Origin of the sequence: Streptomyces yangpuensis (assembly GCF_001005295.1) — a bacterium.
GTDB lineage: Bacteria > Actinomycetota > Actinomycetes > Streptomycetales > Streptomycetaceae > Streptomyces > Streptomyces yangpuensis.
Genome location: NZ_LBMK01000001.1, coordinates 4,649 through 178,963 on the forward strand (window position 1 = coordinate 4,649; position 174,315 = coordinate 178,963).

The window sequence follows — 174,315 nt, forward strand, 5'->3', positions numbered from 1 at the left end:
GGGGGGGGGGGGGGGGGGCGGGGGGGGGGGGGGGGGGGGGGGGGGGGGGGGGGGGGGGGGGGGGGGGGGGGGGGGGGGGGGGGGCCGGTCATGCGGCGGGTCCCGTCAGGAGCGGCTTGGTGCGGGTCAGGGTGAGGTCGAGGGTGCGCAGGCGGGCGTAGGTGTCGGCGTCGGCGGTGCGGCCACCGTAGGTGATGTCGTCGAAGGTGCGGGCGGCGGCGTGGAGGGCGGCGGCGTGGTCGGGGAGGGACACGGCGGCTTCGGCGGCGGCCTCGTCGGCGGTGCGGCCCGGGCGGGGGTCCAGCAGGGTGCGCTCCTCCAGGGAGCGGACGACGGCGCGCATGCGTTCCTGGACCGCTTCCGTCCAGCGGCCGGCGGTGGCGTGGGCCTCGGCGGCGGTGCGGTGGTCGGCCGCGCTGCGGACGCCGTCGTCGAAGAGGGTGCCGGCGGAGGTGGTGGTGCGGCGGGGGGAGCCCAGGCGCCACCACAGGGCGGTGACGGCGAGGACGACCAGGAGGAGGACGGCGACCAGGCCCACGGCGCCTCCGGGGGTCGCCCCGGAGGCGGCGCCGAACAGGTCGTCGAGCCACTCGAGGAACGCGCGCAGGGCGCGTTCCAGCAGGTTCGGGTCGTTCTCGTGGTACATCGGCTTGGACAGCTCGCGTTCCGCCGCCTCCTGCGCGGGCGTACGCGGTGTCGTCACCGGTGGTGGCTCCGCGGTGCGGGTGATGAGGCCCCCCGTGCTCATCATCGGTGGGTCAGCCTCCGGTCGTGCCGTAGTTCTCGATGCCGGCCGCCCGGGCGAGTTCCAGGTCGAGGCCCTCGCGGCGGATGCGCTGGTCGACGTAGAGCAGGACGGTGACGCCGGACTGGATGGGCATGATGATCGTCTGGGCGATGATCAGGCCGATGCCGGAGAAGATCAGCGGTCCCCAGGCGGTCTGGGCGCTGCCGTCCTCCAGGGAGTCGAGGCCGCCGCCGAAAACGAAGAGGCCGATCATCTGGAACGGCGCCACGACCACGAAGGCGATCATGAAGGCGATCAGGGCCGTGAGGAGCGTGATGCCGAAGATGCGCCACCACGCGCCGCTGACGAGCTTCGAGGAGCGGGTGAAGGCCTTGATGACGGTGCTCTTCTCCAGCATCAGGGCGGGGGAGGCCAGGCTGAACTTGATCCCGAGCCAGATGATGAGCGGCACCCAGGCGACGAAGCCGACGACGACCAGGCCCATGTTGCCCGCGAGGGCTCCCGGCAGGACCAGTACGGCGCCGAGCAGGACGATGCCGAGGGCGAGCAGCAGGGTCAGGCCGATCAGGCGGAGCAACTGGGGGCGGGCCTCGCGCCAGGCGGTGGAGACCGAGGAGTGCTGTCCGAGGATGGCCCGGCTGAAGATCATCGTGAGCATCGCGGTGACCACGATCGTCCCGAGGACCTGGATGACCTGGTTCACGACCGAGACGGCGAGGGTGCTGCCGAGGCTGTCGATCGTCTCCTCGGCGGTCATGTCCTCGGGGGAGCCGAGGGGCAGGTCGTTCAGCATGAACTTCTGCACGAGCACGCTGATCACCTGGATGACCGTGGCCACGACCAGGGTGATGGGCACGACGGAGCGCCAGTGCGTGCGCATGGTGGCGACCGAGCCGTCGAGGATCTCGCCGAGGCCCAGCGGGCGCAGCGGGATGATTCCGGGCTTGGCGGCGGGCGGCTGGTGGCCCCACTGGCCCGGGCCGCCGGGGTAGGAGTACTGGCCGCCGGGCTGCTGTCCCCAGCCGGTGGCGGGCTGCGCCGGGGGCCGGGGGGTGTCGGCGGGGGGTGTCGCGCCGGGGCTCGACCACTGGCCGGGCGGTGGCTGCTCGGCGGACCACTTGGGGTCGCCGGTGGGCCGTGCGGGCTGGTGCGCGCCGCCGTCGGTGCCGGGCCGGTCGGCGGGGTCTCCCTGCCGATCGCCGTCGGACGGAGAGGATCCGGGCGTAGCCCAGCCCGGAGAGTCGTTCATCGTCGCTCCTTCACATCCACCTGCTGCGGCGGGGGCGCTGGTCGCTGCCATCGTGCCACGTGAGGACTCCGAACGGACCAGCCGTCCCCCCGGATGTCCGGTGGCCCGTGCCTTCCATTGTCGCCCGGATCGGGGCCGGGCCGGGCGGGTGGATGTCCACGCAGGCCGGAGGGGCGATTTCCAGCCCTTTTGGCTGTGGGACAGCTCACCGCCGGGTCACGATTGGCTAATGGGATGATGTCAAGCATGAAGGGACGCGTCCTTGTCGTCGACGACGACACCGCGCTGGCCGAGATGCTCGGCATTGTGCTGCGGGGAGAAGGTTTTGAGCCGTCGTTCGTAGCGGACGGTGACAAGGCACTTGCTGCCTTCCGGGAGGCGAAGCCCGACCTGGTCCTGCTGGACCTCATGCTGCCCGGACGGGACGGCATAGAGGTGTGCAGGCTGATCCGGGCCGAGTCCGGCGTGCCGATCGTCATGCTGACCGCCAAGAGCGACACGGTGGACGTGGTCGTGGGCCTGGAGTCCGGGGCCGACGACTACATCGTCAAGCCGTTCAAGCCGAAGGAGCTGGTGGCCCGTATCCGGGCCCGTCTGCGCCGTTCGGAGGAGCCGGCGCCCGAGCAGCTGACCATCGGTGACCTGGTCATCGACGTGGCAGGGCACTCGGTCAAGCGCGACGGTGCCTCGATCGCCCTGACGCCGCTCGAGTTCGACCTGCTGGTCGCGCTCGCGCGCAAGCCCTGGCAGGTCTTCACCCGTGAGGTGCTGCTGGAGCAGGTCTGGGGCTACCGGCACGCGGCGGACACCCGCCTGGTCAACGTGCACGTGCAGCGTCTGCGCTCCAAGGTCGAGAAGGACCCGGAGCGCCCCGAGATCGTCGTGACGGTGCGTGGTGTCGGCTACAAGGCCGGACCCAGCTGACGTGCAGTCCGGTACCTCGGGCAGGGTCCGGGGCGGTTCCCGCCTGTGGACCGGCAGGCTGCTCCGTGACGGGGCGCCCGCCGGCAGGCTGCTGCGGCTGTTCGTACGTCTCGTGCGCCGGCCGCTGCTTCCGGCTGTCCGGCTGTGGCGGCGCAACATCCAGCTGCGGGTGGTCGCGGCCACCCTGCTGATCTCGCTGTCGGTGGTCCTGGCCCTGGGCTTCGTGGTCATCGCGCAGGTCAGCGAGGGGCTCCTCGTCGCGAAGGAGGAGGCGGCGCAGAGCCAGGCCGCGGGCGGTTTCGCGGTGGCGCAGGAGAAGGCCAACACCCCCGCGACCGTGGACGGGCCCGACGCGACCGACAACAAGGTCGGCCGTGATGCCAGTACGTGGATGAACTCGCTGGTCAAGCAGCTGGCCAGTGGGGGCCAGACCGCCTTCGAGGTGGCCGCGCTCGGTGCCGGCACCGGGGAGCAGCCCCAGCCGGGCGCCCAGGGTGTCCGTGGCGCCCGCGCCTCCGGGAACGTGGATCCGACCGCCAGCGTGCCGATCAGTCTGCGCCGGGCCGTCAACCACGCCACCGGCACGTTCAAGACGTTCTCCGAGATCCGCTACACGAGCGGGGCGGACCAGAAGCAGCCCGAGCCGGCGCTGGTCGTCGGCAAGCGGCTGACGGACATCAACGGGGACCCGTACGACCTGTACTACCTCTTCCCGCTGACCCAGGAGGAGGAGTCCCTCAACCTGGTCAAGTCCACCATCGCCACCGCCGGGCTGTTCGTCGTGGTGCTGCTGAGCGGTATCGCCTGGCTCGTCGTGCGCCAGGTGGTGAGTCCCGTACGGATGGCCGCCGGGATCGCCGAGCGGCTCTCGGCGGGCCGGCTCCAGGAGCGGATGAAGGTCACCGGCGAGGACGACATCGCCCGCCTGGGCGAGGCCTTCAACAAGATGGCGCAGAACCTCCAGAACAAGATCCAGCAGCTGGAGGAGCTGTCCCGGATGCAGCGCCGGTTCGTCTCGGACGTCAGCCATGAGCTGCGGACGCCGCTGACGACGGTGCGGATGGCCGCCGACGTCATCCACGACGCCCGTGTCGACTTCGATCCGGTGACCGCGCGCTCCGCCGAGCTGCTCGCCGGTCAGCTCGACCGCTTCGAGTCGCTGCTGGCGGACCTGCTGGAGATCAGCCGCTTCGACGCGGGGGCGGCGGCCCTGGAGGCCGAGCCGGTCGACCTGCGCGAGGTGGTGCGCCGCGTCATCGACGGGGCGGAGCCGCTCGCGGAGCACAAGGGGACCCGGATCCGGGTTCTCGGCGACTCGCAGCCGGTGATCGCCGAGGCCGATTCGCGGCGCGTCGAGCGGGTGCTGCGCAACCTCGTCGTCAACGCCGTGGAGCACGGTGAGGGCCGGGACGTGGTGGTACGGCTGGCGTCCGCGGGTGGCGCCGTGGCCGTGGCGGTACGGGACTACGGCGTCGGGCTCAAGCCGGGCGAGGCGACCCGTGTCTTCAACCGTTTCTGGCGGGCCGACCCGGCGCGGGCGCGTACGACCGGCGGGACGGGCCTCGGGCTGTCCATCGCCGTCGAGGACGCCCGGCTGCACGGCGGCTGGCTGCAGGCCTGGGGCGAGCCGGGCGGCGGCTCGCAGTTCCGGCTGACGCTGCCGCGTACCGCCGACGAGCCGCTGCGGGGTTCGCCGATCCCGCTGGAGCCCGAGGACTCGCGGGCGAACCGGGCCAGGGCCGCTGCGGACGCCGCGGCCGAGGCCTCCGGCAGCAGGGCGGAACGCCCGCCGGCCGACGCCGGGGACCGCTCGCCGATACCGCCGCGGCCGCCGGTCGCCGGGGGGCTGTCGGTGCCCGCCGACCCGACGGCCCTGCCGGGGAGCGGGGCCCGGGTCGTGGCGCGCCCGGCCGAACAGGCACAACAGGAGGATCGAGCCGATGGACGGTGAGCCCGTGGACGCGCGGTGGGGGAGCGCACGGGTGAGGGGCCGACGCCTGCGCACCGTGCGCGCGTACGCCTTCGGGACGGCCGGACTGCTCCTGTCGGGCTGCGCGTCGATGCCCAGCAGCGGCGAGATCCGCGCGGTGCAGGCCTCGCAGGGCGTGGACTCGCAGGTGCGGGTGTTCGGTGTGCCGCCCGCGGACAAGGCCACCCCGGCGGAGATCGTCGACGGTTTCCTGGAGGCGATGACCAGCGACGACCCGCAGCTGGAGACCGCCCGCAAGTACCTGACGCCGGCCGCCGCGAAGTCCTGGAAGCCGGGCTCGGCCGTCACCGTGCTCTCCTCCGGCCTTAGCCGGGTCGCGGTGCGGGGCGAGAAGGACCCCGAGGGGCCCCGCTGGAAGGTGACCGGCAAGAAGCTCGCGACCGTCGACGAGCACAGCGCGTACCAGCCGCAGACCGGGGCCAGGGAGTACGAGGAGCAGCTCCAGCTCGTCCAGGACCAGGACAAGCAGTGGCGCATCTCGACCCCGCCGAGCGGTCTGGTGCTCAGCGAGTCGGACTTCCAGCGCATCTACATGCCGGTGAACAAGTACTACTTCGCGGGCGGCACGCTCGTCGCCGACCCGGTGTACGTGCGCCAGCGCACCGATCCCGATTCGCGGATGGACCCGACCACGCAGACCGTGCAGTCGCTGCTCGCCGGGCCGTCCCGGTGGCTCGCGCCGGTCGTGGAGTCCAGCTTCCCCACCGGTACGGAACTGCGCACGGGCACCAAGTCCCTGTCGTACGACGGCCAGAACACGCTGCGGGTGCCGCTGAACGACAAGGTGGGCAACGTCGCGCAGCCGCAGTGCAAGAAGATGGCCACGCAACTCCTGTACACCGTCAAGGATCTGACAGGGTCGCGGCTGGACCAGGTCGAACTGCTGCGCTCCGCCGACGACAAGACGACGTCGCTGTGCTCGGTGACCTCGGTGAGCGCGGACGCGATCGCCAACCGGCCCAGGATTCCCGAGTTCCAGTACTTCGTGGACAACGAGAAGCGGCTGGTCCGGATGAAGCTCGACGTGAGCAGCGAGGACCAGCAGATCCGTACCGAAGCGGTGCCGGGGCCGCTGGCGACCGTTCCCGTGTTCAAGGTCAGCTCGGCGGCGGTCTCGCACGACGAGCGGCGTGCGGCCGTGGTCTCCGAGGACGGGCACGGGCTGTACGTCGTGCCGATGGTCGGGGGCGGGCCGATGCCGGCGCAGGTGCCGATCGGGCGGGGCGGCAAGGCGGAGACGCTGACGGCGCCGAGCTGGGACGCCTCGGGCGACCTGTGGGTCGCGGACCGCGATCCGCAGCAGCCGGGCCTGTGGCGGGTGCCGGGCGGGAGCGGTACCCCCGAGAAGGTGCAGGTGGCGGGGCTCGACGGGCGGCGGATCGCCTCGCTGAAGGTGTCCGCCGACGGCGCCCGGATCGCGCTGCTGCTGGAGAAGGACGCCAACAGCAAGACCCTTTACATCGGGCGGATCGAGCGGCCCGACGCCAAGGGCGACATCTCGGCGGTGTCCGTGCGCGAGCTGCGTCCCGCGGCGCCGCAGATGGAGAACGTGACGACGATGAGCTGGGCGCCGCGGGGCCGGCTGCTGGTGGTGGGCCGCGAGAAGGGCGGGGTGCAGCAGGCCCGCTACATGCTGGCGGACGGCTCGATGGTCGCGGCGAGCCTGCCGGGGGCCACGGGGCTGGCCGAGGTCGCGGTCGCGGCCGCGGAGGACGAGTCGAAGCCGAAGCCGGTGGTGGCGTTCTCGGAGGACGGGATCGTCTGGCTGCCGCCGGGGGCGCAGTGGCGCACAGTGGTCGAGGGCGGCCGGTCCCCGGTCTACCCGGGCTGAGGCACGGCCGGGCCTCCGGGCGTCCGGACGGCCGGGGGTTCTGGGGGCGGTCGTCCACAGGGGTGGCGGGCCGGGGGCCGGGCCGCGAGTGTGGAGCCATGCGGGGGTGGTGGCAGGAGCTCGCCGGGCTGGTCCTGCCGGTGGACTGCGCCGGGTGCGGTGCCGTCCGCGTGCTGGTGTGCGACGGCTGCCGGGGCGCGCTCAGCGGTGCCCTGGCGGGCCCGGTGGGGCCGTCTCCGCGTCCCGAGGGGCTGCCGGTGGTACAGGCGGCCGCCGCCTACGAGGGAGCCGTACGGGCCGTTCTGCTGGCCCACAAGGAGCGCGGGGCGCTCCCGCTGGCCGGGGTGCTGGGCGGTGCGCTGGCGGCGGCCGTCCTGGCGGGCGGGACGGGGCCCGGGCCGGGTGAGGTGGCGCTGGTGCCGGTCCCGTCGGCGCGCCGGCAGGTGCGGGCGCGCGGGCACGATCCGGCGCGCAGGATCGCCCTGGCCGCGGCGGGCCGGCTGCGGCGGGCCGGGGTTCCCGCGCGGGTGGCGTCCGTACTGGGGCTGCGGCGGGCGGTGGCCGACCAGGCGGGGCTGGGGGCCCGGCAGCGCCGGGAGAACCTCGCGGGGGCGCTGGCGGTGCGCCGGGACGGCGTACGGCTGACGCGTGGGGCCCGGATCGTGCTCGTGGACGACGTGGTCACGACGGGGGCGACGCTGGCCGAGGCGGCGCGGGCGGTCCGCGCGGCGGGTCTGGTGGCGGATCCGGGAGCGGTGCTGCGGGCAGCGGTGGTCGCCGCGCCGGCGGACTCCTTCGTACGGGCGCCCCGGACGGCGGCGCGGTGACCTGCAACGCCTCGGGGAGGAAAATCCCGTGAATACATTTGGAACTGGAGGGGAAGGCCCATCGTTGCAGGTAGTACGAGGGAACGGCCACTGGACTGGAAGTACGTGCCAGTAGCGGGTGCCGACAACCGTCATACAGGGATATGTTCGGTTGTAAGGAACTCAGGAGGCTGTTCTCTCGACTCCGAAGTCGGTGGGGTGTAGATCTTGCCGATGGGGGAGGAGGAGGTGAAAGTCGCCAAGTCCGAGGCTCCGGCCTTCACCGGAGTCTGGTGCGAAAGGGAGACGCTTCGCCCCGTCGGGCGGAGCTATCCGGGAACGGAGTTCTGCGTGGACATCGTCGTCAAGGGCCGCAAGACCGAGGTGCCCGAGCGGTTCCGCAAGCACGTGGCCGAGAAGCTGAATCCGGAGCGGATCCAGAAGCTCGACGCCAAGGTGATCAGCTTGGACGTCGAGGTGTCCAAGGAGCACAACCCGCGCCAGGCCGACCGTTCCGACCGCGTGGAGATCACCCTGCGTTCGCGGGGCCCGGTGATCCGGGCCGAGGCCGCCGCCGCCGACGCGTACGCGGCGCTGGACCTCGCTCAGGACAAGCTGGAGGCCCGGCTGCGCAAGCAGCACGACAAGCGTTACACCCGCCGTGGCAACGGCCGGCTCTCGGCGGCAGAGGTCGCCGACGTCGTGCCGGGCGTCGCGTCGCTGAACGGCAGTGGCCAGGTGGTCACCGAGGAGGAGACGGACGGCGTTCCGATCACCCGGATCGGATCCATCGAGGTGCAGGGCGAAGGCCCGCTCATCGTCCGCGAGAAGACCCACTCGGCCGCGCCCATGTCGCTCGATCAGGCTCTGTACGAGATGGAGCTGGTCGGCCACGACTTCTATCTGTTCGTCGACTCCGAGACGAAGCTGCCCAGTGTCGTCTACCGGCGCCACGCCTATGACTACGGCGTCATCCATGTGAACCCCGACGGGGCCTCCAGCTCGGAGGAGCCGCGGGGCGGCGCGGGTGGCGCGCTCGGCGGCTGAGCAGACCGTTCGCTGCCCCCGCGGGACGCTTCGGCGTCTCCGCGGGGGCACTTGCATGACGGGTATGCGCCAGCAGCTCCGCCGGCTTCCCCCGCGACGTGGTGCGGGCATGGAATCATGGCGGGCAGTCAACCGGTCGCGGAACGTGTCCGGTTGGCCCGGCAGCTCGGCACATGCAGGGGGAGGGACGATGGCGGACAGCTTCGGTCCGGTACGCGCGGACGACGGCGCGGCCTGCCGCGGGGCGGACGCGTCGGGGGAAACCGCCGGTGTACCGGCCGGGGAGCCCATCCGGGTGCTCGTGGTCGACGACCACGCACTCTTCCGGCGGGGTCTGGAGATCGTCCTCGCGCAGGAGGAGGACATCCAGGTCGTCGGCGAGGCCGGGGACGGCGCGGAGGCGGTGGACAAGGCGGCCGACCTGCTGCCGGACATCGTGCTCATGGACGTGCGGATGCCCCGGCGCGGCGGCATCGAAGCCTGCACCTCGATCAAGGAGGTGGCCCCTTCCGCGAAGATCATCATGCTGACGATCAGCGACGAGGAGGCGGACCTCTACGACGCGATCAAGGCGGGCGCGACCGGGTACCTGCTGAAGGAGATCTCCACGGACGAGGTGGCAACGGCGATCCGGGCGGTGGCCGACGGCCAGTCGCAGATCAGCCCGTCGATGGCGTCGAAACTCCTCACCGAGTTCAAGTCGATGATCCAGCGGACCGACGAGCGGCGGCTGGTGCCCGCGCCGAGGCTGACGGACCGCGAACTCGAGGTCCTCAAGCTGGTGGCCACCGGCATGAACAACCGCGACATCGCGAAGGAGTTGTTCATCTCCGAGAACACCGTGAAGAACCACGTCCGCAACATCCTGGAGAAGCTCCAGCTGCACTCCCGGATGGAGGCCGTGGTCTACGCGATGCGGGAGAAGATCCTGGAGATCCGCTAGCCCTCCGCGGGCCCTCAGGCCCGCGGAGGTCCGGTCAGGTGCCCAGCACCGCCAGTTCGGCCGTCACCGCCGCCGCCTCGGCGGCGGTCTGGGCGCGCTCCACGCGGACCGCGTCGCAGCCGACCCATTCCGCCGCCTCCCGCAGGGCCCGCGCCATCGGGGCCGCGTCCGCGGGAGAGGTCAGGGAGAGCTGCCGGGCGACCAGCGTGCGGCCCTCACGGGCCGGGTCGACGCGGCCCCGGAGCCGCCCGCCCGCCAGCAGAGGCATCGCGAAGTACCCGTGTATCCGCTTCGGCTTGGGGACGTACGCCTCCAGGCGGTGGGTGAAGCCGAAGATCCGCTCCGTGCGGGGACGGTCCCACACCAGAGAGTCGAAAGGGGACAGCAGCGTCGTGCGGTGGCGGCCCCGGGGAGCAGTCGCGAGGGCCGCCGGGTCCGCCCACGCGGGCTTGGACCAGCCCTCCACCTCCACCGGCACCAGTCCCGAGTCCTCGACCACCGTGTCGAACTGCTCCCCCTTGAGCCGGTGGTAGTCCGCGATGTCGGCGCGGGTGCCGACGCCGAGGGAGCGGCCGGCCAGGGCGACCAGGCGGCGCAGGCACTCGCGGTCGTCCAGGTCGTCGTGGAGCAGGGCGTCGGGCACGGCCCGCTCGGGGAGGTCGTAGACCCGCTTCCAGCCGCGGCGCTCGCTGCACACCACCTCGCCGGTGTCGAGGAGCCACTCCACGGCGATCTTGGTCTCGGACCATTCGAACCACTCGCCGCCGTTCTTGGCGCCGCCCAGCTCGGTGGAGGTCAGCGGGCCGTCCGTCCTCAGGCGGTCCAGGACCGCCCGCGTCGAGTGCTGCTTGTCCTGCAGGATGTGCCAGCGGTGGCCCCGCTTCCGGTTGGCCCGGCGGCGGAAGGCGAAATGCGGCCATTCCTCGATGGGCAGGATGCAGGCCGCGTGCGACCAGTACTCAAAGGCGTGCCGCTCGGTCCAGTAGGCCTTCTCCACGCTGTCCCGGCCGACCGCGCCGAGCCGGGCGTACGGGATCAGCTCGTGCGAGCGGGCCAGCACCGAGATGGTGTCGAGCTGGACGGCGCCCAGGCGGCGCAGGACCCCGCGGACCCCGCCGCGCCGGTCGGGGGCCCCGAGGAAGCCCTGCGCGCGCAGGGCGATCCGGCGGGCCTCGTCGGCGGACAGGGACACGGTCGGCGGCGGCAGGCTCGTCATGCGCCGAAGCGTAGGCCGTGCCACTGACAACGGGGCCGGACCGGGGCGTCAGGGCGTGGGCGACGGCAGGTACGGCAGCTGCGAAGGCAGGCCGAGGTCGGAGGGGAGCAGGGCGCCGACCCGGCAGTCGCGCAGGGTGCCGCGGTGGGAGATCGCGGCGCGCAGGATCCCCTCCATCCGGAAGCCGGCCTTCTCCGCGACGGCCCGGGAGGCGCCGTTGCCGAGGTCGGCCCGCCACTCCAGGCGTCCGGCGCCGAGCTCGGTGAAGGCCCAGCGGGCGGCGGCGCCGACCGCCTCGGTCACGTAGCCCCGGCCCCGGTGCTCCTTCACCGCCCAGAAGCCGATCTCGAACACGGCCTCGCCGCGCGGGTGCACGCCCAGGGCCGCCACCAGCGGGCCCCCGGCCCCGAGCCGGACCGCGAAGCTGTACGCGCTGTCCTCGCGCCAGCCGGTCGGCACGGTCTCGTTCACCCAGGTGTCCGCGTGCGCGTGCCCGTAGGGGGAGGGGACCTCGTTCCAGCGCTGGATCTCGGGGTCCTGGCAGGCGGCGTACACCTCGGGGGCGTCCTCGGCGGCGAAAGGCCTGAGCACGAGGCGTCCGGTGGTCAGTGTGGTGGGCTCCATGCGCGGATTCTGCTGCCGTCGCGGCACCGGGGGCGAACACTTTTCGGGAATCCCTCCGGGTGATGCGGCACCTTCGGTGTCCCCCGTACGTTCTCAATCCGGGCACCCGTGCCCTCATGGGAACGGCGGACCTCCCGACGCGACCGCGTCCTCGCTTACGATGGCCGTTGCGGTGGGGCCCACCTGCCGTGCCCGTGTACGTACAGTGCCCAGGCCCGACCGGCAAGGAGACAAACCTCGGTGTCCGTCTTCAACAAGCTCATGCGTGCAGGCGAAGGCAAGATCCTGCGCAAACTGCACCGCATCGCGGACCAGGTCAACTCCATCGAAGAGGACTTCGTCAACCTCTCCGACGCCGAGTTGCGGGCGCTCACGGACGAGTACAAGCAGCGGTTCCAGGACGGTGAGAGCCTGGACGACCTGCTGCCCGAGGCCTTCGCCACCGTGCGCGAGGCGGCCAAGCGCGTCCTCGGCCAGCGCCACTACGACGTCCAGCTCATGGGCGGTGCGGCGCTGCACCTCGGCTACGTCGCCGAGATGAAGACCGGTGAGGGCAAGACCCTTGTCGGCACCCTTCCCGCGTACCTGAACGCGCTGTCCGGCAAGGGCGTCCACCTGATCACGGTGAACGACTACCTGGCCGAGCGTGACTCCGAGATGATGGGCCGCGTCCACAAGTTCCTGGGCCTGTCCGTCGGCTGCATCCTGGCGAACATGTCGCCGGCGCAGCGCCGGGAGCAGTACAACTGCGACATCACCTACGGCACGAACAACGAGTTCGGCTTCGACTACCTGCGCGACAACATGGCGTGGTCGCAGGACGAGCTCGTCCAGCGCGGCCACAACTTCGCCGTGGTCGACGAGGTCGACTCGATCCTCGTCGACGAGGCCCGTACCCCGCTGATCATCTCCGGTCCCGCGGACCAGGCCACGAAGTGGTACGCGGACTTCGCGAAGCTGGTCACCCGCCTGACCAAGGGCGAGGCCGGCCAGCCGCTCAAGGGCATCGAGGAGACCGGCGACTACGAGGTCGACGAGAAGAAGCGCACCGTCGGCATCCACGAGGCCGGTGTCGCCAAGGTCGAGGACTGGCTCGGCATCGAGAACCTCTACGAGTCGGTGAACACCCCGCTCGTCGGCTACCTGAACAACGCCATCAAGGCGAAGGAACTGTTCAAGAAGGACAAGGACTACGTCGTCATCGACGGCGAAGTCATGATCGTCGACGAGCACACCGGCCGTATCCTCGCCGGCCGCCGCTACAACGAGGGCATGCACCAGGCGATCGAGGCGAAGGAAGGGGTGGACATCAAGGACGAGAACCAGACTCTCGCCACGATCACCCTGCAGAACTTCTTCCGCCTGTACTCGAAGCTCTCGGGCATGACCGGTACGGCCATGACCGAGGCCGCCGAGTTCCACCAGATCTACAAGCTCGGTGTCGTCCCGATCCCGACGAACCGGCCGATGCAGCGCGTGGACCAGGCCGACCTGATCTACCGCACCGAGGTCGCCAAGTTCGCCGCCGTCGTCGACGACATCGCGGAGAAGCACGAGAAGGGCCAGCCGATCCTCGTCGGTACGACGTCGGTCGAGAAGTCCGAGTACCTCTCCCAGCAGCTCTCCAAGCGCGGCATCCCGCACGAGGTCCTCAACGCCAAGCACCACGAGCGCGAGGCCACGATCGTCGCCCAGGCCGGCCGCCGCGGCGCCGTCACCGTCGCCACGAACATGGCCGGCCGCGGTACCGACATCAAGCTCGGCGGCAACCCGGACGACCTCGCCGAGGCCGAGCTGCGCCAGCAGGGCCTGGACCCGGAGGAGCACATCGAGGAGTGGGCGCACGCCCTCCCCGCGGCGCTCACCCGTGCCGAGGCCGCCGTGAAGGCGGAGTTCGAGGAGGTCAAGGGGCTCGGCGGGCTGTACGTGCTGGGCACCGAGCGCCACGAGTCGCGTCGTATCGACAACCAGCTGCGCGGTCGTTCCGGCCGCCAGGGCGACCCGGGCGAGTCCCGTTTCTACCTGTCGCTGGGCGACGACCTGATGCGTCTGTTCAAGGCGCAGATGGTCGAGCGCGTCATGGCGATGGCGAACGTCCCGGACGACGTCCCGATCGAGAACAAGATGGTGACGCGCGCGATCGCGTCGGCCCAGTCGCAGGTCGAGACCCAGAACTTCGAGACGCGTAAGAACGTCCTGAAGTACGACGAGGTGCTCAACAACCAGCGCGAGGTCATCTACCGGGAGCGCCGCCGCGTTCTGGAGGGCGAGGACCTCCAGGAGCAGGTGCACCACATGATGGACGACACCATCGACGCGTACATCGCGGCCGAGACGGTCGAGGGCTTCGCCGAGGAGTGGGACCTGGAGCGGCTGTGGAACGCGTTCCGGCAGCTCTACCCGGTGAAGGTCACCATCGAGGAGCTGGAGGACGCCGCGGGCGACCGCGCCGGCATCACCGCCGAGTTCATCGCGGAGTCCGTCAAGGACGACATCCACGAGCAGTACGAGACCCGCGAGAAGGCCCTCGGCTCCGAGATCATGCGTGAGCTGGAGCGCCGCGTGGTCCTGTCGGTGCTGGACCGCAAGTGGCGCGAGCACCTGTACGAGATGGACTACCTGCAGGAGGGCATCGGCCTGCGGGCCATGGCCCAGAAGGACCCGCTGGTCGAGTACCAGCGCGAGGGCTTCGACATGTTCAACGCCATGCAGGAGGGCATCAAGGAGGAGTCCGTCGGTTACCTGTTCAACCTGGAGGTCCAGGTCGAGCAGCAGGTCGAGGAGCTTCCGGTGCAGGAAGCCGCGCCGTCGCTGACGAAGGAGCCGGCGGCCGCCGCCGCCCGTCCGGAGATCCGGGCGAAGGGGCTGGACGCGCCGCAGCGTCCGGACCGGCTGCACTTCTCCGCGCCGACGGTCGACGGTGAGGGCGGCGTGATCGAGGGCGACTTCGAGAGCGACGCGGCCGGGGACGGGATGACGCGGGCCGAGCGCCGCAAGGCGCAGAAGGCCGCGGGTGGGCGTCGCCGCAAGAAGTAACCTTGCCGCTCCGCGGGGGCGCAGTTCGTCGGCCGGGGCCGGGCACCGTTGAGTGTCCGGCCCCGGCCGTTTCGCTCCCGCGGTGGTGGCGGGTGTGGTGCCGGTGCCGGTGCCGGTGCCGGTGCCGTGCGTTGGCGGGTGCGGCGCCGTTGCGGGGGCGCTGCCCCCGGGCCCCCGCGCCTCAAACGCCGGCGAGGCTGAAATGAGCGGGGCTCCGCCCCGGACCCCGCGCCTCAAACGCCGGCGAGGCTGGGATGGTGCGGCGCGGCTGGGGTGGTGCGTGACGGGGCTGGGGTGGTGCGGTGGGGCCGGGGAGGGCTGCCGGGGCTGGATGGGTGGGGCGCCGGCCCTGGGGCCCGGGGCCTCAAGCGGCGGTGGGCCGCTACGGGAGGGGGCCCTGGATTTCGATGGCTGCGCAGCGCCAGCGGAGGTCCGGGCCTTGTTCCAGGCGGAAGGCCATGGCCGTCACGCGGTCGCCGGTGGTGATGCGGGCGAAGGCCTCGATGACGCCGGGGCCGGGGATGAAGCGGCCGCAGCGGCGGACGACCGGGCGCAGACGTTCGCGCAGGGGGTCGGCCGGGGCCAGGGTGACCAGCTGCTGGTAGGCGGGGCCGACGGTGTGGCCCAGAAGCGAGTGGACCGGGCGCATGCCGCTGATCACCGCCAGCAGGCGTTCGGCGAACCAGTGGTGCGGGCCGACGTGCGGCGGGCGCGCCGGGCCCGAGCCAGGTGCCGGGCGGCGCTGGTCGCGCCGGCCGGCGGGGCGGGTCCCGGAGCGGCCCGCGGGGCGGCGGCGGCCGCCGTTGCTGCCGATCGTGCCGCGCGTCGTGGTGTCCATCGCGATCTGCCCCCGAACAGGCCGGGCCCGGAGCGGTACCGGGCGGTAACTTGATGGGGATCTTCTACGGTCGGCGAACACGCTCCGCAACCGGCGGCCGGCCCCGGCCCGCGCCGGGCCGGGTTCACCTATCCGAGTGCGCACCCCGCTGCCACCGGGGCGGTACGGCACGGCGCCGGGGCCGCCGGTGGACGGGCCTCCCGCGGGCCGCGGCAGCCCGATGGGGTACGGCGGCCGTCACCCTGCCGCACCCCGGCCGGCCACCTCCGAGTCGTATCCTGGGTTGGTTTCCGACTACCGAAAGCAGCCGGCCATGCGCGTGTACGTCCCCCTGACCCTCCCTGGGCTCGCCGAGGTGCACAAGGCGGGTGAGCTGGGCCCCGCCCCGCTGCGGGCGTACGCCGTCACCCCCGGCCTGCGCGAGTGGTACGTCTCGGACGACATCGAGGAGCTGGAGTACGCGGCCCTGGGCCGGGCCGCGGCCGCCTCGCTGCGGCTGCTCGCCGCCGACCCCGGCGCACCCCGCCGCCGCGTCGTCGTCGCCCTCGACGTCGACGACAAGGCCGCCACCGCCACCCCCGGCGTCGACGAGGCCACCCTCGGCCAGGTGAGCCTCGCCGCCCCCGTACGGCTCACCGTGGCCGCCGCCGTGCACGTGGACGCCGCCGACGCCGACGAGGACGTAGCCGCCGCCGCGCTGGCCCTGCCCGCCGCCGACGGCGGGGACGAGGACGCGCGGTTCACCGTCGACGGGGCCGAGGACCACGAGCTGCTCTGGTTCGGCGTCCAGGAGATCCCGGGGCTGCTGAAATGACGCACGCGAACCACCTCGTCTGGGACTGGAACGGCACCCTGCTCCACGACATCGACGCCGTCATCACCGCCACCAACGCCTCCTTCGCCGAGCTCGGCTTCGCGCCGATCACCCTGGAGACGTACCGCGAGCTGTACGTCGTACCGGTGCCGAAGTTCTACGAGCGCCTCATGGGGCGGCTGCCCACCGAGGAGGAGTGGCTCGTCATGGACGAGACCTTCCACCGCCACTACTGGGCCGCGGCGGCGGATTCCGGCCTCGCCGAGGGCGCCCGGGAACTGCTCCGCGACTGGCAACGCGACGGGCTCACCCAGTCCCTGCTGTCCCTCGCGCCCCATGACCGGCTCGTACCGCTGGTGCGGTCCCACGGCATCGACGGCCACTTCCTGCGCGTCGACGGGCGGACCGGCCCCTCCCACACCTCCAAGGCGGAACATCTCGTACGCCACCTGCAGGCCCTGGACACGACGGGGGTGACCGCCGGCCGTACGGTCCTCATCGGGGACGCCGTGGACGACGCGCTCGCCGCCGCACACGTCGGCGCCCGCGCTGTGCTCTACACGGGCGGTTCGCACAGCCGCCGCAGTCTGGAATCAGCCGGAGTGCCGGTCGTGGACAACCTGGCGGAAGCCGTTCTGACAGCTCGCGAGCTGGCCGAATAGCGACTGGACAGGCCGCTGCACGGACGGCCTGCCACGTCGCTGGCCAGAGTGTCAAAGTTCTACCCCAAGATTTGTACAGATGCAGCGAATGACGACCTGGGGGTAGGTCGGGATAGCCTTGTACCCGTGATCAGCGCGATATCCATCGGGGGCACTGGAGCCTCCGGCCTGCGCCCGGCGTACGACAGTGCCCGGGCCATCGCTGATCCCCGCCACCGGGACCGCCGGCCGATCTTGGCTCATTCCCTCCCGGTCGGCTCTCTCGACGGCATAGCGTCGATTCGGAACGGGCACCCCGCCTCGAGGCGCTATGTCATTCCTTCCTTCACCTACGTCACGCAATGGCGCGCGACAGGAGCCAGAGGACATGCAGACCAAGCTGGACGAAGCAAAGGCCGAGCTGCTCGCACGGGCGGCCCGGGTAGCTGAGCACAGCCCGGCCGGGGGGCTACTTCCGACTGGGTCCGAGCAGGGAGAGCGGCCGGACCAGGACACCGTCCTCTCCTACCTCCAGCGCTACTACCTGCACACGGCGCCCGAGGACCTCACGGACCGGGACCCGGTCGATGTATTCGGAGCCGCGCTCTCGCACTACCGGCTGGCCGAGAACCGGCCGCAGGGCACCGCGAACGTGCGCGTGCACACCCCGACGGTGGAGGAGAACGGCTGGACCTCCAGCCACTCCGTCGTCGAGGTCGTCACCGACGACATGCCCTTCCTCGTGGACTCCGTGACCAACGAGCTGTCCCGCCAGGGCCGCGGCATCCACGTCGTGATCCACCCGCAGGTCGTCGTCCGCCGTGACATCACCGGCAAGCTGATCGAGATCCTCGGCCCCGACTGCGACGCGCACGGTCCCCGCACCGCGCGCCCCCACGACTCCCTCGTCGAGTCCTGGATCCACGTCGAGATCGACCGCGAGACCGACCGCGCCGACCTCAAGCAGATCACCGTCGACCTGCAGCGCGTCCTGTCCGATGTCCGCGAGTCCGTCGAGGACTGGGAGAAGATGCGCGAGGCCGCGCTGCGCATCGCCGACGGCCTGCCCGACGAGCCCACCGCCCCCGACCTGCGCGAGTACGAGCTCGAAGAGGCCCGTGAGCTGCTGCGCTGGCTCGCCGACGACCACTTCACCTTCCTCGGCTACCGCGAGTACAACCTCGTCGACGGTGACGCCCTGGCTGCCGTGCCCGGCACCGGCCTCGGCATCCTGCGCTCCGACCCGCACCACAGCGGCAAGGAGGACGGCCACCCCGTCTCGCCGTCCTTCAACCGGCTGCCCGCCGACGCCCGCGCCAAGGCCCGCGAGCACCGCCTGCTGGTGCTGACCAAGGCCAACAGCCGTTCCACCGTGCACCGCCCCTCGTACCTCGACTACGTGGGCGTGAAGAAGTTCGACGCCGACGGCAACGTCGTCGGCGAGCGCCGCTTCCTCGGTCTGTTCTCCTCCGCCGCGTACACCGAGTCCGTGCGCCGCGTGCCGGTCATCCGCCGCAAGGTCGCCGAGGTCCTGGAGCGGGCCGGCTTCTCGCCGTCCAGCCACGACGGCCGCGACCTGACGCAGATCCTGGAGACCTACCCGCGCGACGAGCTGTTCCAGACCCCGGTCGACCAGCTCCAGTCCATCGTCACCTCGGTCCTCTACCTGCAAGAGCGCCGCCGGCTGCGGCTGTACCTGCGCCAGGACGAGTACGGGCGCTACTACTCGGCGCTGGTCTACCTGCCCCGCGACCGCTTCACCACCGGTGTGCGGCTGCGCCTGATGGACATCCTGCGCGAGGAGCTCGGCGGCATCAGCGTCGACTTCACCGCCTGGAACACCGAGTCGATCCTCTCCCGCATCCACTTCGTCGTGCGCGTCCCGCAGGGCACCGAGCTGCCCATGCTGACCGACGGCGACGTCGAGCGCATCGAGGGCCGCCTCGTCGAGGCCGCCCGCTCCTGGGCCGACGGCTTCGACCAGGCCCTCAACGCCGAGCTCGGCGAGGAGCGCGCCGCGGAGCTGCTGCGCCGCTACGGCAACGCCTTCTCCGAGGGCTACAAGGCCGACCACTCGCCGCGTGCCGCCGTCGCCGACCTGGTGCACCTGGAGAAGCTGCGCGGCAGCGACAAGAACTTCGCGCTGTCGCTGTACGAGCCCGTCGGCGCGGGCCCCGGCGAACGCCGCTTCAAGATCTACCGCGCCGGTGAGCAGGTCTCCCTGTCCGCCGTCCTGCCCGTCCTCCAGCGCCTCGGCGTCGAGGTCACCGACGAGCGCCCGTACGAGCTGCGCTGCGCCGACCGCACGAACGCGTGGATCTACGACTTCGGTCTGCGGCTCTCGGCGGGCGACCTCGGCGACGACGCCCGCGAGCGGTTCCAGGACGCCTTCGCGGCCGTCTGGAACGGCCAGGCCGAGAACGACAACTTCAACACCCTCGTGCTGAGTGCCGGTCTGACCTGGCGTCAGGCCGTCGTCCTGCGCGCGTACGCCAAGTACATGCGCCAGGCCGGCTCCACCTTCAGCCAGGACTACATGGAGGACACCCTCCGCAACAACGTCCACACCACTCGGCTGCTGGTCTCGCTCTTCGAGGCCCGGATGTCGCCCGTCCGCCAGGCCGCCGGCAGCGAGCTCGTGGACGCGATGCTGGAGGAGCTGGACGGGGCCCTGGACCAGGTCGCCTCGCTCGACGAGGACCGCATCCTGCGGGCCTTCCTCACCCTCATCAAGGCCACCCTGCGCACGAACTTCTTCCAGCTCGACTCCCAGGGCGAGCAGCACGCCTACGTGTCGATGAAGTTCGACCCGCAGGCCATCCCGGACCTGCCGGCCCCGCGCCCGGCCTTCGAGATCTGGGTGTACTCCCCGCGCGTCGAGGGCGTCCACCTGCGCTTCGGCAAGGTCGCCCGAGGCGGCCTGCGCTGGTCCGACCGCCGCGAGGACTTCCGTACGGAGATCCTCGGCCTGGTCAAGGCGCAGATGGTCAAGAACACCGTCATCGTGCCGGTCGGCGCCAAGGGCGGCTTCGTCGCCAAGAACCTCCCCGACCCGTCGGTGGACCGCGACGCCTGGCTCGCCGAGGGCATCGCCTCGTACAAGATCTTCATCTCGGCGCTGCTCGACATCACCGACAACATGGTCGCCGGCGAGGTCGTGCCGCCGCGCAGCGTGGTCCGTCACGACGAGGACGACACCTACCTCGTCGTCGCCGCCGACAAGGGCACCGCGACCTTCTCCGACATCGCCAACGGCGTGGCGGAGGCCTACGGCTTCTGGCTCGGCGACGCCTTCGCGTCGGGCGGCTCGGCCGGCTACGACCACAAGGGCATGGGCATCACCGCCCGCGGCGCGTGGGAGTCCGTCAAGCGGCACTTCCGCGAGCTGGGCCACGACACCCAGACCCAGGACTTCACCGTCGTCGGCGTCGGCGACATGTCCGGTGACGTCTTCGGCAACGGCATGCTGCTCTCCGAGCACATCCGCCTGGTGGCCGCCTTCGACCACCGTCACATCTTCATCGACCCGACCCCGGACGCGGCCGTCTCGTACGCCGAGCGCCGGCGCCTGTTCGAGCTGCCGCGCTCCTCGTGGGCGGACTACGACACCTCGCTGATCTCGGCGGGCGGCGGCATCCACCCGCGTTCGGCCAAGGCCGTCCCGGTCACCGCCCAGATGCGGGCGGCCCTCGGCATCGAGGCAGGCGTCACCAAGATGACCCCGGCCGACCTGATGCAGGCCATCCTCAAGGCCCCCGTGGACCTGGTGTGGAACGGCGGCATCGGCACCTACGTCAAGGCGACCTCCGAGACCCACGCCGATGTCGGCGACAAGGCCAACGACGCCATCCGCGTCAACGGCTGCGACGTGCGGGCGCAGGTCATCGGCGAGGGCGGCAACCTGGGCCTGACCCAGCTCGGCCGTATCGAGTTCGCCCGCAGCGGTGCCGGCGGCGAGGGCGGCAAGGTCAACACCGACGCCATCGACAACAGCGCGGGCGTGGACACCTCCGACCACGAGGTGAACATCAAGATCCTGCTCAACGCGGTCGTCGCCGACGGCGACATGACCGTCAAGCAGCGCAACAAGCTGCTCGCGCAGATGACCGACGAGGTCGGCCGCCTGGTGCTGCGCAACAACTACGCGCAGAACACCGCCCTGGCCAACGGCTCGGCGCAGGCGCCCAGCCTGCTCCACGCCCAGCAGCGCTTCATGCGCCGCCTGGAGGGTGCCGGCCTGCTCAACCGCGAGCTGGAGTTCCTGCCGACCGACCGGCAGATCCGCGAACTGCTCAACAACGGCAAGGGTCTGACCCAGCCGGAGCTGGCCGTGCTGTTCGCGTACACCAAGATCACGACGGCGGACGAGCTCATCGTCACCGGGCTGCCGGACGACCCGTACCTGCGCCGCCTGCTCTTCGCGTACTTCCCGGCGGTCCTGGGCGAGAAGTTCGCCGAGCAGATCGACGCGCACGCGCTGCGCCGCGAGATCATCACGACGATCCTGGTCAACGACACCGTCAACACCGGTGGTTCGACCTTCCTGCACCGCCTGCGGGAGGAGACCGGAGCCTCCACGGAGGAGATCGTCCGGGCGCAGCTCGCGGCCCGCGAGATCTTCGGCCTGGCCGACGTGTGGGACGCGGTGGAGGCGCTCGACAACAAGGTGGCCGCCGACGTCCAGACCCGGGTGCGCCTGCACTCGCGCCGTCTGGTCGAGCGCGGTACCCGCTGGCTGCTCAACAACCGGCCGCAGCCGCTGCAGATCACCGAGACCATCGCCTTCTTCGGGGAGCGCGTGGCCGGGGTGTGGGCGGAGCTGCCGAAGCTGGTGCGCGGCGCGGACCTGGAGTGGTACCAGCTGGTCATGGACGAGCTGACCGGTGAGGGCGTGCCGGAGGAGCTGGCGGCGAAGGTCGCCGGATTCTCCTCGGCCTTCCCGACCCTGGACATCGTCGCGATCGCGGACCGGACGGGCGTGGACCCGCTGGGTGTCGCCGAGGTGTACTACGACCTCGCCGACCGCCTGGACATCACCCAGCTGATGGACCGGATCATCGAGCTGCCGCGGGCCGACCGCTGGCAGTCCATGGCCCGTGCGTCGATCCGCGAGGACCTGTTCGCGGCGCACGCGGCCCTGACGGCGGACGTGCTGTCGGTGGGCAACGGCGCCTCGACTCCCGAGGAGCGCTTCACGGCGTGGGAGGAGAAGAACGCGGCGATCATCGGGCGGGCCCGGACGACCCTGGAGGAGATCCGGGGCTCGGACGACTTCGACCTGGCGAACCTGTCGGTGGCGATGCGGACGATGCGGAGCCTGCTGCGCGCGCACAGCTGATGGTGATGGCGTAGCCGTGCCGAACGGGCCGGGCCCGGGACCGAAGTGGTCCCGGGCCCGGCCCGTTCGTTGCTGTGCCGCGGGTGCGGCGCCGTTGCGGGGGAGCTGCCCCCGAGCCTCAGACGCCGGCGGGGCTGGAAGAGCGCCTCAAGCGCCGGCGGGGCCGGGATGGGTGGAGGCTTCGTAGGCGGCGCAGACTTCTTCCGCCGGGCCGTCCATGCGCAGGACGCCCGAGTCCAGCCAGATCGCGCGGTCGCAGGTCTCGCGGACGGTGTTGACGGCATGGCTGACCAGGAAGACGGTGCCGGCGCGCTCGCGGAGCTCCTCGATGCGGGCCTGGCTGCGCCGCTGGAAGGCCGCGTCGCCCGTGGCCAGTGCCTCGTCGATCATCAGGACGTCGTGGTCCTTGGCGGCGGCGATGGAGAACCGCAGCCGGGCGCCCATGCCGGAGGAGTACGTCCGCATCGGCAGGGAGATGAAGTCGCCCTTCTCGTTGATGCCGGAGAAGTCGACGATGCCCTGGTAGCGCTCGCGGATCTGCTGCCGGGACATGCCCATCGCGAGGCCGCCGAGGATGACGTTGCGTTCGCCCGTCAGATCGTTCATCAGGGCGGCGTTCACGCCCAGCAGGGACGGCTGGCCGTGCGAGAAGATCCGGCCGCGGGCCACCGGCTGGAGGCCGGCGATGGCCTTCAGCAGCGTGGACTTGCCCGAACCGTTGGAGCCGATGAGGCCGATGGCCTCGCCCTCATACGCGGTGAAGGAGACGCCTTTGACCGCGTGCACCTCGCGCATGCCGGGGGTGGCCCCGCGGGAGAAGAGCCGGTTGAGGGCGGCGGTGGCGCCGCCCTTGCGGGCTCCGCTGCCGTGCACCTTGTAGATGACGTGGACCCCGTCCGCGATCACGGTGGGCACCCGGGTGTCGGTCTTCGTTTCAGCCACGTCCGTACGCCTCCTCTGCCTTCCAGAAGTAGGTGAACCCGCCGAAGCCCGCGAGCAGCGCCCAGCCGACGGCCAGCGGCCACACGTGGTGCGGGAGGGCGTGCGCGGGGAAGCTGTCGATCAGTGCGAAGCGCATCAGGTCGATGTAGACCGCCGGCGGGTTGACCTTGAGGGCCGTCAGCACCCAGTGCGGCAGGTCGTTCTTGCCGAGCATCTGGTCGATGGACCACATGACGCCCGAGGCGTACATCCACGTCCGCAGGACGAACGGCATCAGCTGGCTGACGTCGGGGCTCCTGCTGCCGATACGGGCCATGACCATGGCGCAGCCGGCGGCGAAGACGGCCGTCAGCAGGAGCGCCGGCAGGGCCAGGAGCCAGGCCGGGCCGGGCCGTTGGCCGAAGGCGAGCAGCAGGACGACCAGGGCGGCCATGGAGACGAGCAGCTGCTGGAAGAGCTGTACGACGGTGGAGAGGGGCAGGCTCGCGCGGGGGAAGTGCAGGGCGCGGACCAGGCCGAGGTTGCTGTGGACGGCGCGGGTGCCGGCGTTGACGGAGCTGCTGATGAAGTCCCAGACGAAGATGCCGGTGATCAGGAAGGGGACGTAGTCCGGCACGCCGTGGCTGGCCTTCAGGACGAGGCCGAAGATGAAGTAGTAGACCGCTGCGTTGAGCAGCGGGGTCATCAGGCGCCAGACCTGGCCGAGCTTCGCCGTGCTGTAGGTGGCCTGCATACGGGCGTTCGCGTACGCGGTCACGAAGTGGCGGCGCTGCCAGAGCTGGGCGATGTAGCGGGGGAGCGTGGGGCGGGCGCCGCTGAGCGTGAGGCCGTGGGCGGCGGCCAGCCGGGCGAGTTCCGCGGAGGTACCTGGCGCGGTCTTGGATGCGGTCGCGGTGGTCACTGGGTTCGCTTTCGCTTTCGACGTTGGTCGGGACGGGTCCGTATCGTCGCTACGGCGAGGTTATGGCGTCGACCGATGGAACGCAACCGTATCGTCGTGACGAGGCGCGGCTATGCTCTGTGCATGACCACGGACCCCGCCTCCTCCGCCCCCGCCCGTCGTGCTCCGGCCGGTGCCGCCGTCCTGCGCGAGGACGTGACCGAGGCGATCCGCGACGCGGTGCTGGAGGAACTGGCGGCGGTCGGCTTCTCGCGGATGTCCATCGAGGGCATCGCGCGGCGCGCCGGGGTCGGCAAGACCGCCGTGTACCGGCGCTGGAAGTCCAAGCTCCACCTGGTGCTGGACCTGATCGGCGCCTTCGCGGCGGACGGCCTGCCGGTGCCGGCGACCGGCTCGCTCTACGGGGACGTACGCGCCCTGCTGGAGGTCATGTCACACGTGCTGCGGCACCCCGTGGCCTCGGCGGTGATCCCCGACCTCCTGGTCGAGGCCTCCCGCAATCCGGAGATCGCCGACGCGGTCCGCGGCGCCCTCCTGGACGGCCAGCACCGCATGGCACAGGGCATCGTCGCGGACGCCGTAGCCCGCGGCGAACTCCCGGCGCAGATCAGCCCCGACCACGCCCTCGACCTGCTGATCGGCCCGCTCTACTGGCGCCAGGTCGTCGTCCGCGACGCGGTGACCCCCGCCCACCTGGACACCCTGGCCCACCAGGTGGTGGCCGGCCTGAAGTCGCCCACGGACCCGGCGTGACGGGGGTCCCGGCCGCCTCGTGAAAGCCGCTTCGCCGTGGCGGCCGCCGGGCGGCGTCGGCTCCGACTACGGCCGGACGTGGGCCAGGGCCGGCTCCGGGGTGGTGGTCGGTGGGGGTGCGGGGGCCGGGTGGCGGTCCGGGAGGGGGACGACCGGCGGGGCCGGGGTGGGCTGGCCCAGGAAGACCCGGCGGACCACCCGCTCCGCCGCGTGGCCGTCGTCGTAACTGCAGAAGCGGGCGCGGAACGCGGAGCGCAGCTGCGCGGAGCGCGAGCCCTGCCAGTGGCCCGTGGTGAAGATGTCCACCAGCTCCTCCTGGGTGCGGGCGATCGCGCCCGGCGGGCAGGAGCGCAGGTCGAAGTACGTGCCGCGGGCCGCCTCGTACGCCTCCCAGTCTTCCGCGTGGATCACGATCGGCCGGTCCAGCGCCGCGTAGTCGAACATCAGGGACGAGTAGTCCGTGACCAGTGCGTCGGAGGCCAGGCACAGCTCCTCCACCGAGGGGTGGGCGGAGACGTCCAGCAGACGCGGGTGGGGTTCCCACGGGCGGTCGGGTGCGTTCGCGTACGTCAGGTGCGTGCGGAACAGCACCGTGAAGCGCGGGCCCAGCTCCTGCAGGAGCCGCTCGAAGTCCAGGTGGTCGGGCCGGCTGCGGCGGTAGTCGCGGTGGGTGGGCGCGTACAGGATCGCCGTCGAGCCCGCCGGGATCCCCAGCCGCTCGCGCAGCTCCAGCACGTCCGAACGGGTCGCCCGGTGGAAGACGTCGTTGCGCGGGTAGCCGTATTCGAGGGTCGTGTAGGAGGACGGTACGGCCTTCTCCCAGACCAGCGTGGAGTGCCGGTTCGAGGAGAGCAGGTAGTCCCACTGGTCGGCGCCGCGCAGCAGGCCCGCGAAGTCCGTGGTGGGGGTGGCCGCCGGCCGGTCCTGGAGGTCGAGGCCGACCCGCTTGAGCGGGGTCCCGTGCTGCGTCTGCAGCAGGACCTGGCCGGGCCGCTTGACCAGCGCACGGTCGAAGTTGACGTTCGTGACCAGATATCCGGCCCGCGCCAGGGCGCTCCAGTACGCCGCCGAACCCGGCCGCAGCGCCACCGTCTCCCGCGGGAGCGTCGCCGCGTGCGCCGGGTCGCAGATCCACGCCGTCCGCATCCGGGGCGCCAGTTCCCGCAGCTTCGCCTCGATCGCCGCCGGGTTGCAGGCGTAGCCGCCGTGCCAGTACGCGGAGAAGACCGCGAGCTGTGGGCGCAGCGGCAGCAGCCGCTGGATCCGGTAGTGCAGCCGCAGCGCGGACTCCCGCAGGCCCCGCCCCAGCTCCGACGCGGCCCGGCCCAGGGCGAGCCCCGCCCGGCGCAGCACCGACAGCAGCCGGTAGCAGCGCCGGGCGCCCAGCCGCATCAGGGCGTGCCGGATCCGGTTGGTCCGCGACAGGGACAGCGGCAGCGAACCGCGGGCGCCCGGGGCGCGGTGGCGGCGCAGCAGGTCGGAGGCGCGGGCGAAGAACTCGGCCCGGCCGGCGCGCGGGAGGCGGCGCGTGTCGGCGTGGACGGCGCAGAAGTGCTCGGCCATCCGGCGGTGCAGGGTGGAGCGCCAGCGCTCCAGCTCGGGCCGCCCGGCGAGATAGCCGAAGACCCGGTCGTACTGGTCGAAGATCTCCAGGTGGCGGGGGGTGGAGGTGGTCAGGATCGATCCGGTGCGCCGCTGGCGGTAGTGGACGCAGACCCGGTCCAGCACGGCGACGGACTCCGCCGCGAGCAGCGCCGGGTAGGTCCAGGGGGTGTCCTCGTACAGTCCCGGCGGGAATTGAAGGCCTTCGCGTTCGACGTACTCACGGCGGTACGCCTTGTTCCACACCACCATCAGCATCGCGAGCAGGGCCGGGCGGTCGGCGAGCCGGAAGCTGGCTGGGCCCTCCTCGGACAGCCGGTGCGAGAGCCGGTTGCGCACCACTTCCCCGGACCAGTAGGCGCGCGCGTAGTCGTAGATCAGGACGTCGGGGGAGCCGGTGACCTTCAGCCGGTTGGTGAGGGCCTGCAGGGCGCCCGGGACGAGGGTGTCGTCGCCGTCGAGGAAGATCAGGTAGTCGCCGGTGGCCCGGGCCAGGCCCGCGTTCCGGGCCGGCCCCAGCCCCAGGTTGTGCGCGAGGTGCACCGCGGTCACCCGGGGGTCGCGGGCCGCGTACTCGTCGATGATCGAACCGCAGGCGTCGGGGGAGGCGTCGTCGACCGCGATCAGTTCCAGGTCCGGGCAGGACTGCGTCAGGACCGAGTCCAGACTCTCCCCGAGATAGGCCTGGACCTTGTACGCGGGCACGATGACGCTGAACCGGGGCACGGCACATCCAGGGGTCGGCGCGGGCATTCCGCCCAGGAACCCCCGGCGTGGCGGCCGGGTTACGCGGCGTGCGGCATTCGGGTTACGGAGCGTCGACGCCGCACGGGGGGACGGACGCCCGCCACGCGAAGGCCGTGCCGTCACGCGGGACCAGGCCGCCACATGGGGCCGGGCTACTTGACCGCGCCGGCCATCACCCCCGTGACGAACTGCCGCTGGAAGGCGAAGAAGACGACGAGCGGGACCACCATCGACAGGAACGCGCCGGGCGCCAGCACGTCGATGTTGTTCCCGAACTGCCGTACCTGCTGCTGGAGGGCGACCGTGATCGGCGGATGCGCCGAGTCGGCGAAGACCAGCGCGACGAGCATGTCGTTCCACACCCACAGGAACTGGAAGATGCCGAGCGAGGCGATCGCCGGGCCGCCCAGCGGCAGCACCACCCGGGTGAACAGCCGCAGTTCACCCGCCCCGTCGAGCCGGGCCGCCTCCAGCAGCTCGCGCGGGATCTCCGCAAAGAAGTTGCGCAGCAGGAACACCGCGAAGGGCAGCCCGAAGGCGGTGTGGAAGAGCACCACGCCCGCCGTGGTCTCGAACAGCCCGATGGTGCCGAAGAGTTCCGACACCGGGATCAGCGCCACCTGCACGGGTACGACGAGCAGTCCGACGACGACGAGGAAGAGCCAGTCCCGGCCGGGGAACTCCAGCCAGGCGAAGGCGTATCCGGCGAACGCGCCCAGGGCCAGCACCAGCAAGGTCGCCGGCACCGCGATCGCGAACGTGTTCAGCAGGGAGCCGGTGATCGTCTCGTTGGCCAGCAGCCGCTCGTAGTTCTCGGCGGTCAGGCGTGAGGGCGCGCCGAACACCTGCCACCAGCCGCCCTCGTTCAGGTCGGCCGGGGCGACGAGGGAGGAGATCAGCAGGCCCAGGGTGGGCAGCAGCCAGAAGAGCGCCGCCACGACCAGGAAGACGCGCACGGCCCCGCCGGCCAGCCGGCCGGCGGCCCGCCCCGCCAGGCCGCCCGCGGGGCGCGCGGCCCCTGCCGCCGGTCGCGTGGCCGGCGCCGTGTCGGAACGGCTCATCGGGCCCCCTCCTTCCGCAGGCGGCGGATGTTCACGAGCATCACCGGAATCACCAGCACCAGCAGCAGCACGGCGATGGCGCTGCCCAGCCCCGGATCGGCGTCGGTGCCGAAGGACGTCCGGTACAGCTGGAGCGCCAGCACGTTGGCGTCGTCCTGGACCGCGCCCGGCGCGATCACGAAGACCAGGTCGAAGATCTTCATGACGTTGATGACGAGTGTGACGAGCACGACCGCCAGCAGGGGAGCCAGCAGCGGGACGGTGATCCGCCGGAACACCTGCCACTCGTTCGCCCCGTCCACCCGCGCCGCCTCCAGCAGCTCGCGCGGTACGGCCGCCAGCCCGGCCCCGATCAGCACCATCGCGAACCCGGCCCACATCCACACGTACGCCCCGATGACCGCCGGGGTGACGAGCGCCGGGCCGAGCCACTGCACCCCGCCGTACGCCTCCCGGAAGTTCACCGCGGGCAGCCGCAGCAGGGCTCCGTCGGCCTTCGCGGACAGAGTGAAGGTGCCGTCGGCCCGGGCCGTCGCCGTATCGACGACCCGGCCGTCCCGCACCGCCTCGATCCGCATCCCGGCGAAGCCCTGCTCGCTCGGGTCGACGACGTTCGTCGCGCCGCCCCCGCCCCGGGTGAAGTCCTGCCAGACGGTGCCGGTGACCTCCCCCGGCACGGCCGCCGCGGTGCCCGCCGTACGGGTCCCCCCGGGCAGCGTCTCCGGGGCCACGCCCACCAGCGGGAGCAGCACCGGGACCCCGGCGCGCACCGGCTCGCGGGTCACGAAGGCGCCCCCGCCGGCGTCCGTCAGCGGCGAGTCACGGCCCGGCCGGGCCTTGGGGAAGGCCGAGGACTGCGCGAAGGTGTCGTGGACGCCGACCCAGACCGCGTTGGCGACGCCGCGGCCCGGGTCGTGGTCGTAGACGAGCCGGAAGATGATGCCCGCCGCCAGCATCGAGATCGCCATCGGCATGAACACCAGCAGTTTGAACGCCGTTCCCCAGCGCACCCGTTCGGTGAGCACCGCGAAGATCAGCCCGAGGGCGGTGGCCGTGGCCGGGGCGAGCACCACCCACACCGCCGTGTTCTTCAGGGCGGTGCGGATGCCGTCGTCGGCGAAGATCTCCCGGTAGTTGTCGCCGCCGACGAACACGTCGCCGGAGCGGTCGAAGAAGCTGCGGTAGAGGGAGTAGCCGATCGGCTGCACGACGAGCGCGCCGAGCAGCACGAGGGCCGGCAGCAGGAACGCCGCCGCCACCAGGCGGCGGCGCCGTGCCTCGGCGGACGGGCCGTGCGCGGCGGAGGCCGTCACGGGGATCAGTTCCCGTAGGCCTTGGCCGCGTCCGCCTCCAGTTTCGCCTGGGTGCCCGCCACGTCGGAGGGGTTGGCCAGGAAGTCCTGCAGCGCCTTCCACTCGCCCGCGCCCGGGGTCCCTCCGAAGGCCGCCGGTGCCTGGTCCGACATGTCGAAGCGGAAGTCGTCGCCCGCCGCGATCAGCGACTGGGCGATGCCGCGCTGGATGTCGTTCGGGTACACCGCCGGGTCGACCGACTTGTTGGGGGAGAGGAAACCGCCCTCGCGGGCCTGGATCTGCGCCGCGTCCGGCGACGCCAGGAAGGTCAGCAGCGCCTGCGCGCCCTTCGACGGCTTCAGCGCGACGGCCACGTCACCGCCCGAGACCACCGGCGCCTTCGCGCCGACCGCCGGGAACGGGAAGACGAGGGCGTCCTCGCCGATCTTCGCCTCGGTCTGCGCGATGTTCACCGCGACGAAGTCGCCCTCGAAGACCATCGCGGCCGCCGGCCGGTCGCCGCCCGTGAAGGTCTGCGTCACCGACTTCGGGAACTCGGTGGCCAGCGCCCCGCTCGTGCCGCCCGCCAGGAAGTCCCCCCGTCCGAACAGTTCGCCGAGCGTGGTCAGGGCCTGCTTGACGCTGTCGTCGGTCCACTTGATCTCGTGCTTGGCCAGCCGGTCGTACTTCTCCGGGCCCGACTGGGAGAGGTAGATGTTCTCGAACCAGTCCGTGAGGGTCCAGCCGTCCGCGCCCGCCACCGAGACCGCCGGGGTGCCCGACGCCGACAGGGTGTCCGCCGCGGTGATCAGTTCCTTCCAGGTCTTCGGCGGTTTGACGCCCGCCGCCTCGAAGGCCTTCGCGTTGTACCAGATCAGCGACTTGTTGGCGGCCTTGTAGTAGACGCCGTACTGGGTACCGCCGACCGCGCCCAGCGACTTCCAGCCCGCCGAGTAGTTCTTGTCCAGCTGCGCCTGCGCCTCCGGGCCCACCGGCTGCGCCCACTTGTTCTGCACCGCCGAGACCAGTGCCCCGACCTGCGGCAGCAGCGCCACGTCCGGCGGGGCCCCGCCGGCGATCTTCGTGCCGAGGAAGGTGACGATCGGGTCCTGGGCCGGGACGAAGGTGACGGTGGCCCCCGTCCGCTTCTCGAACTCCTTGAGGACCTTGGTGAAGTTCTCCTGCTCGGGGCCCGTCCAGACCGCCGCGACCTGGAGCTTCTCCCCGTCCAGCCTCGGTAACTGCACCCCCGGCGAGGCCGTGGCGCCCTGGGGCGGCCGGGGCTCCTGCCCGGCGTCGCCGCCGCACGCGGTCAGCGCGAGTGCGCCCGCCGCGGCCAGCGCCGCCCACCTGAGATGCGTACGGCTCGTTCCGTGCTCGCGCATGGCTCTGCCCCCGATACCCGTGGTGTGTCCCGGACCACAAGGTCTACGCCGACCCGCGCGGCCCCGCAATACCGCGTCGCGGTGACACGCGCGAGGCCGGGCCGGCTCCCGGGCCGGCTCAGGGAGCCGGCGGGAACAGCACGGGTGTCGCCGAGACCAGGTGCGCGGCCCGGTCCAGGGCGCTCGCCAGCAGCGCGAGGTCGGTCGGGCCGTTGCCCAGCTCGCGCACCGGCCTGCGGGCCGGCGGATCGCCCATCCGCTCCCACTCCACGGGCACCACCGTCGGCCGCAGGGTCGCCGTCCGGGGGATCCGCCCGGTGACCCGGCCGGCCTGGAACGGGACCGTACGGCCGTCCGCGAAGCGCAGCACGCCACGGCCGGGCCCCGGCTGGTCCGGCGCGTCGAGCTCCACCCGCAGGGGCGCCATCCGGGCCGGACCGGTGTCGGCCGTACGGTCCGGGCGGGAGGTGCTCGCCACCAGGTGCACGCCGAGCCGGGCGCCGTCCCGGGCCACCGCCTCCAGCGCCCGGACCACCGAACCGGCGGCGGGGCGCCCCGCACTGCCCAGCCCGGGTGCGACCAGCGCGTCGAGGTCGTCCACCAGCACCACCAGGCGGGGCAGCGGGCTCGGCCCGACCGGATCCGTACGGGTGGCCGCGGCGCGCAGCCGGAGCGTCCCCGTCCGTACCGGCTCGCCCTGGCCCGGCCGGCCGGCGGCCGGGCCGCCGTCGCCGCGGACCTCGCCCGGCGCGGGCCGGCGGGGCGCCACCATCCGGCCGGACACCTCGCGCTGCGCGTGCCACTCGGCGAAGGGCACGCCGTCCAGCAGCTCGGCGCGCCGCTTGAGCTCCGCACCCAGCGCCTGCGCGAACTCCCGCATGCGCAGCGGATCGGAGGCGACCAGGTGGGCGGAGACGTGAGGCAGCTCGGTGCAGGGCAGCAGTCCGTCGCCGCGCTCGCCGCCCGCCCCGTCGAGGAGGAGCAGCCCGAGCCGGTCGGGCCGGGCGCCCGCGGACAGCGACGCGGCCACCGAGCGCAGCAGCTCGGTCCGCCCGCTTCCGGCGGGGCCCTCGACGATCAGGTGCGGGCCGTCGTGGACCAGCTCGGTGCCGACGGGCCCGCGCCGTCCGCTGCCCAGCACGATCTCGGCCAGGCCGCCCTGGCCCTGCCCCTGGTCGGTGGCGGCCGCCCAGCGGGCCATCAGGGAGGCCGGAGTGGCCCGGGCCAGCCCCAGCTCGTCCAGCAGCCGGGCCGTGGCCGGCAGGGTGGCCGCCGTGGGGCGGCTCGGCCCGCCGGCACCGCCGTCGGTGGGCCGCAGGGGCGCCAGCGCCCGGGCGAACCGCTCGGCCCAGGCCGTGGAGACGGCGTCGGAGACGGCCGTGGCGCCGGTGGGGACCGGCCGGCCGCCGCAGACCTCGAAGGTCCGTACGGCCGTGGCCACGTCCCCGCTGAGGAGGGCGACGGCACCGCAGTCCCGGAAGGCCGGGGTGGCCGCGCAGGCGGTCTCGTAGGTGTCGGAGACGGGCGAGGCGGGGGTGGCGGCCGGGGCCTCGGCGAGCGCCAGGACGTGGATCCCGGCGGCCGGGCCGTGCGAGGCGAGCCGGCCGGTGATGTCGCGCAGCGCGCCGGTGCCGGGGTCGCCGTCCAGGACCAGGAGCGTGTACGGGCCCGCGTGGGCGCCGGCCGCCTCGCGGACCTGTCCGGCGGGGGCGCTCGCCCAGTGGGCGCCGAGCGGGCCGTCGTCCAGGCGCCGGGTCAGCTCGGCGGTGCGGGCGGCGGCCTGGTCGCGGTCGTAGGCGAGGAGCAGACGGCAGTCCTGGCCGTGCGCGGGCCGTACGTGGGGCAGCCAGCCCAGCCAGCCCCAGTCGCGCCGCCGGTCGGCGAGCGGCCGGGCCCGGTCGGCGCTGACGAGCACGATCTCCAGCTGTCCCGGGGCGTGCAGCCCCGCGAGCTGCGCGACCACCCAGCGGGCGGCCCCGGACAGCCGGGGCCGCGGGCCGGCGATGCCGAGGGCGCCGACGGCGGGCAGGGACACCCGGCTCCCGGCGCCGAGCCCGACCTCCAGCAGCGCGTCCCGGCCGGCCGGCCCGGAGGTACGGGACCACAGGCGCCCGGTCGGCCCCATCGCGGCCAGCAGCAGCGCGGCCGGGTCGTCGGGGTGCGGCGCGGCGGCGGTGACGACGGTCTCCGGCAGGGCCTCCGCGGCGTCCTCGCCGCGCACCCATTTGCGGGCCCACGCACCGAGGCCCTTGCGGCGTCCGGAGCCGGGCCGGGCGCCGTCCGGTCCGGGGGCGCCGGAGGGGCCGGGGGAGCCCGGGTGGGCCGCACCGGCCGGTCCGTACGGCCCGGCGGCCTCGGTGGGCGTGCCGGAGGCGTCCGGTGGCGTGCCGGGGGCGGCGGCCGGCGCGGGCGGGGCGTACGCCCCAAGGCCGGGGCCGGCCGGGCCGCGGGCGCCCGCGGCCGTGCCGGGGGCGTCGGGGAAGGCACCCGTGGGGCCGTCGGGGCCGTCGGCGGCTTGGTGCCCGCCGGGTGCGGCGAGGGCCAGGTGGCCCTCCTGGTCGGGGGTCACCGGCAGCGAGGGCGTGCCCGCGGGCGCCAGTCGCAGGGTGGACTCGCCGACCCGCAGCAGGGCTCCCGGGGGCAGGGCGACCGGCTGGGCGCCGACCGGGGAGCCGTCGAGGGTGGTGCCATTCGTCGAGTTCAGATCGGCCACGGCGACCCGGCCTTCGTGGACCACCGTCACCGCGCAGTGCATCCGGGAGACGTCGGGGTCGTCCAGCGGGACGTCGGCGTCGCCGGACCGGCCCACCCGGATCTGCCCGCCGTGCAGCAGGTGCACCCCGCCCGCGTCGGGTCCGGCCACGACGTGCAGCTGGGGTGCGCCCAGGCCGTCCTCGGGCAGTACGTCCGGCATCGGCGCGTGCAGCGCCAGCACCGCGCCGTCCACCAGCGGCGGCTCGCCCAGCACCCGCCGCTGCAGGTCGAGGCGCTCGGAGCCCGCGTACAGCACGACCGTGCCCCCGGTGTCGGGGCCGCCGACGGTGGCCGCGAGTCCGGAGGCGACCGCGGCCAGCGCGGTGCCGACGGGCGCGGTGACGAGCACGTCACAGCTCGCCGGGGCGGTCGCGGCCTGGTGGCCGCTGCGCGACCCGAGGACGGTCAGCCGGATCTGCATCGCCGTCAGCGGTCCCTTCTGCGCGGTGCGCGGTGCGTGCGCCCGGCAGGGGACCCCGTGACATGACTGCCCGATCGCCCCCCGCCCGGCACGGACGCGTCGTCCGGTCAGGTCTGCCCGGAAGGCGCGGCTCCCGTCCCGTGCCGTTCCGTACGGGTGCATCCTCGCACCTGTCGCGGACAACACGCCCGGCACCCGGCAAGAAATGATCTTGATCTGTCGCGGGGTGCGCCGGGGGTCGATCGAATCCGGACCGCGAGCGGGGGAAACAAGGTGAAAATCGCCTGCGGCATACCCCGAAAACGTCACCCTCCGTACATATGTGCGGCAACCAACCTCCGGGGACCCGCGTCTTCCCGGGGGACACCCCCTAGAGTGGGCCGGAAAACCCACTCGACGGATCGACCACAGCAGACGACAGCAGGGGAGCGCGAGACGTGCGGCCAGTCGGCAGTAAATACCTGCTCGAGGAGCCGCTCGGGCGCGGCGCCACGGGTACCGTCTGGCGCGCCCGCCAGCGGGAGACCGCCGGTGCGGAGGCCGCCGTCGCGGGACAGCCCGGCGAGACCGTGGCCATCAAGGTCCTCAAGGAGGAGCTGGCCCAGGACGCGGACATCGTCATGCGCTTCCTGCGCGAGCGCTCGGTCCTGCTGCGCCTGACGCACTCCAACATCGTGCGCACCCGCGACCTCGTCGTCGAGGGCGACCTGCTCGCCCTGGTCATGGACCTGATCGACGGTCCGGACCTGCACCGCTACCTGCGCGAGAACGGCCCCTTCACGCCGGTCGCCGCGAGCCTGCTGACCGCCCAGATCGCCGACGCGCTCGCCGCCAGCCACGCCGACGGCGTCGTGCACCGCGACCTGAAGCCCGCCAACGTGCTCCTCGACGAGCGCGGCGGCCAGATGAAGCCGATGCTGACCGACTTCGGCATCGCCCGCCTCGCCGACTCCCCGGGCCTGACCCGCACCCACGAGTTCGTCGGCACCCCGGCCTACGTCGCCCCCGAGTCCGCCGAGGGCCGGCCCCAGACCTCCGCCGTCGACATCTACGGCGCCGGCATCCTGCTCTACGAGCTGCTCACCGGCCGCCCGCCGTTCGCCGGGGGCACCGCGCTCGAAGTGCTCCACCGCCACCTCAGCGAGGAGCCGCAGCGCCCCTCGACCGTGCCCGAGCCGCTCTGGACGGTCGTCGAGCGCTGCCTGCGCAAGGAGCCGAACGAGCGCCCCAGCGCGCAGAGCCTGGCCCGCGCCCTGCGCGTGGTGGCCGCCGGCATCGGCGTGCACTCCTCGGCCGCCGACGTGGAGGCCGCGCTCGGTGTGGGCGCCCTCCTCGCGCCCGACCCCTCGCCCGCCCCGGTCCCCGAGACCCCCGGCGCCGCGGACCCCACCCAGGTGCTGCCGTCCGGGGCGGGCTCCCCGGCGGGCGCCTACGACCCGAACGCGATGACCAGCGTCATGCCGCCGGTCGGCGCCGCCGACGCCACCTCGGTGCTGCCGAGCACCGGGGGCCCCGGGGCCGACCCGACCTCGGTCATGCCGCCCGTGCAGCAGCCGGACGCGCCGCACCCGTGGCAGAACCAGATGCGGGCCGCCCGCGACCGCAACGAGCAGACGCAGATCCAGTACCTCGACCCGGAGGACGACCCGCTGCGCCGCCGCCCGCAGCGCCAGGCGCCCCCGCCGCCGCAGCACCGGCCCCAGCAGCCGCCGCAGTACCGGCAGGGACCGCCGCCGCAGCAGCAGCAGTACCAGCAGCCTCAGCAGCCGCAGTACCGCCAGCCGCAGCAGCCTCCGCAGCAGCAGTACGCGCCCCCGCCCCCGCAGCACTACCAGCCGCAGCAGCGCCAGCCCCAGCAGTACCAGCAGCCGCAACAGCCCCAGCAGCCCCAGTACCGGCAGCCGCAGCAGCCCCAGCAGGCCCCGCCGCAGCCGCCGGCCCCCCGGGAGCCGCGCGAGCCGCGCCGCCGCAGCGCCAACCCGGTGCGGATCCCCGGCCTCGGCTGCCTCAAGGGCTGCCTGGTGCTGATCCTGGTGTTCTTCGTGGCGGGCTGGCTGATCTGGGAGCTCACCCCGCTCCAGGAATGGGTCGGCACGGGCAAGGGATGGTGGGACCAGGTCTGGGCCTGGGGCTCCGGAGTCGTCGACTGGGTCACCACGATCGGGGACGCGGCGAACTCGGGCTCCTCTGGCCCCGCCAACCCCTGAGACAGGGCCCGGCGACGACTTCGTGGATTTGTCGACATCCGGCACGTGATTTCGCCCCCAGAAGTGAAGGTCGTCGCGAATCGGGCCCCCTGCTTGCCTCCGAAGCCCGCCGGGCCGCGTAGCTTTGGGGCGTACGCCAGCCACTGAGGGAGCAGTCGTGGCACGGAAGATCGGCAGCCGGTACACCGCGCACCAGATCCTGGGGCGCGGCAGCGCGGGCACGGTGTGGCTGGGCGAGGGGCCCGACGGGCCCGTCGCCGTCAAACTCCTGCGCGAGGACCTCGCGTCCGACCAGGAACTGGTCGGACGCTTCGTCCAGGAGCGCAGCGCCCTGCTCGGCCTGGAGCATCCGCACGTCGTCTCCGTCCGCGACCTCGTCGTGGACGGCAACGACCTCGCCCTCGTCATGGACCTCGTCCGCGGTACGGACCTGCGCACGCGGCTCGACCGCGAGCGCCGGCTGGCGCCCGAGGCGGCCGTGGCGATCGTCGCGGACGTCGCCGACGCGCTGGCCGCGGCGCACGCGGCGGGGGTGGTCCACCGCGACGTCAAGCCGGAGAACGTCCTGCTGGACATGCAGGGCCCGCTCGGCCCGGGCGGTTCGCACCCGGCCCTGCTGACCGACTTCGGCGTGGCCAAGCTGATCGACTCCCCCCGGCGGGCCACCGCGGGCCGGGCCACCGCACCGACGACGCGCATCATCGGCACCCCGGACTACCTGGCGCCGGAGATCGTGGAGGGGCTCCCCCCGCGCGCGGCCGTCGACATATACGCCCTGGCCACCGTCCTGTACGAGCTGCTGGCCGGATTCACGCCCTTCGGCGGGGGCCACCCGGGCGCGGTCCTGCGGCGGCACGTGACCGAGACGGTCGTCCCGCTGCCGGGGATCCCGGACGAGCTGTGGCAGCTCATCGTGCAATGCCTGGCCAAGGCCCCGGCCTCGCGGCTGCGGGCCTCGGAGCTGTCGGTCCGGCTGCGCGACCTGCTGCCGATGCTGGCCGGGATGCCGCCGCTGGACGTGGACGAGCCGGACGACGCGGAGCCGGAGCCCGCCGCCCCGGAGGAACCCTCCGCCGACCCGGTGCGACGGCGCAGCGTGGTGCCCCTGGTGCCGGGGTCGGCGACCGACTCCAACCGGGACACCCACACCTCGATGCGGGTGCCGGGGCCGGACGAGCTGGCGGGCGGGGCGCTGGGCACGGCCCGCGTGCCGCGCCCGGCCGGCGGGCACCGGCCCGGCTCGGCCCGGCACCGCGCCGAGGCCGCCCGCAAGCGGCGGCTGACCCTGTCCGCGGTGGCGGTGGCCCTGGCCGCCGCGGTCGGCCTGGGCAGCTGGCTGGCGCTGTCGGGGGGCGACGAGCCGAAGCCCCGGCAGGACAACAAGCAGTCCGTTCCGCGGGTGCCGTAGCGGGTGCCGCGCCGCGGTCGGGGGCTCTGCCCCCGAACCCCCGCGCCTCAATCGCCGGCGGGGCTGGAACAGCGGGGCTCCGAGAAGCCCCGCGCAGCGGACTCTAGACCGTGGCCAGTTCCGGGTGCCAGCGGCGGGCCACGGCCGGGTGGGCGCGGACCCAGCCCTTCAGCTCGTTGCGGCCGTACTCGGCGTGCAGCGGGTTGGAGGCGTCGTGCGCGATCCCGGGGGCCGAGCGCAGGTAGTCGCCCGGGACGGTGTCGATCACGGCGTCCAGCCGCGGGTTGTAGAAGAAGGGCACCGAGTACCGCTCCACCGCGCCGGGCGGGCTGACCACCCGGTGGTCGGTCGCCGTCAGGTAGCCCTCGGTCGCGATCTCCAGCAGTTCGCCCAGGTTCACCACGAACGCCCCCGGCATCGGCGGCACGTCCACGTAGCCGCCGTCCCGGACCACCTGGAGGCCGCCCACCGAGTCCTGCAGCAGCAGCGTGAGGAAGCCGTAGTCCTTGTGCGCCCCGACCCCCTGGTCGGTGCCGGACGGGGCCGACCCCGGGTAGCGGATCAGCTTGGTGTGCAGGTGGGGGCGGTCGGCGAAGGCCTCGTCGAAGAAGTCGGCCGGGGCGCCGATCGAGACCAGGAGCTCCCGCAGCAGGCGGTGCGCCACCGCCGCCAGCCGGGACTGCCAGTCGAGGACCACCGTACGGAGCTCGGGCAGGGCGGCCGGCCACTGGTTCGGGCCCTCCAGCCACAGGTACGGCGGGTCGCCCGGGCCCACCTCCGGCGCCGGGCGCTCCGCGCCCACGTCCAGCTGGTCGCGCCAGTCGGAGGCGCCGCCGGTCAGCTCGTGGCCGATACGGGTGTAGCCGCGGAAGTGCGGGGAGTTCAGGTTGCTCACGGCGAGCCGGTCGGCCTCCGGGAGGGCGAAGAAGGCCCGGGTGACCTCCAGGATGCGGGCGCTCTCGGCGGCGGTGACGCCGTGCCCGGTCAGGTGCAGGAAACCGGTGTCCCTGGCTGCTGCGTGCAGCTTCTTCAGGAAGTCGGCCCGCTGGGCCGGGTCGTCGGCCTGGGAGAGGTCCAGGACGGGGAGAGAGTGCGCGGACGGCATGACGGCTCCGTTTCGGATGTCACGGGGTCCTGTTCCCCAGAGGTGGAGGGGTGCGGGTGGGGTGGGGCCGCCGGCAGGGATGGCGCCGGGGCCGCATGGCTCGCGTACAGGACCAAGTCGGATCGGTGCGGATCAGGCTTGGGTTCGGTCCGGCGGCAGACAGCTCGTCGTCGTGACGCGCATGAAGTCCACATGGCGACGCTTGACGAGGTGAACGGTCATACGGTGAGCGTACGCCCGTGCGAGCCTTCATCAGAACGGGTGATCCGGCCTGCCCGGACGGCCTTGCCCGCGGACCGGCTACGCTGGACCCGTGGCAGTCGTCGATGTTTCCGAAGAGCTGAAGTCCCTCTCCTCGACCATGGGGTCGATCGAGGCCGTCCTGGACCTCGACAAGCTGAGGGCAGATATCGCCGTGCTCGAGGAGCAGGCCGCCGCGCCGTCCCTGTGGGACGACCCGGAAGCCGCCCAGAAGATCACGAGCAAGCTTTCGCACCTCCAGGCGGAGGTCCGTAAGGCCGAGACCCTGCGCGGGCGCATCGACGACCTCGGGGTGCTGTTCGAGCTCGCCCAGGAGATGGACGACGCGGACACCCTCGCCGAGGCCGAGACCGAGCTCGCGTCCGTGCGCAAGGCACTGGACGAGATGGAGGTCCGGACCCTGCTCTCCGGCGAGTACGCCGAGCGCGAGGCCCTGGTCAACATCCGCGCCGAGGCCGGCGGCGTCGACGCCTCCGACTTCGCCGAGCGCCTCCAGCGCATGTACCTGCGCTGGGCCGAGCGCCACGGCTACTCCACGGAGATCTACGAGACCTCGTACGCGGAAGAGGCCGGCATCAAGTCGACCACCTTCGTCGTCAAGGCCCCTTACGCCTACGGCACCCTCTCCGTCGAGCAGGGCACCCACCGCCTGGTGCGCATCTCGCCCTTCGACAACCAGGGCCGCCGCCAGACCTCCTTCGCCGGCGTCGAGGTGCTCCCGGTCGTCGAGACCAGCGACCACGTCGAGATCGACGAGTCCGAGCTGCGTGTCGACGTGTACCGCGCCTCCGGCCCCGGCGGCCAGGGCGTCAACACGACCGACTCGGCCGTGCGCATCACCCACATCCCGACCGGCATCGTCGTCTCCTGCCAGAACGAGCGCTCGCAGATCCAGAACAAGGCCAGCGCCATGAACGTCCTCCAGGCCAAGCTGCTGGAGCGGCGCCGCCAGGAGGAGCAGGCCAGGATGGACGCCCTCAAGGACGGCGGCAGCTCCTGGGGCAACCAGATGCGCTCCTACGTCCTGCACCCGTACCAGATGGTCAAGGACCTGCGTACGGAGTTCGAGGTCGGCAACCCGCAGGCGGTTCTCGACGGCGAGATCGACGGCTTCCTGGAGGCCGGAATCCGCTGGCGCAAGCAGCAGGAGCAGACCGCGTAAGGCGCGCAGACACACCCGCGCCCGCACGGAACACAGGAAGGGCCCGGACACCTCAGGTGTCCGGGCCCTTCCGCTGCATGTGATCGGTACGCGGCGCGGGCACCGACGAGTACCGGCGCCGGTCCCGCCCGGACAGCGCCTCCTAGGCGGTCTGCTGGGCCACCAGCACCAGAGCTGCCACGAGCACCACCATGAGCACGATGAGAGCCACGGGGTTCAGGCCGGAGAAGGGGCCCTCCTGCTGGAGGCGCTCCCGGTTCGCCCGGCACACAGGGCAGCGGCCCTGGCTGACGGGTGCGGCGCAGTTCGCGCACACGAGCCGGTCATATGTCATGCGCTCCTCCTCTCGTCCCCTCGGTTTTCCTTCTTGCCTAACGGCGTGGGGAACCGGACCGTTCCCCCTACCACTGTGCCAGCTTCGCCGACATTCGGCGCGGCCCGTCCGGGCAATCGCGGTCCGGACCCTCCAGGACCATGGGATAAACCGGACAACTCCGGTTGCCGGGTCCACACCTCGCGCCCGTTCGCGTATGGTCACGCACACCTACTCCCGGCGACCATGGTGCACCCGTGATCCGATTCGACAGCGTCTCCAAGTCCTACCCGAAGCAGAGCCGCCCCGCACTCAGAGAAGTCTCCCTCGACATCGCGAAGGGCGAGTTCGTCTTCCTGGTCGGCTCCTCCGGCTCCGGCAAGTCCACGTTCCTGCGCCTGATCCTGCGCGAGGAGCGGGCCAGCCACGGCCAGGTGCACGTCCTGGGCAAGGACCTCGCCAAGCTCTCCAACTGGAAGGTCCCGCAGATGCGGCGCCAGTTGGGGACCGTCTTCCAGGACTTCCGCCTGCTGCCCAACAAGACGGTCGCCGAGAACGTGGCCTTCGCCCAGGAGGTCATCGGCAAGCCGAGGGGTGAGATCCGCAAGGCGGTCCCGCAGGTCCTCGAACTCGTCGGCCTGGGCGGCAAGGAAGACCGCATGCCCGGCGAACTCTCCGGTGGCGAGCAGCAGCGCGTGGCCATCGCCCGCGCCTTCGTCAACCGCCCGGCGCTGCTGATCGCGGACGAGCCCACCGGCAACCTCGACCCCCAGACCTCCGTCGGGATCATGAAGCTGCTGGACCGGATCAACCGGACCGGAACCACCGTGATCATGGCGACGCACGACCAGCAGATCGTCGACCAGATGCGCAAGCGCGTCATCGAACTCGAACAGGGCCGACTCGTGCGCGACCAGTCGCGCGGCGTCTACGGCTACCAGCACTGAAAGGCCCCCCAGAGTCATGCGCGCCCAGTTCGTCATGTCCGAGATCGGCGTCGGCCTCCGCCGCAATCTCACCATGACCTTCGCGGTCATCATCTCCGTGGCCCTGTCGCTGGCCTTGTTCGGCGGCTCCCTGCTCATGAGCGAGCAGGTCGGCAAGATGAAGGGCTTCTGGTACGACAAGGCCAACGTCACGCTCTACCTCTGCAACAAGCAGGACGCCCAGGAGGCGGGCGATGCCGCCGCCAAGAACGGCACCCCGGGTGTGGCCACCTGTGCCAAGGGCGCGGTCACCGAGGACCAGAAGAAGCAGATCGAGGCCGAACTCAAGCAGATGTCCCTGGTGAAGTCCGTCGCCTACGAATCGGCGGACGAGGCCTACAAGCACTACCAGGAGCGGTTCGGCAACACGGCCCTCGCCTCCTCCATCACCCCGGACCAGATGCAGGAGTCCTTCCGGGTCAAGCTGAAGGACCCGGAGAAGTACAAGGTGGTCACCTCCGCCTTCGCGGGCCGGGACGGCATCCACACCGTCGACGACCAGCGCCAGGCCATCGACGACCTGTTCAAGATCCTGAACTACCTCAACATGGCCGCCATCGGCATCATGCTGATCATGCTGGTCGTGGCGCTGCTCCTGATCGTCAACACCGTGCGCGTCTCGGCGTTCAGCCGTAGGCGGGAGACCGGGATCATGCGACTCGTGGGCGCCTCCAGCTTCTACATCCAGGTCCCCTTCATCATGGAGGCCGCCGTCGCCGGGCTCATCGGCGCCCTCTTCGCCTGCGCCATGCTCGTCTCCGGCCAGTACTTCGTGATCGACCACGGCGTGGGCCTGCGCGAGAAGATCCAGCTCATCGACTTCATGGGCTGGGGATCGGTGCTGGCCAAGCTCCCGTACGTGCTGTTCATCGGCCTCCTGATGCCTTCCATGGCCGCTTTCATCGCTCTGCGCAAGTACCTGAAGGTGTGACAAGCGCCCCGCGAGCGGTCCGGTCAACCATCCGTACCGGCGCGGGGCTTGTCCTAGACTCGGCGCCATGCTGGGCTTGCCGAGTATCCCCGCCTTCTGTCTGCGGCCCCGCGACCCACGTCGCGGGGCCGTTTTGACGTTAACCTTCGTCGGCGTCGTCGCCGTCGGCGCGTTCACCGGCTGCTGGGACCGTGCGGACGGTGCCGCCGCCGCCGCCGCGGCCGTGGCCCGTACGGACACACCCGCACCCGCGCCTGCACCCGCGCCGGGGACCGTGCGCGCGGAGGGCACCGCCGACCGCGAGGCGGTCGCCCGCGCCGCCGCCGAGGCCGTCGCCGAGGGCAAGTCCGGCAAGAAGGCCGCGCAGGAAGTGGTCAGCCGCAGCGGCGACCGCTGGGGCACCGTCTACGACCGGGGCGAGTACGCCGCCTTCGCCGAGGGCCTCGACGGGCACTGGACCGGTGTCGGGGTCTGGGCCGTGCGCGCCCAGGACGGCATGATCACGGTCGACGGCGTCGAGCCCGGCGGCCCCGCCGCCCGGGCCGGCCTGCGCGCCGGTGACCGGCTGCTGAGCGTCGACGGACACGGGGTGACCGGGCTGGCCGTGGCCGACGTGGTCGCCCTGCTCCGCGGCACCGCCGGCACCCCCGTCGTGCTGAACCTCAGCCGGGACGGCGCCGACCTCACCGAGACCGTGGTGCGCGAGCGGCTGCGCATCGAGCCGGTGACCGTGCGGCGGCTCGCCGGCGACGTCACCGTCATCAAGGTGACCTCCTTCACCCGCGGTTCCGGCGACCGGGTCAGGGCGGCCGTCCGCGCGGCCCCGCCCGGCGGCGGGGTCATGCTCGACCTGCGCGGCAACCGGGGCGGGCTGGTCGCCGAGGCGGTCACGGCCGCCTCCGCCTTCCTGGACGGCGGGCTCGTGGCGACCTACGACGTACGGGGCGAGCAGCGCGTGCTGAACGCGGCGCCGGGCGGGGACACGACCCGGCCGCTGGTGGCCCTCGTCGACGGCGGCACGATGAGCGCCGCCGAGCTGGTGACGGGCGCGCTCCAGGACCGGGGCCGGGCGGTGGCGGTGGGCAGCCGGACCTTCGGCAAGGGCTCGGTGCAGATGCCGACCGAGCTCCCGGACGGCTCGGTGGCCGAGCTGACGGTGGGCACGTACCGCACGCCGGCGGGCCGCAGCCTCGACGGCGGCGGCATCACCCCGGACGTACCGGCCGGCGAACGGGCCGAGGAGCGGGCCGTCACGGTATTGGGTGGCCTCGGGGTGGGGTCGTAGTGCGAAAATGACTGCACTATGGCTAAGGAAAAAGGGCGCAAGCTGATCGCCCAGAACAAGAAGGCGCGGCACGACTACGCGATCCTCGACACCTACGAGTGCGGTCTCGTGCTCACCGGTACCGAGGTGAAGTCCATGCGCCAGGGCCGGGCCTCGCTGGTGGACGGCTTCGTGTCGGTGGAGGGCCGGGAGGCCTGGCTCTACAACGTGCACGTGCCGGAGTACAGCCAGGGCACCTGGACCAACCACAGCGCCCGGCGCAAGCGCAAGCTCCTCATGCACCGCGAGGAGATCGACAAGCTGGAGCGCAAGGCCGACGAGTCGGGTCACACGATCGTGCCCCTGTCCCTGTACTTCAAGGACGGCCGGGCGAAGGTCGAGATCGCGCTGGCGAAGGGCAAGAAGGAGTACGACAAGCGGCAGACGCTGCGGGAGAAGCAGGACACCCGCGAGACGAACCGGGCGATCTCGGCCATCCGTCGCAAGCAGCGCGGCACGGTTTAATCACCTGGCACGCGGTGGTCCACTTCGCGTACCATGGCGTCAGCACCGCCCCCCGGGGTGGAGCACATTGTTAAAAAAACATGGGGATGATCGGTTTCGACAGCGGATGTCGATGCAGGGGAAGCGAGCCGAGGAAGCGGCAATGATCTCGCTAACCATATGTCGCAAAAAATAATCGCCAACTCCAAGAGCGATAACTCCCGCTTCACCCTCGCTGCCTAATAACAGTGAGCTGAAGCCTCTGTGAGGAGCGTCAGCCCGGAAGTGGTCCCGGTCCGGATCCTGGCGTCAACTAGGGATCTAAACCTCTAGCCCCGGTCACGGGGGTTGGAGGGAAATCAAACAGTGACTGAGCCCGTCGGAGACTTGTCCGTGTGATCTCCGGGGCCGAGAAAAGCGCAGCGGACTGCGCTCGGAGAAGCCCTGCTTCTGCACCGTTGGACGCGGGTTCGATTCCCGCCATCTCCACTCATCCCATGTGGGCGAAGGCCCCCTGACCTGCGAAAAATCTCGCCAGGTCAGGGGGCCTCCGTCATGTGGGACGCAGTGATGACCTTGATGTGGCAGCGCGGCTGCTGAACGCCGCGTTTGATGCGCTCGTCCGCCGTCAGCAGGGGGACGCCCAGTGCCTCGGCGAGGGCGACGTACGTGGCGTCGTAGGCGGAGAGGTTGGCGTACAGCTTTCGGATCCGGGGGAGCAGGGGGCCCGTCTCGTGCCGCTGTACGCGCAGCCCCTGGTAGGTCTTGAAGTGCTCGTCGAGACTCTCGGGGGCGATTTTGGAGCCGCGTGCCATGCCCAGAAGGGCGGAGGCGATCTCGGTGTCCAGCAGGTAGGGAGCGGCGAGAAGGTCTTCCTCGCTGATCCGCCGGCGGGCAGCGGCGCCCCGGGAGCCCTTGTCCGTGAGGAACAGGACCAGGGCGGAGGAGTCCGCGACGATCAACGGCCCGTCCTGCCCGCGTCGATGGCGTCGAGGACGTCCTGGATGTCGATGTCCTCCGTGGCGTAGCGCTCGGCGCGGTCGGCCATTTCGGCGAGCGTGGGCTGGGTGGCGTCTCGCGTGACGAGGCTGAGCAGGTAGCCCTGCAGGGACTGCCCGGCCTCGGCGGCCCGGACCTTTATGCGGCGGGCGACGTCATCGGGGACTTCCCGGATCGTGAATGCAGTCATGACTGCATTTTATCGTCGATGCAGTCACTTTGCAGTCTCGCAGACGGGCTTGTGGGCGGCTTCGATTCCCGTCATCCCCACTCGTCCCATGGGGGCGAAGCCCCGCAGCCCTCGGCTGCGGGGTCTTCGGCTTCCCGCGCCGCCGACGGGCCGACGGCATGCCAGGACGTCAGTCCGAGTAGTGGTAGCGGGCCTTGAGGATCTTCACTTCCTTGTCGTCGGCCCGGTAGACCAGTCGGTGCTCGTCGTCGATCCGGCGGGACCAATAGCCAGTCAGGTCGCCCTTGAGCGGTTCGGGCTTGCCGATGCCGGCGAAGGGGGACCGTTGGATCTCCTGGATCAGGCGGGTGATCCGCTTGGCCATCTTTCGGTCGGCCCCGAGCCAGAACAGGAAGTCCTCCCAGGCGTCCGGATCGAAATGGACGCTCCTCACTCGTCACCGGCCAGGGCCTGGAGCTCCTCCAGGGTCTTCGCCACGCTCGCCGCACCTTCCCTGTCCCGTGCGACGGCTTCCATCAGCCGACGGGCATTCGCGGGGGACCGCAGCAGGTAGACCGTCTCCTGCCAGGAGTCGTAGTCGGCCGCCGACATGAGCACCGCGTCACCGTTCTTGGAGCTGATGCGTACGGGGACGTGGTCGTCGTTGACGCGTTCGATGAGGGGGAACAGCGTCTTGCGAGCCTCGCTGGCGCTTATGGGCATCTGCCGCCTCCATTCAGAATGGTACCGGGTTATGGTACCGCTCACGTACCGGATTGTGGTACCGGAGGTGGGCTCGTGCGGGGAAACGGGCCCCGGCCGGGTGGCCGGGGCCGGTCAGGCTTGGGCGGTGATCAGCAGAACGGGACCTTGTTGAGGTTCAGGGCGTAGCGGGCGGCGATCCAGCCGCTGCCGTCGGCGAGCTTGTACCAGATCGAGTTGCCGTCGACCTTCTGGCCGTTGACCTTGCACTGGAGGGCGACGACCGAGCCGGTCTTGAGCTTGCCCTTCTGCGCGTACTTCGTGCCGGGGCCGGAGCGGACGCCGAGACCCTTGCCGGGAGAGACGATCTTGGCCTTGGGGTGCTCGTGGTGGTCCTTGCCCTTGCCGCCGTCACCCTTGCCGCCGCACTTGCAGTCGCCGGGCTTGCCGGGCTTGCCGGTGTCGCCCTTGGGGCCCTTCGGACCCTGCGGGCCGGCCGGGCCGGGCTTGCCGGGGTGGCCCTTCGGGCCCTGGGGGCCGGCGGGGCCCTGCTTGCCGTCACGGCCGGGCTTGCCGTCCTGGCCCTTCGGGCCCTGCTTGCCGGTGTCGCCCTTCGGGCCCCGCGGACCCGCCGGACCCGTGTCGCCCTTCGGGCCGTTCGCGGGACCCGGCTCGCCCTTCGGGCCGCGCTTGCCGGTGTCTCCCTTGTCTCCCCTGTCGCCCTTCTCCCCCTTGGGGCCGGGCTCGCCGCGATCGCCCTTGTCTCCCTTGTCTCCCCTGTCTCCCTTGTCGCCCTTGGGACCGGGCTTTCCGGGCTTGCCGTGGTTCCCGGGCTTTCCGGGCTTGCCGTCGTCGCCCTTGTCACCCTTGTCGCCCTTGGGGCCCGACACCGGGGTGGCCACGGCGAACAGGGCCGGTGCGTCCACGTCCGTCGCCCACTCGCCGCCGGTCAGCGTCGTGCCCCGGGGGGCGTCGCCGTCCACCCGTACCGCCACGGACAGCTGGGTCTGCTCCTGCGCCGCGAAGCGGAAGCCGGCGCGGGTGCCCGCCTCGCAGGTCAGCAGGCGCGCGTCGGACGACCGGGTGCACGGCGCCGCCGCGCGGGTGCCGTTCCAGTAGAAGCGGGTCTCCGGGAAGGTCGTCCGCTCCGGAGCGGTGATGCGGAAGGTGCCGCTGACGACCGGCTCCGCACCGCCCCGGGCCGCGATGACGACGCGTCCCGTGGCCCCGGGGGCGATGGTGGGCACATAGGGCTGGTGGAAGCGGATGTCCGCCGAGTCGGCGGACGCGGGGACCGTCGGGGCGAGGCAGGCGGCGGTGACGGCCGCGACGAACAGGGCGGCGGGCACGGAACGGTAAGCAGGCACGGGTGGTTCCTCCGCAAAGGGAAGGGCGCTGAGGGGAAAGCACCCCCAGTTATCGCGGATCCCCGGCGGTGGCCGTGCGTACCACGCGGGAATGATCACTCGGGCGCCGGATCGATCGCCCTGTCAGGGCGATCACCAGAGCGATCAGCGCGGCCGCCGCCGGTACCGCGTACGCGGCGACCGGGCCCGGCCCCTCCACGACCCAGCCGGCGCTCGCCGAACCGGCCGCGATGCCCGCGAAGATGGCGGTGACCGCCAGGGTCATGCCCTCGTTGAGCCGCCCCTCGGGGATACGGGCGTGGACCTGCGACATCGCCGAGACCATCGTCGGCGCCGTGGCCATGCCGGCCAGCAGGAGGGCGCAGGCCAGGGCGGTCACGGAGCCGGTGGCCGCCGCGGCCCAGGGGAGGGTCATCGAGGCGGCCAGGACGCACACGCACGCCTTCAACGAGCGGGCGCGCAGGGTGCCGTAGAGCAGGCCGGCCGCGCACGAGCCCGCCGCCTGGAGAGCCAGGACCAGCCCGGAGGCGGCGCCCAGGCCCTGGAGGTCGAGGTAGGCGATCGAGGAGACCTCCATCGAGCCGAAGACCACGCCCGTGACGAGGAAGAGCGGCAGCAGCGGGCCCAGCGCGCGCAGCGGTGAGCCCTGCCGCGGCGTCGCCGTCACGGGGGGCTGGGTGGTGCGGCAGGAGGTGAAGACCAGCATGCCGGTGAGCAGCAGGGCGGCCCCGGCGAGGGTGCCCGCCTCCGGGAACACGGCCCCGCACAGGAAGGCCGCCAGTACCGGTCCGAGCATGTAGCACAGCTCGTCCGCGGCCTGTTCGAAGGACATCGCCGTGTGGTGGGCGGCGGGGGAGTCGCGCAGCAGGTGTGTCCAGCGCGCCCGGGACATGCCGCCGATGTTGGGGGTCGTGGCGGTCGCCGCGTAGGAGGCGAAGAGCGTCCAGGCGGGAGCGCCGGTACGGACGCACGCGACCAGGGACAGCGAGCCGAGCACCGCGATCAGGGTGGCCGGTACGGCGATCCGGGCCTGGCCGTGGCGGTCGGTCAGACGGGCGGTCCAGGGCGCCACCACGGCCGTGGCCGCCAGCCCGGTGGCCACGACCGCGCCGGCGAGCGCGTACGAGCCCCGCTGGCCGGCGATCATCATGACCGCGCTGATCCCGAACATGCCCATCGGGAGGCGGGCGATGAGGTTCCCGGCGGTGAAGCCCCGGGCGCCGGGCACCGCGAACAGCCGGCGGTACGGGCCGGCTGCCCGCCCTGCGCTACGGGCCCGGGCGGCGGGCGCGGTGGGGGCGGCGTCGCGAACCGTGTCACGAACGGCGCCGGGGGCGGTGTCGGTGGCGGTGAGGACGAGGGTGCTGCCGGTGACGGTCATGAGGGGCATGGATCCACCCTCGGCCGGGGCGGGGTGCACCGTCCAACACCTGTTCCGAAGCCATTCACCCGTTCCTGTTGTTAGTCTCCGGGGGTGAATCCCCGTGATGTGGAACCCCGGCTGCTGCGCGGGTTCGTCGCCGTGGCCGAGGAGCTGCACTTCACCCGGGCCGCCGCCCGCCTGTACGTCGCCCAGCAGGCCCTGAGCCGGGACGTCCGGCGGCTCGAACAGACCCTGGCGGCCACGCTGTTCGTCCGCACCACCCGCGCCGTCGAGCTGACCGCCGACGGGCAGCGCCTGCTGCCCCTGGCCCGCCGTGTGCTGCGCGCGCACGAGGAGTTGACGGACGCCTTCACGGCCGGGGCCGCGGCCGGCGCGGCACCCCGGCCGCTCCTCGTCGACCTGAACACCGATGGCCCCGGCACCGCGCGCACCGTGCTGGAACGGGCCCGCGAACTCGCCCCGGACTGCGAGCTGATGGCCCGCTTCGAGAGCGGGCTCACCCACGCCGCCGCCGAGGTCGCGGCCGGCCGGCTCGACGTCGCCTTCGGCTACGCCGACGGTCTCGACCCCGCGCTGCGGGCCCCGCTCGCGCAGCGGCCCGTACGGTACGAGCCGCTCGCCGTGCTGCTGCCCGAGGGGCACGCCCTGGCCGCGGGAGAGTCCGTACCGCTCGACGCGCTGGCCGGGGAGACCGTGTACGCGGGCGCCGGGAACCCGCGGACCCTGGAGTGGACGGGGCTGGCGCGCGAGCTGTTCGCCGGACGGGGGATCCTCATGGCCCCGCCCGCGCCGGTCGCGATCGGCAAGGAGGAGTTCCGCCGGGTCATGGTCAAGACCGGCAACCCGGTCCTGGCGACCGTGGGATTCCTGGACATGCCCGGATGCGTGAAGCTGCCGCTGACCGACCCGGTGCCGCTGTCACCGCTGTCCATGGTGTGGCGCAAGGGTTTCAGCCACCCCGGACTGGATGCCCTGCACGCCGCGGCCGACGGCCTGGCGGCCGAGTGCGGCTGGCTCCGGCCCCCGGCGGGCAGCTGGCTGCCGGCCCCGCTCACACACCGCCCGGGCGGCGGGTGAGAGCAAGGTTTCCCGGCGGTCATCCGGCGGGGACCGGGGCCGAAACGCGCCCTTCCTACGGTCGGTTCCACGGACGCGACAGCTGTGGAGGCGTGTGATGACCGGAACCGCACCGCGCAAGCGGGGCCGCTGGATCGAACAGTGGGATCCCGAGGACGAGACCTTCTGGAAGGAGACCGGGGAGCGCGTCGCCCGCCGCAACCTGCTGTACTCCGTGCTCTCCGAGCACATCGGATTCTCCATCTGGTCCCTCTGGTCGGTGATGGTCCTCTTCATGGGCCCCGAGTACGGCATCGACCCGGCCGGAAAGTTCTTCCTGATCGCGACGGCGACCTTCGTGGGCGCCCTCGTGCGTGTGCCGTACACCTTCGCCGTCGCCCGCTTCGGCGGCCGGAACTGGACCGTCCTCAGCGCGGTGCTGCTGCTCGCCCCGACGGTCGCCGCGATCGTCGTCATGGAACCGGGCACCTCCTACGGGACCTTCCTGCTCGTCGCCGCCCTCACGGGGGTGGGCGGCGGCAACTTCGCGTCCTCCATGACCAACATCAACGCCTTCTTCCCGCTCCGGAAGAAGGGCTGGGCGCTCGGCCTGAACGCCGGCGGCGGCAACATCGGCGTGCCTGTCGTCCAGCTGGCCGGCCTGCTCGTCATCGCCACCGCCGGCGCCGGCCACCCGAGGCTGCTGCTGGGCGCCTACATCCCGCTGATCGTGCTCGCCACGGTGCTGGCGGCCGTACGGATGGACAACCTGGCGCCGGTGCGCAACGACACCGGCGCGGTCCGCGAGGCCCTGAAGGACGCACACACCTGGATCATGGCGTTCCTGTACATCGGGACGTTCGGGTCCTTCATCGGCTACAGCTTCGCCTTCGGCCTCGTCCTCCAGACCCAGTTCGGGCGCACCCCGCTCCAGGCGGCTTCGCTGACCTTCATCGGACCGCTGCTCGGCTCGCTGATCCGGCCGGTGGGCGGGGCGCTGGCCGACCGCTTCGGCGGGGCCCGGATCACCCTGGGCACCTTCGTCGCGATGGCCGCGGCGACCGGAGTGGTCGTGCTCGCCTCGCAGCGCTCCTCGCTGCCGGTCTTCCTCGTCGGGTTCGTGGCCCTGTTCGTCCTGAGCGGGCTCGGCAACGGCTCGACGTACAAGATGATCCCGGGCATCTTCCAGGCGAAGGCGCTGGCCCGCGGAATGAGCGGCGAGAGCGCCGCGGCGTACGGGCGGCGGCTCTCCGGCGCTTCCATGGGCCTGATCGGCGCGGTCGGCGCGCTCGGCGGGCTGGGCATCAACCTGGTCTTCCGGGAGGCGTTCCGCACCTCCGGATCCGGCACGACCGCCTTCGTCACCTTCCTCGGCTTCTACGCGCTGTGCTGCGCGGTGACCTGGGCGGTATACCTTCGCCGCCCGGCGGCGGTGACGGCCGAGGCGGCCGAGGCCCCGGCGAAACCGCAGCTCACGTCGGTGTAACCGGGGCGAAATACAGGTGAACCGAGTCCGACATGCCGAGTTGGCAGGCTCGGTTCACCCGTACCGCCCCCCCATGCGTCAGTAGGCAGGTCACGATGGATGACAGGAACACCGGCCCGCTCGCGGGATTCACCGTCGGGGTCACCGCCGCCCGGCGGGCGGACGAGCTCATCGCGCTGCTGCGGCGGCGCGGGGCGGCGGTGCTGCACGCGCCCGCGCTGCGGATCGTGCCGCTCGCCGACGACAGCGAACTGCTGGCCGCCACCAAGGAACTGATCGGCTGCCCGCCGGACGTGGTCGTCGCCACCACCGCGATCGGCTTCCGCGGCTGGGTCGAGGCCGCCGACGGATGGGGGGTCGGCGAACAGCTGCTGGAGACGCTGCGCTCCACCGAACTGCTGGCGCGCGGGCCGAAGGTCAAGGGCGCCATCAGGGCCGCCGGGCTCGTGGAGGAGTGGTCACCGGAGTCCGAATCGCTCGCCGAGGTACTGGACCGGCTGCTGTCGGCCGGGGTGGCCGGCCGGCGGATCGCGCTCCAGCTGCACGGGGAGCCGCTGCCCGGCTTCGTCGAGGCGCTGCGGGCCGGCGGGGCCGAGGTGGTGGTGGTCCCGGTGTACCGGTGGATGGCCCCGGAGGACCTCGCCCCGCTGGACCGGCTGCTGGACGCGATCGTCGGTGGCGGTGTGGACGCCGTCGGCTTCACCTCGGCCCCGGCGGCGGCCTCGCTGCTGTCCCGGGCCGGGGAGCGGGGGATGCGGGAGGCCGTCCTGGACGCGCTGCGCGGCGGCGGGCCGCTGACCGCGTGCGTCGGGCCGGTGACGGCGCTGCCGCTGCAGGCGCTCGGCGTGGACACGGTGCAGCCCGAACGGTTCCGGCTGGGCCCGCTGGTGCAGCTGCTGTGCCGGGAGCTGCCCGGCCGGGCCCGGGTGCTGCCGGTGGCCGGGCACCGGCTGGAGATCCGGGGCCACGCGGTCCTCCTCGGCGAGGAACTGCGGCCGGTGCCCCCGGCCGGGATGGCCCTGCTGCGGGCCCTGTCCCGGCGCCCCGGTTGGGTGGTGGCCCGCGCGGAACTGCTGCGGGTGCTGCCGGGCGCGGGGCGCGACGAGCACGCCGTGGAGACGGCCATGGCCCGGCTGCGGGCGGCGCTCGGAGCGCCGGGCCTCATCCAGACGGTGGTCAAGCGCGGGTACCGGCTGTCGCTGGACGCGGGCGGCGAGGAGAAGTACGGGGAGCTCCCGCAGGACGCGGCGGTGACGGCCAGAGGGGTCCTGGGCTAGCGTGCCGGGATGATCGTTGACGGGGTGGAGATGAGGGCCGTCGCGCCGGACGACGCCGCCGCACTGGCCGAGGCGTTCGCGCGGAACCGGGCGAACATGGCGCCGACCGAGCCGGTCCGGCCCGACGCCTTCTACACGGAGGCGGGGCAGCGGGAGCGGATCGGGCAGCAGCTGGAGTCCCGGGACGCCGGCCGGCTGCTGCCGTTCGTGTTCGTGGACCTCGCGAGCGGCACCGCGCTGGGGACCATCAACCTCGGCAACATCCAGCACGGACCGCTGAGCAGCGGCGGCCTCGGCTACTGGGTCGACGAGGCCTGCCGCGGCAAGGGGCTGGCCACGGCCGCCGCCCGGGAGGTCTGCCGGATCGCCCGTGACGAGGTGGGGCTGCACCGGGTCGAGGCCGGGACCCTGGTCGACAACACCGCCTCGCAGCGGGTGCTGGCGAAGGCGGGCTTCGAGCAGTACGGACTCGCGCCGCGCTACCTGCACATCAACGGCGCCTGGCGCGACCACCGCCTCTTCCAGCGCATCCTCCACGACCACCCGCCGGCGGTCTAGCCCTTCCAGCCCCTCCGGCGTTTGAGGAGCGGGGTCCCGGGCGGAGCCCCGGCAGCGGTGCGCAGCACCGGTCCGGGGGCTTCCCCAGCGGGCAGCGGACCGGCACTCTGGGGAGGCGCCCCACGACGCGAGGCGGTGACGGGCATGCGGTTCGATTCCGGGCGGGTCTGCCTGGACCTGGTGGCCACTTTCACCCCCCACGAGGGGATCCCGGACGGCGACGAACTGCGGCTGTGGCTCGCCGGAGCCGGGCTCGTGCCCGACCGGACACCGCTGGCCCGGGTGGGCGCCGACTGGGCCGCGGCCTTCCGCGCCCTGCGCGCCGACGTGGAGACCCTCGTACGGGCGGAGCTGTCCGGGGGTGAGCCCGACGAAGACGCCCTGGCCCGGGTCAACGCGCTGGCCGCCGGACCACCCCCGGGTCTGTGCGCCGTACGGGACCAGGAAGGGCACCTCGTACGGGAGTTGTGCGGCGGCGTGGAATGCGGTGCGCTGCTCGCGGCGGTGGCCCGTGACGCCGTCGAGCTGCTGACCGACCCCGGTGACCGCGCCCTCCTGCGAGCCTGCGCGGGCGACGGCTGCACCCGTGTCTACCTGGACACCTCCCGCGGCCACCGCCGCCGGTGGTGCTCCAGCGAGCTGTGCGGCAACCGCGAACGTGTCGCCCGCCACCGCCGGCGGCTCCTGGCGTCCGGATCCCGGTAGCCGGTGTACCACTGAGCGAGACGCGTTCCGGAACGGGCGTGCGGACAGGGGGCCGGTTCGCGTACGGTTGACGGTCGCCCATGCACGTCAGAAGGGGGCCTTGGTGGCCGCGCAGGATGCCGCTGTCGACAGCACGGCGGATTCCGTCCGCGATCGGGAGATCGCGGTCGAGCAGACGCATCTCGACCAGGTGTACCGACGCCTCGAGGAGAAGATCCACGAGGCCGAGTTCCTCATGAACGACGCCGCGCAGCGCGGCCAGGTCGGTACGCCCGGAGCCCTGGCCGAGCGCGACGCGCAGGTCTTCCGGGCGGGCATCCACCTGAACCGGCTGAACAACGAGTTCGAGGACTTCCTCTTCGGCCGCATCGACCTGGTGCTCGGCAAGGACGGGGAGCGCGGGCCGGACGGCGCGTACACCTCCGTCGAGCCCGCCGACGCGGCGATCCGCGAGGACCTCACGGCCGACATCGCCGAGACCCTGCACATCGGCCGCATAGGAGTCCTGGACTCCGACTACGCGCCGCTGGTCATCGACTGGCGCGCGCCGGCCGCCGCGCCCTTCTACCGCTCCACGCCCAAGGACCCGGGCCGTGTCGTGCGCCGCCGCGTCATCCGCTCCAAGGGCCGCAAGGTGCTCGGTGTCGAGGACGACCTGATGCGTCCCGAGGTCACCGCCTTCCTCGACGGCCGTGAGCTCCCCGCCATCGGTGACGGCGCGCTCATGGCCGCGCTCGGGCGGGCCCGTACCCACTCCATGCGCGACATCGTGTCCTCCATCCAGGCCGAGCAGGACCTGGTCATCCGGGCCCCCGCCGCCTCCGTCGCCGAGGTCGCGGGCGGTCCCGGCACCGGAAAGACCGCCGTCGCCCTGCACCGCGCCGCCTACCTGCTCTACCAGGACCGCCGCCGCTACTCCGGCGGCATCCTGATCGTCTCCCCGACGCCGCTGCTCGTCGCGTACACCGAGGGCGTGCTGCCCTCCCTCGGCGAGGAGGGCCAGGTCGCCATCCGGGCGCTCGGCTCGCTGGTCGACGGCGCCGAGGCGACCACGTACGACGACCCGTCCGTGGCCCGGATCAAGGGCTCCTCCCGGATGCTCAAGGTCCTGCGCAAGGCCGTGCGCGGCACCCTGGAGCTCGGTGACGACCGCGGGCCGGCGCCGGACCGGCTGCGGGTGGTGGCCTTCGGCCGCCGCCAGGAGCTGGAGGCCGACGAGCTGAACCGGATCCGGCAGAACGTGCTCGGCGGCACCGCGCCCGTGAACCTGCTGCGTCCGCGCGCCCGCAAGCTGCTGCTGGACGCCCTGTACGCGAAGACCGGCGCCTCCGGCCGGCACAGCGACCCGGAGCTCGCCGCCGAGCTGCGCTCCGCTTTCGACGAGGACATCTGCACCGAGGACGACTTCATCGGCTTCCTGAACGCGTGGTGGCCCGAGCTGACCCCGCGCCGGGTGCTCGCCGCGATGGCCGACGAACGCAAGCTCGGCCGCTGGTCGCGCCGGGACCTCAACCCGCGCGAGACCCGTCAGCTGGCCCGTTCGCTGCGCCGGGTGGGCGCGGACGGCAAGGGCCCCCTGTCGGTGCACGACGTGGCGCTGCTCGACGAGCTCCAGCAGCTCCTCGGCGCTCCCGCGCGGCCGAAGCGGAAGCGGGAGATGGACCCGCTCGACCAGCTCAGCGGGCTGGAGGAGCTGATGCCGACCCGCGAGGAGACCCAGTGGGAGCGGGCCGAGCGGCTCGCGGCGGAGCGCACCGAGTACGCGCACGTCATCGTGGACGAGGCCCAGGACCTGACGCCGATGCAGTGGCGGATGGTGGGCCGCCGGGGCCGGCACGGCACCTGGACGGTCGTCGGCGACCCGGCGCAGTCCTCCTGGACGGATCCGGAGGAGGCGGCCGCCGCCCGCGACGAGGCGCTGGGGTCCCGGCCGCGCCGGCGCTTCACGCTCACGGTCAACTACCGCAACCCGGCCGAGGTCGCCGAGGTCGCCTCCCGCGTGCTGCGGCTGGCGATGCCCGGGATGGAGCCGCCGTCGGCCGTGCGTTCCACGGGGCTGGAGCCGCGGTTCACGGCCGCCGACGGGGAGCTGGGCGCCGTGGTGCGGGAGGAGACGCGGCGGCTGCTGGAGCAGGTGGACGGCACCGTCGGTGTGGTCGTGGCCATGGACCGGCGTGCGGAGGCCGCGGGCTGGCTCGCCGACCTGGGTGAACGGGCCGTGGCCCTGGGCAGCCTGGAGGCCAAGGGTCTGGAGTACGACGCCACGGTGGTGGTCTCCCCGGCGGAGATCGCGGACGAGTCCCCGGCGGGCCTGCGGGTGCTGTACGTGGCGCTGACGCGTGCCACGCAGCAGCTGACGGTGGTCTCGGCCGAAGGGGACAAGCCGGACGCGGACGGGGTGCCCGAGCTGCTGCTGGCGTAGCGGTGACCGGCCGGCGTCCGGCCGGTCACGGACGTACGGCCGGATGGTCCGCGGCCAGGCGCGTGGTCCCGGGAACCGACCGCGACCAGGGGGATCACATTCGGCGATCCTTTGTTAGCCTGGGTACGGCACCGACTCGATCCAAGCCCCCGGGCCCAACCTTCGTCGCTCAGAGCGACCACTTGCCGCGAGGCGAGCATGGCGGGTCGGTGTCATAGACGTAGGAAGAACCAGGTCCGCGCCCTCCACCTGTGGGGGGCGCGGACCTGTTTTGTGTGACCCCGCCATTCCGAACCCCTCTCATATCTCGTATGGTGGAAGAGTCTTTCCGAATTTTGTAGCTGGTTACCTTGTACCGGCTGGTAGGGGGGACGATCGGACAACAGGTCCTGCCGCACCTGCTGTGGAGCGCGGGCCCTGTGTGTTAAGCGAACCAGGGACAGAAGAGGAAACACGGCCATGGCAACGGCGCCCAGCGTCTCGTATTCGATGACGGTCCGCCTGGAAGTGCCCGCGAGCGGAACCGCGGTCTCCCAGCTCACCACCGCCGTGGAGTCCTCCGGAGGATCGGTCACCGGCCTCGACGTCACCGCCTCGGGCCACGAGAAGCTGCGGATCGACGTCACCATCGCCGCGACCTCCACCGCGCACGCCGACGAGATCGTGGAGAAGCTGCGCGGCATCGAGGGCGTCAGCCTCGGCAAGGTCTCCGACCGTACGTTCCTGATGCACCTCGGCGGCAAGATCGAGATGTCGTCGAAGCACCCCATCCGCAACCGTGACGACCTCTCGATGATCTACACGCCGGGCGTCGCCCGCGTGTGCACCGCCATCGCCGAGAACCCCGAGGACGCCCGCCGCCTGACCATCAAGCGCAACTCCGTCGCAGTCGTGACGGACGGTTCCGCCGTGCTGGGCCTGGGCAACATCGGCCCGATGGCCGCGCTGCCCGTCATGGAGGGCAAGGCGGCCCTCTTCAAGCGCTTCGCCGGCATCGACGCCTGGCCGATCTGCCTCGACACCCAGGATTCCGACGAGATCGTCGCCATCGTCAAGGCCATCGCCCCGGGCTTTGCCGGCATCAACCTGGAGGACATCTCCGCGCCGCGCTGCTTCGAGATCGAGGCCCGGCTGCGCGAGGCCCTCGACATCCCCGTCTTCCACGACGACCAGCACGGCACCGCGATCGTCGTGCTCGCGGCCCTCACCAACGCACTGCGCGTGGTGGGCAAGGCAGTTGAGGACGTCAAGGTCGTCATGTCGGGCGCCGGCGCGGCCGGTACGGCCATCCTGAAGCTGCTTCTCGCGGCGGGTGTGAAGAACGCCGTCAGCGCCGACATCCACGGTGTCGTGCACGCGGGCCGCCCCGACCTCGTCGACGCGGCCGCGGACTCCCCGCTGCGCTGGATCGCCGACAACACCAACCCCGAGGGCTACACGGGCACTCTGAAGGAGGCCGTGGTCGGTGCCGACGTGTTCATCGGCGTCTCGGCCCCGAACGTGCTGTCCGGCGAGGACGTCGCCGCCATGGCGGAGGGTGCCATCGTGTTCGCGCTCGCGAACCCGGACCCCGAGGTCGACCCGGCCGTGGCCCGTCAGACGGCCGCCGTGGTGGCCACCGGCCGTTCCGACTTCCCGAACCAGATCAACAACGTGCTGGTCTTCCCGGGCGTCTTCCGCGGTCTGCTGGACGCGCAGTCCCGCACGGTGAACACCAGCATGATGCTCGCCGCCGCGACCGCGCTGGCCGACGTCGTCGGCGAGGACGAGCTGAACGCGAACTACATCATCCCGTCGGTGTTCAACGACAAGGTCGCCGGCGCGGTGGCGGGCGCCGTCCGCAAGGCCGCCTCGGCCGCGCAGAACGGGCCTGTGACGGGCCTCACGGCTCCCTGATCCCCGGCGCGTCGCGGGATGCGGGCCTGCCGGGCCGCCTCTAGGGTTGCGGGGACGCCGACGAGCTCCGCCGTGCGCATCCCACGGGTGCGGACGGAGCGTCACCGGGGCGTGACTGTGGCGCTTTTCGTGTGACCCCGGCGGGTGCCGGATTGGCTTTACCGCCGCTGGTGGGGGCAGGATGCGTAACCGGGCGAGAGGGTCTGACGTTCAGACCCGGGTCCGGGGACTGTCCTAGGGCCCTGGCAGCATCGGCTTCGATCTCACGCCTCTAAGGCAAGTTGAACACGGGAGTACAACATGAACCGCAGTGAGCTGGTGGCCGCTCTGTCCGAGCGCGCCGAGGTGACCCGCAAGGACGCCGACGCCGTTCTGGCCGCGCTCGCCGAGACCGTCGGCGAGATCGTCGCCAAGGGCGACGAGAAGGTCACCATCCCCGGCTTCCTGACCTTCGAGCGCACCCACCGTGCCGCTCGCACCGCGCGCAACCCGCAGACCGGCGACCCCATCCAGATCCCGGCCGGCTACAGCGTGAAGGTCTCCGCGGGCTCCAAGCTCAAGGAAGCCGCCAAGGGCAAGTAAGTCCTGCCCCGGCGCCGGGGGCCGCGCAGGCCCTCGGGACGTCGAGCACGGCTGAATGCAGCAGCAGTACGCAGAACGGTGAAGGGCGGCCACCCCGGGCGGGGCGGCCGCCCTTTCGCCTCCCCGCGGTCCGTGCGCGCCAGCCTCGGCGTCGCCCTCCGCGGGCCTCCGCGGGCCTCCGCGGGTCCCGGCAGTCCCTGTGAGGCCCCGTCAGAGCCCGCCAGGGCCCGTCAGAGCGCGTTACGGCTCGTCAGGGCCCTCCCCGGTACAGAGAAGCCCCGCCGGCGCATGCGAAAGCCCCCCGGGCCCTTGCGGGACCCCGGGGGGCTTCGGCGTACGCACGGGCGTACGGCGGGACGGGTCAGACGAGCTCGCCGCCCGGCAGTTCGACCTTCGCACCGAGCTCGACGAGCTTCTCCATGAAGTTCTCGTAGCCGCGGTTGATCAGGTCGATGCCGTGGACCCGCGAGGTGCCCTCGGCGGCCAGCGCCGCGATCAGGTACGAGAACCCGCCGCGCAGGTCGGGGATGACCAGGTCGGCGCCCTGCAGCTTGGTCGGGCCGGAGACGACCGCCGAGTGCAGGAAGTTGCGCTGGCCGAAACGGCAGGCCGAGCCGCCCAGGCACTCGCGGTACAGCTGGATGTGAGCACCCATCTGGTTGAGGGCCGAGGTGAAGCCGAGCCGGGACTCGTAGACCGTCTCGTGGACGATCGAGAGGCCGGAGGCCTGCGTCAGGGCCACCACGAGCGGCTGCTGCCAGTCGGTCTGGAAGCCGGGGTGCACGTCCGTCTCCAGCGCGATGGCGTTGAGCGGGCCGCCCGGGTGCCAGAAGCGGATGCCGTCGTCGTCGATCTCGAAGGCGCCGCCGACCTTCCGGTACGTGTTCAGGAAGGTCATCATCGAACGCTGCTGGGCGCCGCGCACGTAGATGTTGCCGCCGGTGGCGAGCGCCGCGGAAGCCCAGGAGGCGGCCTCCAGGCGGTCCGGGAGGGCCTTGTGGTTGTAGCCGCCGAGCCGCTCCACACCGGTGATCCGGATGGTGCGGTCGGTGTCCATGGAGATGATGGCGCCCATCTTCTGCAGCACGCAGATGAGGTCCTCGATCTCCGGCTCGACGGCGGCGTTGCTGAGCTCGGTGACGCCCTCGGCCAGGACGGCCGTGAGCAGCACCTGCTCGGTCGAGCCGACGGACGGGTAGGGCAGGCGGATCTTGCAGCCGCGCAGCCGCTGCGGAGCCTCCAGGTACTGGCCGCCCTCGCGCTTCTCGATGGTCGCGCCGAACTGGCGGAGCACGTCGAAGTGGAAGTCGATCGGCCGGCCGCCGATGTCGCAGCCGCCGAGGCCCGGGATGAAGGCGTGGCCGAGACGGTGCAGCAGGGGGCCGCAGAAGAGGATCGGGATGCGCGAAGAGCCCGCGTGGGCGTCGATGTCCGCGACGTTCGCGCTCTCGACGTGGGTGGGGTCGAGCACGAGCTCGCCCGGCTCCTCGCCGGGACGCACCGTCACCCCGTGCAGCTGGAGCAGCCCGCGCACGACACGCACGTCACGGATGTCGGGAACGTTGCGCAGCCTGCTGGGTCCGCTGCCGAGCAGAGCGGCGACCATGGCCTTGGGCACGAGGTTCTTCGCACCGCGGACACGGATCTCGCCCTCGAGCGGGGTACCGCCGTGGACAAGCAGTACATCGTCACTGATGCCGGTCATGAATCTCGCGTTCCGGAGAGGGTGGGCAGGGGGCCAGGGAAAAGGGTAAGGGCCATCACCCCCTTGTTCGTAAGGCCGACGTGGCCGTAGGACTGTCATGAATTCGGCACAACACCCTCCGTATCCACCGCATGGCGGAGTGTTGCGTTCCGCCCGGTTCGTCCGTGCGCGCTCCTCGCTGCCGCCGTGCGCCCTGAGCTGCACGCGATCCGATCCGTCCGCCCGCTCCCCGCGAAGGGCGGTTGTGCGGGATCATGGCGGCATGACCGAGGTGTCCTCCCTCACAGGGCGGCTGCTCGTGGCCACCCCCGCCCTCGCGGATCCGAACTTCGACCGCGCGGTGGTGCTGCTGCTCGACCACGACGAGCAGGGCTCCCTCGGCGTGGTCCTCAACCGGCCGACCCCGGTGGGCGTCGGCGATGTCCTGCTGGCCTGGGCGCCGCTGGCCGGGGCCCCCGGCGTGGTGTTCCAGGGCGGGCCGGTGGCGCTGGACTCGGCCCTGGGGCTCGCCGTCATCCCGGGCGAGGAGGGGCCGCTCGGCTGGCGCCGGGTGCACGGCGCGATCGGGCTGGTCGACCTGGAGACGCCGCCGGAGCTGCTGGCCCCGGCGCTGGGCGGCCTGCGCATCTTCGCCGGTTACTCCGGCTGGGGGCCGGGCCAGCTGGAGCAGGAGGTGGGCGAGGGCGCCTGGTACGTGGTGGAGTCGGAGCCCGGGGACGTGTCCTCCCCGGATCCGGAGCGGCTGTGGCGGTCGGTGCTGCGCCGCCAGCGCAGCGAACTCGCGATGGTCGCCACCTATCCGGACGACCCGTCGCTCAACTGACGGGCGCGGGGTTAAGTACCCTGGGTTCCATGAGCACTCTTGAGCCCGAGCGCGGGACTGGCACGGGGACCCTCGTAGAGCCGACGCCGCAGGTGTCGCACGGTGACGGCGACCACGAGCGCTTCGCCCACTACGTCCAGAAGGACAAGATCATGGCGAGCGCGCTCGACGGGACCCCCGTCGTCGCGCTCTGCGGCAAGGTCTGGGTACCGGGCCGGGACCCGAAGAAGTACCCGGTCTGCCCCATGTGCAAGGAGATCTACGAGTCCATGGGCCCCGGCGGGGACAAGGACAAGGGCGGCAAGGACAAGTAGTCCGAGCCCGCTCACCCCTGCCTTGCGCGGGACCGGGCCCCCGGCGCACCACCGTGCGTCCGGGGGCCTTTGCCGTGCCTGCGGGGCGCGTTAGGGTCGGCGCGACGGGCACCCGGCGGAACGTGTGTTGCGCAGGGCGCAACCGGCTGCGTGAAGGGCTGACGCATGGACCTGATCCGCACGGGCCTGATCCCCGCACCCCGGGCCGTACTGCTCGACGAGGACGGGCGCCGCTTCGCGTTCGGCCCCGAGCCCGCCCTCGACGCCGGGCCCGGCACCGGACCCGTCGCCCGCTGGATGCGGCGGGAGCTGGGGGCGGCCACCGGCTGGACACTGCCCGCCGCAGGGACCGGGACCGGGACCGGGGTCGGACCCGGAGTCGGCTCCGGCGCGGTCGCGGAGCTGCGGCTGCGGCTCGACCCGGACGCCGCGGGGGAACGCGGGCCGGAGTCGTACCGCATCGACATCGGCGAGGACGGGGCGGAGCTGACGGGAGCGACGACGGCCGGACTCTTCTGGGCCGCCCAGACCCTGCGCCAGCTGCTCGGCCCCGACGCGTACCGCAAGGCGCCGCTGCCCGGCCGCACCTGGAGCCTGCCCTACGCCGCCGTCGCGGACGGCCCCCGCTTCGGCTGGCGCGGGATGATGCTCGACGTCGCCCGGCACTTCATGCCCAAGGACGGCGTGCTGCGCTACATCGACCTGCTCGCCGCCCACAAGCTCAACGTGCTCCACCTGCACCTGACCGACGACCAGGGCTGGCGGATCGAGATCCGGCGCCACCCGAGGCTGACCGGCGTCGGCGGCTGGCGGGCGCGCAGCCGCCACGGCCACCGCGCCTCGCCGCTGTGGGACGAGACCCCGCACGGCGGCTTCTACACCCAGGACGACATCCGCGAGATCGTCGCGTACGCCGCCGAGCGGCACGTCCGGGTGGTCCCGGAGATCGACCTGCCGGGGCACTCGCAGGCCGCGATCGCCGCGTACCCGGAGCTGGGCAACACCGACGTGGTCGACACGGCGGCCCTCGGCGTCTGGGACGACTGGGGGATCTGCGAGAACGTCCTCGCCCCGACCGACGCCGTGCTGCGCTTCTACGAGGGTGTCTTCGAGGAGCTGCTGGAGCTGTTCCCGGCGGAGGTCTCGCCCTTCGTGCACGTGGGCGGCGACGAGTGCCCCAAGACGCAGTGGAAGGCCTCCCCGGCCGCGCAGCAGCGGATCCGGGAGCTGGGCGTGGACGGCGAGGACGGGCTGCAGTCCTGGTTCATCCGGCACTTCGACGGCTGGCTCGCCGAGCGCGGGCGGCGCCTGATCGGGTGGGACGAGATCCTGGAGGGCGGTCTCGCCCCGGGTGCGGCCGTGTCCTCGTGGCGCGGCCGCGCGGGCGGGATCGCCGCCGCCGAGGCCGGCCACGACGTGGTGATGTGCCCCGAGCAGCAGGTGTACCTGGACCACCGTCAGGCGGACGGCCCGGACGAGCCGATGCCCATCGGGTACGTGCGCTCGCTGGAGGACGTCTACCGCTTCGAGCCGGTGCCGCCGAAGCTGTCGCCGGAGGCGGTGGCCCATGTGCTGGGCGCGCAGGCCAACTTGTGGACCGAGGTCACGCAGGACCGGGGCCGGGTCGACTACCAGGTGTTCCCGCGGCTGGCGGCCTTCGCGGAGGTGGTGTGGTCGTGGCAGCCGGAGCCCGAGGAGCGCGACTTCGCGTGGTTCGAGGCCCGGATGGCCGCGCACTACCCGCGGTTGGACGCTCTGGGCGTCGACTACCGCCCGCCCGGCGGTCCGTTGCCCCGGCAGCGTCGGCCGGGGGTGCTCGGCCGCCCCATCGAGGGCGCGCCCCCGAACGTGTGACACGGGGGCACGGGGGCCGGCCCGCGGCCGCCCTGAACGGAAAGGGAACGAGTCCGGAACTCTCGCTGGTTTTCCCGCCATACAGGGAAAACCGGGCAATACGGGAGGAGGGTCGTCGAAGGCGGTGTCACGGGGCCCTCCACCCCGTACGGGACACCGTGCGCGGCCGCGGCGGTACGGGGAGACCCTCGCGCCGGGCGGCCCGGAAGATGTGCCAGAGTTGCCACGTCCCGGCGGGGAGCACGTACCGTACGGCGGACAGGCGTGAGCGCCAGGACCGGGACATCGGGAAGGGGCAGCTGGGTTGACCACGCACGCACCGCACGCACCGCACGCACCTGATTCACCTCAGGGGGCTCAGGGGCAGCAGGCGGCGCAGTCCGTGACGCTGCCGGCCTCGCTCGACGAGGCCGTCGCGGCGCTCACCGCCATGCCCGCCGCCGTTCCCGTCGCGGGCGGCACCGACCTCATGGCCGCGGTCAACGCCGGGCAGCTGCGGCCCGCTGCGCTGGTCGGCCTGGGCCGGATCAACGAGATCCGCGGCTGGCAGTACCAGGACGGTCACGCGCTGCTCGGTGCGGGCCTCACGCATGCCCGGATGGGGCGGCCGGACTTCGCCGCGCTCATCCCCGCGCTCGCGGCCGCCGCGCGCGCCGCCGGGCCCCCGCAGATCCGCAACGCCGGGACCCTCGGCGGGAACATCGCCACCGCCGCGCCCACCGGGGACGCGCTGCCCGTGCTGGCCGCGCTGGAGGCCGTACTCGTCATCATCGGCCCGGGCGGGCAGCGCGAGATCCCGGTCTCGCACCTGCTGGCAGGGCGGGAGATGCTGCGGCCCGGTGAGCTCATCGGCTTCGTACGGGTGCCGCTGCTGCACGCCCCGCAGGTGTTCCTCAAGGCCACCGGGCGCACGGGACCCGGGCGCGCGGTGGCGTCCGTGGGGCTCGTGCTGGACCCGGCGCGCCGGGGCGTGCGCTGCGCCATCGGCGCGGTGGCCCCGATGCCGCTGCGCCCGCTGGAGGCCGAGCAGTGGGTGGCCTCGCTGATCGACTGGGACGGCGGGCGGAGCCTGGCCCCCGAGGCGCTGGAGGCCTTCGGCGAGTACGTCGCGGCCGCCTGCGTCCCCGACCAGGGGGAACCGGTGGCTCCCGGCGTACTGCACCTGCGGCGGACGGTGGCCGTACTGGCACGGAGGGCCCTCGGAAGGGCGCTGAGCTCATGAGCGGGAACGAGAACGAGAACGTGACCCAGGGGAACGGCACGGCGGGCTGGGGCTGGGAACCGGTCCCGCAGGGCGGCGAGTACGACTCGGACGCCACGGCCTTCGTGAAACTGCCGCAGGACATGCTGGACGCGCTCGGCACGGGCGAGCCGCTCGCGGCGCCCGGGCACGGCTACGTGCCGCCGCCGATGATCGTGCCGCTGGGCTCGGCCAGTACGGACCCGGCGGCCACGGGCACGTGGACGCTCCCGGCGCAGTGGCCGGAGGCGGGCGGCGGCGCCGACCCGTCGGGGCCGGGTTCAGGGTCCGTGGGCGGTACCGGGGCCGGGTCCGTGGGCGGGCCGATCCCGGCGTCGATCCCCATCCCGGAGTCGGTGGCCGCCGCGTTCGCCGAGGCGCAGCCGGAGCCGGAGCCTGCGCGCGATCCCGGTGCGACGGCGGAGTGGCGCTTCCCCGAGGCCGTGCACGAGCCCGAGGAGGCGCCGTCGACGACCGGCCAGTGGGCCGTGCCCGACTTCGCGCAGCAGCAGGGCGACTTCCACACGGGCACCGGCCTGGACGCGGACTGGAGCCAGGCCCCGGCGACCCTGCCCGGTGGCGCCCCGGCCCCGTGGGCGTACCTGACGCAGCAGCCCGCCGCCGACCCGGACCCCGGCCAGGGCCCTGGCCAGGACGGGGGCGTTCTGCCGGGCACGGACGAGGCCGCCGCCGCTTCGGCCGCCGCCGCCACCGCCACAGCGCACGCCGCCGGACGCCTGCTCGGCGGACCCGGTGTCGGCGCCGCGAGCCGCGGGCCGCGGGTGCTGGGCGGCCCCGGCGTGGGCACCGCGCTCCAGGAGGCCGAGCCCGCACACCACCAGGCACCGCACGACATCGAGGCCGCGCACGGCCCGGCGGCGACCGCGCTCGCGGGGGAGCGGTCGCACCCGGGGGCCGCGGCGCACGAACCGGCCGCGGAGGCCGCGCAGCCGGCGGAGCCGGAGCACCCGGCGCAGCCCGCGTACGCCGACCACGCGGACCATGCCGACCACGCGGACCGTGCCGGACACGGGGCCGACGCCGCTCACTCCGAGCACGGCGATTACTCCGAACACGGCGCGCACCCCGACGACTTCGGGCGCACCGGGCATACCGGGCGTACCGGGCACGCGAGTCACGTGGGCCACACGGGTCACACCGGGCAGGCAGGTCATACCGGTCACTCCGACCATGCGGAGCATTCCGCGCACCCCGCGCACCCCGCGGACACGGACGGGCACGGCTTCGCGCTCCTCGACCGGACCCCCGAGGCGGAGTCCACCCCGGCGGACGGCCACGGCTTCGCGGAACCGGGTGCCGCGCCCGCACCGGACCGGGCCGGCACCGACGGGCAGGCGCCCGCCGAGACCGCCCCGTCCCCCGCCGAGACCCCGGCCGGGTCCACGCCGACCGGGGACACCGCCGACAGCGCGGCGGAGCTCCCGGCCGAGGGCACCGGGGAAGGGATCCCGGCGGAGGTGCCGGCGTACGAAGACGGGCACCGTCCCGCGGCCGACGTCCACCACGAGCACCCCCACGCCTCCTACGTCCTGCGCGTCAACGGCGCCGACCGCCCCGTCACCGGGGCCTGGATCGGGGAGTCGCTCCTCTACGTGCTGCGCGAGCGCCTCGGCCTCGCCGGCGCCAAGGACGGCTGCTCGCAGGGCGAGTGCGGCGCCTGCGCCGTACAGGTCGACGGCCGGCTCGTCGCCTCCTGCCTGGTCCCGGCGGCCACGGCCGCCGGCAGCGAGGTCCGCACCGTCGAGGGCCTCGCGACGGGCGGGGAACTCTCCGACGTCCAGCGCGCGTTGTGCAGGTCGGGCGCGGTGCAGTGCGGGTTCTGCGTCCCCGGCATGGCCATGACCATCCACGACCTGCTGGAGGGCAACCACGCCCCCAGCGAGCTGGAGACCCGTCAGGCGCTGTGCGGCAACCTCTGCCGGTGCTCCGGCTACGCGGGGGTCGTCGAGGCCGTCCGCGAGGTCGTGGCCGAGCGGGAGGCGACGGCCTCCGCGGAGGCGGCACAGCTCCAGACACAGGGGCACGGCCACGGACACGGACACGACCACGGGCAGGACTACGGGCACGGGCACGTTCAGGCGCAGGGCGAAGCGGCGTCGGAGCCGCGCATCCCGCACCAGGCAGCGCCCGGCGAGGGCGGCATCCACCACGGAGGCACGGCGTGAGCGGGCAGGACGCGGCGACCGCGACGACGGTGAACACCACGGTGACGGCCATGGCCGCAGCACCGGGGCCCGAGACCGCCGAGCAGCAGGTACCGCGCGGCATCGGCGCCTCCGTCGAGGCCACCGACACCCGCGCCAAGACCGAGGGCACCTTCCCCTACGCCGCCGACCTGTGGGCCGAGGGCCTGCTGTGGGCCGCCGTGCTGCGCTCCCCGCACGCCCACGCCCGGATCCTCTCCATCGACACCACGGCCGCCGCGGAGATGCCCGGCGTACGTGCCGTCGTCACCCACGCCGACGTACCCGGCGCCACCACGCACGGCCGCCGGATCGCGGACCGGCCGGTGTTCGCGCACGACGTCGTACGCCACCACGGCGAGCCCATCGCCGCCGTCGCCGCCGACCACCCCGACACGGCCCGGCTCGCCGCGGCCGCGATCGCCGTCGAGTACGAGCTCCTCGACCCGGTCACCGACCCCGAGCAGGCCTTCGGCGCCCCTGCCCTGCACCCCGACGGCAACCTGATCCGGCACATCCCGCTGCGCTACGGCGACCCGGAGGCCACCGGCGAGGTCGTGGTCGAGGGCCTGTACCGGATCGGCCGCCAGGACCCGGCCCCCATCGGCGCCGAGGCCGGGCTGGCCGTGCCCCGTCCCGACGGCGGCGTCGACCTCTACACCGCCTCCACCGACCCGCACACCGACCGCGACCTGGCCGCCGCCTGCTTCGGCCTGGAACCGGACCGGGTGCGCGTTGTCGTCACCGGCGTGCCGGGCGCCACGGCCGACCGCGAGGACGCCGCCTTCCAGCTCCCGCTCGGCCTGCTCGCCCTGCGCACGGGCTGCCCGGTGAAGCTGGCCGCCACCCGCGAGGAGTCCTTCCTCGGCCACACCCACCGCCACCCGACCCTGCTGCGCTACCGCCACCACGCGGACGCCGAGGGCCGCCTGGTCAAGGTCGAGGCGCAGATCCTGATGGACGCGGGCGCGTACGCCGACGCCTCCGCCGAATCCCTGGCGGCGGCGGTGGCCTTCGCCTGCGGCCCGTACGTCGTCCCGCACGCCTTCGTCGAGGGCTGGGTGGTACGCACCAACAACCCGCCGTCGGGCCACGTCCGCGGCGAGGGCGCGATGCAGGTGTGCGCCGCGTACGAGGGCCAGATGGACAAGATCGCGGCCGCCCTCGGCATCGACGGCGCGGAACTGCGCATGCGCAACGTCCTGGCCACGGGGGACCTCCTCCCGACCGGCCAGACGGTCACCTGCCCGGCCCCGGTCGCCGAACTCCTGCGCTCGGTCCGCGACTACGAGCTGCCCGCCCTCCCGAAGGACGCCCCCGAGGACGAGTGGCTGCTGCCCGGCGGCCCGGAGGGCGCGGGCGAGCCCGGCGCGGTGCGGCGCGGCGTCGGCTACGGCGTCGGCATGGTGCACATGCTCGGCGCGGAGGGGACCGACGAGGTCTCCACCGCCACCGTGAAGGTGGTGGGCGGCGTGGCCACCGTCATCTGCGCGGCGGTCGACACCGGCCAGGGCTTCGGCACCCTGGCCCGCCAGATCGTCCAGGAGGTGCTGGGCGTCGACGAGGTGACGGTGGCCCCGGTGGACACCGACCAGCCCCCGGCCGGCCCGGCGGCGCACGGCCGCCACACGTGGGTGTCGGGCGGCGCGGTGGAGCGGGCCGCCAAGATGGTCCGCACCCAGCTGCTGCAGCCGATGGCGCACAAGCTGGGCATGTCGACGGAACTCCTGCAGATCCAGGACGGCCGCATCACGTCGTACGACGGCGCGTTCTCGATGTCGGTCGCGGAGGCCATGGCGGGCAAGGAACTCTGGGCGACCGCCCAGTGCCGCCCCCACCCGACGGAACCGCTGGACGCGGACGGCCAGGGCGACGCGTTCGTGGGCCTCGCCTTCTGCGCGATCCGCGCGGTGGTGGACGTGGACATCGAACTGGGCTCCGTACGGGTGGTGGAGCTCGCGGTGGCCCAGGACGTGGGCCGGATCCTGAACCCCCGTCGACTGGAGGCCCGTATCGAAGCGGGCGTCACCCAGGGCGTGGGCGCGGCCCTGACGGAGAACCTCCGCACGGTCGCCGGCCTGGTCCGCCACCCCGACCTGACGGGCTACGCCCTGCCGACCGCGCTGGACGCGCCGACGATCCGCATCGTCAAACTGGTCGAGGAGCGCGACGTGGTGGCCCCGTTCGGCGCGAAGGCGGCGAGCGCGGTCCCGGTGGTGACGACCCCGGCGGCGATCGCCTCGGCGGTCCGCGCGGCGACGGGCCGCCCGGTCAACAGGCTCCCGATCCGACCGTCGGCGGCGGTGGCGTCACCCAACTCGTGAGCGTGTGAGTCGCATTGCACGTGCAACCCCGGACTTGGGGCTGTCGGTGCCGGTCGCTAGAGTGATCGACGAGAGTGTGCGCGCACACGTGCGAACGGGTGCGAACGGGGACGGGGAGTCGGGGAGGCCATCGTGGCAGAGGACACAGTCGGGGTTCTGGCGCTAGACCTGTCGGGGGACATGGCGGCGTCGATCAGGGCCCAGGCGGACGCACAGGCGAAGGCGGCAGCCCTTCAGGTCCAGTACGAGGACCTGAAGGGCTACAAGAGCCTGGTGGACGGTCTCCTGACGAAGCTTCAGGAATCCCCGGCGCACCACAACAAACTTGCGGACGGCGCGCTGCCGACGGGTGCCTTGGGGCAGGGCTTTCCCGAGGCGGAAAAGCTGTACGGGGCGTACAAGACCGTCCACTCGGAGCTGCAGACGCTGTCGAAGGGTCTGGCGGAGCTGATCGAGGCCCTGGGCATCGCGGTCCTGTCCGCAGGCGGCGGCTACGCCGAGGTGGACGAGGAGCAGAAGCGGCGCATGGTCGTCATCGCCAAGCAGGCCGAAGACGAGTACGGCCGGGATCGTGGCCCCGACGCGGAGAAGAAGAGCGACAGCCCGAAGCCGAAGGGTGGTGTCATCTGATGACGGACTTCGAGGGATACACGCACGCACAGCTGCACGCGATGATCGAGTCGCTCGACCCGACGAAGGTCGCGGCGCTGGGCACGAAGCTCACCGAGGCCGCCACGACGATCGAGCAGATCGGCACCAAGCTCAAGGACCACAAGGTCAAGGGCTGGGAGGGCGAAGCTGCCACGGCGTTCCAGGACTGGGTGAGCCGCGCGGGCAGCGCCACGCTGGAACTGGCCAAATACAGCAAGGTCGGCGGCAAGTACATGGCCGAAGCGGCGCAGGTCATGCGCGAGGTCAAGCCGTCCAAGGACGGCGCGGGGAACTTCCCCCCGTACGACGCTGCTGCGGACGCGAAGCTCAGGGAGAACCTCGCGATTTCCCGCGAGTACCACAACGACCCGGATGCGGTGCAGCTCGGCCAGGAGGCATGGTCGAAGCTGAGCGGCGACCACGCGCGAGCCGTGGACGCGATGAACAAGCTGGCCGGGGCGTACGACCAGTCCGCAGTGCAGATGGGCAACGCGGAAGCCCCGAGGCTTCCGCCGCCGCCGCAGGTTCTCGTACCGCAGGGCATTGCCGGCGACACCGATGTGGCGCGCTCTGGCGGTAGCTCTGGCTCGGCCGGCTACTCCACCCCTTACGGCTCCACGTCGGCATCGGCTAGTAGTGGTTCTACGTACGACCCGGGCCAGCTGCCCGGGCGCCAGCCCCAGCCGGACAACACGGTTCCGTCAGCGTCGATGCCGGATCGTGACGTAGACGTGAACCTCGATACTGTCGGTACGCTTCCGCCCCCGACCACGCCGCCGGTGACGATCACGCCCGGTCTCCCACCGTCCACGGGTCCTGTCGGACCCACCCCAGGCCCCTTTGTTCCGCCTGTCACCGTCCCGCCCGTAGGCGGGCTCAAGGGACCTGGCCCCTTCGGTACCGGTCCTGGAATTGGTCCCTATCCGGGATTGGGTGGTCCTGGCGTCCCTCCCGGCGGCAAGGTCATCGGGACGCCTGGGATGCCCCCGCGCGATGCTGGCATCACGGGGGGACGTACGGTGACGTCCACTGGACCTAGTTCGGGCATCCCGCGCGGCACCGTCATCGGCGAGGGCACCCACGCCGGTCGCCCCATGGGTGGCGGGATGGGCCATGGCGCCGGCGGCCATTACGGCGGCACCCAGGCAGGACTCCCGGCAGGTCGCCGACTGGCGTCGGAGCCCGGTGGCGTCATGGGTGGACGTCAGGCCGGTGCGGTCGGTCGTCCGATCGCGGCGGGTCAGCCGTTTACCCAGGGTGGATCCGGTCTCGTCCGCAATGGTGCCGGTCCTGTGGGTCACGCTGGCGCAGGCGCACAGACTCCGGGCAGGCGTCGGGACAACCAGGGAAGCGAGCGTCCCGATTACCTGACCGAGGACGAAGAGACCTGGCAGGGCAACCGTCGTGTTGCCCCGCCCGTGATCGACTGAGCAGAACGGACGTTGTACGGGATGCACATGCGTAAGGCGACCGCGGCCCTGGTGGGTCTCCTGCTGGCCGGGGTCGCCGCGACCCCGGCCCACGCGGAGACCATCCGATCGCAGCAGTGGCATCTCGACGCCATGAAGGCCGACGAGATCTGGAAGATCAGCAAGGGCAAGGGTGTCACCGTCGCGGTTATTGATTCTGGCGTCAACCAGATCCCGGAACTTGCAGGGCAAGTGGTGCCTGGTAAGGACTTTGAACCGGACAGCGTCGAGGGCGATGAACGGACCGACATTAGTAGTCACGGCACCACCATGGCTGCAGTCATTGCAGGCAGCGGGCAACATCCAAGTGGTGATGGCTCCTTCGGGCTCGCGCCCGGCGTAAAGATCCTTCCGATCCGTGTACCACACGAGACCAACCGAGCGACCCCGTCGTGGGTCGCGGCCATCAGGTACGCGGCAGATTCGGACGCCAAGATCATCAACGTGTCTCTGGCCATGGACGGTACCGCCGACGATGACGGACCGCGCAGAGAAGCGGTGGAGTATGCGCTCTCCAAGGGGAAGCTCGTTTTCGCTGGTACGGGGAACTACGGCAATAGAGAGCTCTCCTATCCTGCTGCAACTCCTGGAGTAGTTGGCGTCGGAGCGGTTGGCCCTAATGGCGAGCCGACCAAGGAGTCGCAGTACGGTCCGCAGGTGGATATGGCTGCACCTGGCATCGACATCGTCACGGCCTGCGCAGGCAAGACGGGTCTCTGCAAGTCCTCTGGCACCAGTGACGCCACTGCCCTGGCCTCCGCCTCTGCCGCCCTGCTCTGGTCCGCGCACCCTGAGTGGACCAATAACCAGGTGCTGCGCGTTCTGCTGAACACCGCGGGGAAGCCCGTCGACGGGTCGCAGCGCAATGACTACGTCGGCTACGGCGTGGTCCGGCCCCGGATCGCGTTGCAGACGCCCGGCGATCCCGGGCCGGCCGATGTGTACCCGCTGCCCGATCTGGCCGCGGCGGCCAGTGGCGGAAAGCCTTCCGCGTCCGCCCCCACCGACGCCGCGCCGTCCTCGCCCGCCCCCCAGGCCGAGCAGAAGAAGGAGGGCAACTCCCTGCTCTGGGTCGGGCTGGGACTCGGGGCGTGTGTGCTCATCGGCGGGGCCGTGACCGCGGTGGTCGTACGCCGCAACCGTTGACCCACACCTGATCCCACCGGTCCCAACTCGGAGGTTCGCGCGATGTCGTTCGACGAGGAATGGTTAGCGGCTCGCGCCGTAGCCGACTCCAACGCCGCCATGCGGCTCAACCAGGCCCCCGCCCCCGGAGGCGGCGCCCCTGACCTCGCGCTCAACCAGGACCAGATCGGAGCGATCGGCTCCGAGGCGTACAAGCTGCACACCCGCCTCCAGACCGACGGCAAGCACGCCGCCTCCGCGTCCGGCGAGGCTGCTGCGGCCCTGACCCGGGAGGGGTTCGCCAGCGGGGCCGCCCTCGCCAAGGCCAACACCCTCTGGGAGGGCCAGGTGAAGACCCTCGTGGCCGCCTGCGCCACCATCTCCAACGGCCTGAACTACTCGCTCTCCTCCCACGCCAAGGACGAGCAGCAGCTCCACGCCGACTTCACGGCGTCCGCGATCGACAAGTACCTCACGTAGGGGCGGCGGGGCATGCTGACGTACGAGAACGTGATGAACGCGCCCCTGGACAAGCTCCGGACCGCGGTCACCGACTGGACGGCCATGGCCGGCAAGCTGGACGAGATGGCCGAGGCCGCCCGCACCGGCATGAAGGCGAAGTCCGACAAGGCCGACTGGAACGGCGTCACCGCCGGAGTGGCACGCGGGTTCGTCGACAAGACGGCCAAGGAGTTCGAGGACGCCGCCAAGGCGGCCAAGGGGATGCACCAGGTCCTCGCCGACGCGCACGCCACCTTCAAGGCCGCCCAGGACGAACTGAAGAGGCTCGCCGCGGAGGCCTCGGCGGCCGGCTTCCGGATCGACGACAGCGGGCGGGTCAGCGCCATCCCGCTGCCCACCGAGGCCGAGCGGAACGCGGCCCGCCATGACCCCGACTACCAGCAGACCCTCAACGCGCATCGCAACGCCTGGCAGTCCCAGGTCAACCGGGCCGTCGAGAACGCCCAGGACGCCGACGAATCCCTCGTCCGCGTACTCCAGGCCAACGCAGCCGACGAACACGACTTCAGCGGACCGAAGTTCACCACCCTCGACGGCGAACAGGCCTCCCGCGCAGCCGACCTGATGAAGAAGGTAACCGGCGCGGGCGGCACGGCCCGCAACGTCGAGGCGCTGCGCGAGCTGGAGGAACTGCTCGACGACAACCGCGACGACCCCGAGTTCTCGACGGGCCTGTTCCGGACCATCGGTGCCGAAGGCACCCTGCAGATGTACTCCGCGATGTCCCTGGACGCGACCAGCCTGGGCGCCGCCGGCAAGGACCGGGCGCTCATGGTCTCGAACATCCAGGGCGACCTGGGCGCGATGCTCGGCCTCGCCACCCACAAGGACGTACCCAACCACCTCGACGCGGCCTGGACGACCCAGCTGATGAAGGCCGGGCGCAAGGAGATGGACGTCTTCGGCGGCGTCCGGCAGATCTACGGCTACCAGGCCCTCGGTGCGCTGCTGCGCGAGGGGAAGTACGACACGGAGTTCCTGACCGCGGTCGGCCGCGACATGATCGCCATGGACCGCAAGGACCCGCAGGCCTGGGAGTTCCACACGCCGATCGGCCTGGAGACCGTACTCAACCAGGGGCCGGAGGGCGGCCGCGGCTTCTACCCCCTGACGGGGCTGATGGAGGCTCTGGGCAACAACCCGGACGCGGCGACGGCCTTCTTCAACGAGCCGGTCCGCGAGGACAGCAACAAGGACGGCATCGTCACGAAGGACGACAAGCCGGTCGGCGGCCAGCACGGCAAGGACCGGGGCATGGTCGACTACATGCTCGACAAGCCGCCGTACATGGACGGCTTCGACATCACCCGCAGCGCGGACCTGCACCCGGCCCAGCAGGCCCTCGGGGACGCCCTGATGGCGGCCGTCTCCCACCGCAGCCCCGGTGATGAGGACGCACCGCCCGTCGCGCACACCAAGGACATGGCGGCGGTCATGGAACGGATCGTCGAGAAGATCGGCGACAAGCCGGAACTGGTCGACGCGAAGCCGGGGGACCCGGAGGGCCCGCTGAACGGCCTGTCCGGGCACTTCGGGCAGATGGCCGCGGAGTACATGCCGGACATCCAGGCAGCGGCGGACAACAACAGCCGCACGATCAAGGCCAACGGTGTGATGGCCGAGTTCGACAAGGCCGGGATGGCCAGGTTCATCGGAGCGGTGGGTCAGGACCCGGACGCCTATGGCGCCATGACCACGGCGCAGCGGACCTTCACCACCGCGCTGGTCAACGACGTGTTCGCCCATCGCGGCGAGTACGACGATGTCGACGCGGCGATCAGGGTCGCCGTGCATCCGGGCGGAGAGATCGCCGGGATGCTGGCCCAGGCCCGGGCCGAGGGCACGTTCGGCGCGAATGCGCACGAGGCGGAGGAGTACGTCAAGGGCGTCGAGGAGAACGCCAAGTGGGTCAACCGGGTGATCAGCGCGGCGGGCGGAAAGTACCTCGAACTGGTGCCCCTCGCGGGGGACGTCGTCAGCGCACTGCAGGAGGACATCGCCGCGAGCGTGGTCGAGGGCGCGAAGGAGGACGTCGCCAAGAAGCTCGAAGGCAGCAACCAGCAGGTGGGGACGGACTTCACGCGGTCGCAGACGGCCGCCTCGACCGCTGCCGCCGATTCGGTGCGCATCGCGGCGCGGGGGTCGGGGCTCTCCGAACGTACGGTCAACTCCTATGCAGGTGAGGCATCCACCGAGACGGCGAACGCGCACTCGGTCGGCCGCAGCCTCGTGGCGACCATGAACGGCGGATCCTGATGCCCGGGATGCGCACCCCCCGCCCGGTTGTCGCCCTTGCCATGGGAACGGCACTGCTGACCGGCTGCTCGGCCGGCAAGGAGTCGGCCGCTCCTGAGCTGCCCTCGTCCACCTGCTTCGGCGTGTTCACTCCGGCCGAGCTCGCTCCGTTCATGGGTACCGGGGATGAGGTCCGAGTCGATTCCCCGCCCGACCTCAGTCTGAACGTGAGCCGGACCAAAGCCATCTGCACCATCGATGTCGACGGTAAGCCCCGCCTGACCGCCACGGCGCAGCGCAGACCTGCGGGGCAGGAGGTCACCTGGGGCTCCGAGGTGGAGAAGCACCGCCCCGACGTGCTGCCCTACGCGGACCAGAGCCGGCTGTGGGACAGCGGGTCGGCCGTCGTCGTCCCTTGCAAGGCGCCTGAGGGGGACTTCGACCTGGTGCTGTTCATCGATGCCGTACCGGACGGGCTGAAGCAGGAAGAGCGGCGCCCCGCGTTCGCCGCCCTGATGAAGAAATTCATGGAGTCGGCGCGGCAGCAGACGGGCTGCGGCGCGTAGCGCAGCGCCACGGAAGAGACCGAGCCCGCCCGGTGGTGCGCCTGCCCCCGGGCGGGCTTAGCCCCGTGCCGTGGCCGGGAAGACCGGGCACACGGCCGTGGTGATGTCCCCGACCGTACGCGGGCGGCCACGGGCCCGGGAAGGAGACGGTCAGGGCTGCAACAGGGTTGGCATGCCGCGTTCACGAGTGCGTGGGCGCGGTGGTCCTAGGACCCGGGGCCGACGTCGGGATCCGTCGAACGGACAGGGTCGAAACCGGGCTGTGCACCTTACGCTGGGGCGATGAGCGCCCTCGAACCCCGCGTGCCGCAGAGAACCGCACCCCTCCCGCCCCCGCCCGGGGGCGGGGTCATGGGGCCCGCGTACCGGACGCTCAGCATCGGGATCATCTCCGTCGTCTTCCTCATCGCCTTCGAGGCGACCGCCGTCGGCACGGCCATGCCCGTCGCCGCCCGTGAGCTCGACGGGATCGGGCTCTACGCCTTCGCCTTCTCCGCCTACTTCACGACCAGCCTCTTCGGCATGGTCCTGGCCGGGCAGTGGGCCGACCGGCAGGGGCCGCTCAGGCCGCTGGCCGTCGGGATCGCCGCCTTCGCCTCCGGGCTCGTGGTCTCCGGGACCGCCGGTGCCATGTGGGTGTTCGTCTGCGGCCGCGCCGTGCAGGGCCTCGGCGGCGGGCTGGTCATCGTCGCGCTGTACGTCGTCGTCAGCCGGGCCTACGAGGAACGGCTGCGGCCCGCGATCATGGCCGCCTTCGCCGCCAGCTGGGTCGTGCCCTCCATCGTCGGGCCGCTGGCCTCCGGCACGGTCACCGAGCACCTCGGCTGGCGGTGGGTGTTCCTCGGCATACCCGCGCTCGTCGTCGTACCGCTCGTCATCGCGCTGCCCGCCATACGCCGGACCGCCTCCGGTCCGGTGGACGGCGAGCCCCGCGCCTTCGACCGGCGGCGCATCCGGCTGGCGCTGGGGATCTCCGTCGGCGCGGGCCTGCTCCAGTACGCCGCCCAGGACCTGCGGTGGCTCTCGCTGCTGCCGGGCATCGCCGGCGCGGCCCTGCTGGTGCCCGCCGTGCTCGGGCTGCTGCCCCGCGGGACGTACCTGGCCCGGCGCGGGCTGCCGTCGGTCGTGCTGCTGCGCGGGGTCGCCGCGGGGTCGTTCATCGCGGCCGAGAGCTTCGTACCGCTGATGCTGGTCACCCAGCGGGGGCTGAGCCCGACCATGGCCGGCTTCTCCCTCGCGCTGGGCGGGCTGACCTGGGCCGGCGGCTCGTGGGTGCAGTCGCAGGGGCGCACGGCCCCCTACCGGCAGCGGCTGATGGTGATCGGCATGGTGCTGGTGGCGCTGGCCATCGCCGCGGCGCCCGCCGTGCTCATCGAGTCCGTCCCCGTATGGACGCTGGCACTGGCCTGGGCCGTGGGATGCCTCGGGATGGGCCTGGTGATCGGCTCCACGAGCGTGCTGCTGCTGAAGCTGTCCCCGCCGCAGGAGGCCGGCGCCAACTCCGCCGCCCTGCAGATCTCCGACGCCCTCGCGAACGTCGTCCTGCTGGCCGCCGGAGGGGCCGCCTTCGCCGCACTCGGCGGCGGCGCGGTCGGCGCCGCGCACGCGGTGACCGCAGGCGGGGCGGGCGGCGCCTCGCACCCCGTCGCCTTCGCCGTGGTGTTCCTGCCGATGGCGTGCGTGGCGCTGGTCGGGGCGTGGGTCGCGACCCGGCTGGAGCCGGCTCCCGAATCCGCGTGACACCGCGTGGTACCGCGAGGTACCGTCATTCCATGGCTGGTCTCAACGTCAGATTCACCGAAGAAGAGCTGGACGCCCTGCGTGAGCGCGCCGAGGCGGAGGGCCGGAGCATGCAGTCCTTCGCGCACGACGCGGTCATCAAGGCCATAAACGAACACTCCCGACTGTTCAACGAGGCGGCGGAGCATGTGCTGAAGGCGAGCGCAGAGCTGAACCGGAGGCTTGCCTGATGCACTACCTCACGCTTCCCGAGCTACTCAACCTCGCGGAGCGTCTCGGAGCGGACGAAGTGCGCGACTACGGTCTCCTCGACTCGGCACTGGCGCGCCCGCAAGCGAGTGTGTTCGGCCAGGACGCCTACCCGGACATCTGGCAGAAGGCAGCGGCTCTGATGGAATCGCTGGCTCGCAACCACGGGCTGGTAGACGGGAACAAGCGCATCGCCTGGTACGCGACCTGGGTCTTCCTCCACATGAACGGGCATCCGCTCGACCCCGAGTTCGACGTGGACGAAGCCGAGCAGTTCGTGCTGGACGTGTGCCAGGGGGCCCTCGACGTACCCAAGATCGCTGCGCAGCTGCCGAGGTTCGCGCGCTGAGGCAGGCGATGTGACGCTCGCCGCACCGCCCGAGGTCACGGGCCTGTCCCTCCGCGAGGGGCGGGCCCGCCCCGGTAAGGTGGCCCGGTTGTCCTACGTACGACCGCCGCCGAGAGCACGAACCGGAGACCGTGACTACTACCGCCTCCCACCACCTCTCACCTGCCTTCCCCGGCCGTGCCCCGTGGGGCACCGCCAGCAAGCTGCGTGCCTGGCAGCAGGGAGCGCTGGACCGCTATATCCAGAACCAGCCCCGGGACTTCCTCGCCGTCGCGACCCCCGGCGCAGGCAAGACCACCTTCGCCCTGACCCTCGCCTCCTGGCTGCTGCACCACCACGTGGTGCAGCAGGTGACCGTCGTCGCGCCCACCGAGCACCTGAAGAAGCAGTGGGCGGAGGCGGCGGCCCGGATAGGCATCCGGCTGGACCCCGAGTACTCCGCCGGCCCGCTCAGCAAGGACTACCACGGCGTCGCCGTCACCTACGCCGGTGTCGGCGTACGTCCCATGCTCCACCGCAACCGCTGCGAGCAGCGCAAGACCCTGGTGATCCTCGACGAGATCCACCACGCCGGCGACTCGAAGTCCTGGGGCGAGGCCTGCCTGGAGGCGTTCGACCCGGCGACCCGGCGGCTCGCGCTGACCGGTACGCCCTTCCGGTCCGACACCAACCCCATCCCGTTCGTCACCTACGAAGAGGGCAACGACGGGATCCGGCGGTCCTCCGCCGACTACACCTACGGCTACGGCAACGCGCTCGGCGACGGCGTCGTCCGGCCGGTCATCTTCCTCTCCTACAGCGGCAACATGCGCTGGCGGACCAAGGCCGGCGACGAGATCGCGGCGCGGCTCGGCGAGCCGATGACCAAGGACGCCATCTCGCAGGCCTGGCGCACCGCCCTGGACCCGCGCGGCGACTGGATGCCCAACGTGCTGCGCGCCGCCGACCAGCGCCTCACGGAGGTCCGCAAGGGCATCCCGGACGCGGGCGGCCTCGTCATCGCCTCCGATCAGGACTCGGCGCGCGCGTACGCCAAGCTCATCCGGGAGATCACCGGGACGAAGCCGACCCTGGTGCTCTCCGACGACACCGGGGCGTCGAAGAACATCGACACCTTCAGCGCGAACCAGGACCGCTGGATGGTCGCGGTCCGCATGGTGTCCGAGGGCGTCGACGTACCGCGCCTCGCGGTCGGCGTGTACGCGACCACGATCTCCACCCCGCTGTTCTTCGCCCAGGCCGTCGGACGTTTCGTGCGTTCGCGCAGGCGCGGCGAGACGGCCTCCGTGTTCCTTCCGACCATCCCCTACCTCCTCGGCTTCGCCAACGAGATGGAGGTCGAGCGCGACCACGTGCTCGACAAGCCGAAGAAGCAGGGCGAGGAGGACCCGTACGCCGAGTCCGAGAAGGAGATGGACGAGGCGAACCGGCAGGAGGACGAGGACACCGGCGAGGACGAGCAGATGTCCTTCGAGGCGCTGGAGTCCGACGCCGTCTTCGACCGCGTGCTCTACGACGGGGCCGAGTTCGGCATGCAGGCGCACCCGGGCAGCGAGGAGGAGCAGGACTACCTCGGCATCCCCGGCCTGCTGGAGCCCGACCAGGTGCAGATGCTGCTGCAGAAGCGGCAGTCCCGGCAGATCGCGCACAGCCGGCGCAAGCCGGACACCGAGGCGGACCTGCTGGAGCTGCCCGCCGACCGACGGCCCGTGGTTTCCCACAAGGAACTGCTGGAGCTGCGCAAGTCGCTCAACACGATGGTGGGCGCGTATGTCCACCAGAGCGGGAAGCCGCACGGGGTGATCCACACGGAGCTGCGCCGCGTCTGCGGCGGGCCGCCGAGCGCGGAGGCGACGGCGGGGCAGATCCGCGAGCGCATCAAGAAGGTCCAGGAGTGGGCCACCCGTATGCGGTGAGTGCCAGGAGCGCCCGGAGTGTCGTGTGTGCGGCGAGTGCCGTATGTGCGGTGGGTTCGGTGGGTTCGCCCAGAATGGAGGACGGGGTCCGTGCGGAGGTTCGCACGGACCCCGTCCCCGTTCCGTCGTTTCCGCATCCGTGCGAATCGTTGTCACGAAACGACACTTGAGCCGATCAGGAAACGGCACAAACAGGTAGCACGCGCCCGGATTCTGGACGAGCCCTTCCGCTGAGCGGACCTGCTCGCTACATTCCCCGCATCGAACGCACCGTGGCAGCGCCGCCGCGGGAGCGCAGCCGGTGCAATGGCCGCTACCGGCGGCCTCTCCTGTGCGCCGCCGTGGGACCGGCGCGCGCCACCCCGAGAGTCACCGCCGCTCACCGAAAGAGGGAGAGGCGTCGTGACCGCGGAAACCTCCCAGACGCTCGACAGAGGGCTCAGGGTCCTCAAACTGCTCGCCGACACCGACCACGGTCTGACCGTCACCGAGCTCTCCAACCGCCTCGGCGTCAACCGCACGGTCGTCTACCGGCTCCTCGCCACGCTCGAACAGCACGCCCTGGTCCGCCGTGACCTAGGCGGCCGGGCGCGGGTCGGGCTCGGGGTGCTGCGGCTGGGCCGGCAGGTCCACCCCCTCGTACGCGAGGCGGCCCTGCCCGCGCTGCGCTCCCTGGCCGAGGACATAGGCGCCACCGCGCACCTGACCCTCGTCGACGGCACCGAGGCGCTCGCCGTCGCCGTCGTGGAGCCGACCTGGACGGACTACCACGTGGCCTACCGGGCCGGCTTCCGTCACCCGCTGGACCGGGGCGCGGCAGGGCGGGCCATTCTGGCCGCCCGTCAGGGCTCCCTCATCGAGCCGGGGTACACGCTGACCCACGGCGAACTCGAAGCGGGTGCCAGTGGGGCCGCGGCGCCGCTGGTGGGCATCAGCGGGCTGGAGGGGAGCGTCGGCGTGGTCATGCTCGCCGACGCCGTGCCGGAGCGGGTGGGGCCGCGGGTGGTGGATGCGGCGCGGGAGGTCGCCGACGCCCTTCGCTAGGCCGCGGGCTGGGCGGACACCGCCGGGTGCGGGTTCGCTGCCGGGTGCGTCGCCGTTGCGGGGGCGCTGCCCCCGGCCCCCGCGCCTCAATCGCCGGCGGGGCTGAATGAGCGGGGCTCCGCCCCGGGCCCCGCGCCTCAAGCTCCGGCGGGGCTGGATGGTGCGTGGGGCTGGTGGGGTCGGGCGGATAGATTGGGCGGGTGCTTCCTCGTCTGACTCGTCTGCCGCGTCCTGCCGCCCTGGCCGTCTGTGCCGTGCCCGTGCTCGGGCTGTTCGCCGCGGCGGCCTTCGCGCCGCTGCCCTTCGTGGTCGCCGTACCCGGGCTCACGGCCGACGTGCTGGGGTCCGACCAGGGCAAGCCCGTCATCACCGTCTCCGGGGCGCCGGTCCGGGACACCAAGGGGCAGCTGCGGATGACCACCATCCGGGCCACCGGGCCGTCCTCGACGATGACGCTGCCCGAGCTCGTCGGCCACTGGTTCAAGACCGATCAGGCGGTCATGCCGCGGGAGGCGGTCTATTCGTCCGGCGGCAGCGACGAGGAGATCGAGAAGCACAATCTGGAGGAAATGGCCAGGTCGCAGTCGGCCGCCGCCGACGCCGCCCTCGGCTTCCTGCACAAGGACCCCAAGGACGTGAAGGTCGACCTCAACCTCGCCGACGTCGGCGGCCCGAGCGCCGGGCTCCTCTTCTCCCTCGGCATCATCGACAAGCTCGACGGCGACGGCAGCGGCGGCGACCTCACCGGCGGACGCAGCATCGCCGGCACGGGCACCATCACCGCCGACGGCAAGGTCGGCGCCGTCGGCGGTGTGGCTCTGAAGACGCAGGCCGCGCGGCGGGACGGGGCCAGCGTGTTCCTCGTACCGAGGGACGAGTGCGGGGACGCGCAGTCGGAGCTGCCCGAGGGGCTGCAGCTCGTTCCGGTCACTTCGCTGACGGATGCGGTGAACGCTCTTCGCGCGCTGAACCGGGGAGAGCCCGCCCCGTCCTGCTGACGTCCGGGTCCCGCTCCCGGTCCATCCCGCGCCACGCCGGGAAGACCATCGGCGCGAGCGTCGTGAGCAGGTACGTGCCGCCGAAGAGCAGCAGCGCCGTGCCCACCCCCAGGCCGCCCGTGAGCAGGCCCGCCGCCAGGCCGCCCATCGGCATGGTCAGCTCGCAGCCCGCCGTGGTCACCCCCGCGACCCGGCTGCGCAGTTCCTCCGGGACCCGCTCGTACATGACCGTGGACAGGATCGGGTTCAGCATGCCCGCGCCCAGGCCGGCCAGCGCCATCGTCACCGCGAGCGGCAGCGTCGTGTCGGTGAGGGCGGCCACCACGTACCGGGTCGCGCCGGAGAGCAGGAAGGCCGCAGCGAACACCGCGCGGCGCGGGAACCGCTCGCCCCACATCCCGTAGAGCAGGGCGCCCAGCAGGGCGAAGCCGCCGAAGAGGGAGATCATCAGGCCGATCGTGGTGGCGCCGCCGAGGACGTCCCGGCCGTGCACGGGCAGCAGGACCGAGGACCAGCCCTGGTCCAGGCCGTTGGTCATCATGACCATCACCGTGATGCCCAGCAGCAGCCGGGAGCGGGTCAGGAAGGCCCAGCCCTCGGCGAGTTCGGCGCGGTAGGCGGTGAACGAGACCTTGCCCGCGGCCCGTTGCGGCTCGGCGGCGGGGACCCCGCGCAGGAACGCGAGGACGAGCAGCGCCGAGATGCCGAAGGTGGCCGCGTCCAGCAGCAGGACGGTCTCGGCGCCGAACGCCGCGATCAGTACGCCGGCCACCGCGGCCCCGATCATCCGCGCCCCGCGCGAGACCGCGTCGTAGAGACTGGCGGCCCGCGTGAGGGTGGTACCGGCGTGCTCGGCGAGGTCGGGCAGGAGCACGCCCCGGGCGGTCAGCCCGGGGGTGTGCACGAGGCCGCCGACGGCCATCAGCGCGCACAGCATCCAGAACTCCAGCACGCCCAGGTGGTGCAGCAGCGGGATCGCGCCGACGGACAGGCCGCAGATCAGGTCGGAGGCGGCGGAGACCCGCCGACGGCCGAGCCGGTCGATGACCGGTCCGCCGACCAGGGCGGCCACGATGACGGGCAGGGTGGCGCAGAAGGCGACGACCCCGGCCCGGCCGGCGCTGCCCGTGGTCTGCAGCACGAACCACGGGACGCCGATCAGGGTGAGTGAACTGCCGGCGATGGAGACGGTGTTGGCGGCCAGGACGGCGACCAGCGGGCGCCGGCCCGCGGGGCGTAAGGCCTGGCTGCGGGCACGGTCGGCGCAGGGCACGGCGAACTCCTTCGGTGCGGTGGCGGTAGCGCGGTGCGGCAGGGGCCGCGCGCGGCTGTTACTCGGACGCGGAGCGCGGGAGGACGTGCGTGTGGATGCGGATGGTCCGGGTGTCCTGCGCCTCGGGCAGGTCCCGGTAGCTGTTGACCACGTCGTGCAGCCGGCCGATCAGTTCCTCGCTCTGCGCCGGCGTCAGGCGCAGGGTGAAGTCGCTGAGGTCGGCGCCGGGTTCCCAGCGGCCCAGCCGGGTCTGCGCCTCGGAGATCCAGGCGGAGACCTCCTGGCTGTGGTTCGTGGCGACCGCCTGCAGGAAGACGCCGGCCGCGCTGCTCGTGGCCGGGTCGGCGTCGTGGATCAGCGAGCCGTCGAAGCCGGTGCCCTCGTGCGCGGCCCGCCACCAGCGTTCCCGGCCCTTGCCGTGTCCGACCGCGTCCTCGACGAAGCCGTGCGCGGCGAGCTGCCGCAGGTGGTAGCTGGTGGATCCGCTGGACTCCCCGAAGCGATCGGCGAGTTGGGAGGCGGTGGCGGGGCCCTTCCGGCGCAGGTCGGCCAGCAGCTGCATCCGCAGCGGGTGGGCGAGGCCGCGCAGGGCGCGGGCGTCGAGCATGCGGAGGGTGGGCTCCACTGGCTCCCGCCCCGCGGGGGGCGTGTGCTCGGGACCGCTCTCGCGGCGGCTCTCGGGACGGCTCTGGCGGCGGCTCTCGGGCATGCCTCGACCCTAGAGATGCAAAGAGTTCTCTGCAAGGGTTTCTTTGCAGAGAACTCTTTGCAGAGAAACCCGTCCGCGTCACTGGGCCCGGTTGTCGTCCTCGGCGGCCTGCGCCACCAGCGGGATGATCCGGAAGGGCACCGGGTTCTCCATCACGATCGCCGTCGAGGCCCGGACGATCCCGTCGAAGCCGACGACGCGGTCGATCACCCGCTGGAGATCGGCGTTCGAGCGGGCCACCAGCCGGCACAGCATGTCGCCGTGCCCGGTGGTGGTGTGCAGCTCCAGCACCTCCGGGACCCCGTCCAGGTGCGCCCGTACGTCGGCCCCCTGCCCCTGCTTGATCTCCAGCGTGGCGAACGCGGTCACCGGATACCCGAGCGCGGTCGGGTCGACCTGCGGGCCGAACCCGCGGATGACCCCGCTGGACTGCAGCCGGTCCAGGCGCGCCTGCACCGTCCCGCGGGCCACGCCCAGCCGGCGCGAGGCCTCCAGCACCCCTATCCGGGGCTCGCGGGCCAGCAGGACGATGAGCCGGCCGTCGAGTTCGTCGATGCCCATGGACGCCTCCGGGTGCCCACGCGTGCCCGTGGGTGGTCATAGTGCACAGATGTTTCAGCCATCCTCTGACATTGCTGTGCAGTTTGTACAGTCATTCAGGAAACTATTGCGCAGCTTGTGGATCGGCGGGACTCTGCGCTCATGACTGAGTCTCTGGCGAACCTCGAAACCACCCCGCACACCGCGCGTGAGGCCGACCCCTTCCCGGTGAAGGGCATGGACGCGGTCGTCTTCGCCGTCGGCAACGCCAAGCAGGCCGCGCACTACTACTCGACCGCCTTCGGCATGAAGCTCGTCGCCTACTCCGGCCCGGAGAACGGCAGCCGCGAGACGGCCAGCTACGTGCTGACCAACGGCTCCGCCCGCTTCGTGCTGACCTCGGTCATCAAGGCGACGACCGACCACGGCCGCTTCCTCGCCGAGCACGTCACCGAGCACGGCGACGGCGTCATCGACCTCGCCATCGAGGTCCCCGACGTCCGCGCGGCCTACGCGTACGCCGTCGAGCAGGGCGCCCGCGGCCTGGACGAGCCGTACGAGGTCAAGGACGAGCACGGCACGGTCGTGCTGGCCGCCATCGCGACGTACGGCCAGACCCGCCACACGCTGGTGGAGCGCGGCGACTACACCGGCCCCTACCTGCCGGGCTACGTGGCCGTCGAGCCGATGGTCGAGGGCCCGGCCAAGCGCACCTTCCAGGCCATCGACCACTGCGTCGGCAACGTGGAACTCGGCCGGATGAACGAGTGGGTCGCCTTCTACAACAAGGTCATGGGCTTCACGAACATGAAGGAGTTCGTGGGCGACGACATCGCGACCGAGTACTCGGCGCTGATGTCCAAGGTGGTCGCGGACGGCACCAAGAAGGTCAAGTTCCCGATCAACGAGCCGGCGATCGCGAAGAAGAAGTCGCAGATCGACGAGTACCTGGAGTTCTACAACGGCCCCGGCGTCCAGCACATCGCCCTGGCCTCGAACGACATCGTCTCCACGGTCCGCTCGATGCGCGCGGCGGGCGTGCAGTTCCTGTCCGTCCCGGACACCTACTACGACACCCTCGGCGAGTGGGTCGGCGACACCCGCGTGCCGATCGACGAGCTGCGCGAGCTGAAGATCCTCGCCGACCGCGACGAGGACGGCTACCTGCTGCAGATCTTCACCAAGCCGGTGCAGGACCGCCCGACCGTCTTCTTCGAGATCATCGAGCGCCACGGCTCGATGGGCTTCGGCAAGGGCAACTTCAAGGCGCTGTTCGAGGCCATCGAGCGCGAGCAGGAGAAGCGCGGCAACCTCTGAGGCCGCACGCGTGCCTTCAGGCCCCCGGCCCCGGCCGGGGGCCTCGGGCTGCCGTCGGCCCGGTGCGTGTACGGATACGCCGCCGCGTGGTGCCCTCCGGAGGGGAGTGGGCCGGCGCGGCGCCCGCCCACGCGCCGGGCCGCACGCGCGGCCCTTCGGCTGTGACCGCCTGGCCGGGTTCGTCAGCGGCGGGACGGTGACGGGGACGGTGACGGGGACGGCTTCGGCGTGGGGTTCGGCTTCGGGAGTTCCGGCTCGACCCATGGCGTGACCGGCTGCAGGTGCTCCGGGCCGCCCGGCGGCGGCTGTCCGATCGACGCCAGCGCCTCCTTCGCCAGCGGCCCCCGCACCGGCGAGAAGTGCGGGTTCGTCCGCAGCGCCTCCTGCAGGTGCCGCCGCGCCCCCGCCTCGTCACCGAGCGCCCGCTCGATCATCGCCCGGTGGTAGGCGAAGTCCGCACTGCGAAGCCCCGGCTCCGTCGCCTTCTTCGCGTACTCCAGGGCCGCCGTGTGGTCGCCCGCCCGGTGCAGCGCCCACCCCAGCGCGTCCGCGACCTGCATGCTCTTGTGCCGCTCCCACTCCTGCGACAGCCGCCGCACCGCCGCCGCCGGATCCCCGTGGTCCGCCTCGTACAGGCCCAGGACCACGTCGTCGTCCACCCCGTTCGCACCGTCCCGGGCCGCCAGCGTCGCCACCGCGGCGTACTGCTCGCGCGCCTCCTGCACCCGCCCCAGCGACTCCAGCAGCTCACCCAGCTCCCGCGCCAGCTGCGGCACCGGGGTCCGCCCCAGCGCCATCCGGTAGTCCCGCACCGCCTCCCCGCCGCGCCCCAGCGCCCCCAGCGCCCGGGCCCGGCCCGCCCGGGCCTCCCCCTGCGCCGGATCCGTCCGCAGCGCCCCCTCGTACTGCCGCAGCGCCTCCGCCGCGTCGCCCCGCTCCCAGGACAGCTCCCCGAGCCGGAACAACGCGTACGCCTTCTCCGCAGGGGACTGCGCCGAGGCCGCCGCCGACTCCATCGACACCACCGCGTCCTCGCGCCAGCCGCGGTCCCGGTACACCTGCGAGGCCCGGACGTGCGCCGCCAGCCCCGGCCGCAGCTCCAGCAGCAGCTCCATCGCCTTCTGGGCGCCCTTGTAGTCGCCGAGCCCCGTGTACGCGTCCACCAGCACCGGGTACGCCGTCCACCGCTTCGGCGACTGCGCCCGTACCAGCTCGCCCCACTTCCTGGCCGTCCCGAAGTCCCGCCGGGCATTGGCCAGCGCGCCCATGCCCGTCATGGCCTCGAAGTTGCCCTTCTCCGCCGGACGCACCTCCAGCGACCGCTTCAGCGCCTTCTCCGCCTTCGGGTACCAGGCCGGATCCGCGGTCCGCCGCGCCTGTTCGAGATAGGCGGAGCCCAGGACCGCCCACGACGCTTCGTCGTCGGCGTGCGCCGCGACCCACTTCTCCCGGTCCGCCACCAGCGCCACCACGTCCGTCGCCGAGGCCGGCGCACCCATGCCCACCGCCGAAGCGGCGCGTTCGCTCGGCCCCGGCGGGCGCGCGTCGTCACCGGTCCGGGCCGGCCGGATCAACAGGGCCCCGGCGATCAGGACCACCGCCACCCCGGCGGCCACGAGCGTCTTGCGGCCGGTGAAGGTCACGGGCGGCGCCGGCGTCTGCGAATCCTCGTCGATACGGTCCATGGGGTCACTGTGCGTCAATATGAAGAGCGCGCCGAGGTGTCCGAAGACGTGCGCGGGCGTGTTCACACCGATGGCCCCGGCTGCCACGCTGGCCCCATGGATGATGTCCTCTCCGACCTGTCCGCACGTCTGCGCGCGAGCCTCCTCGAAGGGCTCCCCGCCGAGGCCCTCCTCACCGACCCCCAGGTGACCGCCTCCTACGCCACCGACATGGCCAGCTTCTGCGCCGCCGGCACCCCGGCGGTCGTCGTCCTGCCCCGGACCGTCGAACAGGTCCAGCACGTCATGCGCACCGCCACCGCCCTACGGATCCCCGTGGTCCCGCAGGGCGCCCGGACGGGCCTGTCGGGCGGCGCCAACGCCTCCGACGGCTGCATCGTGCTGTCCCTGGTCAAGATGGACCGGATCCTGGAGATCAGCACCGTCGACCGGATCGCCGTCGTCGAACCGGGCGTCGTCAACGCCGTCCTCTCCCGGGCCGTCGCCGAACGGGGCCTGTACTACCCGCCCGACCCCTCCAGCTGGGAACAGTGCACCATCGGCGGCAACATCGGCACCGCCTCGGGCGGCCTGTGCTGCGTCAAGTACGGCGTCACCGCAGAGTACGTACTCGGCCTCGACGTCGTCCTCGCGGACGGGCGGCTGCTGCGCACCGGCCGGCGCACCGCCAAGGGTGTCGCCGGATACGACCTCACCCGGCTCTTCGTCGGCTCCGAGGGCAGCCTCGGCGTCGTCGTCCAGGCCGTCCTCGCCCTCAAACCGGCGCCGCCCCGGCAGCTGGTCCTGGCCGCGGAGTTCCCCTCCGTGGCCGCCGCCTGCGAGGCGGTCTGCGCCGTCATGGAGGCGGGGCTGACCCCCTCGCTGCTGGAGCTGATGGACCGTACGACCGTCCACGCCGTCAACGCCCTCGCCAGGATGGGGCTGCCCGAGGCCACCGAGGCCCTGCTGCTCGCCGCCTTCGACACTCCGCACGCCCCCGAGGACCTCGCCGCCGTGGCGGAGCTGTGCACCGCCGCCGGAGCCACCGCCGTCGTGCCCGCCGAGGACCAGGCGGAGTCGGAACTGCTGCTCCAGGCCCGCCGGACGGCCTTCCCCGCGCTGGAGGCCCTCCGGCCCGCCACAATGATCGACGACGTGTGCGTGCCGCGCTCGCGGCTCGGCGAGATGCTCGACGGGACCGCCGCCATCGCCCGCGCCCAGAACCTGCTCATCGGTGTCTGCGCGCACGCCGGGGACGGCAACACCCACCCGATCGTCTGCTTCGACCCCGCCGACGAGGACGAGACGCGGCGGGCCCGCGAGTCCTTCGGCGAGATCATGGCGCTCGGGCTCTCCCTCGGCGGGACCATCACCGGCGAACACGGCGTGGGCGTCCTGAAGAAGGAATGGCTCGCGCGTGAACTCGGTCCGGTCGGAATGGAGATGCAGCGCGCCGTCAAGCAGGCTTTCGATCCACTGGGGATCCTCAACCCGGGCAAGCTCTTCTGAGACCCGGGCGAGTTCCTCCGAGACGCGGGCCAGTACCTCCGGAGTCAGGGCGAGTTCCTCCGCGGTCCGGGCGAACTCCTCCGCTACCGGGGCGAACTCCGCGGGTAGCGGTGCGAGTTCCCCCGGTATCCAGGTGAGCTCCTCCGGGACCCGTACGGGCTCCTCCGGGCCCCGCGCGTGCTCTTCGGGGACGCGGGCCGGCTCTTCCGGCCGTATGAGGCGGAGGTGCCCGCCGGGCCGGCGGCGGCCGCCCGGTCTGCTGCGCCCGCCCGGGGTCCGGGGACCGTGCGTCATCACAGGTCCCCGTCCGCCGACTCGTCCGACGGCCACGGGTCGCGCAGCCACAGGTCGTCGGCCGGGGTCGGCGTGAGCAGCTCGGCCAGCGCCGCCTCCAGGCCGAGCCGCTCGGACTCGCTGCCGGGCGGCACGACGCGCAGGGTCCGCTCCAGCCAGGCCGACACGGCGAGGGAGGGCGCCTCCAGGAGGGCGTCCCCGTCGGGGGAGCTGAGCGCCATGCAGAGCACCGCCTCGTTGTCCACCTTCGTGGGCCAGATCCGGACGTCGCCGTGACCGCACGGACGGAACACCCCCTCGACGAGCAGTTCGCGCGCGAAGGTCCAGTGGACCGGGGTGCTGGAGCCGGTGTGGAAGGTGATGTGGACGGCGTACGGGTCTTCCGTGAGGTAGAGCAGGCGCGCCGGGACGGGGATGCTGCGCTCTGGGGAAAGGACCAGCTTCAGTTCCAGCTCGCGCTCGATGACGGGGTGGTGCATGACGGCCTCACTTCGGTCGGTGCGTGGGGCCTGATGGCACCCCACACCCGCGGAGAGCTCCGGTGGGCCCGGGTATGACGCGACTTTCGACGACGAGAGCAAGATTGGCCGAATCCTGTCGGCTGACCGAAAACCACCGTAGGGAGTGACGTTCGCTCAATGGCTTGGATTCTCCCGTTACCGGACCTCTCGGGCCACGGTTCTTGGCTATGGTCCTCCCCTTGCACAAGCCTCAAGCCACGATCGGAGTTGGGGACATGACGGCCTCCCCTGGTGACGGCGAGCACGCGGCCCGCGAGGGCTACTACCCGGATCCGTCCATCCCGGGGTACATCAGGTACTGGAACGGCGCGGCCTGGGTCCCCGGCACGAGCCGCCCTGCCCCGGCGGCGCCAGCACCCGTCCCCACGCCCGTCCCCGCGCCCGTCCCCGCGCCCGTCCCCGCGCCCGTCCCTGTGCCCGCCGCCGCTCCTGTCCGCCCGCTCCCCACCCCGGCTCCCGTCGCCGCGCCCGCCGTCCCGCGCGCCGAGGAGACGGGGCCGGTGTTCCTGGACGAGACCTCCATGACCGAGGCGCTGCCGGAACCCGGCCCCGGCCCCGGCCCTGGGCCGGAGCCCGCGGCCGGGCAGGCGCCGGCTCCCGTCTGGCAGGCCGACCCCGCGCACCAGGCCGGCTTCGGCGGGCCGCGCGACCGCCGGGTCTCGTGGGGCAGCCCGAAGGAAGCGGAGGCGGAACCGGAGCCCGCGCCCCGCGCCGTGGCCGCTCCCGCTCCGGCGCCCGCTCCGGGCACGGAGCCGACCCCGGACCCCGGGAAGCCCCCGGCCCGGCCCGCGGGGATCTCCCTGGCCCGTACGCCGTCCGACGCGGCCGCGCCCGCGCGGCTCCCCGCGCAGTCCTCCCCGGGCATCCTGTCGGCGCGCTCCCCGGCCGCGCAGGCCCCCGCGGCCCCCGCCGCCCCTGCATGGCCCGACGCCCCCGGAGCGGGCGGCACCGGCCCCACCGGGGTCACCTCCTCCTGGCCCGAGGCGACCCCCGCACCCGCACCCGCCCCCACCCCCGCACCCACACCCACACCCGCACCCACATCTGGTCCCGGGCGCGCGGCCGCGCCCGCCGCCGCACGCCCCGAGGTGTGGGAGCCCCGGCCCGCCGGGGTCCGCCCGAAGGTTCCGCCGCCCGCCGCGGACACCGCCCGCGCGGAGCCGGAGCCGGCGCCCGCTGCCGGGGGACGGGAGCCGCGCGTCCCGGAGGAGGCCCGTGCGGGTGGCCGTACCGACCGAGCCGCCACCTCCAGAGCCGTGTTCGAGCGGATGGCCGAACGGGCCGTGCGCCCGGCCGGGCTGATGCGCCGGCTCCTCGCCCGGACCCTGGACTCCCTCGTGTCCGTCGCCGTCGCCGCCGCGGTCGCCCTGCCCCTCCTGCCCGGGGCCGAGGCCCATGTCCGGGCCAAGGTGGACGCCGCCCGGGCGAGCGGCCGCACCACCACCGTCTGGCTGCTCGATTCGACCATCGCCGGCAGCCTCGGCGTGGTCCTCGGGGCCGTCCTCCTCTTCGGCGTCCTCTACGAGGTGCTGCCCACCGCCCGCTGGGGGCGCACCCCGGGCAAGAAGCTCCTGGGCGTCCGGGTGCTGGCCACCGCGACCCTGCGCCCGCCGTCCTTCGGCGCGGCCCTGCGCCGCTGGCTCGTGTACGCCTTCCTGGGCCTGCCCGGCAGCCTGTGGTGCCTCGTGAACCGACCCCGCCGACAGGCCTGGCACGACAAGGCCGCCGGTACGTACGTGGCCCGTTAGCGGGCCCTGGGGGTGTGTTCCGCCCCGAACGGACGCGGTCCCGTTGCGGGGGAGCCCGACCCGGGTTCGACTCGGGCCATGAGTACCGACCAGCCGCCGCCGGGCCAGCCGCCCGAGGAGGACCCGTTCCTCAAGAAGCCCCAGGAGCCGACGCCCCCGGCGAGCGGTTCGCCGTACGGGCCGCCGCCCCCCGGAAGCGGCGGCCCGCCCCCTCCGCCCCCGGGAGGCCCGGGCTCCGGCGGCGGTGGGGGATACCCGCCCCCTCCGCCCCCGTACGGCGGCGGAGGCGACCCGTACGGCGGCAGCGGCGGCTACGGCATGCCCGACCCGCTCGCCGGCATGCCCCCGCTCGCCGACTTCGGCAAGCGGCTCGCCGCGCGCATCATCGACGTGGTGATCGTCGCCGTCCCGCTGTTCCTCATCCAGCTGGCCTTCGGCACGAACCGCTACACGGTCGAGACCGACCGGGGCGAGGACGTCAGCGAGGTCTTCACCAAGTCGTACAGCGGCAGCGGGCTGCTGATGACCCTGATCTCGATCGTCGCGTACCTCGGCTACGACTGGTGGTTCACCAAGAAGGACGGCCGCACGGTCGGCAAGAAGGCGATGGGCCTGCGCGTCGCCATGCTCAACGACGGCACCGTGCCGGAGTCCGGCGCGGCCCTGACCCGGGCCGCCGTGCTCTGGCTGCCGACGCTGATCTGCTGCTTCTGCCTGTGGCCCATCGCGCTGATCATCTCGATCCTGGTCGACAAGCCCTACAAGCAGGGCCTGCACGACAAGGCCGCCAAGACCGTGGTGGTCCAGGCGGCGACCTAGCCGCACGCAGGCGAGCGACGCGGGCGGCCTCCCCCCGAGGGAGGCCGCCCGCGTCGCGTCGTGCCCGCGCCGGGGCGAAGGATCAGTGGTGGACGGGGTGTTCGGCCGAGGCCGTCCGCGGTTCGGGCGCTCGCGCGCCCGGCGCCGCCTCCGCGGCGGACGCGGCCGGCGCGGAGGCCCCCGCACGCGCCGCGTGGCGGCCGCGGCGCTTCGGAACGGGCACGGTGAGGGCGACGAGCAGGCCCAGGGCGAGCGCGGCGGCGGAGATGACCGCAACGCCGAGCCCGGTGCTCGTCTGCGAGAGCAGCAGCATGGCGATCGTCGACACGATGACCGTGGCGGACCCGTACGCGAGCTGTGCGGCAGTCGGACGCGGCATGGCGATATCCGTCCTCGGTGAGGGGAGGGGGAGTCGGCTCAACCAACTTCGCGCGTCAAGTGACTCCATGACGGGATGCCCGGGGCGAGCCGCCGGTAAGCGTGACCTAACACACGGTGCCGGAGCACAGGGGGCGCACGGGGTCACATTTCACGCCCCGCAGGGGGGAGAAAGGGGACGGTACGGACCCGATACAGGGTCGGGAAGGGCCCTTCGCCCCGTATGGCAGCGGAACGTCCGGATAGCGGAACTCCCTGACCGCATAGTGCAGTTGTAAGGTTCAAGTCAAGGTCTGTCTTTTCTTGCGTCTCTCCGGTCAAATGTCGTCACTTGAGACGCGCGCCGCGCGGAACCCCCCGCTCCTATGGAGAAGTTCCGAACTCAGACGCTGCGGCCGCGGGAGGGGAACGACATCAAGTGACCAGCAATTCCGCCCGACGGCGTGCGATCCGCGCTGCCGCCGTCACCGTGACCATGGCCGCCTGCGCGACCAGTGCGACCTTCTTCACCGTCACCGCGGCCCAGGCCGAGGGCAAGGCCACGGCCGCCCCGGTGGCCGACCGGCAGGACCCGACCACTCCTGCCAAGGTCGTCGAGCACGACCTCAAGGGCCCGTTCAGCGAGCAGCAGGCGCAGCAGCGCAAGGCCGCTCTGGACCAGGTGCTCCAGGGCAAGAAGGGCGTCGAGCAGCGCGGCGCCTCCAAGGTCGTCAAGCTGGACGACAAGAAGTACGTCGAGCTCGGCCGCGAGAAGACCGACAAGATCTTCACGATCCTCGTCGAGTTCGGTGACCAGGTCGACAGCACGACCATGCACGACCCGGACGGCCCCGGCCCGAAGCCGGCCGTTCCGAAGTACGGCGGCACCCCCGGTCCGCTGCACAACACGATCGCCGAGCCCGACCGTGCCAAGGACAACAGCACGGCCTGGCGCAAGGACTTCAGCCGTCAGTACTTCCAGGACCTGTACTTCGCCACCGGTGAGGGCAAGCACTCCCTGAAGACGTACTACGAGAAGACCTCCTCGGGCCGCTACTCGGTCGAGGGCGAGGTCTCCGACTGGGTCAAGGTCCCGTACAACGAGGCCCGTTACGGCTCGAACTTCTGCGGCCAGAGCAACTGCTCCAACGTCTGGGACACCGTCAAGGACGGCGTCACGGCGTGGGTCGAGGCCCAGAAGAAGGCCGGGAAGACCGACGCCGAGATCAAGGCGAAGCTGGCCCAGTACGACGTCTGGGACCGCTACGACTTCGACGGCGACGGCAACTTCAACGAGCCCGACGGCTACATCGACCACTTCCAGATCGTCCACGCGGGCGAGGACGAGTCGGCCGGCGGCGGCGTGCAGGGCCCCGACGCCCTGTGGGCGCACCGCTGGTACGCCTACGGCACCTCCGCGGGCAAGACCGGCCCGGCCAACAACAAGGCCGGCGGCACCCAGATCGGCGACTCCGGCATCTGGGTCGGCGACTACACGATGCAGCCCGAGAACGGCGGCCTCGGCGTCTTCGCCCACGAGTACGGCCACGACCTGGGCCTGCCCGACCTCTACGACACCTCCGGTGGCGGCGAGAACGGCGTCGGCTTCTGGTCCCTGATGTCGGCCGGCTCCTGGCTCGGCACCGGCAAGGACTCCATAGGCGACATGCCGGGCGACATGACCGCCTGGGACAAGCTCCAGCTGGGCTGGCTGAACTACGACACGGCCAAGGCCGCGACGAAGTCCACCCACAAGCTCGGTGTGGCGGAGTTCAACACCAAGGACAAGCAGGCCCTGGTCGTCGAGCTGCCGAAGAAGAAGGTCCAGACGGACGTCGTCGCGCCCGCCGAGGGCTCCACCCAGTGGTGGAGCGGCATGGGTGACGACCTCAAGAACACCCTCACCCGCTCCGTCGACCTGACGGGCAAGTCCTCCGCCGCCCTGTCCCTCAAGGGCTGGTGGGACATCGAGGCCGACTACGACTACCTCTACACCGAGGTGTCCACGGACGGCGGTGCCAACTGGACCGCCCTCGCCGGCACCGCCGACGGCACGGCCATCCCGGTCGACGCCGCCGGCAGCCCGTCGCTCACCGGCGTCTCGGGTGCCTGGAAGAACCTGAACTTCTCGCTCGACGCCTACGCGGGCAAGAAGGTCGACCTCCGCTTCCGCTACCAGACGGACGGCGGCGCGGGCGGCAAGGGCTTCACGGGCGACGCCCTCACCATCACCGCGGACGGCTCCGCGCTGTTCACCGACGGCGCCGAGAACGGCGACAACGGCTGGACCGGCAAGGGCTTCTCGCGCATCGGCGCCAGCTTCACCAAGGAGTACGCGCAGTACTACCTGGCCGAGAACCGCCGCTACGTCAGTTACGACTCCACCCTCAAGGTGGGCCCGTACAACTTCGGCTTCGGCAACACCCGTCCGGACTGGGTCGAGCACTACCCGTACCAGGACGGTCTGCTGATCTGGCAGTGGGACACCAGCCAGAAGGACAACAACACCAGCCAGCACCCGGGCCAGGGTCTGATCCTCCCGATCGACGCCAACGCCAAGCCCATGAAGTGGGCCGACGGCACCCTGCTGCGCAACAAGATCCAGCCGTACGACGCCACCTTCAGCGCGTACTCGACGGATGCCTTCACGCTGCACAAGAACGGCGAGTCGCTCTTCCTGAAGCCGAAGCCCGCGAACCTGGTCTTCGACGACCGCAACCCGGGCAAGTACTACTCCGACGAGAACCCGACCGGATCGGTGAAGGTCACTGACACCAACACCAAGATCAAGATCCTGAAGGAGACCTACGACGGTGAGGTCATGACCGTCGAGGTGGGTCCCTCGAAGAAGTAATTCGGTAAAACCGCAGGTCAAAGCGTGATCGGCCGTCGCCCTCTAGCGGGCGGCGGCCGATCGCGTTTAGATACCCCGGTACGAGGTTCTTATTGACGGGGGAGATGACCGACATGCCCGGTGGAGGTTTCGTCAGATTGCCAGGCGGCAGCGTGGTCGTTGCGCTCACGCTGCCGAGGCCGTCCGGTGAGGGCGGAAATGTCCGCGTGCTGGTGCACGCCGCGAACCGGGCCCGCGCCCTGACCAGGCTGCGGAACCTCGGGATGCGGGCGGTGTACCTGCGAGGCAACGCACAGCCGCCCACACCCGACGAGGTGACGGCCGTCCTGCACCATCCGGACGGCCTGCTGTGGCGCGGCGCGCCCGACCGGGCCCAGGAGCTCTGGCACCCGATCCGGGCCCTGCTGGGCACGTAGGGCCCGGGGCGGGTACGCAGGCCCGCGGCGCGGCCGTGCCCCGGCGTTCCTAGGACCGGGGCCCGGCCGTGCCCACGAGGGTCACGCCGGCCGCGCGGAGCTCCTCCAGGGCCCGCTCGGTGGTGTGCGGGGCCACGGCCGCCGTCAGGTCCAGCAGGACGCGCGTGGTGAAGCCCGCGCGGGCGGCGTCGAGGGCGGTGGCCCGCACACAGTGGTCGGTGGCGATGCCGACCACGTCGACCTCGCCGACGTGCCGCTCCCGCAGCCAGGCGGCGAGGGTCTCGCCGTTCTCGTCCGCACCCTCGAAGCCGCTGTAGGCGGCCTCGTACGCGCCCTTGTCGAAGACGGCGGCGACCGCACCCGAGGCCACGGCGGGCGCGAAGTTCGGGTGGAACCCGACGCCCTCGGTGCCGGCCACGCAGTGCACCGGCCAGGAGGTCTCGTAGTCCGGCTCGGCCGGCGGGTGCGCGAAGTGCGTCCCCGGGTCGATGTGGTGGTCGCGGGTGGCGACGACGTGCCGGTACCCGGCGGTGGCCTGCCCGATCAGCTCGGTGATGGCGGCGGCGACATCGGCTCCGCCGGTGACCGCGAGGCTGCCGCCCTCGCAGAAGTCGTTCTGTACGTCGACGACGATCAGTGCGCGGTGCATTTCGCGTGCCCTTCGGCTTGATGGTGTGCTGCGGGCCCTGCGGGAGGCTCTCCCCCGCCCCGCCCCTTCCCACTGTGCTGCACGGCGGCTGCGCCGCGTGGGGGCTCTGCCCCCGGACCCCCGCGCCTCAAACTCCCCCAGCCACCGCTGGGAGGCGCCCGAGCCAGCCCCGCCGGCGATTGAGGCGCGGGGGCTCGGGGGCCGAGCCCCCGCAACGGCGCCGCACCGCTCACGGCCGAGCGCACCCGCTCACGGCCGAGCGCACCCGCTCACGGCCGAGCGCACCCGCCGGGTTACACGTACTCCGTGGGGAGCACGGCTTCGCCGCGGGAGAGCTGGGTCGCGCTCAGCGGGAGGGAGGCGCGCGCCGCGCGGTGGCGGTCGCGGGCGGCCTCCAGCGGCTCGCGGGCGACCACCTCGCCGGCCTTGACCAGGTGCGTCAGCAGCTGCTGGTCGGCCAGGGCCGACGGAACCGGGCCCACGCCGATCACCTCCGCCTCCGCCACCCCGTCAGCGTCCCGCCGCCGCGCCGCCCACTTGCGGCCGCCGATGGAGGTCTTGCCCCCGGTCGACTTCTTGGCCACCGGGACCAGTGCCGCCTTCGGGTCCGCCGAGGTGGCCCGCGCCACCAGCTTGTAGACCATCGAGCACGTCGGGTGCCCGCTGCCGGTGACCAGCTGTGTGCCCACGCCGTACGCGTCCACCGGAGCCGCCGCCAGCGAGGCGATGGCGTACTCGTCCAGGTCCGAGGTGACGACGATCTTCGTCGAGGTCGCCCCCAGCTCGTCCAGCTGCTGGCGCACCCGGTGGGCCACCAGCAGCAGGTCCCCGGAGTCGATCCGCACGGCGCCCAGGTCCGTGCCCGCCACCTCGACGGCGGTGCGCACGGCCTCGGCCACGTCGTAGGTGTCCACCAGAAGCGTGGTGCCGCGGCCCAGCGAGGCCACCTGCGCCGTGAAGGCGTCCCGCTCGCTGTCGTGGACCAGGGTGAAGGCGTGCGCGCTGGTGCCGACGGTGGGGATGCCGTACCGGAAGCCGGCCGCCAGGTCCGAGGTGGAGGTGAAGCCGCCCACGTACGCGGCCCGCGACGCGGCCACGGCCGCCAGCTCGTGCGTGCGGCGGGCGCCCATCTCGATCAGCGGCCGGTCCCCGGCCGCCGAGGACATCCGGGAGGCGGCCGCGGCGATCGCCGAGTCGTGGTTCAGGATCGACAGGATCACCGTCTCCAGCAGCACGCACTCGGCGAAGCTGCCCTCCACGCGCAGGACCGGGGAGCCGGGGAAGTAGACCTCGCCCTCCGGGTAGCCCCAGATGTCGCCGGAGAAGCGGTACGAGGCCAGCCAGTCCAGCGTCCGCATGTCGACGACGGCCCGCTCGCGCAGGAACTCCAGCACCGCGCTGTCGAAGCGGAAGTTCTCCACCGCGTCCAGCACCCGGCCGGTCCCCGCGACCACCCCGTAGCGGCGCCCCTCGGGAAGCCGCCGGGTGAACACCTCGAAGACCGAGCGGCGGTCGGCGGTGCCGTTGGCCAGGGCGGCCTGCAACATCGTGAGCTCGTAATGGTCCGTGAAGAGCGCTGTCGACGGCACGTCCACCGGCAGGCCCAGGTCCGCAGGGTTCATGGCGGCGATGCTAGCGCACATTTCGTCAAAGTGACGAGATGTGGGTCCCGTTTGTGCAACGGGCCCGTCACGGTGGCAGCATGGGACAAGTGAGTGTTGCTCCCATTGAGATCGAACGCACTGAGTCGGCCGAAGAGACCTTCGCGGTCCCGGAACCTGACGTTCCCTGGGTGACCCTGGTGCACAACGACCCGGTCAACCTCATGAGCTACGTGGCGTACGTGTTCCAGGCGTACTTCGGATACTCGAAGGACGTCGCGCACAAGCTGATGCTCGACGTCCATCACAAGGGGCGGGCGGTCGTGTCGAGCGGCACCCGCGAGGAAATGGAGCGCGACGTGCAGGCCATGCACGGCTACGGCCTGTGGGCGACCCTCTCCCAGGACCGCACCTGATGGGCCGGACCGGGATGTTCGAGTCCCTGCAGGGCGGCGGAGCCGCCATCGCGCTGGACGAGATCGAGATCTCCATCCTGCGTTCCCTGGCCGTCCAGATGCTGGAGCTGATCGGTCCCGGCGACCCCGAGCCCGCCGAGGACGCCGATCCCCTCGCCGCACTGTTCGCCGAAGGCCCCACCGAGCCCCCGTCCGACCCGGCGCTGGCCCGGCTCTTCCCCGACGCCTACGGCTCCCCGGACGGCGCGGGCGACGAGGGCGTGGACCCGGCCGAGACCAAGGCACGCTCGGCGGAGTTCCGCCGCTACACCGAGAACGACCTGCGCACCCGTAAGCGCGACGACGCCCTCGCCCTCGTGCGCAGCCTCGACGCGCTCACCCCGGCCGGCGACGGGGCCGCCGTGCTGGAACTGACCGGCGAGCTGCCGCTGCGCTGGCTGGGCGGGCTCAACGACCTGCGCCTGACCCTCGCCGCCCGGCTCGACATCACCGAGGACGACGAGAGCGGGGCTCTCTTCCGGCTGCCGGACGACGACCCGCGCAAGCCCATGGTGATGGCGTACCTGTGGCTCGGCGGGCTCCAGGAGTCCTTGATCGAAACCCTCTGAGGAACCTCAAGAGGGAGTCGGCGTTCGCTCAGCGGATGCTCAAATCCGGATAACGATCAGATCACCGCCATGCGGTGATCTGTCATGATCACAGGAGTTTGTCCGGAAATTTTGATGCCGTGCGCCACATTTCTCCCCCTCGGACCGTCGTAAGCCCGTGATAAATCTTCACGACCGCCGACGGGACGCCACCCATGTCTCCCGGCCCGCTTGAACCGGCAGACCGCCGGCGTGCAACTCCATCCGTATCCGGGGGGATCGAGGACCCGATCCGCAGCCGCTGAAGGCGCGGGTCGGCGTGGAGAAAGGCGCACCAGACATGACCTCAGTGCAGGTCGAGCAGCAAGGCAACACGCCCGGCGAGGGCACTCAGGGCGACGGCGGCGAGGGGTACCACCGCACGCTCGGCGCCCGCCAGATCCAGATGATCGCGATCGGCGGAGCCATCGGCACCGGCCTCTTCCTGGGCGCCGGCAAGGCGATCTCCAAGGCGGGCCCCAGCCTGATCCTGGCGTACGCGATCGCGGGCCTGGTCATCTTCATCATCATGCGGGCCCTGGGCGAGCTGCTCATGTACCGGCCCGTCTCCGGCTCCTTCTCGGACTACGCCCGCGAGTTCCTGGGCCCGTTCTGGGGCTACGTCACCGGCTGGACGTACTGGCTGTTCTGGGTGGTCACCGGCATCACCGAGGTCACCGCCGCCGCGCAGTACATGTCGTACTGGACCCACGACAGCTTCCCGCAGTGGGCCTACGCGCTGATCTTCACGGTCATCCTCTACGGCGCCAACCTGATCTCCGTGAAGCTCTTCGGTGAGCTGGAGTTCTGGTTCTCCATGGTCAAGGTCACCGCCATCGTCGGCATGATCCTGATCTGCGCCGGCATCCTCACCATCGGCTTCTCCGACGCCGCCGAGACCGCTTCCGTCGCCAACCTCTGGAACGACGGCGGCTTCTTCCCCAAGGGCATCGGCGGCACGCTGATGACCCTGCAGATCGTGATGTTCGCCTTCCTCGCGGTCGAGCTGGTCGGCGTCACCGCCGGCGAGTCCAAGGACCCCGAGAAGACCCTGCCCAAGGCCATCAACACCGTGCCGTGGCGCATCGCCGTCTTCTACGTCGGCGCGCTCATCATGATCCTCTCGGTCGTCCCGTGGACGCACTTCCAGCCGGGCGTCTCGCCCTTCGTCGCCGCCTTCGAGCGCATGGGCCTGGGCATCGGCGCCGCGATCGTCAACTTCGTCGTCCTGACCGCCGCCCTGTCCTCCTGCAACTCCGGCATGTACTCCACCGGCCGCATGCTGCGCGACCTCGCGCTCAACGGCCAGGGCCCGAAGGTCTTCACCAGGCTCACCAGGAGCGGCACCCCGCTCATCGGCACCACCTTCAGCGCCTCGCTGATGCTCGTGGGCGTCTGGATCAACTACGTCGCCCCCGGCAAGGCCTTCGACTACGTCGTCTCCTTCGCCACCATCTCCGGCATGTGGGCCTGGATCATGATCCTGGTCTGCCAGATCCGATACCGGGCCAAGGCCGACCGCGGCGAGCTGCCCGGCTCGAAGTTCAAGGCGCCCGGCGCCCCGTACACGAGCTGGTTCGCCCTGGCCTTCATCGGCATGGTCATCGTGATGATGGGCGCCGACAAGGACGCCCGCGTCTCGCTGTACTGCGCCCCGCTGTGGGGGATGATCCTCGGCGTCGCCTACCTGGTCATGAAGAACCGCGACCCGCGCGGCGCGGCCTTCACCAAGGCCTCGTAGGAGCGGTTCCCGGCCGCCTGCCGCGGCCGGGAGCCCTGCTCCCGTGGACACTCTGTCCACCATGCGGGCCCTTCCGTACCACTCATCGGTACGGGAGGGCCCGGCTGCTTATCCTGTCGCTCATGCTGACCCTCACCCAGGCCCTGTACGACCGGATCGTCGAGCACGCCCGCCAGGACCACCCCGACGAGGCGTGCGGTGTCGTGGCCGGCCCGGCGGGCACCGGCCGCCCCGAGCGGTTCATCCCGATGCTCAACGCGGCCCGCTCGCCCACGTTCTACGAGTTCGACTCGAAGGATCTCCTGAAGCTCTACCGCGAGATGGACGACCGCGACGAGGAGCCGGTGATCGTCTACCACTCGCACACCGCGACCGAGGCCTACCCCTCGCGCACCGACGTCACCTACGCGAACGAGCCGGGCGCGCACTACGTGCTCGTCTCCACGGCCGACAAGGACGGGCTCGGAGAGTTCCAGTTCCGCTCGTACCGCATCGTCGACGGGGTGATCACCGAGGAGGAAGTGCAGGTCGTAGCGGCCTACTGACCACCATGTGAGCAGAAGGCGTCCACGATGCGGGATCACACTCCAAACCGGGGACCGGGAATCGTTAACATGACCGCATGGTTCCCCACGACGTGAGCATCGAGACGCCCGGCAGGCTGCTGCTCGTGGCGCGGCTGCACGTCGATCTGTGCCGCCTCGCCAGCGCCATCTGTCCTGCCGCCTGAGCACCAGAGCCCCCTCGCGCGGGGGGCCGACGAACCGCGCGCCCGATTCCCCCGCACACGCACACCTGCCTACGTCCTGACGACTGGAGCCCAGCCATGGCCATCGAGGTCCGCATCCCCACCATCCTCCGCACCTACACCGACGGCGAGAAGGCCGTGAACGGTGAGGGCGCCACGCTCGCCGACCTCTTCGCGGACCTGGAGACCCGGCACAAGGGCATCGAGGAGCGCATTGTCGACGGCGGTCAGCTGCGCCGCTTCGTGAACGTCTACCTCAACGACGAGGACGTCCGCTTCCTCGACGGCATCTCCACCGCCCTCAAGGACGGCGACAACGTCACCATCCTCCCGGCCGTGGCCGGCGGATCGAAGTAATGCGCTACGACTTCCCGCTGGCCGCGGTCGGCAACACGCCGCTCGTCCGGCTGCCCCGGCTCTCGCCCTCGGAAGACGTCCGGATCTGGGCCAAGCTGGAGGACCGCAACCCGACCGGCTCGATCAAGGACCGCCCCGCGCTCCACATGGTCGAGCAGGCGGAGAAGGACGGCCGGCTCCACCCCGGCTGCACCATCCTGGAGCCGACCTCCGGCAACACCGGCATCTCGCTGGCGATGGCGGCCAAGCTCAAGGGCTACCGCATCGTGTGCGTGATGCCGGAGAACACCAGCCAGGAGCGGCGCGACCTGCTGGCCATGTGGGGAGCCGAGATCATCTCGTCGCCGGCCGCCGGCGGCTCCAACACCGCCGTCCGGGTGGCCAAGGAACTGGCCGCGGAGCACCCGGACTGGGTGATGCTCTACCAGTACGGCAACCCCGACAACGCGGGCGCGCACTACGCCACCACCGGCCCGGAGATCCTCGCCGACCTCCCGTCGATCACCCACTTCGTGGCGGGCCTGGGCACCACCGGCACGCTGATGGGCGTCGGCCGCTACCTGCGCGAGCACGTCCCCGGCGTGAAGATCGTCGCGGCCGAGCCGCGCTACGACGACCTCGTGTACGGGCTGCGCAACCTGGACGAGGGCTTCGTCCCCGAGCTGTACGACGCCTCCGTGCTCACCACCCGCTACTCGGTGGGCTCCTCCGACGCGGTCACCCGCACGCGGGAGCTGCTCCAGCAGGAGGGCATCTTCGCGGGCGTCTCCACCGGCGCCGCCCTGCACGCGGCGATCGGCGTCGGCCGCAAGGCGGTGGCCGCGGGCGAGAGCGCCGACATCGTCTTCGTCGTCGCCGACGGCGGCTGGAAGTACCTCTCGACCGGCGTCTACACCGCGGCGACCACGGAAGAAGCCATCGAAGTCCTCCAGGGCCAGCTCTGGGCCTAGCCACACTTCGCCTCGATCGCCGGCGTTCGAGGGTCTGGTCCGGGCAGCGCCCGGCCTTCCAGCCCCGCCGGCGTTTGAGGCGCGGGTCCGGGCAGCGCCCGGGAAACGGAGAAAGGGCGGGGCGGGGAGAAGCTCCGCGCAGCGGCACCGCGCCCCGGTCCGGGCGGAGCCCGGTCAGTCCGACAGCCGCTCCGCGAGGATCGCCGCATGGCTGGAGCCCGGGTCCTTGACGGCCGTCAGCAGCGTCACCGGCCCACCCCCGACCAGCCCGCGCAAGCGACCGAGCTCCGCCACCGCCGCCGGCTCCGCCAGCTCCGCCTCGTACCGCTGCCGGAACTCACCGGCCGGCCCCCCGTCGTGGAACCACTTCCGCAGCTCCGTCGACGGGGTGACCGCCTTCGGCCACACGTCCACCTCCGCCGCCGCCTTCGACAGGCCCCGCGGCCACAGCCGGTCCACGAGGACCCGCAGCCCGTCCGCCTCCGGCTCCGGCGGGTCGTACACCCGCCGCAGGCGGATCTCCGGCTTCTCGGGCCGCTCCGGCCGTCCAGGCATCACCGACCGCCTCCCAGCCCCTTGATCTCGTCCCAGATCGCCGGGTCCAGCATCCCCAGCCGCGCCCGGAAGTCCCACAGCGACACCTCGTCCGGCCGGTCCGCCTCCAGGAAGGCCGCCCGCCCCTGCGCCCCCACCGTCCCCGGGGGCAGCGGGATCACCCCGGCCCGCCGGTCGTCGTACTTCGCGGTGATCCACGCGACCCGCGCCCGGTGCTCCCGTACCGGGCCCACGCCCAGGACCAGGCAGGTCCGCCCGTCCGCCAGAGTCCACAGCTCACCGGGCTGCGGGTGCGGCGGCCGGCCGGTGCCGTGCGCGGGCGGGGTCCGGCGGGGGACACCCAGCCGCCCCCCGGCGATCAGCATCACCAATGCCAGAGCCACGACCGCGGCCACCGCGGGCCACCAGGACGTGTCCATGTTTCGACCGTAGCCGCGCGGGGAGGCCCCGGCACGACAACGTCCGTGCCCACCGTCGCTCCCCCGGGTGACAGCGCAGGTGATTCCCCCCACAACGGCCTGCCGCGGAGGAGCGACCGGACGTTTCGCGCCTTACGCTCGACCCACGCACGGCCCGCATTCCGTCCACGGACCGTCCACGGAGGTTCACGCTCCATGAAGCTCACCGTCGTCGGCTGTTCGGGGTCGTTCCCGTCCGCGGAATCGGCCTGTTCGAGCTACCTCGTCGAGGCCGACGGCTTCCGGCTGCTGCTCGACATGGGCAACGGCGCCCTCGGCGATCTCCAGCGCCACTGCGGTCTCTACGACCTCGACGCGATCTTCCTGAGCCATCTGCACGCCGACCACTGCATCGACATGTGCGCGTACTTCGTCGCCCGCTTCTACCGCCACGAGGGCGGCCGCTGCGGCACCATCCCCGTCTTCGGTCCCGAGGGCACCGAGAAGCGTCTGACCACGGCCTACGACGACGTCCCGGACGAGCGGTCGATGAGCGAGGTCTTCGACTTCCGCACCCTGAAGCCGGGGAGCTTCGAGATCGGCCCCTTCCAGGTCCGCACCGAGCGGGTCGCCCACCCCGTCGAGTCGTACGCCATCCGCGTCGAGCACGGCGGCCGCTCGCTCACCTACTCCGGGGACACCGGCGTCTGCCCCGAGCTGGGCCGGCTCGCCGAGGGCGCCGACCTCTTCCTGTGCGAGGCGTCCTTCACGCACGGCAAGGAGGACATCCCGGACCTCCACCTCAACGGCCGCGAGGCGGGCGAGTACGCGCACGCCGGCGGCGTCGGGCGGCTCGTCCTCACCCACATCCCGCCGTGGACGGACCCCGCGCAGAACCTCGCCGACGCCCGCGCGGTCTACGACGGCCCGGTCGACCTGGCGTACGCGGGCGCGGTCTACGAGGTCTGAGCACCACCGCTCCATCGCGCCCCCGATCCATCGCGCCCCCGCGCGCCCGCGCCACCGCGCCCCACGGACGAAGAAGCCCCCGCCCTCCCGGAAGGGAGAGCGGGGGCTTCGGCGAGGGTGCGGGGCCTACTTGGCCTCGGCCTTCTCCATCTCGGCGATCTCCTCGTCGGACTCACGGCCCGGCGTGGGGAGGTTGAACTTGGTGATCGCGAAACGGAACCCGAAGTAGTAGACGGCTCCGAAGACCAGACCGATCGGGATGATCATCCAGGGGTTGGTCGCCTTGCTCCAGCCGAGGCCGAGGTCGATCAGACCCGCGGAGAAGGTGAAGCCCGCGTGGACCCCGAGCGCCCAGGTGATCGCCATGGAGAGGGCGGTCAGGATCGCGTGGATCGCGTACAGCACCGGCGCGATGAACATGAAGGAGAACTCGATGGGCTCGGTGACACCCGTGACGAACGAGGTGAGCGCGAGCGAGACCATCATGCCGGTGACGGCCTTGCGGCGCTCCGGGCGGGCGGTGTGCGCGATGGCCAGGGCGGCGGCCGGGAGGCCGAACATCATGATCGGGAAGAAGCCCGTCATGAACAGACCGGCGTCCGGGTCACCGGCGAAGAAGCGGTTCAGGTCACCGTGGACGACCTCGCCGGCGGCGTTGGTGAAGTCACCGATCTGGAACCAGGCGACGGTGTTGACGAACTGGTGCATGCCGATCGGGATCAGCGCGCGGTTGATGGCACCGAAGACACCGGCGCCCGCGGCGCCCAGACCGGTCATCCACTCACCGAAGTTGGAGATGACCTCGCCGATCGGCTCCCAGACCAGACCGAAGAACACACCGGCGAAGACACCGACGAAGGCCATGATGATCGGGACGAGACGGCGGCCGTTGAAGAAGCCGAGCCAGTCCACCAGCTTGGTGCGGTGGTAGCGCTGCCACAGGACCGCGGCGAGCAGACCCATGACGATGCCGCCGAGAACTCCCGGGTTGTTATACGTCGCGGCGACGTCGACACCCTTGTTCTCGGTCGTGTTGATGACGGCCTCGGTCACCGGGAAGGCGGTGAGGACGTTCTTGTAGACGAGGAAGCCGACGAGCGCGGCGAGCGCCGTGGAACCGTCCGCCTTCTTGGCGAAACCGATGGCCACGCCGATGCAGAACAGCAGCGGCAGGTTCGCGAAGACGGCGTCACCGGCTGTGGCGAACACCGTGGCGACCTTGCCCCAGCCGAGGCCGTCCTTGCCGAAGACGTCCGGCTGGCCGAGACGCATCAGGATGCCGGCGGCGGGCAGGACGGCGATGGGCAGCTGGAGGCTGCGGCCGACCTTCTGCAGACCCTGGATCAGGCCGGCTCCTCGCTTCTTGGCGGGCGGCGCAGCGGCGTCAGTAGCCGTACTCATAACTTCCTCCGGGGAGCAAGGCGCCGCCAAGGGGGTTGAGCCTGGGGGACGGCGACGTCTCAGAAAGGGGGGAACACGCCGCCGGGGGAAGCGGTCGTGGTCTACACCAATCGTGGTGTAGACCAGTTGTAGCACGGTGAGGGATAGATAAGGAACCTTCGTTTTCCTGTGGCCTGGGTCACATGTGACGGGGCGTGCGAAAGGCCCCCGGATCGTGATCCGAGGGCCCTTGACGGGCCGGTCCGGGCCCTGTTCCGAAGCGGCCTCAGGCCTTGGTGTTCTCCGCCTGCATCGCCTCGATCTCCTCGTCCGACTCCCGGCCCGGCGTGGGGATGTCGAACTTCGTGATCGCGAAGCGGAAGACGACGTAATAGACGACGGCGAAGCCCAGCCCGATCGGAATGATCAGCCACGGCTTCGTGGCCAGCCCCCAGTTGATGACGTAGTCGATCAGACCCGCCGAGAAGCTGAAGCCGTCGTGGACGCCGAACGCCCACGTCACCGCCATCGACACGCCCGTCAGCACCGCGTGCACCGCGTACAGCGCCGGAGCGACGAAGAGGAAGGAATACTCCAGCGGTTCGGTGATCCCGGTGACGAACGAGGTCAGCGCCACCGACAGCATCAGCCCGCCGACCTCCTTGCGCCGCTGCGGCTTCGCACAGTGCGTGATCGCCAGAGCCGCCGCCGGCAGCGCGAACATCATGATCGGGAAGAAGCCGGTCAGGAACAGGCCCGCATCCGGGTCGCCGCTGAGGAACATGTTGATGTCGCCGTGCACCACCTCGCCGTCCGGCTTGGTGTAACTGCCGAACTGGAACCACACCGGCACGTTCAGGAACTGGTGCAGGCCGATCACCAGCAGCGCGCGGTTCGCGACGCCGAAGATCCCCGCACCCCAGTAGTCCAGGCCCACCAGCCAGTCGGAGAAGCTCTCCAGCGCGGCACCGATCGGCGGCCAGACCCACAGGCACAGCGCGGCGAACGCGATCGCCACGAAGGCCATGATGATCGGGACGAGCCGGCGGCCGTTGAAGAAGCCGAGCCAGTCCACCAGCTTCACCCGGTGGTAGCGCTGCCAGAACCAGGCGGCCAGCAACCCCATGACGATGCCGCCGAACACCCCCGGATTCTGGAAGGTGTACTGGGCGAAGGTCTCGTCCGGCCCCAGACACCCGCCCCCCACGTCCTTCGTACCGTCCGGGCAGGGCACGGGGAACGCGCGCAGCACGCTGCGGTAGACGAGGAAGCCGGCCACCGCCGCCAGCGCCGTCGAGCCGTCCGCCTTCTTCGCCATCCCGATCGCGACGCCGACACAGAAGAGGAGCGGCAGCCCGAGGTCCGCGTTGAGCAGGGCGCCGCCCGCGGCGGCCATCACCTTGGCGATCTGGGGCCACACACCGGTGCCCTCGGCGTCGATCAGCCCCAGCCGGTTCAGGATGCCCGCCGCCGGCAGGACCGCGATCGGCAGCTGCAGGCTCCGCCCCATCTTCTGCAGCCCCTGGTAAAGGGTGTTGCGCCGCGACGGTCGCGGTACTGCGGCGGCGCTGCTCGCACTCATCGGCGTCTCCCTGACCGGCACAGGTTTTTGCATGCGGCTTTTTGGATGCGGCAGCAGTTGCGTGCACACTGGTGTAGACCAGTTGTGGGCAGGTTGCTGCTGATCGTCATCATTCGGCAGGGACCGGACACGCGCTCGCGTAGATGGGCCAACCGTGCGTTACCGTGACAACGCGGGCCGTGCGGAGGGCTCCATGTTCCGGCCGCTGAGACTCGTTCTTCGCATCACTCAGGGAGAAACACATGGCCACCAAGGCTGAGAAGATCGTCGCCGGGCTCGGCGGCATCGAGAACATCGAAGAGGTCGAGGGCTGCATCACCCGCCTGCGCACCGAGGTCATCAACCCCGACCTCGTCGACGAAGCCGCCCTCAAGGCCGCCGGCGCCCACGGCGTCGTCCGGATGGGCACCGCGGTCCAGGTCGTCATCGGCACCGACGCCGACCCGATCGCCGCCGACATCGAAGACATGATGTGATCCGGTGACCGGGACTCCCTGAGTCCGGGCCGCTCGGCCCCGAACACCACCGAGCACCCGCAGCACCCGCATCACCCGAAGACCCCGTCCCGCAACCCGGACGGGGTCTTCGCGCTGCCGGCCACCCACTAGGCTCGGACACATGTCTCGCATCGACGGCCGTACGCCCGAACAGCTCCGCCCGGTCACCATCGAACGCGGATGGAGCAAGCACGCAGAGGGCTCCGTCCTCATCTCCTTCGGAGACACCAAGGTCTTCTGCACCGCCTCCTTCACCGAAGGCGTCCCGCGCTGGCGCAAGGGCAGCGGCGAGGGCTGGGTCACCTCCGAGTACTCGATGCTGCCGCGCTCCACCAACACCCGCGGCGACCGCGAATCCGTCCGCGGCAAGATCGGCGGCCGCACCCACGAGATCTCCCGCCTCATCGGCCGCTCGCTGCGCGCCGTCATCGACTACAAGGCCCTCGGCGAGAACACCATCGTCCTGGACTGCGACGTCCTCCAGGCCGACGGCGGCACCCGCACCGCCGCCATCACCGGCGCCTACGTCGCCCTCGCCGACGCCGTCGCCTGGGGCCAGCAGAAGAAGCTCATCAAGGCCGGCCGCAAGCCCCTCACCGGAACCGTCGCCGCCGTCAGCGTCGGCATCGTCGACGGCGTCCCGCTGCTCGACCTCTGCTACGAGGAGGACGTGCGCGCCGAGACCGACATGAACGTGGTCTGCACCGGCGACGGCCGCTTCGTCGAGGTCCAGGGCACCGCCGAGGGCGAGCCCTTCGACCGCAAGGAACTGAACGCCCTCCTCGACCTCGCCGCCGGCGGCTGCGCGGACCTCGAAGCCATCCAGCGGGGCGCGCTCGGCCTGTAGCCGACAACCACCGGCAACCGCAACACGCCCCCCGGCGTCCCTACGGGCAACGGGCGCACGGTGGCACCACCGTGCGCCCGCACCCGTCCGCCTCCGTACACGTCCTCTCGGGAGAACCGCATGAAGCTCCGCATAGCGGCAGTAGCCGTGGCAGCCGTCCTGACCATCCCGGCCCTTTCCGCCTGCGACGCCATCTCCACGGCCATGGACTGCGCGAACACGGCGGTCGCCATCACGGACGGCGCGAACGACCTCCAGCAGGCCGTCTCCCAGGCGGGCAACAGCCCCCAGGACGCCAAGAACGCCCTCGACCAGATCGAGACGAACCTCAAGAAGATCGGCGACCAGACGGACAACGCCGACCTGGGCAAGGCCATCGAGTCGATGAACACGGCCGTCAAGAACGTCCGCACCGCCATCGAGAGCGGCAACCCCACTCCGGACATCAAGCCGGTCGCCGACGCCGCGAGCGAGATCTCCAAGGTCTGCACCCCGGGATAATGAGGGCATGACCTCGACGCCCAGCCGCCTGATCCTCGCGACCCGCAACGCGGGCAAAGTCTCCGAACTGCGCGCCATCCTCGCGGACGCCGGCCTGCCCCACGGGCTGGTCGGCGCGGACGCCTACCCGGAGATCCCCGACGTCAAGGAGACCGGCGTCACCTTCGCCGAGAACGCCCTCCTCAAGGCACACGCCCTGGCACGCGCCACCGGCCTGCCGGCGGTCGCCGACGACTCCGGCCTGTGCGTGGACGTCCTGCACGGCGCCCCCGGCATCTTCTCCGCCCGCTGGGCCGGCCGCCACGGCGACGACAAGGCCAACCTGGACCTGCTCCTGGCCCAGCTCGGCGACATCGCCGACGAGAACCGCAGCGCCCACTTCTTCTGCGCGGCGGCCCTCGCCCTGCCGGACGGCACCGAACGCGTCGTGGAGGGCCGCCTCCTGGGCACCCTGCGCCACGCCCCGTCGGGCACGGGCGGCTTCGGCTACGACCCGATCCTCCAGCCGCTGGGCGAGGCCCGCACCTGCGCGGAACTCACCGCGGCCGAGAAGAACGCCATCTCCCACCGCGGCCAGGCCTTCCGAGCCCTGGTCCCCTTCATCCGCGCCCTGCTGCCCTGACGGGAGGACACGCCGAAGGCCTGTCCTCCCGGAGTAGGGCGGACAGGCCTTTCGCGTTGGTACGCCCGATCGGATTCGAACCGACAGACACGACCACCTAAAGATCGCCGCTCAGCCGTTGGCGTACGGGCGCAAGCCAAGACCACTGTACTGGGTGACGGCGGGATGCGGGTGGGAGCTAGCTGCCGGATCTGCCGGGTCTTCCACCACGGCACCACGTGCTGGTGACCGCGTGGCAGTTGGGGCACAGGAGCCGGAGGTTCTCACGCAGGTCGTTGCTCCAATCGCCGTCGATGTGGTCGACCTCCAGCGTCATCGGTTGCCCGTGCCAGACCGGGGGTGTTCCGCACATCGCGCAGCATTCAGGAACGCCGACCTCGCGCAGCGCGCGCAGGAGCAGATGGGAGCGAGTACGGCGCCGTCCGTCGTGTCGCACGAGAACATCCTCGGCCCGCCGCAGTGGGATGGTGCCGGTTTTACCGCGGTGGTGTGCCTGGCCGAGGAAGTGCACGGTCGACAGTCCGTCCTCGCGGATCCAGGACTTGAGCGCCTCGTTCATGCTTCCCGAAGGCTCATGGCCCAGCCGCCGCAGGGTTTCGGCCAGTGAGTGGGACGCGGCGACGGCGTCGCGCAGGAGGGATGCCTCGGGCTTCACGCGTCGTGCGTACGATCGGCGTCGACGTGCCGAGCCGCTGGTGTCGTGGACGCCCGTCATCGCTGCCGGCCCTTCGCGCGTCCGCGGTACGTGTCCGTGGTGGAGTGGCAGTTCGGGCACAACAGCCGCAGGTTTTCAGGGAGGTTGTTACGCCAGTCGCCGTCGATGTGGTCGACCTCCAACGGAAGCGGGCGCCCCTGCCAAACGGCTTCTACACCGCACATCCGGCATGCATCGGGAACTCCCAGGACCGCGAGGGCCCGTTTGAGGTGCGCGCTCTGCATACGGCGGGCCTGCGGGCCTTCCTGCCTGACCAGCAGCGATTCTGGGGTCCTTCGCACCTTTGGGCGCCCCGCCGAGGAGGGCAACGCGAAGTGGGAGGTGTCTATCCCGAACGCCTTCACCCTGCGGCTGATGTGGGTGTGGTGACCGCCCACCACGTCAAGACCGAGTCGCCTGAGGACCTCGCACATCGTCGTGGACGCGGCGACGGCCTCCGCCAGTACTTCTCTCGTCCACCTCACCCCCTCACGCTCGAAGTGCGACACGTCCACGCCGAGCTTCCGCATGCGGTCGCGCAGGTAACGCCGCGACGGGCCGCCAGGGTCCACGCCCAGCCTTCGTAACGCCTCCGTGAGCGTCCGCGCTCCTGCGGCAGCCTCCGCCAGGCGTTCCCTCGTGTACGGACTGATCGGCATTCCGCCCCCTCACCCCGGCCGCGTGTGCGGCTCTCGTACGGAGCAACGAGCCGATAGTCGGACGGTCACGGGTTGGGTCGTCCGACAATCGGAGCGGGCCGCCCCTGACCAGGGGCGGCCCGCTCCGGAGGACGGGGGCAGGGGTCAGATGCCCAGGTCCTTGATGATCTTGGCCACGTGGCCCGTCGCCTTCACGTTGTAGAAGGCGTGCTCGACCTTGCCCTCCTCGTCCACGACCACCGTCGAGCGGATGACGCCCGTCACCGTCTTGCCGTACAGCTTCTTCTCGCCGAACGCCCCGTACGCCGCCAGTGTCTCCTTCTCCGGATCGCCGACCAGGGTGACCTTCAGGTTCTCCTTCTCGCGGAACTTCGCGAGCTTCTCCGGCTTGTCGGGGGAGACGCCGATGACGTCATAGCCGGCCGTGGCCAGGGCGTCCAGGTTGTCCGTGAAGTCGCACGCCTGCTTCGTGCAGCCCGGCGTCAGCGCGGCGGGGTAGAAGTAGACGATGACCTTGCGGCCCTTGTGGTCGGCGAGCGAGACCTCGTTGCCGTCCGCGTCGGGCAGGGTGAAGGCGGGGGCGGTGTCGCCCGGCTGCAGTCGCTCGCTCATCTGACAGTCTCCTCGGGAGGGGATCGGTACGTCACGAGACTAAGCTGACAGACTGTTCACGGCGGACTACGCCCCCACACGATCACGACCACCACGACCACGACGACGGAGGCAGCGCGGTGTCGGAAGCCAGGACCCCCGCACAGATCGAGGCGGACATCGTCCGCCGCCGCGAGCAGCTCGCCGAGACGCTCGACGAGATCGGCGTGCGCATGCACCCGCAGACGATCATCGGGGACGCGCGGGCCCGGGTCGCCTCGACCGTCGACGAGACCGCGGGGCGGGCCTTCGCCACGGTGAACCGTGTCGTGACGGACGTGCGGGACGGTCTGCGCCACCCGGACGGCAGCCCGCGCCTGGAGCGCATCGTGCCCGTGGCGCTGGTCGCGGCCGGTCTGGTCGGACTCCTCGTCGTCTCGGCGCGCCACAAGCGCGGATGACCCTGCGCGGTACGGGACGGGCGCGGGCAGGTAGGTTCGTGGCGTGAGCGAGAACACCACCCACGACAAGCTGCCCATCCGCATGCTGCACGACCGCGTGCTCGTGAAATCCGATCTGCCCGAGGGCGAGCGGCGTTCCGGCGGCGGCATCCTGATCCCGGCGACGGCCGCCGTGGGCAAGCGGCTGGCCTGGGCCGAGGTCGTCGCGGTCGGGCAGAACGTCCGGACCGTCGAGCCCGGGGACCGGGTGCTGTACGACCCCGAGGACCGTGCCGAGGTCGAGGTGCGCGGTGCGACGTACGTGCTGATGCGCGAGCGGGACCTGCACGCCGTGGCCGCGGAGCGGCTGGAGGGGTCGGACGACTCCACCGGGCTGTACCTCTGACCTCTGACGGGCTGTACCTGCGACCTGCGACCTCCGACTTCTGAACCGCCGATCGGACCGCTGATCGGACCGGTGGTCGAGCGCAAGGGCTGGTGGCCCGGGTCACCAGCCCTTTTCGCTGTCCTTTGCTACGGTGGGTGAGAACCCGACGAGACGCGCCGTACCGGGTACGCAAAGACGACGCACCCCGTATCGCTCGATGTCTCGGAGGTGCCGTCATGGCCTGGGTCCTTCTTCTCCTTGCCGGTCTGCTCGAAGTCGGCTGGTCGATCGGCATGAAGTTCACCGAGGGCTTCACCCGGCTGTGGCCCAGTGTGTTCACGGGTGCCGGGATCGTGGCCAGCATGGTGCTGCTGTCCTACGCCGCGAAGACCCTGCCCATCGGCACGGCGTACGGGGTGTGGGTGGGCATCGGTGCCGCCGGTGCGGCCGTGCTCGGTATGGCGGTGCTGGGTGAGCCCGTCACCGCCGCCCGGATCTTCTTCATCTGTCTGCTGCTGGTGGCCGTGGTGGGGCTGAAGGCGACCTCCGGTCACTGAGTCCGCTGCTGCTCCGGGAACGGCGGGAACGGCTACTCCAGGAACGCGGACGGCGGGCGCGGGCCCCCGATGACCCCGCCGCCGTCCCAGCCGCCCGAGCCGGCCCCGCCCTGGGTGCCCGCGGTGGTGCCGCCCTCGTCGCCCTGGCTGGTGCCGCCGTCGTCCTGTCCGCCCTGGGTCCGGCCTCCGCTGTCCTGGCCGCCCTGCGTCCGGCCGCCGTCGTCGCCGCCCCCGCCGTCCTGGCCCCCGTTGTCCCGGCCGCCCTGTGTCCGGCCGCCGGAGTTCTGCCCGCCGTTGTCCTGGCCGCCGTTGTCCTGGCCGCCGGACGGCGGGGTCGGCCGCCGGTCAGCGGGCGGGGTGCCGTCGCCCGGCCTCTCCTGCGGCGGGTCCGACTGCGTGGAGGGCGGCGGCGAGGGCTGCGCGGCGCCCGGCTGGAGGTCGAGTTCGAAGTCCACGGGGTCGGTGCCCTCCAGTGCGCTCTTCGTGTAGGCGGCCCAGATCCGGGCCGGGTAGCCGCCACCGCCGATGCGGGACTCGCCGAGGGCCCCGTACAGCGACTCCAGGGTGCCGGTGTCCGGGTCCTGGCCCATCATGGCGACCACCGTGACGAGGTTCGGGGTGTAGGCCGCGAACCACGCCGAGCGGTCCAGTTCACCGGTGCCGGTCTTGCCCGCGGCCGGGTGGCCGGCGGCGAGGGCCGCCGTGCCGGTGCCGTTGTCCACGACGCTGACCAGCATGGACGTGGTGGTGTCGGCGGCCTCGCGGCTGATGGCCTGGACGGAGGGGCGCTCGGGCAGGGCGATCTTGTCGCCGCCCTTCGCGATCTCCTCCAGGAAGGTGTAGGGGGTGCGGCGGCCGTGGTCGGCGAGGGTCGCGTACGCCTGGGTCATGTCGAGGACGCTGGCCTGGAGGGTGCCGAGCGCCATGGCCGGGCCGACCACGAAGTTCGGGGTGTCCTCGGGGATGCCGAGGTCGATGGCGGTCTTCTTGACCCTGGCGGTGCCGACGTCGACGGCCATCTGCGCGTAGACGGCGTTCACGGAGAGGTCGGTGGCGGTGGTGACGGTGATGTTCCCGTAGGAGATCTGGCCCTCGTTCTCCGGGGCGAAGCGGATCCGGCCGCCGACGACGGGCCGTTTGTTGTCGCCGTTGTAGACGGTGTGGGGGGTGATCCGGCGGCCGTCCTGGGTGCGGGAGTCATTCTCGACGGCCGCCGCGAAGACGAACGGCTTGAAGGTGGAGGCGACCTGGTAGTCGTGCCGGGTCGCGTTGTTCACGTACTGCCTGGTGTAGTCGACGCCGCCGTACATGGCGACGACCTTGCCGGTGGCCGGGTCGATGGAGACGCCGCCGGCCCGGACGAGCCGGTCCGCCTTGCGCGTGCCGGGGTCGAGTCTGCCGAGCATCCGGTCGTCGACGGCCGCGACGAAGTCGGCCTGGTGGCGGCGGTCGATGGTGGTCGTGATCCGGTAGCCGCCCTCGGCGAGGGTCTTGTCGTCGAGGATCTTGCGGTCGAGGATGAACTCCTTGACCGCTTCGACGAGGTAGCCGCGCTGGCCGGACAGGCCGGCGGCGGCGCGGACCTTGCCGGGCTCGGGGAAGCCGGTGGCCGCGCGTTCGGCGGCGGGCAGCCAGCCCTTCTTGACCATGCCGTCGAGGACGTAGTTCCAGCGGGCGAGGGCGCGGGTACGGCTCTGCGGGTGGGAGACGACGTCGAAGGCGCTGGGGGAGTTGAGCAGGGTGGCGAGGTAGGCGCCCTCGGCGGTGGTGAGGCTGCTGACGTCCTTGCCGTAGTACGCCTGGGACGCGGCCTGGATGCCGTAGGCGTTGCGCCCGAAGTAGCTGGTGTTCAGGTAGCCCTCGAGGATGTACGCCTTGGACTTCTCGCGGCCGAGTTTGACCGCGATGAAGAACTCCTTGGCCTTGCGTTTGATCGTCTGTTCCTGGCCCAGGTAGTAGTTCTTGACGTACTGCTGGGTGATCGTCGAGCCGGACTGGGTGCCCTTGCCGGTGGCCGTGTTCCAGGCGGCGCGGACCATCGCCTTGGGGTCCACCGCCCGTTCGGAGTGGAAGTCCCGGTCCTCTGCGGCCAGTACGGCCTCCTGGACGGTCAGCGGGATCTGCGAGAGGGGCACGTTGACGCGGTTGACCTCGCCGTCGCGGGCGATCTGGGAGCCGTCGGAGTAGAGGTAGACGTTGGACTGCGCGGTCGCGGCGGCGTTGGCCGGCGGGATGTCGACCAGCAGGTAGCCGGCCACGAGGCCGCCGCCGACCAGGAGGGCGAGGAGCAGTACGGCGCCGAGGACCATGCGCCAGGTGGGGAGGAGGCGCCGCAGGCCGGTCCGGCGGCGGCGGGCCTTCCCGCCGGGTGCGCCGGAGCCGTCGGGTCCGCCGGGTCCGTCGGGTCCGCCGGGTCCGCCCGGTCCATCGGCACCTGCGGGTCCCGCGGGTCCGCCGGGCGGGGTGTCCGGGTCGCGAGGGGTCCAGCCCGCGGGTGGTGACTGGTCGCTCATCTCCAGGACTCCTCGACGCTGTTCGAAATATCCACTTCTGTACCTCATGGTGTCTACCCGATGGCCGGTGACCACCGTCCCGGACGGGGGTAAATCGGTCGCGTGGCTCGCCCCTCCGCACTAAGCTCGCGCGCTTTGGCCGACGTAGGAACGACGTGGAAAACGGAGGGGATACGGTGCGCCAGAGAGTGCGCCTCTACGCGGCGGTCGCGGCCGGCGGGTTCCGGCGGTACGCCACCTACGGCACGGCGACCGCGGCGGGCGTCTTCACCAATACCGTGTTCGGGTTCATCGTCGCGTTCACGTACGCCGCCCTGTGGGACCAGCGTCCGGGGCTCGGCGGCTACGACCGGGCCCAGGCCCTGACCTTCGTCTGGGTGAGCCAGTCGCTGCTGGCGGCCGGGGCGTTCATCGGCGGCGGGTTCCAGGAGGAGATCCAGGAGCGGGTCCGCACCGGCGACATCGCCGTCGACCTGTACCGGCCCGCGGACCTGCAGATGTGGTGGCTCGCGGCCGACCTGGGCAGGTCCGCCTTCCAGCTGCTGGGGCGCGGGCTGGTCCCGCTCGTGGCGGGGGCGCTGGCCTTCCAGCTGGCGCTGCCCTCGGACCCGTGGCGGTGGCTGCTGTTCCTGGTCTCCGTCGTGCTCGGGCTGGTGGTGAGCTTCGCCGTGCGCTACATGCTGGGGCTGCTGGCCTTCTGGCTGATGGACGGGTCCGGGATCAACCTGATGGCGACCGTCGTCTCGATCTTCTTCTCGGGGATGCTGCTGCCGCTGACCGTCTTCCCCGGCGCCTTCGGGGAGTTCGTGCGCGTACTGCCCTGGGCGGCCATGCTCCAGGTCCCGATGGACGTGCTGCTGGGCGTGCACTCGGGGGCCGGGGACGCGGTCGGCGCGCTGGGCTTCCAGGCCGGCTGGGTCCTCGTACTGCTGGGCGCCGGGCGGCTGTTGCAGTCGGCGGCGACGCGGAAGGTGGTGGTCCAGGGTGGCTGAGGCGACCGGTACGGCGGGTACGGCGGGTACGGCCGCCGCGACGGCCGGGCCGGCCGAGACGCGGCCGGCGCGGGAGTTTACGGATCCGGAGGCGCCGCGGGCGCATGGCCGGGTCCTGGAGGGGCTGCGCGGCTACGGCCTGATCGTGGCCATGTGGATCCGGTCGACGATGACGTACCGGACGTCCTTCGTCCTGTCGACGGTGGGGAACGCGGCGATCACCCTGCTGGACTTCGTCGCGATCTCCATCATGTTCTCCCACGTGGACGTCCTCGGTGGCTTCACGCTGCCCGAGATCGCCCTGCTGTACGGGTCCTGCTCGGCGTCCCTGGGACTGGCGGACCTGCTGCTGGGCAACACCGACCGGATCGGCGCCCGGATCCGCGACGGCTCGCTCGACACCATGCTGGTGCGTCCGGTACCGCTGCTCGCGCAGGTCGCGGCCGACCGCTTCGCGCTGCGCCGGCTGGGCCGGGTCGTGCAGGGGCTGGGCGTGCTGGGCTGGGCGCTCTGGTCGCTGGAGGTGGACTGGACGGCGGGGAAGGTGCTGCTGGTGCCCGTGATGGTGCTGTCCGGTGCGGCGATCTTCGCGGCGGTGATGGTGGCCGGGGCCGCCTTCCAGTTCGTCGCCGGGGACGCGGCGGAGGTGCAGAACTCCTTCACCTACGGGGGCTGCACGATGCTGCAGTACCCGCCGACCGTCTTCGCGACCGAGCTGCTGCGCGGGGTGACCTTCATCGTCCCGCTGGCCTTCGTCAACTGGCTGCCCGCGCTGTACCTGCTGGGGCGGCCCGATCCGCTGGGACTGCCGGGGTGGGCCGCGTTCCTGAGCCCGCTGGTGGCCTTCGTGGTGTTCGTGCCCGCGTCGCTGGCCTGGCGCGCGGGAGTCCGTTCGTACCGGAGTACGGGGAGCTGAGCCGTGGTGGACGATGATGCGCTGATCTCGCTGGACGGGGTCGAGAAGGTCTTTGACGTACGGCGCCGGGTGAGCCTGATGCGCCGGGAGAAACGCCAGGTCAGGGCGGTGGACGGGATCAGCTTCGCGGTCGCGCGGGGCGAGATGGTCGGCTACATCGGGCCCAACGGGGCCGGCAAGTCGACCACGATCAAGATGCTGACCGGCATCCTGAACCCGAGCGGCGGCCGGCTGCGGGTCGCGGGCATCGACCCGGCGCGGGAGCGGGTGCGGCTCGCGCACCGGATCGGGGTGGTGTTCGGGCAGCGCACCACGCTGTGGTGGGACCTGCCGCTGAAGGACTCGTACGGGCTGATGCGGCGGATGTACCGGGTGCCGAGGGCGCGGTTCGAGGAGAACCTGGAGCGGTGCGTGGACCGCCTGGACCTGGCCGAGCTGCTCGACGTGCCGGTGCGCCAGCTGTCGCTCGGACAGCGGATGCGCGGGGACATCGCGGCGGCGCTGCTGCACGATCCCGACGTGCTGTACCTGGACGAGCCGACGATCGGGCTCGACGTGGTGAGCAAGGCGAAGGTACGGGGATTCCTGCGGCAGTTGAACGAGGAGCGCGGCACGACGGTGCTGCTGACCACACACGACCTCCAGGACATCGAGCAGCTCTGCGAGCGGGTGATGGTCATCGACCACGGGCGGCTGATGTACGACGGGGCGCTGGGCGGACTGCACGCGGCGGGGTCGGCGGGGGAGAGCGAGCGGACGCTGGTGGTGGACCTGGAGCGGGAGCTGGCGCCGATCAGCGTGCCGGGGGCGCGGGTGGTGAAGGTGGAGGGGCCCCGGCAGTGGCTGGCGTTCCCGGCGGGGCAGTCGGCCGCGCCGCTGGTGTCGGCGGTGGCGGCGGAGTACCCGCTGGTGGATCTGTCGGTGCGGGAGCCGGACATCGAGGACGTGATCGCGCGGATGTACGCGGGGCGGGACTGAGCGGGGCGCTGCGCGGGCGGGGCTCGGGGGCCGCGGGGGCCGCGCGGGGGCGGCTCGGGGGGCTGCGCGGGCGCGGCTCGGGGGTGGACTCAGGGTCCGGTCGGGGGTGGTCTCAGGGGCCGGACCATACAACTCCCGCGTGTGCGTGCATAGTCTGGTGCGTATGAGTGACGAGCGGCCGGAGAAGCCGTTGCCGGAGTTGAGGGCGTCGGATGCCGACCGGGACCGGGTGGTGGAGCGTCTGCGTGACGCCGTCGCCGAGGGCCGGCTCGACATGGAGGAGTTCGAGGAGCGGCTGGATGCGGCGTACAAGTCCCGTACGTACGCGCAGCTGGAACCGCTGACGGCGGACCTGCCGGCGGCCACCGCCCCGGCCGCGGCGCCGCCCGCGGCGGCGGCAGCCGGGGCTGCCGCCTGGCCGGGCCGGATCGGCGGTACGGGCTCGTCGTCGCTGGCCGTCGCGGTGATGTCGGGCTTCCAGCGCAAGGGCCGCTGGACGGTCCCGGCCCGCTTCGACGCGGTGGCGTTCTGGGGCGGTGGCGAACTGGACCTGCGGGAGGCGGACTTCGCGCAGCGCGAGGTGGTGATCAACTGCGTCGCGATCATGGGCGGCATCGAGATCACCGTGCCGCCGGGTGTGGACGTGGACGTGCGGGGCTTCGGCTTCATGGGCGCCTTCGACCAGCGCGACAGCCCGGGCCCCACGGAGCCGGGCGCTCCGCGCGTGGTGGTGACGGGCTTCGCCTTCTGGGGCGGTGTAGAAGTCAAGATCAAGCCCCCGCGGGGCGGCTTGTCCCTCCACAAGGCGTAGCGCGGCGTGGCTCGGCTCCCGCCGGGGGTGTGCTGGGGCTCCGCCCCAGACCCCGCGCCTCAAACGCCGGCGAGGCTGATTTTGCGGGCCGGGAGTGCAGGGTTCGGCTCCCGCCGGGGTGGCGATCGTTCCTGCTGGGCGGTGGTGCGAGGGGGTGGGGCGGTGCCCCGCCGGAGTGTCTCCTCGGCTCGGCGCGTGCGGGTTTGGCGTGCCGAGTCGGCCCTGGTCGCGCGCTCGTCCTGCGGGGACACTCCGCCGTGTCCCCGCCCCACCGGCTCGCGCTGCTGGAGGGGGGACGGGGAGGGGTGTCCCCGCAGGACGAGGCGCGACCAAAGCCGTCTGGCCGGGCCAGGGCCGCACGCGCCGAGCCGAGGAGACACCCCTGCCCGGCCCCCCGACCCACCCGCACCGTGCCGGTACCCCGGCCCTGCCGCACGCTCCGGCCGGACCGGACCGCCGAGCAACCCCGCAGGGGCCACCGCACCGTGCCGGTACCCCGGCCCTGCCGCACGTTCCGGCCGGACCGGACCGCCGAGCAACCCCGCAGGGGCCACCGCACCGCCCCCCGTACCCCGGCCCAGTCGCACGTTCCGGCCGGACCGGACCGCCGAGCAACCCCGCAGGGGCCACCGCACCGCCCCCCGTACCCCGGCCCAGTCGCACGCTCCGGCCGGGCCGGACCGCCGAGCAACCCCGCAGGGGACCCGCGGGAGCGGAAGGGCGTGGCGGGAACTCCGCCGCCCTCCCAGGAGTCGGATGCTATGCAGACAAAACCGGCGCCCGGCGCCCCGGGGGAAGGCAGGACCACGTGGACGACCGCACCAGAGCCGTCGGCAGAGCCGACGGCACCGCCGCCCCGCCCCATCCCCGCGGAGCGTTCGTGTTCAACGCCGCCGACGAGGAGCGCCGCCGTGGCGTCCGCAGGATGAAGGCCACCGCGACCGGCCTGCTGCTCCTGGTCGCGCTGGTCTACGTACTGGCCAAGTACGCCCAGCACGCCTGGGGCGCCGGCGGCTGGGCCGGCTACGTCGCCGCCGCCGCGGAGGCCGGCATGGTCGGCGCGCTCGCGGACTGGTTCGCCGTCACCGCCCTCTTCAAGCGGCCCCTCGGCCTGCCCATCCCGCACACCGCGATCATCCCGACCAAGAAGGACCAGCTCGGCGTCACGCTCGGCGAGTTCGTCGGCGAGAACTTCCTCTCCTCCGACGTGGTCCGGGCCCGCCTCCACGCCCTCGGCATCGGCGGCCGCCTGGGCGCCTGGCTGGCCGAGCCCGCGCACGCCGACCGCGTCACGGCCGAGCTGGCCACGGCCCTGCGCGGGGCGCTGACCGTCCTGCGCGATTCCGACGTCCAGGCCGTCGTCGGCGAAGCCATCACGCGGCGCGCCGAGACCGCCGAGATCGCGCCGGGCATCGGCAAGACCCTGCAGAAGGTCGTCGCCGACGGAGGCCACCGCCGCGGCGTCGACCTCATCTGCGCCAAGGCGCACGACTGGCTGATCACCCACGGGGACTCGATCACGGACGCGGTCCAGGGCGGTGCCCCCGGCTGGACCCCGCGGTTCGTGGACCGCAAGGTCGGCGAGCGCGTCTACAAGGAGCTGCTCCGTTTCGTCACGGAGATGCGGGACATGCCCGAGCATCCGGCGCGCGCGGCGGTGGACCGTTTCCTGCGGGACTTCGCCGCCGACCTGCAGTCGGACACGGAGACGCGCGCGAAGGTGGAACGCCTCAAGTCCGAGATCCTGGCCCGTGACGAGGTCCAGGACGTCATCGCCTCGGCGTGGTCCGCGATCCGCTCGATGATCATCTCGGCGGCGGAGGACGAGCAGAGCGAGCTGCGCCTGCGGGTCCGTGCCTCGCTGATGTCCCTGGGGGCGCGCCTGGCCACCGACGGCCGCCTCCAGGCGAAGCTGGAGGGCTGGATCGAGGGTGCGGTCGTCTATGTGGTCACCACCTACCGGAAGGAGATCACCTCGCTGATCACGGACACGGTGGCGGCCTGGGACGCCGAGCACACCTCCCGCAAGATCGAGGCCCATATCGGCCGCGACCTGCAGTTCATCCGTATCAACGGCACGGTGGTCGGCGCCCTGGCGGGCCTTCTGATCTACACGGTCTCCCGCGCATTCGGCGCGTAGCGGGATCCGGGGAGCGGCAGCTCCAGCTGGGCGTGTCCGCGGGCCGTGACCTGTGGCGGGGTGGGGCGGGCGGCGCCCAGGGCGAGGAGTGCGCGCAGGGCGGCGATCAGGTCCGCGGGCCGCTCGCTCAGGATCCCGGGCGTCGTGCTGACCACCAGGACGCCCCGGGCCTCCATGCGCAGTCTGCGGCGCAGCGTGGCCTGCCAGGAGTCGCGCGTGTAGTGGTACTCCGCGGAGTCGATCTCCAGTGCCACGCCCTCCTCGGGCCAGTACGCGTCGGGGCTGGCGAGGAAGGATCCGTCGGGTTCGTGGAGCCGGGGGTTCCAGAGCGGGGTGGGCAGGTCGGTGGCGGACAGGGTGTCGCGGGCGCGGCCCTCGGCGATCGACCGTACGCCGGCGACGAGTTCGGCGGCGGCCGCCCGGACGGCGGGACGGTTCCGTACCCGGGCGGCGCGCAGTTCGGCGTGCAGGTCGTGGGGGTGGCACCAGCCGCTTTGGACGACGTTGGCGAGGACGGAGCGTACGAGGTCCGGGTCGTCCGTGCGGGCCGCGAAGTCGGTGGCGGCCCGGACCGGGCGGGTGCTGGGGACCCCGGCGATGGTGATGGTGGCGGGCCAGCGGGTCGTCGAGGCGGGCCGGACGCGTCCGGTGGCGGCCACCGACCGTGGGGCGCGGACGAGGACGTCCAGGGATTCGGGTGGCGCGTCGCGGATGCCGAGGAGGGCGAGGGCCGCGCCGCCGGTGAGGGCGGCGGTGGTCCCGGTGAGCGGGTCCGCGGTGGGCGGGGCGGCGTACAGGACGGCGGACAGAGCCTGCTGCCGGGTGTCGGGTGGGCCGGTCTGCAGGAGGTAGACCCTCGGGAGGAGCCGCTGCCAGGGTCCTCCGCGGCGGCTGCGGCCGCTGATGGTGGCGGCCGGGATGCCGGCCTGCCGGAGCTGGTGGTGGGTGGCCATGTTCAGCTGGCGCTGGGCGGTACGCGTGATCATGCCCCCGGTATGCCCGGTGGCGGGCGGTCGACGCTCAGGCCGAGGGGTGGTTCGGGGCGAGGAAGACGACGACTGCGTTCTCGGTGCCGGGCAGGGGCTTCACCTCGTGCCAGCCGAGCCGGTGGTAGGTGGCCACGGTGTCGGTGGCCGCGCGGGCGGTCAGCAGCCAGGCCCGGTCGTCGGGGGCGTCGGCGGTGATCTCCGCCAGCAGGGCGCGCCCGGTGCCGTGTCCGCGCGCCTGCGGTCGTACGGCGAGCTCGTCGATCTCCAGGGCTCCGACGAGGAGCTCCCGTACGCGCGGCCGGCCGAGCTGGGCGGCGACCCGTCCGTAGGACCGGTCCGTGGGGAAGGCGCGGGGCGTCAGCCAGGCGGTGGCGAATCCGTCGACGCCGAGGGGCGACTGCGCGAAGGCTGTACGGAAGCCGGGGCGCCGGCTGTCCGTCTGCAGCCGCACGGCGAACTGGCGAATGGTTTCTTCATCCTCGTTCCACGGTGGGGCCGAGAAGACTTCGCCGTAGGTGTCGGCCAGTTCGTCCGTGAGGTCGAGGACGGCCGGTCCGTAACAGATCACGTTTGCAGCTCCTTGGGCCGGCTTGGGTGGCTTGGGTCGTATCGCCCCTATCGAAGACTGAATCTACGCCTGCGCGGTGCCGGGGAGGGCAGGTCCACAGATCCGGAGGGTGTGCGACAAATCCGACTTCCGTACGGTGTTGCGGACCACCCGTATCGGCCCGCCCGGGCCGGCGTTGAGCCCGGCGTGCACAACAATCTCCTCGGCAGAGTCCTGATGGGTCTCGCCGCCTGCGCGGTGGCGTTCTTCGTGATCCTGGGGGTCGTGGCCGTGCTCCCGCGGACCCTGCAGGACGCGCTCCCCGACAACGTCCTGGGCGGGGCCGCGGTCGTGCTGGCGGTGGCGGCCGCGCGCAGGTTCGCGCGGCGGGCGCGTTAGCCTCGTGCGGAGACGTTCGAACGGCTGGAGGCCCCCACGATGGCGCAGTTCCCCACCTCGCTCGTAGCCGCAGGCGGCCTGGTCGGCGGCTACGCCGCCGCCCGCTGGACCGGCAAGCGTCCGCTCGGCGGCGTGGTCCTCGCGGCGGCCGGCACCCTCGCGGCCCGCGAGTGGCACCGCCGCACGACGCCGACCACGACGGCCCTGCTGGGCGCGGCCTACATCGCCGCCTTCGCGGGCTCGCACCCCCTGGCGAAGAAGATCGGCGCCTGGCCCGCGGTCTTCACGGCAGCCGCCGCCATGGCCGCCACCACGTACGCCACGGCCGACCGCTAGCCCGCGACCCGCCGTCTGCTTAGGGCGACTTGGCGCGCCACTGTTACCGGGAGTCGTGTTCCCAGAACCGCAACACCCTCCAGCCGGCGCTCTCCAGATGGGCCGTCGTCTCGCGGTCCCGGGACATGTTCTTCTCGAGCTTGGCCCGCCACCATTCGGCATTCGCCTTCGGGTGCGTCGCGTGCTCGGGGCAGCCGTGCCAGAAGCACCCGTCGAGATAGACGGCGATCCGGGCACGGGTGAAGGCGATGTCGATCGTGCGGCGCCGTATGCCGGGCACGGGGAAGTTCACGCGGTAGCGCAGCCCGGACGCGTGAAGGAGACGGCGAACCGCTATCTCCTGCGTGGTGTCGCGCGAGGCCTGTCGGCTCATGCGCGCCGAGACAGCGGCGGAGGAAGGGCTGGCACCAGGCATGCACGCATGATGCCAGCCCTCCTCGGCCGCCGGATCGGGCGATTCGACGGCACGCTAAGGCCCGCCGGACGGCGCATCCGATCCGGGGCCGGCCGCCGGCTAGCGGACTGCGTCGCGCTGGATGGTCTTGCCCGTGGCCTGTTCGATGTACTGGATGACGATCTCCAGCCGTTCGTTCAGGAACGTCGTGTAGTCGTCGTTCAGGAGCCCGCTGGCCTGCTGGCTCGCGATCGCGTGCGATGCCAGGACGTCCGTCAGTCGCTGCTCGCCGTAGGCCGTTTTCATCTTCTCGATGTACACGCTGGGTGCGTGGCTCGCGATGATGCGATTCGTCTCCCCGTCGATGAGGGAGCGGTTGAGCATCAGCTCGGAACTCTCCGCGTTCTGCTGCTTGCCCAGGTAGGCCTTCGGGAAGATGTGGTGCGACTCGGCGTCGAGCGCGCGAGTGGTCGACATGCTCTGGCCGGTGTGGAAGTCCGCAGCCTTGTTCTTGACGAGCAGGCAGATCATTCCCGAGTAGAGCGCCTTGCGTCGCACCGTCGCCGTGCGGAGTGTGGCCGCGTTGATGTGCAACTCGTCGATCGCTTCGGGAGCCGGTCCCTCACCGGCGGTGATCCATTGGGAGAGCCGTGAGTAGTCGGCACCCATCTGGCTGTTGGCGCCCTGGTCGTAGTTGGTGGTGAAGGTGCTCGCCCAGAAGAACTGCTGGAGTCGAAGCAGGGCCTGGGAGCGTTCCAGTGGCTTCAGATCCTTCTGCTTGTCCCACACGGCGGCCATGGGGGTGAGCAGCATTCCGTACGGGAGCCACTTCTGGGAGGTGACGCCGCAATCGGACTGGAGCATGTCGATCACGCCGGCGAAGCCTGACGTCGCGCTGTCCCAGTGGGCTTTGATGTCGTCCCCGGTCAGCTTCTTGAGGACGTCCGACCGCTGGGCGCTGCTGCGGACCCGCAGGCAGATGGCCTGGAGCACGTTGTACGGATCGATACGGAATTCCTTGAGGGCCCTGTGGTTGGCCTCCGCCTCGTCCCACAGGTCCCGCAGGTTGACCCCTTGAGGGAAGAAACGTGCGGTGAGCAGCTCGAAGGGGCCGAGCGGTTTACCCGTCCGGTTCAAGGTCTCGAAGATCGTGCAGACGGCGTCCATGGACGTGGAACTGGGGAGGGTGAGGACGGGAAGTCCGTAAGTTTTCAGAGGGCTGATGTACTTGTCGCGCATCTCCCGGTAGAGGCTCTTCGCCTCCTTCGCGGTGAGCGGTATCTCCGGATCGCCCTCAATGGTGTCGGCGTAGTCGTCCAGCCAGTCGTCGAATTGGTGGACTTCGGCGATGGGGAGATGGGACGGCTTCAGCGACTGACTGCGGCGCCCGGCCTTCGCCACGGCGGGCATGGAGAAGATCGCCTGCTCGAAGTCCACGTCCGGAACCTCGCGGACGCTCCGCCTCAGGATGTCGACGAACTCGTCCACCTTGATGTAATAGCGCTCGTCACCCGACCCTGTCAGCGCCTGGTAGAGCGACGTGAGTCGTTGTTGCCCGTCGAGTACCAGGACCGAAGGCGGCTTTCCGGATGTGCTCGGAGCCCCGTCGAAGCTCCGACTGGCGAAGACCTGCCCTTCTCCCTGTTCCCAGAAGAGGAGTGTTCCCACTGGGTAGCGCGACATGATGGAACCGAGGAGCTCGGCGGTTCGGGTGGAATCCCATACGAAATCACGTTGGAAATCAGGGAGCGCGATCTCCTGGCTCTGGATGCGCGTCACGATATTCAGGACCTGAAGAGGGTTGGTCTGGAATATCGGGTCCGACTCGTATGCGCTGGTCATGGATTCCTTCGTGATGAAAACGGAAGACTGGGGGCCGTGGATCGCCCGGTATCAGCTGCTGCCCCCGTGGCATTCCGCGTACGGCTTGCCCGAGGTGCACCAGCAGGGGGAGGTGGGGGTGGGGGGCCAGGGGGTGGCTTTGCCGCGGGCTGCCAGGGTCGTGGCGTATTCCGCCAGGAGGGACGGGGAGGCCGGGGAGGTCTTCTCGGAGGCGGCGAAGGCCTCGTACGAGGGGACGCTCGCCGTCACGATCCCGAGGTTGGTGGTGCCCGAGGCGGCCAGGGCGCGCAGGGAGGTCTCGATGTCGCGGAGGTGGGCCTCGTGCGAGGCGTACTCCGAGGCGAGCGTCGGGTAGCTGGTCAGCAGCTCGGACAGTTCGCGCTGCGGCCAGTGGAGGATCGCCACCGGGAACGGGCGGGACAGGGCCGCGCGGCGGTCGCCCAGTTCGGCACGCAGGCGGGCGATCTCGGCGCGCAGCTCGGCCGGGTCGTCGGAGCCCAGGGCCCAGATGCGCTTCGGGTCGTGGAGCTCGTCGAGCGGGATCGGGCCGATGTGGCGGGTGTCGGCCACCATGTCCCAGTCGTCGTGTGGGCGCCCGAGGAGGCGGCGCACCCGGTGGCGGCCCGTCAGGAGGGCGGTCGTGGCCGGGGTGAGCGGGGTCGAGTCCGCGATGAGGAGCGTCGCAGCCTGCGTGAAGCAGTCCTCGGAGGCCTCCAACTCGTCGTGGGCCTCAAGGGCTTCCGCGATGACCTCCCACGGCGCCGGGTCCTTGGGGGAGGCGGCGCGGATGCCCGCGATGAGGGCGCGGGCCTCGGCCTCGTGGCCGTACTCCCAGAGGTTCGCCGCCTGGAGGGCCTTGATCAGGTGGGGGTCGGAGGGCGAGGAGGAGAGGAGTTGGTCGTACAGGGCGCTCGCCCGGTCCCGTTCGTCGGCCAGTTCGAGGTGGGCCGCGGCCTGGAGGAGCAAGGGCTCCTGGTCCTCGGGGTAGCGGGTCGCCGTGCGGATGAGGCGCTCGGCTTCGGCGATGTGCTCGGCAGGCGTGTCGGGGCGCATGGTTCACACCGTACTGCCGCTGGTCAGTTGACGGGGGAGGTCTTAGGGTGCCGCCCGTGCGGGATCACATACCTGTGGTGGTTCAGGGGCGGGGCCGGCGGGCGGGCCGGGCCGGTCTCGTGGGGGTCCTGTGGGCGGCCGCCGAGCTGACCGTCACCGTGGGCGTGGTGTTGTTGTTGCTGGTGGTGCACCAGGTGTGGTGGACCAACCGGCAGGCCGCCGCCGCGGCGCAGGAGCAGGTCCGGGCCCTGGAGCGGGCCTGGGGGGATGATCCTCCCCCTTCATCCGCTTCTGCTTCTGCTTCTGCCTCGCCTTCGGTTCTGCCTTCCGTGTCGTCGTCCGTGTCGCCTTCCGGGGGTCCTGCTGTCGTTCCCTCTTCCCCGCCGCCTCCGCCTGCCGGGCCGGCGGGGGCGGGGGCGCGGGAGCGGGCGTACGCCGTGCTGCGCATCCCGCGGCTCGGCCTCGTCGTCCCCGTCGCGCAGGGCATCGACAAGCGGGCCGTCCTCGACAAGGGGTACGCGGGGCAGTACCCCGGGACCGCCGGGCCCGGGGAGCGGGGGAACTTCGCGCTGGCCGGTCACCGCAACACCCACGGCGAGCCCTTCCGGTACGTCAACCGGCTGCGGGCGGGCGACGAGCTGATCGTGGACGTGCGGGGGCGCAGGTACACGTACGTGGTGGGGAAGGTCCTGAGCGAGACGACCGAGCGGGACACCGGGGTGATCGCCCCGGTGCCGCGGAGCGTGGTGAAGCCGGAGTACGGCTACAGCGAGCCCGGCGCGTACATCACGCTGACCACGTGCACACCCGAGTACAGCTCGAAGTACCGGCTGGTGGTCTGGGGGACCCTCCGCCGCTGACCTCATCTCCCGTTGTCGGTGGGCCCGGTTACCATCGATCGAGAACAGTTCGAACAGCGCGGGGAGAGGGGGAGGTTCGCATGGGCATCGGCATGAGCATGGGCATGGGCCGGTCACGACGACACGACGTTCCGCTCGTCCCGCTGGACCGGATCGCCCGGGTGCTCTCCGTGCTGCTCCCGCTCGTGCTGCTCGGGGGAGCCCTCGGGCTGTTCGCCGGGGAGAGCGGGCTGGGCGCTGTGGTGGTCGCCCTCGCGGCGACCGTCGTCGCCGTCTCCGTGGGTGCCGAGGCCCTGGCCGCCGCCGCGCGGCTCGTACGGCCGGTGCCGCCGCACCGAATACGCACCGCGATCCGTGATCGCGAGCAGCGCACGGCGTTCCTGCCGCAGCGTGATCCCGATGCCTCGGGCCGGTCGCGGCCCAGGGCGCCCGGCCGTCTTGTTCCGACGGCCGCGTAGGGGCGCGCAGTTCTCCTCGCCTTCTGCTGACTGATCACTGTTGTCGCCCCTCGTGGGTCGTCACGCCGAAATGCACCTCTTTCGACGTTCGACGAGACCCTTCGGAGGGCCCGCGTGTCCGTTTTCACCCACCTTGTTGTCGAGTTGGGCCGGCTTCTCGAGCCGGTGCTGGCCGAGTCCGCGACCGCTGCCGCGATCGTGCTGTTCACCGTGCTCGTACGGCTCGCCCTGCACCCGCTGAGCAGGGCTGCTTTCCGTGGTGCGACCCCGCTGGCCGGCTGCCTGCCCCTGCTGCTGCAGCTGCCGGTGTTCTTCCTCATGTACCAGGCGTTCTCCTCGGGGGGTGAGCTGCTGAGCCACCGGCTGTTCGGCGCGCCGCTGGGGTCCCGGTGGGCCGATGCGCTCGGGGAGGGCGGTCCGTTCGGGGCACAGGGGCTGGTGTTCCTGGCGCTGTTCGGGGTGATCGCCGTGGTGGCCGCCTGGAGTGCCGTGCGCGGGCGCCGGTCGGCGGCCGCCGCTGCCGCTGCCGCTGCCGACGCCGCGAAGAAGCCCGACGCGGCGAAGAAGTCCGCCGCCGCGCAGAGGCCTGCCGTCGGCTCCGGCAGGACGAAGCCGGGGAGCAAGGGCGGGGTCCGTGCCCGAGCCGCGGGTGGGGCCGGCGCTCGTGCCGACGCCGCCGGTGCCGGTGCCGGTAAGCCGGCCGGGGCCGGTCACCGTGCCTGGGCTGCCGCCGGTCACCGCGCCGGGGCAGGGGCCGGGGCCGCTGCGGTGCCCGAGCTGAGTGCCGAGCAGCAGGAGGCCATGCGCAAGCTGGGCGGCGTACTGCCCCTGCTCTCGTTCGGGACGCTGATCACCGCGGCCGTGGTGCCGCTGGCCGCCGGGCTCTACCTGCTCACCACCACCGCCTGGGCGGTCGCGGAGCGGGCCTGGCTCGAACACCGCAAGGCCCGGGCCGTGGCCCGTACCGAGGCCTCCGGCACTGAGCGGGCGGTCGACGGAGCAGCGCGTTCCAGTCTGTGAACAGGGTCTTGCGGATTGGGTGGACTTCTTGGAGGATCAGCCAATCCTCCGATGGCCGCAACCCATCGTCCGGCCCGGGGCATGCCCGTGGGCCGACCACCCACGACCACGGGAGAATGCCCATGAAGCTGCTGCGTGTCGGACCGGCCGGGTCGGAGCGCCCCGCGCTGCTCGACCAGGACGGGACCCTGCGGGACCTGTCCGGCCTGGTCACGGATGTGGACGGCGCACTGCTCGCCGACGACTCCGTGCTGTCCCGGGTACGGGAAGCGGCGGAGTCGGGCGAGCTTCCGGTCCTGGACGCCGAAGGGCTGCGGATCGGCGCGCCCGTCGGCCGCATCGGCAAGATCGTGGGCATCGGCCTGAACTACTTCGGGCACGCGGCGGAGATCGGCGCGGAGCCGCCGGCCGAGCCGATCCTCTTCCTGAAGGCGGCGGACACGGTGGCCGGCCCCGACGACACGGTCCTGATCCCGCGCGGCAGCGTGAAGACCGACTGGGAGGCCGAGCTCGGCGTCGTCATCGGCAGCACCGCCCGCTACCTGGACTCGGCGGAGCAGGGCCTGGCGCACGTCGGCGGCTACGCGCTGGTCAACGACGTCTCGGAACGCGAGTTCCAGATCGAGCGCGGCGGCACCTGGGACAAGGGCAAGAACTGCGAGACCTTCACCCCGCTCGGCCCGTGGCTGGTGACCGCCGACGAGATCCCGGACCCGCAAATCCTGGACGTGAAGCTGTGGGTCAACGGCGAGCTCAAGCAGGACGGCAACACCTCGGACCAGATCTTCCCGGTCGGCGAGGTCGTCCGGTACCTGAGCCGGTTCATGACCCTGTACCCGGGCGACGTCATCGTCACCGGTACGCCGGCCGGCGTGGCGATGGGCCAGCCGGAGCCGAAGCCGTACCTGCGGGCGGGTGACGTCGTGGAGCTGGAGATCGAGGGGCTGGGCCGTCAGCGCCAGGAGTTCAAGGGCGCGTAGCCGCGCCGCTGGGAGCGGATGGACGGGAAGGGCCGGGCTGCCGTTGCGGCGGTCCCGCCCTTCCCGCGTCCGCGTCCGCGTCCGCGGCTGAGTGCGGATGGGTGTTCGCGTGTGGGTTCACGTGTGGGTTCACGTATGCGTTCACGTGCGTGTTCACGTATGCGTTCACGTGTGTGTCCGCGTCCGTCCGTGCGGGTGCTCGCGGACGTCGGGGCGTCACGCCGTTCCGTGCTCCGCGGTGAGGGGGAGTTCCACGGCCACGCCCTCCTGCGACGACATGCGGGCCGCCTCCAGTACGTCGAGGCAGTGCGCGGCCTCCAGCGCCGTGACCGGGGCCGGCCCGCCTGTGCGCAGGGCGGCCTCCACCGCCGCGTAGTACGCCGGGTAGTCGCCCTGCTCGGTCGGCACCGGGGCCCCGCCACCGGTCAGCGGTGACTCGCCCGACCCCACCCGCCCCCACAGGTGCGGGGGCTCCTCGCCCCAGGGCAGCCGTCCGTCCGGCCGCAGCCCCTCCCGAAGTGCCCCCTCCTGCGGGTCCAGGCCGTACTTCACGTAGCCCGCCCGGGAGCCGAGCACGCGGAAGCGCGGCCCGAGCTGGGCGGTGGTCGCGCTGACGTAGAGGTGGGAGCGGACCCCGTTCGCGTGCGTGAGGGCGATGAAGGTGTCGTCGTCCGTCTCGGCGCCCGGGCGGCGCGCGTCGGTCTCCGCGTAGACCCGTACGGCGGGCCCGAACAGCACGAGGGCCTGGTCGACGACGTGGCTGCCCAGGTCGTAGAGCAGGCCGCCGATCTCCTCCGGGGCGCCCGACTCGCGCCAGCCGCCCTTCAGTTGCGGGCGCCACCGCTCGAAGCGGGACTCGAAGCGCTGGACCTCGCCGAGTTCGTCGTCGGCGAGGAGGCGGCGCAGGGTGAGGAAGTCGTTGTCCCAGCGGCGGTTCTGGAAGACGGAGAGGAAGGTCCCGCGCCGGTCGGCCAGGGCGCCGAGCGCCCGGGCCTCGGCGGCGGTGGCGGCGAGCGGCTTGTCCACGACCGCCGGGATGCCGGCTTCGAGGGCGGTGGTGGCGAGCGGGACGTGCGTCCTGTTGGGCGAGGCGATCACGACGAGGTCGAGGTCGCGCTCCCACAGCTCGTCGGCGGTGGGCGCGGTGTGGACATCGGGGAACTCCGCGCGGGCCTGGGCCTGCCGGTCCGGGTCGGAGGTGACGACCGTGTCGAGGACGAGTCCGTCCGTGGCGGCCACGAGGGGGGCGTGGAAGACGGAACCGGCGAGTCCGTAGCCGATGACGCCGACGCGGAGTGGTGCGGTGGGGGCGGGGGTGCTCATGGGGACCACTTTCGCAACAGTGTTGTCAAAGTGCAAGGAGGGTGGACAATGGGCTCGTGAACAGGGGTAGCAGGAACAGCGGCCACAGCGACGCGCACGGTCGGCGTGGCGGGGTGAACCTGCCCGCGCTGCGCGGCCACAACGAAGCACTGGTGCTGGACCTGCTGCGCGGCGCCGGCCCGGCGGGCCTGGGCCGCACGGAACTCGCCGCCCGTACGGGGCTCACTCCGCAGGCCGTCAGCAAGATCACGGCTCGGCTCGGCGCGGACGGCCTGGTCGCGGAGGCGGGCCGCGCGGCGTCCACCGGCGGCAAGCCGCGCACCCTGCTCCGGCTGGTGCCGGACGCGCGGCACGCGGTCGGAGTGCACCTGGACCGCGACGTGCTCAGGGCGGTACGGGTGGACCTGGCGGGCCGCGTCGTCGCCGACAGCGGCGGCCCGCTCGACTTCGGGGCCGGACCGGAGGCGGCGGTGGAGGCGGTCGTACGGGCGGTCGCGCGGCTCCGTGACCCGGACGGGCCGCCGCTCCTGGGCGTGGGCGTGGCCGCGCCGGGGCCGCTCGACCACCGGGCGGGGGTGATGGGACGGGTGACCGGGTTCCCGAGCTGGAAGGGCTTCCCGTTGCGGGGGGTGCTGGAGGGGCGGCTGGGCCTTCCGGTGCTGTTGGACAAGGACACGAACGCGGGTGCGGCCGCGGCCGCCGGGGCGTGGCTGCGGGCCACGTGGCCGGAGCCGGGCTCCGAGGTGGATGTGGCGGGTGCCGGGGCGGTGGGCGCGGATGCGGCTGCGCCTGCCGGGGACGGGCTTGCCGGTGGCGGGCCCCACACCTGCGTGTACCTGCACGTCGGCACGGGGCTCGGGGCCGGGCTGTGGCTGGGTGGCGGGGTCTACCGGGGTGCGCGCTCGGCGGCGGGGGAGTTCGGCCACCAGGTGCTCCTGCTGGACGGCCCGCCGTGCCGGTGCGGGGCGCGCGGCTGCGTGGAGGTGCTGTGCCTGGAGGCCGTGGCCCGAGGTGATCTTCCCGGGGCGGCGCGGATCGTGGGTGAGGCCGCGGCCAACCTGGTCGCGCTGCTGGACGTGGACCGGGTGCTGCTCGGTGGGCGTGTGGTGGCGTCGGCGCCGGACGTCTTCGTGGCCGGTGTCGGGGCCGTGCTTGCGGCCCGTGCGTTGGATCCGGCCCGGCCGGTGGTCGCCCTGGCGGGCGCGGGTGTGGCGGAGGGGGCGGCGGAGATGGCACTGACGTCGTTGTTCGGGCGGGCGGGGTGAGGGTTTGCGGGTGCGGGTGCGGGTGCGGGTGCGGGTGCGGGTGCGGGGTGTGGGGTGTGGGGTGTGGGGTGTGGGGTGCGGCGCCGTTGCGGGGGCGCTGCCCCCGAGCCCCCGCGCCTCAAACGCCGGCGGGGCTGAAAGAGCGGGGCTCCGCCCCGGACCCCGCGCCTCAAACGCCGGCGGGGCTGGATAGTGCGCGGCGGGGCTGGAATGAGCGGGGCTTCGCCCGGGCCCTGGGCCTTAGGTGTCCGCGGGCCGGGGTGAACGGGGTTGACCTGTGGTGCAATCGGGCGTAAACCGGAACGACTCGGGCGTGGTGCGCGGAGAGGGAACGCGCGGGCGTGGCAAGGTGCGGGCAGGCCGGAGTGATGATCACTTCGTCCGACCATCGTCCTGTCCGGCGAGCAGCGAAGGTCTTCCATGCGACTGCGCCAAGCCCAAGCACTTGCTCTCACGGCCTTCCTCTCCGCCGCCCTGGCCGCCCTCACCGCGCCCACCGCGGGCGCGGACATCGGCACCGGTGGCGGTGCCCGCCCCGCGCCCGCGATGCCGTCCCGCGCCCAGGCCACCTGCGGCGACGGCAAGAGTTCCGCCTTCCCCATCGGGGCGCGCATCCGTGGCGGCCCGGCCGTGTACCGCACCGGCGGCGAGCCGCAGACCTGGTACCTGGACCTGACCAACACCACGGACTCCGAGTGCAAGGCCATCCATCCCGTCGTGGTCCTCACCGACAAGGCCCGCACCCTGCGCCCCGCCCACCTGCGGATGGAGTTCGAAACCCCGGGCGGAGTCCTGCCCGCCGGCCTCGAACGCAGCGACCGCGACGAGATCATCGCCGTCTTCGACGGCGGCGACGCCTTCCCCGGCTTCACCGTGGGCCCCGGCGGCACCCGGACCGTCAAGGTCGGCCTCGCCTTCGCCCCCGACGCCCCCACCGGTGAGGTCGTCGCCGACGCCGCCCTCGTGCAGCGCAAGGGCGACGACGGGGACTGGGTCGGTGAGGCGGGCGGCTACCGGTTCTCCGTCCAGGCGTCCGACGACTCCGTCGAGGGCGGCTCCCTCGCCCACACCGGTTCCCGCGAGTGGGTGTACGGCGCAGGGTCCGTGGCAGCCCTCGCCGTGGGCGGCGGCCTCCTGTTGGGGGCCCGCCGACTCCGCACCCGCACCCGCACCAGTACCCCCGCCCGGGCGGGGGTACGCCCGTACTGACCGCCGCCCCGCACTCCGGCGGAGGCCCGTACGGGCGGTGCGGCCGCCCCGCATAGAGTCCCGTTGTGGAAAAGAACCTCCCGGGTCACCGCCCCGGCTCGCCCGTGCGGTCCGGTATCCCCGAGCACGGCCGCATCCCCAAGTACTACGCCGTCAAGGCCCGGATCGCCGAGCTCCTCGACGAGCTCGGCGAGGGCGGGACCCTGCCCACCGAGCGGGATCTGGCAGAGCGGTACGAGGTCTCCCGCGAGACCGTCCGGCAGGCCCTGCGCGAGCTGCTGCTGGAGGGCCGGCTGCGCCGCTCCGGCCGCGGGACCGTCGTCGCCGGACCCAAGCTGGAGCAGCCGCTCTCCCTCGCCAGCTACACCGAGGGCGTGCGCCGCCAGGGCCGCCGCCCCGGCCGCCAGCTGATCGGGCTGGAGGAGTTCCCCTGCCCGCCCGACCTCGCGCCCGGCATCGGGGCCGGGCCCGGCGAGCCCGTCTGGCACCTGGAGCGGGTCCTGCTCGCCGACGACGAGCGCGTCGGCCTGGAGAGCACGTACATCCGGGTGGCCCGGGCCCCACGGCTGAACAGCGAATTCCAGCCGGACTCCTCCTTCTACGGATACCTGCGCGACAGCCTCGGCGTTTCCTTCGGCGAGGCCGACGAGAAGCTGGAGACGGTGCTCGCGACCCCCCGCGAAGCCCTGCTGATCGGCACCCCGCCGGCCCTGCCCATGCTGCTCATCCACCGCTTCTCGCGGGACCAGGACGGGCGGCCCCTGGAGCGGGTGCGTTCGCTCTACCGTGGTGACCGGTTCAGCTTCACGACCCGCCTGCGGGCCGAATAGTCCCGCAGCGCCCGCGACACACCACCCATACCGACCGAAAAGGGGCGCAGCGAAGTCACGGAAGGGTAACGGGTCTAGTCCAAGCGTCGAGGGCTGTTCACCGGCGCGTCGCCGGACCGATCCTCCGGGGCCACGGTCCGCACCCACCGTTGGCGGCGTGAGAGTCATAGTCGTCGGAGGCGGCGTGGTCGGCACCATGCACGCCTGGCAAGCAGTCGAACGCGGCCACGAGGTCGTCCAGATCGAGCGTGAGGCCGAGGCGCGCGGCGCCTCACTGCGCAATTTCGGCCAGATCTGGATCAGTGGCCGAGCCGGAGGGGAGGAGCTCGCCACCGCCCTGCGCGCCCGCGAGCTCTGGGAGCAGATCGGCGCGGAGGTGCCCGGCCTGGGCTTCCGGGCCAACGGCTCCCTCACTCCCGTCCGCACCGCCCGTGAGTACGCCGTCGCCGAGGCGGCCCTCGCCCGCCCGGACGCCGCCGCCCGCGGCTACGAGCTGCTCGGCGCCGAGGAGGCCCGCAGGACCAATCCGGCCCTGCGCGGCACGTTCGAGGCCGCCCTGTGGTGCGAGCGGGACGCGGCCGTCGAACCCCGTACCGCCCAACTGCACCTGCGCGAGGCCCTGAAGGCCCGGGCCGGCGGCCGCTACACCTTCCTCCCCGGCCGCGAGGTCCGCGAGGTCACCGGCCCCGGCGCCGTCCGCGACGACCACGGTGACGTTCACCGCGGCGACGCGGTGGTCCTCGCCACCGGCGCCTGGCTGTCCGGGCTGGTCCGCGAACTGGCCCCCGACCTGCCCGTACGCAGGGTCCGGCTGCAGATGATGCAGACCGCCCCGCTCGGCGAGGAGCTCACCACCTCCGTCGCGGACGCCGACAGCTTCCGCTACTACCCCGCCTACCGGTCCGCCGCTCTCGACGAGCTGAACGCCGGCCAGGCCCAGACAGCGGTCGCCGCCGCGCACCGGATGCAACTGCTGATGGTCCAGCGCCGGGACGGCGGACTGACCATCGGCGACACCCACGAGTACGAGCACCCCTTCGCCTTCGACACCGTCGAGGACCCCTACGAGCACCTCACCGAGGTGGTCGAGTCCTTCCTGGGCCGCCCCCTGCCGAGGATCAGGCACCGCTGGGCGGGCGTGTACGCGCAGTGCACCGACACCACCCGCGTCGTCCACCGCCAGCAGGTCGCCGACGGCGTCTGGCTGGTGACCGGACCCGGCGGGCGCGGCATGACCTGCTCGCCCGCCATAGCCGAGACCACCGCGAACGAACTGGGCTGGTAAGTCTGATGACCGACACCGACACCGACACCACCATTACTTCTTCCGACACCACGCGCTACGAGGCGGCGGCCGGCGCCCGCACGCTCGTCGTCCTCGACATGGCCGGGACCACCGTCGCCGACGGCGGCCTCGTCGAGCGCGCCTTCGAGCGGGCCGCCGAACGCCTCGGCGTCCGGCCCGGCACCCCCGACCACGCCGAGAAGCTCCGCCACGTGCTCGCCACCATGGGCGAGTCCAAGATCTCCGTCTTCCGCCACCTCTTCGGCACGGAGGAACTCGCCCGGCGCGCCAACTCCGCCTTCGAGGAGGCGTACGCGGAACTCGTCGACGGCGGCCTTGTCACCGAGGTCCCCGGCGCCCGCGCCGCCGTCGAGGAGCTCCGCGCCGACGGCCGGACCGTCGTCCTGACCACCGGCTTCGCCCGGGTCACCCAGGACGCCATCCTCGACGCCCTCGGCTGGCAGGACCTCGCCGACCTCACCCTCTGCCCGGCCGACGCGGGCGGCCGCGGCCGGCCCCACCCGGACATGGTGCTGACCGCGTTCCTGCGCACCGGCGCCGCAGCCGACGTACGCGACGTACGCGGTGTACGCGACATCGTGGTCGTCGGCGACACCGCCTACGACATGCTCAGCGGGCGGCGCGCCGGCGCCGGCACCGTGACGGGCGTCCTCACCGGAGCGCACGACCGCGCGACGCTGACCCGGCACGGCGCGACCCACGTCCTCGGCTCCGTCGCCGAACTCCCGCGCCTCCTCGCGGAGCCGGCGTGAGCGGCATCCGCTTCGACGGGGTCTGCGTCGCCTACGACGGCAACACCGTCCTGGACCGCCTCGACCTGACCGTGGAGCCGGGCGAGGTGATGGCGCTGCTCGGCCCCTCCGGTTCGGGCAAGACCACCGCCCTGCGCGCGGTCGCCGGCTTCGTACGGCCCGCCGCCGGCCGGGTGCTCATCGGCGGCCGGGACGTCACCGCGCTCCCGCCGCACAAACGCGGCATCGGCATGGTCGTCCAGCAGTACGCGCTCTTCCCGCACATGCGGGTCGAGGAGAACGTCGCCTTCGGCCTCAGGGCGCAGAAGGCGCCGAGGGCCGGGATACCCGGACGGGTCGCCGAGGCCCTGGAGATGACGGGGATGGCGGCCTACGCCCGGCGCTACCCGCGCGAGCTGTCGGGCGGCCAGCAGCAGCGGGTCGCCATCGCCCGCGCCCTCGCCATCCGCCCCGGTGTCCTCCTGCTGGACGAACCCCTCTCCGCCCTCGACGCGCAGCTGCGCTCCGGAATGCTCGCCGAACTGGCCCGGCTGCACCGCGAACTGCCCGACGTGACCATCCTGTACGTCACCCACGACCAGGTGGAGGCCCTCACCCTGGCCGACCGGATCGCCGTCATGGACCGTGCCCGGCTGCAGGACTGCGGAACACCGCAGGAGCTGTACCGGGCCCCGCGCACGGAGTTCACCGCGTCCTTCGTCGGCAACGCGAACCTGCTGCCGGTCACGGTGGCCGAGGGCGGCGCGGTCTTCGAGGGCCGCGCGCTGACCCTCGACCGTGGGCGGGCGGTGCCGGGTTCCACGGCCACCCTGTGCGTACGTCCGCACCTGCTCGGCCTCGGCGCCGGACCGAACGCGCTGAGCGGCACGATCGCCGAGGTGCAGTGGCGGGGCTCGACGCACCGGCTGTACGTCGATGTCGACGGCCACCGGGTGAAGGCGGACCTCCCCGAACTGCGGGAGACGCCCGCGCTGGGGGAACGGGTCACACTTCACTTCGAGCCGCGGGACGCCGTGCTGTTGGCGGCGGGGGTGGCCCATGCGTGACGCCTCGCGGCGGGCCGTGCCGCCGACCGCCGGCCTTCCCGTGCCCGGGCAGGCGCGGGGCTCCGCCCCACACCCCGCGCCTCGAACGCCGGCGGGGCTGGAAGAGGCGGCGGGGCTGGCTGGTGCGGCGGGGCTGGAAGTGCGGGGCTCCACCCCGGACCCCGCGTCTCGAACGCCCTCGGCGCGAACGCCGTTCGCGCGTCGGGGGATTCCGCCGGGGGTGTGGGTGGTGCCGCCCGTTGCCGTGCTGGCGGTGCTGTTCCTCTATCCCCTCGCCCTCGTCGTCCAGCAGTCCCTCAGCCCCGACAGCGGAGGTGGCGCCTTCGACGCCTACGCCCGCGTCTTCGGGTCGCGGGCCTTTCTCGACGCCCTCGGGACCACCGTCTGGCTGGCCGTCGGAGCCACCCTCGGGTGCCTGGTCCTCGGGTTCACCCTCGCGCTGATCATCGCCTTCGTGCCGTTCCCCGGAGCCCGCGCCGTCGCGAAGTTCATCGACGTCTTCCTCTCCTTCCCCTCCTTCCTCATCACCCTCGCCCTCCTCTTCCTCTACGGCACCGTCGGCATGGCCAACGGCCTCGTCACCGAGTTCACCGGGGCCACCGAGGGACCCTTCCGCTTCCTCACCACCCCCTGGGGCGTCCTGCTCGCGGAGATCACGTACTTCACGCCCTTCGTGATCCGTCCGCTCCTCGCCGCGTTCTCCCAGCTGGACACCGCCCAGCTGGAGGTCGCCGCGGGCCTCGGCGCCCGCCCCGCCCGCATCGTCCGGCAGGTGATCCTGCCCGAGGCGCTCCCGGCCCTCGGCGCGGGCGGCAGCCTCGTCCTCGTCATGTGCCTCAACGAGTTCGGGATCGTCCTGTTCACCGGGGCCAAGGACGTCACGACCCTGCCGATGCTCATCTACGGCAAGGCCATCCTCGAATCCGACTACCCGGCCGCCTGCGTGGTCGCCGTCGTCAACATCGCGATCTCCGTCGGCCTGTTCGGCCTCTACCGGGTGGTGAGCAAGCGTGCTGGTGCATAGCAGGACCGGCCGCTGGGCCGCCTGGGGCCTGTTCGGTCTGCTCTTCCTGCCCCTCTTCGCCCTGCCCCTGCTCGTCGTGGTCGCGGCGTCCTTCGCCACCCACTGGTCCGGGGCCCTCCCCTCCGGTCCGACCACCGCGAACTACACCGCCGCCGTCCGCGGTGAATCCCTCCAGGCCCTCACCACCAGCCTGCTCACCGCCGTCGCCGCCAGCCTCCTCGCGCTCACCGTCGGCACCTGGGCCGCGCTGGCCGGGGCCGCGCTGAGGAAGCGGGGCAAGCGGGTCCTGGACGCGCTGTTCATGCTGCCCGTCGCCGTGCCGTCGGTGGTCGTCGGCCTCGCCGTGCTCGTCGCCTTCAGCCGCCCGCCCGTCCTGCTCAACGGCACCGGCTCGATCGTCGTCCTGGCGCACACCGTCCTCGTCACGGCCTTCGCCCACCAGTCGGTCTCGGCCGCGATCGTCCGGCTCGACCCCGCCTACGAGCAGGCGGCGGCCTCCCTGGGCGCCCGTCCCGCCTACGTGCTGTGGCGGGTCCGGCTCCCCCTGCTGCTGCCGTCCCTCACGGCCGCCGCCGGACTCTGCTTCGCCCTGTCCATGGGCGAGCTGAGCGCCACGATGATGCTCTACCCGCCGGACTGGATGCCCCTCCCGGTCCGCATCTTCACCGCCACCGACCGCGGTTCGCTCTTCAGCGGCTCCGCCGTCGCGGTGGTCCTGATGGCCACCACCCTGCTGGTTCTCCTCGCGGTCTCCCGCATCCGTACCAGGGCCTCGTACCGCTGATCCCGGCTGATCCCGGCTGAACCCGGCTGATCCCCGCTCTTCCCTGCTCGTCCCCGCTCGTCCCGCCGATCTCTGCCGACTCCCTTTCCCCGTAAGGAAGTTCCATGCCCAGAATCCTCGTGCTCCGCGCCTGCGCCGCCGTCACCGGCAGCCTCGCCCTGACCGCCTCCCTCACCGCCTGCGGCGGCGCCTCCCCGGCCGGCCCGGCCGACTCCGAGGGCGCCGGGAAGGTCGTCACCGTCTACAGCGCCGACGGCCTCAAGAGCGAGAAGGGCGACGGCTGGTACGACCGGGTCTTCGCCGACTTCACCAGGAGGACCGGCATCGAGGTCAAGTACGTCGAGGGCGGTTCGGGCGAGATGGTGCAGCGCGCCGTCCGCGAGAAGACCAACACCCAGGCCGACGTGCTGATCACCCTGCCGCCCTTCATCCAGCAGGCCGACGGCAAGGGTCTGCTGCAGTCGTACGTCCCCCAGGGCGCCGACAAGGTCAACGGCGCGGACAAGTCCCCCGACGGAAAGTGGACCTCGGTCGTCAACAACTACTTCGGCTTCGTCTACAACAAGAAGGAGCTCGCCGAGGCGCCCAGGACCTGGGAGGAGCTGCTGGACGCCCGCTACAAGGGCAAGCTGCAGTACTCCACGCCGGGCGTCGCGGGCGACGGCACCGCCGTCCTCATCAAGTCGATGCACGACTTCGGCGGCAAGGAGCCGGCGATGGAGTACCTGAAGAAGCTCCAGGCCAACAACGTCGGCCCGTCCTCCTCCACCAGCAAGCTCGCCCCCAAGACCGACAAGGGCGAGCTGCTCGTGGCCAACGGCGACGTCCAGATGAACTTCGCGCAGTCCAAGTCCATGCCGAACCTGGGCATCTGGTTCCCCGCGAAGGACGGCGGCAGGCCCACCACCTTCGCCCTGCCCTACGCGGCGGGCCTGGTCGCCAAGGCCCCGCACACCGAGAACGGCAAGAAGCTCCTCGACCACCTGCTCAGCGAGGAGGCGCAGAAGCTGGTCAGCGAGGTGGGCGGCGGCTTTCCGGCCCGCGGTGACGTCAAGCCGACCGACGCCAACGCCGTCGAACTCACCCGGCTCATGAACGGTGTCGAGATCTTCGAGCCGGACTGGGCGGACATCGACAAGAACCTGACCGCCTACGTCGACGCGTGGAAGTCGGCAACCGGAAGCTGACTGGTTGCTTCCTCGTCATCCCCGCCCGCCACAGTGACGCTTGCATAACGGGTCTGGACCGAAGACCGCACCTTCGGTCCGGACCCGGCGCACGTCCCCCCGTGCACGCACCCGGTGCACGCACGTCCCCAGCGCCTTCCTTCCACGATCACTCCCGGAGGAGTTCGTGTCCCCTGCCGTCCCCGCCGGACGCACCCTCGCCGTGGCCGTCACCGCCACCGCCCTGCTCGCCACCGCCCTCGGCGCCCACACCGCCACCGCCGCCCCGGCCGCCGTCACCGACAAGGTCCTCGTCATCGGTGTCGACGGCGCGGTCCTGGACCGCGTCAAGGCCGCCAACGCCCCCCACCTCAACGGCCTGATGGCCCAGGGTCTGACCGCCCGCAGCACCCTCTACGCGGGCCCGATGGCCGCCACCTCCTCGGGCCCCGGCTGGTCCACCGTCGCCACCGGGGTCTGGCCCGACAAGCACGGCGTGAAGGACAACTCCTTCATCGGCAAGAACTACACCGCTCACCCCGACTTCCTCACCCGCATCGAGAACGCCAAGCCCGCGCTCAACACGTACGCGGCCGCCGACTGGGAGCCCATCACCTCCACCGACCAGAACGGCCCGATCTTCTCCGCCAAGGTCGACAAGCGGCTCTCCCTCAAGGGCGACCGCGACGGCTACCGGGGCGAGGACCCGAAGGTGGCCGCCGCGGCTGCCACCGAACTGCGCACCCAGAACCCGGACGCCGCCTTCGTCTACCTCGGCGAGATCGACGCCGCCGGCCACTCCCACGGCGCCGCCAGTCAGCAGTACCTCGACGCCGTCGCCCGCGTCGACGCCCTGGTCGGCCAGCTCCTCACCGCCGTCCGGAACCGGCCGACGTACGGCCAGGAGAACTGGAAGATCCTGGTCACCACCGACCACGGCCACACCTCCAGTGGCGGCCACGGCGGCTCCAGCATCGCCGAGCGCGGCACCTTCGTCATCGCCAAGGGCGCCGGGATCCCCGCCGGTTCGGTCCGCGACGACGTCAAGCTCGCCGACGTGGCCGCGACCGCCCTCGCCCAGGTCGGCGTCGCCGCGCCCGGCATCGACGGTGTCGCGCTGGGCGCCCCGGACGCGGACCCCTTCGACACCGTACGCCCGAGCCTGCAGGCCCGGGTGGACGAGACGGGCATCCCCGCCGGGGTGAAGGGCTTCACGCGCACCCCGCCCGCCGGCTGGACCGTCGACAACTCCAGGATGGGCACGGGCGGTGTCACCGAATGGGCCGGCTGGTCCTTCGCGACCGACGAGTTCTGGACGCAGGCGCAGCGCGACCAGTGGCGCGAGCTGAACGTCCGCTCCCGTGACGTCTTCGCCGTCGCCGACTCCGACGAGTGGGACGACAAGACCCACACCGGCACCTTCGACTCCACCCTCGTCACCCCCAAGTGGCCGGTCGCGGGCGGCAGTACGCGCACCCTCGCCTTCCAGTCGCACTACCGCCACGAGGCCGGCCAGACCGCCCAGGTCCTGGTCTCCTACGACGGCGGCACCCCGACGGTGGTGAAGACCTACACCGCCGACGCCGTCGCCAGGGCCGAGTCCCTCGCCCTCCAGGTCCCCTCCGGCGCCACCGACATCCAGGTCCGCTTCCGCTACAGCGGCGACAACAACTGGTTCTGGGCCGTGGACAACGTGCGCCTGAGCTGACCGGCTGACCGCCGCCCCCGGAGTCCGGGCTGTGGACGGCAGGGACGTCCGCCGCCCGGCCCGGATAGGGTGGGCACAGGTGGTACAGACCAGAAGTCGAGGTCGCAGGTCAGCGAGAGCGGAGAGCAGTCCAGTGGCAGAGCGCAAGCCGATCGAATCGTGGCTCACCGACATGGACGGGGTCCTCATCCACGAGGGCACCCCGATCCCCGGCGCCGAGGCCTTCATCAAGCGGCTGCGCGAGTCCGGCAAGCCCTTCCTGGTGCTGACCAACAACTCCATCTACACCCCGCGCGACCTTCAGGCCCGCCTGGCCCGCATGGGACTGGACGTCCCCGTCGAGAACATCTGGACCTCCGCCCTGGCCACCGCGAAGTTCCTCGACGACCAGCGCCCGGGCGGCACCGCCTACGTCATCGGCGAGGCCGGTCTGACGACCGCTCTGCACGACATCGGCTACGTCCTCACCGACCACGAGCCGGACTACGTGGTGCTGGGCGAGACCCGGACGTACAGCTTCGAGGCCATGACCAAGGCGGTCCGCCTGATCAACGCCGGGGCGCGTTTCATCTGCACCAACCCCGACGAGACCGGCCCGTCGACCGAGGGCCCGCTCCCGGCCACCGGTGCCGTCGCCGCGCTGATCACGAAGGCGACCGGGAAGCAGCCGTACTTCGCGGGCAAGCCGAACCCGCTGATGATGCGCACCGGCCTCAACGCCATCGGCGCGCATTCGGAGACCAGCGCGATGATCGGCGACCGGATGGACACGGACGTGCTGGCCGGTCTGGAGGCGGGCATGCAGACCTTCCTCGTGCTGACCGGTCTGACCACCGAGCAGGACACCGAGAAGTTCCCCTACCGCCCGACCAAGACGGTCCCGTCGATCGCCGACCTGGTCGACCTGGTCTGACGGCGCTCGGCCGCTCGGCTGCTCGGGCGGCCGGATGGACGTGCGGGTGCGGGGCGCAGGGCCGTCCGGGCGTACCGCGTTCGGGGCGTACGGCTGACACGTACGGCGCCGCTCCGGATGCGGAGCGGCGTTCCGCGCGTGAATCTCCTTGTCGAGGAGGTTCACCATGCGCAGTGTTCCGATCGCTGTCCGCACCGCCGCCGTGGCCGCCGTCCTGGCGGCCTTCTCCGCGGTGACCGCGCCGACCGCCCTCGCGGGCGAGGAGGACCGCGGCCGCGGCAGCATCGCCGTCGACCCGAGCCCGGCCCACCCCGGAGCGCAGGTCAAGCTGCGCGTCCAGGGGTGTGACGGCAACCGGGGAGTGGCCAAGTCCTCCGTCTTCGTGGCGGACGCCGACCTCTACGGGCGCGACGGCGGTCGCCGCAGCCCGCTCTACGGCGACGCGATGATCAGCTCGCACGCCTCACCCGGCTGGCACGCCGTCCGGGTGTACTGCGACGGCGACGAGAAGTTCACCGGCTCCGTCCAGGTCTCCGCGCACCGCCACCCGTCCCACCACGCCTCGCCGGTCTGGCCGGTCCACGCGGGCGGCGGCGGCATGGCGGACCGCCCGGCGGACCGCCCGGCGCAGGCTCCCGGCCTGGTCACGGCGGCGAAGAAGGAGGACGGGTCCGACGGCCCGGGGATGCCGCACACGGTGATCGGCGCGGTGCTCGCCGCGGTGGCGACGCTGGCCGTGGCGGGCCGGGCGCTGACCCTGCGCCGCCGCCGAAGCGGTGAGTGAGGGGACGGGCGCCGCGTGAGCGAGTGGCGGACGGACGAGGCCGAGGCCTCCGCCGGGGGCCGGCTGCTGACCTTCGCCGCCTGGTCCGTCCTGGTGCTGGGCCTGTGGCTGTGGGGCCGTGAGCTGACCGTGGCGCCCGCCCCGCTCTCCGGACAGGCCGGCGGGGCGCTGAGCGCGGGGCTGCCCGCCGCGCACGCCCCTGTCGCCGGCTCCCTGCCGCAGCGCGTCGACGTGCCGTCCATAGGCATCCAGGCCCCGGTGGTGTCCCGGGGCCTGGACAAGGACGGTGCGATCGATCCGCCGCCGTACGACAGCCCGGGCACGGTGGGCTGGTGGGGGAAGGGCGTCCAGCCGGGGGCGGCGGGCACGGCACTGATGGTGGGGCACGTGGACACGCGGTCCAAGCCGGCGGTCTTCTACGGCCTGAGTTCGGCGCAGCCGGGTGACAAGGTGCGTGTGGTGCGGGCGGACGGTTCCGTCGCCGAGTTCACCATCGAGGACGTACGGGTCTACGAGCGCGCGGCCTTCGACGCGCACAAGGCCTACGGCCCGCGGGTCCGGGGCCGGGCCGAGCTGCGGCTGGTGACCTGCGGGGGCACCTACGACAAGGCGGCCAAGGAGTACTCGGCGAACGTGGTGGTCTCCGCCTACCTGACGGGTGTGGGAGTCCGCCCCGGTACATCGGTCTAGACCGTACGCTGCCCTCCGCCGACCCGGGGAACGAAGAAGCCCCTCACAGCTTTCACTGTGAGGGGCTTCCTCCGTCTGTGCGCCGCCAGGGACTCGAACCCCGGACCCGCTGATTAAGAGTCAGCTGCTCTAACCAACTGAGCTAGCGGCGCTTNTGTGCGCCGCCAGGGACTCGAACCCCGGACCCGCTGATTAAGAGTCAGCTGCTCTAACCAACTGAGCTAGCGGCGCTTGCTGACAGGGAAAACTCTACCCCCCCTCTGCGGGTGCTCGTGACCAGCCACGCCCGCCTTGTCCGATTAACCCATGTTTGAGGGGTTTATCGTGCACGATATGTCTGCGCCGACCGCATCTGATGCTTTATCAGGTGTGGCCCCGGTCGACCACCGGAACAGCAGGGGAGTGGACGGAACCGCATGACGATGCAGCCCCCGACGCGTGTGCAGATGCCGATGCCCGCTTTCGAGGAGTACGAGCCCGCGGGCGACTGCGTGTGCCGGGGATGCGCCCAGCGTCGCCGCGCCCTCGCCCGGGCCAGGGCCATACCGCTCCGGGACGGCGGCCACCCCGCCGCGCGCGGCGCGCGCCGGGCCCTGGTCCTGGCCACCGCCGCCGGAGTGGTCCTCGGCGGTGGCGGCGGGACCGCGGTGGCCCTGAGCGCACCGGCCGCCGGACCGGTGGCCCTCGACGACCCCGGCAGCCCGCAGGGCGGCCGCACCCCCCTGCACGGCCCCAAGGGCAAGCCCGGGGGCCCCGGCAGCCCCGGCAACCCAGGAGCCCCGGGCAAGCCGGGCGCCGTCAAGCGGATCGACCGCACGACGATCATCACCAGGGCGAAGCTGTGGCTGGACGCGCAGGTCCCGTACAGCATGTCGGCGTACTGGACGGACGGCTACCGGCAGGACTGCTCGGGCTACGTCTCCATGGCCTGGAACCTCGGCTCCAACGAGTGGACCGGCAGCCTCGACAAGTTCGCCACCAGGATCACGAAGGATGAGCTGCTGCCGGGGGACATGCTGCTCTTCCACAACCCGGCCGACCCCAACAACGGCTCGCACGTGGTCCTCTTCGGCGGCTGGGTCGACGCGACGCGCACGCACTACGTGGCCTACGAGCAGACGCGCCCCACGACGCGGAAGCTGGCCACGCCCTACGGGTACTGGGCCAACGCGGCGAAGTACGTCCCGTACCGGTTCAACGGGGTGACGGGCGGCATCGTCCCGGAGACCCCGGGCGCCGTACCCGCCCCCGAACCGCCGGCGGCGGGCCCCACCCCGGGCGACGCCGCCAAGGCCTTCCCCGGCGCGGACAAGTTCGCCCCGGGCGCCACCAACGACCACGTGGCCCAGCTGGGCCGGATGCTGATCGAGCGCGGCGCGTACCGCTTCTACCCCAAGGGGGTGGCCGACCGGACGTGGAGCGACCACGACAAGCTCGCCACCCAGGCCTTCCAGCGCGCGCAGGGCTGGACGGGCGCCGACGCCGACGGCGTCCCCGGCGCCCACACCTGGCGCCTGCTCGTCGACAAGCAGGGCAGGAACATCCCGCCGACGGTGGGTGCGGCGCCCGGCCCCGGCGGCGTACGGGCCTACCCGGGCCCCGCGGTGTTCCGCCCGGGCCAGTCCCACCCGGCCGTCGAGGCCCTCGGCCGGCAGCTGGTGAAGAAGGGCTTCGGCAAGTACTACACGTCCCGTCCGGGCCCCCGCTGGGGTGAGACCGACCGCCGCAACGTCGAGGCCTTCCAGCGTGCGCAGGGCTGGCGCGGGGCCGCGGCCAACGGCTACCCGGGCCCGGAAACCTGGCGCCGGCTGTTCGCATGACGGAGGTAACGATGTTTCCCACGCGCACCACCTGGACGACCGGCACCCTCCGCGTACCGGCCGCCGCCACCGCTGCCGCCGCGACCTCCTTCGGCTGGGCCACCACAACCCCGACCCTGTCCCTACGGATCCCCACCCCGCAGCCGGCTCCCGCGCCGACAACCCCCGCCGGGCCCGCCCCCGTAGGCCCGGTGCATGCCGGCGGGCCCGCCCCCGTAGGCCCGGTGCCCCCCGCCGGGCCCGAGCCTCGGGACCTGCTGCCCGTCGGCGGGACCGAGCCCCGGGAGACCGCCGCCGCGGCGGGTTCGGAGGCCCGCCCCGTCGGCGGGGCGGCGCCGTCGGCCGTGCCCGCCGCGCACCTTGCGCCCCGGGCGGCGGTACAGGAGGCCGTGCCCGCCTCCTTCCCGCCGCACTCCGTGCGGGAGCAGGACCCCGGGACGGCGTCCCCCTCCGCCCCGCCGGCCACGTACCCCCCACCCCGGGCGGCGGCGGGGGAGCCCGCACCGCAGTCCGCGTCCACGGGTCGGGATGCCGGGACCCCGGCCGCCCCGGCGGGGGGCGAGGGCGGCTGCGCATTGCGTGCGCCCCGCCCAGCGGCGGAAGGCGTCTCCGCGTCCGCGCACCGGCGGACGGCGGCGGAGCACGTCCCCACCCCCGGTCCCATGGCGGTGCCCGCCGGGCAGGCTTCGCCCCCGGCAGGGGGCGGGGACGGCCCCGTATCGCTTGCGCCCCGCGCGGCGGCGGAGGAGGACGTTCCCGTGCCTGTGCGCCGACGGGCGGCGGAGCACGTTCCCACCTCCGGTCCGGCAGCGGTGTCCGCACCGGACGCCGGGCCGGCCGGGCATGCTTCGCCTCCGGCGGCGGGTGCGGGACCCGCACCGCATGCGTGGCGTGCGGCGGTGGATGTCCCCGCCTCCGGCCCGGGGGCGGTGTTCGCACCGCAGTCCGCGCCCGTGGGCCGGGCGGCCGGGACCGTGGCCGCTCCGGCGGCCGTGCCCGCACCAGACGCCGCGCCCGTGCCTGCCGGGCAGGCTTCGCGTCCCGAGGACGGATCCGCGGCGCAGTCCGCGCCGGTGGAACGGGACGCCGGGGCCCTGCCCGCACCGGATGCCGTACCTGCGCCCGCCGGGCAGGCCTCGCACGCGACCGCGGCGGCGGAGGACGTGCCCGCAGGGCCGGGTTCGCGTCCCGAGGACGGATCCGCGCCGCAGTCCGCGACGGCGGCGCGGCGGGCCGGGGCCGAGGCGGTGGTGCCCGCCGCGCGGGAGGCGGCCGAGTCCGAGGCCCAGCCCGGGATCGGGGCCGGCGGGGCGAGTTTCGGCCGCCCCGGGCCCGGGGCGGCCGAGGTCGAGCAGGGCGGGGCGGAGCCGCCGTACGACGGGGCCGGCGGGGCCGGCCGGGCCGGCTCCGGGGTGCCCGGGCCCGGGGCGGCCGAGATCGTCGCCCGGGCGGTGGCGCGTGCCATGGACGAGGACGCCGCCGCCCCCCGCCGCGGGGCCGCCGTCACCGAGGTTCCGCTGCACCTACCGTTCCGTGCCGCGTCGACGGTCCCGCTGCCGGAGCGCGCGCCCGCGCCCGCCGCCGCACCCCGCCCCGTGCGGCCCGCCCCCGGCCGCCGCGTCCCCCGCGGGGACGACCGGCTCCGGGAGCACCGCGGCCCGGTGCTGCCCGGCTGGGTCGGCGTGGCCGTCGGCGGCCTCGCCCTGGCCGGCTGCACGGCAGTGCTCTGGCGGGCCGGGATCCTCCCCGCCCCGCTCCTCTCGGCCTTCGGCGCGGCCCCCCGCGCCTACCAGGGCCTGCGCGCCGTGCACTGGCCGCCGCTCGCCTTCCTCGGCATCGTCGCCCTCGTCGCGCTCGGTGGCCTCGGCCGGGCCCGTACCGGCCACGCCTGGGTGCTCACCCTCTTCGGCCGCTACCGCGGCACGGTCCGCCGTACCGGCCTGACCTGGGTCAGCCCCCTGCTGCTGCGCCGCCGGGTCGACGTACGGCTGCGCCACTGGCGCAGCGACCCGATGCCCGCCGTCGACTCCGGCGGGCTCGCCCTCCAGGTCGTCGTCCAGGTCGTCTGGCAGGTCAAGGACACCGCCCGGGCGACGCTCGCCGTCGCGGACCACACCCAGTACCTCGCCGAACAGGTCGAGTCGGCCATGGCCCGCGTGCTCTCCCAGCTCCCGGCGGACGCCTTCCACGAGGACGCCCCGACCCTGCGCGACGCCGAGGCCGTCGGCGACGCGCTGACCCGGATGCTGGCGGCGGAGACGGAGGCGGTCGGGATCGAGGTGTTCTCGGCCCAGCCGATCCGGATCGAGTACGCGGCCGAGGTCGCCGAGGCCATGCGCCGCCGCCGGGTCGCGGCGATCGACGCCAAGCACCGGGACGCCGTGCTGACCTCGGTGGTGGACGCCGTGGACGACACCGTCCACCGGCTGACCTCGCGCGGACTCGTCGAGCTCGACGACTACGAGCGCAAGGCCCTGGTGAAGGACCTCACGGTCGCCTTCTACACGGGACGCACCGACTAGCGGGACGCACATCACGACGGGAACGGGTGGCCGGAAAGGACCGGACCACCCGTTTTCCCGTTGGTATGGACATGGCCAACTCTCGTCAATAATCTGGGACTTGGTCTAGACCTGAATCCCCGCACGCGCGCGCTCGCCGAACTCCCCCCACGTTCAAGGAGCATCATGCGTATCGTCCGCATGCCCGGACGGGCCGGCGTCGCCGCGCTCGGCCTCGGCCTCGTCGCCGGAATCACCCTCGTCGGCGCCCCCAGCGCCAGCAGCCACGGCTACACCGACACCCCCATCAGCCGCCAGAAGCTCTGCGCCAACAAGACCGTGTCCGACTGTGGCGCGATCCAGTGGGAGCCGCAGAGCGTCGAGGGCTTCAAGGGCTTCCCGGCCGCCGGCCCCGCCGACGGCAGGATATGTTCCGGCGGCCTCCCGCAGTTCGCCGAGCTCGACAACCCGCGCGGCGGCGCCTGGCCCACCACCAAGGTGACCAGCGGCCAGAGCTACGGCTTCCGGTGGCAGTTCACCGCCAACCACTCCACCACCGACTTCAAGTACTACGTCACCAGGAACGGCTGGACCGGCACCAAGGCCCTCACCCGCGCCGACCTCGAACCCCAGCCCTTCCTCACCGTCGCCTACAACGGCGCCCGCCCCGCCATGACCACCGTCCACCAGGGCGCCATGCCCAGCGGCAAGACCGGCCGGCACCTGATCCTGGCGGTCTGGACCGTCAACGACACCCCGATGGCCTTCTACGCCTGCTCGGACGTTCAATTCTGACGATGCGTCAGCTACCCTCCGGCGGCATGCGGACGACGACGACAGCACCCGAAACCGTCGCGGAGCTCATGGCGTGCCAATGGGGCGACCACCGGCCCGGGCTGATGTACGAGGACGGCGAACGCCACCTCCTCACCCGCCACCGGACCGCCCAGGAGGCCGCCGCACGCGCCGCGCTCCTCGTCGACCTCATGCCCGCGGAGGCCGAGCCGCACCTCGGGGTCCTGCTCGACAACACCCCCGAGTTCCCGTTCTGGCTCGGCGCGGCGGCCCTCACCGGGGCCGCCGTCGCCGGGATCAACCCCACCCGGCGCGGCCCCGAACTCGCCCGCGACATCCTGCACACCGACTGCCGGCTCCTGATCACCGAGCCCGCCCGTCTGCCGCTGCTGCGCGGCCTCGACCTGCCCGGCGTACGCGTCCTGGTCACCGGCACCGAGGAGTACGAGGCCCTCCTCGCGCCCTACGCCGCCGCCAAGCCCGGCGAAGCCACCCTGAGCGCCACCGGCCCCGGCCGTGACTCCCGCCTCCTCCTCTACTTCACCTCCGGCTCCACCGGTGCCCCCAAGGCCGCCATCTGCAGCCAGGGCCGGCTCGCGGCCGCCGGAGCCTCGCTGGCCCGCCGGTTCTCCGTCGGCCCGGACGACGTCCACTACGTGTGCATGCCGCTCTTCCACGGCAACGCCGTCATCGCCGACTGGCTCCCGGCGCTCGTCGGCGGAGCCGCCGTGGCGCTGCGCCGCCGCTTCTCCGCCTCGGCGTTCCTGGACGACGTACAGGCCTACGGGGCCACGTACTTCACCTATGTCGGCCGGGCGATCCAGTACCTCCTCGCCACCGAGCCCCGCCCCGACGACCGCGACCACCGCCTGCGGCTCGGCTTCGGCACCGAGGCCGGGGCGGTGGACGCGGCACGCTTCGCGACACGTTTCGGCGTCCGCCTGGTGGAGGGCTACGGCGCCACCGAGGGCGGCGCCTCCGTCCAGCGCACCGCGGACACCCCGCCGGGCGCCCTGGGCCGGGCGGGCGCGGGCGACGACCTGGCGGTGATCGACCCGGATACGGGCGAGGAATGCCCGCCGGCCGTCCTGGACGCGGACGGCCGCCTCCTCAACGGCTCGGCCGCGATCGGCGAACTCGTCAACCGGGGCCGCAGCCTGTTCGAGGGCTACTGGCGCAACCCGGACGCCGAGGCCGAACGCACCCGGGACGGCTGGTACTGGACCGGAGACCTCTTCTTCCGGGACGCGGCCGGCTTCCTCTACTTCGCGGGCCGCACCGACGACCGGCTCCGCGTCGACAGCGAGAACCTCGCCGCGGCGGTGATCGAGAACATCCTGGCCCGCTGGCCCGACGCGACGGCGGTCGCCGTCTACGGCGTCCCGGACGAGGTGGCGGGCGACCAGGTGATGGCGGCCCTCTCCCTCCGGGACGGCGCGGTGTTCTCCCCGGAGGCGTTCGAGGACTTCCTCTCCCGCCAGCCGGACCTGGGCACGAAGATGGCCCCGCGCTACGTCCGCGTCGTGGCGCGGATGCCGGTCACCGCGACGAACAAGGTCCACCGGGTGGCGCTGCGCCGGGCCGGCTTCCGGTGCGAGGACCCGGTCTGGCACCGGTCCCCTGCCGGGGGCTACGCCGCCCTGACCCCGTCGGCCCTGGCCGCCCTCCTCGCCCGCTACGAGGCCCAGGGCCGCCTCGACCTCCTGCAGCACGAGACGTGCACCGCCGTTGCGGGGGCGCTGCCCCCGGGCCCCCGCGCCTCAAACGCCGGCGAGGCTGGATCAGCCAGCCCGGCGGCCACGAAATCCAGCCCCGCCGGCGATTGAGGCGCGGGTCCGGGCAGCGCCCGGGAAACGGAGAAAGGGCGGGGCGGGGAGAAGGCCCCGCGCAGCGGCCCACCGCAGGGGCAGGCTCCGCACAGCGGCACCACCGCGGCCGCGGCCGCAGGCGACGGCTCCGCGCAGCGGGGACCAGACCCGGCCGCCGGGCCCCGGGGTAGGGCCGGCCATACCCCCTGCCCGCCCCCTGGGCCCATGGCTGCGCCGGACGGCACCCGGCTAGCGTGCCCCCATGGACGACGCCCGCACCCCCTGGCAGGCACTGGCCCGCGGCCGGTACCTCCGCTCCGCCTGGCCCTGGCGCGCCGCCGGCTACCTCGCCGGCGGCGCCCTCACCGGCCCGCCGCTCCTCCTCGGCCTCGTCCTCCTCGCCACCGTCGGCGTCATCGCCTTCCCCCTCCTCGCCCTGCTCGGCCTCGCCGGGGTCCCGGCCGCCGCGCTCGAACGCCGCCGTCTGCGGATCGTCGACCCCGACCCCGCCCCCACCCCGCACCGCACACCCGCCGAGCCCGGCCTCCTCGCCTGGGCCCGGCTGCGCTACCGCGAGCCGGCCACCTGGCGGGAGCTCGCCCACACCGTCCTGCACGGGTTCCTGCTGTGGTGGGTCGACCTCGCCGCCCTCGTGGCCCTCCTAGGGCTGCCCCTCCTGCTGCTCACCACCCCGCTCCAGCTCGCCCTCGCCGCCGACGACGAGGTCAAGGTGCTCAAGCTCTGGCTGGTCACCTCCCACCCCGCCGCCCTCGCCTGCGCCGCCGCCGGGGCCGTGCTCCTGCCCGCCCTCCTCTATCCCCTCGGCGCCCTCGCCGGCGCCCGCGCCGCCCTCACCCGCGCCCTCCTCGCACCCCGCGAGCGCGAGCTCCGCACCCTGCTCACCGAGGTCACCCGCTCCCGTGCCCGGCTCGTCGACGCCTTCGAGGCCGAGCGCCGCCGGATCGAGCGCGACCTCCACGACGGAGCCCAGCAGCGGCTCGTCGCCCTCACCATGACCCTCGGCCTCGCCCGCCTCGACGCCCCGCCCGGCCCGCTCGCCGACCGGCTCGACACCGCCCACGCGGAGGCCGGCCGGGTCCTCGCGGAGCTGCGCGAGCTGATCCACGGCATCCACCCCCAGGTGCTCACCGACTACGGCCTCGCCGGCGCCCTCGCCGACGTCGCCGAGCGGTCCGCCGTCCCCGTCGCCACCGAGCTGTGCGCCGGCCTGCCCCGACTGCCCGAGTCCGTCGAGGCCGCCGCGTACTTCGGCGTCTGCGAGGCCCTCGCCAACATCGGCCGGCACAGCGGTGCCGGCCGGGCCGCCCTCACCGCCCGGCACACCGGCGGGGCGCTCCTGATCGACGTGACCGACGACGGCCGCGGCGGCGCCGATCCGGCCGCCGGTTCCGGACTGACCGGCCTCGCCGACCGGATCGCGGTCCTCGATGGCACACTGACGATCACCAGCCCGCCCGGCGGCCCGACCGTCCTGAGCCTGGAGATCCCGTGCCCGGTGAGCAGCCCCGAGAACAGCGCCCCTTGAAGATCGTCCTCGCCGAGGACGGGGTCCTGCTCCGCGAAGGGCTCGTCGGTCTGCTGACGCGTTTCGGCCACGAGGTGGCCGCCGCCGTCGGGGACGCGGACGCGCTCCGCACCGCCGTCGCCGACCACGCCCCGGACATCGTCGTGACCGACGTACGGATGCCCCCGGGCTTCGGTGACGAGGGGCTGCGCGCCGCCGTGGAGCTGCGGGCGGCCCGCCCCGCCCTGCCGGTCCTCGTGCTCAGCCAGTACGTGCAGCGTTCGTACGCGGCGGATCTGCTCGACTCCGGCGACGGCAGCGGCGTCGGCTACCTCCTCAAGGACCGGGTCGGCCATGTGGAGCAGTTCCTCGACGCGGTGGTCAGGGTGGCCGGCGGCGGTACCGTCGTCGATCCCGAGGTCGTACGCCAGCTGCTGCGCCGGCGGCGCGATCCGCTGGCCGCGCTGACCCCGCGCGAGCGGGAGGTGCTGGGCCTGGTCGCGGAGGGCCGGTCCAACGGCTCCATCGCCCGGGAGCTGGTGGTTTCCGAGGCGGCCGTCGGTAAACACATCGGGAACATCCTGGGAAAGCTGGACCTGCCGCCCGCCGAGGACACCCACCGCCGGGTGCTGGCGGTCCTCGCGTACCTCCGCGGGTAATGGTTTGGAGCACCCCTGAGGACCAGGTAGTATTTTCTCTGTCAGCAGGCGCCGCTAGCTCAGTTGGTTAGAGCAGCTGACTCTTAATCAGCGGGTCCGGGGTTCGAGTCCCTGGCGGCGCACCTGTCCTTCGGGTGGTTTCCGTTTCACCGGGAACCGCCCGAAGTGTTTTCCGGCCTCGCGTGCCCGTCGACGCTGCCGCTTTCCGGAGGCCGGGACCCTCAGAGCGTGAGCGACAGCAGCAGCGGTGCGGCCTTCCGGTTCAGGGTGTCGGCCGCGGCCCGCAGCCGGTGCGCGTGCTCGACCGGCATCGACAGCGCCAGGCAGCCGACCGAGGCGCCCGCCGTGATCGGGACCGCCGCGCAGACCGTGCCCACGGCGTACTCCTGCAGGTCCAGCATGGGGACGGTGGCGGGCTGCGCGTCCAGCTTCGAGAAGAGGATCCGCTCGTTCACGATGGTCTTCGACGTGAGCCGGGCGATCTTGTGCCGGGACAGGTGGTCGCGCCGCCCGTTCAGGTCGAGCTGTGTCAGCAGGCACTTGCCGACCGCGCTGGCGTGCGCGGCGGACCGGAAGTCGACCCACTCGTGGACCTTCGGGGTGCGGGGACTGTCCGCGAACTGCGTGATCCTGACCTCGCCGTCCACGTACCGGCTGATGTAGACGGCCGCGCCGACCGAGTCGCGCAGCCGGTCGAGGGTCTCCTGGAGCTTGTCGGTCAGGGCCTGCTGGCGGTCGGTGCCGGACCCCAGCAGGACCAGCGAATCCCCTATGGCATACGCACCGTCCGCCACCTGCAGGACGTATCCCTCCCGGCGCAGCATGAGCAGCATCGGGGCGAGATGGACTGCGGGCAGGCCGGTCTCACGCGCGATCTGCACCTCGGTCACACCACCGGTGTGCCGTGCGATCGTTTCGAGTACGCGCAGTGCGTACTGCACCGAGTGGAACGGCGCGGTCGGCTCGGGCTTCAGCGCCACGGTTTCCCCCTAGCAGGTTGTTACCGCTTGCCCTACCACGATAGCCATCAAGAGGCCCATGTGGAGCGCCTGTTGGGGAGATTGATGGCGCGATCACGACTATCTGCCTGGACCTACGCCATTGGCATATGCCAGAGGCATGGGCGCGTCGCGCCGCGCGGGGAATGTCCGGCGCCCCTCCACGGTTCGAGTTCTTCGTACGGTGTCGCACGGGCGTCGTGCGGACGTGGACAAGGGGACGGGAGCGACGATGAGTGACACCGGGGACGCGAACGGCGCGGCGGACGGACTGCCCGACGGCGGCGCCGGCGACCGGGCGAGCGGCCGGGCCGGCGGCGCGCACGGGGACCGCGACGGCATACGGGGCACCGCACACGGCCGGGCACCCGTACCGCTCTCCGTCCTGGACCTCGTCACCGTCGGCGCCGGCAGCACCGCGCACGACTCCCTGCGCACCAGTGTGGCCATCGCCCGCCTGGCCGAATCCCGCGGCTACCACCGCCACTGGGTCGCCGAGCACCACTCCATGCCCGGCGTCGCCAGCTCCTCCCCGGCCGTGATCCTGGCCCACCTCGCCGCGCACACCTCCCGTATCCGGCTCGGATCCGGCGGCGTGATGCTGCCCAACCACGCCCCGCTCGCCGTCGCCGAGCAGTTCGGCACCCTGGAGGCGCTCGCCCCGGGCCGCATCGACCTCGGTCTCGGCCGGGCCCCCGGCTCCGACGGCCGCACCGCCGCCGCCCTGCGCGGGCCCGGACGCCTCGAAGAGGGCGCGGACGACTTCCCGCGCCGGCTCACGGAGCTCACCCGCTTCCTCGACGACGACTTCCCGGACGGGCACCCCTACGCCCGCGTGCACGCCGTACCGGGTCCGGTGCAGGGCCCGGCCGGGCGGCCGCCGCTGTGGCTGCTCGGCTCCTCCGGCTTCAGCGCGCGGCTCGCCGGCGAGCTCGGCCTGCCCTTCGCCTACGCCCACCACTTCTCCGCGGCCGGCACCCTGCCCGCGCTCGACCTCTACCGCAGCAGCTTCCGGCCCTCGGCCGTCCTGGACGCCCCCTACGCCGTCATCGGGGTCTCGGCGCTCGCCGCCGACACCGACGCGGAGGCCCGCGCCCAGGTGGCCACGGGCGCGCTGTCGATGCTGCGGCTGCGCACCGGACGTCCGGGGCTGGTGCCCACGCCCGAGGAGGCGGCGGCGTACCCCTACACCGCGCTGGAGCGGGAGTTCGTCGACGGCTGGCTCGCCAACATCGTCCACGGCACCCCCGACGCGGTCGCCGACGGGCTCGACGCCCTCGCCGAGCGGACCGGCGCGGACGAGCTGATGCTGACCGCCAACGCCCACAGCGGGGCCGCCCGACTGCGTTCGTACGGACTGATCGCAGATGCGTACGGCATGCCCGCGGCGGCGACCGGGGCCAACTGAACGCGCGAGAACGGGGTTTGGCTGGTTCATTGCCAAAACCTTGCGAGAGCGTGTCTCAAGGGAACCTTAAACCGCTCGTCACCCGGGGTGGCGAGCGGTTTCTGATGTGCGCTCAGGTCTCTGACTTGGGGAAATGGCGCGTGAGTGGTCTAGTCCTTCTTTGGTCCGAACCATTGACGCGGGGCTGGAGTGATCGCTATCACTTCTCTCACCCGAACCTCCCGCTCTCTCCTCCCAGCCCCCCGGAGGCAGTTCATGCACATCCGTAAACCCCTCGTCGCGGCCGCCGCCACGGCCGCGCTGGCAGCCGGAGCGCTTGCCTCCTTCGCCGGCCTCGGCACGGCCCAGGCCGCCGACGCCGCGACCGGAGCGGCGGCGGGCGGCGTCCGCATCGCCTACTACGACCAGTGGAGCGTGTACGGGAACGCCTTCTACCCCAAGCACCTCGACACGCGGGGCATAGCGGGCAAGCTCGACGTGCTGAACTACTCGTTCGGCAACATCCACCCCACCGAGCTCACCTGTTTCGAGGCCAACAAGGCGGCCGGCGACGACAACAACCCCAACGCCGGTGACGGTGCGGGCGACAGCTACGCCGACTACCAGAAGTCCTTCAGCGCGGCCGACAGCGTGGACGGCGTCGCCGATACCTGGAACCAGCCGATCGTGGGCGTCTTCAACCAGTTCAAGGAACTGAAGGCCAAGTACCCCCACCTGAAGATCAACATCTCGCTGGGCGGCTGGACCTACTCCAAGTACTTCCACGACGCGGCCAAGACCGACGCCTCCCGCAAGAAGTTCGTCGCCTCCTGCATCAAGCAGTACATCAAGGGCGACCTCCCGGTGGAGGGCGGCTTCGGCGGCGCCGGCACCGCGGCCGGCATCTTCGACGGCATCGACATCGACTGGGAGTACCCGGGCTCCTCCGGCGGCCACCTGGGCAACCACTACGGCCCCGAGGACAAGCAGAACTTCACGCTGCTGCTCCAGGAGTTCCGCAAGCAGCTCGACGCCGAGGGCGCGGCCAACGGCGGCAAGAAGTACCTGCTGACCGCGGCCCTCCCGGCCGGCCAGGACAAGATCAAGTACATCGAGACCGACAAGATCGGCCAGTACTTGGACTACGCCAACATCATGACCTACGACATGCACGGCGCCTGGGACGGCGACGGGCCCACCTACCACCAGTCCCCGCTGTACCCGTCCGCGGCCGACCCGACCGACCCGATCGCACCGGGCGCCGAGAAGTACAGCATCGACAACGCCATCGACTCCTGGATCGACGGCAACCCGGCCTACGGCATCACCGGCGGCTTCCCCGCCAACAAGCTGACCCTGGGCTACGAGTTCTACTACCGCGGCTGGAAGGGCGTCCCGGCCGGCACCACCAACGGCCTCGCCCAGACCGCGACCGGCGGCTCCGCCGCGCGTCCGCTCAGCCAGCAGGCGGGCATCGCGCACTACAAGGAGCTCGGCGGCATCGTCGACAACCCGTCGACCACCTTCTGGGACGACCAGTCGAAGTCCTCGTACTTCTACAAGGACGGCGAGTTCTTCACCGGCCTGAACCAGAAGTCCATCCAGGCCCGGGTGGACTACGGCAAGCAGCGGGGTCTGGCGGGCGCGATGATGTACTCCCTGCTCGGCCTGGACAACAACGCCACGCTGCTGGGCCAGATCTCGGACGCCCTGGGCGGCACCACGCAGCCGCCGGTCACCACGCCGCCCACCACCACGCCGCCGACGACGACCCCGCCGACCACGCAGCCTCCGACCGGCTGCGGCTCCACCCCGGCCTACGTCGCGGGCACCGTCTACACCGCGGGCAACGAGGTCGCCCACAACGGCCGCAAGTACAAGGCCCAGTGGTGGACGCAGAACGAGACGCCGGGCACCACCGGTGAATGGGGTGTCTGGAAGGACCTCGGCGCCTGCTGATCTCCCCCCACCCCGCGCCGAGCGACGCCCCCGCCCCGTCCCCTCTCCCGGGGGCGGGGCGGAGGTGTGTCACATGGTTGCCGGATCCGGCCACCCTTCCGTAGCGGGATCGCTACGCTCGGCCACAAGCCCGTTTCCCGCTTGGGGGTGCCGTTTCATGGTCCAGGCCCGCGACATCGATCCCAGCGCCTCGCCGCTGGACTACTACAGCTACGAGCTGCGTCGGCTGAGAGAAGAGGCGGGCCTCAAGCAGTCACAGCTCGGCGCGATCATCTTCTGCACGGGCTCCCTGATCGGCATGATCGAGAACGGCCGCCGCGTCCCGACCCGTGACTTCTCGGAACGGGTGGATGCGGCCCTGGGTACGGGAGGGGTGTTTTCCCGCCTGGTGGGGCTTGTCCTGCGGAGTGTTCTCCCGAGCTGGTTCCAGCCGTACGCGGAGATGGAGGCGCGTGCGGCGTTCATCTCCACCTATCAGTGCCAGCTGGTGTACGGACTGCTGCAGACGGAGGAGTACGCGCGGGCCGTCCTGGGGGTCGAGAAACCCGGCACGCTCGACACCTCTGTGGCGGCCCGCATGGACCGGCAACGCGTACTCGCCCGCGACAACCCACCGGTGCTGTGGGTGGTCCTGGACGAGGCGACGCTCCACCGGGAGATCGGCAGCCGTGAGGTCATGCGCGACCAGCTCGCCCACCTGCTGAGCCTCCAAGACCGGCCGTGGCTGGAAATCCAGGTGCTGCCCTTCAGTGTGGGCCAGCACGCAGGGATGATGGGCTCGTTCAATCTTCTGCGGTTCGAGGGCGACCCGGACATTCACTACAGCGAGAGCTATGACGGTGGGCACATGACCGCCAACCAGCAAGTGATCAAGGAGCGTTCACTCGGTTACGCTCGCTTGCAGGCCGAGGCCCTCTCTCCCCGGGCGTCGGCAGAGCTGATCGCTCGCGTAATGGAGGAACGCTATGGGAAGCAGCAGGAACCTGACGGGCGCGCTGTGGCGTAAGTCGTCCTACAGCGGTTCCAGCGGTGGTGACTGCGTCGAATGCGCACCCCTCGGCAGCGCCGCCTGGCGCAAGGCTTCGTACAGCGGGAACACCGGCGGCGACTGCGTCGAGGTGGCGGCGCAGCCCTGTCGGGTCGCCGTGCGGGACTCCAAGAATCCCGACGGGCCCGTGTTCACCGTCGGGACGGCGGCCTTCGCCGCCTTCGTCCGGAGTCTCTGAGGCAACGCCCGGCAGCCCTGGGATGCGGGGCGGTCGGGAGTGGTCGACGCTGGAAGAGCGGGCCTGTGGATCCTTTGTGGACTTCTACCGTTCAGCGCTCGCTCTTCCTCTCTCCCCTCGCGTGAGGAGTCGACCCATGCGCGACGACTTCCGTTTGGCGATCCGCGGAGCCCCTACCTACAGCCGGGGCGAACCGGTGTCCTTCACCTTCGAGCTGGAGAACGTGGGCGACAGGGACTACAGGCTGCTCGTCTGGAACACCCCGCTCGAACGTGAAGTCTTCAACTTCCTTGAGGTCCGGTACGGGGACGAGGTCGTTCCCTACGACGGGCGGATGGTCAGCCGCACAGATCCCGATGCCGACTCCTACCGCACCCTCCACGTCGGCGAGACCATCGTCGAAGAGCTCGACATATCGGAGTCGTACGCGCTGGACGAGCCCGGCGCGTACGAGGTCACCCTGCTGGTGCGGTTCGCCGACGTCATCCCCGTCGTCGGGACCGAGGCCATCACCGCACGCCCCCGGCACGAGCACCAGGGACTCACTCTCGGCCCGGTCGGTACGTCCTTCGAACTCCTGCCGGACGGCCCCCCTCGTTCGACGGCGGGAGAGCGGGCGCGCAGCGAGCAGCCGAGGGACGGCGCCCGGCGGATCGTGATCGACCCGGACACGGAACGGCCGTCGGCCCTGCTGCGGGACCTCCCCCTGCCCCCGGGGTTCGCCGAGGTGTTCGCCGCACACGACAACGCGTGCGCCTGGCTGGATGCGTCCATCGCCGAGCTGGACAGCTGGAGCGGCCGGACGGACAACGCCCTCTACAGGGAATGGTTCGGGGCGGACAGCGCTTCCCGCTACAAGACCGTGCGGGACCGCATGGCCGGGACCCGTGCCTGGATGAACAGGCGGATCACCTACGACCTCAGCCCGCCGAGCTGCGGAGCCAACACCACCAATTACACCCACCTCGGATCGGACACCGTCTACGTCTGTCCGGCCTTCTACGGGATGCCGGCAACCGGTACCGATTCACGGTTCGGCGCCATCGTCCACGAGTGGAGCCACGCGGCCACGAACGTCGACACCGACGACATCGTCTACGGCCTGCCGGCCTCGCGCGCCCTCGCGATCAGCAACCCGGACAAGGCGGCGAAGAACGCAGACAACTACAGCTCCTTCGTCGAAACGCTCAGCCTCCGCATGCTGACCGCGCCCGTTTTCTGGCCCAACGGCAAGGTGTACGTGTTCGCGGGCGGTCAGTACTACCGGCTCGACCCCGGCACCCGACGCGTCGACCCCGGCTACCCGCTGCCCATCAACCCGAACTGGCCCGGTCTGTGGAGCGACCGGGTCGACGCGGGTGTGGTGTGGCCCAACGGCAAGGCGTACTTCTTCCGTGACGGCCAGTACATGCGCTACGACATCGCGACCGACAAGGTGGACGCGGGCTACCCGCTGCCCACCGCACAGTACTGGCCCGGCTTGTGGGGCGACCGGATCGACGCCGGGATCGTCTGGAACAACGGCAAGGCGTACTTCTTCCGCGACGACCAGTACATGCGTTACGACATCGCAGCCGACAAGGTGGACCCCGGATACCCCAAGCCGATCGCCGGCAACTGGCCCGGCCTGTGGGGCGACGGCATCCAGGGCGCCGTGATGTGGAACGACGGCAAGGCGTACCTGATGCGCGGCTGGCAGTACGTCGGCTATGACGTCACGGCGGACCGGGTCGCCCCGGCCTATCCCCGGGCGATCGGCGAGAACTGGCCCGGACTCTGGAGCGGCGGAGGCATCGACGCGGCGATCATGTACAACAACGGCAACGCCTACTTCATGCGCGGCACCCTCTACAGGGGCTACGACATCGCGGAGGACCGGGTTGTCGACCCCGCCTACGTACTGACCATCGCCGGGAACTGGCCGGGCCTGTGGGACACCGTGGATTCCGGCATCCCGTGGCCCAACGGCAAGGTGTACTTCTTCCGCGACGGCCAGTACATGCGCTGGGACGTCGCGGCCAACCGGGTGGACCCCGGTTACCCGAAGCCGATCGCCGGGAATTGGCCCGGACTCTGGAGCGACCGGATCGATGCCGCCGTCCTGTGGCCCAACGGCAAGGCGTACTTCTTCCGCGGCAACCAGTACATGCGGTATGACGTGGCCGCCGACCGGGTGGACCCCGGCTACCCGCTGCCGATCAACCCGTACTGGCCCGGCCTGTGGGGCGACGGGGTCGATGCCGGGATCGTGTGGAACAACGGCAAGGCGTACTTCTTCAAGGGCGCCCAGTACATGCGGTACGACATCGCCGCCGACCGTGTCGATGACGGCTACCCGCTGCCCATCGGGTCGAACTGGCCGGGCCTGCCGGGCCGCAGCGGATAGGCGCTGCTCAGACCAGCGGGTGCGGCGCCGGCTCGTCGGGCTGGGAGGGGGCCGGAGCGGACACCGGATCCGGCGCCGCCGCCTCCACACGGCGCCCGATCATGCGGGCGATCACGTCCGGGGCCACCGCGCGGGAGTACAGCCAGCCCTGGCCCGTGTCGCAGCCGACGCGCCGCAGCCGGGCCGCCTGCCCCGCCGTCTCCACGCATTCCGCGGTCACGGTGAGGCCGAGCCGGTGTGCGAGCTGCACCAGGGCCTCCACGATGGTCTCGTCGGCCGGGTTCGGGTGCGCGCCCTCGTCGTAGCGGAAGCCCCGGACGAACGAGCCGTCCAGCTTCAGCACCGAGACCGGCAGCCGGCTGAGGTAGGCCAGGTTCGAATAGCCGGTGCCGAAGTCGTCGATGGCGATACGGACGCCCATGTCGCTCAGCGCCTGCAGGGCCTGCAACGGCCGGCCGGCCGAGCCCATCACCGCCGATTCGGTCAGCTCCAGCTGCAGCAGCTGCGGCGCCAGGCCCGTCTCGGCGAGGATCTCCGCGACGTCGCCCACCAGGTCGGAGTCCCACACCTGCCGGACGGCGACGTTGACGGACACGAAGACCGGGGTGTCGCTGGGCTGTTCGATCTGCCAGCGCCGCGCCTGCCGGCACGCCGTCCGCAGCACCCACTGCCCCAGCTGGACGATGGAGCCGTCCTCCTCGGCGATACCGATGAACCGATTCGGCGTGAGCGTGCCGAACTGCGGGTGGTTCCAGCGCACCAGCGCCTCGACCCCGCGCAGCGCGCCGCTCTCCAGGTCCACCAGCGGCTGGTACTCCAGCGCGAACTCGTCCCGCTCCACGGCCGGCCGCAGTGTCGAGGACAGCGCCTGCCGGGTCATGCGGTGCGCGTTGCGTTCCGGGTCGAAGAGGGTCCAGCGGGCCTTGCCGTCCGCCTTGGCCCAGTACAGGGTGGTGTCGGCGGCCTGCATCAGCCCGGTCGCCGAGGTCCCGTCCGTGGCCCGCTCCACCACGCCGATGGACGCCGAGACCGACAGCCGCTGCCCGGCCAGGTCGAACGGCTCCTGTACGGCGGCCAGGACGTTGCGGGCCAGGTCCGCGAGCTGTTCGGTACCGGTGGAGTCCTCCACGAGCAGGGCGAACTCGTCGCCGCCGAGCCGTGCGACCAGGTGCCCGCCCCGGCGCCCGTAGCCGGACTGGTCGGCACACTGGGTCAGCCGGGAGGCGACGGCCGTCAGCAGCCGGTCGCCGACGCGGTGTCCGAGGGTGTCGTTGACGGCCTTGAAGCCGTCGAGGTCCAGGTAGCACAGGCCGATCCGGCCGGTGCCGCCGCCGTGGTCGTAGGAGGACGCCTCCAGGGCGGCGGAGAGCCGTTCGAAGAACAGCGCGCGGTTGGGCAGCCGCGTGACCGGGTCGTGCATCTGGAGGTGCCGCAGCCGGGCCTGGAGGTCGCGCCGGTCGCTGATGTCGGAGACGGACAGCAGGACGTTCCCGGTGCCCGGAACCGGCCCCAGGGTCACCTCGGTCCACAGCGAGTGCCCGTCGGGGTGCTTGAGGCGGCGGGTGCAGCGCAGCCGGGCCTGCCGCCCGCGCAGGACCTCCTGGTACGCGGCCCAGGTGCGGGCCTCCGCGGCCAGGTCCACCAGGTCGGCGGCGCAGCGGTGGACGAGGGCGTGCGGTTCGCTGCCGAGCAGGCCGGCGAATGCCTGATTGGCCGTGACGACGTAGCCTTCGCGGTCCACGACCGCCATGGCGAGGTGCGCCGCGTTGAAGGCGGCCCGGTAGTCGCGCAGCTCGGACTCGGCGCGATGGGACACCGACGGCACCGACGGCACTGCCTGGTGACGCTCCGTAATGGCCGATCGGATGCTGTCGGCCGCCGAACCGGTTCCTTCTGAGGTTCCGCTCACCGTTGGCCCCGCAGTGTTCGTGAGTGTCCGTGCAGGAAAGTGTGCCGATCATAGAGGCTGCCGGGAGGCCCTATCCAGCGGCGTCACCGGTTGAGACGCGGAGGTTCGGCATGATGACGGATCGTCGGACCATGATCGCGTGATCGTTTCTGCGCGGCTCTGAACGGGACGCGGCCCCCGCTGATCCCGGGTGATCGGTCGTGACGTTCTGTAGGCAACCGCGTGAACCTCGGGGGTCACCGGCTTGCCGCACCCCTCACTCGTGTGGGGCAGCGGAACAGGGCATTAGTAAGACAATCGCCTCAAGGTGGCTAAACAGGAACGAATCCACCACCGGAGGTCGATGTGACGCGACAGCAGACACCCGGGGGAGTGGACCGCTCTCGCGTCCGAAGTACCGCCGCGGCACTCACCTCCCTGACGGCGCTCGCCGCCATGTCGCTCGTCGCGGGTCCCGCGGTGGCCGACTCCGGCGCCGGGCCCTGCGCGCTGACCCGTACGGCGGCGCACCACTCGCTCGGGCTGGACACCTGGAACGGCGCCTACCCCAAACCGGAGCGCACACTCGACGCGGTCATGGTCTTCCTCTCCTTCCCCGACCACACCGGCACCCTGACCCCCGAACTCCTCACCCGCGACTACTTCCCCGCCACCAGCGACTTCTTCGAGCAGGCCTCGTACGGGCGGTTCCGCCTGGTCCCGCACCCGCAGAAGCAGTGGATCCGGATGCCCAAGCCGTCCACCGCGTACGGGATAAAGCGCGACTGGGCCCCCGGCGACCGGGCGGCCTACCTGCGGGACGCGGTCGCCGCGGCCGACGCCCGGGTGGACTTCGGCAAGTACGACGTCGTCTACTTCGTCGCCGATCCGGACGCGCCCGGGGTCGACTCCGACGCCACGAAGGTCGTGAACTTCGACCGCCCGATCGTCGCCGACGGCGCGGAACTGCGGCGGATCGTCACCGTCTTCGAGCGTCACCCGCCGGACCGCAACGTGCTGGCCCACGAGACCGGGCACGTCTTCGACCTGCCCGACCTGTACCACCGGCCCACGGACGGCAAGGGCGACTGGGACACCTACGTCGGGGACTGGGACGTCATGGGCAGCCAGTTCGGGATGTCCCCGGACCTCTTCGCCTGGCACAAGTGGAAGCTGGGCTGGCTGGACGCCTCCCAGGTGGACTGCGTGCAGTCGGGCTCGTCGCTGCACACCCTGCAGCCGCTGGGGCAGGCCCCGCCGAGCGGCGGCACGGGCGGCACCCGGCTCGCGGTCGTCCGTACGGGACCCGGCAGCGTGATCGCCGTCGAGGCGCGGGGCTCGTCCGGCAACGACGGCGACACCTGCACCGAAGGCGTACTCGTCTACCGGGTACGCAACGAGGCGGCCTCGGGCGGCGGCCCCATCGAGGTGCTGGACGCCCACCCGGAGACGGAGGCGTGCTGGGACCGCTCGGTGTACCCGCCGCTGGCCGACGCGCCGCTGGAGGTGGGCGAGACGTACACGGTGCCGGGGGAGCGGATCACCATCGAGGTGGCCGACCGCACCCGGTCCGGCGCGTACACGGTGAAGATCACGACGTGACGGGGTGAGGGCACACGAAGAAGGCCCCCCACTCGCGTGGGGGGCCTTCTTCCGTCTGTGCGCCGCCAGGGACTCGAACCCCGGACCCGCTGATTAAGAGTCAGCTGCTCTAACCAACTGAGCTAGCGGCGCTTNTGTGCGCCGCCAGGGACTCGAACCCCGGACCCGCTGATTAAGAGTCAGCTGCTCTAACCAACTGAGCTAGCGGCGCTTGCTGACGAGGAAGACATTAGCAGGAGGATCGGCGGAACGAAAAATCGATATCCCCAGGTCCCGCCGGTGCGGCGGTACGCGCCGCCCGCACGAAGGCCCAGAGCAGCGCCTCCGGCCCGGGAAGCCAGGGCTCCCGGGTGTCGGGGGCCACGACCCACCGCGACGGGCCGGGGCCGGCGGCGAGCGGCGGCACGGTGACGGCGTCGCCCCGGCCGTGGCACAGGGGCGCCGGGGCGGTGCGTGAGGCCCCCCACTCCTCCCACGCCAGCAGTGCGGGCAGCCGGTGTGCGGTGCCGGGGGCGGCGAAGAGCAGCATCCGGCCGCGGTGCACGGCCACCGGGCCGGAGCCGGGGCCCTCGGCCCAGAGCAGGTCCAGGACGCGCCGCCCGAGGACCAGCGGGACGTTGACGACGTCGAAGACCTCCCCGCAGGGCAGCCTGGCCGGCAGGCCGGACCGGGCCTCCCACAGCGCGAGCGTGCGCCGGGGATGCGCGGAGGCCGAGGTCAGCCAAGCGGCTCCCTGCGGGGTGACGTGCGTGGCGGGCGCGGTGCGCGTGCGCTCGCCGCGCGCGTGGAGGGCGGTGCATCCGTGAGCCGTCGTCAGCGTCGTCATATGCCAAGGTCTACCCGCCGTAGCGAGCCGAACCCTCGGAGTTACCGAAAATCGGGACAGGGTGAGTAGGTCTGGAGTACATTGCCCCCGCATATGCCGGGCCGCTGCGCCGCGCGGCGATCACGCCAGGTCGGCGCGGCCGTGCTGGAGGGTCTCACCGAATTCGATCATCTTGCGGGCGTAGTCCTCGGTCCACTCGGCCCGTTCGGCGATGGCCGCGGCGGTGAGCCGGTCGAAGCGCCGCGGATCCGCCAGCTGCGCCGCCGCCAGGGCCTGGAACTCCACCGCCCGCTCCTGCGCCGCCCGGAAGGCGAGGGTCAGCTCGGTCGCGCGGGCCAGCAGCTCGCGCGGGTCCTCGATCGATTCCAGGTCGAAGAAGTGCTCCGGATCCGCCACGGCCTCCGAGGGCTCGAAGAGCAGAGGCGCCGGCCGCGGCCGCCGCTCGGTCCGCTCGGGCTCTGCCATCCCTGTCCTCCTGGTGCGCGTGCGAAATCCTTCCGGGCCACCGTCCATTGTCCAATGCCCCGCAAGGGCGCACCCCGACGGGTGGGAAACGGAGAATGGGGCGCGCGAGCGGAGGGGTGGAGCCGGTGGCGGGGGAGTCGCTCACGTGATCGGCCGTCAGCCCCGTACGGAGTACGGCCACCCGGCCGGGAGGCCGCTCAGACGGTGACCGCGACCGCCTGCGCCGCCGCCTCCGCCGCGCGCTTCGCCGCCAGCCCGGCCACGTCCGCCAGTACGGCGGCCAGCTCGGCGGCGAGGGTCTCGGGGGCCTCGAAGCCCTCGGCGCCGATCAGCTTCGGGATGCCCGGGATCGCGACGGAGTGCTCGGCGGGCAGCATGCCGAGGCGGGTCAGGACGGGAAGCAGCATCTCGGCGGCCGGGGCGCCGCCGGTGGGGCCGGCGCTGTAGCTGACGATGCCGACCGGCTTGCCCTTCCACTCGTTGTAGAGGAAGTCGAGGGCGTTCTTGAAGGGCGCCGTGAAGCCGCCGTTGTACATCGGCAGGACGAAGAGAAAGGCGTCCGCGGAGTCGACCAGGGCGCTCCAGTCGCGGGTGTGCTGATGGGCGTAGTTCCCGGTGGAGGCGTATTCGGGCTCGTCCAGGAAGGGCAGTGCGATCTCGGCGAGGTCGACGGGGGTGACCTCGAAGCCGCCGTGCTCGCGGGCCCGGCCGGTGACCCACTGGGCGAGCGGGCGGCCGGAGGAGGTGGGCCGGGTGGCGGCGGAGACGACATGCAGGCGGGTCATGGGGTGGCTCCCGTGGGCGCAGTTGTTGATGTGTCACCTAATGAAAGCGTTATGTGCATGACGTGTCAACCAGGTAGATGATGTGTCACCGATCTGGTTACAGTGGAAGGCATGACCCCCGCATCCGAACCCCGGTGGCTCACCGAGGCCGAGCAGGACGCCTGGTACGCGTGGCGGCGGATGTTCCCGCTGGTCAACGCGGAGATCGCCCGCGACCTGGGACAGGACAGCGGGCTCTCCGAAGCCGACTACGACGTCCTGTCCGTGCTCGGCTCCACCGATGGGCACCGCATGCGGATCAGCGCCCTGGCCGAACTGATGCAGTGGTCGCGCAGCAGGCTGTCCCACCAGCTCACGCGCATGGAACAGCGCGGCGTCGTCCGCCGCGAGGACGTCGCGACCGACGGCCGGGGCGCCGAGGTGGTCCTCACCGCGGCCGGAGTGGCCGCGATCACCGACGCCGCCCCGCTCCACGTGGAATCGGTGCGCCGCCACCTCATCGACATCCTGACCCCGCAGCAGCTCCAGGCCCTGGCCGAGGTCGGCGAGGTGCTCCGCCACCACCTCAAAGCCCCCCGCAAGGGCCGGCCCTGAGCGGACCCCGGCCCGACCGGCGGGACTGTGCGGACGGGACCTCAGGGCCGCCAGCGCACCCGGTGCTCCGCCAGGTGCGCCAGGACCGAGTGGTTCGCCTCCCAGCCGTCCGGGAACTTCACCGTCACCCCCAGCTGCACCGGCTCCGTCGACGGATGGTCGTCCAGCAGCTCCGCTATGCCCGCCCGGGCCACCACCACACAGGCGTGCCGGTGCCGCGAAGCCAGCACGCACAGCCGGCCCGTCTCCAGATGGAAGGCCGTCGCGTCCGGGCGCCCCGACAGCGGATGCAGGACCACCGTCAGGTCGTACTCGCGGCCCTGCAGCCGGTTCGCCGTGTCCACCGTGACCCCCGAGACCCCCAGCGAGGCCAGCGCCGCGCGGACCGCCGCCGCCTGGTCGCGGTGCGCCGTACCGACCGCGATCCGGTCGGCCGTCAGCGCCACCGGCCCCGAGGACTGCTCGTCGGACGTCACGGCCCCCCGGTCCAGGGCCCGGCGCACCACCAGGGCCACCGCGCCGACCGCCTCCGGATCGGTCCGCGGGGTGTGGCGCGCAGGCAGCTCCAGCAGCCCCCAGCCCGCCTCCGCGGCCTCGTCCAGCACCCGGTCCGGGCCCGAACCGTCCGAGGCCACCCCGTACGACAGCCTCCGCTCGCCCGGACCCGTACCGCTGCGGAACTGCGTGTACGGGTAGAACGCCCGCGACACCAGCGGCGCCGCCGTCGCCGGCAGCCGCCAGGACACCGGCAGCCGGTGCTGCGGCAGCTGCGGGTTGTGCGCCAGCAGCGTGCTCACCGCCGACGCCGAAGGATCGTAGGACAGCCCCGCCCACTGCTCCGCGCCGACCACGCTGAACGGGTCCAGCTGCCCCGGGTCGCCCACGAACAGCGCCCGCTCGAACAGCCCCGCCACCGCCAGCAGCGCGTCGGAGCGCATCTGGTACGCCTCGTCGACGATCGCGTGGCTCCAGGGCTCGACGTCCTTCACGAACGCCCACTTCGCCGCCGTCGAGATGGTGATCGGCAGCTCCGCGAGATCCCCCGGCTTCGCCGAAAGGGTCACCGACGGCAGCTCCCGCAGCGCCGGATCGTAGGAATCCCCCTCACTGCTGTGCAGCCGGCCGACCTTCAGCTCCGGATCCTTCTCGGCCAGCCGCAGCACCAGGTCGTCGACCTGCGCGTTCGTCTGCGCCACCACCATCAGCCGGCGCCCCGCCGCGGCCAGCTCCCGGGACGCCCGGACCACCAGCGTGGACTTGCCGGCCCCCGGCGGAGAGTCCACCACGACACCCCGCTCGGTCCCGTACAGGGTGTCGTGCAGGATCGCGGCGGTCGCCCGGGCGGCCGCCGCACCCGGGTCGAAGACGGCGGGTGCGGACACAGGAGTCACAGGATGTCCTCGTCGGTCACGGCGTCGGGAAGGTGAACGGCGGACCCGGACCCCGGCGGGCCGCCGTGGGTCCACGGCGTCCGCTCCGGGTCGGGAAGCTTCGGGCCACCGCGCGCGTCGTGCTCGAACAGCGTCCAGCACACGCGGTCGCCCTTCTCGGGCACGGAACCCGGCTCCGGGTCCCGGCCGCGGCCCATCTTGTCGAGGAGCCGCAGCACCACCTGCCCGTCCTCCTCGACACGGACGAACTGCGCGCTCTGCGGCCGCCCGTCCAGGGAGCGGTACACCTTCACCGCGCCCCCGTCCGCGAGCTGCGGCCGGTCCTCCGTGGACACCGTCACCAGCGGACGCGGACTCGGCCGCTTCGACTCCGTCCACTCCATCACCACCTCGGTGACCTCGCCCGCGAAGGCCTCGCCCGCCAGCCGCCGGCCCGCCATCACGAGCGGGTCGTCCAGCGCCTCCTGGGCGTCCAGCCGCACCTGCTCGGTCTCCCGCGTGGCCAGCTTCCGGGCCGCGGTCACCGCGTCGTCGCGGCGCGGCTGCGGCGGCTCGCCCGCCCGTACCCGGTCCCGGTGACCCGTGTACGACCAGCGGTCGCGCGTCCAGCGCTCCTGCACCCGCTCGCCCGGCGGCAGCCCGCGGACCAGGTCGATCGCCTCCCACGTCGCCCACCAGGTGCTCGACATCTGGTCCACGACCAGCCGGCGCACGGCCCGTTCGGCCGTCCGCACCTCACGGTCGTCGTCCCCCGGCCCGGCCGCCAGGGCCGCGCGCGCCGCGTCGTAGCGGGCGATGGCCGGCGCCAGCAGCTTGTTGTCGAAGGCCGGATCGGTGGCCGGACCGGCCGGCGGGCACAGCAACTGGCCGTGCTCGTCCCGGCCCAGCTCCGCACGCAGGGCCGCCTCCGCCCCCGACCCGCCACCCGGCGGGGCGATCCAGGCCAGGAGCGCGCCCAGGTGCTGGTCCTCCAGATTGCTCTGGCCCGTCGCCCAGTGCCGCGACAGCAGATCCGTCGCCGACAGCAGCATCGAGGACCCGGGCACCCGTGCGCGCTCACCGAGGTGCGTGAACCAGCGGCCCAGCAGCGGCACCCGCGACGGCGCCGGGAAGGGATTGTCCGGATCCTCCTCCGCGGTGCGCCGGAACCGCATCGACCGCCCGAGCAGCCGCACGTACTCGATGCCCGCCCGGCTCGGCACGATCAGCTGTGGGGCGTCCACGCACAGCTCCGTCTCGACCTTGACCCGCTTGCCCGTCTCCGGATCGGTCTCGCTGCGCTCGGCCGGCTCCACCTCGTCGGCGTACGCCTCGATGTGCGCCAGCACGTGCACCGCGAGGTCGGCGAGGAACGCCCAGCGCAGGTCCCGGTCACGGGGCTGGGGTATCACGAAGACGCGCGGATCGTGCCGGTCGGTGCCGACCAGCGCGCCGAGCGGGGCACCGGCCTCACCGGCCGTCGTCAGCGGCACGAAGACCAGCGGCTTCTCGCTCAGGTGACGGTGGCGCACCGTCGCGAGCGGCTGGGCGCGGCCCGCGCGGACGGCCTCCAGCCGGGCCAGGGTGCTCAGCAGGGGCATTCGGGGATCTCCGGAACGTGCGGACGGGGACGGGCGGCGGCGGTCTCCAGCGCCTCGGCGCGCAGCCGGGCCGCGCGGTGCAGGGCGGCGGCGGTGGGATCCTCGGCGCAGCCGCCGCCGGCGGCCGCCGCGAGGGCCTCCTCGACGGTGGTCAGCGAGCCCAGCTCACCCCGTACGGAACGGCCCAGCGTGGTCACCTCGTCGGCGGCGCGGGCCCGCTCCCGGCAGTGGAAGGCCAGCTCGCAGGCGGCCAGGCACTCGGGGGCGTAGGCGGCGTCCACCGCGGAGACCGCCTCGGCCAGCTCCTCGGCGGTCCGCTTCGGATCGAAGCTGAGCCCCTCGGGCAGCGCCGCGGCCAGCTCCTCGACCCGGGTCAGCCGGTCCAGCTGGCGGCGGGTCACCGAGCGCTCGCGGCGGATGTCGACGGGAGCGGCCGTGGGCAGGTTGGAGAAGTCCTTCGGGCAGACCAGCAGCACGGTGTGCCCGACCTCGGCGCCGGCCAGCTTCCCGGCGGTCCGCTCCAGGGCCAGCACGTAGACGGCGGCCTGCCGGGCCGCCGCGCCCACCTTCGCGGCGTCCGCGGCCGCGTCGATCATGGGGAACGATTTGATCTCCACCACGGTCCAGCGGCCGTCGGGGTGCACGACGACGGCATCCGGCTCCAGATAGGCCGGGGAACCGGCCACCTCCAGGGCCAGCATCGGGTGGTCCAGCAGCGTCCACTCCTGCGCCGCGGTGGCCTCGCGCAGGGCCAGGGCGGTCCGGGCGGCGCGGCCCTCGGGCCCGGCGGCCGTCAGGTCGGGGACGCGGGCGCCGGCCCCGGGCGGCTCGGCGGCCGGATCCAGATGCCCGTGGACCAGCCGCAGCAGCTCGGCACCGCCGTCGCCCTTCACCTTCGCCTCGAAGGAGTTCCCGCGGACGATGGCGAACTGCGACTGCCCGAAGGCGGCGGGCGAACCGAGAGCCGTGGCCAGGGCGTTCTTGTCCACACCGGCGCCGTCGAGCAGGGCGCGTCTGCCGCAGCCGGGGTTGGCGGCGAGGGCCGCCAGCGCCCGGGCGTCGAGCGGGCGGGGCTGTACGTCAGGACCGCGCAGGCCGGCGAGCCGCTGCCGCAGCGTGGTCGGCTGCGCGGGGCTGCGGGGCGGGTAAGAGCTCACCCGCGGAAGTGTCCCATCCGCCACTGACAATCGTGTGCGGAGCGCGGAAAAGGGCCGGTGGGAGAGGCGGCCCGGGGCGTGATGGATGATGGGCGGACGACGAAACGCACCGATCGGGAGATTCGCATGGCCCCCCGCATCCTGCTGGCCCGTCACGGCCAGACGGCGTGGTCCCAGCTCGGAAAACACACCGGACGCACGGACGTGCCGCTGCTGGAGGAGGGCAAACAGGGCGCGAAACTGCTCGGCGAACGCCTGGCCCGCGACCCGTGGAAGGGCCTGCCCGGCCTGGAGGTGCGCACCAGCCCGCTGGTCCGCGCGAGCGAGAGCTGTGACCTGGCGGGCTTCGGCGCCCGGGCCGAACCGTGGGACGCGCTGCTGGAGTGGGACTACGGCGAGTACGAGGGCATGACCCCGGCCGAGATCCAGGCGGTCCGGCCGGGCTGGCTGATCTGGCGTGACGGCGTCCCGGGCGGCGAGTCGGTGGCCGACGTCTCGGCGCGTGCCGACGAGGTGGTGGCGTGGGCGCGCTCGGCGGAGCGGGACGTGCTGGTCTTCGCCCACGGGCACATCCTGCGCACGCTGGCCGCGCGCTGGCTGGGCTTCGACGCGTCCTTCGGCGCCCGCATCCGCCTGGACCCGACGTCCCTCTCGGTCCTGGGCTGGGCCTACGGCGCCCCGGCCCTGGAACGCTGGAACGACACGGGCCACCTCTGAGCTCGGCGGGGTTGCTTTGCGGGGCTCCGGCCGGAGTGTGCGGCTGGGGCGTGGTGCGGGTGGGTCGGGGGGACGGGCAGGGGTGTCTCCTCGGCTCGGCGCGTGCGGCCCTGGCCCGGCCAGGGGGGCTTGGTCGCGCCTCGTCCTGCGGGGACACCCCTCCCCGTCCCCCCTCCAGCCGTGCGAGCCGGTTCCGGGAGCGGTGGTGTTGTCCGGCCGGAGCCGTGCCGCGGGGCGTGGTGCGGGTGGGTCGGGGGGCCGGGCAGGGGTGTCTCCTCGGCTCGGCGCGTGCGGCCCTGGCCCGGCCAGACGGGCCTGGTCGCGCGCTCGTCCTGCGGGACACCCCTGCCCGTCCCCCCCTCCAGCAGCACGGGCCGGTGGGGCGGGGACACGGCGGAGTGTCCCCGCAGGACGAGCGCGCGACCTGGGCCGTCTCGGCACGGCAAACCCGCAC

153 protein-coding genes, 6 tRNA genes, 1 other RNA gene, 1 pseudogene and 1 riboswitch are annotated in these 174,315 nt (G+C 72.2%); of the genes and pseudogenes, 105 read left to right on the forward strand and 56 right to left on the reverse strand.

Annotation, left to right across the window (positions count from 1 at the left end):
• Window positions 1-88: 88 nt before the first annotated feature.
• Window positions 89-751 (reverse strand): DUF4129 domain-containing protein, encoded by a 663-nt coding sequence (locus tag AAT21_RS00025; RefSeq protein WP_046774692.1) that lies wholly within the window; start codon window positions 749-751, stop codon window positions 89-91.
• A gap of 7 nt (window positions 752-758) precedes the next feature.
• A complete protein-coding gene (locus AAT21_RS00030; RefSeq protein WP_046774693.1) occupies window positions 759-1,997 on the reverse strand; it encodes a glycerophosphoryl diester phosphodiesterase membrane domain-containing protein in 1,239 nt (412 codons plus the stop codon).
• A gap of 234 nt (window positions 1,998-2,231) precedes the next feature.
• Here AAT21_RS00030 and mtrA point away from each other — a divergent pair, with 234 nt between their 5' ends.
• From mtrA to AAT21_RS00060, 6 genes are all read left to right on the forward strand, one after another.
• On the forward strand, window positions 2,232-2,921 hold the full coding sequence (mtrA, locus tag AAT21_RS00035) for a two-component system response regulator MtrA (RefSeq protein ID WP_200904315.1): 690 nt from the start codon (window positions 2,232-2,234) through the stop codon (window positions 2,919-2,921).
• Between the two features lie 88 nt (window positions 2,922-3,009).
• A complete protein-coding gene (mtrB, locus tag AAT21_RS00040) occupies window positions 3,010-4,872 on the forward strand; it encodes an MtrAB system histidine kinase MtrB (RefSeq protein WP_046775460.1) in 1,863 nt (620 codons plus the stop codon).
• Between the two features lie 31 nt (window positions 4,873-4,903).
• Complete coding sequence (locus AAT21_RS00045) at window positions 4,904-6,742, forward strand: LpqB family beta-propeller domain-containing protein (protein WP_327152705.1); 1,839 nt, start codon at window positions 4,904-4,906, stop codon at window positions 6,740-6,742.
• Window positions 6,743-6,840: 98 nt separating this feature from the next.
• Window positions 6,841-7,569 carry a ComF family protein gene (locus AAT21_RS00050; protein ID WP_046774695.1) on the forward strand — a complete coding sequence of 243 codons (729 nt, stop codon included), beginning with the start codon at window positions 6,841-6,843 and terminating at the stop codon, window positions 7,567-7,569.
• A 330-nt stretch (window positions 7,570-7,899) separates the two neighbouring features.
• The gene (hpf, locus tag AAT21_RS00055) at window positions 7,900-8,595 is read left to right on the forward strand and encodes a ribosome hibernation-promoting factor, HPF/YfiA family (RefSeq protein ID WP_030847544.1); all 696 of its coding nucleotides are present in this window, start codon (window positions 7,900-7,902) and stop codon (window positions 8,593-8,595) included.
• A 190-nt stretch (window positions 8,596-8,785) separates the two neighbouring features.
• On the forward strand, window positions 8,786-9,538 hold the full coding sequence (locus AAT21_RS00060; protein WP_046774696.1) for a response regulator: 753 nt from the start codon (window positions 8,786-8,788) through the stop codon (window positions 9,536-9,538).
• A 34-nt stretch (window positions 9,539-9,572) separates the two neighbouring features.
• Here the strand turns inward: AAT21_RS00060 and AAT21_RS00065 are convergent, their stop codons facing one another.
• Both AAT21_RS00065 and AAT21_RS00070 read right to left on the reverse strand, forming a co-directional pair.
• Window positions 9,573-10,754 (reverse strand): winged helix-turn-helix domain-containing protein, encoded by a 1,182-nt coding sequence (locus tag AAT21_RS00065; protein WP_046774697.1) that lies wholly within the window; start codon window positions 10,752-10,754, stop codon window positions 9,573-9,575.
• Window positions 10,755-10,802: 48 nt separating this feature from the next.
• Window positions 10,803-11,378, reverse strand: coding sequence for a GNAT family N-acetyltransferase (locus AAT21_RS00070; RefSeq protein WP_046774698.1), 576 nt, complete (start codon window positions 11,376-11,378; stop codon window positions 10,803-10,805).
• A gap of 240 nt (window positions 11,379-11,618) precedes the next feature.
• Between AAT21_RS00070 and secA the strand changes: the two genes are divergently transcribed.
• Window positions 11,619-14,414: a preprotein translocase subunit SecA gene (gene secA / locus AAT21_RS00075; protein ID WP_046774699.1), complete on the forward strand. Its 2,796-nt coding sequence runs from the start codon at window positions 11,619-11,621 to the stop codon at window positions 14,412-14,414.
• A 382-nt stretch (window positions 14,415-14,796) separates the two neighbouring features.
• On the opposite strand, the gene AAT21_RS00080 is transcribed toward secA, so the two are convergent.
• Complete coding sequence (locus AAT21_RS00080; protein ID WP_235438631.1) at window positions 14,797-15,252, reverse strand: Rv3235 family protein; 456 nt, start codon at window positions 15,250-15,252, stop codon at window positions 14,797-14,799.
• Window positions 15,253-15,565: 313 nt separating this feature from the next.
• On the opposite strand from AAT21_RS00080, the gene AAT21_RS00085 reads away from it, so the two are divergent.
• The 3 genes from AAT21_RS00085 to AAT21_RS00095 all read left to right on the forward strand — a co-directional run bounded on the left by AAT21_RS00085 (window position 15,566) and on the right by AAT21_RS00095 (window position 22,045).
• Window positions 15,566-16,066 carry a DUF6912 family protein gene (locus AAT21_RS00085; protein WP_046774700.1) on the forward strand — a complete coding sequence of 167 codons (501 nt, stop codon included), beginning with the start codon at window positions 15,566-15,568 and terminating at the stop codon, window positions 16,064-16,066.
• Window positions 16,063-16,728 (forward strand): HAD family hydrolase, encoded by a 666-nt coding sequence (locus tag AAT21_RS00090; RefSeq protein ID WP_046774701.1) that lies wholly within the window; start codon window positions 16,063-16,065, stop codon window positions 16,726-16,728. Before AAT21_RS00085 ends, AAT21_RS00090 begins: the two co-directional genes overlap by 4 nt.
• A gap of 367 nt (window positions 16,729-17,095) precedes the next feature.
• A complete protein-coding gene (locus AAT21_RS00095; RefSeq protein ID WP_046774702.1) occupies window positions 17,096-22,045 on the forward strand; it encodes an NAD-glutamate dehydrogenase in 4,950 nt (1,649 codons plus the stop codon).
• A 147-nt stretch (window positions 22,046-22,192) separates the two neighbouring features.
• On the opposite strand, the gene AAT21_RS00100 is transcribed toward AAT21_RS00095, so the two are convergent.
• Together AAT21_RS00100 and AAT21_RS00105 are read right to left on the reverse strand one after the other, a co-directional pair.
• Complete coding sequence (locus AAT21_RS00100) at window positions 22,193-22,987, reverse strand: ABC transporter ATP-binding protein (protein WP_046774703.1); 795 nt, start codon at window positions 22,985-22,987, stop codon at window positions 22,193-22,195.
• On the reverse strand, window positions 22,980-23,888 hold the full coding sequence (locus AAT21_RS00105; RefSeq protein ID WP_046774704.1) for an ABC transporter permease: 909 nt from the start codon (window positions 23,886-23,888) through the stop codon (window positions 22,980-22,982). Before AAT21_RS00105 ends, AAT21_RS00100 begins: the two co-directional genes overlap by 8 nt.
• Before the next feature lie 123 nt (window positions 23,889-24,011).
• Here AAT21_RS00105 and AAT21_RS00110 point away from each other — a divergent pair, with 123 nt between their 5' ends.
• Window positions 24,012-24,641 carry a TetR/AcrR family transcriptional regulator gene (locus tag AAT21_RS00110; protein ID WP_046775462.1) on the forward strand — a complete coding sequence of 210 codons (630 nt, stop codon included), beginning with the start codon at window positions 24,012-24,014 and terminating at the stop codon, window positions 24,639-24,641.
• Window positions 24,642-24,707: 66 nt separating this feature from the next.
• Here AAT21_RS00110 and AAT21_RS00115 read toward each other — a convergent pair whose 3' ends face one another.
• The 5 genes from AAT21_RS00115 to AAT21_RS00135 form a co-directional block, all read right to left on the reverse strand.
• Window positions 24,708-26,969: a bifunctional glycosyltransferase/CDP-glycerol:glycerophosphate glycerophosphotransferase gene (locus tag AAT21_RS00115; protein ID WP_046774705.1), complete on the reverse strand. Its 2,262-nt coding sequence runs from the start codon at window positions 26,967-26,969 to the stop codon at window positions 24,708-24,710.
• Window positions 26,970-27,142: 173 nt separating this feature from the next.
• The gene (locus tag AAT21_RS00120) at window positions 27,143-28,051 is read right to left on the reverse strand and encodes a carbohydrate ABC transporter permease (RefSeq protein WP_046774706.1); all 909 of its coding nucleotides are present in this window, start codon (window positions 28,049-28,051) and stop codon (window positions 27,143-27,145) included.
• Window positions 28,048-29,364, reverse strand: a complete 1,317-nt coding sequence (locus tag AAT21_RS00125; protein ID WP_046774707.1) for a carbohydrate ABC transporter permease — start codon at window positions 29,362-29,364, stop codon at window positions 28,048-28,050. The genes AAT21_RS00120 and AAT21_RS00125 overlap by 4 nt, the downstream gene beginning before the upstream one ends.
• A 5-nt stretch (window positions 29,365-29,369) precedes the next feature.
• Window positions 29,370-30,728: an ABC transporter substrate-binding protein gene (locus AAT21_RS00130; protein ID WP_046774708.1), complete on the reverse strand. Its 1,359-nt coding sequence runs from the start codon at window positions 30,726-30,728 to the stop codon at window positions 29,370-29,372.
• A 118-nt stretch (window positions 30,729-30,846) separates the two neighbouring features.
• Window positions 30,847-33,903 carry an FHA domain-containing protein gene (locus tag AAT21_RS00135; protein ID WP_046775463.1) on the reverse strand — a complete coding sequence of 1,019 codons (3,057 nt, stop codon included), beginning with the start codon at window positions 33,901-33,903 and terminating at the stop codon, window positions 30,847-30,849.
• Between the two features lie 437 nt (window positions 33,904-34,340).
• On the opposite strand from AAT21_RS00135, the gene AAT21_RS00140 reads away from it, so the two are divergent.
• Both AAT21_RS00140 and AAT21_RS00145 read left to right on the forward strand, forming a co-directional pair.
• Window positions 34,341-36,110 (forward strand): serine/threonine-protein kinase, encoded by a 1,770-nt coding sequence (locus tag AAT21_RS00140; RefSeq protein WP_046774709.1) that lies wholly within the window; start codon window positions 34,341-34,343, stop codon window positions 36,108-36,110.
• Between the two features lie 157 nt (window positions 36,111-36,267).
• Window positions 36,268-37,518 (forward strand): serine/threonine-protein kinase, encoded by a 1,251-nt coding sequence (locus tag AAT21_RS00145; RefSeq protein ID WP_046774710.1) that lies wholly within the window; start codon window positions 36,268-36,270, stop codon window positions 37,516-37,518.
• 103 nt (window positions 37,519-37,621) lie between these two features.
• Here AAT21_RS00145 and AAT21_RS00150 read toward each other — a convergent pair whose 3' ends face one another.
• Window positions 37,622-38,623 (reverse strand): isopenicillin N synthase family dioxygenase, encoded by a 1,002-nt coding sequence (locus AAT21_RS00150; RefSeq protein ID WP_046774711.1) that lies wholly within the window; start codon window positions 38,621-38,623, stop codon window positions 37,622-37,624.
• Between the two features lie 313 nt (window positions 38,624-38,936).
• Here AAT21_RS00150 and prfB point away from each other — a divergent pair, with 313 nt between their 5' ends.
• The gene (gene prfB, locus AAT21_RS00155) at window positions 38,937-40,046 is read left to right on the forward strand and encodes a peptide chain release factor 2 (protein WP_030962748.1); all 1,110 of its coding nucleotides are present in this window, start codon (window positions 38,937-38,939) and stop codon (window positions 40,044-40,046) included.
• 142 nt (window positions 40,047-40,188) lie between these two features.
• Here the strand turns inward: prfB and AAT21_RS00160 are convergent, their stop codons facing one another.
• Window positions 40,189-40,380 carry a hypothetical protein gene (locus tag AAT21_RS00160; protein ID WP_030662818.1) on the reverse strand — a complete coding sequence of 64 codons (192 nt, stop codon included), beginning with the start codon at window positions 40,378-40,380 and terminating at the stop codon, window positions 40,189-40,191.
• A 236-nt stretch (window positions 40,381-40,616) separates the two neighbouring features.
• Between AAT21_RS00160 and ftsE the strand changes: the two genes are divergently transcribed.
• From ftsE to ssrA, 5 genes are all read left to right on the forward strand, one after another.
• On the forward strand, window positions 40,617-41,306 hold the full coding sequence (gene ftsE / locus AAT21_RS00165) for a cell division ATP-binding protein FtsE (RefSeq protein WP_030771648.1): 690 nt from the start codon (window positions 40,617-40,619) through the stop codon (window positions 41,304-41,306).
• 16 nt (window positions 41,307-41,322) lie between these two features.
• Entirely contained in the window at window positions 41,323-42,276 is a 954-nt protein-coding gene (ftsX, locus tag AAT21_RS00170; protein ID WP_046774712.1) for a permease-like cell division protein FtsX, read from the forward strand.
• A 67-nt stretch (window positions 42,277-42,343) separates the two neighbouring features.
• Entirely contained in the window at window positions 42,344-43,561 is a 1,218-nt protein-coding gene (locus tag AAT21_RS00175; protein ID WP_046774713.1) for a S41 family peptidase, read from the forward strand.
• Window positions 43,562-43,579: 18 nt separating this feature from the next.
• Window positions 43,580-44,065 (forward strand): SsrA-binding protein SmpB, encoded by a 486-nt coding sequence (smpB, locus tag AAT21_RS00180; protein WP_030028291.1) that lies wholly within the window; start codon window positions 43,580-43,582, stop codon window positions 44,063-44,065.
• A gap of 82 nt (window positions 44,066-44,147) precedes the next feature.
• Window positions 44,148-44,536: a transfer-messenger RNA gene (ssrA, locus tag AAT21_RS34875) on the forward strand.
• Window positions 44,537-44,583: 47 nt separating this feature from the next.
• Here ssrA and AAT21_RS00185 read toward each other — a convergent pair.
• The 6 genes from AAT21_RS00185 to AAT21_RS00210 all read right to left on the reverse strand — a co-directional run bounded on the left by AAT21_RS00185 (window position 44,584) and on the right by AAT21_RS00210 (window position 48,662).
• On the reverse strand, window positions 44,584-45,006 hold the full coding sequence (locus AAT21_RS00185; RefSeq protein WP_046774714.1) for a type II toxin-antitoxin system VapC family toxin: 423 nt from the start codon (window positions 45,004-45,006) through the stop codon (window positions 44,584-44,586).
• Window positions 45,003-45,233: a FitA-like ribbon-helix-helix domain-containing protein gene (locus AAT21_RS00190; protein WP_046774715.1), complete on the reverse strand. Its 231-nt coding sequence runs from the start codon at window positions 45,231-45,233 to the stop codon at window positions 45,003-45,005. Before AAT21_RS00190 ends, AAT21_RS00185 begins: the two co-directional genes overlap by 4 nt.
• Window positions 45,234-45,402: 169 nt before the next feature.
• A complete protein-coding gene (locus tag AAT21_RS00195; protein WP_030662809.1) occupies window positions 45,403-45,666 on the reverse strand; it encodes a Txe/YoeB family addiction module toxin in 264 nt (87 codons plus the stop codon).
• A complete protein-coding gene (locus tag AAT21_RS00200) occupies window positions 45,663-45,935 on the reverse strand; it encodes a type II toxin-antitoxin system Phd/YefM family antitoxin (protein WP_046774716.1) in 273 nt (90 codons plus the stop codon). Before AAT21_RS00200 ends, AAT21_RS00195 begins: the two co-directional genes overlap by 4 nt.
• 131 nt (window positions 45,936-46,066) lie before the next feature.
• Window positions 46,067-47,281, reverse strand: a complete 1,215-nt coding sequence (locus tag AAT21_RS34275; protein WP_157879604.1) for an SH3 domain-containing protein — start codon at window positions 47,279-47,281, stop codon at window positions 46,067-46,069.
• A gap of 49 nt (window positions 47,282-47,330) precedes the next feature.
• Window positions 47,331-48,662, reverse strand: coding sequence for an MFS transporter (locus tag AAT21_RS00210; RefSeq protein ID WP_046775465.1), 1,332 nt, complete (start codon window positions 48,660-48,662; stop codon window positions 47,331-47,333).
• A 93-nt stretch (window positions 48,663-48,755) separates the two neighbouring features.
• Here AAT21_RS00210 and AAT21_RS00215 point away from each other — a divergent pair, with 93 nt between their 5' ends.
• The 8 genes from AAT21_RS00215 to AAT21_RS00250 all read left to right on the forward strand — a co-directional run bounded on the left by AAT21_RS00215 (window position 48,756) and on the right by AAT21_RS00250 (window position 58,647).
• Window positions 48,756-49,742: a LysR family transcriptional regulator gene (locus AAT21_RS00215; RefSeq protein WP_046774717.1), complete on the forward strand. Its 987-nt coding sequence runs from the start codon at window positions 48,756-48,758 to the stop codon at window positions 49,740-49,742.
• A 97-nt stretch (window positions 49,743-49,839) separates the two neighbouring features.
• Complete coding sequence (locus tag AAT21_RS00220) at window positions 49,840-51,207, forward strand: nitrate/nitrite transporter (RefSeq protein ID WP_046774718.1); 1,368 nt, start codon at window positions 49,840-49,842, stop codon at window positions 51,205-51,207.
• Between the two features lie 95 nt (window positions 51,208-51,302).
• The gene (locus AAT21_RS00225) at window positions 51,303-52,484 is read left to right on the forward strand and encodes a uroporphyrinogen-III synthase (protein ID WP_046774719.1); all 1,182 of its coding nucleotides are present in this window, start codon (window positions 51,303-51,305) and stop codon (window positions 52,482-52,484) included.
• A gap of 9 nt (window positions 52,485-52,493) precedes the next feature.
• Window positions 52,494-53,042: a GNAT family N-acetyltransferase gene (locus tag AAT21_RS00230; protein ID WP_046774720.1), complete on the forward strand. Its 549-nt coding sequence runs from the start codon at window positions 52,494-52,496 to the stop codon at window positions 53,040-53,042.
• A 144-nt stretch (window positions 53,043-53,186) separates the two neighbouring features.
• Window positions 53,187-53,747, forward strand: coding sequence for a CGNR zinc finger domain-containing protein (locus AAT21_RS00235; protein ID WP_046774721.1), 561 nt, complete (start codon window positions 53,187-53,189; stop codon window positions 53,745-53,747).
• A gap of 103 nt (window positions 53,748-53,850) precedes the next feature.
• Window positions 53,851-56,169 (forward strand): HelD family protein, encoded by a 2,319-nt coding sequence (locus AAT21_RS00240; RefSeq protein WP_046775466.1) that lies wholly within the window; start codon window positions 53,851-53,853, stop codon window positions 56,167-56,169.
• Between the two features lie 459 nt (window positions 56,170-56,628).
• Window positions 56,629-58,065 (forward strand): NAD-dependent malic enzyme, encoded by a 1,437-nt coding sequence (locus AAT21_RS00245; RefSeq protein WP_030847449.1) that lies wholly within the window; start codon window positions 56,629-56,631, stop codon window positions 58,063-58,065.
• A gap of 300 nt (window positions 58,066-58,365) precedes the next feature.
• Window positions 58,366-58,647, forward strand: a complete 282-nt coding sequence (locus AAT21_RS00250; RefSeq protein WP_007264399.1) for an HU family DNA-binding protein — start codon at window positions 58,366-58,368, stop codon at window positions 58,645-58,647.
• 361 nt (window positions 58,648-59,008) lie between these two features.
• On the opposite strand, the gene murA is transcribed toward AAT21_RS00250, so the two are convergent.
• On the reverse strand, window positions 59,009-60,352 hold the full coding sequence (gene murA, locus AAT21_RS00255) for a UDP-N-acetylglucosamine 1-carboxyvinyltransferase (protein WP_046774722.1): 1,344 nt from the start codon (window positions 60,350-60,352) through the stop codon (window positions 59,009-59,011).
• A 262-nt stretch (window positions 60,353-60,614) separates the two neighbouring features.
• Between murA and AAT21_RS00260 the strand changes: the two genes are divergently transcribed.
• The 18 genes from AAT21_RS00260 to AAT21_RS00345 all read left to right on the forward strand — a co-directional run bounded on the left by AAT21_RS00260 (window position 60,615) and on the right by AAT21_RS00345 (window position 81,975).
• The gene (locus tag AAT21_RS00260; protein WP_046774723.1) at window positions 60,615-61,175 is read left to right on the forward strand and encodes a YqgE/AlgH family protein; all 561 of its coding nucleotides are present in this window, start codon (window positions 60,615-60,617) and stop codon (window positions 61,173-61,175) included.
• Window positions 61,176-61,204: 29 nt separating this feature from the next.
• Window positions 61,205-61,489 (forward strand): DUF3039 domain-containing protein, encoded by a 285-nt coding sequence (locus tag AAT21_RS00265; protein ID WP_030010729.1) that lies wholly within the window; start codon window positions 61,205-61,207, stop codon window positions 61,487-61,489.
• A 165-nt stretch (window positions 61,490-61,654) separates the two neighbouring features.
• Window positions 61,655-63,343, forward strand: a complete 1,689-nt coding sequence (locus AAT21_RS00270) for a beta-N-acetylhexosaminidase (protein WP_046774724.1) — start codon at window positions 61,655-61,657, stop codon at window positions 63,341-63,343.
• A gap of 304 nt (window positions 63,344-63,647) precedes the next feature.
• Window positions 63,648-64,565 carry an FAD binding domain-containing protein gene (locus AAT21_RS00275; protein WP_079025360.1) on the forward strand — a complete coding sequence of 306 codons (918 nt, stop codon included), beginning with the start codon at window positions 63,648-63,650 and terminating at the stop codon, window positions 64,563-64,565.
• The gene (locus tag AAT21_RS36405) at window positions 64,562-66,769 is read left to right on the forward strand and encodes a 2Fe-2S iron-sulfur cluster-binding protein (protein WP_052757600.1); all 2,208 of its coding nucleotides are present in this window, start codon (window positions 64,562-64,564) and stop codon (window positions 66,767-66,769) included. The genes AAT21_RS00275 and AAT21_RS36405 overlap by 4 nt, the downstream gene beginning before the upstream one ends.
• 50 nt (window positions 66,770-66,819) lie before the next feature.
• Window positions 66,820-69,111 (forward strand): xanthine dehydrogenase family protein molybdopterin-binding subunit, encoded by a 2,292-nt coding sequence (locus AAT21_RS00285; protein ID WP_046775468.1) that lies wholly within the window; start codon window positions 66,820-66,822, stop codon window positions 69,109-69,111.
• A 132-nt stretch (window positions 69,112-69,243) separates the two neighbouring features.
• Window positions 69,244-69,741, forward strand: coding sequence for a hypothetical protein (locus AAT21_RS00290; RefSeq protein ID WP_235438632.1), 498 nt, complete (start codon window positions 69,244-69,246; stop codon window positions 69,739-69,741).
• On the forward strand, window positions 69,741-71,192 hold the full coding sequence (locus AAT21_RS37290; protein ID WP_157879605.1) for a WXG100 family type VII secretion target: 1,452 nt from the start codon (window positions 69,741-69,743) through the stop codon (window positions 71,190-71,192). The genes AAT21_RS00290 and AAT21_RS37290 overlap by 1 nt, the downstream gene beginning before the upstream one ends.
• Before the next feature lie 21 nt (window positions 71,193-71,213).
• Window positions 71,214-72,377: a type VII secretion-associated serine protease mycosin gene (mycP, locus tag AAT21_RS00300; protein ID WP_046774727.1), complete on the forward strand. Its 1,164-nt coding sequence runs from the start codon at window positions 71,214-71,216 to the stop codon at window positions 72,375-72,377.
• A gap of 42 nt (window positions 72,378-72,419) precedes the next feature.
• Window positions 72,420-72,836 (forward strand): hypothetical protein, encoded by a 417-nt coding sequence (locus AAT21_RS00305; RefSeq protein ID WP_046774728.1) that lies wholly within the window; start codon window positions 72,420-72,422, stop codon window positions 72,834-72,836.
• A 12-nt stretch (window positions 72,837-72,848) separates the two neighbouring features.
• Entirely contained in the window at window positions 72,849-75,134 is a 2,286-nt protein-coding gene (locus AAT21_RS00310) for a hypothetical protein (protein ID WP_046774729.1), read from the forward strand.
• An 8-nt stretch (window positions 75,135-75,142) separates the two neighbouring features.
• Entirely contained in the window at window positions 75,143-75,679 is a 537-nt protein-coding gene (locus tag AAT21_RS00315) for a hypothetical protein (protein WP_157879606.1), read from the forward strand.
• Window positions 75,680-75,961: 282 nt separating this feature from the next.
• Entirely contained in the window at window positions 75,962-77,419 is a 1,458-nt protein-coding gene (locus AAT21_RS00320) for an MFS transporter (protein ID WP_046774731.1), read from the forward strand.
• Window positions 77,420-77,451: 32 nt separating this feature from the next.
• A complete protein-coding gene (locus tag AAT21_RS00325; RefSeq protein ID WP_037923309.1) occupies window positions 77,452-77,649 on the forward strand; it encodes an Arc family DNA-binding protein in 198 nt (65 codons plus the stop codon).
• Complete coding sequence (locus AAT21_RS00330) at window positions 77,649-78,017, forward strand: type II toxin-antitoxin system death-on-curing family toxin (RefSeq protein ID WP_037923310.1); 369 nt, start codon at window positions 77,649-77,651, stop codon at window positions 78,015-78,017. Before AAT21_RS00325 ends, AAT21_RS00330 begins: the two co-directional genes overlap by 1 nt.
• A gap of 131 nt (window positions 78,018-78,148) precedes the next feature.
• On the forward strand, window positions 78,149-79,933 hold the full coding sequence (locus AAT21_RS00335; RefSeq protein WP_046774732.1) for a DEAD/DEAH box helicase: 1,785 nt from the start codon (window positions 78,149-78,151) through the stop codon (window positions 79,931-79,933).
• 402 nt (window positions 79,934-80,335) lie between these two features.
• Window positions 80,336-80,977: an IclR family transcriptional regulator gene (locus AAT21_RS00340; RefSeq protein WP_030662724.1), complete on the forward strand. Its 642-nt coding sequence runs from the start codon at window positions 80,336-80,338 to the stop codon at window positions 80,975-80,977.
• A gap of 200 nt (window positions 80,978-81,177) precedes the next feature.
• On the forward strand, window positions 81,178-81,975 hold the full coding sequence (locus tag AAT21_RS00345; RefSeq protein ID WP_107081167.1) for a S16 family serine protease: 798 nt from the start codon (window positions 81,178-81,180) through the stop codon (window positions 81,973-81,975).
• On the opposite strand, the gene AAT21_RS00350 is transcribed toward AAT21_RS00345, so the two are convergent.
• The 3 genes from AAT21_RS00350 to AAT21_RS00360 form a co-directional block, all read right to left on the reverse strand.
• Window positions 81,905-83,248, reverse strand: coding sequence for an MFS transporter (locus AAT21_RS00350; protein WP_046774733.1), 1,344 nt, complete (start codon window positions 83,246-83,248; stop codon window positions 81,905-81,907). The two genes, AAT21_RS00345 and AAT21_RS00350, sit on opposite strands and share 71 nt — an antisense overlap.
• A 58-nt stretch (window positions 83,249-83,306) precedes the next feature.
• Window positions 83,307-83,957 carry a helix-turn-helix domain-containing protein gene (locus tag AAT21_RS00355; RefSeq protein WP_079025364.1) on the reverse strand — a complete coding sequence of 217 codons (651 nt, stop codon included), beginning with the start codon at window positions 83,955-83,957 and terminating at the stop codon, window positions 83,307-83,309.
• 78 nt (window positions 83,958-84,035) lie between these two features.
• Entirely contained in the window at window positions 84,036-84,518 is a 483-nt protein-coding gene (locus AAT21_RS00360) for an Lrp/AsnC family transcriptional regulator (protein ID WP_046774734.1), read from the reverse strand.
• Window positions 84,519-84,659: 141 nt separating this feature from the next.
• Here AAT21_RS00360 and hppD point away from each other — a divergent pair, with 141 nt between their 5' ends.
• Window positions 84,660-85,814, forward strand: coding sequence for a 4-hydroxyphenylpyruvate dioxygenase (gene hppD, locus AAT21_RS00365; RefSeq protein ID WP_030962788.1), 1,155 nt, complete (start codon window positions 84,660-84,662; stop codon window positions 85,812-85,814).
• A gap of 182 nt (window positions 85,815-85,996) precedes the next feature.
• Here the strand turns inward: hppD and AAT21_RS00370 are convergent, their stop codons facing one another.
• Complete coding sequence (locus AAT21_RS00370) at window positions 85,997-87,499, reverse strand: tetratricopeptide repeat protein (protein ID WP_235438633.1); 1,503 nt, start codon at window positions 87,497-87,499, stop codon at window positions 85,997-85,999.
• Between the two features lie 96 nt (window positions 87,500-87,595).
• Between AAT21_RS00370 and AAT21_RS00375 the strand changes: the two genes are divergently transcribed.
• Window positions 87,596-88,987, forward strand: a complete 1,392-nt coding sequence (locus tag AAT21_RS00375; protein ID WP_046774735.1) for an FAD-binding oxidoreductase — start codon at window positions 87,596-87,598, stop codon at window positions 88,985-88,987.
• Window positions 88,988-89,280: 293 nt separating this feature from the next.
• Here the strand turns inward: AAT21_RS00375 and AAT21_RS00380 are convergent, their stop codons facing one another.
• Window positions 89,281-89,760, reverse strand: a complete 480-nt coding sequence (locus AAT21_RS00380; RefSeq protein ID WP_046774736.1) for an SsgA family sporulation/cell division regulator — start codon at window positions 89,758-89,760, stop codon at window positions 89,281-89,283.
• 257 nt (window positions 89,761-90,017) lie between these two features.
• On the opposite strand from AAT21_RS00380, the gene AAT21_RS00385 reads away from it, so the two are divergent.
• Together AAT21_RS00385 and AAT21_RS00390 are read left to right on the forward strand one after the other, a co-directional pair.
• Window positions 90,018-91,550, forward strand: a complete 1,533-nt coding sequence (locus AAT21_RS00385) for an RDD family protein (protein WP_046774737.1) — start codon at window positions 90,018-90,020, stop codon at window positions 91,548-91,550.
• Window positions 91,551-91,628: 78 nt separating this feature from the next.
• The gene (locus AAT21_RS00390) at window positions 91,629-92,369 is read left to right on the forward strand and encodes an RDD family protein (RefSeq protein WP_046774738.1); all 741 of its coding nucleotides are present in this window, start codon (window positions 91,629-91,631) and stop codon (window positions 92,367-92,369) included.
• Between the two features lie 82 nt (window positions 92,370-92,451).
• Here the strand turns inward: AAT21_RS00390 and AAT21_RS00395 are convergent, their stop codons facing one another.
• Window positions 92,452-92,748: a hypothetical protein gene (locus AAT21_RS00395; RefSeq protein WP_046774739.1), complete on the reverse strand. Its 297-nt coding sequence runs from the start codon at window positions 92,746-92,748 to the stop codon at window positions 92,452-92,454.
• Between the two features lie 474 nt (window positions 92,749-93,222).
• On the opposite strand from AAT21_RS00395, the gene AAT21_RS00400 reads away from it, so the two are divergent.
• Together AAT21_RS00400 and AAT21_RS00405 are read left to right on the forward strand one after the other, a co-directional pair.
• Entirely contained in the window at window positions 93,223-95,580 is a 2,358-nt protein-coding gene (locus AAT21_RS00400) for an immune inhibitor A domain-containing protein (RefSeq protein WP_046775473.1), read from the forward strand.
• Between the two features lie 113 nt (window positions 95,581-95,693).
• Window positions 95,694-95,996 (forward strand): hypothetical protein, encoded by a 303-nt coding sequence (locus AAT21_RS00405; protein WP_030825287.1) that lies wholly within the window; start codon window positions 95,694-95,696, stop codon window positions 95,994-95,996.
• 49 nt (window positions 95,997-96,045) lie between these two features.
• Here the strand turns inward: AAT21_RS00405 and AAT21_RS00410 are convergent, their stop codons facing one another.
• Window positions 96,046-96,645, reverse strand: a complete 600-nt coding sequence (locus AAT21_RS00410; RefSeq protein ID WP_046774740.1) for a nicotinamidase — start codon at window positions 96,643-96,645, stop codon at window positions 96,046-96,048.
• 293 nt (window positions 96,646-96,938) lie between these two features.
• Window positions 96,939-98,267, reverse strand: coding sequence for a nicotinate phosphoribosyltransferase (locus AAT21_RS00415; RefSeq protein WP_046774741.1), 1,329 nt, complete (start codon window positions 98,265-98,267; stop codon window positions 96,939-96,941).
• A gap of 80 nt (window positions 98,268-98,347) precedes the next feature.
• Between AAT21_RS00415 and clpS the strand changes: the two genes are divergently transcribed.
• The 7 genes from clpS (at window position 98,348) to AAT21_RS00445 (ending at window position 103,084) form a co-directional block, all read left to right on the forward strand.
• Window positions 98,348-98,662, forward strand: a complete 315-nt coding sequence (clpS, locus tag AAT21_RS00420) for an ATP-dependent Clp protease adapter ClpS (RefSeq protein ID WP_046774742.1) — start codon at window positions 98,348-98,350, stop codon at window positions 98,660-98,662.
• Window positions 98,662-99,270: a DUF2017 domain-containing protein gene (locus AAT21_RS00425; RefSeq protein WP_046774743.1), complete on the forward strand. Its 609-nt coding sequence runs from the start codon at window positions 98,662-98,664 to the stop codon at window positions 99,268-99,270. The genes clpS and AAT21_RS00425 overlap by 1 nt, the downstream gene beginning before the upstream one ends.
• Window positions 99,271-99,589: 319 nt before the next feature.
• Complete coding sequence (locus AAT21_RS00430) at window positions 99,590-101,029, forward strand: amino acid permease (RefSeq protein WP_046774744.1); 1,440 nt, start codon at window positions 99,590-99,592, stop codon at window positions 101,027-101,029.
• A gap of 122 nt (window positions 101,030-101,151) precedes the next feature.
• Complete coding sequence (locus tag AAT21_RS00435) at window positions 101,152-101,574, forward strand: M67 family metallopeptidase (protein ID WP_046774745.1); 423 nt, start codon at window positions 101,152-101,154, stop codon at window positions 101,572-101,574.
• Window positions 101,575-101,651: 77 nt separating this feature from the next.
• Window positions 101,652-101,759 (forward strand): putative leader peptide, encoded by a 108-nt coding sequence (locus AAT21_RS39800; RefSeq protein ID WP_310941867.1) that lies wholly within the window; start codon window positions 101,652-101,654, stop codon window positions 101,757-101,759.
• Between the two features lie 96 nt (window positions 101,760-101,855).
• A complete protein-coding gene (locus AAT21_RS00440) occupies window positions 101,856-102,134 on the forward strand; it encodes a MoaD/ThiS family protein (RefSeq protein WP_030662661.1) in 279 nt (92 codons plus the stop codon).
• On the forward strand, window positions 102,134-103,084 hold the full coding sequence (locus AAT21_RS00445; protein WP_046774746.1) for a PLP-dependent cysteine synthase family protein: 951 nt from the start codon (window positions 102,134-102,136) through the stop codon (window positions 103,082-103,084). Before AAT21_RS00440 ends, AAT21_RS00445 begins: the two co-directional genes overlap by 1 nt.
• Window positions 103,085-103,258: 174 nt before the next feature.
• Here the strand turns inward: AAT21_RS00445 and AAT21_RS00450 are convergent, their stop codons facing one another.
• Complete coding sequence (locus AAT21_RS00450; RefSeq protein WP_046774747.1) at window positions 103,259-103,639, reverse strand: DUF488 domain-containing protein; 381 nt, start codon at window positions 103,637-103,639, stop codon at window positions 103,259-103,261.
• Entirely contained in the window at window positions 103,639-104,058 is a 420-nt protein-coding gene (locus AAT21_RS00455) for a hypothetical protein (protein WP_046774748.1), read from the reverse strand. The genes AAT21_RS00450 and AAT21_RS00455 overlap by 1 nt, the downstream gene beginning before the upstream one ends.
• A gap of 195 nt (window positions 104,059-104,253) precedes the next feature.
• On the opposite strand from AAT21_RS00455, the gene AAT21_RS00460 reads away from it, so the two are divergent.
• Window positions 104,254-105,006, forward strand: a complete 753-nt coding sequence (locus tag AAT21_RS00460; RefSeq protein WP_046774749.1) for an MBL fold metallo-hydrolase — start codon at window positions 104,254-104,256, stop codon at window positions 105,004-105,006.
• A 126-nt stretch (window positions 105,007-105,132) separates the two neighbouring features.
• Here AAT21_RS00460 and AAT21_RS00465 read toward each other — a convergent pair whose 3' ends face one another.
• Both AAT21_RS00465 and AAT21_RS00470 read right to left on the reverse strand, forming a co-directional pair.
• Window positions 105,133-106,407, reverse strand: coding sequence for a PTS transporter subunit EIIC (locus AAT21_RS00465; RefSeq protein ID WP_046774750.1), 1,275 nt, complete (start codon window positions 106,405-106,407; stop codon window positions 105,133-105,135).
• A 265-nt stretch (window positions 106,408-106,672) separates the two neighbouring features.
• Window positions 106,673-107,968, reverse strand: coding sequence for a PTS transporter subunit EIIC (locus tag AAT21_RS00470; RefSeq protein WP_046774751.1), 1,296 nt, complete (start codon window positions 107,966-107,968; stop codon window positions 106,673-106,675).
• A gap of 242 nt (window positions 107,969-108,210) precedes the next feature.
• Here AAT21_RS00470 and AAT21_RS00475 point away from each other — a divergent pair, with 242 nt between their 5' ends.
• The 4 genes from AAT21_RS00475 (at window position 108,211) to rdgB (ending at window position 110,435) form a co-directional block, all read left to right on the forward strand.
• Window positions 108,211-108,444 (forward strand): glucose PTS transporter subunit EIIB, encoded by a 234-nt coding sequence (locus AAT21_RS00475; RefSeq protein WP_030662640.1) that lies wholly within the window; start codon window positions 108,211-108,213, stop codon window positions 108,442-108,444.
• Between the two features lie 142 nt (window positions 108,445-108,586).
• Entirely contained in the window at window positions 108,587-109,312 is a 726-nt protein-coding gene (gene rph, locus AAT21_RS00480; RefSeq protein WP_030962816.1) for a ribonuclease PH, read from the forward strand.
• Window positions 109,313-109,432: 120 nt separating this feature from the next.
• Entirely contained in the window at window positions 109,433-109,813 is a 381-nt protein-coding gene (locus AAT21_RS00485) for a hypothetical protein (RefSeq protein ID WP_046774752.1), read from the forward strand.
• Window positions 109,814-109,820: 7 nt separating this feature from the next.
• A complete protein-coding gene (gene rdgB / locus AAT21_RS00490) occupies window positions 109,821-110,435 on the forward strand; it encodes an RdgB/HAM1 family non-canonical purine NTP pyrophosphatase (protein WP_046774753.1) in 615 nt (204 codons plus the stop codon).
• A gap of 57 nt (window positions 110,436-110,492) precedes the next feature.
• Here the strand turns inward: rdgB and AAT21_RS00495 are convergent.
• From AAT21_RS00495 to bcp, 4 genes are all read right to left on the reverse strand, one after another.
• Window positions 110,493-110,568 (reverse strand) — tRNA-Leu (locus AAT21_RS00495).
• Between the two features lie 45 nt (window positions 110,569-110,613).
• Window positions 110,614-111,090 (reverse strand): HNH endonuclease, encoded by a 477-nt coding sequence (locus AAT21_RS00500; protein WP_327152706.1) that lies wholly within the window; start codon window positions 111,088-111,090, stop codon window positions 110,614-110,616.
• A 56-nt stretch (window positions 111,091-111,146) separates the two neighbouring features.
• Complete coding sequence (locus AAT21_RS00505; RefSeq protein ID WP_046774755.1) at window positions 111,147-111,788, reverse strand: HNH endonuclease signature motif containing protein; 642 nt, start codon at window positions 111,786-111,788, stop codon at window positions 111,147-111,149.
• A gap of 144 nt (window positions 111,789-111,932) precedes the next feature.
• Window positions 111,933-112,400 carry a thioredoxin-dependent thiol peroxidase gene (gene bcp / locus AAT21_RS00510; RefSeq protein ID WP_046774756.1) on the reverse strand — a complete coding sequence of 156 codons (468 nt, stop codon included), beginning with the start codon at window positions 112,398-112,400 and terminating at the stop codon, window positions 111,933-111,935.
• 119 nt (window positions 112,401-112,519) lie between these two features.
• Here bcp and AAT21_RS00515 point away from each other — a divergent pair, with 119 nt between their 5' ends.
• The 3 genes from AAT21_RS00515 (at window position 112,520) to AAT21_RS00525 (ending at window position 113,764) form a co-directional block, all read left to right on the forward strand.
• Window positions 112,520-112,840 (forward strand): DUF3618 domain-containing protein, encoded by a 321-nt coding sequence (locus AAT21_RS00515; RefSeq protein ID WP_046774757.1) that lies wholly within the window; start codon window positions 112,520-112,522, stop codon window positions 112,838-112,840.
• Window positions 112,841-112,883: 43 nt separating this feature from the next.
• A complete protein-coding gene (locus tag AAT21_RS00520; protein WP_030852162.1) occupies window positions 112,884-113,225 on the forward strand; it encodes a GroES family chaperonin in 342 nt (113 codons plus the stop codon).
• 122 nt (window positions 113,226-113,347) lie between these two features.
• Window positions 113,348-113,412: riboswitch (guanidine-III (ykkC-III) riboswitch) on the forward strand.
• Between the two features lie 31 nt (window positions 113,413-113,443).
• On the forward strand, window positions 113,444-113,764 hold the full coding sequence (locus AAT21_RS00525) for a DMT family transporter (protein WP_030026576.1): 321 nt from the start codon (window positions 113,444-113,446) through the stop codon (window positions 113,762-113,764).
• A gap of 32 nt (window positions 113,765-113,796) precedes the next feature.
• On the opposite strand, the gene AAT21_RS00530 is transcribed toward AAT21_RS00525, so the two are convergent.
• Window positions 113,797-116,277, reverse strand: coding sequence for a transglycosylase domain-containing protein (locus tag AAT21_RS00530; RefSeq protein WP_046774758.1), 2,481 nt, complete (start codon window positions 116,275-116,277; stop codon window positions 113,797-113,799).
• 188 nt (window positions 116,278-116,465) lie between these two features.
• Here AAT21_RS00530 and AAT21_RS00535 point away from each other — a divergent pair, with 188 nt between their 5' ends.
• The 5 genes from AAT21_RS00535 to AAT21_RS00555 all read left to right on the forward strand — a co-directional run bounded on the left by AAT21_RS00535 (window position 116,466) and on the right by AAT21_RS00555 (window position 122,114).
• Complete coding sequence (locus tag AAT21_RS00535; RefSeq protein WP_046774759.1) at window positions 116,466-117,269, forward strand: ABC transporter permease; 804 nt, start codon at window positions 116,466-116,468, stop codon at window positions 117,267-117,269.
• The gene (locus AAT21_RS00540; protein WP_412180286.1) at window positions 117,262-118,185 is read left to right on the forward strand and encodes an ABC transporter permease; all 924 of its coding nucleotides are present in this window, start codon (window positions 117,262-117,264) and stop codon (window positions 118,183-118,185) included. Before AAT21_RS00535 ends, AAT21_RS00540 begins: the two co-directional genes overlap by 8 nt.
• Window positions 118,186-118,191: 6 nt before the next feature.
• Window positions 118,192-119,163, forward strand: coding sequence for an ABC transporter ATP-binding protein (locus AAT21_RS00545; protein WP_046775475.1), 972 nt, complete (start codon window positions 118,192-118,194; stop codon window positions 119,161-119,163).
• A 163-nt stretch (window positions 119,164-119,326) separates the two neighbouring features.
• Complete coding sequence (locus AAT21_RS00550) at window positions 119,327-119,974, forward strand: DUF1707 SHOCT-like domain-containing protein (protein ID WP_046774760.1); 648 nt, start codon at window positions 119,327-119,329, stop codon at window positions 119,972-119,974.
• Between the two features lie 808 nt (window positions 119,975-120,782).
• Window positions 120,783-122,114, forward strand: coding sequence for a DUF445 domain-containing protein (locus AAT21_RS00555; protein ID WP_046774761.1), 1,332 nt, complete (start codon window positions 120,783-120,785; stop codon window positions 122,112-122,114).
• On the opposite strand, the gene AAT21_RS39605 is transcribed toward AAT21_RS00555, so the two are convergent.
• Both AAT21_RS39605 and AAT21_RS00565 read right to left on the reverse strand, forming a co-directional pair.
• Window positions 122,084-123,100, reverse strand: a complete 1,017-nt coding sequence (locus tag AAT21_RS39605) for a hypothetical protein (RefSeq protein ID WP_052757604.1) — start codon at window positions 123,098-123,100, stop codon at window positions 122,084-122,086. The two genes, AAT21_RS00555 and AAT21_RS39605, sit on opposite strands and share 31 nt — an antisense overlap.
• A gap of 34 nt (window positions 123,101-123,134) precedes the next feature.
• Window positions 123,135-123,671: a GNAT family N-acetyltransferase gene (locus AAT21_RS00565; protein ID WP_235438634.1), complete on the reverse strand. Its 537-nt coding sequence runs from the start codon at window positions 123,669-123,671 to the stop codon at window positions 123,135-123,137.
• Between the two features lie 186 nt (window positions 123,672-123,857).
• Between AAT21_RS00565 and AAT21_RS00570 the strand changes: the two genes are divergently transcribed.
• Together AAT21_RS00570 and AAT21_RS00575 are read left to right on the forward strand one after the other, a co-directional pair.
• The gene (locus tag AAT21_RS00570) at window positions 123,858-124,049 is read left to right on the forward strand and encodes a hypothetical protein (protein WP_046774762.1); all 192 of its coding nucleotides are present in this window, start codon (window positions 123,858-123,860) and stop codon (window positions 124,047-124,049) included.
• A gap of 39 nt (window positions 124,050-124,088) precedes the next feature.
• Entirely contained in the window at window positions 124,089-124,385 is a 297-nt protein-coding gene (locus AAT21_RS00575; protein ID WP_046774763.1) for a hypothetical protein, read from the forward strand.
• A gap of 43 nt (window positions 124,386-124,428) precedes the next feature.
• Here AAT21_RS00575 and AAT21_RS00580 read toward each other — a convergent pair whose 3' ends face one another.
• The 3 genes from AAT21_RS00580 to AAT21_RS00590 all read right to left on the reverse strand — a co-directional run bounded on the left by AAT21_RS00580 (window position 124,429) and on the right by AAT21_RS00590 (window position 127,674).
• Window positions 124,429-124,800, reverse strand: a complete 372-nt coding sequence (locus AAT21_RS00580) for a very short patch repair endonuclease (RefSeq protein WP_200904317.1) — start codon at window positions 124,798-124,800, stop codon at window positions 124,429-124,431.
• A 99-nt stretch (window positions 124,801-124,899) separates the two neighbouring features.
• Window positions 124,900-126,621, reverse strand: coding sequence for a GmrSD restriction endonuclease domain-containing protein (locus AAT21_RS00585; RefSeq protein ID WP_046774764.1), 1,722 nt, complete (start codon window positions 126,619-126,621; stop codon window positions 124,900-124,902).
• A gap of 51 nt (window positions 126,622-126,672) precedes the next feature.
• On the reverse strand, window positions 126,673-127,674 hold the full coding sequence (locus AAT21_RS00590; RefSeq protein WP_046774765.1) for an SEC-C metal-binding domain-containing protein: 1,002 nt from the start codon (window positions 127,672-127,674) through the stop codon (window positions 126,673-126,675).
• A gap of 185 nt (window positions 127,675-127,859) precedes the next feature.
• Between AAT21_RS00590 and AAT21_RS00595 the strand changes: the two genes are divergently transcribed.
• From AAT21_RS00595 to AAT21_RS00615, 4 genes are all read left to right on the forward strand, one after another.
• Window positions 127,860-128,534 (forward strand): class E sortase, encoded by a 675-nt coding sequence (locus tag AAT21_RS00595; RefSeq protein WP_412180298.1) that lies wholly within the window; start codon window positions 127,860-127,862, stop codon window positions 128,532-128,534.
• An 80-nt stretch (window positions 128,535-128,614) separates the two neighbouring features.
• Window positions 128,615-128,992 carry a DUF6412 domain-containing protein gene (locus AAT21_RS00600; RefSeq protein ID WP_235438635.1) on the forward strand — a complete coding sequence of 126 codons (378 nt, stop codon included), beginning with the start codon at window positions 128,615-128,617 and terminating at the stop codon, window positions 128,990-128,992.
• A 114-nt stretch (window positions 128,993-129,106) separates the two neighbouring features.
• Complete coding sequence (locus AAT21_RS37295) at window positions 129,107-130,012, forward strand: YidC/Oxa1 family membrane protein insertase (RefSeq protein ID WP_079025365.1); 906 nt, start codon at window positions 129,107-129,109, stop codon at window positions 130,010-130,012.
• A 122-nt stretch (window positions 130,013-130,134) separates the two neighbouring features.
• Window positions 130,135-130,992: a fumarylacetoacetate hydrolase family protein gene (locus AAT21_RS00615; protein WP_046774767.1), complete on the forward strand. Its 858-nt coding sequence runs from the start codon at window positions 130,135-130,137 to the stop codon at window positions 130,990-130,992.
• A 216-nt stretch (window positions 130,993-131,208) separates the two neighbouring features.
• Here AAT21_RS00615 and AAT21_RS00620 read toward each other — a convergent pair whose 3' ends face one another.
• Window positions 131,209-132,315 carry a Gfo/Idh/MocA family protein gene (locus tag AAT21_RS00620; RefSeq protein ID WP_046774768.1) on the reverse strand — a complete coding sequence of 369 codons (1,107 nt, stop codon included), beginning with the start codon at window positions 132,313-132,315 and terminating at the stop codon, window positions 131,209-131,211.
• Between the two features lie 56 nt (window positions 132,316-132,371).
• Between AAT21_RS00620 and AAT21_RS00625 the strand changes: the two genes are divergently transcribed.
• The 13 genes from AAT21_RS00625 (at window position 132,372) to AAT21_RS00685 (ending at window position 145,792) form a co-directional block, all read left to right on the forward strand.
• Window positions 132,372-133,580 carry an ROK family transcriptional regulator gene (locus AAT21_RS00625; protein ID WP_046774769.1) on the forward strand — a complete coding sequence of 403 codons (1,209 nt, stop codon included), beginning with the start codon at window positions 132,372-132,374 and terminating at the stop codon, window positions 133,578-133,580.
• A gap of 420 nt (window positions 133,581-134,000) precedes the next feature.
• Window positions 134,001-134,789, forward strand: a complete 789-nt coding sequence (locus tag AAT21_RS00630) for a hypothetical protein (protein WP_046774770.1) — start codon at window positions 134,001-134,003, stop codon at window positions 134,787-134,789.
• Between the two features lie 65 nt (window positions 134,790-134,854).
• The gene (locus tag AAT21_RS00635) at window positions 134,855-135,619 is read left to right on the forward strand and encodes a GntR family transcriptional regulator (protein WP_046774771.1); all 765 of its coding nucleotides are present in this window, start codon (window positions 134,855-134,857) and stop codon (window positions 135,617-135,619) included.
• Window positions 135,620-135,776: 157 nt separating this feature from the next.
• Window positions 135,777-136,904 carry a TIGR03364 family FAD-dependent oxidoreductase gene (locus tag AAT21_RS00640; RefSeq protein WP_046774772.1) on the forward strand — a complete coding sequence of 376 codons (1,128 nt, stop codon included), beginning with the start codon at window positions 135,777-135,779 and terminating at the stop codon, window positions 136,902-136,904.
• A 5-nt stretch (window positions 136,905-136,909) separates the two neighbouring features.
• Complete coding sequence (locus AAT21_RS00645; RefSeq protein WP_079025366.1) at window positions 136,910-137,677, forward strand: phosphonatase-like hydrolase; 768 nt, start codon at window positions 136,910-136,912, stop codon at window positions 137,675-137,677.
• The gene (locus AAT21_RS00650) at window positions 137,674-138,723 is read left to right on the forward strand and encodes an ABC transporter ATP-binding protein (RefSeq protein WP_046774773.1); all 1,050 of its coding nucleotides are present in this window, start codon (window positions 137,674-137,676) and stop codon (window positions 138,721-138,723) included. Before AAT21_RS00645 ends, AAT21_RS00650 begins: the two co-directional genes overlap by 4 nt.
• A gap of 208 nt (window positions 138,724-138,931) precedes the next feature.
• Entirely contained in the window at window positions 138,932-139,747 is an 816-nt protein-coding gene (locus AAT21_RS00655; protein ID WP_046775483.1) for a 2-aminoethylphosphonate ABC transporter permease subunit, read from the forward strand.
• Window positions 139,734-140,531 (forward strand): ABC transporter permease, encoded by a 798-nt coding sequence (locus tag AAT21_RS00660; protein ID WP_046774774.1) that lies wholly within the window; start codon window positions 139,734-139,736, stop codon window positions 140,529-140,531. The genes AAT21_RS00655 and AAT21_RS00660 overlap by 14 nt, the downstream gene beginning before the upstream one ends.
• Window positions 140,532-140,635: 104 nt before the next feature.
• Complete coding sequence (locus tag AAT21_RS00665; protein ID WP_046774775.1) at window positions 140,636-141,718, forward strand: 2-aminoethylphosphonate ABC transporter substrate-binding protein; 1,083 nt, start codon at window positions 140,636-140,638, stop codon at window positions 141,716-141,718.
• 166 nt (window positions 141,719-141,884) lie between these two features.
• Complete coding sequence (locus tag AAT21_RS00670) at window positions 141,885-143,405, forward strand: alkaline phosphatase family protein (protein WP_046774776.1); 1,521 nt, start codon at window positions 141,885-141,887, stop codon at window positions 143,403-143,405.
• A gap of 133 nt (window positions 143,406-143,538) precedes the next feature.
• Window positions 143,539-144,318 (forward strand): HAD-IIA family hydrolase, encoded by a 780-nt coding sequence (locus tag AAT21_RS00675; RefSeq protein ID WP_046774777.1) that lies wholly within the window; start codon window positions 143,539-143,541, stop codon window positions 144,316-144,318.
• A 166-nt stretch (window positions 144,319-144,484) separates the two neighbouring features.
• A complete protein-coding gene (locus AAT21_RS00680) occupies window positions 144,485-145,102 on the forward strand; it encodes a hypothetical protein (RefSeq protein ID WP_046774778.1) in 618 nt (205 codons plus the stop codon).
• Window positions 145,103-145,117: 15 nt separating this feature from the next.
• Window positions 145,118-145,792 carry a class F sortase gene (locus tag AAT21_RS00685; protein WP_046774779.1) on the forward strand — a complete coding sequence of 225 codons (675 nt, stop codon included), beginning with the start codon at window positions 145,118-145,120 and terminating at the stop codon, window positions 145,790-145,792.
• Window positions 145,793-145,870: 78 nt separating this feature from the next.
• Here the strand turns inward: AAT21_RS00685 and AAT21_RS00690 are convergent.
• Both AAT21_RS00690 and AAT21_RS00695 read right to left on the reverse strand, forming a co-directional pair.
• Window positions 145,871-145,944, reverse strand: a tRNA-Lys gene (locus tag AAT21_RS00690).
• Window positions 145,945-145,949: 5 nt separating this feature from the next.
• Window positions 145,950-146,023, reverse strand: a tRNA-Lys gene (locus tag AAT21_RS00695).
• Between the two features lie 215 nt (window positions 146,024-146,238).
• Here AAT21_RS00695 and AAT21_RS00700 point away from each other — a divergent pair.
• From AAT21_RS00700 to AAT21_RS00730, 7 genes are all read left to right on the forward strand, one after another.
• A complete protein-coding gene (locus AAT21_RS00700) occupies window positions 146,239-147,612 on the forward strand; it encodes a peptidoglycan-binding protein (protein WP_046775484.1) in 1,374 nt (457 codons plus the stop codon).
• Between the two features lie 899 nt (window positions 147,613-148,511).
• Window positions 148,512-150,134: an SPFH domain-containing protein gene (locus AAT21_RS00705; protein ID WP_235438637.1), complete on the forward strand. Its 1,623-nt coding sequence runs from the start codon at window positions 148,512-148,514 to the stop codon at window positions 150,132-150,134.
• Between the two features lie 180 nt (window positions 150,135-150,314).
• Complete coding sequence (locus AAT21_RS00710) at window positions 150,315-150,908, forward strand: lytic polysaccharide monooxygenase auxiliary activity family 9 protein (protein WP_046775486.1); 594 nt, start codon at window positions 150,315-150,317, stop codon at window positions 150,906-150,908.
• Between the two features lie 26 nt (window positions 150,909-150,934).
• On the forward strand, window positions 150,935-152,734 hold the full coding sequence (locus AAT21_RS00715) for an AMP-binding protein (protein ID WP_079025369.1): 1,800 nt from the start codon (window positions 150,935-150,937) through the stop codon (window positions 152,732-152,734).
• A gap of 244 nt (window positions 152,735-152,978) precedes the next feature.
• The gene (locus AAT21_RS00720) at window positions 152,979-154,262 is read left to right on the forward strand and encodes a sensor histidine kinase (protein ID WP_046774780.1); all 1,284 of its coding nucleotides are present in this window, start codon (window positions 152,979-152,981) and stop codon (window positions 154,260-154,262) included.
• Window positions 154,226-154,900, forward strand: a complete 675-nt coding sequence (locus AAT21_RS00725) for a LuxR C-terminal-related transcriptional regulator (RefSeq protein WP_079025370.1) — start codon at window positions 154,226-154,228, stop codon at window positions 154,898-154,900. Before AAT21_RS00720 ends, AAT21_RS00725 begins: the two co-directional genes overlap by 37 nt.
• Before the next feature lie 48 nt (window positions 154,901-154,948).
• A tRNA-Lys gene (locus AAT21_RS00730) sits at window positions 154,949-155,022 on the forward strand.
• Window positions 155,023-155,121: 99 nt separating this feature from the next.
• On the opposite strand, the gene AAT21_RS00735 is transcribed toward AAT21_RS00730, so the two are convergent.
• Complete coding sequence (locus AAT21_RS00735; protein ID WP_046774782.1) at window positions 155,122-155,880, reverse strand: IclR family transcriptional regulator; 759 nt, start codon at window positions 155,878-155,880, stop codon at window positions 155,122-155,124.
• Window positions 155,881-156,130: 250 nt separating this feature from the next.
• On the opposite strand from AAT21_RS00735, the gene AAT21_RS00740 reads away from it, so the two are divergent.
• The 5 genes from AAT21_RS00740 (at window position 156,131) to AAT21_RS34290 (ending at window position 162,856) form a co-directional block, all read left to right on the forward strand.
• Complete coding sequence (locus AAT21_RS00740; RefSeq protein ID WP_079025371.1) at window positions 156,131-157,306, forward strand: LLM class flavin-dependent oxidoreductase; 1,176 nt, start codon at window positions 156,131-156,133, stop codon at window positions 157,304-157,306.
• A gap of 255 nt (window positions 157,307-157,561) precedes the next feature.
• The gene (locus AAT21_RS00745; protein WP_046774783.1) at window positions 157,562-159,244 is read left to right on the forward strand and encodes a glycosyl hydrolase family 18 protein; all 1,683 of its coding nucleotides are present in this window, start codon (window positions 157,562-157,564) and stop codon (window positions 159,242-159,244) included.
• Window positions 159,245-159,401: 157 nt separating this feature from the next.
• Complete coding sequence (locus AAT21_RS00750) at window positions 159,402-160,250, forward strand: helix-turn-helix domain-containing protein (protein ID WP_046774784.1); 849 nt, start codon at window positions 159,402-159,404, stop codon at window positions 160,248-160,250.
• Window positions 160,210-160,470, forward strand: a complete 261-nt coding sequence (locus AAT21_RS00755) for a DUF397 domain-containing protein (RefSeq protein WP_046774785.1) — start codon at window positions 160,210-160,212, stop codon at window positions 160,468-160,470. The genes AAT21_RS00750 and AAT21_RS00755 overlap by 41 nt, the downstream gene beginning before the upstream one ends.
• Window positions 160,471-160,606: 136 nt before the next feature.
• The gene (locus AAT21_RS34290; RefSeq protein ID WP_052757607.1) at window positions 160,607-162,856 is read left to right on the forward strand and encodes a hemopexin repeat-containing protein; all 2,250 of its coding nucleotides are present in this window, start codon (window positions 160,607-160,609) and stop codon (window positions 162,854-162,856) included.
• Between the two features lie 7 nt (window positions 162,857-162,863).
• Here the strand turns inward: AAT21_RS34290 and AAT21_RS00770 are convergent, their stop codons facing one another.
• Window positions 162,864-164,765, reverse strand: a complete 1,902-nt coding sequence (locus tag AAT21_RS00770; RefSeq protein WP_046774786.1) for a putative bifunctional diguanylate cyclase/phosphodiesterase — start codon at window positions 164,763-164,765, stop codon at window positions 162,864-162,866.
• 345 nt (window positions 164,766-165,110) lie between these two features.
• Between AAT21_RS00770 and AAT21_RS00775 the strand changes: the two genes are divergently transcribed.
• Window positions 165,111-166,346, forward strand: coding sequence for a M6 family metalloprotease domain-containing protein (locus AAT21_RS00775; protein ID WP_079025373.1), 1,236 nt, complete (start codon window positions 165,111-165,113; stop codon window positions 166,344-166,346).
• 58 nt (window positions 166,347-166,404) lie between these two features.
• Here AAT21_RS00775 and AAT21_RS00780 read toward each other — a convergent pair.
• From AAT21_RS00780 to AAT21_RS00800, 5 genes and pseudogenes are all read right to left on the reverse strand, one after another.
• Window positions 166,405-166,478, reverse strand: a tRNA-Lys gene (locus tag AAT21_RS00780).
• A 5-nt stretch (window positions 166,479-166,483) separates the two neighbouring features.
• Window positions 166,484-166,557 (reverse strand) — tRNA-Lys (locus AAT21_RS00785).
• Window positions 166,548-167,172: pseudogene (locus tag AAT21_RS00790) on the reverse strand (bifunctional DNA primase/polymerase). Before AAT21_RS00790 ends, AAT21_RS00785 begins: the two are co-directional and overlap by 10 nt.
• Window positions 167,173-167,292: 120 nt before the next feature.
• Window positions 167,293-167,637 carry a hypothetical protein gene (locus tag AAT21_RS00795; protein WP_046774789.1) on the reverse strand — a complete coding sequence of 115 codons (345 nt, stop codon included), beginning with the start codon at window positions 167,635-167,637 and terminating at the stop codon, window positions 167,293-167,295.
• A 197-nt stretch (window positions 167,638-167,834) separates the two neighbouring features.
• Entirely contained in the window at window positions 167,835-168,422 is a 588-nt protein-coding gene (locus AAT21_RS00800; RefSeq protein WP_046774790.1) for an NADPH-dependent FMN reductase, read from the reverse strand.
• A 111-nt stretch (window positions 168,423-168,533) separates the two neighbouring features.
• On the opposite strand from AAT21_RS00800, the gene AAT21_RS00805 reads away from it, so the two are divergent.
• Window positions 168,534-169,016, forward strand: a complete 483-nt coding sequence (locus AAT21_RS00805; protein WP_046774791.1) for a MarR family winged helix-turn-helix transcriptional regulator — start codon at window positions 168,534-168,536, stop codon at window positions 169,014-169,016.
• A gap of 41 nt (window positions 169,017-169,057) precedes the next feature.
• On the opposite strand, the gene AAT21_RS00810 is transcribed toward AAT21_RS00805, so the two are convergent.
• Genes AAT21_RS00810 through AAT21_RS00820 form a run of 3 tightly spaced genes read right to left on the reverse strand, consistent with a single transcriptional unit; the run spans window position 169,058 to window position 173,144 of the window.
• A complete protein-coding gene (locus AAT21_RS00810; RefSeq protein WP_046774792.1) occupies window positions 169,058-170,407 on the reverse strand; it encodes an AAA domain-containing protein in 1,350 nt (449 codons plus the stop codon).
• Window positions 170,404-171,987, reverse strand: coding sequence for a hypothetical protein (locus tag AAT21_RS37300; RefSeq protein WP_046774793.1), 1,584 nt, complete (start codon window positions 171,985-171,987; stop codon window positions 170,404-170,406). The genes AAT21_RS00810 and AAT21_RS37300 overlap by 4 nt, the downstream gene beginning before the upstream one ends.
• Window positions 171,975-173,144, reverse strand: coding sequence for a hypothetical protein (locus AAT21_RS00820; protein ID WP_107081169.1), 1,170 nt, complete (start codon window positions 173,142-173,144; stop codon window positions 171,975-171,977). Before AAT21_RS00820 ends, AAT21_RS37300 begins: the two co-directional genes overlap by 13 nt.
• A 126-nt stretch (window positions 173,145-173,270) precedes the next feature.
• On the opposite strand from AAT21_RS00820, the gene AAT21_RS00825 reads away from it, so the two are divergent.
• On the forward strand, window positions 173,271-173,861 hold the full coding sequence (locus AAT21_RS00825; protein WP_046774795.1) for a histidine phosphatase family protein: 591 nt from the start codon (window positions 173,271-173,273) through the stop codon (window positions 173,859-173,861).
• Window positions 173,862-174,315: the final 454 nt, after the last annotated feature.

What these genes read in the sequence shown, in the direction of transcription:
- AAT21_RS00025 (WP_046774692.1), bottom strand. Translation starts at nt 751, where the DNA reads ATGATGAGCACGGGGGGCCTCATCACCCGCACCGCGGAGCCACCACCG.
- AAT21_RS00030 (WP_046774693.1), bottom strand. Translation starts at nt 1,997, where the DNA reads ATGAACGACTCTCCGGGCTGGGCTACGCCCGGATCCTCTCCGTCCGAC.
- mtrA (WP_200904315.1), top strand. Translation starts at nt 2,232, where the DNA reads ATGATGTCAAGCATGAAGGGACGCGTCCTTGTCGTCGACGACGACACC.
- AAT21_RS00050 (WP_046774695.1), top strand. Translation starts at nt 6,841, where the DNA reads ATGCGGGGGTGGTGGCAGGAGCTCGCCGGGCTGGTCCTGCCGGTGGAC.
- AAT21_RS00060 (WP_046774696.1), top strand. Translation starts at nt 8,786, where the DNA reads ATGGCGGACAGCTTCGGTCCGGTACGCGCGGACGACGGCGCGGCCTGC.
- AAT21_RS00065 (WP_046774697.1), bottom strand. Translation starts at nt 10,754, where the DNA reads ATGACGAGCCTGCCGCCGCCGACCGTGTCCCTGTCCGCCGACGAGGCC.
- AAT21_RS00070 (WP_046774698.1), bottom strand. Translation starts at nt 11,378, where the DNA reads ATGGAGCCCACCACACTGACCACCGGACGCCTCGTGCTCAGGCCTTTC.
- AAT21_RS00080 (WP_235438631.1), bottom strand. Translation starts at nt 15,252, where the DNA reads ATGGACACCACGACGCGCGGCACGATCGGCAGCAACGGCGGCCGCCGC.
- AAT21_RS00085 (WP_046774700.1), top strand. Translation starts at nt 15,566, where the DNA reads ATGCGCGTGTACGTCCCCCTGACCCTCCCTGGGCTCGCCGAGGTGCAC.
- AAT21_RS00090 (WP_046774701.1), top strand. Translation starts at nt 16,063, where the DNA reads ATGACGCACGCGAACCACCTCGTCTGGGACTGGAACGGCACCCTGCTC.
- AAT21_RS00095 (WP_046774702.1), top strand. Translation starts at nt 17,096, where the DNA reads ATGCAGACCAAGCTGGACGAAGCAAAGGCCGAGCTGCTCGCACGGGCG.
- AAT21_RS00110 (WP_046775462.1), top strand. Translation starts at nt 24,012, where the DNA reads ATGACCACGGACCCCGCCTCCTCCGCCCCCGCCCGTCGTGCTCCGGCC.
- AAT21_RS00120 (WP_046774706.1), bottom strand. Translation starts at nt 28,051, where the DNA reads ATGAGCCGTTCCGACACGGCGCCGGCCACGCGACCGGCGGCAGGGGCC.
- AAT21_RS00130 (WP_046774708.1), bottom strand. Translation starts at nt 30,728, where the DNA reads ATGCGCGAGCACGGAACGAGCCGTACGCATCTCAGGTGGGCGGCGCTG.
- AAT21_RS00135 (WP_046775463.1), bottom strand. Translation starts at nt 33,903, where the DNA reads ATGCAGATCCGGCTGACCGTCCTCGGGTCGCGCAGCGGCCACCAGGCC.
- AAT21_RS00150 (WP_046774711.1), bottom strand. Translation starts at nt 38,623, where the DNA reads ATGCCGTCCGCGCACTCTCTCCCCGTCCTGGACCTCTCCCAGGCCGAC.
- AAT21_RS00160 (WP_030662818.1), bottom strand. Translation starts at nt 40,380, where the DNA reads ATGACATATGACCGGCTCGTGTGCGCGAACTGCGCCGCACCCGTCAGC.
- ftsX (WP_046774712.1), top strand. Translation starts at nt 41,323, where the DNA reads ATGCGCGCCCAGTTCGTCATGTCCGAGATCGGCGTCGGCCTCCGCCGC.
- AAT21_RS00175 (WP_046774713.1), top strand. Translation starts at nt 42,344, where the DNA reads ATGCTGGGCTTGCCGAGTATCCCCGCCTTCTGTCTGCGGCCCCGCGAC.
- smpB (WP_030028291.1), top strand. Translation starts at nt 43,580, where the DNA reads ATGGCTAAGGAAAAAGGGCGCAAGCTGATCGCCCAGAACAAGAAGGCG.
- AAT21_RS00190 (WP_046774715.1), bottom strand. Translation starts at nt 45,233, where the DNA reads ATGACTGCATTCACGATCCGGGAAGTCCCCGATGACGTCGCCCGCCGC.
- AAT21_RS00200 (WP_046774716.1), bottom strand. Translation starts at nt 45,935, where the DNA reads ATGCCCATAAGCGCCAGCGAGGCTCGCAAGACGCTGTTCCCCCTCATC.
- AAT21_RS00210 (WP_046775465.1), bottom strand. Translation starts at nt 48,662, where the DNA reads ATGACCGTCACCGGCAGCACCCTCGTCCTCACCGCCACCGACACCGCC.
- AAT21_RS00220 (WP_046774718.1), top strand. Translation starts at nt 49,840, where the DNA reads ATGACCGGAACCGCACCGCGCAAGCGGGGCCGCTGGATCGAACAGTGG.
- AAT21_RS00225 (WP_046774719.1), top strand. Translation starts at nt 51,303, where the DNA reads ATGGATGACAGGAACACCGGCCCGCTCGCGGGATTCACCGTCGGGGTC.
- AAT21_RS00230 (WP_046774720.1), top strand. Translation starts at nt 52,494, where the DNA reads ATGATCGTTGACGGGGTGGAGATGAGGGCCGTCGCGCCGGACGACGCC.
- AAT21_RS00235 (WP_046774721.1), top strand. Translation starts at nt 53,187, where the DNA reads ATGCGGTTCGATTCCGGGCGGGTCTGCCTGGACCTGGTGGCCACTTTC.
- AAT21_RS00245 (WP_030847449.1), top strand. Translation starts at nt 56,629, where the DNA reads ATGGCAACGGCGCCCAGCGTCTCGTATTCGATGACGGTCCGCCTGGAA.
- AAT21_RS00250 (WP_007264399.1), top strand. Translation starts at nt 58,366, where the DNA reads ATGAACCGCAGTGAGCTGGTGGCCGCTCTGTCCGAGCGCGCCGAGGTG.
- murA (WP_046774722.1), bottom strand. Translation starts at nt 60,352, where the DNA reads ATGACCGGCATCAGTGACGATGTACTGCTTGTCCACGGCGGTACCCCG.
- AAT21_RS00260 (WP_046774723.1), top strand. Translation starts at nt 60,615, where the DNA reads ATGACCGAGGTGTCCTCCCTCACAGGGCGGCTGCTCGTGGCCACCCCC.
- AAT21_RS00265 (WP_030010729.1), top strand. Translation starts at nt 61,205, where the DNA reads ATGAGCACTCTTGAGCCCGAGCGCGGGACTGGCACGGGGACCCTCGTA.
- AAT21_RS00270 (WP_046774724.1), top strand. Translation starts at nt 61,655, where the DNA reads ATGGACCTGATCCGCACGGGCCTGATCCCCGCACCCCGGGCCGTACTG.
- AAT21_RS36405 (WP_052757600.1), top strand. Translation starts at nt 64,562, where the DNA reads ATGAGCGGGAACGAGAACGAGAACGTGACCCAGGGGAACGGCACGGCG.
- AAT21_RS00285 (WP_046775468.1), top strand. Translation starts at nt 66,820, where the DNA reads ATGGCCGCAGCACCGGGGCCCGAGACCGCCGAGCAGCAGGTACCGCGC.
- AAT21_RS37290 (WP_157879605.1), top strand. Translation starts at nt 69,741, where the DNA reads ATGACGGACTTCGAGGGATACACGCACGCACAGCTGCACGCGATGATC.
- mycP (WP_046774727.1), top strand. Translation starts at nt 71,214, where the DNA reads ATGCACATGCGTAAGGCGACCGCGGCCCTGGTGGGTCTCCTGCTGGCC.
- AAT21_RS00305 (WP_046774728.1), top strand. Translation starts at nt 72,420, where the DNA reads ATGTCGTTCGACGAGGAATGGTTAGCGGCTCGCGCCGTAGCCGACTCC.
- AAT21_RS00310 (WP_046774729.1), top strand. Translation starts at nt 72,849, where the DNA reads ATGCTGACGTACGAGAACGTGATGAACGCGCCCCTGGACAAGCTCCGG.
- AAT21_RS00315 (WP_157879606.1), top strand. Translation starts at nt 75,143, where the DNA reads ATGCGCACCCCCCGCCCGGTTGTCGCCCTTGCCATGGGAACGGCACTG.
- AAT21_RS00320 (WP_046774731.1), top strand. Translation starts at nt 75,962, where the DNA reads ATGAGCGCCCTCGAACCCCGCGTGCCGCAGAGAACCGCACCCCTCCCG.
- AAT21_RS00325 (WP_037923309.1), top strand. Translation starts at nt 77,452, where the DNA reads ATGGCTGGTCTCAACGTCAGATTCACCGAAGAAGAGCTGGACGCCCTG.
- AAT21_RS00330 (WP_037923310.1), top strand. Translation starts at nt 77,649, where the DNA reads ATGCACTACCTCACGCTTCCCGAGCTACTCAACCTCGCGGAGCGTCTC.
- AAT21_RS00355 (WP_079025364.1), bottom strand. Translation starts at nt 83,957, where the DNA reads ATGCCCGAGAGCCGCCGCCAGAGCCGTCCCGAGAGCCGCCGCGAGAGC.
- AAT21_RS00360 (WP_046774734.1), bottom strand. Translation starts at nt 84,518, where the DNA reads ATGGGCATCGACGAACTCGACGGCCGGCTCATCGTCCTGCTGGCCCGC.
- hppD (WP_030962788.1), top strand. Translation starts at nt 84,660, where the DNA reads ATGACTGAGTCTCTGGCGAACCTCGAAACCACCCCGCACACCGCGCGT.
- AAT21_RS00370 (WP_235438633.1), bottom strand. Translation starts at nt 87,499, where the DNA reads ATGGACCGTATCGACGAGGATTCGCAGACGCCGGCGCCGCCCGTGACC.
- AAT21_RS00375 (WP_046774735.1), top strand. Translation starts at nt 87,596, where the DNA reads ATGGATGATGTCCTCTCCGACCTGTCCGCACGTCTGCGCGCGAGCCTC.
- AAT21_RS00380 (WP_046774736.1), bottom strand. Translation starts at nt 89,760, where the DNA reads ATGCACCACCCCGTCATCGAGCGCGAGCTGGAACTGAAGCTGGTCCTT.
- AAT21_RS00385 (WP_046774737.1), top strand. Translation starts at nt 90,018, where the DNA reads ATGACGGCCTCCCCTGGTGACGGCGAGCACGCGGCCCGCGAGGGCTAC.
- AAT21_RS00390 (WP_046774738.1), top strand. Translation starts at nt 91,629, where the DNA reads ATGAGTACCGACCAGCCGCCGCCGGGCCAGCCGCCCGAGGAGGACCCG.
- AAT21_RS00395 (WP_046774739.1), bottom strand. Translation starts at nt 92,748, where the DNA reads ATGCCGCGTCCGACTGCCGCACAGCTCGCGTACGGGTCCGCCACGGTC.
- AAT21_RS00400 (WP_046775473.1), top strand. Translation starts at nt 93,223, where the DNA reads ATGGCCGCCTGCGCGACCAGTGCGACCTTCTTCACCGTCACCGCGGCC.
- AAT21_RS00405 (WP_030825287.1), top strand. Translation starts at nt 95,694, where the DNA reads ATGCCCGGTGGAGGTTTCGTCAGATTGCCAGGCGGCAGCGTGGTCGTT.
- AAT21_RS00410 (WP_046774740.1), bottom strand. Translation starts at nt 96,645, where the DNA reads ATGCACCGCGCACTGATCGTCGTCGACGTACAGAACGACTTCTGCGAG.
- AAT21_RS00415 (WP_046774741.1), bottom strand. Translation starts at nt 98,267, where the DNA reads ATGAACCCTGCGGACCTGGGCCTGCCGGTGGACGTGCCGTCGACAGCG.
- clpS (WP_046774742.1), top strand. Translation starts at nt 98,348, where the DNA reads ATGGGACAAGTGAGTGTTGCTCCCATTGAGATCGAACGCACTGAGTCG.
- AAT21_RS00425 (WP_046774743.1), top strand. Translation starts at nt 98,662, where the DNA reads ATGGGCCGGACCGGGATGTTCGAGTCCCTGCAGGGCGGCGGAGCCGCC.
- AAT21_RS00430 (WP_046774744.1), top strand. Translation starts at nt 99,590, where the DNA reads ATGACCTCAGTGCAGGTCGAGCAGCAAGGCAACACGCCCGGCGAGGGC.
- AAT21_RS00435 (WP_046774745.1), top strand. Translation starts at nt 101,152, where the DNA reads ATGCTGACCCTCACCCAGGCCCTGTACGACCGGATCGTCGAGCACGCC.
- AAT21_RS39800 (WP_310941867.1), top strand. Translation starts at nt 101,652, where the DNA reads ATGGTTCCCCACGACGTGAGCATCGAGACGCCCGGCAGGCTGCTGCTC.
- AAT21_RS00440 (WP_030662661.1), top strand. Translation starts at nt 101,856, where the DNA reads ATGGCCATCGAGGTCCGCATCCCCACCATCCTCCGCACCTACACCGAC.
- AAT21_RS00445 (WP_046774746.1), top strand. Translation starts at nt 102,134, where the DNA reads ATGCGCTACGACTTCCCGCTGGCCGCGGTCGGCAACACGCCGCTCGTC.
- AAT21_RS00450 (WP_046774747.1), bottom strand. Translation starts at nt 103,639, where the DNA reads ATGCCTGGACGGCCGGAGCGGCCCGAGAAGCCGGAGATCCGCCTGCGG.
- AAT21_RS00455 (WP_046774748.1), bottom strand. Translation starts at nt 104,058, where the DNA reads ATGGACACGTCCTGGTGGCCCGCGGTGGCCGCGGTCGTGGCTCTGGCA.
- AAT21_RS00460 (WP_046774749.1), top strand. Translation starts at nt 104,254, where the DNA reads ATGAAGCTCACCGTCGTCGGCTGTTCGGGGTCGTTCCCGTCCGCGGAA.
- AAT21_RS00465 (WP_046774750.1), bottom strand. Translation starts at nt 106,407, where the DNA reads ATGAGTACGGCTACTGACGCCGCTGCGCCGCCCGCCAAGAAGCGAGGA.
- AAT21_RS00470 (WP_046774751.1), bottom strand. Translation starts at nt 107,968, where the DNA reads ATGAGTGCGAGCAGCGCCGCCGCAGTACCGCGACCGTCGCGGCGCAAC.
- AAT21_RS00475 (WP_030662640.1), top strand. Translation starts at nt 108,211, where the DNA reads ATGGCCACCAAGGCTGAGAAGATCGTCGCCGGGCTCGGCGGCATCGAG.
- rph (WP_030962816.1), top strand. Translation starts at nt 108,587, where the DNA reads ATGTCTCGCATCGACGGCCGTACGCCCGAACAGCTCCGCCCGGTCACC.
- AAT21_RS00485 (WP_046774752.1), top strand. Translation starts at nt 109,433, where the DNA reads ATGAAGCTCCGCATAGCGGCAGTAGCCGTGGCAGCCGTCCTGACCATC.
- rdgB (WP_046774753.1), top strand. Translation starts at nt 109,821, where the DNA reads ATGACCTCGACGCCCAGCCGCCTGATCCTCGCGACCCGCAACGCGGGC.
- AAT21_RS00505 (WP_046774755.1), bottom strand. Translation starts at nt 111,788, where the DNA reads ATGCCGATCAGTCCGTACACGAGGGAACGCCTGGCGGAGGCTGCCGCA.
- bcp (WP_046774756.1), bottom strand. Translation starts at nt 112,400, where the DNA reads ATGAGCGAGCGACTGCAGCCGGGCGACACCGCCCCCGCCTTCACCCTG.
- AAT21_RS00525 (WP_030026576.1), top strand. Translation starts at nt 113,444, where the DNA reads ATGGCCTGGGTCCTTCTTCTCCTTGCCGGTCTGCTCGAAGTCGGCTGG.
- AAT21_RS00530 (WP_046774758.1), bottom strand. Translation starts at nt 116,277, where the DNA reads ATGAGCGACCAGTCACCACCCGCGGGCTGGACCCCTCGCGACCCGGAC.
- AAT21_RS00550 (WP_046774760.1), top strand. Translation starts at nt 119,327, where the DNA reads ATGAGTGACGAGCGGCCGGAGAAGCCGTTGCCGGAGTTGAGGGCGTCG.
- AAT21_RS39605 (WP_052757604.1), bottom strand. Translation starts at nt 123,100, where the DNA reads ATGATCACGCGTACCGCCCAGCGCCAGCTGAACATGGCCACCCACCAC.
- AAT21_RS00575 (WP_046774763.1), top strand. Translation starts at nt 124,089, where the DNA reads ATGGCGCAGTTCCCCACCTCGCTCGTAGCCGCAGGCGGCCTGGTCGGC.
- AAT21_RS00580 (WP_200904317.1), bottom strand. Translation starts at nt 124,800, where the DNA reads ATGCCTGGTGCCAGCCCTTCCTCCGCCGCTGTCTCGGCGCGCATGAGC.
- AAT21_RS00585 (WP_046774764.1), bottom strand. Translation starts at nt 126,621, where the DNA reads ATGACCAGCGCATACGAGTCGGACCCGATATTCCAGACCAACCCTCTT.
- AAT21_RS00590 (WP_046774765.1), bottom strand. Translation starts at nt 127,674, where the DNA reads ATGCGCCCCGACACGCCTGCCGAGCACATCGCCGAAGCCGAGCGCCTC.
- AAT21_RS00600 (WP_235438635.1), top strand. Translation starts at nt 128,615, where the DNA reads ATGGGCATCGGCATGAGCATGGGCATGGGCCGGTCACGACGACACGAC.
- AAT21_RS00615 (WP_046774767.1), top strand. Translation starts at nt 130,135, where the DNA reads ATGAAGCTGCTGCGTGTCGGACCGGCCGGGTCGGAGCGCCCCGCGCTG.
- AAT21_RS00620 (WP_046774768.1), bottom strand. Translation starts at nt 132,315, where the DNA reads ATGAGCACCCCCGCCCCCACCGCACCACTCCGCGTCGGCGTCATCGGC.
- AAT21_RS00630 (WP_046774770.1), top strand. Translation starts at nt 134,001, where the DNA reads ATGCGACTGCGCCAAGCCCAAGCACTTGCTCTCACGGCCTTCCTCTCC.
- AAT21_RS00645 (WP_079025366.1), top strand. Translation starts at nt 136,910, where the DNA reads ATGACCGACACCGACACCGACACCACCATTACTTCTTCCGACACCACG.
- AAT21_RS00665 (WP_046774775.1), top strand. Translation starts at nt 140,636, where the DNA reads ATGCCCAGAATCCTCGTGCTCCGCGCCTGCGCCGCCGTCACCGGCAGC.
- AAT21_RS00680 (WP_046774778.1), top strand. Translation starts at nt 144,485, where the DNA reads ATGCGCAGTGTTCCGATCGCTGTCCGCACCGCCGCCGTGGCCGCCGTC.
- AAT21_RS00700 (WP_046775484.1), top strand. Translation starts at nt 146,239, where the DNA reads ATGCCGATGCCCGCTTTCGAGGAGTACGAGCCCGCGGGCGACTGCGTG.
- AAT21_RS00710 (WP_046775486.1), top strand. Translation starts at nt 150,315, where the DNA reads ATGCCCGGACGGGCCGGCGTCGCCGCGCTCGGCCTCGGCCTCGTCGCC.
- AAT21_RS00715 (WP_079025369.1), top strand. Translation starts at nt 150,935, where the DNA reads ATGCGGACGACGACGACAGCACCCGAAACCGTCGCGGAGCTCATGGCG.
- AAT21_RS00720 (WP_046774780.1), top strand. Translation starts at nt 152,979, where the DNA reads ATGGACGACGCCCGCACCCCCTGGCAGGCACTGGCCCGCGGCCGGTAC.
- AAT21_RS00740 (WP_079025371.1), top strand. Translation starts at nt 156,131, where the DNA reads ATGAGTGACACCGGGGACGCGAACGGCGCGGCGGACGGACTGCCCGAC.
- AAT21_RS00745 (WP_046774783.1), top strand. Translation starts at nt 157,562, where the DNA reads ATGCACATCCGTAAACCCCTCGTCGCGGCCGCCGCCACGGCCGCGCTG.
- AAT21_RS00750 (WP_046774784.1), top strand. Translation starts at nt 159,402, where the DNA reads ATGGTCCAGGCCCGCGACATCGATCCCAGCGCCTCGCCGCTGGACTAC.
- AAT21_RS00755 (WP_046774785.1), top strand. Translation starts at nt 160,210, where the DNA reads ATGGGAAGCAGCAGGAACCTGACGGGCGCGCTGTGGCGTAAGTCGTCC.
- AAT21_RS34290 (WP_052757607.1), top strand. Translation starts at nt 160,607, where the DNA reads ATGCGCGACGACTTCCGTTTGGCGATCCGCGGAGCCCCTACCTACAGC.
- AAT21_RS00795 (WP_046774789.1), bottom strand. Translation starts at nt 167,637, where the DNA reads ATGGCAGAGCCCGAGCGGACCGAGCGGCGGCCGCGGCCGGCGCCTCTG.
- AAT21_RS00800 (WP_046774790.1), bottom strand. Translation starts at nt 168,422, where the DNA reads ATGACCCGCCTGCATGTCGTCTCCGCCGCCACCCGGCCCACCTCCTCC.
- AAT21_RS00805 (WP_046774791.1), top strand. Translation starts at nt 168,534, where the DNA reads ATGACCCCCGCATCCGAACCCCGGTGGCTCACCGAGGCCGAGCAGGAC.
- AAT21_RS37300 (WP_046774793.1), bottom strand. Translation starts at nt 171,987, where the DNA reads ATGCCCCTGCTGAGCACCCTGGCCCGGCTGGAGGCCGTCCGCGCGGGC.
- AAT21_RS00825 (WP_046774795.1), top strand. Translation starts at nt 173,271, where the DNA reads ATGGCCCCCCGCATCCTGCTGGCCCGTCACGGCCAGACGGCGTGGTCC.